This window comes from Paracoccus wurundjeri (genome assembly GCF_030678915.1).
GTDB lineage: Bacteria > Pseudomonadota > Alphaproteobacteria > Rhodobacterales > Rhodobacteraceae > Paracoccus > Paracoccus onubensis_A.
Genome location: NZ_JAUUTZ010000002.1, coordinates 173,015 through 373,444, shown reverse-complemented (window position 1 = coordinate 373,444; position 200,430 = coordinate 173,015). Strand labels below are relative to the sequence as shown.

Genomic DNA, 200,430 nt, shown 5'->3' with positions numbered 1-200,430 from the left:
CCCCCCCCCCCCCCCCCCCCCCCCCCCCCCCCCCCCCCCCCCCCCCCCCCCCCCCCCCCCCCCCCCCCCCCCCCCCCCCCCCCCCCCCATCGCGGGACGCAAATAACCGGCCTTTCCGATGCAGCGCGACCCGACCCTAGTGCAGATGCCGTAACTTGTCGGGATTTCGCATGATATAGATTGCGACCACCCTGCCTTCTTCGATCTCCAGCGCGGTTGTCTGAATCTCGCCATCCGCTTCCCTCGTGACGAAACCCGGCAGCCCGTTGACCAACCCGACCCGCAGTAGCGCCGAGCCGTTTTTCAGGTAGTGGGCGGACAGATATTCGTGCAGGTTCAGCACGGCATCGAAACCGATGATCGGCCGTTTTGCGGCAGGGCGCTTGCCGCCGCTATCAGTGTGAAAGCTGACATCGGCGGCAAGCATATCGCCCAGCACCTTCATATCGCCACTGCGCGAGGCGTTGAAAAAGGCTTCCGCGAACTCAAGCCCGCGCTGTTTCCCGATCTGGAAACGGGGTCGGGCATTGCGGACATGGCCACGCGCCCGGACCGCAAGCTGACGACATGCCGCCGGTTCCCGCTGAATGGTGGCCGCGACTTCCTCGAAATCCATCCCGAACACGTCATGCAGCAGGAAAGCCGCCCGTTCCAAAGGCGAAAGGCGTTCCAATGCAAGCATCAGCGGCAGCGTTATATCCTCGTCTTCGTCCTCTTCATCAAGGACAGGATCGGGAAGCCATGGCCCGATATAGGTCTCGCGCTGGCGGCGCGCCGATTTCAGCTGATCCAGGCAAAGCCGCATGATCATACGGCGCAGATAGGCTTCGGGCTCGCGCACCTCGCTGCGGTCGGCCTTCATCCAGCGGATGAAGGCCTCCTGCACCATATCCTCGGCATCAGCGACAGAGCCAAGCATACGGTAAGCGACCCGCATGAGCTTTGGACGCAACGGATCGAAACCGACCGTTGCATCCTCTTGCCCTGCCTCTGCCATCAGGCAACCGCCCGGGTTTCAGCCCAAAGGGTCTTTGCATCCTTCGGATCGATAAACCCGCCGAAACCAACCGCTATACGGTTCCAGCCATTGATGATGTTGATGATCAGGGTCAGCTTCACGCGCTCCTCTTCGGTGAACTGCGCCTCCAGAGCGGCATAGGCCTCTTCGTGCCGATGCGCTTCCGAAAGCCTGGTCAATGCCTCGGTCCAGCCAAGCGCGGCACGTTCGCGATCGGTATAGCAAGGCGCTTCGCGCCATGCTGACAACAGGTAGATACGCTGTTCGGTCTCTCCCTGCTCGCGGGCCTCGATGGTGTGCATATTGATGCAATTGGCACAGCCATTGATCTGCGAGGCGCGGATTTTGACCAGTTCGGTCAAACTCGGCTCGAGGCTCTGATTAACGGCGACCGAAATCTTGTACCAGCCTGTCATAAGGTCGGGTGCCGCAGCTACGGGGTTCAGTTTTGCAGTCATGGTTCGGTTCCTTCTGTTGGTTCCGATACTGATGACGATTCAGGATCCGCAGATGTGACATGCGCACGGAAAATATTTGTGCCTGCCGATCAATGCCACCCGAAACGGCGGGCATGCAACCCATATCACCGCGCGAACCGGACGGCATCAGAACTGCTGCCCCCGGTATTTCTTGGCAGGAATTTGCTGGAAACCGCCCCATTCTACTTCGGAGTTGACTCGAATCAATTTATCTCAACAATCACGATCAAGAATATCGTGATTATGTTATCAGCGAGCATTGCCCGGAATCCGGGCATATCGGAATGCAACTTCAAGAAGGACGCAGAATATGAACTCCTTGCTCGGAGCAATTTCAAAATTCGCGCTTGCCGGCACGGTTGCCGCCGGCATGATCATTTCCGCCGCCCATGCAGAGGGTAAGACAGTCCGTATCGGTTTTCAGAAATACGGCACCCTCATTCTTGTGAAGGCACAGGGTCTGCTGGAAGAAAAGCTGGAACCGCAGGGCTACACGGTCGAATGGACCGAATTTCCCGCCGGGCCGCAATTGCTCGAGGCAATGAATGTCGGCGCCGTCGATTTCGGCACGACCGGCGAAGCGCCGCCGATCTTCGCGCAGGCTGCGGGTGCGCCGCTTGTCTATGTCGGGGTCGAGCCACCCGCCCCCAAAGCCGAGGCGATCCTTGTTCCCGAAGACAGCCCCCTTCAATCGGTCGCCGACCTTAAGGGCAAGACCGTGGGGCTGAACAAGGGTTCGAATGTCCATTATCTGCTGGTGAAGGCGCTTGAAGCCGCGGGCCTTTCTTATTCGGATGTCGAGGTCGCCTTCCTGACCCCCGCGGATGGACGGGCGGCATTCGAGAAAGGTGCCCTTGACGCTTGGGTGATCTGGGAGCCGTTCCTGGCCGCCGCAGAAGCCGCGACCGGGGCAAGGCAACTTGCCGATGGCACGGATATTGTCGAAAACCGGGAATATTATCTTGCCTCCCGTGATTTCGTCGATGGCGATCCGGCGGCTGTCGACGCCATCCTTGAAGCGATCGATAAGGTCGATGGCTGGATCAACGAGAATCACAGTGAGGTCGCCGAGCAATTCGCGCCCTCTGTGGGAATGCCTGCGGAAATTCTGAACGTCGCGGTAGAACGGCGGACCTATGGGGTGGAGCCGATCACCCCCGAGATAATCGCGGCGCAGCAAGCGATCGCCGACGTTTTCTTTGAACTTGAGCTCATTCCAACCGCGATTTCGATCGCGGATGCCACCAAGGAGGGCAAGTCGTGAGTATTTCGCAAAACACCCCGTCCAGCGTGAATGTCTTTTGGTTCATCCCGACCCATGGCGATGGCAGATATCTTGGAACCGCCACCGGAGGCCGGGCCACGGATCTTGATTATCTCAGCCAGATCGCGCGTGCCGCCGATCAGCTTGGCTATTACGGTGCGCTTCTGCCGACCGGGAAAAGCTGTGAAGACGCCTGGATCGTCGCCTCGACGCTGGTGCCGCTGACCAGACAGCTGCGTTTCCTTGTGGCTGTCCGGCCCGGGTTGCAGCCGCCGACGCTTGCCGCGCGCATGACAGCGACTCTTGACCGGCTTTCGGGTGGGCGGCTGCTGATCAATGTCGTGACCGGCGGTGATCCGATCGAGAACAAGGGCGATGGCATTTTCATGAGCCATGCCGAGCGTTACGAGGTCACGCGGGAATTCCTGCATGTCTACAAGGCGCTGCTTGCCGGAGAAACCGTCACGACCAGCGGCAAACATATTCGTATCGAAGACGGGCAATTGCTGTATCCGCCGGTGCAGGCACCGAACCCGCCGCTTTATTTCGGCGGCTCGTCCGAGGCCGCGATCGACGTCGCGGCGGAAACGGTCGATAAATACCTGACCTGGGGCGAGCCTCCGGCGATGGTGGGCGAAAAGATCGCCAAGGTCAAAGCCGCGGCAGGCAAACTTGGTCGCAAGGTTAGCTTCGGCATTCGTCTGCATGTCATCGTCCGGGAAACCTCGGAAGAGGCATGGGCGGCGGCGGACCGGCTTATCGCCAACCTCGACGACAAGACCATTGCGCAGGCGCAATCGATCTTCGCCCGCATGGATTCGGTCGGCCAAAGCCGGATGAGCGCGCTGCATGGCGGCAAGCGCGACAAGCTTGTCGTCGGCCCCAATCTGTGGGCGGGCGTTGGCCTTGTGCGCGGCGGTGCCGGTACGGCGCTGGTCGGTTCGGCCGAGGAGGTCGCGGCGAGGATGGAAGAATATCGCGCGGTCGGCGTCGACAGCTTCATCCTGTCCGGCTACCCGCATCTCGAAGAAGCCTATCGTTTCGCCGAACTGGTGTTTCCGCTGCTGCCGCTGGCGCATGCCCCGGAACGCCCGGCGGTCGGCGTCAATACCGGGCCATTCGGCGAGACCATCGCCAATGACCGGCGACCAGCGGCGGCGACATCATGATTGCAACGGTGCTGAAGCGGTTCCACGGCGGACGTTCGGCGGTGCTTCGGACGCTTGCGCCCTGGGCCCTGCCCCTCGTCCTTCTGATCGCATGGGAGATCATGGCCCGAAGCGGGCTTATCGAAAGCCGGCTTCTGCCTGCCCCAAGCGCTGTATTCGCGGCGTTCTGGGAAAGCCTCTGGAACGGCACGCTGCTGACCCATACCGCGATCTCGACCGAACGCGCGTTCAAGGGCCTTCTTATCGGCGGCGGTACCGGTTTCGTGCTTGGCGTTCTGTGCGGCATCTCGCGGCCTGCCGAAACATTGTTCGATTCCTCGATGCAGATGCTGCGGAACGTGCCGCATCTGGCGATCATCCCGCTGGTGATCATGTGGTTCGGTATCGGCGAGGAGGCGAAAATCTTCCTTGTGGCCATTGGCAGCGCCTTTCCGATCTATCTTAATACCTTCCACGGCATCCGCACGGTCGATAGCGGCCTGATCGAGATGGCGCGGGTATATGGACTGGGCCGTTTCGCACTGTACTGGCGGGTCATCCTGCCCGGGGCGATGCCCTCGATCCTGGTCGGATTGCGCTATGCGCTTGGCATCATGTGGCTGACGCTGATCGTGGCGGAAACGATCTCGGCAAGTTCCGGCATCGGCTATATGACGATGAATGCCCGCGAATTCCTGCAAACCGATATCGTCGTGCTTGGGATCATCGTCTACGCGCTGCTTGGCAAGCTTGCCGACTCGGCCACGCGCGCGCTTGAGTCAAAGGCACTCGCCTGGCACCCGGCCTATCAGGCAAAGGAAAGGACGACAGGATGAATATGAGCGCAGCCATTTCGCCGGTCAGAACGGATATCCGGGAATCGCAATCGGAGCACCCGTCGAAGGCCCAATCGATCGTGATCGACGGCATGAGCAAATCCTTCGGCGACCGGCGCGTGCTTTCGGATATCGACCTTACCATTCCGGCGGGGCAATTCGTGGCAATCGTCGGCCGTTCCGGCTGTGGGAAATCGACGCTTCTGCGCCTGATCGCGGGACTTGATCAGGCGACCGCGGGAAAGATCATCGTCGGTGACCGGATCGTCGAGTCGCTTCAGCCAAGCACCCGCCTGCTGTTTCAGGATGCGCGACTGCTTCCGTGGCAGCGGGTGATCGGCAATGTCGGCATCGCCCGTCAAGAAGGTTGGCGCAAGGCGGCGACGGTTGCACTTGAAGATGTCGGGCTGGCCGATCGCGCGAATGACTGGCCCGCGGTGCTTTCGGGCGGCCAGCGTCAGCGGGTCGCCCTGGCGCGCGCGCTGGTCAGCCATCCCGGCGTCCTGCTGCTCGACGAGCCCTTTGGCGCTCTTGACGCGCTTACCCGTGGCGAGATGCACCGCCTGCTTGAGCGTATCTGGCACGAGCATGGCTTCACGACCGTCCTGATCACCCATGACGTTTCCGAGGCGCTCAGGCTTGCTGACCGGGTGATCGTCCTGCGCGATCAGGGCGTGGCGCTGGACGTGCAGGTAGAGCTTCCGCGTTCCCGCCGCGACACCGGAGACGCCGCCACGGTGACGCTGCGATCCCGTATCCTCGCCGAGGTCTGAGCCGGTCAATTCCAAGGGTGGGCGCATTGCGTACCCGCCCCCTGAAATCAGGATTGCATGCCGCCACGGCACAGGAACCGCGCGGCGCAACCTGTTTGCACGCGCGTCACGAACAGGGATGTTGCCGCGCGATCCTGCCAGTTCCTTCAAACGACTGGTCGCCGGGGTTGACAGCGGGCAAGTCTGCGCATTGACTGCGCCTGTTCCTGATGCCCCAGCCCGACCCGCAAGGCGCGTCATGCAGCCATTCCGGTGGCGCGGTCGGGCAAGTACCCCCCTGTCTGTGCTTTCGGTTGGCCGCTGACCTTCGGGGCCTCATGAATCGATATTCCGAAAGACCAAGATGCCAAATAATTTCTCCGATATTGCAATCGCGCCGGGTTCGGCACGGGATTCTGCTTTGCCGCAAAGCGCGGTTTCAATCACCGAGCGGCATGAACATATCTGGTTGCAGCAGCAGCAGGAGCCCGGCACGGTTCTGGCCGCGTTGCTGGGTTTCCGCCTGACAGGAAAGCTGGACGCGACGCGGTTGATCCGCGCCTTGGAGGAACTTCCCGCCGCGATACCGCAATTGGCGCACTCTCTGGTCATGACCGATGACGGAGAGCTTTGCGCCCGCCCCGCCCATGTATCGGCCCGTCTGCATCACGCCATCTCTGAATCCGAAGCGGTCCTGGCGCTGCAGGAGTTGCAAACCGCCCCCTGGGATCCGGAATCCGAAACGCCGTTCCGATGCGCATTGGTCCTGCTGCCCGACGGGGCGATGCTGGGGCTGGCCTTTCACGCGCTTGCTGGCGGGGCAGAGGTGGCAAATGCAGGCCTGCACGCCCTGACGGCCCTTTATAACGGCAGCCCGCTTCCATATGCGGTCAAGCCGGGGCCTGCGCTGCCGCAAGGGAAACACCCTCCCGGCGCCGATGCGCTGGCAGGGCTGCGCTCGGACATCAGGGTAGCGCTGCCGCAACCGATCCGTCTTGTCCTGGAAACAACGACCTCGACGGCCGAGCTTGCCAATCAGCTTGCCGCCGCCTTCACCGAAGTTACCGGCACGCCTGCCCCCGATATCGAAACCGTCGCGCACCCCCTGCCCGATCTTGCCCTGGCATTGCCGCTGGAATCATCGCTTGCGGTGGCGCAACTGACCCATCCCGCGCTTTCACTTGACAGAGTGACGGTCACGCGCCAGCCGCTGGACACGGCATTCACCGGCACGGGATTGCTGGTCGGGCTGCGCGGGAATACCGGGCTGGAAATGCTGGCCGGGCACGATATCTCACCTATGGCCGCGGGATTGGTGCTGGAACGCTGCGCCGCGCGGCTGAAATCGGGGGCGGCCGATATTCCTTCGGTTGTACCATCGATCCCTGTCACGACCGCCGAAGCCACCGTTCCTGCCGCCAATGCCAGCCCTGATCTGCAACAGGTCATCCTAAGCGAATTTCGCGCGGCATTGCATGACGATAATCTGGGACCGGAAGATGATTTCTTCGATTTCGGCGGTCATTCCCTGACCGCAACCCGCGTTATCGGCCGGCTGCTGGACAAGCACGGGATCGAGATCCATCTTTGCGATCTGTTCAGCCACTCAAGCGCGGCGTCTCTGGCCGGGCGGGCGACAAGAACCGGGCCGGAACCATGCGGGGAGGTTCCGGCGCAACCGGAACCGGCATCCGATGCGCCCGTCTCTGCGCCCTTATCGCTGGCTCAGGCGTCGCTGTGGCGCGCTTATGCGGGCTTTGGCTATGGCGATATCTTCAATATCCCTTTCGGCCTGCGCTTCCTTGATCCGGTGGACGAAACGGTATTCGCACAGGCATTTCGCGATGTTCTGGAACGTCACCCCGTCCTGCGCAGCCTGTTCTCGGACAAGGGGGGCAAGCCGCGCCAGACCGTCGTGCCGATGGCCGATCTGGACAGCTATCGCTGGTTCTGGTCCTCATCCGAGGCAGATGGCGCAACCCGTTCAACCGAGGCCGCCCATGTCTTCGATCTTGCCCGCGAATTGCCGCTGCGCCTGCGGTTTCTTGCCGAGAATGGCGAACAGATCCTGTCGATGCTGTTCCACCATGTCGTGCTGGACGAGTGGTCCGTGGGCCTGCTGATCGGGGATCTCGCCCGGGCCTATGCCAGCCGTGCAGCCGGAAACGCCCCGGTCTGGCCCGAAACGCCCGCGCCGTTCCATGAATTCGCGGCACGTCAGGACGCAGCAGGCCCGAATGAGGCGCATCTGGGTTTCTGGGCCGAAATGCTGCGCGGCGCCCCCGAAGCCGCGCCGCTGTTCGGTAGCGCCGAGGGCGACAGCTCTCCGGCGGGCGGATGGGTCGAATTGCGCGTCGAGCCGGAGATTGCCGAAGGGCTTTACGCGCTCGCCAAGGCCGAGAACGCATCGCCCTTCAACGTGGTCTATGCCGGAATCGCGGCGGCGCTGCACTGGTTGGGCGGGATAGACGACCTGCTGATCGGAACATCCGCCTCGGGCCGGCTGGAGGCGGAATTCTTCGACACGATCGGTTATTTTACCACCATGGTCGCCCACCGCACCCGCTTTGCCAAGGGCGTGACGGCCCGGGCACTGGTGGGTCAGGTCCGCGACATGATCAACGGCTCGATGCCGCAGGCCGATATTCCGTTGGATCTGGTCAGTGAAAGGCTGACCGGGCAGCCGCAGCCAATGGATCGCATCTTCGAGGCATTCATCCAGATCCATGCCCGCAATCCCATGAATGGCAGCTTTGACCTGCCCGATGGCAAGCGCATCCGCTTCCGTCAGATCGATCCGGAAAAGGCCGAGTCGATCCTTGGCCTGCAATTCGAGGTTGTCGAGGATGTCATCGGTCAGGAACGAAGCCTGCGCGTGATGATGAGTTACCGTTCGGATCGTTATGGCGAAACGGATGTGAAACGCATCACCGCGACCGTCGGCGAAACCTTCCGGCTTCTGGCCGATCCGGCGCAGGCGGCACTGCCGTTAAGCGAATTGGCGGCGCGCGCGTTGCGATAGGATGGCGGGATTGATTTTGCGTCCCGCGCTGGCCCCTGCCGCGCTTTCACGCCGGCGCGGGTTCTTCGTCCAGCAGCGCCACGATAGCGCGCGCGGCATTGGCGGGATCAAGCGCACGCGACAGGAAGGCGGGCAGGTCCCGGCAATGCCGGTCGAACTCGGTGGCGGAGGTCATGGTCGGATCGGCTTCGAGGTAAAGCGACATGCCGCCGCCATCGCCGCCCGAGCGGAAGGTGATGTTGAACCCGTCCGCCGGACCGTTCGACAGAACGTGACGTTCGCAGATGCAGCCATCGAATTCCGGCGGATCGAACGGCAGCAGATTGACCAGTGGTGAAAAGAAGAACCGGCTGCCCTCGCCGATGCCGCGATCGGCGGCAAGCTGCTCGACCCGGTAACGCCCGTGTTTCCGAAGGCTGCGCAGATCGCCGGAGAGCCGCGCGACATGATCTTCCAGCGTTTCATTATCCGGGACATCGACCAGCAGCGGCAGGATATTCACCGCAAGCGAGGGGATCATCGCCGCGGCACTGCCAAGCCTGCTCATATAGGGCAGCCATAATGGCAGGGCGGCGCCGGAATAAGGTAATCGCCGCGCAAGATAGGCCCCCGCCAACAGCACCAGAAGATCGGGCCAGCCGGTTTTCAGCCGCTCGGCACAGCTTTTCATCCGTTGCGGAAAATCCTCGGGCAAGGCGCAAAACGCCGTCAGACCGTCGATACCATAATCCTCGCCGCCCTTTTTCAGGACCGGGAATGACAGCTCGCCGCTGAGATAGCCGGCCCAATAGTCCCGGTCTTTCGGGAAACGGGATCCCTGCGCATAAGCCTGATCTTCCTCGATGAAGCGGGCGAAAGGCAGGAAAGGATCGCCCGCCGGCCCCTTACCGGTCAGATGGCGATAGAGCCGTGCGCAGCGTTGTTCCAAAAGCAGCATGCTATAGCCGTCCAGCACCGCGTGATGCCCACGATTATACCAGATCCATCGGGCCTCTCCGGTGCGGAACAGCCATTGCACGGACAGGGGATCGCGGCGCAGATCCAGAACCGCTTCGAAATCCCCGCGCATTCTTGCCATGGCCGTGCCATCCGGATCGGGTTCATCCCGCAGATCGAACTGCGCCAGCCGGGGCGCATAGGCAGAGTCGTGCCGCTGGCGGACACGACCGTCCGGCAGTTCCTTAAAGCGCAGGGACAGGGCATCCGCCTCGGCAATGGTGCGGGAAATCGCCTCGGCCAGCGCCGCCGGATCGGCAAGGCCGTCGATGGTCACGTAATGGGCAACGGTCGAAATCGGCTTGTCGGAGTGAAAACAGAACTCCTCCCAGAAATCGAGTTGCGCGAGGGTCAGCGGCATCCAGCCGTCATGCTGGTCACCATGCAGATCGGTCATCGGGTATCCTTCAAGCTTGGAACGCTGGCATGCGGGCTGGCGGATGGGTTTTGCCGGTCAGGCGGTTTCAAGGCATAGCTGCGACATGTCGCGGGCCGTGCGGCAGCGGCTGAGCTGGGCCGGACGGAGCGGCTTTCCATAAGCGGCAGACAGACCGTCGGCGATGGGTTTGAGATGGGCGGGCCGCAAGCCCAGCGACAGCAGCGGCTGATCGGGGGTGGCGTCCGGCGCAGGGCCGATGACGCGAAGACAGATAGCCAGCACATTCTGCGCCGTGTCGCCCGATTGCGGGGCCGGGATATCGGGTTGCGCGGGTTCGGTCAGCATCTGCCGCGCCCGGTTGCGGTCGGGTTTGCCATTCGCCGACAGGGGAAGCGCGTCGACCCGCAGGAAGCGCGAGGGGATATGCGATTCCGGAAGATGCTCGCGGGCGTGGGCACGCAGATCGGCGGCCGAGATCATTCTGTCGGCGACATAAAGCGCCGCCAGCGTGACATCGGCCCCCTCGCCGCAATCCACCGCGATGACATGGCGGATGTCGGGGTGACCGATCAGGCCGATCTCGACATCGGCAAGCGACAGGCGCACGCCACGGATCTTGATATAGCCGCCCACGCGCTCGGCAAAGATGATGCTGCCGTCATCGCGGTAATATCCCCGGTCACCCGTGCGGAACGCCCGGACCGGCCGCCCCCGATCGTCGTTCAGCGTCACGAAATCATCGCCCCCGATCTGCCCGCCGGACAGATATCCCAGCGCAATATTCACCCCGGCGGTATGGATGCGCCCGACAATGCCGGCCGGGCAATGTTCGCCTGAATCCGTGCAGATGAAATAGCTGTTGCCCGGCAGGGGGCGGCCATAGGGGACGGTGCCGGTATCGCCTGCGGCGATTTCATGCCAGATGCTCCAGATCGTGGTTTCGGTCGGCCCGCCAAGCGAGATCAGCCGCGCTTGGGGCAGTAATTCGCGCAGGGTCGCGATTGTCGCGGGCTTGATATAATCACCACCCTGCGCGACCAGCCGCAGGCTATCCAGATCGCCGGACTGGCGGCAGGCCAGCAGCATTTCAAGAATCGCCGGGACCGAGCACCAGATCGTTACCCCATGCCTGCGGACCAGACGGCACCAATGGATCGCGTCTTTCTCATGATCCGGCATGACCAGTGTCGCGCCGGCGGACAGGCTGCCGAACAGATCGAAAACCGACATGTCGTGATGCAGCGGCGTGACCGAGATCGTCACATCCTCGGTGCCGAGCCGCCAGTTTTGCCTGGTTGCGGCGATGGTGTTGGCGGTGGCGCGATTGTTCAGCACCACGCATTTGGGGCGCCCGGTCGTGCCCGAGGTGTAAAGGTAATAGCCCGGCTGCTCTGACAGGCTGCGGCGGCGAAGCGTCCCGGATTCGGCGGGGCGGGCATCCGGCGATGCGGCGAATATCGTCTCTGCCGGGACCGAGGGGAAGCCATCTGTTCGTGTCGCCGCGACGATCAGGGCGGGACTGCAATTCTCCAGCAGATAACAACGCCGTTCCTGCGGGGCCGAGGCGTCGATAGGCACCCAGATCAGCCCCTCCAGCGCACAGGCGAGTTGCAGCGCCAGATGTTCGGGCCCGCGCGGCAGGCAGATCGCCACCACATCGCCCTCGGCCAATCCCCGCGCCCGCAATCCGCTAATCGCCGATGCGACCATGCGGCCAAGCCCGGCATAGCTTAGGCATTCCTCGCCGAAATGCAGTGCCGGGCGGGCGCCGCCCGTCTCAAAGAGGTTGCGGGCGATGGCCGTCAGGAAATCCGCTTCCGGTTCGGCCAGCATGTCCGGCGCGGCATTATGGCGATAATGATCCAGTGCCAGAACCTCATGGGACTCAAGCTTCAGTGTGCCCCTGTCGCAGATGACCAGGATCGCCCGGCCCATGGCATCCAGCATATCCTGTGCAAGCCGCGCGCCCACCGCCCGTTCGGCATGATCGATATTCAGCTCCAGCCCACCTTCGGCATCCAGCGCAAGCCGCAAATCCAGCGCGACCTGCGGAGTCTGGGTCAGGCCACGGATCAGCCGCATCGGGGCAGGCGCGGGGCGTTCCCAGCCCATGCCATTGGTCAGCACAACCGGCAGCGGCAATGCGCCGCCGCCGTTATTCATCAACAGCCGCCCGATCTCGGGACCGCTGAAGGCGGTCTGTTCCAGCCCGGCCATCATGTCCGACTGACAACCCGCAGCCCGTTCGGACAATGTACCTTTGGTTGCATCGAAACGCAGCGGGATGAAGGTCGAGGCATTCTGCGTTCCGGCCTTTCCCGTTGCGGCATCGGGCGGTGTCACCGGAACCGCGACGCATAGCTGACCGTCAGCCGTCCAGCGGGCCACCACATCCAGCAGGATCGCGGTCAGTACCGAGTTCAGGAACAGGCCCTCTGCCGCACCGATACGCCGCAACTGCCCAAGCAGATCACAAGGCAAACGCAGGGTCTGGCGGCGATAGCGGGAGTTGCCGATCTTTTCCAGCGGAACAAGCCAGGGCAGGCGCGGCGGGGTTTCGACGCCGGCCAGATAATCTTTCCAGTAAGCGGCGGCCTTGCGGCGTGCGGTCGTATCCGGGCGCGGCCGGGGAACCGGAGCCTGCGCCGCAAGCGGGGCCTCGTCAAACATCCGCGCCAGCAGGGAACAGATCGACTGCCCGTCAAGGATCAACGCATCGAAACGGGTGAAAATCACCACCGGATCGCATTCTTCGGGCATCAGGAATGCCCGGACATGCCAAAGCGGACCGTCAAGATCGAACATTGCATGGGCATAATCATCGCGCAGCCCGTCCACCCGCGCCCCGGCTTCGGCGGGCGGCAGATGGCGCAGATCCGTCACGTCAAACGGCAATCCGGTCCCGGCCCCGCCTGATGCCGTCTCTGCCGATGGCAATTCGGACAACATCAGGCTGGCCGGGTCGATCCGGCTGCGCAGGGCGGGGTAACGCGACATCATATCGGTCAGCCGCGCCCGAAGCCTGTCGATCTGGAATTCGCCCCGGTATTCGCGGAATTTCTGCATCGCCACGCCGCCCAGCGGCAAATGTGCACCCCGTCCCATCAGATAGGCCTGTTGCAGAACCGTCAGAGGCTGCCGCGGGGCATCACGCCAGACAGCAAGCGGCAGCTCCGCCGCCTCTGGACTGGTCGCCAGATGGCGGGCGTCGGCGGTGAAACGGTCGAAGAGATCGCGTGCCCATGGCTCGTCCACCCGATCCGTCCGCAGGTCCCAGTTGATCAGAAGGCCCTCGGTCAGCATGCCGAACTGCACATCCAGCGCAACTTGTGGCGCCTGCGACATCACCCAGACCATCGGTCCGAACAACCGCGAGGCCGCCGGCCCAAGGATCACCCGTCCCGGCAGATCCAGCCCGGCGGAAAACACCACCGGCGCGGTTTCGACCGTTCCACGCAGCCGCGACAGGTCGCGCAATACCGCCGTGCCGGAATAGCCATGATGTGACAATGCCGCGAACAGGATCTCTTGCTGACGTTGGCACAAGACCCGAAAGGGAAGGTCGGCCAGCTCGATTCCCAGCACGATCAGGTCGGACACATCGCCCACCGCCGCCGGATCGCCCTTTTCACGTAGAAAGGTTGGCAGATTCAGGCGGAATTGCCGCTGCCCGGTGGCCTGCCCCAAATGCGCTGCAAACAGCGTCATCATCATTGCCGAAAATGTAACGCGGCTTTGCCGGGCGACATGCCGCAGCGCCTGCACCTCATCCGGGGTCAGCATCGCAAACAGGCGCGTGCTGGCCGGTGCGCCGCCAGTGCCGTCCGGTAAAACCGGCGTCGCGGGCAAAGATTCCAGCCGGTCGCGCCACCAGTCGCGATCTTGGGGGCAAATCCGGCGCGGCGACGGCGCGGCAAGATATGTCAGTTCCTCGCCTTCATAAGCACGCGCGAGATCTTCGACAATCTGCCCGAAACAGGATGGGTCCGCGGTGATCATGTCCAGATCAAGATGCAGCCGCGCCCGATCCTGTCCCAGAAGGCTAAGCGAGATCTGCATTCCCGCGCCCCGATCCAAAGCAAGCCGCTGATGGGATTTCTCATGCCGGATTTCCGCAAGCCTGCGCTCTTGCCCGGCAGAGGGCTGATCGCGCAGATCCTCGACTTCCAGCGGAGGTGGCGGCACATCAAGCGGCGCGCCCTCGGCATCTACACCAAGCGCCAGAGCCGGGTGGCAGGCGAAAACCTGCCGAAGAGCATCGCGCAGCCGGTCTTCATCCAGTAATCCAGTGTCGAATTCAGCATAAAGATGCGCGGAAACGCCCTCGGTCGCGCGGGGGGAATGGCCCCAGACCCAATAGGCGGCTTGCATCGCGGTCAAGTCCTGCATGATGTCCTGTCGGGATGGTTGACAAATCATGATAAAAATACTCAGTTATATCCTGCGGTCAACACGCACCGAAGCCACGGGCAGATTTCGGCCCTTAGCCAGACCTCAGAACAAAATCACGTCGGGTGAGATATGGTTGAGTTTACTCCATGGCCGGAGGCATTTGCCGATCGTTATCGCAAGCTTGGTTACTGGATCGGCAAGCCCCTGCATCATGCAGTCGACCGTCAGGCGCGGCAACGGCCCGACGCAATTGCGGTGATCTGCGACGGGCGCAAGATCAGCTATCGCGAACTGGACCGCGCCTCCTCGGCACTGGCCGCGCGGTTGCAGGCGGCCGGATTGCGGCGTGACGATACCGCCCTGGTGCAAATGCCGAATGTCGCGGAATTCTACATGGTGTTCCTAGCGCTCATGAAGGCGGGAATCGTGCCGCTGAACGCGCTGTTCACCCATCGCCGGGCAGAGCTTACCGCCTATGCCGAACAGATCCGGCCACGCCTGCTGATTGCCTCGCGCAGCCATGAATTGTTCGGAGATGACAGGTTTGCCGGGGAATTGCGGCAGAACGCGCCGGATATGCTGGCGCTGTTTCATGGCGAGGACGACACCAAAAGATCGCTGCAACATTGGCTTTCGGGGCCGGTGCCACAGGATTTCACGGAAATGCCAACCCCTGCGGATGGCGTGGCCTTCTTTCAGCTATCAGGCGGCAGCACCGGCACGCCAAAACTGATTCCGCGCACCCATGACGATTACGATTACAGCATCCGCGAAAGCGCCGTGATCTGCGGGCTGACGCCCGAGACCCGCTATCTCTGCGCCATGCCCGCGCCGCATAATTACCTGATGAGTTCACCCGGCGCGCTTGGCGTGTTCCATGCGGGCGGGACCGTTGTTCTGGCGGCAAACCCGGATCCGGCGCTGTGCTTCGATCTGGTCAAGCGTCATCGCGTGACGATGGCAGCGCTGGTGCCTTCGGCGGTACTGTTATGGCTTGAGGCGGCCGAGCGCGACAATTCCGCCCTGACTTCACTGCGACTGGTGCAGGTGGGCGGGGCAAGCTTTGCCGAGGCCACCGCCCGCCGGGTACCCGAAAAGCTGGGCTGCGCATTGCAGCAGGTCTTCGGCATGGCCGAGGGTCTGGTGAACTATACCCGCCTTGACGATCCCGCCGAGCGTATCCTTACCACGCAGGGCCGCCCGATCAGCCCCGATGACGAGGTTCGCGTGGTTGGCCCGGACGGTCAGGACCTGCCGGATGGCGAGGCCGGATTGCTGGCAACGCGGGGGCCTTATACGTTCCGCGGCTATTATCGCAGCCCCGAACATAACGCCCGCAGCTTCGATGCCGACGGGTTCTATTTCACCGGCGATATCGTCGAGCGCACGCCCGAGGGCTATCTGCGCGTCGTCGGCCGGGTCAAGGATCAGATCAATCGCGGCGGAGAGAAGATCGCCGCCGAAGAGATCGAGCATCTGTTGCAACGTCATCCCGCCGTTCACGCCGCCGCGCTTGTGGCGATGGGCGATGCACGTCTGGGCGAACGCAGCTGCGCCTTCATCGTCCCGCGCGAGAAGCTGAGGGCGGTTGAATTGCGGCGGCATCTGATGACGCTGGGGATCGCCGAATACAAACTGCCCGACCGGGTTCGCTTCATCGACCAGATGCCGCTGACTCCGGTGGGCAAGACCGACAAGGTCAGACTGCGCGACATGCTTCTGCAGGAAGATGCCGCATGCGCATGATTTCAAAATCACAATCGGAATGGAAGGATTTTCCGGAATGACTGAGACGCTTACCGATGCCGATTGGCTGCAAGCCCGCGTCACCGAACTGATCGAGGATGAGGACTGTATCGACCCCGAGGAAAGCCTGATCTTCTACGGCCTTGATTCCATCCGCATCATGACTTTGGCCGGAGAGTTGAAAGAGCGGGGCATTCAGATCAGCTTCGAAGAACTGGCCCGCAATCCCACCCTGACCGCATGGTCGGACCTGATCCGCGAACGCCGCGCCGGGTGAACGACGGCGGCCTTGCCTTTGCGCTGCGGCAGGTGGGCGATGAGGAGGAACCACCCCTCCTGCCCGCGGAAATCGCCGCGGCCCGGCCCCGGCGGCGGGCCGAATATGCCGCGGGCCGGATGGCGGCGCGGGCGGCGTTGCGGCGACTGACCGGGCAGGCCGCCCTGATCGGTATGGGGCCGGATCGCCTGCCCCTGTGGCCCAAGGGTACCATCGGCTCGATCAGCCACAATCGCCGGAACGCGGTCGCGCTGGTCGCCTGTGCGCGGCGCTATCACGCAGCCGGGATCGATATCGAAACGGTAATGGACACCTCGGTCGCGCGCGACGTGATCCCTGTGATCGGTCCGGTCGCGGAAAAGGATCCGCTAAGCCTGACGCTGGCCTTTTCGGCCAAGGAAAGCCTGTTCAAGGCGCTGTACCCGCATGTCGGCTATTTCGGCTTTCAGGCGGCGCGGTTCGACGCCCCCTGCTCGCTTGTCCTGACGCGGGATTTGTCGCCCGACTGGCCTGCGGGCCATCGCTTTGCGGTGCATTACCGGATCGGGCGCGGGCGGGTTCTGACATGGATCGCGCTTCAGGCGCGCAATGTCGCCCCGCCATCCACATAAAGATCCGTCATGGTGATCTGCCCGGCCTGATCGGATAGCAGGAACATCGCGGCGGCGGCGATATCCTCGGGCGCGGCCAGCTTGCCCAGCGGAATGCCGGTGCGATAGCTGGACGGGTCGCCGGCGATCACCTTGGCGGCGCCGCTTTCATCGGCCCACATCCCGGTCTGCATCGGCGTCAGCGTCGATCCAGGGGCAAGGATATTGCAGCGGATGCCGTGTCCCGCGAGTTCCAGCCCCACGCAGCGCGTCAGCATCGCAATTGCCGCTTTCGACGCCGCATAGGCCGCCATGTTCTGCCGGGGAACCCCCGCGGCATTCGAACCGACCACGACGATTGATCCCTTGCCGCGCGGCAGCATGACCCGGCCCAAAGCTTGCAGAACGTTGAAACAGCCTCCGGCATTGACGCTCATCACCCGTTCCCATTCGGCCGGGGTCAGGTCAAGAACGGATGTCGTGGACAATATCCCGGCCGCATGCACGGCAAGCGATAACGGCCCCACGGTTTCCTCGGCCAGCGCGACGCAATCCGCGACGGCAAGGGGATCGCTGACATCCAGCCCGTGCCAGTGAACGGCCTCGTTGCTGCTGTCCCGTTCCGGCAGCCCGTCCAGCGCCTCGGGGATATCGGTCGCAAATACCCTTGCGCCCGCCGCATGCAGGGCCGCGACCAGGGCAAGACCGATGCCGCCCGCCGCGCCGGTTACGAAAGCGGCGCGATTGGAAAAACCTTCCAGTTTCATGCTGTCGCCTCCAATGCCGCGATCAACGCATCCGTTCCTGTGACCACGCCGCTGTAACCCGCCGCCATCGACATCGCCATGTCATGCCCGGCGCGATCGAAATCGGCCTGGGCATCCGCAATGACAAATGGCTGGATGTCGCGCTGGAAGGCCTCGACCGCGGTCGCGAAACAGCCGATATGCGCATAGATCCCGGCAATCGCCAGTTGATCCCGCCCTCGGGCGCGCATCAGATGTTCGAGATTCGAGCGTTGGAACGCGCTGTAACGATGCTTGACCAGCACGATATCGCCCGCCGCGGGGGCAAGTTCGGGCAGGATATCTTCATGCTCTGGCACGGCCTTCATCCCCGGCCCCCAGAGATCGGCCTGCAAGCCGCGATCCGCCAGAAGCTGATTGCCTTTCTGCGCCGTGTAGAAGACCGGCACATCATGCTGCCGCGCCGATTGCAGCAGTCGTCCGATATTCGCGATCACCCCGGAAAGCGGGACCGTGTCCTGTTTGTAGGCGGCACAGAAATACTGCTGCATGTCATGCACCAGCAGGGCCATCCGCCCGGATTCCGCCTGCCACGGCGCTTTCGAGTCCGGCAACTCGCGCGGGGTGGGCAGATCATAGGCGGCGATGGTAGGAAGAGACATCAAGATACTCCGGTCGATGTTACTGGGCGATGCCGGTTGCGGAGGGCAGGCCGAAAGCCCTGAGCAATGCTTCGAATTTGGCGGCAGTCTCGGCCGCTTCTGCCGCCGGGTCCGAGCCGGGCACGATCCCCGCCCCCGCGTAAAGACGGGCCTGGCTTCCGCAGATTTCCGCGCAACGGATCGCGACATACCATGAGCCGTCGCCATTCGCGGTACTCCAGCCGACCGCTCCGGCGTAGAAATCGCGGTCCACCGGCTCAAGATCGCGGATCAGCCCGGCGGCACGTTCACGCGGAAGTCCGCAGACGGCGGGGGTGGGATGCAGACAGCCTGCCAGTACCACCGAAGGGATGTCGGTTTCTTTCAGCACCCCTTCAAGGCGCGTACCCAGATGCCACATGCTGCGGGTCGAGGTCAGGCCGGTGCCTTCGGGCGCGCCGAGTTCACGGCAATAAGGCGACAATGTGTCGAGGATATATTCCACCACCATCGCATGTTCGCGCCGGTCTTTTTCCGATGCGGCAAGGCCGCTTGCCGCCGCGGCATCCGCCTGCGGGTCCCGGCTGCGCCGCGCCGATCCGGCAAGGGGGAAGGACGACACGCGCGAGCCGGACTTCTCCACCAACAATTCGGGCGTCGCTCCGACAAGGAACCTGCCCTGCCGTTCGGGGCTATGGGGCAAGGCAACCTGATAGGCGGTGGCCGCCGGGTCTTCGGTCAGTCGCGACAGCAGCCCCGGCAACGAGATGGAGCGTTCAGCCTGAACCGCCAATGTGCGGGCAAGCACGATCTTGCGCAGCCGTTCGTCTCCTGTCTCGTCCTCCATGATCCGCAGCGCCCGGGCGACGGCCTCCGCATAGATCCCTGCCGAAGGTTCCGCCTGCACTCCGACCGTGGATGCGGGCGCCCGGTCGGTGGCGGGTGAAATTTCATAGCTGAGACGGTCGGTCAGCCACAGGTAGTCATCCGCATCGCGATCAAAGGGCAGCGCGCCGCCGATCGCCGCATCTGCGCCGGCGGAAGACAGCGCTGTGGTCACGCGTTCTTCCAGCGTTTCCGCCGGCCCACGCGCGACCGGGCGCGCCACGCCGCGGCCGGCGACAAATCCGCGTGCGCCGCCAAAGGTGAAATAGGGCAAAGTCGTTTCTGCCCTGTCGGGCATGAAGTCTTGCAGCATCGAAGTCATGGAAAATTCCTTTAGTTATCCACCCCGGAAGCAGAGGTCGTGCCGGACTTGCTTTCGCGGGTGACGGGATTGCGGTCGGGCCAATGCGCGACCTGCTGGCGGATGAACCACTCGCTGACCTGCGCAAAAAGCGGAGCGATGAAATCCGAGGACAGGCCAAGGGAAGCCGCCCATTCGGCGCGGTCGTCCAGCATCGCGCGAACCCGCTCGGGCGCGGGGACCGAGGCGAGATCGGGTTTGAAATCGGCTGCGCGCTGGACATAGTCGAGACGCAGCGCCAGCAGTTCGATTACCCGGCGATCAATGCCGTCGATTCCCTCGCGGATATCGTCAAGGGAACGTGCATCGTCCGGCAAAACCGGATGCAGCCCGGGCTCGTCACGCGTGAGCCTGCTCATGCTGTCACCTCCCCGCCGAAATGCTCTTGCCGCAGCATTTCGCGTAATTGCCGTTTATTGACCTTGCCGACGCCGGTCTGCGGGAAAGAGGCGACAAAGATCACCTCGTCGGGGATCTTGAAGCCGGCAAGACCCGCGTCGCGCAGATGACGGCGCAGCGACAGCGCGGAAGGGCGCGGGTCGCGAGGGATGACGATGGCGCAGGCGCGCTCGCCCATCCTGGCGTCAGGGCGGGCCACCACTGCGGCATCCACGACCGAAGGGTGATAAAGCAGCAGATCCTCGACCTCGTCGACGCCGATCTTTTCACCGCCGCAATTGATCTGATCCTTGTCACGCCCCTCGACGGTCAGATAGCCGTCTTCATTGCGGCTGACGATATCGCCGCTGCGATAGAACCCGTCCGGCGTGAAGGATTCGCGATCGACATCGGGGCGGTTGAAATAGCCCCGGATCGTATAGGGGCCGCGTACCTGCAACTCGCCGGTCTGACCCGGCCCGGCCTCGGTCCCGTCGGGGCGGATCACCCGCAACTCGTCCCATTCGGACATGGGCCTGCCCTGGGTCTGGATAACCCGCAGCTCCGGGTCGTCCAGCCCGGTATAGCAGATCAGCCCCTCGGCCATGCCCAGTACCTGCTGAAGACGACAACCCAGTTCCGGCAGGATCCGCCGTGCCGTCGAGGGATTGAGCTTGGCGCCGCCGACCTGCAGCAGTTCCAGCGACAGGGGGGCTTTCACCGATTCCAGCCACAGAAGCACCAGCGGCGGAACCAGAGCGGTGACGGTAACGCCATGTTCTGCGATCAGCCCGAAACAGGTATCGGGCGATGGATTGGGCGCGATCACCACGGTGCCGCCCGACATCAACGCGCCGATAAATCCGGGACAGGCCATCGGGAAATTATGCGACATCGGCAACGCGCACAGATAACGGGTCGCCTGCGAAAATCCGCTGGCACGCGCGGCGCAGCGCACGTTGTAGATATATTCCATATGTCTGCGCGGGATCAGCTTGGGAACGCCGGTTGTGCCGCCCGAAATCTGGAAACAGGCGACATCCTCGGCATCGGGTGCCTCCCATTCGGGGGGCTCGTCCTGCTGGTAAAGCGCATCAAGATCCGACCCCAGCACGACGATATGGCGCAATGAAGGCGTGGCCTTCTGAACCCGGCGCGCCATCGCCACCATGTCGAACCCCTCGACGCTGGCGGGAATGAAGCAGGCCGTCGCTTCGGAAAACGCGGCGAACTGGCCGATTTCCAGATCACGATGGGCGGGCAAGGCCAGGACCGGCACCACCCCCAATCGGAACAGCGCAAAGCACAGTTCGATGAATTCGGCGCAGTTGGGAAGCTGGACGATAACCCGATCGCCGCGCCGCAAGCCCAGCCCGTACAACCCGCAGGCAAGCGCCAGCGAGCGATCACGCAAATCCGCATAGCCGAAGCGGCGCGTTCCGTCGATCACTGCCAGCCGGTCATCATGAGTCGCAGCCAGATCGTCCAGAATGTCGCTGAAGGTTCGGGCCTGCCAAAGCCCGGCCTTGCGATAGGTCTCCGCAATCTCGGCGGGCCAAAATGGGCAGAGAGCCTGCCACCCCGGTGGAGTCTGGGACATGTCGCCATCCTTTCGCGCAAAACATCCGCGATTGTTACAATCGCTCCCGTTTTGGCTTGGGCGGACTGGCGGTTACGTCGTCCTCACCTTGCTTAACCTACAAATTTAATAAGGATCGTATGCCACCCAAACATCCCCCATGTAAAGTGCCATTAGGCAGGACATGCCCGCGTTGGCAGAATCCGGAGCATTGGGACCTCCGCCCTGCCCCGCCGCACGAGTATTTCGAACCGGGGCGGGTTCTGCCCGAAGGGGTGAAATGCTCTCGATATGATGCCGGCTGTTGCAGATGGTCTTCGTCACCGCGGCGGAACATCACTCGAATCCTGCATTTCGCCGTATCTCAATCCGACATTCACACTTGCCAAGAATAAGCCACAGCGCGATCCTGTGTCAGTTGCCCAGGAGCTTGCGATGCGATTGATGTTTCTTGTCCTGCTGTTGCTGCCGATGCCCGCGGCGGCCTTTATGGCCAAGAACGGCATGATAGCGACGCAGATCAGCCCGACCGAGATCGAGGTTCATCATGAAGTGCGGCGGGACGACACCGAATATTGGTGCGCTGCGGGCGATTTCACACGGCGCGTTCTGGGATTGCCAAGCGAGACCCGGATCTGGCGGGCCTCGCCCAAGCCGCGCGAGGCAGGAAAGGGCATCATCTTTACGCTTGATGCCGCCAGGAAAGCGGAAGGCGCGGGGCTGTCCCAGTTTGGTTCCGGACCAAGGGACGGCTCCCTGTCGGCGGGGATGGCCGCGACGAATTTTTGCCAGCGGAACCTGCCCTATTGGCGGGACTGAACAAGGCCGGTTCAGGGCAAAGCGTGGCACAATTGCCGGGATCCCGCATCAATCCCCGCCTGTCCGCCATTCGCTGAAGGATATGACTTGCCCAGCTTGTCGCCATGCTGGCATATTCACGCCCATGCGCAATAACATGACAGACGACACCGATGCCCCCCGCCTTCGTATCCGGATCCTGTTCGGTGAAGCCCTGATGCTCGGTCCTGGAAAGGTCGATCTTCTGGAACGGATTCAGCAATTCGGGTCGATTGCGGCCGCCGGGCGCTCGATGAGCATGAGTTACAAGCGCGCATGGTCTCTGGTGGAGGAAATGAACAGGGCGTTCAAGACCCCTCTTGTCGACCCGTCGCGTGGCGGCGCAAAGGGAGGCGGCGCGTCACTGACCGAGGCCGGGGCAGAGGTGCTGGAAAATTACCGCAAGCTCGAAGAAATCATGGCAGAGGCCGGAGCGGCGCGGATCAGCAGTATCCGCGCGATGCTGCGGGATATTCCCGAAGGAAAATAACGCTTGATCGATCTGACCGGGGTTGCGATATGTTTTCCTGGCTATATCAAACGCAGGAAGATTCGCATGTCCGTCAAACTCCGCCTTCGCCCGACCGCCGGCATCGCTGTATTCATGCTATCCCTCCCCGCAATTCTTCCGGCGGCGGCGGAGGCAGATGAAATCACCGTTTTCGCGGCTGCAAGCCTGACCAATGCCCTTGCCGAAATCGAAGAGAGTTTCGAGGCCGAAACCGATCATGATGTCGTGGTCTCGCTTGCCGGCTCCTCGGCTCTGGCGCGTCAGATCCAGGAGGGTGCGCCCGCCGATATTTTCATCTCGGCCAGCCCGGAATGGATGGATGCCGTGGAAGAGGACGGCCTGCTGGAAGCGGATACGCGCTTTGACCTTCTAGAAAACTCTATCGTGCTGGTTGCTTCCGGCACCGATGCCGCGCCGGTCGAGATCACGCCCGATATGGACCTGCCGGGCCTGCTTGACGGCGGCAAGCTTGCCATGGCGCTGGTCGATGCGGTGCCGGCGGGCGTCTATGGCAAGGCATCGCTGGAAAGCCTTGGTCTGTGGGAAGATGTCGAGGATCAGGTGGCGCAGGCCGATAATGTGCGCGCGGCACTGCAACTGGTGGCGACGGGCGAGGCCCCCTATGGTATCGTCTATGCTACTGATGCCGTGGCCGAAGACGATGTGACGGTCGTCGGCACCTTCCCTTCCGACAGCCATCCGCCCATCGTCTACCCGGTGGCCGATCTCAATACCCGCGACATTCCCGGAGAGACCGAGTTTCTTGAATATCTTCGCGGTCCCGAAGCAAAAGCAGCCTTCGAGGGTCAGGGCTTTGTCGTCATCCCGCGATAAACCGGAATGACGAACTGGCTTGGCCCCGACGAATGGAGCGCCGTCGCGCTTTCCCTTCAGGTTTCTTTCTGGGCGACGCTTGTCAGTTTGCCGCTGGGCGTTTTCGTCGCCTATGCGCTGGCCCGCTGGAACTTCCCGGGCAAGCAGTTGCTGAATGGTCTTGTCCATCTGCCGCTGATCCTGCCGCCGGTGGTCACGGGCTATCTCCTGTTGCTGACGATGGGCACAAAGGGACCGATAGGCGGTTTGCTGGCCGAGGCGGGGATTGTCTTCGCCTTCCGCTGGACAGGTGCCGCGCTGGCCGCGGGCGTCATGGCTTTCCCGCTTATGGTGCGCGCGATCCGGCTGTCCATCGAGGCGGTGGATCCCAGACTGGAACAGGCAGGCGCCACGCTGGGCGCCTCGCCGCTTTGGGTTTTTCTGACGGTGACCCTGCCTATGACCTTGCCCGGAATCCTCGTCGGGGCCATCCTTGCCTTCGCCAAGGCAATGGGCGAGTTCGGCGCGACGATTACCTTCGTTTCGAACATCCCCGGCCAGACCCGCACCATTCCCTCGGCGATCTATGCGTTCCTTCAGGTTCCGGGGGGCGAGGATTCGGCACTGAAGCTGGTGATCGTCTCGATCGTGATCGCGATGAGCGCATTGCTTCTTTCCGAGATCGTCAGTCGTCGTGTGGCGGCCCGGCTGGAGGGCAGATGATGCTTGAAATCACCCTCCGCCACGCATTTCCGGGCTTCACGCTGAATGCGGCCATCAAGGCCCCTCCGGGCGTGACGGTCCTGTTTGGCCGCTCGGGCGCCGGCAAGACGACCATCGTGAATGCGGTGGCGGGGCTTCTGATCCCGGATGAGGGCCGGATCGCATCGGGGGACTGGGTGCTTCTGGACACCGGGCGCGGCATCCGTCTGCGGCCATATCAGCGTCGTCTTGGCTATATCTTTCAGGAAGGCCGGCTGTTTCCGCATATGACCGTGCGCCAGAATCTGGGTTACGGCGCGTGGTTCGCCCCTAAAAATGCCCCACGTGAGAAGATGGACCATGTGGTGGACATGCTTGGGATCGGCCCGCTTCTCGACCGCCGCCCCGCCGCGCTTTCCGGCGGAGAGAAACAGCGTGTCGCCATCGGGCGGGCGCTTCTTTCAGCCCCCCGTCTGATCCTTGCCGACGAGCCGCTTGCCGCGCTTGACGAAGAACGCAAGGCCGAGATCCTGCCCTATTTCGAACGGCTGCGCGATGAGGTCTCTATTCCCATCCTTTACGTGAGCCATTCGGCAACCGAGGTTGCACGGCTGGCGACGACCGTTGCGGTGCTGGAATCGGGGCAGGTGGTCCGGCAGGGTCAGGCGACAGAGGTTCTGGGTGATCCTGCCGTGCTGCCGATGGGCGCCCGCGAGGCAGGCGCGATCCTGACCGCAAGGGTCGTTGCCCATCATTCAGACGGGCTGACCGAACTGGATGCGAAAAATGTGCCGCTTTTCCTGCCGCATATAGACCGGAAACCGGGCGAGATGGTCCGGGTGCGCATCGCCGCGCATGATGTCATGCTTTCCCGCAACCGGCCCGACGGACTGTCGGCGCTCAATATCCTGCCGGGCGTGGCGCAGGAAATCCACCTTGGCGAAGGTCCCGGCGCGATCATCGCAATCGAGACGCAAGCGGGCCGGCTGCTTGCGCGGATCACACGCCGTTCGGTGCAGGCGCTGGAGCTTGTGCCGGGCGCGCAGGTCCATGCGATCATCAAAACCGTATCCGTCGCGCCCTCGGCGATCGGTGGGGGTGGACACGAAGAGCGATAACGCATCCGCGATACCGGCATGGCGCGACAGAATCGTGGGTAATTTTCCTGAATCCTGCCCTTGACCTTCCCATCGTTGGAACCATTATATGTCTTGCTGACCTTGGTTCTGATGCAAAGGAGTCAGCGATGCCCGCTTCCCCGAAAAAGACCGAAACCTTCAGCATTCCGATTGAGGGCATGTCCTGCGCCTCCTGCGTCGGTCGTGTCGAAAAGGCGTTGAAATCCGTTCCCGGAGTCGATTCCGCCATCGTCAACCTTGCCACCGAACGCGCGGATATCGCCGCCGGAAACGGGGTAGACCGTCCAATGCTTGTGCAGGCCATCGAGAAAGCGGGTTATGCCGTGCCCGCTGCGCCGGTTGAACTGTCGGTTCAGGGCATGAGCTGCGCTTCCTGCGTGGGACGGGTGGAGCGCGCCCTGACCGCCGTGCCGGGGGTGACGCGCGCTGCCGTGAACCTTGCCACCGAACGCGCCACTGTAGAGGGGGCCGCCGCTCCGGACAGCCTGATCGCTGCCATTCGGAAGGTTGGCTATGACGCCACCCTGTCTGGCCCGCAGACCGGCGGCGATACCGGCGCGGAAGAGCGGAAAGAGACCGAACAACGGGAACTCAAACGAGATTTCACACTGGCATTGGCCCTGACATTACCGGTCTTCGTGCTGGAGATGGGGGCGCATCTTGTTCCCGGCATCCATCGTCTGATTGCGGCAACGATCGGGATGCAGGCAAGCTGGTATATCCAGTTCGCCCTGACCACGCTTATCCTGTTCGGGCCGGGACTCCGGTTCTACAGAAAGGGGCTTCCGGCGCTTGCCCGGCTGGCGCCGGACATGAATTCACTGGTCGCGGTCGGAACGCTTGCGGCTTACGGATATTCGCTTGCGGCAACATTCGCGCCGGGTCTTCTGCCTGCCGGCACGGTCAATGTCTATTACGAGGCCGCCGCCGTCATCGTCACCCTGATCCTGCTTGGCCGCTTGCTGGAAGCACGCGCCAAAGGCCGCACCTCTCAGGCGATCAAACGCCTTGTCGGGCTTCAGGCAAAATCGGCGCGGGTCCGCCGCGACGGGCGGGTGGAAGAGGTTCCCATCGATCTGGTCGTCTCGGGCGATGTGATCGAACTGCGTCCCGGAGAACGGATCCCGGTCGATGGCCGGGTCATCGAAGGCGAAAGCTATGTCGATGAATCCATGATCACGGGCGAACCGCTTCCGGTTGCCAAGAAACCCGACAGCGAATTGGTCGGCGGCACGGTCAACCAGAAGGGCGCCTTGGCGTTCCGCGCAACCGCAGTCGGCGGCAATACGGTTCTGTCGCAGATTATCCGGATGGTGGAACAGGCGCAGGCCTCCAAATTGCCGATACAAGCGGCGGTGGACCGGGTGACGATGTGGTTCGTGCCGGTCGTCATGGGGATCGCGGTGCTGACATTCGCCGGATGGCTTTTCTTTGGCCCGTCGCCGGCCCTGACCTTCGCGCTGGTGAACGCCGTTGCCGTGCTGATCATCGCCTGCCCATGCGCCATGGGTCTGGCGACGCCCACCTCGATCATGGTCGGAACCGGGCGCGGGGCGGAGCTGGGCGTATTGTTCCGCAAGGGCGAAGCGTTGCAGCTTCTTCGTGATGCGCAGGTCGTCGCGCTGGACAAGACCGGCACCCTGACCGAGGGCAAACCATCACTGACGGATCTGGAACTGGCCGAAGGCTTTGACCGGGCAACGGTTCTGGGGCTGATCGCCGCCACAGAGGCGAAATCTGAACATCCGATCGCGCAGGCCATCGTGGATGCCGCCAGGGCCGAGGGCACGGAATTGCCGCAGGTCGCGGAATTCCAGTCCGTTACCGGCTTTGGCGTGACGGCCGTCGCGGGTGGTCAGCGGGTCGAGATCGGGGCCGATCGCTACATGACCCAATTGGGACTGGATGTGCTGCCCTTTGCCGCCACCGCCGAACGGCTTGCGACCGAAGGCAAATCGCCGCTTTACGCCGCCATCGACGGAAAACTTGCCGCCATCGTCGCGGTGTCGGATCCGGTCAAGGAAACCACTCCGCAAGCGATCCGGGCGCTGCATGATCTGGGCCTGAAAGTCGCGATGATCACCGGCGACAACGCGCGGACCGCGCAGGCCATCGCGCGGCATCTTGGGATCGACGAGGTCGTGGCCGAGGTGCTGCCGGATGGCAAGGTCGATGCCGTGCGGCGTCTGAAAGACGCGCATGGCACGCTTGCCTTCGTTGGCGATGGCATCAACGACGCGCCCGCGCTGGCTCAGGCGGATATCGGGCTTGCCATCGGCACCGGCACCGATATCGCCATCGAGGCGGCGGATGTGGTGCTGATGTCGGGCAGCTTGCAGGGCGTGCCGAACGCAATTGCGCTGTCCAAGGCGACGATCGGAAATATCCGCCAGAACCTGTTCTGGGCTTTCGCCTATAATGCGGCCCTGATCCCGGTTGCGGCGGGTGTGCTTTACCCGTTTTACGGAATGCTCCTGTCGCCCGTCTTTGCAGCGGGGGCAATGGCGCTTTCGTCGGTATTCGTGCTTGGCAATGCCCTGCGGTTGCGCCGTTTCATGCCACCGATAAGCACCGACGCAACTCCGCCCGCCACCGAAATGCCTGCCGTGCCACTTAACCAGAGGAGCCACGCATGAATATCGGAATAGCAGCCAAAGCCTCGGGTATTTCGGCGAAGATGATCCGTTATTACGAACAGATCGGCCTTATCCCTGCGGCCGACAGGACGGCATCGGGTTACCGCGATTACTCGGATACCGATGTCCACACGCTGTGCTTTATCCGCCGTGCGCGGGATCTTGGCTTCTCGGTCTCCGAGATAGAGGAACTGCTGAGCCTTTGGCGCGACCGCGACCGCCAAAGCGGCGATGTGAAACGCATCGCTCTTCAGCATATCGAGGAATTGCGAAGCCGGATCGCTGAAATGGAGGGCATGATGACCACGCTGGCGACGCTGGCCGATGCCTGCGCGGGCGATCAGCGGCCCGATTGCCCGATCCTTGGCGATCTTGCGCAACCCGGCGGGCGGAACAGCCCTGCCCCGACGAAAACGCCCCCGCCCCGCAGCAGCCCGTCGGTGTGATCCGGCGGATGGGCGATTGCGCCCTGCATCGTGAACCACAGCGACCGGCAGCGGCAAAACGCCTTACTTCGACCCTGATGCGGTGGCGACGATCCAATCCGCGAAAGCGGCCTGCCCCGCCGTGTCAGGATTGGCATGCAGACGTGTCAGCCAATAATCCCCTGCCGCAAGCTGGGCCTCGAATGGCCGCACCAGCCGGCCCGTCTCGACCCAGGCAGAGAACAGCGCGACCGGCACAAACCCGACGCCATGCCCGCGCGCGGCCATCTCTGCGATGGCCAGAGAGGTATCGAAGACCGGCCCGCGCAACTGTGGCGTGGGCAGGCCGTGCATGCTGAACCACCGTTCCCATTCGCTGGCGCGATAGGATCGCAACAGGGGCGCGGATAACAAATCTTCGACCCTGCGCAGCCGGGTCGCCAGTTCGGGACTGCAGACTGCCGTCATCGCGCCGCTCATCAATCTGGTTGCAGCGACGCCATGCCAGCTTCCGTCGCCGAAACGGATCGCCAGATCAAGTCCCTCTCCGGCCAGATCGACGCGGTTGTTATTCGTGTGGATGCGCAGATCGATCGAGGGATGAAGCCGGTGAAAATCCGCGATGCGCGGAATCAGCCATTCGGTCGCGAAACTGTTGACGACGCCCAGATTGATCGTCTCGTGATAATGACCTGCGGCGAAACGGTCCAGCGTGTCGGACATCTCATCGAAACTCCGGGTCAGGACCGGGGCCAGCATGATCCCCTCTTCGGTCAGCACAAGCCCCCGCGGAACACGACGGAACAGCCTGACGCCCAGACGCTCTTCCAGCCCCCGGATCTGATGGCTCAGTGCCGCCTGGGTTACGCAAAGCTCGATGGCGGCGCGGGTCAGGTTAAGATGGCGCGAGGCGGCTTCGAAAGCGCGCAGGGCATTCAGGGGGAGTTGCGGGCGATCCATCGTATCGAGATTAGATTATCTTATGGCTCAAGTGAAATATGATCGTTTGTGCATCAGCAGGTTTTCACCGTAACCCTGTCCTTGCCGGCGAAGCAATCGCCGTGTCCAAATGAGCAGAGCGAAAAGATGAGAATGATTTATGGATGCGCGGGCCTTGGCCTGTTCGCAACAGGTTTTGTAATGCCCCTATCGGCGATGCCGGTATCGGCAATGACTGAAACAGAGTTCCAGAAGGCGGCCGCCGAGATATTTGCGCCCGTCATTGCGGAATATGACGTTCCGGGACTGGCCGTCGGTCTGACATGGCAGGGCCGGGATTACGTTTACACCACAGGCATGGCCGACCGTGCGGCAGATAAACCGGTCACGGACAAGACGCTGTTCGAACTGGGCTCGATCAGCAAGACCTTCAACGTGGCGCTTGCCGCGCTGGCGGAACAACAGGGGCATATGTCGCTTTCGGACCCGGCCTCGGTTCGGCTGCCGGATCTGAAGGACAGCGCGCTTGGGGCTGTGACCCTGATGGATCTTGCCACCCATCAGACCGGCGGCCTGCCTTTGCAGGTACCGGACGAGGCGCAGGACGACAGCGCCCTAATGCGCTGGCTTCAAACCTGGCAACCCGTTCCCGGCGCGGGTGAACGCTCTTATTCGAATATCAGCATCGGCCTGCTGGGCCGCGCTTCCGCCGAAGCCTTTGGCGGTGACTATACCACGGTTCTGCGGGATCAAATCCTGCATCCGATGGGCCTGGAAAACACTTATGTCGATGTGCCTCAGGCACAGATGCCGCAATATGCCTTTGGCTATTCGCGCAAGGATGACAGCCCTGTCCGGGTGAATCCGGGTGTACTGGATTCCGAGGCTTATGGTCTCAAATCGAATCTGCGCGACATGCTGCGCTTCCTGCAGATCAATCTGGGCGATGTGAAGATCCCGCCGGAATTGCAGGACTCGGTGGCGAAAACCCATGCGGCCCAGACCCGGACCCGGCATTTCGATCAGGCCATGATCTGGGAACGCTATCCCTGGCCGGTGCCGCGTGAGCAGCTGCTTGCCGGAAATGCGCCCGAGATGGTTACCGAAAGCCAGCCCGCGACAAGGCTTGCGGAACCCGAGACGTCCGATCAAGAGGTCCTGTTCAGCAAGACGGGATCGACCAATGGCTTCGGCGGTTACGTCGCCTTCATCCCGGACAAGGATCTTGGCCTTGTGATCCTGTCCAACCGCAATGTTCCGCTTCCTGCCCGCGTGGATGCCGGGCTGACGCTGATCGAATCCGTATTGGAGATGAAGCAATGAAATTCATGCGCCTTGCCGTGATTGCCATGCTGGCGTTGTCGGGTGGCCCCGCCGCTGCCGGGGATGCCGAAGATGCGACCCTTGCCGCTGTCCGGCAGGCCGAGGCCGCACTTGATGCCCGCGCCGGCTATGCGTCTCTGGATCTGGCCTCGGGCCGCATTCAGGGCTACCGCATCGATGAGCGTTTCCCGATGCTTAGCACCTTCAAGGTTCTTGTCTGTGCTGCGGTGCTTGCCCGTGTCGATGCGGGCGAGGATCGGCTTGATCGCCACGTCGGTTATCAGGCTTCGCAGCTTGTGGAATATTCTCCCGTCACCGAAAAACATGTCGGCACTGGCATGACGCTTGATGCGCTGTGCGAGGCGGCGATCACCATGAGCGACAACACCGCCGGCAACCTGCTGCTTGCGGCGGTGGATGGCCCGCAGGGGCTGACGGATTTCCTGCGCGCGATCGGGGACGCCACAAGCCGGCTGGATCGCTGGGAAACCGAGCTGAACAGCGCCGAGCCCGGCGACCCGCGCGACACGACCACGCCGGGCGCGATGGCCGAAACGCTGAACCGGCTGTTGTTCGGTGACGCTCTTTCCCCGGAATCGCGCAAGCAGCTTCTGACATGGATGGAGAATGATCGCGTGGCCGATGCCCTGATCCGCGCGGCGCTGCCGCAGGGCTGGTATATCGCCGACAAATCCGGCGCGGGTGCCCGCGGCGCGCGCGGGATCGTGGCGGCATTGGGGCCGGATGGCCAGCCGGGACGTATCGTCGTGGTCTACATGACCGAAACAGAGGCCACACTGGATGAACGGAACGAACAGATCGCACGAATAGGGGCGGCGATTGTCAGCGATTGGTAACGGCATACGGGTGCCATGCGGGGCAAGATTGACACCTCGCACCGGCCGACCTAACCTTTTATACGTCCGAAACAGGTTAGGCTCGGGAAGGTTGGCCCGGCCCCCGCGTGGCGGGTCCTTCCGTTACTTTGGTGACGGCCCAGGACTATCAGGGTGCCTGCATCTTGCAGGCACCGATAGAAAGGGTATGGACATGAAACCTGTAATCTCCGTTCTCACGCTTGGCGTTGCCGATCTTGAACAATCGCTGATCTTCTATCGCGACGGTCTTGGCCTGCCGACCAGGGGCATCATCGGTCAGAGTTCGAGCATGGCGCGGTGGTCTTTTTCGAATTGTCGGGCGGATTGATACTCGCGCTTTGGGCGCAGGACGATATTTCCCACGATACCGGCCTGCCGAAACAGCCCGTCAGTTCCACGGCCGTCAGCATCGGGCATAACGTCCTGCGCCGCGAAGAGGTCGACGAGGTGATGGAGACCGCAAGACGCGCAGGAGCAGAGATCATCAAGACGCCGCAGGACACGTTCTATGGCGGTTATGCCGGGTATTTTCGTGATCCTGACGGGCATCTGTGGGAAATCGTCTGGAACCCGGAAATACCGCCAGCGGCGGGGTGATATCGTCACCCGCATTCCGGGCACGGCCGGAAAGCGCAGGCCCGATCCCTGCCGGGCCCGCGCGATTGTCATTCCGGTCTGACCCGACCCGCGATGGTGACCACCGCCACGACCAATATGACGCCGCTTGCAAGAAAGACGCCTCTGGGCCCTGTGAATTCCAGCAATGCGCCGCCGATTCCGGCCCCTGTGGCAATAGCGAAGTTGATCGCGGCGACGATAAGACCGCCGCCGGCCTCGGCCTCATCGGGCAATGCGCGGGTGATCCATGTCGACCAGGATACCGGCACGCCGGCAAAGACCAGTCCCCAAAGCGCGATCAGCGATGCGTCCAGAAGCGCGACCCCTCCGATCGTTGTCAGCAACAGGGCGATAACGGCCATGACCAGCGGCATCAGCAGCAGCGCCAGACGCAGGGAACGCTCGATTACGAAGGCGACCAGATAGGTTCCGGCGAAATTCGCCAGCCCGAATCCGAACAGGATGACGGTCACGCCTTCAATCCCGACCGAAGTGACATTTTCCAGAAACGGGCGAATATAGGTGAAAAAGGTGAAATGCCCCGCGAAAACCAGAAGAACCGCAAGCATGCCGATGCCGATCCCCGGGCGGCCAAGAACCTGGACCAATGCACCCAGCCGGTTGTTGCCGCGTGCGGGCAGTGACGGCAGGGTGATATACTGGACAAGCAATGCCAGCAGCGCCAGCCCGGTCGCCGCGACGAACACCCCGCGCCAGCCGATCAACGCGCCCAGATAGCTGCCGACAGGCACCGCAAACACGGTTGCCGCGGAAACCCCCATGAACATGATCGCAAGCGCGCGCGGGATCGCCTGCTCGGGGACCAGCCGCATGACGGTCGCGACAGACAAGCTCCAGAATCCGCCCAGGGCGATGCCCATCAGAATCCGCCCGACCAGCAGCATGGCAAGACCCGGCGCGCCGGCAACGATCAGGTTCGAGATCACCAGCAGAACCGAAAATCCCATCAGCACCCATCTTCGATCGAGGCCGCGCGTGGCGACTGAGATGAACAGGCTGGTTATCAAGGCGACCAGTGCCGTCGCCGTGACCGCCTGTCCGGCCGCGCCCTTGCTGATCTGCAATCCCTCGGCCAAAGGCGTCAAAAGGCTTGCAGGAAGAAATTCGGCGGTCACCAGCGCAAACACGCCCAGCGACATTGAAAAGACCGCACCCCAGGCCGGGCGATCCTGTGCCAGCGGCCTTTCGGCGGTTGCCCGGTCCGGCGCATCGATCAGCGATATATCCGTAGCCATATTCTGTCCCTTTGTCCTGAACATTCCCCGGATCGAATTTGGCTTGGAAATCCGGACAATCCATGCCAGTTTATCCGGCATGTTTGATCGAAACACCGATACGCAAAATAAACCTGACGCCATCAGCGAGGTACTGCTTGGGATGCGCCTGCGCGGGGCAAGCTATTGGCGTCTGCGCCTGTCATCCCCTTTCGGGATCAACTTCCGCGCCGATGACGGGGCGCGGTTTCACTTCATCGGCCAGGGAGAGGCGCTGCTGCTTCTTCCCGATGCAGCGCCCCGACTCATGCAGGCCGGAGATGCGGTGCTGATCCCGCGTGCTCAGCCACATCAATTGCTGTCAGGCCCCCGGGTGGCGGCGCGGGATTTCGGCAGTTACGAACCGGAACAGATCTGCCGGGCGTTCTGCGAGGTCAAAGCCTGTGACGCGGCCACCTGCCGGACGAGGGACACGATCGTCCTGACCGGCGCGATGGAGCTTGATCTGGTCACGATGCATCCTCTGGTTGGCCTGATGCCCGATGCGATGTCCGTCGGCGCGCTTCTTGACCGTCAGCCCGAGATGCATGCGATCCTTGCCGCAATGGAAAGCGAGATGGCACAGGACCGCCCCGGCTCGGCGGGTATCCTTGCCCGGCTTGCGGATGTCATCGCCGCATTGATCGTTCGCGGATGGGTGGAATGCGGCTGTGACAACCTGTCGGGCGTGATTACCGGGTTGCGCGATCCCCGCCTTGCCCGGGTACTGGCCGAACTGCACAAGGATCCCGGTCGCGACTGGGATATTCCGACAATGGCGGGCCTGATGGGCGCTTCGCGATCCGTGTTCTCGGATCGCTTCGTAACGGTCGTGGGTGTAAGTCCGCTGCGTTATGTCACCGATCTGCGGATGCGGATTGCCGCGCAATGGCTGGAACAAGAGGGCAGCTCGGTGGCAGCCGTGGCGCATAAGATGGGCTATGGCTCGCAGGCTGCTTTCACCCGCGCCTTCAAACGGGTGATCGGTGTCTCGCCGGGAAACCACAGGCGCAGGATCGCATCCTAGAGCCTGTCGCGCTCAATCGGAAACGCTGGTTATTTGCGTCCCGCGATAGCCGGGGGCGCTGCCCCGCCGCCGGCTGGTTCTCGAACCAGTGGCGCACCTGCCGGCGACCCCCGAGGTATTTGGACAAAGAAGAAGGGGAGGAAGCGAGACAGCTGCGGCATGCTTTAGCGGGAAGGTGATTGCCGTGGTTGCAGCCCGCCTTCGCGGATCAGGAAATCGACGATCGGATCGACGCCCCTGCCGGCACGCAACGATGCCATCACGACCGGCCGCGATCCCCGGGCATGGCGGGCATCAGTTTCCAGCAACCCGGCATCGACGCCCACATGCGGCGCAAGATCGGTCTTGTTCACCACCAGCAGATCCGAGCGCGCCAGCCCGGGGCCGCGTTTGCGGGGAATGTCCTGACCGGCGGCAGTATCGATGACATAGATGGTCAGATCCGCCAGCTCGGGCGAGAATGTCGCCGCCAGGTTATCGCCCCCCGACTCGATCAGCACCAGTTCCAGATCGGGGAAGGCGGCGTTCAGATCGGCGATCGCCGCAAGATTGATGCTGGCATCCTCGCGGATCGCGGTATGCGGGCAGCCGCCGGTTTCGACACCCCGGATCCGTTCGCCCGGCAACACCTGCGCGCGCATCAGGGCCTCGGCATCCTCTCGCGTGTAGATATCATTGGTGATGACCGCCATCGACAGGCGCGGGGCAAGTGCCCGGGCGATTTGCTCGGTCAGGGTAGTCTTGCCCGCGCCGACGGGACCGCCGATGCCGACACGAAGCGGGCCGTTTTGGCTCATGACCGGAATATCCTTGTGCTCATGGTTTCATGCGACATGGCGGCGATATCGGCCCCCCACGTCGCGCTGGTCAGTTCGGCTTTGCTGGCCGTGGCGGCGCGTTCGGCGATTGCGATGATCGCGGGTTGAAGGCGGGACAGCATCGCCTGCCCATCGATGGGGCCAAGCGGCATGAAACGTATCGCGGCAGAGATCAACGTCGTTGCCTGCGCTTGCAGGAACGCCGCGATGATTTCGGCGGCGGGCAGCGGAAATCCCGCGCAGGCCCGCCCGAATGCCACTGGCAGGGCAGCGGCGGGATGATGCTCCCCGGTGATCGTGGCGACATTTCCGGCAAAGGCCGCGCCCTGCTCGGCCGTTTCGGACAGGCGTTGCCCGCTCATGCAGGCGGCACGGGCAAGATCGTCCAGCACCGGGTATTCGGCACCGGGGCGCAGCGACAGGGCGACCAGTACGGCATCGGTCCAGCCGCAGCCGTGATCCAGCCAATCGGCCAGCCATTGGGCCAAGGTGGCGCGGGTCACGATTCCCCGATCCATCGCCCATTCCAATCCCTGCGACCATGCAAAACCGCCAACCGGGAAAGCCGGCGACAGATATTGCGCCAGCCGCAGGCGGGCGGCGTCAGGCGTGATCGTGCGCATGGGTATGAGAGTGCCCGTGATCATGCCCAAAGGTCCGCCCGTGACCATAAGCCCCACCTTCGGGGCTGAAAGGCAGCATCGCATGCTTCGTCTGCGCGCCCAGTTTATGCAGCATCGCCTCCAGCACGTGATCGGCGCGGATGATCAGCCGGTCGGGTTCGATCCGGCAGGGGGTGTGGCGGTTGCCGATATGCCAGGCGAGGCGGGGCAGATCGCCATGAATGAGCAGAACCGGCTCGGGCGCGGCACGCACGACAATGCGCCGACCGTCTGACAGTTCAAAGGCATCACCATCGTTCAGGCTGGCCGTCTCGGGCAGATCGACGAGGAAATCGCCGCCCGCACAGTCCAGACGTTTGCGGCGCAGCAGGCGGGAATCATAGTCCAGCACGACTTCCGCATCGAAGGGAGCCTTGGCGTTACGCAGGATATGGTGGCTGTGCGGGATCATGTTCGCCTCAATACAGGAAATAGCGTTGCGCCATCGGCAGTTCAGTCGCGGGTTCGCAGCTCAGCAATTCGCCATTCGCCCGCACCTCGTATGTTTCGGGATCGACCTCGATTTCGGGCATGGAATCGTTCAGCACCATATCCGCCTTGCCGATGTCACGCGTATTCGCGACCGCGATCAGCGTTTTGTCCAAGCCATCGCCCGCTCCGGCTTCCAGCCCCGCGCCCGAGACGAACAGTGCCGAGGCACGGCGCGAATGCCCCCACATCGGGCGGCTGAAGACCGGCTGCACCGGGATCGAACCGTTCGGATCGCCCATCTGCGCCACGCTGATCTGACCGCCGATCAGCACCATCTCGGGCTTGACGCCGAAAAATGCCGGGGACCACAGGACAAGATCGGCGCGCTTGCCGGGGGTGATGCTGCCGATATGGGCAGAGACGCCATGCGCGATGGCCGGGTTGATCGTGTATTTTGCGATATAGCGGCGGGCGCGCAGATTGTCGTTCTTGCCCTGCTCGCCATCAAGCCGCCCATGCTGGCGGCGCATCTTGTCGGCGGTCTGCCATGTGCGGATGATGACCTCGCCGATCCGGCCCATCGCCTGACTGTCCGAGGAAATCACGCTGAAGGCGCCCAGATCGTGCAGGATATCCTCGGCCGCAATGGTTTCGCGCCGGATGCGGCTTTCGGCGAAGGCCACATCCTCGGGCACCCGGCGGTCAAGGTGATGGCAGACCATCAGCATGTCCAGATGCTCTTCGATGGTATTGCCGGTATAGGGCCGCGTCGGGTTGGTGGATGAGGGCAGCACATTGCCCATGCCCACCATGCGGATAATGTCCGGCGCATGACCGCCGCCAGCGCCCTCGGTGTGATAGGCGTGGATCGTGCGGCCTGCGATGGCGGCCATCGTATCCTCGACAAAGCCGGATTCGTTCAGCGTGTCGGTATGGATCATCACCTGCACATCCATCGCGTCGGCCACGCTCAGGCAATTGTCGATGGCGGCGGGGGTGGTTCCCCAATCCTCGTGCAGTTTCAACGCGCAGGCCCCGGCGCGGATCTGTTCCTCCAATGGTGCGGGGCGCGAGGCATTCCCCTTGCCCGCCACGCCGATATTGACGGGCAGATCGGCGCAGGCTTCCAGCATCCGGGCGATATGCCACGGCCCGGGGGTGCAGGTCGTGGCCAAAGTCCCATGCGCGGGGCCGGTGCCGCCGCCTAGCAGCGTGGTTACGCCGGAATGCAGCGCGTGATCGACCTGTTGCGGGCAGATGTAATGGATATGGCAGTCGAAGCCGCCGGGGGTCAGGATGCGGCCCTCGCCCGCGATGATCTCGGTTCCCGGGCCGATGATCAGGGTGACGCCGGGTTGGGTGTCGGGATTGCCCGCCTTGCCGATCCCGGCGATGCGGCCATCCTTCAGCCCGATATCGGCCTTGATGATGCCCTGATGATCGAACAGCACGACACCGGTAATGACGGTATCCATTGCACCGCCTTCGCGCGTAACCTGCGATTGCCCCATCCCGTCGCGGACGACCTTGCCGCCGCCGAATTTGACCTCTTCGCCGGGAATGGTCAGATCGCGCTCGACTTCGATCACCAGTTCCGTATCGGCCAGCCGGATGCGGTCGCCGCGCGTCGGGCCATACATCGCCGCATAATCGGCACGGGACAGGGTCACCATCACAGTGCCCCCATGACAGCTTTGCGGAACCCCTGCACGATCCGCTGCCCGGCATAAGGGATCAACCGGACCTCGCGCGATTGCCCCGGCTCGAACCGGACGGCGGTACCTGCCGGGATACACAGGCGCATGCCGCGTGCAGCGGTGCGGTCGAATTGCAGGGCCGGATTGGTTTCCGCGAAATGGTAATGGCTGCCGACCTGGATCGGGCGGTCGCCTGTATTGGCGACCGACAGAACAATCGTTTCGCGGCCCTCGTTCAGCACGATGTCGCCTTTTGCGGGAAAGATTTCACCGGGGATCATGGCCTAGCCCGCAACCGCCAGCGCAAGGCCAGCCAGCACCGTGCCGCCCCCAAGCCCCCGCAACAGCGCCCCGCGCCCGATCAGCCTGCCCATGGCGATACCCAGAAGATGCAGCCCCATGGTCGCGGCAGCAAAGCCGATGGCATAGGTGATCACCCCTTGCGCGGGACCTTCCGCGCCATGCGCCCAGCCATGTGCAAAGCCGAACAGCGCAACGCCGGGAAGCAGTACTGACAGAGGCAGCCGCATGACCATGGCGACCAAGGCGCCAAGGATGACGACCGAGGCAAGGATCATCGGCTCGGCGCCGGGGAAGGGCAGCCCCGCCCAGCCCCATAGACCGCCCGCGATCATCGCGGCAACGAATCCGGCAGGCAGCGCCCAAAGCGCCCGCCCGCCAAGCTGCGCCGCCAAAAGGCCAAGCGCGATCATGGCCAGCAGGTGATCCGCCCCAGCGATGGGATGGGACAGCCCGCCGATGAACTGCCCGCTTTCATGGCCGGGATGCGCGAATGCCGATCCGGGCAGGAAGAAGATCGTGGTGGTGATAATAGAAAATCTTTTCATTCAAGCCTCCTGACGGATCGGATGATGGACGGTGACCAGCTTGGTGCCATCGGGAAAAGTGGCCTCGACCTGTACCGCCTCGATCATCTCGGGCACGCCCTGCATGCATTGATCTGCGGTTATGACATGCGCGCCCGCCTGCATCAGATCGGCAACGCTACGCCCGTCGCGGGCCCCCTCGACGACGAAATCGGTGATCAGGGCGATGGCCTCGGGGAGGTTCAGCCTGACGCCGCGCTGCAATCGCCCCCGGGCGACCATCGCGGCGAGTGAGACCAACAGTTTCTCGCGTTCACGAGGAGAAAGATTCATGGATCAGACCTGCCAGATACGTGGTAAGGGATCGGGACGAAGCGCCCCGAGCAACCGGTTGATCTGCCGCCGCAAAGGCCATCCGTCAGAGGCAAGCAGCCGCAGGATCAGCCGTCCGGGCGGCGCACTTGCCGCCGCAGTTACGCCGGGTTCATCCAGAACCGCGCGTGCGCAGCCCAGCAAGTCCGGCGCATGCGAGGCAATCACCGCCAATGTCGCCATCGCCTTCGCGCCGTTCAGAATGGCCGGATCCTGCAAGCGAGGCAGCGCCGCGTCGTCCAGCGACAGCGCGTCATGGTGAATGACCCGCCCCCCCTGCCATATTTCGCGGCGATCGCGCAGATGCAGATGCGATAGCTGCTCGCCCATCGCCTGACGGCCCAGCACGATCATCTCCAGCAACATGCAGCCCGCCCCCGGCCCCAGATCGACACGAGTCACGCGCTCCAGCCTTGCACCGTCAAAGAGGATGGTTTCCTGCGGCAGCCAATCGAGCCAGCTTCCCGGGCCAAGCGTCAGCCGGACCTGTGCCCGCGCAGGAAGATCATTCGCGCGATAGGCGCGTTCGGCGGTCTGGGTGGTCGCCACGGCCCGGCAACCGGCCCGCATCCCGACATGATATTCCAGCCGGTCGCCAGAGGCCATTCCGCCCGAGGTGTTCAGAAAAACGACCTCGGGGCATTTTGCCACGACATGCGGCATCATGACCTTGGCCGAACCCGCTTGCGCAAGATCGATCAGCCCCCTGGGCCCCAGCATGATCCGGGCCAGTCCGTGGCTTCGCTGCAAAACTGTTGAACCTGTCGAGTCGAACATGGCGCCAATGAAAGCCATGACCCTGCGGCTGCAACCACGCATCGTCCCTGCGGGATGACGGAAACGAAGGCTTTCCGACGGTAGGCAAAATTTTAGGCAGACTGCCGATCACTTGGGCAGATTATGGACGAGACGAGTGGCATGACCGTCTTGTCTTTTACCTTGAAACCGGCCCTTGCGCATCCGGGCAAAGTTATCCTTGCGCCCCGACTAGCCATTCGCCCGCTGGCTAAGCCAGATGCTTCCGATGACAAGCGCGATTCCGGTTATCTGCAATATGCTCAGCGTCTGTCCCAGAAAAACCCATCCAAGCAGCACAGCGGTCAGCGGGCTGAGGAATAGCAGCGAAGATACGACTGAAGGCGCCAGCCGTCCGATTCCGCGGAACCAGAGCGCATAGGTCACGGCCGCTCCGATCAGGCCCAGCCAGACAAGGCCCAGCAGGTTGGAAACCGTCGGAACAGGAATGGCATGATCGACAACCAGAACGACCGGAAGTAGGAGCAACCCGCCACAAGTCAGTTGCCATGCCGTAAAGGTAAGCGGCGATACCGGAGGCTGCCATTTGCGCGCCAGGATGCTTCCCAGCGCCATGGATGTCGCCCCCGCCAGACCGGCCGCGATGCCGATTGCGTCAAGCGAGGCGCTTGGGGTCAGCACCAGCAAGGCAACGCCGCCCATGCCAACCAGCGCGGCCACGACTGTCAGCGGACGTAACCTGCCGGATAACAGGAATGCGGCCAGGAAGACGACGATCAGTGGCTGGGCGGAAAGCACCGTGCCCGCCACACCGCCGGGAAGCCTGTATGCCGCGACGAATAACATGCTGAGAAAGATCGAGATATTAAGAGCGCCAAGGACAAAGGCCCGCAGCCACCAGATCCCGGCTGGCAACTGACGCATGATCACCAGCAGCAGAAGCCCGGCCGGCAGCGCGCGCAGCATGGCGACGGTCATCGGCGAAAATCCGGGCAGGAACTGGGTCGTGACAAGATAGGTGCTGCCCCAGACAATCGGCGCGATAGCGGTAAGTGACAGATCCGAGAGATTGGCTTTCATGATAACTGAAGAACCTCGGAAAGCGGGCGGCGCGGCTTCTGCGGCCAGTTGCCCGGCGCGGCGCGGCCGACAGGAAGAAGCATGACAGGCATTTCGTCCTGCGCGAGTCCGAATTCGCGGGCCACTGCATCCGCGTCGAACCCGACCATCGGGCCAGAGACGAGCTCCATCGCCTCGGCCGCGTGGATCAGCGTTGCCACGCCGAATGTGGCGGAACGGATCGCTTCATCACGGGCCGCCTGGGGATCGCCGGCATAGGTCGCGCGCACGTTTTCCTGCCAGGCGGCCGCCATGTCAGGCGGCATATGACCGGATGCGACGAATGGCTGCAACCGTTCCGCCAGGCTGATATGATCGGGCTTCTGGCCGCAGATGATGAAGGTCACGGCCGCATCGGCGACCTTGGCCTGACCATAGGCGAGGTCGCATAGTTTCGCTTTCGCCTCTGACCTGCGGACCGCGATGAACCGCCAGTTCTGAAGATTATAGGCCGTCGGCGCGCAGGTCGCGAGGCGGACGAGTTCCGCGATCTCGGCATCCGTCAGAAGATGCGAGGGATCGAAACGATTGGCCGAAACGCGCTTTTCGATAAGATCGATTGTCGGATGGGTCATCTGGTTCACTCTTGGCTGTAGTTGATGACAGCAGAGATAAGGAATTTGCCAAAATGCGATAATATGGTAATTTTATAAGAAATCATTTACTATCAGAGAACAATAAAATGGATCGCTTCACGGCATTGCGGGTTTTTCGACAGGTGGCCGAGCAAGGCAGCTTTGCCGAAGCCGGAAGAAAGCTTGGTCTGTCACCACCGGCCATCAGCAAGAACATCGCGGAACTGGAAGCGCATCTGGGCGTGCGCCTGATCAACCGGACAACGCGGCGCATGGCGTTAACTGAAGAGGGCAAGACCTATCTTGAACATGTCTCGCGCGGCCTTGATGCCCTGATCGAAGGCGAAACGGCGCTTTCTTCGACCAGATCGTCGCCGGTCGGCACGCTCAGGGTAAGCGCGCCGATGACAGTCGCGCTTATCCGGCTGTCCGAGGCGATACCGGAATTCCTGTCGCGCCATCCCGATTTGCGCCTTGAATTGCATCTTGACGACCGCCGCGTGGATATCATCCGCGAAGGGTTCGATCTTGCCATCAGGGGATATAGCAATCTGGAGGATTCAAGTCTGATTGCGCGAAAACTGGGGGTGATGTCACATGTGCTTTGCGCGACCCGTTCTTATTTCGCGGCGCATGGAAAACCGCAAACCCCGTCCGACCTGGCGAAGCTGGACCATATCCGCTTTCCGCATGGTCCGAACGCCGATATCTGGGAATTCAGAAAAGACGGGCAGATAGAACGTATAGCGGTCGCCGCGCGCTATTCGGTGTCGTCAAGCCTAGCGGTCCGTGACGCGCTTCGCGCGGGCTTCGGGGTCAGCCTGATCCCGCATCAATATGTGGAAACGGATTTGCAAGAGGGGCGGCTCGAAACCGCGCTGGACGCGTGGCGGACGACGGAAGTCACGCATTACGCGGTCTATCCGTCGCGCCAGCATCTCGCGCCTAAAATTCGTGCTTTTCTGGATTTTCTGGTGCGCCAGTTCGCATATGGCAGGATCGCGGATCGCTGAATCCCCCGGCATATATTTTCCGATCGGCGGTTCCGGCAGACGGATGATGCGTCACATATGCGGGCCTGAATTCGGAATGACTTGCATTCGTGGCGATAATATTTATACGGGCGCTGCAAACGTTCTTCTTTCGACCCTCTGTCTCCATTCGGCTTCAGACGTTCCAATGACGACGCTGAGCCGGGCTGCCGCATGTTGTGGGCAGCAAATATTACAGGAGACGACACGATGGCCAATGGCACCGTGAAATGGTTCAACTCTACCAAAGGTTTCGGTTTTATCGCCCCCGCAGATGGCGGACGTGATGTTTTTGTGCATGTCTCGGCCGTGGAACGGTCGGGCCTGAGCCAGCTGAATGACGGTCAAGCCGTCACCTATGACATCGAAGCTGGTCGCGACGGCCGGGAATCCGCTGTCAATCTTGCTTTGGCATAAGCCCGCTTTACCTATGGATTTCCGGCCCGTCCAAGGGGCCGGAAATCGACTTTGGACGTCGGAAACGACGACAGGGCAAAAGCGGCGTCCGGAATGGCTGGTGCCATAGAGCGCGTTTTGCCGAAGCGGAAACGCCGGTTATTTGCGTCCCGCGATAGCCGGGGGCGCTGCCCCGTCGCCGGTTGGCTCTCGAACCAGTGGCGCACCTGCCGGCGACTCCCGAGGTATTTACCGCAAAGAAGAAGGGGAAGAGAGGGAAAGCGAATCCCCCCCGAAAAGCCCTCTTGCCATGCGTGAAAACCCGTCCGCTCGGGGGTATCGCAGCTATCGGCGGGGCAAAATCCCGGAACTTTCCTGCCCTCCGGACGTTTTGATCCTGCAATTGCGACACGAGAGAGTGGACGCGCGTCCGATTTCGTCACCACACATGCTGAAAGGAGCAGTGCGAGATGAATTGGGATATCATTCAAGGTAAATGGCAACAGTTCAAAGGGTCGGTCAAGGAGAAATGGGGAGATCTGACCGACGACGAGATCGATCAGATCGACGGCAACCGGGACCAGCTTTCCGGAAAGCTGCAAGAGAAATACGGCTGGGCAAAAGACGATGCCGAGCGTCGTATCGACGATTTCATACGCGACAAATCCTGATGCCAGCCTTGGCCGGGGCGAATTTTCGCCCTGGCCAGATTTGATTGTCGCTATGCAGTTCCCGCAATTTTCCGGCTTGGCGCGGTTTCGCATTCAACGGAAACGGAACACTGACGACCTAGCTCCGTCATATCTCCACCCGCAATCAGCGACGCGGCGCAAGATGAATACCGGCCATCGTGCAACGAACCGATCCGCCCGCCATTTCCAGCGTGGGGATCGACAGCGGTACCAGTGTCGCGCTTTCCGTGATGGTTGCCCGCTGGGTCACCGTCAATGCATCGAACGCGGTTCGCGACAATGCCAGTAATCGCGCATCCCGCCCCTGCAATTCGATGGCGTTGCCGGCGAAGGCGCCGATCTGCGCCTCGGTCAGCCGGACCACCCTGCGCCCCGATTCTTCAAGTCGCGCGACCACCTCTTTCCGGCGCGCGCGATCCGTTATCATTCCGTCGCCGATCAGTGCGAAATCCGTACCGATGCACATCAGGACATTTGTGTGATAGATCGGCGTCCCTCGCGCATCCGCCGCCGGAAAGACCATCGGCTCGAAGCCGAAATGTGTGCAAAACCGTTCCAGCGCGATCGGATTGGTCCGCTCGGACGCGACCGCGTAGGCGATCCGCCCGATATGGTCCAGCACCATCGCCCCGGTTCCCTCAAGAAACAGGCCGTCAGGCTCCAGCCCCGAATAATCGATCACATCCTGTACCCGATATCTGGTCTTCAGCATCTCGATGATGTCGCTGCGCCTTTCGCGCCTGCGGTTCATCGCCTTCATCGGGTAGATGGCGACATGCCCGCCTGCATGGGTCGAGAACCAGTTATTCGGAAAGACGCAATCCGGCGTGGCGGCATCGTCGCCCTCGAAGACATGCACCCGGACGCCGTGGCGTTCCAGTTCGGCGACGGCGGCGCTGTGTTCATCATAGGCGCGGCGGGCAAGCTGGGCGCTGTCGGCGTCGCCATGGTTCGCCTGAAAAGCATTATCCTGCGCGGTTTCGGTATTCACCGAGAAATGGTGAGGGCGCACCATGACAACGGCAGCCGGAGCCTGAACAGAGGGGCGGCTCATGCTGCGCCATCATTCGCGCGCTGGAGCATGCCGAAAAGATCGCGGGGATCATCAGGATCGGCAAGCAGATCAAGCGCCTGATAAAACCCGGTGCCCTCAAGCCGGTCGCGGATATAGCGCAGGGCCGAGAAATCCTCGGTCGCAAAGCCCACCCCGTCGAAAAGCGTGATCTGGCGATCATTGCGCCGACCGGGCGCGGCGGCGGTCACGACCTGCCAGAACTCGGTGACCGGAAAATCCTCTGGCATCTGCTGGATCTCGCCCTCGATCCGGGTCTGCGGGGGATATTCCACAAAGACATCGGCGCGGCTCAGGATATCCCTGTGCAACTCGGTCTTGCCCGGGCAATCGCCGCCGATGGCGTTGATATGAACGCCCGCGCCAACCAGATTGTCTGTCAGGATCGTCGCGAATTGCTTATCGGCGGTACAGGTGGTGATGATCTGTGCGCCCTCGACCGCCTCCTGCACCGACGCGCAGGCAGTCAGCGTGAAGCCATGACCGGCAAGATTGCGCATCGCTTTTTCGGTGGCCTTCGGGTCGATATCGTAAAGGCGCAGATGCGCGATGCCGCAAACCGCCTTCATGGCAAGCGCCTGAAACTCGGATTGTGCACCATTGCCGATCAGGGCCATCGTGTCCGCCCCTTCGGGCGCAAGATATTTTGCCACCAATGCCGAAGTTGCTGCCGTACGCAAAGCCGTCAGTAAGGTCATTTCCGACAGCAGCAGCGGATAGCCCGTCGCGACTTCGGCCAGCAGGCCGAACGCGGTGACGGTCTGCAACCCGTCACGCGTATTCTTTGGATGCCCGTTGACATATTTGAACGCATAACTCGTTCCGTCAGAGGTCGGCATCAGTTCAATGACGCCATCGCTGGAATGCGCAGCCACCCGCGGCGTCTTGTCGAAAAGCTCCCATCGCCGGAAATCCTCTTCGATATAGGCGGCAAGGCCGGTCAGGGCGTCAGGGATGCCGATCCGGTGCAGAAGCCGCATCATGTTCTCGACACTGATAAAGGGCACGAAGGCAAGATCGGAAGGTTTTGGGGCGGACATGGCGATTCCTGTGGACATGCGATTTACCAAGAGTATCCACTGTGCAGAATGCTAGCAAAATGGCGAAGTTGCTGGACATTTGCGATAGAACTGGACAGATTGATCAGAACAATTGAGCAAATAGTTAGCCGATGAAACGCCACGCCGCCAAATACAGCCTTGACGATCTTGACCGCAGACTTGTCAGCCTGCTGCGCGCGGATGGGCGTGCGCCGGTGTCGAAACTTGCCGATATCCTTGGAGTCGCGCGGGGAACCGTGCAGGCCAGGATCGACCGGTTGCTTGATGCGGGCGCGCTTTTGGGCTTCACCGCACGAGTGCGCGACGATCACGAAGACAGTGCGGTGCGGGCCGTGATGATGATCGAGGTCGAGGGCCGCAATACGACCCATGTCATCAACAGCCTGCGCGGTCTGCCAGAGCTTCGCCGCCTCCATACGACAAGCGGCAAATGGGATCTGGTGGCGGAAATCGTGGTCGAGAATCTTGCCGAATTCGACCGCATCCTGCGCGAGGTGCGCATCGTAGACGGTATCCGCAACAGCGAAACCAGCATGCTGCTATCCACGATCTGACGCCGTACGCCGCGTGGCCCCATATTCCGGCATGCCGCCGGCTGCGTGTTCGCATTGCGGATGATGCCGATCAGGGCAACCGTTCCATCAGATCCGGATTATTCCAGATCCGTTTGCAGCCAGACAGGTGAATGATGGATGTCGATTGTCTGCAACCTTCCCGGTCCGATATTTTCGAACCTGTGAGGCACGCCTTTGGGGCCAAGAACAACCTCTCCCGCGGTTGCCTCGATGACATCGTCGCCGACGAAGAAACGCGCCCGGCCCGCAATGACGATGAATGTTTCATCATAGGGATGGACATGCAGCCTTGGGCCTTCGCCGGGGGTTTCGTTGCCATAGGCCAGTACCGTGATCTGCCCGCCCAAAGCTTCGCCCGGACAGGAGCCACGCCAGGGACCGGCGGCGTCACGGGGAAAAAGCGTCGCCTTGACCGCAGAACGCCCATCGGGCTGCACCGTGTCCGGGTCGAAATCCCTGCGAACCATGCTTCCATCTCCCTGTTTCGATGATCGGGCGTCACCGTTTCCATCCTGGACCGCAAGAATACGAAGATGCGAACGGACCTGTCCAGCCTCCAGACGGTTACGGAAGCGAAGCGACGGGAAAATGCGCCTATGACCTGTTCGACAGCCGCTCGGGGACAGGGGTATCTTCGGCGACATAATCCAGACCGATATCCAGAATCGGCGCGCTATGGGTGATCCAGCCGACAGAGATCAGATCGACCCCGGTCGCGGCGATCGCGGCGGCGCTGTCAAGCGTGATGCCTCCGGATGCCTCGGTCAGGGCACGACCGGCGACGATATCCACGGCCTCGCGCAATTCAGCCAGCGTCATGTTGTCCAGCAGCACGGCGTCCACACCGACCTCCATCGCTTCGCGCAGCTGCGCCAGCGTATCGACCTCGACCTCGATCTTGACCATATGGCCGGAAGTGCTGCGGGCGGCCTTGATGGCAGGACGGATGCCGCCGGTCATGGCGATATGGTTGTCCTTGATCAGCACGGCATCCGACAACGCAAAGCGGTGGTTCATCCCGCCCCCGGCCCTGACCGCATATTTCTCCAGCGCCCGTAATCCGGGCGTGGTCTTGCGGGTGCAGGCAATGGCGGCGCTTGTGCCGGTCACGGCGCGGACGATGTCGTTGGTGACAGTGGCGATGCCCGACAGGTGGCACAGGAAATTCAGTGCCGTGCGCTCGGCTGTCAGCAGGCTGGCAGAGGGGCCCTCGACGGTGAATATCCGCCCGCCCGCCGGCACGGGATCGCCATCGGCAAGATGGCGCGTCATGCGGCAGGCCGGATCAACCAGCTCGAACGCAAGCGCCGCCAGATCCAGCCCCGCCACGATTCCTTCGCGCCGGGCCACCGCCGTTACGGTCGAGCGGTGACCCGCAGGGATCACCGCAGCCGAGGTCAGATCGCCCGCAAGGCCCAGATCCTCGGTCAGGGCGATACGGACAGGGCCTTCCATCATCAGGCGCGGCAGGGGGGAAAGGGTCATATCAGGCACTCCGGGCAAGATTATCGGACAGGATCAGACGGGCGGATTGGATGATCTGATCCAGTGTCATCCTCCGGCTGACGGAATGAATGGCTTGGGCGGGAAAATCGGTGCGGGCATGGGCGCCGCGCGATTCCTGTCGCAAAGCGGCAAAAACGGCGATGGCAAGGGCGGTGATGGCGGGATCACTCGCCCCGCCCCTGCCAAGCGCCAAGGGCAGCAGCCCGGCAATGGCCGCGTGAAGCGACGCCCCGTCCCGCAGAATGCCCAGATGGCGCGAGGTGATGGCGCGTACCTGCCCGGGATCGGCTTCGGGCGGCAGGTCCGGCATTGCTGGGATGGCAGGATGCGAACCGGGACCGGCGGCGATATCACGCGCCGCATTCAGGCCCATCACCGCCGCCTCCAGCAGCGAATTGCTGGCCAGCCGGTTGGCACCGTGCAGGCCGGTCGCCGCGCATTCGCCAATGGCCCACAGTCCCGGAAGCGTGCTGCGTCCAAAGATATCCGTATGAATTCCGCCCATATGATAATGCTGGGCGGGACGAACCGGGATCGGTTCCCGCGCCGGATCAATCCCCGCCTCGCGACACAGCGCGGTAATGGCCGGGAACCGGGTCGGGAAATCGATATCATCAGCCTTCAGAAACACCTGTCGCCCCGATATCATTTCGGCATGAATGGCACGGGCGACGATGTCCCTTGGGGCAAGCTCCTCTCCGGGATGCCCGGTAAGAAAACGTTCCCCACAATCATTGATCAGAATCGCTCCCTCGCCGCGCACGGCCTCACTAATCAGGGGCAGCCGGCCGCGCGCCACGGCCAGCGCGGTAGGATGGAACTGCACGAATTCCATATCCGCCAGCGCGGCACCAGCGCGCGCCGCCAGCATGATCCCCTGTCCCCGGTTGTCGACGGGATTGGTGGTCGCGTCATAAAGCCCGCCGATGCCGCCCGTGGCCATGACCACCTGCCCGGTGGGCAAGATCATACCCGCGCCATCGCGTTGCAGCAGCAGGCCCGCAACCATGCCGTCGCGGGTCAGCAGACGGCACGCGCTGGTATCCTCCAGTATCGCGACCGAGGCGCAGCTGCGCACCGCCGCCACCAATGCCCGCACGATCTCTGCGCCAGAACCGTCGCCTGCCGCGTGAAGAATGCGTCGGCGGCCATGTGCGGCCTCCAACCCGAGAACCGGGGCGCCAGAGGCGTCGCGATCGAAACGCGTGCCGTGGCTTTCCAGATAGGCGATCGCCTCACCCGCCTGCCGCAGGATGGTTTCGGCGATGGCAGAATTGCACAGCCCATCGCCCGCCGACAGCGTATCGGCCAGATGCAGTGCCGGGCTGTCATCCGGCCCGATGGCCGCCGCGATCCCGCCCTGCGCCAGTACGGTCGAACCACCTTGCCCCAATCGCCCCTGCGTCACCAGCACGACCGGCTTCGGTGCCAGAGCCAGCGCCGTCACCAGCCCGGCGATGCCGCTGCCGATGATGACGACCCGACCGGTCAACTCCGGTGGCGCAGGTCTCATACGGCCAGCATCCGTTCCACCGCGCGGCGTGCCGGGGCGGCGATAGCGGGGTCGACAGTGACCTCGTGACGGTTTTCCTCAAGCGCCTGACGGATATTCGACAGGCTGATCCGCTTCATATGCGGGCACAGATTGCAGGGGCGGATGAACTCGGTTTCGGGATGGTGAATGGCAACATTGTCGCTCATGGAACATTCGGTCAGCAACAGCACCCGCTCGGGTCGCTGCCGGGCGACGAATTCCGACATGCCCGCGGTCGAGCCGGAATAATCGGTCTCGGCAATCACCTCGGGCGGGCATTCGGGATGGCCAAGGATCGTCACCCCCGGATAGGCATCGCGAAACCCGCGCACTTCGCCGGGGGTGAAACGCTCATGCACTTCACAATGGCCGTGCCATGTGAGCAGTTCAACCTGTGTCTGGCTGGCGATGTTCCGGGCCAGATATTCGTCGGGCAGCATCAATACGCGGGGCACCCCCAGCGATTCCACCACCTGCAGGGCATTGCCCGAGGTACAGCAGATATCGGACGCCGCCTTCACCGCAGCCGAGGTGTTCACATAGGTCACCACCGGCACGCCGGGATGGGCCGCGCGCAGACCCGCGATATCTTCGGGCGTGATCGAATCCGCCAGGGAACAGCCCGCGCCCATATCGGGGATCAGCACCGTCTTGTCCGGGTTCAGCAATTTGGCGGTCTCGGCCATGAAATGCACGCCCGCCAGAACGATCACATCGGCATCAACATCAATCGCCTTGCGGGCCAGCGCCAGACTGTCGCCGACGATATCAGCCACACCGTGAAAGATCTCGGGCGTCTGATAGTTATGGGCCAGAATGACCGCGTTACGTTCCCGTTTAAGGCGCAGGATCGCGGCGATATCATCCTCGAACAGCATCCAGTCCGGTTCGGGAATGACCTGACGGACGCGGTCAAAAAGCTCGGGCAGCCGCAGGGCGGTGGACATCTGGCATTCCTCCTCTTTTATACTCGATTCGAGTATATTGAGACAGGATTATGCTCAAAGTGAGTTTATGTCAACTCCGTGAAATCGGCAGACGGGTTCCGGCCATCTGCCGCGCTTCCAGCACCGAGGGGCGATAGCGGAACAGCATCGCGGGGCGGCCCCGGGTTTCGGCCGTGGTTTCGCCGGTTTCCTCGATCAGTTCCTGCTGGTCGATCTGCCGGCGGAAGTTGGATTTGTGCAGGCTCAGCCCCACCAGAGCCTCTACCGTGCGCTGCAATTGCAGCAGGGTGAAACTGCCGGGCATGATCTCGAAGGCGACGGGGCGGTATTTGATCTTGGCCCGCAGCCGGGCGATGCCGGTGGCCAGAATGCGGCGGTGATCGCCCTGCATCGGCTGGCCAAAACCCGGTTGCCCCCCCGCCTCGGGAATCAGTGCAGCCTCATACATCAACTCGTACCGTTGCAGCACCAGATCCTCGTTCCAGTCCATGCCGTTCAGACCAAAGGTGAAATCAACGCGCTGGTGCCGTTCCGCCCGTAAATGCGGCTGGCTGTCGGCCCATGCGGTCAGGCTTGCGGCGATACGGTCCAGCCCCCCGGCCCGGTCGTCGGCCCCGTCGCGGCGATCCTCCCACGGGAAATATTCGTACCAGCCATGCCATTCCGGCTGACCCGCACCCGGCGCGGCCTGTTCGCGCACCAGCCCCAGATAGCTGATCGAGATCCGGCGCATTCCTGTTCCGGCACCCGGATCGCGATCACCATCGGCAAAGGTGTAAAGCTGTTCCAGAAACCCTACGGGATGGCCAGTCTGACTTTCGACCCAGTCGCGCAACCCGGCCTGAAGGCTGCGATGCGAGGATTCGAAAGGCCCTGACGGCAGCGCCTTGCCCGCCTGGACCGTCATGACCCTGGGCTCGTTCGCCGTCACCGCCGCAAGCACGGCAATCAGTTCGGCCTGCGCAAATCCAGTCGCCACGGAATTCCCCATCTTTTATTCAGCCCTATCATCAGCATATCCCCTGTCAAGCCAAGCCGGCCTCGTGCCCGGCCTGCGACGCTTCCGATAACCCGGTCGGCCGCGACCCCGGGTAGAAACACCGGCATCCCGACGATCCAGCGATAAAGTTTGCCCAGCCGCTGGATACCGTTCCAACAGGGTCACTTGACACCGCGATCCGGCAAAAATATCTATTGCAAATGTTCTGATCAACAGAACTATGATCCGCACTGCGTAACATTACTGCGGATTGGATCGAGATACCGGAGGAAAAACGATGACCGAAATCGAAATGTTCGAGCGTGAGCAAGCCGCAAGGATCAGCGAGATCCTGCATGGTGCGGTCGATCCGCATGTGCATAGCGGCCCCTCTATCGCGCCGCGTGCGGTGGATCACCTCGAACTGGTGAAAGATCTGTCCGACGCGGGTTTCGCCGCGGTCGTCACCAAGGATCACGATTATTCGGGCGTCATGTGCGCCCAGTTGATCCGCAACCATCATCCAGAGCTGAAAACACGCATCTTCTCGGGGATCGTGCTGAACAATGTCGTTGGCGGATTCAATCCCTACGCGGTAGAGCATACCGCAGCCATGGATGGCCGGATCGTCTGGCTGCCGACCCTTGCGGCCGAAAACCATCTGGAGTGGGAAAAAACATCGGAATGGGCGCATCCGGCCTCGACCCAGAAAATCCGGCCCGCTTCGCCGGTTCCGCTGTTCGAGGACGGCAAACTGCGACCCGAGGTTCTGGATGTGCTCGACATCGTCGCCGCGACCGGCATGGCTTTGGCAAGTGGCCATATCCACGTATCCGAGACCAGGATCGTCTTCGCCGAAGCCAGAAGGCGCGGGATCGAACGGCTGATCTTCACCCACCCCGAGGATATCGTGGGCGCATCACTTCAAGACACCAAGGAAATCGCGGCGCTCGGCGCCTATGTGGAGCATTCGCTGGGCTTCTTCATCGAAGGTTCGAAATTCCGGAACCGCAGCAATGAGGACCTGCGCGAATTCATCGAATGCGTGGGTTCCGAGCGGACGATCCTTTGCTCTGATCTCGGTCAGGTCGGCACGATTGCCCCGCTTGAAGGTCTGCGGCGCGGCGTCGCTACCTGCTTGTCGCTTGGCTATTCGGATGCGCAGATCCATGCGATGGTCGCGAGCAATGCCGCCTCGGTCATCGGGCTCGAGGACTGAACGTATTGCAAGGCGGATCCGCATCAATCACGGGGACTGCCAACCACTCCATGCCTCGCCCGTATCGAATGATCAACGCCATTGGCCCGGCAGGTTTCCCATATATCCCAGGGCATTTGAAATTTCCTCTGCCGCCGTGCCGACGGCCCTGATCTGATCGGCAGAGGGCGGCGAGCCGATGAACTGCGTCAGGCTGACAATGGCCAGACTTCCGACCAGTTCCCCGGACGCGCCAAGCAATGGGAACGACAATGCGTTCAAACCTATGGCCGCTTCGTTAGGGGCATCCGCCCAGCCGCGTTTCCGGATATCTTCAAGATGCTGCATCAGAACATCGCGTTTGGTAATCGAATATGGCGTTTCTTCGGCCAGCGGTCCGGCCAGAATGCGCTCCCGTGCGCTTTCGGGCATGAAGGCCAGCGCCATCTTTCCCTGCGCCGAGGTGTTGAAGCCCAGAATCGATCCGGGCCTGACACCGACTTCAACAGCCATCTTGCCGCTGAGGGTTGTCAGGATCCGGATGCCCTCGTCCTCGATCTGTCCAAGGATGACCGCCTGTTCCGATTTGTCGCGAAGGGTCCGCATGGGCTGTGCCGCAACGCTGGCGATGTCCGAGGCATTCGCCGCCGCATTGCCCAACTCGATCAGCCGAGAGCCCAGCCGGTATCGTTCGGTCAGCGGCGACTGCACGATGTAGCCCTGCTGTACCAGCGTCTGAAGATGGCGGTGAATCCGGCTTTTCGTTGTGCCAAGCGACTCAGCCAGCGCGGTCACGCCCAAAGGACTACGCACCCGCCCCAGGGTTTCCAGAATCGAAAGGGCAAGCATTACGCTTTGAATTCCAGTGGTTTTTTCCGAGGCGATCTTTGGCATTACAAGCGACCTATTTTGCAGATTCCTGTGGGTTGACTTTAAGCGCAGTCTCACTCAATGTTCCGTTGTGAATGATAGCGTTCTGATAGGAAGAACACAAGGGAGAAAAAGAGTGACAGGCGACCAGCACGGCTTCCGCGCCCGGTTTCTGGCGGGCGAGACGCTTTACGGCACGTTCCTGAAGATCCCCGCAACGATGCCGGCCGAGATCCTTGGCGGCATCGGATATGATTTCGTTGTCGTGGATGAAGAGCACTCTCCCTTCAATCGCGAGACGACGGATCGGATCGTACTGGCCTGCAAGGCGGCTGGAATCGCGGCCATCGTCCGGGTACAAAGCAAGGATCCCGCACAGATTCTTTCGGTGCTCGACTGCGGGGCGGACGGCGTGCTTGTTCCGCATGTGACAGATGCCGCGACTGCACGGGACATCGTTGCTGCCGGGCGATATCGCGGCGGAAAGCGTGGTTTCGCTCCAACGACCCGCGCCGGGGGCTTCGGCCGCGCCGGTCAGGCAGAGCATATGGCGACCGAAGACCGCCGCGTCACGATCATCGCCATGATCGAGGATCCGGAAGCCATCGACAATATCGACGACATCGTGGCGGTCGACGGGCTGGATGGGGTGTTTGTCGGCCGCGGCGACCTTGCCGCTGCCTATGCGGATTCCGACGATGCGGCGGCGATGGTGCGCGCGGCGACGGAAGCGGTGCATGCCGCCGCCGGCAAGGTTGGCCGCACGGTCGCCATCCTTCCCGGCACGCCCGAAGATGCGGCGACGCAGGCCCGGGCGGGATCGACGGCGTTCATCCTCTCTTCCGATCAGGGTTTTCTGAGAAATGCCGCCATGCAGGCACAGGAAATGATGTCTGACGCCGTGACACATGCAAGGAAAGGCTGACCGATGTACGACAAATCCGATCCACGCTCTGCCCTGGCCCCGAAAGATGCGCCCGCCGGCCCGCGAACGGGTCTGGTCGCCGAACCTCAGGAAGCGTATTTCTACAATGAAGCGCCGCAGATCGACGACGCCACCGGAAAGACCTGGCTGCTGCGCGGGCATAACTTCGTGCTGGCATGGTCGCAGGCGGGTGAAGGCGCATGTTTCCCACGCTCCGGTCAGGTGGATGAATATGCCGTTCTGCTGCCGGAAACCGGCGCCGTCATCGAGTGGAACGGCCAGAAGGCCGATGTGCCGGGCTGGTCAATCGCCTTCGTGCCCGGGGGAGACAGCACCGTGACGCTGCCGGCAGGCGGACCGATGGCGCGGCTTTTCACGACGCGCTCGGACGATCTGGTGAAGCAATGCTCGAACGCGCGGGGCTATGATGTGCCACGGTCGCATATCCCGGAATTTTCGCCCTGGCCCGAACCCACGGGCGGATGGAAGATCCGGCATTACAGTCTGGACATCCCGAAAGAAGACGGCCGGTTCGGGCGCATCTTTCGCTGTACGACAATGATGGTGAACGTGCTGGACCCGTTCGACGGGCCGCGCGATTCGTCGAAGATGTCACCGCATCATCACGACGATTTCGAACAATGTTCGCTGGCGATCGGCGGAGAGTTCAGCCACTATCTCCGCTGGCCATGGACGACGGATATGGCCGATTGGCGGGAAGACCGGACTGTCACCATGGGGTCGCCCTCTGCCCTCGTCATTCCGCCGCCGGTCATTCACACGACCCGGGCCGTGGGTCCGCAGCGCAATCAGCTTGTCGACATCTTCTGTCCCCCGCGCATCGATTTTTCCGAAAAACCGGGCTGGGTGTTGAATGCTGACGATTACCCGATGCCGTCCTGACCGCCATCGCGGGGAGGTTCACGAGATGACTGCCATAAGCGCTGCCGGACCAATGAAGTCGCCAGGCCGCTGCATGGCAGGGCCGGCCTGTACTCGATGCTGAAGAACCGCGGAGGGCGGCACCGTATTCTCGGGGCGGCACAGGCCGACCCCAATCAAGGGAGGAGAACCACATGATTACCAGAAGAACTCTGATGCAGACGGGTGCTGCGCTTGGGGCGACGCTTGCCATGCCTCATCTTGCCCGCGCCGAAGGCAAGATGGTGCGGCTGGCGCATGCCTCGAACGAGATCCATCCGGGACACAAGCTGGCGACCAGTTTCAAGGAGGCGCTGGACGAAATCCTGCCCGGCGCGTTCGAGGTGCAGATTTTCCCGAACCGGCAGTTGGGAGACGACAAGCAGAACCTTGAATCCGCCGTGGCGGGAACGCTGGAAATGGCCATGATTTCGGGCGTGCTGATTCCGATGGTCACCGGCCGTCCGGCCTATGACGCGTGGCAACTGCCCTTCCTTGTCCGCGATTACGATCATTTCGAGAAACTCGCGCTGAGTCCGATCGGCCAGAAGCTTCAGGACGATCTGGAGCCTGCGGGGATCATCGGCCTGTCGACCGCGGATATCGGGCAGCGGAACTTCCTTTCGATCAATACGCAGGTCCGGACTATCGCTGACATGAAGGGCCTGAAGACCCGGATCGTCCCGGTGCCGCTGCATAAGTCGATCTGGGAAGCGCTTGGCGCCTCGCCGGTCGGTCTGCCTTATGGCGAGGTTTACGGCGCGCTCGAAACCGGTGTGATCGATGCGGTTGAGATCAACGTATCCTCCATGCTGGGTGAAAACCTGTGGGAGATCGGCAAGAACCTTACCCTTACCGGACATTATCCGTGGCACGCCTCGAACGTGGTTTCGACCGGCTTCTGGAATACCCTGTCTGACGAGGAAAAGGACGCGATGCGCGAAGCGGGGCGGCAGGCCACATCCGCTACGCTTGCCTATGCGAAAGAGCAGGATCTGACGGGCCGGGACGAATTGCGCGACAAGGGCGTCGAGATCATCGAACTCGACAACCTTGCCGAGATGCAGGAAACCGTCGCGCCCCTGACGGCGGAATGGGCCGAAAAAGACCCGCTTATCGCCGAGTTCGTCGAAGCCGCGCAGGCGGCAAGCTGATGCATCGGCTTCGCGCCGCCCCCGAAGGTGAAGCAGCCATCCCACGATCAACATGAAGAACGCCATGCGACTGCCTCCAGCCCTGTCCCGGATCATTTCGATCTACCTTCTGCTCCTGCGTTTTGCCGCGGGGATTTCGATGGCGATTATCGTCATGGTCATGATCGCTCAGGTCTGGTCGCGATATGTGCTGGGCGGATCGCTGATCTGGGCCGAGGAGCTTTGCCGTTATCTGTTGATCTGGCAAACATTCCTGGTGCTGGGGCTTGCCTATTCCAAGGGCGAATTCGTGGCGCTGGATTTCCTGCCGGCTGCGCTGTCCGACCGGGGCAAATGGGTGCTGAAGGTCATAACCGCCATTCCCGTCATCGCCTTTCTCGCTCTTATCGCGGTGTATGGCGCGGATTATGCTTCCCGCTTTTCAAGCCAGACGATCCCGGCGCTGGATTTCATCTGGGGCTCGCTGTTCGGGCGGCCTTTGGGGCTGCCGATCGGATATGTCTATATCTCTGTCTCTGTCGGGTCGGCCCTGATGATCCTTCATATCATCGCGGATCTGGTGACAGGTTTCGCCACCCGGACAAAAGGCGCACAGCAGGACGGGCTGGATGACACCGGAGATCTGACCGGAACCGGGGGGCGGCAAAGCTGATGGGTGCATTTTTCGTTATATTCGCCGGTCTGCTGGCCAGCGGCATTCCGATCGCCCTGACACTCGGCATCGCGGGAACCGCTTACCTGTATCTGTCGGGCAATGGCATGATGGTCCTGATGCTGCCCCAGCGTATGATGGCGGGCATCGACCAGTTCGTTCTGATGACCATTCCGCTGTTTCTTCTGGCCGGAGCCCTGATGAATGTCGGCGGCGTCACCGACCGGATCGTTCATTTCGCCCGCGCCATGGTAGGGCATCGCCGCGGCGGCATGTCCTCTGTCTCGATCCTGTCCTCGGGCTTTTTTGCGGGCATTTCGGGAAGCGCGACGGCAGAGGCCTCTGCGCTTGGTTCGATCCTTATCCCGACGATGGGCAGGCAGGGAATGCCGCCGGCCTATGCCGCGGCCCTGATCGCCGTGTCGTCGATCATGGGGCCGATCATTCCGCCGTCGATCACGATGATCATCTATGGCGTTCTGTCGGGAACCTCGATCGGGCAGCTTTTTCTGGCCGGCATCGTTCCGGGAATGGCGATTGCCGTCGGCTTGCTGATCTATGCGTCATGGCGAGCGAAGCGCGACGGGTTCCCGGTGACCGAACGAATGGGCGGCCGCGACCGGTGGAAGGCAACGGGGCGCACCCTGCCCGCGCTGCTTCTGCCCGCGATCATCCTTGTCGGCATCAAGGCCGGGATATTCACCCCGACCGAAGCGGCGGCGGTTGCGGTCGCCTATGCGCTGGTGATCGGTTTCGCGTATCGCGACCTTAGCCTGCGCCGTGTCTGGGAAGCGTTGATCGCCACGACGCTTGTATCGGCCTCGATCCTGTTCATCACCTCGATGGCTTCCATCGTGTCCTTCGTCTTCACGCTGGAACAGGTGCCGCAGCATATCGGCGACCTGGTGCTGACAATCACCGAGCATCCCTTTCTGATCCTTCTGTTGCTGAACATCTTCCTGCTGATCCTGGGCATGTTCCTTGAACCCATCTCGATCCTGATCCTGACCATGCCGATCCTGCTGAAGTTCCAGGCATTGATCGGGATGGATCCGGTGCAGTTCGGGATGGTCGTGGTTCTGAACGTGGTGATCGGGATGGCCACGCCGCCCGTCGGGATCCTGCTGTTCATCGCATCGGCCATATCGGGCGAGCCGGTGACACGGGTAATCCGCGAGGCAATGCCGCTGATCGCGATCTGCATCGCGATCCTTGCGCTGGTCGCGCTTGTCCCGGCCATGTCGCTGTTTGTGCCGGAAATGCTGTTCTGAGGAAATCCATGTCTCGCAAGATCATCATCACATGTGCCGTCACCGGCTCGATACACACGCCGTCGATGTCGCCCTACCTTCCCGTGACTCCGTCCGAGATCGCGGACGCCGCTCTTGGCGCCCGCGAGGCAGGCGCGGCGATCGTTCATCTGCACGCCCGCGACCCCCGGACCGGCCAGCCCGACCAGACCCCGGAAGCCTATGAGCCCTTTCTGGGGGTCATCAAGCAGCGCTCCGATGTGGTCGTCAATATCACGACCGGCGGCGCGCCGACGATGCGGGTCGAGGAAAGGCTGCAACCCGCCGCCATCTTCAAGCCCGAGGTCGCCTCGCTCAACATGGGATCCATGAATTTCGGCATCTATCCGATCCTCGACAAGATGACAGAGTTCAAACACGATTGGGAGAAACCCTATATCGAGGGCTCCCGCGATCGGGTTTTCCGCAACACCTTCGCCGATATCGAGGGAATCCTTACGACCTGCGCCGATAATGACACGCGTTTCGAGATCGAGTGCTATGATATCGGTCATCTTTACACGCTGGAGCATTTCGTACGACGCGGTTACGTGAAACCGCCTTTCTTCGTGCAATCGGTCTTCGGCATCCTTGGCGGGATCGGGCCGCATTCCGAAGATGTGCTGCATATGCGCCGGACGGCGAACCGGTTGTTCGGCGAGGAATACCGCTGGTCCGTTCTGGGCGCGGGCCGGCACCAGATGCCGGTGGCGATGCAGTCCATCCTGCTTGGCGGTCATCTTCGCGTCGGTCTTGAGGATTCGCTTTACGCGGGCCGTGGCAGGCTTGCGAAAAGCAATGCGGAACAGGTGACGCTGGCGCGCGAACTGGTCGAGCATATGGGGTTCGAAGTCGCGACCCCTGATGAGGCCCGCGAGATCCTGAACCTCAAGGGCGGCGACAAGGTGAATTTCTGATCATGACAGAGCGCCGCCACATCCTTATCGTTGTCGCCCATCCCGAGCCGCAATCCTTCAACCACGCCATGGCCGATGCCGCGGCGCAGGCGCTTCGGCAGGCGGGCCACAACGTCGTCATATCCGATCTCTGCGCCGAGGGTTTCCGCGCCGATATCGGACGCCATGACATGACCGGCATCGCGGATGCCGGGCGCTTCCATGTTCAGACCGAGCAGGCAGAGGCGGTACGCGCAGGGGCCTTCGCCCCCGATATCGCCCGGGAACAGGCGCGGGTTGCAAAGGCCGACAATATCATACTGCAATTTCCGTTATGGTGGGGCGGCCCGCCGGCGATCCTCAAGGGCTGGATCGACCGGGTTCTGGCCTATGGGTTCGGTTATGTCGACGGGCGGCGGTTTGACAGCGGGCTGTTTCGGGGACGCCGCGCGATGCTTTCCGTAACGACCGGAGGCACGCCAGAGCGTTTCGCCGAAACTGGCGTTTACGGCCCGATCGGTCCTATCCTGATGCCGCTGCAAAAGCTGGCGCTTGAATATATGGGGTTCGAGGCGGCGGCCCCCTATGTCGCGCATGGCGTGCCAAGATCCGACGAAGCGGCGCGGCGGGATCATCTTGCCGGATTTTCCAGCGCCGCACTTGCTTTGGCAAGGCAGCCCGTGACCCGAACTAATGATTACCTGCATGCACTCGATACGGCGCCCGAAGCCGCGTGGGCGCGGCCGGGCTGACACCGGCCTACGCGCAGGAACAAGGAGACAGGACATGAACGGCAAGCCGGCGCTTTCTGGAAAAACGGCTTTGGTCACCGGCGGGTCGCGCGGAATCGGCGCGGAAGTGGCCCGTCGCCTTGGGGCCGAGGGCGCAACAATCGCGATCGCTTATCGCAGCGACAAGGCGTCGGCCGACAGGGTCGTCGAAGACCTGAAGGCGGCCGGGGCAAGGGCTTGTGCCTTCGCGGCGGATATCTCTTGCCCGGAAGATTGCGAACGGCTTGCTCGCGAATGCGTCGAGATATTCGGCCGGCTCGATATTCTGGTCAATGCGGCGGGGGTCGCCACATACCGGCCTCTGGAGCAGGCCGACGCCGATCATTATCATGCGATGTTCGCAACCAACGTCCTGGGCGCCCTGTCCGTGACCCGCGCCGCCGCCGCCGTCATGGAAACCCCCGGCCGGATCATCCATTTCTCATCCCGGCTTGCGGAATCCCCGATGCCCGGCACTTCGGTCTATGCCGCCTCGAAGGCGGCCGTATCGGCACTGGCGCTTGCCCTGAGCCAGGAACTGGGTCCGCGCGGCATCACCATCAATGCAATCGCGCCGGGCCTGATCGAAACCGACATGACCGCAGCAGCCGTCAGGGAGCGCGGAGATGCGATGCGCAGCCGGACGCCGCTTCGCCGGATCGGGCAACCGGGCGATATCAGCGGATTGGTGGCCTTTCTTGTCTCTGACGATGCCGGATGGATTACCGGACGAACCATCCGGGCGGATGGCGGGCTTCTCTAGAGCCTGTCGCGCCGCATCGGAAACGCCGGTTAAATGCGTCCCGCAATGGCCGGGGGCGCTGCCCCCCGGACCCCCGAGGTATTTACCGCAAAGAAGAAGGGGAGGACACGAATCCGGCCAAGTCCGATATGCTTCAGGCGGTCAGTTCCTGATCGTGTCCGGGTCGAATTGCGCTTCCGGCAATCCGGTGACTCCGGGCCGGACGGCGAAAAATGCACCGTCATTCACCCGGAACCGCCGCTCTTCTTCCGACAGGAAAAGGGACTGGCTGGTGATGAACAGGATATCCCGGTCCGCGCCGCCAAAAGCACACATGGTCGGTCTTTCGGCGGGCAGCAGGATAACCGTGTCCAGAGAACCGTCGGGCATTCGCCTTTCGACCCGTGATCCGCGCGGCACGGCAATCCAGATCCCGCCTTCCTCATCCACGCAGGCACCATCGGGAATGCCGCTTACCGCATCGGAAAACCGGAACAGAACCGACCGGGTACCCAACTCTCCGTTTTGCGGATCATAGCCGTATCGACCGGTTTCGCGGGTCAGTGAATCCGCGAAATACATGCTGTTCCCATCCGGCGACCATGCCAGCGTATTGGGAATGCGCAGCCCGTCGATGACCGGAGTCAATATGCCGGGCGGGTCCAGACGGAACAGCCGGCCCCTGGGCGGAGGCGGATTTCCCGACATGCTCATCGTCGAGATCCACAGCCGTCCGGCAGGGTCACACCGACCGTCATTGAAACGGATATCGGCATCCTCGCCGACAAGCGAAGCCAAAGGGCGCCGCGAGCCCGTTTTCATGTCGAACCAGTCGAGGTTCTGCCCGACCGCAAGGATGATTTCATCGCGGATGGTCGGAAACCAGCCGCCCACCGGGGCCTCGAAGCTCCAATCATCCTGCTGGCCGGTCAGCGGATCATAGGCGAGCAATTTCCGCCCCATGATATCGGCATAGATCACCCGTCCCGACCGCGCATGCCACCGGACAGTTTCGCCCAACAGGCTGCGCGGCAATTCGGGCCTTTCGACCTGCCAGATATCGATCACGCGCGGCATGGGATCCGCCCTGCCTATGTTGCCGCCGCCGTGAAGGCCGCGAAATCAGCGGCCAGTGCGTCGGCGTTACGAAACAGAAGGGCGCAATCGGTCGCCACCGACACGAAATTCACGCCCGCGCTGCAATAGCTTTTGGCGTGACCGATGCTTGGCGCCAGAACCCCGGTACTCTTGCCAAGCCTCTGCACGGTCTTCGATGCCTCGACGATTCTGTCGAACACTTCGGTCTGACCCGGCTTGCCCAGCAAACCCATGCTTGCGGACAAATCCCCGGGGCCAAAGAACACGGCGTCGACACCTTCGACGGATGCGATCTCGTCCAGCCGATCCAGCGCCTCGACGGTCTCTACCTGCACGATCATGAACAGGGTTTCCTCGGCGCGTTCCACATATTGCGGGATATGGCCGTAGCGGCTGGCGCGATGCATGGCGGCGAAGCCGCGCATCCCGCCGGGCGGATAGCGCATGGCGCGCACCGCGGCCTGTGCTTCCCTGGCATTCTGGATCAGAGGCAGCATGATCGTCTGTGCGCCGATATCCAGATAATGCTTGATCAGCACGTTATCGTTCCACGGCAGCCGCACCACCGGGATCGTCGGAGTCGCGCCTAGCGCGCGCAGATGCGCCATGGCGTCATGCAGGCTGACCGGCGAATGTTCGGCATCGATCACAAGCCAGTCGAAGCCGGCCCAGCCAAGGCCCTCGATCGCATTGGTGGAATTCAGCATCGACCAGATCCCGGTCAGGACCTTCTTCCCGGCCAAAGCCCGGCGGAACGGATTTGCGAAATCGTTTCGGGTTGTCATATGTTTTTTCCAATCTGTTCAGGGATAACCATCGCCGGGCAGGCCACGGCCGGTCGGGGCTCTGCGCCACGGATCACCATTCGGCATAAACCCCGTCGCGATGGCGCCAGTCGGGATCGGGCAGGGACCAGTCCGTATGCGCCGCCTCGATCGTATCGCCTTTGAGGATCAGCCCGAGTCCCGGAGCAGAGGGACAGTCGAATCTGCCGTTTCTGGTCGTCAGGACATCGGGATCCCCGATATAATCCAGGATGTCGGCGGGGGGCAGTCCGGCATAGCCCTGATTGTAGTGAAGCCCAAGGCTTTGCTCCTGAATGACTGTATTGGCGCAGCAGAAATCCACCTGAAGCGAAGCGGCAAGAGAGATCGGACCATTGGGACAATGCGGCGCGACGCCAACGTCGTAAATCTCGGCCAGACGGGCGATCTTTTCCATCTCGAACAGGCCCGTGATGGAAATGTCGGGCTGGATGACATCCACGCCTCCGCGTTCCAGAAGGCGCTGGAAATCCCATCGATGCAGAAGCCGTTCACCGGTGGCGATGGGGATATGCGGGCATATCCGCGCCATCAGCTCATCGGCCCCGACATGTTCGGGCAGGAACGGCTCTTCGATCCACAGCGGATCGAACGGCTCGATTTCCTTCACCATCTGTTTCAACACGGAGCGTGGTACGCGGCCATGGAAATCCAGAGCAATGTCGATACTGCCGCCGAACGCATCCCGCAGGCTGCCCATGCGTTGAACAAGGTTTTCGGTTGCCTCGCGCCATTCCAGATGCGCGACGGCAGGGGTCGCGTTCATCTTGACGGCATCGAAGCCCTGTTCGACCCGTTCTTTCGCGTGGCTCACCACATTGGCGGGGCTGTCACCGCCGATCCATGTATAGGACCGGATATTATCGCGCACCCTGCCACCCAGAAACTCGAATACCGGCAATCCCGCCCGCTGACCCTTGATATCCCACAAGGCAATTTCGACCGCGGCAATGGCTGTTCCAAGGATCGGGCCGTTTCTGAAAAAGCTGCCCTTGCGCAATGATGACGCGATATCCTCGATCCGCGCAGGATCCATGCCCAGCACGACCTGCGTCAGATCCCGGATGGCGCCGATGACGGCATTCCTGCGCTTCGGGATGATGGCCTCGCCCCAACCGGTCAGACCTTCGGCGGTCCTGACACGAACGAAAATCCAGCGCGGCGGCACGGTGAAGCTTGTGATTTCGGCGATCCTGTCCATCTCAAAGCGCCTCTTCCGTGTCGCTGTCGAAAAGGTGAAGCGCCTCCGTGTCGATGTTCAGGCCGACCGTTTCACCGGGGCGGAAATGATGCCCCCGCTCCATCCGCGCGGTAAATATCGCCGCACCATTCCTGAGATAAAGATATTGCTCGGATCCCAGCATCTCGACCACGTCGATCTCACCCCTGATGACGGCCGGAGCGCCATTGCGCGGCAGATGCAGATGTTCCGGGCGGATGCCAGCCAGAACCTTGCGGCGGTCGCCGATCCGGTCAAGCTGGCCGCGGGATATGGCAATCCTGTCTTCGGTGTCCCGGACAAGCAGCATGGAGCCATCGCGGTCCACATCGCAACGCAGGATGCCCATCGACGGCGTGCCGATGAATGTCGCCACGAACAGGTTCTGCGGCCGGTCATACAGATCCTCGGGCGTGCCGATCTGCTGGATCTCGCCATTGTTCATGACCGCGATCCGATCGCCCATGGTCATCGCCTCGACCTGATCATGGGTCACATAGACGGCCGTCGCATCCACGCTGCGATGCACATTCATGATCTCGGACCGCATCTGCACCCGCAACTGCGCATCCAGATTCGACAGCGGCTCGTCCAGCAGGAAAACCTCGGGGTCGCGGATGATCGCGCGGCCAAGCGCAACCCGCTGCCGCTGACCGCCAGAAAGCTGTTTGGGGCGCCGCTCCAGCAGCCCGTCAAGGCTGAGAAGCGTGGCGATCCGTTTCACCTTTCCGTCGATTTCGGTTTTCGACAGCTTGCGGCGCCTGAGGCCGAACGCCATGTTATCATAGACCGACATATGCGGATAAAGCCCGTAATTCTGGAAGACCATCGCGATATTGCGGTCGCTCACATCGACATCGTTGACCCGCCGGTCGTCAAACATCATATCCCCGCGCGAGATCGACTCCAGACCCGCGATCATGCGCAGAAGCGTCGTCTTGCCCGAACCGGAAGGGCCGACGAGGACGATGAATTCGCCATGCGCAATGTCCAGGTTGCAATCCTTCAAAACCGTGACATTGCCGTAATCTTTTTCGACATTGGAGATCTGGATGCGTGCCATGCGGCTATTTCCCTGAAACTGGATGAGTGATTTCGGCATGGAAAGGGTCGGTGCGGCGGCTGATACCTCTGCCGCCATCCACCACGTAATCCGCGCCGGTCACATGAGACGAATGCGGACCCGCCAGAAACGCGATGACATGGGCCACATCCTCGGGCGTTCCAAGCCGCCCCAAAAGCGACGGATAGGAAATCGCAGAAGCTCCATCGTGCCGCGTTTCCAGTTCCCGGCGGAAATTCTCGGTACCGATGACCCCCGGAGAAACGCTGTTCACGCGGATGCCCAGCAAGCCGAGTTCAACGGCAAGCGCGCGCGTCATGCCCGCGACCGCCCCCTTGCTTGCGACATAGGCGGCATAGCTGGAAACCGGCAGCGCCTGTTGAATGGAGCCGACATTGATGATCGCCCCCGTTTTGCGGCGGGCCATGTCCAGCGCGGCATACCGTGCCAGAGCAGCGGCGGCGATCACATTGACCTCGAAAACCTGCCGCCATTCGTCAGGTTCCGAGGACAGCACCGACTGACGCTTGCCATGATGCGCGGCATTGTTCACAAGGACCCCGATCCCGCCCCATTTTTCGACAGTGCAGGCAACAAGCATCGCGGGCGCGTCCGGATCCGCAAGATCCTGTGCTATCATATCCACCTTGCAGCCGCGATCACGCAACCGGCCGCCGATATCCTCCAGACCGGCGCTGTCCCGGTCGGTCAGCGTGACCGCATGACCCTGATCGGCAAAAAGCCCGGCGACGGCCCTTCCGATCCCACCGGCAGCACCGGTGACAAGCACGCCGGGTTCCGTGATGATATCCGTCATGCTCAGGTCCCCGTCACCGATCCGGCCGTCAATCCCCGCACCATCGATCTTTGAACGGCGAAGAATGCGATCATCAGGGGAAGCGTCGTGATGGCGGATGCGGCCATCATCCCTCCCCAATCGGTCTTGAACTGGCCGGTGAAGGTCAGCACCAATGCGGCTGGCAGCGATTGCTTTTCAATGCTGGTGATGAAGGTCAGCGGGTAGATCAGGTTGTTCCATGCTTCCATCAGCACGAAGATACCGGTGGTCACGAGGCCCGGATAGATCAGCGGAACGATGATCTTCAGCAGGATTTCCCATTGACGATAGCCATCGACGCGCGCGGCCTCTTCGATCTCGACGGGCACCGCATCGATGAAGCCTTTCAGCATCCAGACGGCGAAAGGCAGGCCGAAGGTCGTGTAGCCAAGGATCAGGCCGAACATCGTATCCAGCAGGCCGGTATTCAGCAGAACCAGATAAAGAGGGGCCAGCAGGACGATCATCGGAAACATCCGCACCACCAGAACCAGATAGCCCGTCTGCTCGGCAGTGCGGAAATTCCGGCGCGACAGCGCATAGGCCGCCGGAACCGCAATCACCACCGAAACGATCGCGGCCAGAAAGCAGGTGATCACCGAATTCACGAAGAACGAGATGAAGGGCAGATCGCCCTGAAACAGCCTGACGTAATTGTCGAGGGTCACGTTCTCGGGGACAAGGCTCGGATCAAGCCGGGTCGCTTCCAGTTCGGTCTTCAGCGAAGTGCTGAGCATCCAGTATATCGGCGCAATGGTCCAGAACAGCGCGATGGCGATGAACGCGTATTGAAACGTCTTGCCAAGGATTCTGCGGGCGGCGCTGCGGTTCCCGCCGATATGGTGTGATCTGTCAGTCATTTTGCCTGTTCCACAGCAAGCGGATGTAAAAGACCGAAACCAGCAGCAGCAACAGCAGCCAGATCAGCCCCAGCGCCGAAGCATATCCGATCTCGAAGCGCTCGAAGGCCATGCGGTAGACATAGACGACAAGCGTGGTCGTCGCATATCCGGGGCCGCCCTGGGTCATCACCCAGACCTTGGCGAAATCGTTGAAATTCGAGATCACCATCAACAGGCTGCCGACCACCAGAGGGTTTCGCAGGAATGGCAGCTTGATATGAAATATGGTCGACCACAGACCGGCGCGATCCACCCGCGCACTTTCCAGAACCGCATCCGGGATGCCAGACAGCGCGGATGACACCAGTAGGAAGAAGAATGGCGTGGTCGCCCAGATATTCGCGACGATGATCGCGCCAAGCGAGATATCGGCCCGGTTCAACCAGGAAACCGGATTGGTGATCACGCCCAGATCAAGCAGGATATCGTTCACGATGCCGCCGTTCTGCATATACATGAAGCGGAACAGAAACGCGACGACCACGAATGGCACCGCCCAGGGCGACACGACAAACGCACGGACACAGGACCAGACTGGGCCTTTCAGGTTTTCCAGAAGCAGGGCGACAGCGGTCCCGATCAGCATCGAGACAAGAACCGTTCCGCCGGTATAGTAAAGTGTGTTCTTCAGCGAAATCCAGAATATCCGGTCATTCGCCATATCCTTGAAATTGCCCAGCCCCAGATATTCCGGCGGCGTGAAATCAAGCAGGTTATAGCCGAAGAACGACAGATAGACCGTCGAAACCACCGGATAGCCGATGATGGCCAGAAGAACCAGCAGGGTCGGAAGGACCATCCAGTGCAGGAATGGCTTCGAAAGCGAGAGCATGGATCAGTTGCCGATCTGATTCTGGATTTCCGCTGCAATATCCGCGACCGGACGATCGCTGGTAACCGCTTCCTGAATACCGGCCATGATCACCGTCGCATATTCGGCGAATTCGGGGCCGAAGGGCATGGGCGAGATTGTCGGTATGATATCGTTCTTGAAGGTTTCGATGACCGGCGTATCAAGCAGTTCGGCCACGGCGGGATCCTCGATGGATTTGACCGGAGGGATCGAGCGATTGGTCTCGATCGTGTAGGTCCTGATCGCAGCTTCGTTGGTGCCAAGATATTCCATGAATTTCCACGCGGCTTCCTTGTGTTCGGAATCCCCGAACATCACCAGCTGGTGCCCACCGTCGAATGAATACCCTTTACCCCCCGGCCCGGTCGGCATCGGGATAACGCCGTAATTCTGGTTGAATTCCTCGGCGCTCATGCCGTTTGTCGACTGGATCACGCCCTGAACCAACACCTGATCCCACAGGAAAGCGACCTGATCCTGCGCGAATAGCGGCCGGAACTCGCCGATCTTGCGGCCCGGATCGACATAGCCTTTTTCCGAGATATCCCGCAGCCAGCCCAGATAAGCTTGCATCTCATCGCCTTCCGCACCGCCTTCGGCAACCGGATCCGCGCCGAAAGCCCGAATCCACGGCCAGTTCGACTGAAGCGCGAAAGCGCGGTTGGTGGTGTCGATCCCCAGAACGATCACCTGGGGATTGGCCTCCTTGATAGCGGCCATGGCGCTGTTCAATTCGTCGATGGTCTTGGGCGGATTTTCGGGATCAAGCCCTGCATCGGCCATCAGTTTCTTGTTATACCAAAGCCCGGCCGGCGCCTGGTTCCAGGGAAAGGCGATCAGATCCTCGCCCATCATCAGCGGTTCGTAGGCACCCGGCGTCAGCGTGCCGAGAAATTCCGCATCGGCATAGCCCTGCAACGGCTCCAGCCCCTTGGTCAGGGCCAGCGCGAAAGTATCGTTGCCCGCGACCTGCGCGATATCGGGCGGATTGCCGGATCTCAGCCGCAGGACCAGTTGGCGCGCCATTTCCGCAAAGGCGATGCTTTCGCTTTCGATCTTGATATCCGGGTTCTCCGCCTCGAAGGCACTGATCACCTTTTCCATCCCGTCGCGCGTCGCACCTTCCGCCGTTGCCCAGTTGGCAAAGGTCAATGTGACCTGCTCTGCATGCACCGGGCCGGAAAGCCCGACGAAAGCAACCATTGCCGCAGATGCGAGTCTTTTCCGGAAATCCATTCTCTTCCCCATGCTGCCCTCCAAGCCGATTGCAAGTTTCAGAGACTCAGATCTGATATATTGAACTTCATATCTTAGATGTCAATTCTTTACACTCACCTGAAGTTGTGGTTCACAATATATTCGGATCTATTTGGGACTCTGGCGAATAATCATGACACTTCAAAAACTTAAACGTCCCGTCTCATTATTCGACATGGCTCTGGACGGCATCCGCTCTTCCATCGTCGACGGCACGATCGAGATCGGCGAGCAGATTTCCGAAACCCGGATCTCGGAACAGCTGGGCATCAGCAAGACACCGGTACGCGAAGCATTGCAGGAATTGCGGCGCGAAGGTCTGGTTCAGATCGACCCCAGAAAAAGAACCACGGTGTTCAAACCCGATTCACAACAACTTTCGGAATTGTTCGATATGCGCGTCCTGCTTGAGACCGGCGCCGCCGAACGCATGTATCAAAGGAACAGAGAGCAATCCGCCGGCCTGATGCGCGCCGTGGTCGAGCGCATGCAGCGCGCCGTCGAGCGCGAAGATTACAGGGGCTATCGCGCGCTGGATTCCGACTTCCACCAGACCATCATCGATGGCGCGGGCAACGGGCTGATTTCCGAAACCTACCGCCCGTTATCATACAAGATCAATGCCTTGAGGAACCGTGGACTTCTGGATCCTTATGTCGTCCACAAGTCATTCGCCTTTCATCAGCGATTGCTCGCACTTCTGGAAAACGCGGAAGCGGAAGAATTCCGCGCCGCGTTGACGACCCATATCCAGAACAGCCAGAAAGACTATGAAGCATGGCTGGCAACGCTCAGTCCCGCCGACTGAACCGATCCCGCGCGTCGGAAACAAGGCGTATCGCTCCCAGCCATCGCCGGAGATAAATAACCGGGGTTTCAGCCCGTCTCGCGCAGCAGAGTCACATGATCATGCAGCTCTGCCGGAATGTCGTCTATTCCAAGGCCCGGCCTGGGAGACAGGTGCCAATGCCCATCCCGGACGAAATCGCCGCTGCTGGCCAGCGCATCGCGAAGGGGATTTGGATTCACATCCACCTCCAGCAACCCGGGCCCGCCCGCCGCGGCAAGGACATGGGCGGATGCGACCAGCCCGATTCCTCCGCCCAGAAAATGCGGGCAATAAATATGGCCCCGCCGCAGGGCATCGCGCGCCACCGCAAAATTGCCTGAAACACCGCCCCATTTGCAGACATCCGGCTGCACGAAACGCAGGGCGCCAAGCGACAGGGCGTGATCGAAATCATCCGTTCCGGCGATATTCTCACCCGCCGCAAGCGGCACGTTCAGGCGGGCGAGATCGATCCAGTCGCCATCCGGGGCATCGCAGGCGATCGGTTCCTCGACCCAGCCAAGGCCGGCTTCGGTGACCGCCAGCAGGAAGTGACGCGCCTCCTCGCTGGTCCAGGCCTGATTCGCGTCGGCATAAAGGTTTTCTCCAGGCAGCAATTGCCGCGAACATTCGATGACCTTTGCCGGATCCACCGTCCGATCGAAACCGACCTTCACCTTGAAGCCCCGAAACCCGGCAGCCCGCGCCGCAGCAATCGCAGCGGCGGCGGCATCGATGTGAATCCCGCTGGCGTAAACCGGCACCCGGTCAGCCGCCTCTGACGACAGAAGCTTCGCCAGAGGCAGACCGTTTCGCCGCGCCGCCATGTCCCATGCCGCGATATCCAGCCCGGCGATCACCTGCCGGAACGGACCGGGTTCGCCGCATTGAAGCGCACGGATATGGGTCGCCCGGCTTAATTCGCCGAACATCTCTGCGGGATCGTTCCATTCGCGGCCAAGAACCAGATCGGCGATATCGTCGATCAGCAGATTGACGCGATGCTCGGCGCCCGCTGCGGGCCAGTTGGCGAAGACCTCTCCCCAGCCGGCGGCTCCGTCGGCATCCTCGATGCGCAGGAAAACCGCAGGCCGGTTATGCATCACCCCGAAAGAGGTGGCGACCGGCGTCCTGACCGGAACCCGAAGCGACCATGCCTGAATGCGAGCGATACGAAAGGGCATCGCGGTCTCAGGCATAAGCGCAGGAGAATGCGCCCTCGCGGTCGACCTGCTCCAGCCTGAAATCCGGTTTCCACGGCTGCGCTTTTTCACGGGTCAGACGACCAAGATCCTTCAGGATTTTCATCCCGTCGCCCTTCAGGGCCGTCAGCACGGCTTCGCGGTCGGGAAAATGATTCTGGACCGCATCAAGCCAGATCGTCCGCCCGGCCAGAAAACCCTGCGCACCGGCAGCGTAGGAATAGCTTAGCACGCGTTCGAACTGTTCAGGCGCGGCACCGCCCGACAACAGCACCCACGGAATCCCGGCATCCGCGCAAATACTGCCCACTTCGGCGAACTGAGCGGCGGCGGCCCGGGATTCGGCGCTGTCATCCATTGGCGGCAGAGAGGCGGCAGGCAGCGGCGTTTCAAGCTTGTAAAGATCGACGCCATATTCCGGCTTGGCGAATTCGCGAACGCTTTCGATCACCAGATCGGCGCGTTTGTCGGCGCTTTCGACATAATCGGTTGTATGCCGGTCGCTGTCCGGGAAGGGATAGACCAGCAATTCCAGAACATAGGGGATATCGTGGCGGCGGCATTCCGCGCCAATGGTGCGGACGTAATCCTTCTGATGCTGCAATACCTCGTCCGAGGCATCCGGGCGATACCATGCCAGCACCTTGACGGCATCCCCGCCCACGCGGCGGATCTTCTCGACGCTCCAATTGTCGATGGAACGCGATTTCCGGCCGCCCGGCGTATCCTGAAAGCGATGCTCTTCCAGCGTCACGATCAGTCCGGTCCGCGCGGGCAGCACGTCGATCGCCGCCGGCATGGCGAAATTCGGGTCCAGCAGCATCGACGAGGCATCATGCGCCAATGCCTCGACCAGCAGGCGCTTTGCGGCAAGCATATCGGCGAACTCCACCTGATCAGCCGGTATCCCCCGCGCCTTGGCAAGCGCCTGCAGCAAGGGCGGTCGCTGATCCAGAGCGACCATGGTGAAATGCCCATCCTCATCGGCGAGACGAGCCAATCCACGCTGTTTTCCAATGCTTGTCATCCTGTAGGTCTCCATAGTTCCAAGGTCTCGGTAAAATCGGGGATCCCGGCACGGCCATTGCGGCGGGTGCATTTCAGGGCGGCGGCTGCGGATGCGAATTCAGCGGCTGATCCTGTATCCGCGCCAGCCGCGACCGCCATTGCCCATGCGCCGTGAAAAACATCGCCCGCGCCATTGGTGTCGACAGCTTCGACCGGGAAGGCCGGGCGGTGGTGATGGTTGCCGTTCTCGATCCAGTCGACGCCATCGCCGCCGCGCGTAACCGCCGAAACCGCACATCCGTATTCGGCAACACGCTCCAAGCCGTTTCCGGAACCGGCAAAGGCATGCAGCGCCTGTTCGGAAAAGATCGCGTGATCGGTCAGCGGCAGCAGTTTTTCGAACACGGTGGCCTCGGCCACATCCGCATCCAGAACCGTCGGCACCCCTGCCTTGCGCGCCGCAGCAAACACGGTCGCGGCGCCTTCGACCCAACGCGGGTCGGCCAGCACGGCACCGGCACCGGCGACCTGATCCAGCGGCAGCCAATCGGCCTCGTCCGGCAGATCCGCGCCGCGGAAATTGACGATCAGACGCTCACCGGCGGGATCGACCAGCACGCAGGACACCGAGGACCGGGCGTGGGGGAACAGGCGCAAATGCTCGGCATCCACCCCTTCCAGTGCCAGTTCCCGGCGCATGACCAGCCCCGCCGCATCCTTGCCCGCCCGGCCCCAGAACCGCGCCTGACCGCCCAGCTGCGAAACTGCGACAGCGGCCGTCGCGGCCATCCCGCCGCCACCGGAACCATAATCGCCGGCGCGGGTCTTACCTGCCTGATGAGGCAGGCTTTCGACCATCCAGACGTGATCCATCGCGGTCAGGCCAAGGCAGATCACAACCGGGTCTTTCCGGGTCCAGCCCGGGGGAAGCGCGGTCATAACCCTGCGATGCAGAGACGCATGGCCCCCGCATGTTCCGCCGTGCCGTGGCGCATCTTTATCCGGGCACATTCCATTCAATCAGCCTTTCCAGTTCCGTCAATCCGGATTTCGGTTTCCGGATCAAAGAGATGCGCCTTCCCCGCAGCAGGCGAGAGCCAGATCCGCTGACCGGATTGCGGGCGAAGATCGGGCGACACCCGCACGATCACCTCTTGCCCTGCGGCAGAGACGTGAACCAGCGTGTCCGATCCCAGCGGCTCGACCAGTTCGATCTCGGCGGCAAGGCCCTGACCTTCCTGCACCAGTTCGAAATGCTCTGGTCGGATACCCAGTGTCAGCCTGTCGTGACCGCCGGATGGCCGGGCGATCAGCGATTCCGGCAGCAGGCTGCCATCGGCCAGACGAAGCCCGTCCGCCTGAACATCGACGGGCAGGAAATTCATCGATGGCGAGCCGATGAAGCTGGCGACGAACAGATTGGCCGGGTTCTCATAGACCTGTTCGGGCGTGCCGACCTGTTGGATGATCCCCGCTTTCATCACCACGATCCGGTCGGCCATGGTCATCGCCTCGATCTGGTCATGGGTCACGAAGACCATCGTCGTCTTCAGCTTCTTCGACAACATCTTGATCTCGGCGCGAACCTGCCCGCGCAGCTTCGCATCCAGATTCGACAGCGGCTCGTCGAACAGGAACACCTGCGGGTCGCGCACGATGGCCCGGCCCATCGCGACCCGCTGCCTTTGACCGCCCGACAAAGCCTTGGGACGCCGGTCCAGATAGGGTCGGATGTCCAGCAACCTTGCGGCTTCCTCGATCTTCGAGGCGATCTCGGCGGGCTCAGTGCCGCGCATCTCCAATGCAAACGCCATGTTCTGGCGCACGGTCATATGCGGGTAAAGCGCATAATCCTGAAACACCATGGCAATGTCGCGCTTTGCGGCAGGAACCTCGTTTACCCGCCGGTCACCGATCATCAACTCGCCGCCGTCGATCGCCTCCAGCCCGGCCAGCACACGCAGCAGGGTGGATTTGCCACAGCCGGACGGGCCGACCAGAACGATGAATTCCTCGTCCGCGATTTCCAGATCGAGGCCGGGAATGACTGTCACACCGCCGTAATTCTTGACCAGATTGCGTATGGTGATAGACGCCATCATTGCTCTCCGATGAAAGACAGAATGGGTTTGATGGATTTGCCTTCCGCGAAATCCGCGAATTTCTGCGGCAGTTCCGCTATCGGAAATGCGTCATCGACCAGCCGGGCATATTTCTCGCGGTTGGCGCGCAGCAATTCGACATTCGCGGCGAAATCATCCCGGGGGAAATAGAATGTCCGCAGCAGGGCGAAATCCTTGCGCCGGAACACCTTGTCTTCGGTAACGCTCCACGGTGCCGCGTTTTCGCCGACAAGAACGATGACGCCTTTTGGCAGAACCAGATGAATGGCCAGATCACGCGCCGCATGATTGCCGGAACATTCGACGATCAGATCATAGCGGCGGTCATGGCTGCCCACCGGCACGATATTCGCGCCGAATTCCCGGGCAATCGCGGCACGGGCGGGATTCGGCTCGGCCACATCCACCTGCGCATGCCCCAGCGCCGCAGCGGCCAGCACCACGCCCAGACCGACCGGCCCCGCCCCCGTCACCAGAACCGAGGGCGCGTCGGTGGCAAGATGGCGCGATGCCTCGCGCAGGGCATGGGCGGATGTACCGATCGTATCCAGCAACAGCGGGGCCAGCGCGGCATCTATATCACCCGGCACCGGCAGAAGGCAGTTTTCCGGCACAGTCAGATATTGCGCATAGCCGCCATCCCGGTTCCAGCCGATCAGCGACGAGACGGTGATGCAGCTTTGCGTATCGCCCCGCAGACAGACCGCGCATTCACCGCAATGCAGCGGAATATAGACGGCGCAAAGCTGCCCGTTCAGCGGATGCCCCGGTTGCTGAACCCATCCCGCGATCTCGTGCCCGGCAATGTGCTGCGCACCCGCATGCCACAATTTCAGATCCGAGCCGCAAAGGGCATTCGCCGCGACCCGCAGCAGAACTTCACCTTCAGCGGGTTCCGGCAACGGGCGCGAGACGATCTCGATCCGGTCTTCACCCAGAAAATCGGCGGCCTGCATTGTCTTTTCGTTCGGTATCATGGTCATCCTTTCACCGCCCCCAGGGTCAGGCCCGAAATCAGCCATCGCTGCACGATAGCCGCCAGAATCAGCGGCGGCAGCGCGATGATCGTCGCCGCGGCCATCAGACCACCCCAATTGGTCGAGCCCTCGCCGATGAAATTGAACGAGGCCGCGATCAGCGTTTTTGTCTGCGAGTTGCTGAGCACCAGCGAAAACAGAAAGAAATTCCACGAAAAGACAAAGGCCAGAATCGCCGATACGGCCAGCCCCGACGACACCAGTGGAAGGGCGATCCGCCGGAAAATGCGGAAAGGCGAACAGCCATCGACCTGCGCCGCCTCGAAGATCGAGCGTGGAATATTGTCGAAATAGGGCAGCAGAACCCAGATCACGATCGGCAGGGTGATGACCGCATGGGTCAGGATCAAGGCCCAATAGCTGCCGATCATGTCCACCTGCCGGAACATCACATACCACGGCAACAGGAACAGCGTGCCCGGCGCCATCCGCGCCATCAGGGCAACCACGGCCGGCCATGTGATCCGCGTCCATGACGCGACGAAGGCCGCAGGCGCACCCAGCAGCAGACCGAACAGTGTCGAGCCGACGGTGACGATCAGAGAGTTGATCCCATAGCTGAGGAACGGCGTCTGCTTGCTTAGCGTCACATAGTTCTCGATCACCGGAGTGAAGATCAGCTTTGGCGGAAAGGCGATGACTTCATAGGACGGCTTGAACGATGACAGGATCATCCAGGCAGTCGGCGTCATCACGATCATGCCGGCCAGCACCAGCAAAACCACATTGATCCAGTCGAGCCAGCGGGAATCCGAAGGTTTCATCGCCATATTACCACTCCACCACGGCGCGCAGGCGGTTGAAGGCCATCACCGCGCCCAGAACAAGAACCGACAGGGTGACCATCAATGCGCCGGCATAGCCTAGCTGGAAGAACTCGAAACCGACGCGGAAACCATAGATGTTCAGCGTCATCGAATGGTTCGACGGCCCGCCCTGCGTGGTGATGTAGATCAGGTCGAAGAAGCGCAGCAGATCGACCGAGCGCAGGATCATCGCCGTCACCAGCGTAGGCAACAGCAGCGGCAGGGTGATCCGGAAGAACACCGCCCTGCGCGAGGCGCCGTCGATCTCGGCGGCCTCATAGACCGAGGGCGGCAGGGATTGCAGCCCGCCCAGCACGATCAATGCGACATAGGGCGTCCATTGCCATGTATCGATCATCGCCAGCGTCGGCACCACCAGCACGGGCGAGGCAAGCCATGCCGATGGCGGCAGCCCCAGCGATGTCAGGATCCAGTTCGCCGCGCCAAGGGACGGATCGAGGATTACCAGCCACATCATCCCCGCCACCACCGGCGGCATCATGAAGGGCGAGATGAACAGAGACCGGACGATACCGGGCAACCGCTTGGCCCGGAACAGTAAAAGCGCAAGCCCGGTGCCCAGCACAAGCTGCATGACCAGCGACAGCACGTAAAGATAAAGGGTAATCCAGATACCGTTCCAGAATTGCCCGTCCACGACCATACGCAGATAGTTGTCGCCGCCCCACCCCGTGACCTGCCCGGTCGAGGAATAGGTCTGAAAGCTCATCCAGATCGTGTAAAGGAACGGAAAAGCGATCATGCCGACGGTAAAGACCAGCGCCGGCATCGACATCGCCGCCATCTGTCCGCGATGATTTTGTTCGACCCTCATGGCATCTCCCTTCAGCCCGCCAGAAAGCCGCCATCAACCGCCGCCACGCTGCCCGTCACATAGCGGGCGGCGGGCATGCACAGATAGGCAACGGTTCCGGCGACCTCTTCCGGCTGACCCCAGCGTTTGAACGCGGTTCGCCCGGCGATCCGGTCGTAATGGGCGCGATCCTTGCGGCCCTCGGCATTCAGCGGCGTCTCGATATAGCCGGGCGCCACGGCGTTAACGCGGATCCCATCAGCCGCCCAGGCATGGGCCAGCGCGCGGGTCAGCATCACCACCCCGCCCTTCGAGGCGCAATAGGCGGGCAGCCGCGGTAAGGCCGCGAACGCGTTCATCGAGGCGATATTGACGATACTTCCGCCAGCAGCGGCCAACGCCCCCCGAAATGCGGTGCAGCAGCGCATGACGCCTGTCAGGTTAACGTCGATCACCTGCTGGAAGACCTCCAGATCGAATTCGGCGTCGCGTCGCAGGATGCCCGCAGCGTTGATCAACGCATCCAGCCTGTCGAAACCCGCGGCGAATGCCTGCACCGACGACGCGTCCGTCACGTCAACTGCGGCAAGCGTCAGGCGGTCGTGACCGGCCAGCGCGCATTGGGCCAGTTCGGCCTCGGTCGCGCCCGTGGCGGTGACATTCACACCAAGATCAAGAAATTCGCTGGTAATGGCGGATCCGATACCGCCGGTTCCACCGATCACGGCAACCCGGAAAGACGATGGCAATTGGAAAGATTCCGATGACACGGAGCTGATCCCCTCATTCGGTCATGGCCTCAGGACCGACCGGCGGCACCCCGCCGGTCGCATCTGCATTCACAGGTCGTTCAGTCGCGGGCGATCAATTCGTTCAACGCCGTATCCGCCTTGGCGCAGGCCTGATCGACCGAGGCCGTCCCAAGCAGCATATCGCCAATCGCCTGACCGATATGTTCCCGCGATTCCGGATTTGCGATGATCGGATAGCCGATTTCCGACGTGCCGGTTTCCGCCAGAACGGCCAGCGCATCGTGCCATTGCTGGCGCACAGGGCTTTCTTCCAGCCAAGCCTTGTAATCGGCGGAATCCGCGACGGCTGCGCGCGGGGGGGCGATACCTTCCAGCGCGAATTTGGCCTGCATTTCGGGGCTGGACGCCCATTGCAGGAAATACCAGGCGGCATCGGGCTTGGCCGAATTGGCCGAGATCGCCATCCCCCAGCCGATCACCGTGGGATGCGATCCGCCCGGACCCTCGGGCAACGGAACGATGGCGGTATCTTCCAGCCGGTCGCCGCTTTCCATGATCAGGCCGAATTCATTCGAGGATTCGAAAGACATCGCCGAACGCCCGGCGCTATACAGCGCGGTCAGTTGCTGGAAGCTGTAATTGACCACACCCGGAGGCCCATAATTCTTCAGAAGATCGGAATAGAGAGTCAGCGCCTGTTTTGCCTCGGGCGAGCACATCGCGGATTCGCCGTCGATGATATACTGGCCGCCCATGTTATGCATGAAGGCCGAGAAAGTATAAGGTGCCGCCGGAGCAAGACCGCGGGATGCGAAAGGCGTAAGATCGGTGCATTCCTTCAGCTTGGCAGCGGTATCCGCAAGCCCTTCCAGCGAAGAAGGCGCATCGAGACCGCATTCCTCGAAGACATCCGTCCTGTAATAGAGCAGCGGCCCCTCGATATTCAGCGGCACCGCGGTCAATTGCCCGTCAAAGGTCGCAGCGTCCATAAGCGCCTTGCCGAAACCGTCTGCGTCGTAATCGGGCGAAACGCTGTCCTGAATATACGGCGTCAGATCCGCATACCAGCCCGCCGAGGCGAACTGCATCCCCTCGCGCGAGGGAAGTGTCATGAAGACGTCCACCTCATCGCTGCGGGCGTTCATGACCGTCATCAGGCGCTGGCGCATTTGCTGTTCCTGATAGCTGTCGACCTCAAGAGTGATGCCGGTCAATTCCTCGAATTCATCGGCATGATCGATCAGCAATTGCCCCAATGGGTTGCTGTTGGCGAGAAATGTGATCGTCTCGCCCGAATGCGCCTTCCAGTCGAATTCCTGGGCGGCGGCGGAAGTCACCCAGGCCGTCGCCAGCGCCGCCGTCAGACAGGCGATCCCCCTGCGCGTGATATACATCGATTCTCCTCCCTGCCTGCTTCTCTCGAAACCTGTAACCGGTTACATATCATCTGTGAATTGAGGCGTCAACGATTCCCGCCGGCCAGATCGCGGCAATCAGTGTTGTCTTGTCTGCGAAATGCCGGGTAGAAAGGTCCTGGAGGTATAGATGAGAAAAGAAAATCCCGCGAAATCGGCTGTGCAAGCGCGCTCCATAGGCATTCGGGACATCGCACGCCGTGCCGGGGTCTCTACCGCCACGGTATCGCGCTTCCTGAACAAACCCGAATCGGTTGGCGCGGATCTGCGCGATAAGATCAGTCGCGTGATAGATGAAACCGGTTACATACCGCATGCCTCGGCACGGGCCTTATCCTCGCGACGCACGCGCACGATCGGGGCCATCGTTCCCACCGTGGACAACGCGATGTTCGCCCAGGGACTTCAGGCATTGCAAAGCTATCTGGCGACGAAGGATTATCTTCTGCTTCTTGCGACGAATGAATATGATATCGATGTCGAGTTGCAGCAGGCCCGGAACCTCGTGGCGCGGGGGATAGACGCCCTGATCCTGCGCGGAGACGAGCGCCACGCGATCCTGCGCCGTCTGCTTGAGACCAACGGTATCCCATTCGTGAATGTCGGCCTTTGCGAACCGGCCAAGCCCTACCCCTCGGTCGGCGTGGACAACTACGATGCGGGCCGCGTGGTTGCCCGCTATATCGCCGGGCTTGGCCACAGGAAGATCGCGGTAGTAGCGGCGCATCAGCGCAATAACGACCGTGCCCAGGCCCGGTTAAGGGGAATCATGGAGATCCTCGATCAGCAGGGATGCCCACCGGGGCCGGACTGGCTGCTGCAGGTCGATTACAGTCTGGCGGATGCCGGAGATGCCGCCAGAACCTTGCTGCAAGGGGAATCCCGGCCGACCGCGATCATCTGCGGCAATGACGTCATCGCCTACGGTGTCATGCTTGCCGCGATCCGTATGGGATGCGACGTGCCGCGCGACCTTTCCGTCGTCGGCTTTGACGATCTGGACTGGAGCCGCCATCTGATTCCCAGCCTGACCACAATCCAGATCCCGACCAACGAGATCTGGGTGCGCGCGGGACGCTATCTGGTCGATCTTCTTGCCGGACAGACGCCGATAAAACATCAGCAGGTGAATTTTTCCTTCATCATCCGCGAGTCCACCGCCCCACCTGCGAAAGACTGATTCAGTACCGGCTTTTTGCCTTACGCGGAATCACGGCGCCCAAACGCCTCTATTTCGGATAGCAGGGCGTCATCGACGGATATTCCTTCTGCCGCTGCCTGCCGTTTCAGTTCGGCCCGGCGGGTGCCGGGTACGCGCGCGCCGGATTCCGCCTCGATCGCTTTTGCCAGTTCATCGATACGGCCCAGCGCCGCAGCCGAACCCTGACCCTGATCCCCACCCGGCCCGGCAAAGGCGGCCGGATCGATGGCAAGGATCATCTGCCCGACTCCGGGGGCGGGTCCCTCGGCACTGAAGAAGGACGAGGCTTCATAACCGAAATGCGCCCCGACCAGCCCTGCGGACAGCAACTCGACCATGAGGGCAAGCGCCGTGCCCTTGGCATCCCCCATCGGGACCATGGTTCCCGCCAAAGCGTCCTTGGGGTCGGTGGTCTCCTGTCCTTCGGCGTCAAGAGCCCAGCCTGCCGGGATCATATCGCCCCGCTGCTCGGCTGCCATGATCTTGCCCCGCGCCACCTTCGACAGCGATACATCGACCACGATGGCAGGATGCCCATCCGGACGAGGCGCGGCGAAGGCGATCGGATTGGTGCCGAACAATGCCCTGCGCCCGCCCCAGGGCGCCATCGCGGCCGGGGAATTCGCGAACATGATTCCGACAAGCCCGGCATCGGCGAGACGCTCCACCGTAACACCCGCAACCCCGCAATGATGCGAACGGGTAATACCGGCGACGGCAATGCCCTGTTGCGGCGCAGCGGTGGTCAGCCAGTTCACTGCCAGATCGATTGCCGGATAGGCGAAGCCGTGACAGGCATCCACGGTCAGCAGGCCCGGCCGTCCCTGCCGGGTGACAGGGGTTGCATGTCCGTCAACCTTGCCGCTCAGCGCCTGCGCGGCATAAGAGGGTACGCGCCGCAGTCCGTGACCGGCCTGGCCGACTTCTTCGGCGGCGACAAGCGCGTCGGCCACGGCTTCGGCATTCGGCCCCGAAGTCCGGCAGCGCATCAGGGTTTCGGTGACAAGCCGATGGGTTTGCGGCAGGGTAAGACGCGGCATCTACGAAACCTTTTCCTTCAGATAATCCAGTACCTTGTCCGCGATCAGACTGCTGACGCGGATATTCGATTCCTCGGTAACCCCGGCGATATGCGGCGTGAGGATGACATTCGGAAGCCCGGCAAACCGTGCCCCTGCCTCGGCCGTCAGCGGCTCTGCCTCAAAGACATCCAGCGCGGCGCCGGCGAGCCGACCGGCCTTCAGCGCATCAGCCAGCGCATCCTCATCCACCACGCCGCCACGGGCCGCATTGATCAACACCGCAGAGGCGCGCATCCCCGACAGGGATTCGGCGTTGATGACATGCCGCGTTTGCGATGTCAGCGGAACATGCAGGCTAAGCACGTCGGATCGCGCCAGAAGATCATCCAGAGAAACGGGTTCCGCCATGGTCCATGCCGGATCGGACGCATCGAGATGGGGATCATGTGCGATGATCGTCATGCCAAGCGCCCCGGCTCTTGCCGCGACTTCACGCGCGATGGCGCCGAAGCCAAGCAGCCCCATCACGCGGCCCGACAGCTCCCCGCCGATAAGTCGCTGTCGCGGCCAGTCGCCCGCCGCCACCTGATGCGAACTCAGATAAGCGCCCCGAAGCAGCATCAGGGCAGTGGTCATGACATATTCCGCCACCGCCAGATCATTCGCTCCGGTCGCGGGCCAGACCTGCACGCCCCGGGCTTTGCAGGCATCCAGATCGATATTGTCCAGCCCAACCCCCAATCGCCCAACGACACGAAGCCCGCTTCCGGCCTCCAGCAGCGCCGCGTCAACACGGGTGCGGTTGCGAACCACCAGCACCTCGGCATCGGCCACCGCCGCAAGCAGATCGTCGCGACGGTCGACCAGATCGGGTTCGTATCGTGTCGGAGCAACCGCAGACAGCCGCTGAACGGCGCTTTCATCCATGAACTCGGTGATGACGACGCGTGACATCCGCTTCCTTTCCATAAATCAGAGCAGCAGGCCGGCGGACAGGGAAGGCTCGGCATCCGCACCAGCAGCAAGAAGGATGGCGCCAGACATGCGGCCTTCCTGCCCGTTTTGCCATGCAGTCCCGGGCGCGATCCTGCCCACCCGACAGCCCTATCGGACCCGCCGCCTTCCCCTCCGGAGCGGGCGGCGGGACGGCAGCGCGCTCAGGCGCTGCGATAAAGTTTGGTCATCGAGAATTCACGGTGACCAAGGGCCTCGGCGGCTGTCGCGCGGCCATTGGCGGTGCGGACGATCATATCGATCAGGGAATCGCCGGCCTCGTCGATGGTCATTTCACGGGTCAGCACGCCGGTCACATCCACATCGATATGTTCGGACATGGTGCGCAGGGTGCGCGGGTTCCCCGAAATCTTGATGACCGGCACGATCGGGTTGCCGACCACATTGCCCTGCCCGGTCGGGAAAGTGTGGATGACAAAGCCACCCGCCGCCATCAGGGTCACGCATTCCGCAGCCGCCGAGGAACTGTCCATGAAATACAGCCCCGGCCCTTTTTCGGGGGATTCAGCAGGGCCGACCGCATCGATATAGGTCGAGGTGCGGCCGATCTTTTCAAGGTTCCCAAGCGCCTTTTCCTCGATGGTCGTCAGCCCGCCCAGGATATTGCCCTTGGTCGGCTGGCTGTCCGACAGATCCGAGGTCTTGTAGGCTTCGATCACCTCATCCTGATAGGCCTGCCAGATCTTCCTGAACTTGGCCGCGGCCTCGGGGTTCGCGGCGCGTTTTTCGCAGATATGCTCGGCCCCCGTAATCTCGGATGTTTCGCCGAAGCAGCCATACAGGCCGTGCGGCAACAGCTTGTCATACATGTTTCCGACCGTCGGACAGGAGGACAGACCGGTCGTGGTATCGCTTTCCCCGCATTTCGTCGACACCCACAGATCCGAAAGCGGACAATCCTCTTTCTGCAATTCGGTCGACCAATGGACATATTCCTTGGCCTTCCAGCTTGCCTGCCGGATGGTCTCGAAATCGCCCTTCTGTTCGATCGAGAAACCGGTGACGGGTTTGCCGGTCTTGGCGATGCCATCGACAATCACCTGCGTCCATTCGGGCTCGATCCCGATGACGACGACCGCCGCGACATTGGGATTCGCGCCGGTACCGATCATGGTGCGGAAATGCAGTTCCAGATCCTCGCCGAATTGCAGGCGCCCATATGCATGCGGGATGGCCAGCGTACCCTTGACGTTATTGGCCACCGCCTCGCAGGCCGCATTCGAGATATCGTCAACCGGCAGGATCAGGACATGGTTGCGCACGCCGACCCGGCCGTTCTCGCGACGCCATGCCTTTACGGTCATATTGCTGAAATCAAGAGCCATGACTTACCACCGTTTCGTTTTGCAGTTGTGGACGTGGACATGGCCGCCGACCTCGGCGTCGCCGACCATCTTGCCGATATCCTCGCCATATTTGATCACGGTATCGCCCGCCTTCAGCGGCTTGAGCGCGACCTTGTGACCGATCGGAATATCGGCCTTCGCAGTCAGCCGGAAATCAGAGTTATCGGCCGTGACGACACATAGCATATCGGTGCCCGCGCCAAGATTTTCGACGACGACAACGCCGACATTGTCCTCGTGATCGTGGACCAGAAGTTGCGGAATGCTCAAAGGATCCTCCCTTTCAATGATGGCATGAAATCCTTGGAGCCGAGATAACATATATACTAAGTCTTATACAAGAATAATTATATATGTTATTTCCTGCCGGGCAGGCTCATGCTAGACTGAAAAAAATGACAAAGGACGGCATCGCCAATGGGTTCTCCGCTCTATCAGAAAGTCATCGATACGATCGTCGCACGAATCGCTTCGGGAGAGGTGCTTCCGGGGGGTATGCTTCCAAGCGAAACCCAGCTTGCCAGCGAAACCGGCGTCTCGCAGGGGACGGCGCGCAAGGCACTGATGATGCTGGAGCAGCATGGCATCGTGCGCCGCGAACAGGGCCGCGGCACCTTCGTTACGGCACGGACGCCGGACAGTTCGCTGTTCAACTTTTTCCGCCTGCGCAACCGGAACGGCGAAGTCATCCGGCCCGAGCTGATCGATGAGCGGCTTCTTGAACGTCCGGCAACCGATGTCGAGCGCGAGACATTGCAGGGCGCGCCCCTGACGGTGATCGAAATCAATCGTGTGCGCAGCCTTCAGGGCGTCGCCAGCGCAATCGAGACCGCGGTCGTGCCGGCGGATCTGTTTTCCGGGCTCGAACGCCGCGCGCCTTTGCCAAGCGCGCTATACGTTCTTTACCAACAGGCCTATGGCTGCATCGTGCTGCATGCCGACGAAACGATCATCGCCGTCCCTGCCGGTCCTGAAGAGGCCAAAATCCTTGGGGTCGTGGAAGGCACACCACTTCTGCAGGTGGAACGGCTTGCGCATGACATCCTTGGCCGGCCCATTGAACGACGCCACAGTATTTACCGGACAGACAAGCTGGGCTACAGGGTGACGCTGGCCTAGCCGCGCCCGGCGATGGGTCGCCGGGGCTTCATGGCCCGCCCAGCACAGTGGCCGCCGCACTGAACGGCGCAGACAGGATCTTGCCCGTGGTATCCAGAACATAGACCCCTGCACGGCGCAACTCGTCCCCCTGCTGCTGATCCTGTTCCAGTCGCGCATAACGTGCGGCGAAGCCGACATAGCGATCGTGGTTCAGCCCATCGCTGCCCGGCGCGGCAGAGATATCCATGACCCGCATCCCGTTCCGCTCGGCTAGCGCAATCAGTTCCGGATCGTTCAGCGATGCCCGTCCCAGCCGCATGCGGTTGCCCGACAATCTGCCCGACGCGGCAAGAACGCGATCATCGGGCGAAACGAGCAAAGTCAGAGGGGCGGACATGGGGCCGACGATATCGGCCTGTTTGCGGAACACATCCATATCGATATCGGGCGCCGCCAGCACGACCTCCAATTGTCCAAGCACGCCGTTGCTGCCCTTTAGCCGTAGCTGCCGAAGCGTCTCCATCACCAGCCATGCGCCCATGCTGTGGCCGATGACAACGACTCGCCGGCCCGGATCGACGCCGGTCAGCGAGGTCAGAAGCCCGGCAAGATCGTCCCGCGCATAGGTGGCGGCATCACGATCCGAAAGATAGCCGGCCGTCCGGCCATCGGATGGCCAGGAAAAGAGGATGGGCACGGAAGTGCCGTCGCTGTCGGCGCTTAACTGGGCAAGGCGAAACACCGCTTCCTGATAGCTGTAATTGTAGCCATGCACGAAGACGGCAATCGTCCGGTCGCCAGTGCCGGCCATTTGCGCAACCTCGGCTTCGAATCGCGGCTTGTCCATCAGCCGGCGGCCGACCGTAACGAAATCCTCGGACGGGTCCTTGGAGGGATGACGGAACTCGTCTTCGCTTGACTGCGCCGAAACACGGTTCTGAAGCGTGAATTCCTCGTAGCTTGGCGCGCCCCTTCCGTTGCCGACAACAGGGGGCACCGAGGCGGATTTCGTGCGGTTCGTCACTGCAAGCAGCGTTACGCGCTGGGTTCCCGCGCCGGGATTGGCAACAGGGATAAGTGTCTCTGGCCCCGGACGCCCTCCGCAGGCCGACAGGACCATCAAAAGGACGATGACCGCTTTCCACGCCCGCCCGGATGACCCCGCCGTCGCATGGGTCCGGGGAGCGTTGAGAGATGAGCTGTTCATATGCATGGCGACGCTTTCCGGCTGCCGGCTTTTGCACAAGCGCCAACAACCTGTGAGGAGGCATGGCAAGATCGAGTTCCACGATCTGCATTATGACCCCTTCGCAGGAAATGCAATTTCAACCATACGCCGCTCACCTTACGTCATCGCCTTGTGAGTTGGCGTAAACAGGCAGCAGAGAGCGCGATCCGCCAAAGCTTACCCGGCAATTCCGCCTTGATCGGCCGGTTCGCCGCGCACCACGCGGAAGCGCGAAATTCCGCCATCATTCGCCATCTGGGCGTTCAGCTGTAATTCCCACTCGATATAGGCCCGCATATTCTCTTTGGGACTATCGGTCCCCTCATAGGGGCGCGTATAGGCATCGATGGGATCCGAGGCGTGCCGGGCTTCGGTCTCGAACGGATGCCCCTGCGCTTTCCACGCAGCGGTCCCGCCTTTCAGGACCCGTACGGGGCGCGACGTGACCGCGCGGGCGGCGGGCAGATTGGCGGCGGCCTTGTTTCCATCCGGCGAGGTCAGGATAATCGGTCCCGTCCCCGGCAGCCGCGCCAGATCCCGTGCCAGTTCGTTACCCGAGATGAACCAGGCTCCGGGAATATGCCCGCGCGAATAAACCGCATATCGCGCCAGATCGGCAAAAACCGCACCCGTCAGATCCGTGTCGGCGGTCACAAGATCGCCCGCCGCCAGAACAGGCGACCAATCCGGCACAGCCAGTCTGTCGTCGGTGGCGGGCGGGGTTTCGCCTTCCGCCAGAACCGATACGTCCCAACCCATCTGATGCAACCAGCTTGCGGTCATGCGCGCGCGGACGCCATCGGAATCGTAAAGCACGATACGCGCGCCACGCACACCGACCCATTCATCCGTCGCCTGCACAAGCTGCCCGCCCGGCGCCGACGCAAACCCGGCCGGATGGCCTTCGGCATATTCTTCCGGGGTGCGGACATCGAACTGATAAAGCGTGCGGCTTTCCGCCTCGGCCCGATAAGATAGAAGCGTCGCCGCCGGGATTTCGGGAACGCCGACATGCGCCGCCCATTGCCGGGCCCGCCGCCGGGCCGCGTCATGTCCCGCCGTCGACGGGGCGCGGGCACGTTCCGTCCGGCCATGCGCAAGCTCCTGCCCGGCCAAGGTCCAGCCGATCGTGCCATTGCGCAATGCATATACAGGGTTTTTCAAGCCGGAATTGATCAGGCTCTGGGTCCCGATAATCGATCGCGTCCGTCCCGCGCAGTTGACGATCACCGTGGTATCATCCGACGCGACCAGATCATTCACCCGATAGACCAGTTCTCCGCCCGGCGCGCTCTGTCCGCCGGGAATCGACATGGTATTGAACTCCTCAAACCGCCGGACATCCAGGACGACGACATCCTTTTCAGTTTCGAGAATGCGTTTGACCTCTTCGGCGGGAAGCGATGGCGTGTGCCGGATGGTTTCGACCAGCTCGCCAAAGGCTTTGGATGGCACGTTCACGTCAATATATATCTCGCCCAGTTCAGCATAAGCGGCCAACCCGCCGTCGACTATGGCGACATCCTTATATCCCAGCGCCTCGATCCGCGCAGCGGCGGGTTCCGCATAACCTTCGCCATTGTCGATGATCGCGACCGGTGCGGCTAGACGCGGAATCAAGGCAGGCAACCGGGTTTCGATTTCGCTCAGAGGAACGGAAAGGGCGAAAAAAGCGTGGCCCCGCGAATAGGGATATTCCTCCCGCACATCGATCAGAGCGATCTCGCGGTTGTTCAACCAGTGGGAACGCAGGGCTTCGGGGGTGATTGTTCTGGTCATCAACGGGCTCGTGATCTGGCTGGAGTTACGGAAACCTCATCCGCCGGGGCGATCCGGCGGGTGACGAAAGGCATATCGGCACAAGTGCTTACCGCGTGCGGAGAGGCGGTGCAAACCGATCACCTTGGCCCGGGCAAGGCGCTGCTTCGGGATGGGCATCATGCAAGACGCAATTCCTCAGAAGAAGGCCCCAGTCGGGGGCGCCGTGCCGTTCAGGTAATGATCCCCCAGAATACGCTCTTTATACACACGCGGATTATGCGCCGAGATGACCTTGATATTGCGCCAGTGCCGGTCCAGCGCGCGTGAAGCGCTGACTCCGCTTCCGCTGGATACATCGATCAGCAGGCCGGCCAGCACCGCCGCGGTCTCATCGGTGACAACCTTGGCTTCGGCTGCGGCGATCGAGGCGGATATCGACAGCTCCACGGCATCCGGCCCCTCGGCCCCTGCCCATGCGCGGTCCAACGCATCGGCGGCACGCTCGGTTACTGCGCCGATGGCCGCCCGGTATGCCGCGATCCGGCCGACGACGGACTGTAATTCGGGTTCTTCCGAAGGATGGTCGTGCAGCGCATGATAGAAGTTCCGCTTGCGGGCCCGGATCAGTTCCACCGCGTCACGCAGGATCCGGTCGACGATCCCCGAGATGATCGTGGTCAGATAGATCTGATGGAACGTATAGCCGTAAAGAAACGGTTCATCGGGGTCACGCTGCGAAAGGTCGTAAAGATCAGAGCTGTCGACCCGGACCCGGTCGAACACCGTCTTGCCCGACCCGGTCAGCTTCTGGCCGAAACCATCCCAGTCATCTTCCAGCAGCACACCTTCCGCACTGGTCGGGATGAAGAATTGCCGGGCCTCGCCATCGGCATCGACCGCCGAGGCGAACAAGAAATCGGCATAGATATTGCCGGTCGAATAGATCTTGGTGCCCGAAATGCGAAAACCGTCGCCATCCCGTTCAAGCCGCGCAGATGGAAGATAGTTCACGCCTCCTGCCGGATTGTTGCTGACCTCGTTAAAGGCCATACCGAACATCGCGCCTTCACGGGCCAGTCCCAGAACCCGGTTGGAAAACCGCGCGCGAGGGGTCCGGCGATGGGTTTCGACGGCAAAGAAGTGATTGCGGAATACATGGGCGATATTCGGATCGGCCGCCGCGAGATCACGCACCACAGGGAAAAATTCGGGCAGCGTCAGGGAAGCGCGGTCCTCCAGATCGATCCGCAAAGCGCCGAAGCCCAGGCGTTTCAGCTCTTTCGTTTCGTCGAAGATCAGATGACGACCGGTATCGCGCTCTGCGGCGCCTGCGGCGAAGCGGTCAAAGACCGGCGCGAATCCCAGACGATGGGTCACCGATGACCAGTCAGGCACAAAGGCAGGCACGGTCTGGGTTTTGGGGAATGTTTCGCGCAGCATCTCAGACCTCCGTTCTGACGCGGATAGGGGGCAGGTCGCGCTGGTCGACAAATGGCGCAAGGCCAAGGTGATCCCGCAGGGTCCGCCCTTCATATTCGGTGCGGAAGCGGCCCGCGCGCTGCAGCACGGGAATCAGCCCGTCCACAAGGTCTTCAAGGCCCGAAGTCTGGATGTCTATGTTCAGATTGAACCCGTCCGCCGCGCCATTATCGATCCAATGCAGAATATTTTCGGCCACCTGCTCGGGCGTGCCGACGATCATGCGGTGCCCGCCGATAATGTTCGACAATGCCGCCTGCCGCGCCGTCCAGTTGGCGGGGCGGGCTTCGGACAGGATCTGCTTGCGCGGCCAGCGTGACGCGATGGGGACATGCGGTTCGCGCGTATCGATCAGGTGGAAAGGCAGAACCCGGTCCAGCGGAAGATCATCGGGATCCAGCGCGAAGTGACGCGCAAGTTCGTTATGCAGAAAGGCGATATCCAGCCCCGCGTCAAGATCATCCTTGCGGCGAAGCGCCTCTTCCTCGGTACCGCCAAGGATCGGAAACAGCCCGGGCATCACCAGAAGCTGCGACGGATCGCGGCCGTTTGCCCGCGCCAGCGCCTTGACGTCGCCGTAGAATTTCTGCGCGCCGTCGATGGTCCGCTGACCGGTGAACAGGGCGTCGGCCCATTTTGCCCCGAAGGCTTTGCTGTCTTCGGATTGCCCCGCCTGGAAAATGACCGGCCGTCCCTGCGGCCCGACCGGCGCCGACAGGCTGCCGCGGCTGCGGAAGTGCCGCCCCTGCACATCGATGGGCCGCGTTCGGTCCACATCAACAAAGATATTGCGGTCGGCATCGCACAGGATCGCCTCTTGCGGAAGCGAGGACCAGAGGCCGGTGACGATCTGCGCGAACTCATCGGCACGGATATAGCGCTCATCCTGACCGAAGCCCTTGTCTATCCCATAAGCCGCGAGCGCCACGGGCGTCTGGCTGGTGATGATGTTCCAGGCCGCCCGTCCCCCGGAGATATGGTCGAGTGAGGCAATCTGACGCGCAACCACATAGGGATGGCCGAAAATGGTCGATGTGGTCGCGACCAGCCCGATAGACTGTGTCTGCTGACTAAGCGCCGAAAGCAGCGCCACCGGATCCAGCGCCCGCCAGGGGCGGGTGAAGCTTTCCTCGACCAGCCCGCCGGGGCCATCCGCAAGGAACAGCGCATCGATCCTGCCCCGCTCGGCGATCTTTGCGATGCGGGCGAATGTGTCGATATCGGTGGAAAGTTGCCCCGCATCGGGCAGTTTCTTCCATGCGGCGTCATGCCGGCCCGAGGCCAGCACGTTTACACCCAATCGGACATGTTTCTTCATGGATCACACTCCTGGAACGCGCACGACATGATCGGCGACGGAAATCGGTTGCGGCAGAATTTTACGCTCGACCAGCCAATCCGCAGCGCGTTGGAAATCGCTTAGAAAGGCCGGGTCGTCGGCTTCGTAAAAGACATTGCGCCGCTTGAGGGCGGCAAGGTGATCGCGGACGGTGTCGTTATAGCCCGCCTCTTTCTGGATCATCTTCTCGGATTCCTCGGGGTTCTCGGACATCCAATCGCCTTCGGTCTTGAAAGCATCGATGACTTCACGGACCAGTTCGCCATTCTCTTCGGCAAAGCTGCGCAGCGACACGAGCGACGAGTAGTCGATCAGGTAATCGAGATCGGTCCCTTCAAAGAAGATATCCTTGGCGTCGAATTTATCCCGCGCGATATCGACACCGGGCGACCACATCGACCAGGCGTCAACCTTTCCCTGCCCAAAAGCAGGCGCCGCATCCGGCGGGTTCAGATAAACGAACTCGACACTGTCGCGCGGGACGTTGTTCTGCTCCAACGCGGCGACGACAAGGAATTCGCCCAGACCCGAGCGATTGACGGCAACGCGCTTACCCGCCAGATCCTGAACATTGTCGATGCCGCTGTCCTTTTTCACGATGATCGCGGTCGAACGCGGCCCGTAAACCAGGAATTGCGTGAAAACCAGTGGCGAACCCGCGATGATCGCGGCAAGCGCAGGCGTGGTCGATCCCCAGAAACCAAAATCGGCACTGCCGCCGACCACTGCCTGCAGGGATGGGGCGTGGTTTGGAAAGGGGCCGACCCATTCCACTTTGATGCCCTTGTCCTTCAGGTTCTTTTCGAACTCGCCCCGTTGAAGGGAAATCTGGGTGATACTGCCCTTGCCCCAGCCCACGCGGACCGTGTCGGTGGTGCGGGCAAGGGATAAGCCGGGCAGGACCGAGGCCGCGCCAAGCGCAGCACCGGCCCCGATCAGGTGACGGCGATTCAGGGTGAAGGCCATGTCAGTCTCCTTGAGTTTTGGCGAACTGCACGCAAACGCCCCGGGGGCGTCCTGCAATTATTCAATGAATCCGGTTCAGATCAGGCCGCACGGCTATCGCTTTCGACGCCAAGTTCCTGCAGCAATGTTTCACGCAGCGCTGGCGGAGCAATGTCCGCGGTCAGATAGCTGGCCGCGATACCGCCATTCCGCATGACAAGAATCCGGTCGGCGATCGCGATGGCCTCATCCACGTCATGCGTGACCAGCAGCACCCCGGGCCTGTGCCGGGCGACCAACTCGCGGATCAGGACATGCATCTTGATCCGCGTCAGTGCGTCCAAGGCGGCAAAGGGTTCGTCCAGAAGCATCAGCTGCGGCTCCCGCACCAAAGCGCGGGCCAGTGCCACCCGCTGCGCCTGACCGCCCGACAGGTTGCGCGGCCAATCCTCTTCGCGGCCCGCAAGGCCCACCTCGCCCAGCGCAGCTTCGGCCTGTTTGCGACCCTGTGCGGTATCCACCCCAAGCGTGACATTCTCCCACAGGCTGGCCCAGGGCAGCAGCCTGTGTTCCTGAAAAACGACCGCTGGCTGCTTTGGCCCGTCGATTTGCCCGCCATTGACGGGATCAAGTCCCGCCAGGGCGCGAAGCAATGTCGTTTTCCCGCAGCCGCTTTCGCCCAGAAGCGCCACGAACTCGCCTTTGCGGATCGTCAGATCCAATCCGTCGATCACCACACGCTCGCCATAGCGGCGGCGCAGGTTGCGGACGATCACAGCGGTGTCGGTGGTCATTTTCTGCCCTCTTTCGCATAATTCGGATGCCAGGCAAGCAGCTTCCGCTCCAGAAACCGGGCCAGCCCGTCGGCACTGATGCCGATCACCGCATAGATCAGAATGGCAAGAACGATGACGTCGGTTTGCAGAAACTCTCGCGCGTCCATCGCCAGAAAGCCGATGCCGCTTGTTGTCGCCACCGTTTCCGCGACGACCAGCGCCAGCCACGCGGTTGCCAGCGCATAGCGCACACCAGTCAGAATCGACGGCATCGCGCCCGGCAGGATGATCTTGCGGATGGTTTTCATCCGGGAAAGCCCGGTCACGCGGGCAAGTTCCAGCAGTTTTGGATCCACCTGCCGTATGCCCAGCACGGTATTGATATAGATGGGAAACAGCACTGCCAGAGCGACAAGGAAGATCTTGCCGCTTTCGTCCACTCCGAACCAGACGATCACCAGAGGCAGCAGCGCCAGAAACGGAATCGCCCGGATCATCTGGATGGATCTGTCAAGCGACGCCTCGGCCACGCGTGAGAAGCCGACAAGGACCCCCAGCGCAAAGCCGATCGCGCCCCCGATTACAAACCCGATGGCCGCGCGCAGAAGACTGGCCCCCAGATGCTTGAAAAGATCGCCCGATACGGTCAGCCGCCACGCGGTTTCAGCGACAGAACTGGGGGCGGGCAATACCTGCGGTGCGATCAGCCCCGCACGGCTGGCCACTTCCCACGCCAGCAGAATCGCCACCGGCGCGGCCCAGGATAACAGTTGAAGCTGCGCTTCCGTTGCTGCCGGGCGCGGAATGTGCTCCTGAACGGTGGGCTTCAGGGCTTCCCGGTTCAGCAATTCGATGGTCATCGCTTCTCCTTTCAATGGGGTTTATTCGAGTGAAATATATCACGACTAAATTGGTCGTTATTATTGTCCATCGAACCGGGCCTGACCATTCTAAAGTTCATGAGCCGGAGAGAAGTTTTTCCTATGGCGCGTCAGAAAAACAGTGGATGCGATTTTTCAGGATGGCCCGGATCATGCCTGCGCGGCGTCGGGCAGGCGAAAAATTCGGTGGCACGAGATATCGAAGACCGGCACGATATCCGCAAGAAAGATCAGGCCCCACAGCGGATCCGCGTTCAGCCTGCAAGATTGAAAAAAGCCTTATGAATGCCGAAGGGCCGGACGGCTACCGTCCGGCCCTGCCTTTCTGTCTGCAACCCGGATCAGGCAGTCTGCGTGACCACCGATGAAGCCGTCACGCGGGTATGATCATCGGTCAAAGGCTGAACAGCCGCGCCCGCATAAACGCCATCGCCCAACCGGTAACCAACCTCTCCGTGGGTAGCCGTATCCAGACCTTCGAGTTCGTCATCTTCGCTGACACGCAAACCGACCAGCGCATCGGCAATCTTCAGCGCGATCCATGTCGTCATCAGCGAAAACAGGATACTGAAGCCCATGATCAGCACCTGCGGCGCCATCTGGGCCATCATGCCGCGACCCTCGGGATAGCCGAGTCCGCCAAGGCCGGGGGCGGCGAAAATCACGGTCAGGACACCTCCGACCATCGCGGCGACACCATGCACGCCAAAGACATCGAAGGAATCATCATAGCCGAAACGGTGTTTGACGCTTTCAACCGCATAGGCACAGACCGGCGCGGCCAGGAAGCCGACGGCGACTGCGCCCGCGGGGCCGACAAAACCACAGGCCGGCGTGATGGCCACCAATCCGCTGATACAGCCGGACAGCAGACCGAAAGTGCTTGGCTTCCTGCGGTGAACCCATTCGACCGCCATCCATCCAAGCGCGCCGCCCGCTCCGCCCAGAATCGTATTCAGCATGATCAGCGCGCTGTAGCCATTCGCCGCCAATGCACAACCGCCGCAAAAGGCAAGCCAGCCGACCCACAGCATCGCGCCCCCGGCATAGGTCATCGTCATGTTGTGAGGCGCCATCATCGCCGTGCCGTAACCCTTGCGCGGGCCGATGACCAATGCGCAGACAAGGGCCGCCATGCCGGCGTTCAGATGCACCACATTGCCGCCCGCGAAATCCTGGACGCCAATATCGAACACCCATCCGCCACCCCATGCCATATGGGCCATGGGAACGTAGTTAATCGTCAGCCAGAGCGCCATGAAGATCAGAACGGCCGAAAATTTCATACGTTCGGCGAACGCGCCGACGATGATCGCCGGCGTGATGGCCGCGAACATCATCATGAACAGGATGTAAAGATATTCGGGGATTGTGCCCACCACATTGTCCTGCGCCACTGCGGCCAGAAACAGCTTGGCCGTACCACCTATCACCGGGTTCCACGAGGTGTCGGTGTCAAAGGCAAGCGAATAGCCAAAGACGATCCACAACACGCAAACCAATGCGATCGTGGCGAATATCTGGGTCAATACGGACAGCACATTCTTGCTGCGTGTCATTCCAGCATAAAAAAGTCCAAGCCCCGGCAGCATCATCAGCATGACGATCAGGGCGCAGGTGGCGACAAATGCCGTATCCCCGGCGCTCAGCCCGGGCGCGGCTTCCTGAGCCTGCGCAGCGGCGGGAAGCGTTGCAAGCAAGAGGGCCGCAGAGACTTTCATGAGGTTCATGGCGTCATCCTTGTTGGAAGCTGTCGCCAAACCATCCTATGGAAAGCCCGCCCCGCTAAAAACTTTCGTGACAGTGAATATCCTTTTCTGTCCGGTATCTGAACTGCTGCTGAAATATCGGGCATTGCGCCGAAAACTTGTTCACTGCGGAAAGATCACCTGCTGCTGTCGAGTTTCAGATCGCGTCCATGATCGGATTAAAAAACCACAGCGGCCCGGAGGACATGAGCTTTCAAGCTGCCAATTTCTCAGGCTTTCATTCCGGCTTGAGCCCGTCAAGAAACACATCCAGCAGCAGCCCCGAACGCGACGCGTCCGCGCCGGGACCATAGCTGAGGCCAAGAAGCACGCGCATCAGATCCTCGGCGGTAACATCGGGTCGTAATTCTCCGGCCGCGACCGCCTGATCGCGCAGACGGCCCACTGCGGCGCCCATCCGCGCCGATTGTTCGGTAAAAAACGGCGCGTCCTTGTCCAGCACGGGTTCAAGAGCCGCAACCATGCCACCCTTGGTCGCCATCATCTCAAGCGCCGCCTTCATCCAGGCCGCCAGTTCGCCCTGTTGCGCCTGTGTCTCCAGCGCCGCGACCTCGCGGGCATAGACGGCCTGGAACAGCGCCTCGCGTGTCGGGAAATGACGATAAAGCGTGCCGATGCCAACCTCTGCCTGCCGCGCTACAGCCTCCAGGCTGCCGTTGTCGGAACGGAACACCTTGCGCGCGGCCTCTAGCAGCCGCTCGCGATTGCGGATCTGATCGGCACGTGGTTTCCTTGTTTTCGGCGTCAGCTTGCACATTTTCCCGTCTGCACTTCCTTCGTTCTTGCAAAACGGAGGCTCCCTCCGTATATTTGTCTCCGTGGCCATACCGGCCGGACTTCCCCACCAGCTTATCGCCAAAGAGGGAAAGATGACACAAATACTGAAGCTGACCATAAACGGAACATCGCAGGATATTCCGATAGACGACCCCCGCGCCACACTTCTGGATGTCCTGAGAGAACGTATCGGTCTTACCGGCACGAAGAAGGGCTGCGATCGCGGTCAATGCGGCGCCTGCACCGTGCTGATCGACGGTCGGCGCATCAATTCCTGCCTCGCTCTGGCGCTGTCCTATGACGGGGCCGAAATCACCACGGTGGAAGGGCTGGCGCAGGGCGACCTTCTGCATCCCGTGCAAGCCGCATTCATCGAAGCCGACGGCTTTCAATGCGGTTATTGCACGCCCGGTCAGATCATGTCGGCCGTGGCACTGATCGCCGAAGGCGAAGCCGGCCTTGATCCCGAACGCGTGCGCGAAGGCATGAGCGGGAATCTTTGCCGCTGCGCCGCCTATGCCGGCATCACCGAGGCGGTGTTAAAGGCCACCCGCGCCATGAACCGGGAGGATGCGGCATGAATCTGTTCGAATATACGCGGGCCGAAACGCTGGACGCCGCGATGAGCGCCGCAACCCAGGATGGCGCGATCCTTGCCGGAGGCACGAATCTGCTGGATCTGATGAAGATCGGGGTGATCAGTCCCACCCGGCTGATCGACATCACGCGGCTGCCCCTTCACGATATCGAGGAACATGACGGCGGGTTGCTGATCGGCGCGATGGTCCGAAACGCCGATCTGGCGCGGCACCCTGTTATCCTGTCGCGATTCCCGGCAGTGGCCGAGGCGCTGTTGTCCGGTGCTTCGGCACAGCTTCGGAACGCGGCCAGCACCGGCGGCAACATCATGCAGCAGACGCGGTGCAGCTATTTTCAGGATCCGCTGTCACCCTGCAACCGGCGCGAACCCGGCAGCGGCTGCGCTGCCATCGGCGGCGAGACGCGCAATCACGCGATCCTGGGCTGGACAGAAGCCTGTATCGCCACGCATCCGTCGGATCTGTGCGTGGCGCTGGCGGCCTATGACGCGGTGGTCGAGATTGCCGGCCCCGATGGCTTGCGCGAGGTGCCGATGGAAAGCTTTCATCCTCTGCCCGACGCAAATGACGCGGGTCCGGCGCCGCTGCAATCGGATGAAATCATTACCCATATCCGCCTGCCCGATCCCGGCGGCATGGCGCGCAACGCCCGTTACGTGAAACTGCGAGAGCGGACCTCTTTCGCCTTTGCCATCGTCTCCGCCGCAGCGGCGCTGGAAATACAGGATGGCAGGATCGTACAGGCCCGTCTGGCGCTTGGTGGCGTCGCCGCCCGTCCGTGGCGCGCCCGAGCGGCGGAAAAAGCGCTGGCTGGCCAACCCCCGACCGAGGAAGCCTTTGCCCGCGCCGCCGATCTTGCCCTCGAAGGCGCTGCGCCCTCTGGCGACAATCGCGCCAAGATCACGCTGGCCCGCCGCATCGCCATCCGCGCATTGATCCGCGCGGCGGCGGGCACACCGGACCGGCTGCCCGCTTTGCCCGCCTCGGTTTTCGAAGGAGACTGCAATGGCTGATGTCATGAATATTCAGGGCCATGTGCGCCTTGGCTCCAATGCCGGGCAGTCCATGACCCGCCGCGACGGGGTGCTGAAGGTCACGGGCCGCGCAACCTATGCTGCCGACAATCGCCCCGAAGGCGTGCTGCATGCCGTCACCGCCACAGCAGGCATCGCGCGGGGTCGCGTGACGCATCTGGACGTGGCGGCGGCGGAAGCGCATCCCGGCGTGGTAAAGGTCTATACGCCCGCAAACCGCCCCGACCTTGCCGTCAGCCCGGACGAGAAGATCCACGGTTTCGCCTGGCGGACCGAGGCGCTTCAGGATGATACCGTCCGCTATGCCGGGCAGCCGATCGCGCTTGTCGTAGCCGAAACGCTGGAGGCGGCAACCGAAGGCGCGCGCCTTCTGGCGCCGCGCTATGATGCCGACACGCCGCGCATCGGCCTTGATGGCGGCGTTCCCTTTCAGCCGGAAACGGTCAGCATCGGGGCCTCGCCGACACTGGAAGCCGGGGATATGGACGCCGCCCGCGCCGGTGCCGCGCGGCATCTTGAGACGGTGATCGAGACCGCTGCCCAGTATCACAACGCGCTGGAGCCGCACGCGATCACCGCCCGCTGGACCGGAGACCGGCTAGAGATCGACACCCCCAATCAGGCCATCGGCCTCGCAAAGCAAAGCTTCGCGGCCTATCTGGGGATCGATCCCGCGCAGATCCTGATCCGCAGCCCCTTCCTTGGCGGTGGTTTCGGGTCGAAGGCGATCCTGTTCGGAGGGCAGCTTCTGGCGATACTTGCAGCAAAGGATCTCGACCGCCCCGTCAAACTCGCCCTGCGGCGGGAACAGATGTATGGCCCGGTCGGCCACCGCCCCGCAACGCGCCAGACGCTGAAGCTGGATATCGATCCCCAGGGCCATATTTCGGCACTGGATCACCATACGATCGCCGTTACCTCCAGCTTCGACGATTTCATCGAAAGCGCGTCCAATGCCTCGCACAGCGTCTATGCGACGAAGGCGATGCGCACGACCCACGGGGCGGTCCGTGCCGATACCGGCACGCCCGGTCCGATGCGTGCACCCGGCGAAGCGCCCGGATCGGCCGCGCTGGAGGTGGCGATCGACGATGCCGCCTATGCCATGGGTTTCGATCCGCTGGAATTCCGGCTTAGGAACTATGCCGAAACGGATCCCGCCACCGGTATGCAATTCTCGTCGAAGGCTTTGCGCGAATGCTACGCACAGGCCGCCGAGGCGTTCGCATGGAAGGATCGGCCGCTGGAACCCGGCAGTATGAAACAGGGCCGATTGCTGAAAGGCTGGGGCATGGGCACGGCACAATTCCCGTGCCCGATGTTTCAGGCCGCTGCCCATGCGACACTGCGCGCCGACGGTTCCGCCGTGGTCGAGACATCTGCCGCGGATATGGGGCAGGGCGCATGGACCTCACTGGCGCAGATTGCGGCGGACGGGCTTGGCATCGATATCGACCGGCTGGAATTCCGCTCGGGGCAGTCCAGCCTGCCGGATGCCGGAGTGGCAGGAGGCTCGGGGCATACCGCCACGGCGGGAACCGCGCTGTTCAATGCGGGCGCCGACACAATACGCCAACTGGCAGAGCTTGCGTTAAACGATCCCGCCTCGCCCCTGTTCGGCGCGGATAACGCAGGCGTGACGGCACGCGGCGGCAGGCTTTACCGCAACGACGACGATACCCGATCCGAAGCTTATGAAGACATCCTGGCCCGCGCAGGTCTTGACCTTCTGCGGGGCGATGGCAAGGGCGCACGGGAAGGCGAGCCGGAACGGGCCATGTTCTCGCATGGCGGGGTCTTTGCCGAAGTGCTGGTCGATCCGGATCTGGGACAGGTCCGCGTAAGCCGCCTGATCGGGGCCTTTGCGGCGGGACGGATCGTCAACCCGCATCTGGCCCGCAGTCAGCTTTTGGGCGGCATGATCTGGGGCATCGGCTTCGCCCTGCAGGAAGAAGCGATCCACGACGTCCGGACCGGGCGTTTCACCAATGCCGACCTTGCCGGCTACCATATCCCCGTCAATGCCGATGTGCCCATGATCGAAGCCCTGACCGTGCATGAGGACGATCCCTTCGTGAACTCGCTTGGCATCAAGGGCGTGGGAGAGCTGGGCGTTACGGGAACTGTCGGCGCGATCGGCAATGCCGTCTGGCACGCCACCGGCATACGGCCAAAGCGCTTTCCGATCCATCCGGAGAGCCTGATCTGAACCGGCAGCGCCGGGCTTCATGATCGAGGGCGGCGTCGGTGCCGCCCTCAGGTCTTGGCGCCCCACCAGTATTGCGTCCGCTCGCAATGAAGCGAAATCGCATCGATGGCGGCAAGCAGGTCGCGGCGTTCCATGGCCTCGATGATGCGCAGATGTTCCTGCATCGAGGACTGGATCCGCTCCTGCACGAAGGGGCGGACGCGCTGGATGATGGCAATGCGGACCCGATTCGCATCATAGCCGGTACGCAGGACCGAGTTGCCCAGCCCCTCGGCCAGATAGTCATGCAGTGACAGATCGACCGCCACCGCCCGCGCCGAGAAATCCGGCGCGCTTTCGCGCGACGCCTCGGCCAGCATCTGTTCGTGCCGGTGGCGCAATTTCGGCAGTTCCGCAAGCAGATCCAGGCGGATCCGCCGTCGCGCGCCTTCCTGATCCAGCACCATCCGCGCGTCCAGACTTTCCCTGATCGTGTCGGAACGCGCCTCCAGCACCTGCACGCCGCGCTTGGGGATAATATCCATCCAGCCAGACAGACTGGCATATCGGGCCGCCTCGCGTACCGCGGCCATGGGATAGCCGAGGATCTGCACAAGCTGCGGCATGGACAGGAACTGACCCGAACGCAGATCGCCGCGCCGCAATGCCTCGGTCAAAGACACTTGTGCCCGCCTGTTCAGCATCTTGTCGTCACTCATGGCACCCCTTCCCGGATCCGGCCTGATACGAATCACGGCCAGCGAATTTTCAGTATATCCCGTAACGTATTTTCTGATACGATATCTACGTTAATAGCTAAAATATCTACTAACATTTTATGAAACAACCCAGAAGGCCGGCGCGGTCCTGTTGATGGCGAAGCGGCCCCTACCACGCAGAAGGAGGTTTGCCTTGACACAATCACACAGCCAGCCGCCGCTGGACGGCGCGCTTTACAACGAGGATCTGGCCCCTATTCCCGCAGATAAGCGGCAATGGGGCGCGTTCGAGATTTTCAATGTCTGGAACAACGACATCCAAAGCCTGTTCGGCTACACGCTCGCCGCGTCGCTCTTTATCACCTATGGGCTCAACGGCTGGGCCGTGTTTGGCGGCATTGTTCTGGCGGGGTTCATCGTCATGGGGCTGGTCAATCTCAGCGGCCGCCCCTCGGTGCGCTACGGCGTACCCTATCCCGTCATCGCGCGCGCGGCGATGGGGATTTACGGCGCACGTTTCCCGGCAACGATCCGCGGGATCGTCGCGATCTTCTGGTACGGCGTCCAGACCTATTTCGCCTCGACGGCTGTCGCGCTTTTGCTGCATACATTGTTCGGAGGCGAAAGCGGGCCGGGCTTTCTGGGGATGAACGGCATCGACTGGCTGTCCTATGTCATCGTCTGTGTCTTCCAGCTTGGGTTGTTCATGATGGGCATCAACTGGGTCGGGCGTTTCCTGAACTGGGCCGGTCCCTTCGTCTATGCGGTGATGATCGCATTGATGTTCATAATCTGGTGGAAGGCCGGGAATGGCATCTTTACGGCGCTGGGATCGATTTTCGAGGGCGATGACGCGACCGATCCGCGTGGCCCCGTCATCGGCTTCATCACCGTGGTCGGAACGATGATCGCCTATTTCGCCGCCGTGGTGATCAATTTCGGCGACTTCTCGCGTTTTGTCTCGAATGAGCAGGCGATGCGGCGCGGCAATTTCTGGGGCCTGCCGGTCTCGATCGCGCTGTTCTCGTTCATTGCCCTGTTCGTGACGGCGGGGACTGTGGTGCTGTTCGGCGAGAAACTGATCAACCCGGCCGATATTGTGGATCGCGTGGGCAATACCTGGCTGACACTGATTGCCGCGATCACCTTTTTTGCCGCCACGGTCGGCATCAATCTGGTCGCCAATTTCATCCCGCCCGCCTATGATATCGCCAACCTCGCCCCCAAGCTGATCTCGGCCAGGACGGGCGGGATCATCACCGCGGTGATTGCGTTCTTCATCGGCGCGCTGTGGGTCTCCTTCATCTCGAATGTCGGGATTGCGGCTTTCGTCGATACGCTTGGCGCGGTGCTGGCGCCGCTTTATGGCATCCTGATTGCCGACTATTACCTGATCCGTAAGCAGAAGCTGGACGTGGATGCATTGTTCAGTACCGATCCGAATGGGGTCTATCACTACGAAGGCGGCTGGAATCGCAAGGCCATCATCGCTTTCGGCGTCGCGGCGGTCTTCTCGGTCGCGACCGTATGGGTGCCCGCATTCGCAAGCCTGTCCGGCTTTGGATGGATCATCGGCGCGGTGCTGGGCGGAGGCTTCCATCTCATGCTGATGCGCGAAGCCACCTCCGCCCAGCGGCAGGCATAAGAGGCCCGGGCGAATAACCGGGTCCGCAAGAAAGCCGCAGGCCCGGCATCTTTCGTCACGCTGTCCCCTGCGACGATTCGCGTTCACCGGCTGGCTAGGATTCGCGTGCGCGAAGTCGTCTTCGGCACGCGCAGGCATCGCCACGGGTTTTAAAGGATCGGGACCGGATCAAGCCGATCTTGCACGAAACCCGGATTCCGCGGTTGTCCTGAATCCGTAAAAGGTGTTTCCTGATGCTGCGCCTCGCGCCTGAATCGTTGTTGACCTTATTGCTTCAGGAAATCCCACATGACCAATCTGGCTTCATTACGTGCCAATCCTGCACAGGTTTTATCTTCAGCCAAATTCGTGGTTGATGCGCTTTCATTCGCTGGCCAGTCCGCTGGCCCATGCAGGCTTTTCTCGACCAGCCGGGAAGACGGTGTGATCCGTCTGAACTGGGGCGCGGTTCAGGAAGGCGCCAATCCCGACTATTATTTCCCGTTTCAGCCCAATGGCGTGGGCTCGGTCACGGTGCCCAAGGATGCGCCCAACGGCACGATCGTGGTCACCGGCGCGATGAACGGCTGCGGCCTTGTCGTCAACGAGACGCAGGCCCCCGACGATAACGGTCAAGACAAGAATTTCCTGAATTTCCACCATGACGCGAATTGCGCCAGCCTTGTCGGGCAGAACAAGGTTACGGGAAAGACCCTCCTTGAACTGACCCCAGCCAATTACATGACCCGCGGCGTAGGTTCGTCACGGTGCGATCCGAAAGATGGCGGTGGCATGGGCAGATCGTTTCAGCACCATCTGATCACGGTCAAGGCCAATGACATGTGGACCGTGCTGAATTTCGGTGTGATCGTGGGACCGGGACAGACCTCGCCCGTCGTCGACACCTATCAGGACGGTCAAAGCGCTTTCCTTATCCTGTAGAAACCGATTGTCCGCCGGGGGCCTGAGGCCCGGATATTCGTTGATTTCCATCGGCATGATCCGTCCCTGATACAGGGGCGGAAAATGAAGCCATCGCCGCAGCGAAGCGCAGAGAACGCCCCGACTTGTGCCGGTTGCCGGTCAAGGCAATTTCGCCTTTTAGAAACCACTTCTATTTCCAACGAAAAACCTGGCGGAAAACCGGAATTCCCTCCCGTTTTCCGCCAAGCTGCCGCCACTTCATCGCGGAGTGGGAATTCACGTTTCCTTCATTGATCTGACACCCATCAGTCACATCGCGGGACCACAACGCGGTCCAAACGGATCAGAGCGATGCCCGAACTGACAGGAGACGGAAATGCCTATCACACGTCGTCACACACTTGGCCTTGTCGGCGCCACGGCGGGGTCGCTGATCCTGCCGCGACATATCATGGCGCAGGGGAAGCGCCGCTCGGTCACTATTGCGGTGCAGAAGGTCACCAACAACAATACGCTCGATATCTGGAACGAACAGTCGAATGTCGGCGAGCGGGTCTTTTTCCCGAATTTGTGGGAAGGGCTGATCCTGCGCGACTGGATGGGCAATCAGGGACCCGTGCCGGGACTCGCGACGGAATGGCAGCGCCTCGACGATAAAACCATCGAACTGAAACTCCGTCAGGGAGTGAAGTTCCACAATGGCGACGAGTTGACCGCCGATGATGTCGTCTTCTCCTTTTCGGATGAGCGGCTGTTCGCAGGGACCGAACCGGCAGGCGGCAAGACGCTTTATGCGGAAGATTTCAAGCCGCAGAACGCCAAGGAACTGCCGGCGGGCGTTCCGGGCGTTGCCCGGCGCCTTTGGCCGGCATTGCGCGGAGTCGAGGCCGTCGACAAATATACCGTGCGCTTTCACAACGCCACGCCGGATATGACGCTGGAGGGCCGCCTTTATGCATTCGGTTCCCAGATAGCCAACAGACGCGCCTGGGATGAAGCCGCAAGCTATGCCGAATGGGCAGCCAGGCCGATCACCACCGGCCCTTATATGGTCGAGGATTTCCGCCCGGATGTTTCCCTGACGCTTGTCGCGTTTGACGAATACTGGAATGGCCGTCCCCCGCTGGAACGCATCCGCTTTGTCGAGGTCCCGGAAGTGGCCAGTCGCGTAAACGGGCTTCTGTCGGGTGAATATGATTTTGCCTGTGACCTGCCCCCCGATCAGATCGGCGCGGTCAACGGCACCCCGGGCCTCGAGGTTCAAAGCTCGACGATCTGGAACCACCGCATCACCGTCTTCAACACGCAAAACGAGATACTCGCCGACCCGCTGGTCCGTCGCGCCTTTTCCCATGCGATCGACCGTCAGGCGATTGTAGAGGCATTGTGGGGTGGCGAAACCGCAATCCCTGCCGGGCTGCAATTCGACAGCTTCAGCACCTCGGATATGTTCGTCGAGGGCTGGAATGTTCCGGAATACGATCCCGACCTTGCCCGCGATCTTCTGGCGCAGGCCAATTACAAGGGCGACGCGATCCCTTATCGACTGCTTAACAATTACTACACCAACCAGACTCCGACGGCGCAGGTGCTGGTCGAAATGTGGAAGCAGGTCGGGCTGAATGTCGAGATCCAGATGAAGGAAAACTGGGATCAGATTTACGCCCCGGAAGGCGACAAGGGCGTGCGCGACTGGTCGGCCTCGAACCTGATCAACGATCCGATCACCCCGCTGGTGGTGCAGTTCGGCCCGAATGGCGAAGCGCAACAGAAACGCGATTACGCGAATGATGAGGTCAACCAGCTTTGCTCGGTCATGGAGACCTCGGTCGACAAGGCAGAACGCAAGCGCGCCATCACCCGCCTTCTGGAGATCACCGAACGCGAAGACCCGGCCTATACGGTGCTGCACCAGAACGCTGTCTTCACCGGACTGAAATCCGACCTGAAGTGGAAAGCCGCTCCGGCATTCGCCATGGATTTTCGCGCCTCCAACTGGACGGCCTGATGAAAGACAGGGCGAGCCGCTTTGGCTCGCCCCCAATTCACGAATGAAAGGAGAAATGGCATATGCCCTTTGTCTCCGTCCGTGACCTGAAAGTCGCCTTTGACGGCGTGCAGGTGCTTCACGGGATAGATCTGGACATCGGGCGCGGCGAGGCTGTTGGCCTTGTGGGCGAAAGCGGCTGCGGAAAATCCGTGACCTGGCTTGCCGCGCTTGGACTGTTGCCGGGCAAGGCGAAGGTTTCGGGTTCCGTGACCGTCGACGGTCAGGAACTGATCGGTGCCTCGCCGCGGAGGATCGAGGCGGTGCGCGGCGCGAAGATCGCGATGATCTTTCAGGATCCGTCCTCCGCTCTCAATCCGGTCCATCGCGTCGGTCGTCAGATTTGCGAAAACCTGCGCCTGCATCGCGGCCTGCGCGGAGATGCCGCACGCGCCGAAGCCATCCGTCTGATGGACATTGTTGGCATCCCCTCGGCCAATACGCGTTTCGATCTTTATCCGCACGAGTTCTCGGGCGGGCAGTGCCAGCGCGTGCTGATCGCAATGGCATTGGCGGGCGCGCCGGATCTGCTGATCGCCGATGAACCGACCACGGCGCTGGACGCCACGATACAGGCGCAAATCCTGGACCTGCTATCGAACCTGCGTCGCCAGACCGGCATGGCGATGGTCTTTATCAGCCACGACCTCGGCGCGGTCTCGACAGTCTGCGACCGCGCGGCGGTGATGTATGCGGGCAGGATTATCGAGGCCAACGATATCAGCCAGCTTTTCGCCGCGCCCCGCCACCCCTATACACGCGGACTTTTCGACGCCATCCCTTATCTTGATGCCGGGCGCGCTCGGCTGAGTCTCATCCCGGGCACGGTTCCCGATCCAAGGCATCTGCCCCAGGGCTGCGCCTTTGCACCGCGCTGCGCGAGAGCAGGCGATCTGTGCCGGGATTACCAGCCCGAGCTGAAGGAGCAGGCAGGTACAGGGCTGACCGCCTGTTTCCACCCGATCCCGACCGGATCGGCCAGCCGGCAGGAGGTTTTCGCATGAGCGCGCTTTTGCAGGCCAAGGGGCTGATCCAGCAATACAGCACCGCGAAGACATTCCTTGGCAAGACCAGCACCATGCGGGCGGTGGACGGGATAAACCTGACCGTCCGCGAGGGCGAGATCCTTGGCATCGTGGGCGAATCCGGTTCGGGCAAATCCACGCTTGGCCGTCTGCTTCTTGGGCTCGAATCTCCTTTCAAAGGGAAAATACTTTATCGCGGCCATCCCATGCCGGAACCGCGAACTGCGGCATGGCGCAAGCTTCGGGCCGAGATGCAGCTGATCTTTCAGGATCCGCTATCCGCGCTGGACCGCCGCCTGACCGTCTCGGCGCAGATTGGCGAGCCGTTGGAAATTCATGGTCTGGCAGCAGGATCCGAGCGGGCCGAGCGCGTCGCCGAACTGATCGCGAAGGTCGGGCTTCGTCAGGATCAGGCCGGAAGCTATCCGCATGAGCTTTCGGGCGGCCAGCGACAGCGTGTCGTTATCGCGCGGGCACTGGCCAGCAACCCGCGTTTTCTGGTCTGCGACGAGCCGGTTTCCGCCCTCGACGTCTCGATTCAGGCGCAGGTCGTGAACTTGTTGCGCGACCTGCAGGACCGCGAGGGACTGACGATGGTTTTCATCAGCCATGACCTGAAGGTCGTGCGGAACATTTGCGACCGGGTCGCTGTCATGTATCTGGGCCGGATCGTCGAAGAAGCGTCTTCGGACGCGCTTTTCTCGGATCCGCGACATCCCTACACGCGGGCGCTGGTGTCTTCGGTTCCGAAAATCGGCGCCGGGCTTCATGGGCGCATCATCCTGCAGGGCGAACCCCCGAACCCCGCCGCCCGGCCGTCGGGCTGCGCCTTCCATCCGCGTTGCCGCTTTGCCGATGCCGATTGCGCCGCGACAATTCCCGAACTTGAACGCCATGACGGGCGGCTGGCCGCCTGCCGGAAGCTGCGTCACACGCTGCGCCCCGCCGCCTGAGGTCCCGATGCTGAAATTCACGCTGGCAAAACTTGCAAGGGCCCTGCTGACCATCCTGCTGGTCATGAGCTTCGCCTTCATCGTCCTGCGGCTCTCGGGGGATCCCGCGCAGATCATGCTTGGACCGGATGCGCCCCAGGATGCCGTCGACGCCTTCCGCGCCCGCTGGGGCCTCGATGATCCTCTCTGGCAGCAATATCTGGCCTATCTCAAGCAGATCATGACCTTCGATTTCGGTATTTCGATGCGCGACCAGTCCCCCGCCATCGATCTTGTGCTGGATCGGATACCCGCGACGCTGGCCCTGACGATCCCGGCGCTGCTGCTGAAGATCGCCATCGGGATCCCGGCGGGTATCTATGCCGCGCTGCATCGTGAATCGATCGCGGACCGGGGGGTGATCATGTTCGCGATTTTCGGATTCACGATTCCCTCCTTCGTGCTTGGGCTGGTGCTGGTCCTGATCTTCGCGGTGACACTTGGCTGGCTGCCCGCGGGCGGACAGGACGGATGGGAATATGCGATCCTGCCCATAGCCACGATGTCCATCGGCGGGATCGGCATTTTTGCACGGTTTACCCGGTCGGCGATGATCGAGGTTCTGGGACAGCCCTATATCCGCACGGCCATGGCCAAGGGCCTGCCGTGGCGCGAGGTGGTCTGGAAACACGCCTTGCCAAATGCCGCCGTCCCTATCGTTACGCTTCTTGGCTTCATGGTTGGTGCGTTGATCGCCGGCGCGGTCGTTGTCGAAAGCATCTTTTCATGGCCCGGAATAGGGCGGCTGATCGTGGTTTCGGTGGCGAACCGCGATCTTGCGGTGGTGCAATGCATCCTTCTGGTCATCGCCGCAAGCATGGTCATGGCGAATCTGCTGGTGGATTTCGCCTATGGCGTGCTGGACCCCCGCCTGCGTCACGGCCACGCGGCACATTAGAAAGGCGATCATGTCGGATACCGCAACGATTCCCGCTCCGCGCTTCATCAGCCGCATTCGCCTGAAAGCGCCATTTCTGGTCATGCTTGCCATAAGCTGGCTGGGTCTGATGATATTCGTCGCAATCTTCGTCGACCTGCTGCGCCCCTACGACATCACGGCGATGGATCTCGGCGCGCGCCTGGTTTCCGTGGGGGCGCCGGGCCATCCGCTTGGCACCGACGAACTCGGGCGCGACGTTTTCTCGCGCCTGCTGCAATCGATCCGCGTATCTCTGGTCATCGCCTTCTGCGCAACCATCATCTCGGCCCTCTTCGGGACCACGCTGGGCTTCCTTGCCGCGCAATTCCGTGGATGGGTCGAACATCTGGTCGTCGCGCTTGCCGATTTTCAGGCGGCGCTGCCTTTCATGATCATGTCGCTGGCGGTGCTGGCCTTCTTTGGCACCTCCATCTGGCTTCTGGTTTGTCTCATGGGGTTTTACGGCTGGGAACGCTATGCACGGATTGCCCGCGGACTCGCCATTTCCGCCTCGGCGCAGGGCTATGCCGCAGCGGTGGTTCAACTCGGGGCAAGGCCGTCGCGCGTCTATCTGCGGCATATCTTGCCAAATGTCGCTTCGACGCTGATCGTCTCGATGACGCTGACCTTCCCGGAAATCATCCTGATGGAATCCGGCCTCAGCTTTCTTGGCCTTGGTGTCCAGCCGCCGGAATCCTCACTTGGCAATATGGTTGGTTTCGGTCGCGAATACCTGACCCGCGCGCCCTGGATCATGCTTGCCCCCTCGCTCGTCATTGTTCTGACCACGCTTTCCATCTCGCTGCTCGGAGACTGGTTGCGCGACAGGCTGGACCCGACAACTCGCTAACCTGAAAAAGGAACACCATGACACAGATCATCGCCCATCGCGGCGCACGCAATATCTGGGCGGAAAATTCGCTTCCAGGTTTTCGGGAAACGGCAAAACACGATTTCCACGGGATCGAATTCGACCTGCATCTGACGGACGCGGGCGAATTGGTGGTGATCCATGACCCGACCCTTGAACGGACAACGAATGGCGCGGGGCGGGTTCGTGACCTGACCCCCGAAAGCCGCAAGGCGCTGCGCCTGAAAGCGCCCGACGATACGCTGATCGACGAAGGCGTCCCAAATCTTGACGAAGCGCTGGACATTCTCGCACCGGGCAAGGCCGATCTTTATGTCGAACTGAAATCGGACGAAACCGGCTTCACCGATCCGCGTATGATCGCGATGACCGCCGATGCCCTGCGTCGCCGCGGGCTTGAAAACCGGTCCGTTCTCCACGCCTTCGATATCGATGTCCTCCGCCGGATACGCGACGTCGCCCCCGAATTTCGCCGCCTCATCTCTGTCAACCGGGATTGGGCCGACAAGCAGGGCGGGTTTGAGCCATTTCTGTCCGAAGTCAGGGATCTGGTCGATATCATCGGCATTCATCACGAGCTTTTCGAAGCGGAACTCGACCTGATTGAAGGTCTCGGATTACGCGACCGTTGCTCGGTCTGGACGATCAACGAGCCCGAGGTGATGCGCCGCTGGATTGCGCGCGCCCCGGGTTACCTCGTCTCGGACGACCCTGTGCTCCTCCGCCAGCTGATGGAAGAAGGTGTCACCGCATGAGCAGGTTCAAAGCGATCCTTTTCGACTGCGATGGCGTGCTTCTTGACAGCGAACCTCTTGGTTGCGCCGCCGTCGCCCGGGCAATGACCGCCGCCGGAGTGGACATGACCGTGGACGAGGCCGTCACGCTCTTTTGCGGCAGCTCTGCCGAGGCAAGCTTTGCCGTCATGGAACGGGCGGGGCTGGATGCCTGTGCGGTTTTCGAACATGCGGACCGGATCCTTTTCGAGATGTTCGATCAGGACATCCCGCTGATCAAGGGGGTCGAGCGGGTCCTGTGGGATTTCGACGTGCCGATGGCGGTCTGTTCGAATTCGCTGATCCGCCGCCTTGATCGTTCTATCGCGCGCAGCCCGCTGGCCAAACGCTTCGGCGGGCATATCTACTCGGCCGAACATGTGCCCGCCGCGAAGCCCGCGCCGGATCTCGCATTCTTTGCAGCGGCCCAGCTGGGCGTTTCCCCGGGCGAGGCGATCTTCATCGATGATAATCCTCATGGCCTCCGCTGCGGGCTTGATGCGGGCTGCCTTTCCATAGGTTTCATCGGCCCGTCCGAGCGGCGCAAGGATCATGCCAGGGCGCTGCAGAATGCCGGGGCGGATCACGTCGTTCACGGCATGGCCGAGCTTCATGCGCTTCTGACCAAACTTTCGCTGCCTGCTGCAGCCTGACATAAGGAATCTGAAAATGCCCGATCTTCCCTTGCTTGGCGCGGCCATGATGACCCGGGATCTTGCCGGGATGCAGGACTTCATCCTTGAGGAGAATCGCGATCTCGAGATTCAGGACTTTATTCACGCCGAACTTCTGAACGGCGACTGGAAAACCGTCGCCGGTCAGACCCGGAAACTGCTTGACGGTTATACCGGCCGTCTGGGTATTCACGGGCCGTTCTGGGGATTGAATATCGCGAATCCCGACCATGATATCCGCGCCATCGTAACCCGCCGGTTCTTGCAGGGATTGGAGGTCTGCGAATATCTGGGCGCGACGCAGATGGTGATCCATTCGCCCTATACGACATGGGATTACAACAATCTCGATAATTTCCCGGCGCGTGACGCCTATGACCGCGTATTGGAGAACTGCCACAAGACCATGGACGAGGTGGTTCGCCGCGCCGAGTCGATCGGCGTCACGATGGTTGTCGAGAATATCGAGGACAAGGATCCCGATATCCGCCGTATCCTTGCAGACAGCTTCAATTCGCGCGCCATGGCCGTGTCCATCGATACCGGGCACGCGCATTACGCCCATGGCTCGACGGGCGCGCCTCCGGTCGATTATTATATCCGGCGGGCGGGCAACCGGCTGGAGCATATCCATCTTCAGGATGCGGATGGTTACGCCGACCGGCACTGGACCATCGGCGAGGGAACGATCCGGTGGCATGAGGTTTTCCGTAGTCTTGGTGAACTGACATCCGACCCGCGGCTTATTCTGGAACTGCGCGACAAGGCGGGGATTTTGCCCGCAGTCGCTTATCTGAGCAATCTTGGACTTGCCCGCTAGCCGCGACCGGCTGGGCAATCGCGGAATAGCCGCCGGAAATCGCTGCGCCACCATCTTTCCGATGGCTGCCCGGCTGTTGGCCGGATCGGCCAGTCATCGCCGTTTCAGAGCGTCGCGTTGAAGCGGCGATGCCGGTTATTTGCGTCCCGCGACGGCCGGGGGCGCTGCCACCGGACCCCCGAGGTATTTGGACAAAGAAGAAGGATGAGGAAAGGAAGTGAAGCCGGGTCGGCGCGGCATTCTCTGGATAGCGGCGGCCGTTTGCTCCCGCCCGGAGTCTAGCTCCGATTTTTGTCATTTTTCTGAAGTATTGCTCCGATATCTCCCGTCTCGAGAGATTCGGGAGTTCCGCAATGACCGCCGCCGTCCAGCTTCGAAACATCAGCAAATCCTTCGGGGAAACGCAAACCCTCCGCGATGTCTCGCTGGCGATCAGGCCGGGCGAATTCATGTCACTCGTGGGACCCTCGGGTTGCGGAAAGTCGACCCTCCTGCGCATTCTGGCCGGGCTTGCGCCGCAATCTGGCGGAACGATCAGCATCGACGGAACCGGGATCGATCACCTGCCGCCAAGCGCCCGCGACATTGCCATGGTGTTCCAAAGCTACGCGCTTTATCCGCATATGACCGTGCGCCAGAACATCGCGACACCGCTGCGGATGCGCCGGTTGCCGGCACCGGCGCGCCTGCCGGGGATAGGGCGGCTATGGCCGGGACAGCGATCAAAGCACAACGGCATCGATCAGGCGGTCATCGATGCTGCGCGGCTGGTCGAGATCGAGCCGATGCTGGATCGCAGGCCCGCCGCGCTTTCGGGCGGTCAGCGTCAGCGTGTGGCGCTGGCCCGCGCCATTGTCCGCCATCCGCGTGTCTTTCTGATGGACGAGCCGCTTTCAAATCTCGACGCCCGGCTGCGCGTGACCATGCGGGCCGAGATCGCCGCGCTGCATCGCCGCCTTGGCGCGACCTTCGTCTATGTCACCCATGATCAGGTCGAAGCCATGACCATGTCGGATCGCGTTGCGGTGATGATGGATGGCGAAATCGTTCAATGCGCCAGCCCGGCGCAGCTTTACGGCAACCCCCGCGATCTTCGCGTCGCCCGTTTCATCGGTTCGCCGGAAATCGCGACCATCAGCTCGGATGAGCTGATCGCCGAAAATGGCGGTTTCGCGCCTGTGCTGCCCCGTGATCCGGTCACTGTCGCCTTTCGCCCCGAGGCGGTCTTGCTGAGCCCCGCCGCCGATCATCTGGAGATCCCGGCCACGCTCGAACGAATCGAGCAGCTTGGACCCGAATTGCTGGTCTTCCTGCGCCTTGGCAGCGGCACACGCCTGTCCGCCCGCGCCGCTGCCGGCCGAATACCGCTATCCGCCGAAGGCCAAAGCCTTTCCGCCTGGCTTCCGGCGCGCGGCTTCATGCTTTTCGATGCGAATGGCCGCCGGCTGGATGCGCCCCATATCCGGGAATTCGCGGATGCCGGCTGATCTGACACAATCCGTATCGATATCCCGCGCACCGCGCCGGTTGGGGGCGATCCTGTCGCCGCGCATCGCCTATGGGCTTGCAGCACCGTCGGTTCTGCTTTTGGTGCTGACGGTGATGGCGCCGATCATGATGATGATCCTGCTCAGCTTCACAAGCTACAAATTCGGTGAGACGGGGATCGAATGGATCGGGATCGGAAATTACGCCCAACTCTTCGGCGACCGGACCTTCAGGCGGGCTCTGTGGAATACCTTTGCCTATGTGCTGATGGTCGCGCCGGCCTCGGTCCTGCTGGGTCTGTTCCTTGCCGTTTTGATTGACGGGCTAAGCAAGGGGCAGCGGTTCTACCGGCTGATCTTCTTCCTGCCGGTGACCGCGACCGTGGTAGCGATGGCGATGGTCTGGAAATACCTGCTTCACGGCACGATCGGGCCTTTCAATCTGCTGCTGCAAAGCCTTGGCCTGCCATCGCTTGATGTCTTCGGCGGCCGCGACCTTGCGCTTGCAGGGCTGGCCGCGATCAATATCTGGTCGCTTGCGGGCTTCAATATGGTCCTGTTCGCCGCAGGGCTGACGGCCGTCCCCGAAGACCTTTACGAGGCGGCGGCCATGGACGGCATGGACAGCAAATTCGACCGCTTCCTGAACGTCACCCTGCCGCTTCTGGGGCCGGTGACGATGTTCGTCATCGTCACCTCGACCATCACGGCGTTCAAGGTTTTCGATACCGTCGCCGTCATCACCCACGGAGGCCCGCGCGGCGCGACCGATGTGCTGCTTTACACAACCTATCTTGAGGGGTTCAGCTATTTCCGCATGGGATCGGCGGCCGCGATGACGGTCGTCTTCCTTGCGATCATGATGGTGTTCGCCTGGATTCAGGCGCGGGTGCTGGACCGCAAGGTGCATTACCGATGAACAGGCCGCATCGCTTCCGTCCCGGACAGATCCTGTCGCATGTGATCCTGCTGTTCCTGGCCTTCCTGTTCATGTTTCCCTTTTACGTCATGATCGTGACCTCGGTCCGCAGCCCTGCGGAACTTTTCGTGCCGGAATTCCGCTGGCTTCCGGAAAGCTTCACCGGATTGCGATATTACATTCAGGCCGTGGCCGATATCCCGGCACTGACCTTCCTGAAGAACGGCGTCCTGATCTCGGGCGGGATTCTGATCGTACAGCTTCTGACCGCGATCCCCTGCGCCTACGCCCTGGCAAAGTTCGAGTTCCGGGGCCGTGACCTTCTTTTCGCACTGGTCCTCTTTTCGCTGACCGTACCGATTCAGGCGCCGGCGCTGCCGCTGTTTCTGGGCCTGAACGCGATCGGCGCGATCGACACCTATTTCGCGGCCATGGTCCCGTTCTTCCTGTCGGTCTTCGCGATCTTCCTGTTTCGCCAGACCTTCCGGACCTACCCCGACGAGATCATTCAGGCCGCCCGGCTCGACGGCATGTCGGAATGGGCGATCCTGTGGACCGTCGTGGTGCCCGGCTGTCTGCCCTCGGTCGCGGCGTTTTCAATCTTCTCGGTCACGGCGCATTGGAACGACCTTTACTGGCCGATGGTCGTCATCCGCTCGAACGACCTGATGACGCCGCCCCTTGGCCTTGCCTTCTTCGCCGATAGCGAAAGCGGCGCGAATTACGGCGCCCTGATGGCCATGGCGACAATTCTGACAGCGCCTCTGATGATCGGCTTTCTGCTCGCGCAGCGCCATTTCATCCGCGGCATCACCATGACCGGGGTCAAATAAGCTTTCCCTCCACGCATGAGAAACGGAGTCTTTCGATGCGCAAACTTCTTTCCTCCCTCGCGCTCGGCCTTGTTCTGGGCGGTCCGGCCTTCGCTGATGTCACCATTCAGGTGATGCATCCCTGGCCGGGTCACAACACGTTCCACGAAGCCGAGGCAAAGGCATTCATGGAGCGACATCCCGATATCAAGGTCGAGTTCCGCGCGTCGTCCGAGAATTATGACACAGGTCACCAATCCATCATCGGAGATGCGATGACCGGAAATGCGCCCGATGTCTATCACTCGGGCTTCCATCTGCTTCCGGAACTGGCCCGCACGCTGTCGGCCCGGGATCAGATCATCGACCTGACCCCTTTCATCGAAGCCGAAGGCGGGCAAGCCTTTATCAACGAAAACTTCAACCCGGCGATCATCAACCTGACCACCATCGACGGCAAGATATGGGCAATGCCTTTCAATGCCTCGACCCCGGTCATCTTCTACAACAAGGAACTGGTCGAGAAGGCCGGTGGCGATGCCGGCAATCTGCCCACGGACTGGAATGGCTGGATCGAACTTGGCAGGAAAATCGAAGAGCTTGGCGGCGGCGTCACCGGCATGGCCTATACGGTCGATGTCTGGCCCGACGATTGGCTGTGGCGGGCCCTGATCTCGCAGCAGGGGGCGCCTTTCATGAACGAGGATGGCATGACCGTCGCATGGGACGGCGAGACCGGAACCAATGCGCTGGAACTCGCCCGCCGTTTCGTTACCGAAGGCGGTATGAAGCAAATGGATTTTGAACAGGCGCGTCAGCAATTCGTCGCGGGGCTGACCGGATTTACCATCCAGTCGGTGAACTCCGCCAATTCGTTCGGAGAGCTGTCGGCGGGCAAGTTCACCCTTGGAACCGCCGTGTTCCCGATCGACAACCCGAGCGAGGGCAGGATTCCGACCGGCGGCAATGGTGCCGTCATCCTGACGAGCAATCCCGAAAAGCAGAAGGCGGCCTGGGAATACATCAAGTTCGTATCCTCGCCAGAGGGTCAGGATATCGCCGTTCGCGGCTCCGGCTACATGCCGACCAACCAGAACGCGATGGCCCCCGAACTGCTGGGCGATTTCTACAAGGAAAACCCCAATTGGCGCATCTCGCTTGATCAGATCGACCGCGCGATTCCCTGGGCAGGATATCCCGGCACCAACTCGGTCGAGATCTGGCGCACGCAACGCGAGATCATTGCCGAAGTGATGAGCGGCGAACTGAGCACCGAGGAAGGTCTTGCCGAAATGGTCGGGATCACCAACGATCTGATCGCGAAATAACCCCGGAACGGGGGCCGGGGCTGTCCCCCGGCCTTCCCCTCATCCAACGGCGTATCAAGGACAAATCATGACCAGACTTTCGCCCTTCAATCTTCCCGGAACTTTCCTCAAAGGCAATATTCACACCCATTCGAACCGTTCGGACGGGATGCTGACGCCGGATGAGGTCGCCGCCCGCTATCGCGCTGCAGGTTACGATTTCCTGTCGATCACCGATCATTTCCTGAAATCGTTCAACTTCCCGATCACCGATATCACGCATCTGAGAACCGAAGCATTCACCCCGATCTTCGGGGCAGAGATTCACGCGCCGCGCACCGAGATGTCGGATCTCTGGCATCTTGTCGCAGTCGGATTGCCGCCGGATTTCGCACCGACCGCCGAGTCTGAAACCGGCCCTGCGCTGGCCCGCCGCGCCAATGCGGCCGGCGCCTTTGTCGGTATTGCCCATCCGGCCTGGTATCAGCTTTCCATGGATGACGCCGAAACGCTGATCGATGCCGCCCACGCGGTCGAGATCTATAATCACGGCTGTCAGGTCATGCATGACAAGGGCGACGGGGCCTATATGCTGGACGGGCTTGCAGATAAGGGCCACAGGCTGCTGACCTATGCCTGCGACGACGCGCATTTCCGCACCCCCGACTTCGGCGGGGGCTGGGTGATGCTGAAGGCTGTGGACCGTTCGGCCGACGCGATTGTTGCGGCGCTCAAGGCTGGCGACTACTATTCGACGCAGGGCCCGACCATTCAGAATGTCGAGCTTCGGGACGACAGGCTGCTGGTCGAATGTTCCCCGGCCTCGGGCATCCTGATCGCAGGCAAGGGTTACCAGAACAGCTATCATTTCGAAGCTGGCGTCAGCCGCGCCGAACTGCCGATGGATGGGCTTGACGGCAGCCCGTGGTTCCGCGTCATCATTTTCGGTCAGGACGGCAAGCGCGCCTGGACCAATCCCTGCTGGCGCTGATGGAAAAATCACCCCATTCGACGCAGAACATCTTCCCGCCCCAGGGAGCCGCGGCGAAAGGGGCGCTGGGAAGAGCGACGCTGGCCGCGATTCACGCGAAGATTTCCGCGATGCCCGCAGCACAGGAACGGGTGGCCCGGATCTTCGTCGAGCGTCCCGAAGAAGCCATACGTCTGTCGGTGGCCGACCTCGCCCATGAGGCGAAATCCGGTGAGGCCAGCGTTATCCGCTTCTGCCGCACGATGGGTTTTCACAGCCTGCGCGATCTTCGGGTCGCGCTGGCCGCGGATATCGTCTATCGCAACACCGCCGCGCCGCGCAGGCCGGTCGATCATGTGGATCGTCTTTGCAGCGCCCTGCAGGCGACGGCGCAAAACGTGGATCCCGATGCCCTTCGCCGCGTCGCGCTTGCCATGAAGGCCGCGCCGCATATCGATATCTTCGGATCGGGTATCTCGGGTATGGGCGCGCATCTGTTCGCCTATCGCTTCTCGCGGATCGGACTGATCGCCCGCGCCTGGAACGACGATGTCGTCGCCGACGAAATCCTTGCCTCTCGCAAGCGGGGTTCGGTCGCGATGATCGTCTCGGAAACCGGCCTGACCCTGCGCACCGCCCGTTTCCTGGAACATTCCCGGGAGGCCGGCGCCTTCACAGTCGCGATCTGCGGTCAGGGCACCGAGGCGCTTGCGCCGCTTTGCGATGCGATCCTGACCGTAACACCTTTGGATCCGTTGCCGGAACGCGGCGAGATGGCACCACTGATCGGCAAACTGTTCCTTTGCGACAGGCTGGCGGGCGAGTTGATCGCATTGGAACAGGAAAAACCCGCAGGACACAAAAAGCGGAAACGTCAGAGCCTGTCGCGTTGAAGCGGACACGCCGGTAATTTGCGTCCCGCGATGGCCGGGGGCGCTGCCCGTCGCCGGCTGGTTCTCGAACCAGTGGCGCGCCTGCCGGTGACCCCCGAGGTATTTGGACAAAGAAGAAGGAGAGAAACCGGGCGGGCGCGGCATGATTTAAAGCGTACAGCCCCTTTGAATGCGGTATCCGCCACCGATCGATGCGAAGCACCGATCCTATTCGCCAGCGCCGGATGTCCGTGACAGATCTGTCATCCAGCCAAGGCTGTCCTCGGTCGGGTCTGCGGGTTTATACTCTGCGCCCAAGGGTGAATTCCAGCCAAGGCGTTCCAGGGTCAGGAAAATATGGCGGTAATCCAGCTCGCCATGATCCGGCCTGCCGCGATCGGGAACCGAGGCGATCTGGATATGGCCGATGACCGGCAGATGCCGTTCCAGCCGCCGGGTCAGGTCGCCCTCCATGATCTGCAGGTGATAGCAATCGAACATCAGCCGCAGGTTCGGATGACCTGCCTGCGCGATCAATGCCGCCGCCTGATCCGAACCGGTCAGGAAATAGCCGGGCGCATCGTAACGGTTCAGGGGCTCGATCAGGATGGTCAGATCGGGTGCGGCGCGGCAGGCATGGTCGAGATTGGCGAGAAAGGTGGCCTCGGCCCCGGGGCCGGTTGCGAAACCGGCCATGACGTGAACGGCGCCGCAGCCGATTGCGCGGGCATAGGCGATGGCGCGGTGGATTTCGGCCCGCGCCTCGGCTTCGCGTCCCGGCAATGCGGCAAGGCCGTTTTCACCCGGATTCCCGCGCAAGGTGTTCAGGCCCAGCATCGGAAGACCGGTTTCCTCCAACGCCGCGCGGACCTGTTCGGGGTCATGGTCATAAGGCCAATGGCATTCGACCGCATCGAAACCCGCCTTATGCGCGGCGCGGATTGCATCGGGCAACGCCAGTTCGGCCCAGAGGAAGCCCAGATTGGCCGAAAACCGGGTCATGCCTCGTCCCATGCGACGTCGTGAATGCGGACCAGCTCGGCCACCTGTTCGGGTGTCAGCATGTTGGGTGTCGTCCCGCGCAGCAAAAGCGCCAGCCGGGCCGTCGCCTCCAGTTCCTCGATGGCATTGCAGGCGGCTTCAAGATTCAGGCCCGCCACGACCGGCCCGTGATTGGCCAGCATGACGGCGGAACGCTTGCCCGCCAGCCCGCGCACGGCATCGCCGATGGCGGGATCGCCGGGGCGGAAATAGGGCAGAAGCTGCACCCGGCCCATTTGCATGAAGGCATAAGGCGTAATCGGCGGCAGGAAATCCTGCGCATCCGCATCGGGCAGGGTGGACAGCGCGACGGCGTGGCAGGAATGCAGATGCACCACCGCCGCCGTACGCCCGCGAGTCTCGTAAAAGGCGCTGTGCAGCGGCATTTCCTTGGTCGGGCGGTCACCATCGATATGGCGACCCCTGGCATCGAAGCGCGACAGCCGCGCCGGATCCAGCCATCCGAAACTGGTCCCGGTGGGCGAGACCAGAAGCCCGCCATCCTCGGTCCGGGCCGAGATATTGCCGGTGGATCCGGCGGTCAGGCCACGGTCGAACATCGACCGCGCCAGTTCGCAGATGCGTTCGCGCAATTGGCTCTCGGCGCTCATGCTGTCGTTCCTTCAAGGCGCTCGGCTGCCTTTGCAAAGAAATCCTCTGACCCGAAATTACCGGATTTCAAAGCAAGCACCAGATTGGGTCTGGCGCGGATCGCGGGAACGCCGGGATCGATCTCGGGCCCGATCTCAAGGGTTTCTACGAAAAGCCCCTCGACCACCGCGCCCGAGGTTTCCCCGCCCGCGGTGATCAGCCGCGTGACACCCCCCGCCACCAGAAGCCGGGCGGTTTCGGCAAAGAACGCCTCCAGCCCGGATGCGGCGGCCTCAGTTCCGTGGCGCGACTGCACGGCGCGGACAGCATCGGGATCGGCGGAAGAATAGATCAGCGGCAGGCCGGTTTGTGTCAGTGCCCAATTCGCGGCATCCTGCGGGGTCGTCGCGCCCGACAACACCGCCTCGGGGTTGAGTTCAAGCGCGGGCGAGCCGTTGGCGATATGGCACGCCACCTGCCCCCGCGTCGCGCGCGAGCATGACCCGGACAGAGCGGCGACCTTGCCGGGCTGGCCCTGCCAGACAGGGCGATCATCCGCCAAAAGCCCCCGGTCGCGGAAATTTCGCGGCAGGCCCAGCGCGATGCCCGAACCGCCGGTCAGCAGCGGCAGATCGGCAATGGCCTGACCCAGTACCAGCAGATCCTCGTCCCGGATGGCATCGGCGATGACGAAGGGGCGGCCTTCGGCGGTCTCACTGTCCAGCCGCGCCCGAACGGCTTCGGGCCCCTGCCAGACCACCGATGCCGGGACATGCCCGACGCCACGCGATACCTGCGGGGCCAGCCAGCGGCGCAGATCGGGATCCGTCATGGGCGTCAGCGGGTGGTTCTCCATTCCGCTTTCGGACAGCAGGCGGTCGCCCACGAACAGATGGCCCTGATAGATCATCCGGCCGGTCGCGGGGAAAGCCGGGCAGAAGATCACCCGATCCGCGCCCAGCGCATCGGCCAGCGCTTCCGCCACCGGCCCGATATTGCCTTCGGGCGTGGAATCGAAGGTCGAGCAATATTTGAACAGGAATTGACGGCAGCCCTGCGCCCTCAGCCAATCCAGCGCCTTCAGAGACAGGCGCACGGCCTCTTCCACAGGGACCGAGCGGGATTTGAGCGCGACGATCCCGGCCTCGACATCCGGCGCAGCGGGGTCTTTGGGGGTACCGCTATACTGCACCACCCGCATCCCGGCCTTGGCCAGCGTATTGCCCAGATCGGACGAGCCGGTGAAATCGTCACCGATACAGCCCAGCAGCATGTTATCCCCTTCAGTTCCAGTCTGTCACGGAATCCTGTGCCTTGCGCAGACGATACATCTCGGCTTCCGTGTCCAGTTCCACATCGCCGCACAGGATCGCATGGCCCGCGCGGATGTCACGCTTCAGCCTGCGCCCGGAGGCCAGATAATAGGGGATCGGAGCATCATCGGACAAGGGCGCGGCAGGAGTCATCCGGGCCGAGACATTGGCGATCGTGTGATGATGCCCCTCGGCCAGCAGCAGCATGCCTGCGGGAAGATCGGCATCGGCATGGGCCGTCAGGTCGATCACCGGGCGCGGCTTATCGGCCCCCGAGGAGACGCCCAGCAGCGCCGTTTCGAAAACCGATGTGGCGGCTTCCAGCCCCAGCAGATGGCGCGGCAGGCCAATCATCGCGGTTCTGCCGTTGCGGGCGACGACATGGCCCTTGTCGCGCAGCATGTCCCAGGTCTCATCGTCGCGGCAGATGACGGTGATGAAGACACCACCCGCGAAACTGGGCTCGCCCGGCAGGCGCAGGCAGTGGAACACGTCAAGCTGGCCCTTGCCGTCCAGAAGCCCGCCATCCGCCGTCGCCGCCATGAAATCGGCGATTTCGGTAATACGGGCAATCGGCGCATGAAAATCGGCGCGGTCCGGAACCATGCCAAGGGCATTCGCCACCACGGTCAATTCGCAAAGGTCGGGTGCCGCGCGCTGTGGCAGCGCCGAGGCAAGACGCGCGCGGGCGCGGGCCACTTCGGGCCAGGGGCGGTCGCCCGCCTCGATCCAGTCGCCGAAACCGGGGACCGGAACCGTGCGGCCGTTGCTGGTGATCGTATCGGTCGCCGGATCGAAGATGAAATCGTATTCGCTGGATTTTCCGGCGGCGACGATCTCAAGACCGATTGCCTCGGCCCATGTGGCAAGGCCGATCAGCAGGCTGGGCTGATCTCCGTCGACGGGCGAGACCACACAGCCGCGTTCCGCCGCCATACGCGCGAGGATCGGGCCGATCACGCTGTCGGTTTCCTTGGTGACCATGATGACATGCTTGCCCGCCTCGATGGCGATGCGAGCGTGACGGGAGCCCCCCTCGGGATTGCCGGTCGCCTCCAGCACCACCTCGACCGGCAGATCCGTCACCAGCGCCAGATCGGCGGCGGCAATGGATTGCCCTGCCTCCCAGGCGGCACGAGCCGATGCGGCGTCGCTGCATTCGACGATCTGCCCCGGATCGATGCCGACCGAGCGCAGCGCATCGGCGGCAATTCCTGCGTCCCGGTCGATAGCGACGCGGCAGGTCAGGCCCTTGATATGCCGCGCCTGCGCCAGAAAGCTGCGCCCGAAGCCGCCGGTTCCGACAATGGCGCATTCGATCTGACGGGCGCTCCGCCCCGCGAAATAACGAAGATGGTTCATCCTGTTCTCCTTATTCGACCGGGGCCTTGCGGCGCAGGCGCGAGCCAAGCTGCAGGGTCTTCGGCAGGATCAGCAGCGCCAGCGCGATCAGCATGATCGACGTGACCAGCGTGTTCGAGAAGAAGATCTCAAGCGACCCGTTCGACAGGATCATCGACTGGTGAAAGGCGTTCTCGGCCTTGTGGCCAAGCACCATCGCCAGAACCAGCGGCGCCAGCGGGTAGCCCAGCTTGGTGAACAGATAGCCCACCAGCCCGAATAGCAGCACCAGCCACAGATCGAAACTCGCGTTCGAGACGGTATAGGCACCGACGAAGCAGATCACCACGATCATCGGCCCGATGATCGCAAAGGGGATGCGCAGCAGCGCCGCGAACATCGGCACGGTCGCCAGAACCAGGATCACGCCGATCAGGTTCGACACATACATGCTTGCGATCAGGCCCCAGACGAAATCGGGTTTTGTCGCGAACAGCATCGGACCGGGCGTCAGCCCCCAGATCATCAGCCCGCCCATCATCACCGCCGCCGTGGCCGAAGACGGCACGCCAAGCGCAAGCATCGGCAACATGGCGCAGCTTCCGGCGCTGTGGTCGGCGGTTTCAGGGGCAACGATGCCCTCCGGGCGGCCGGTGCCGAAGGCTTCGCCCTTGCGCGATGCCTGACGGGCGATACCGTAGCTCATGAACGAGGCGGCGGTCGGGCCGCCCGGCGTGATGCCCATCCAGATGCCGATCAGGGCCGACCGGACCGATGTTGCCCAATAGCGCGGCAGTTCCGCGATGGTCCTCAGCACATCGCGCAGATCAATCTTCGAGCTGACTCCGCGGAAGCGCAGCCCCTCTTGCACGGTGGACAAAAGCTCACCGATGCCGAAAAGGCCGATCACCACGACAAGGAAGCTGATCCCGCTGAGAAGCTGATCCAGCCCGAAGGTCAGCCGAATCTCGCCCGTCACCGTATCCATGCCGACCGTGGCCAGCAGCAGGCCGGTGGTCAGCGAAACAAGCGTCTTGGCGGGCGATGCGCTGCCCATGCCGATAAAGGCCGCGAAAGCCAGGAAATAGACGGCGAAATATTCCGGCGCCCCGAATTGCAGCGCGAAGTTCGACGCCCAGCCCGCCAGCAGCGTAATGACGACGACGCCGACAAGCGCGCCGACCCCGGCAGACATGAAGGCCAGCGTCAACGCGCGGGTGGATTCTCCCTTTCGCGCCATCGGATAGCCGTCGAATGTGGTCGCGACGGAACTTGGCTCGCCGGGGATGTTGAACAGGATCGATGTGGTGGAGCCGCCGAACAGCGCCCCCCAATACATCGAGGACAGCAGGATGATGGCAGAGGTCGGATCCAGCGCGAAAGTCAGCGGGATCAGCAGCGACACGCCATTCGGCGCGCCCAGCCCCGGCAGCACGCCGACGACCAGCCCCATCAGCACGCCGCCCACCATCAGCATCAGGTGCATCGGCGTGATCGCGACGCCGAAACCATGCATCAGCAGATCGAAATTACCCATGATCCAGCGCCTTTCCTAGTAGATGCCCAGAAGGGGCTCGATCGGTCCCTTCAGCAGCGGAATCTTGAAGATGACCTCGAAGATCACGTATTGCACGATGGTGAACCCTGCGCCCACGGCCAGCGCCACCCACAGCCGGTAGCCGCCCTGCCGCCACGCGCTCCAGGCGATATAGACCGTCGATGCGACATAGACGCCCAGCGTCAGCGTGCCGATGACGAAACCCGCCATGGCGGCAAGAAAGGTGCCGATCCGCCCCAGATTCTCGCGCCGCAGAAACGGTTCCTCGATCTCGCCCGAGTTGCGCTCATGCAAAACCGCCGCGCGATGCTTCATGAACGCCCGTATGAGGTTCCACAGGCTCGCCCCGATCAGGATCAGCCCGACATAGAATGGGAAATATCCCGGTTGCGGGCCGCTTTCTTCCCAACCGAAGCCCAATCCTGCCGCGCCGGTCACGGCGGCGATGCCAAGCCCGGCTGTCGCGAAGGCAGTTCCGACCTCGGCATGAAAACGTCTGACGGTCATGGCTCTCCCTTTCCGCCTGCATGACAGGGGAGTTCATCACCCTGCCCCATTCCAACAGGCAGGCCCACGGATGCTTCCCGCGGGCCTGCTTCGGTCAGTGATTTTTACTCTGCCGCGGTCCAGCCTTCCGCCTGGAAGACCTTGACCGTGTTGTCCTCGTTCGTCTGAATGAAGGAGGCAAGCTCCTCGTCCAGCAGAACGGCGCCAGTCTGCGAGGTCTTGGTCAGGTAATCCTGCCATTCCGGCGTTTCGGCAACCTTTTTCATGGCATCCTCATAGAAGGCCACAACCTCGGGATCCGTATCCTTGGGCAGCCACACCGTGCGCGGCATCTGGTAGCTTTCGATATCCAGCCCGGCTTCCTTGCAGGTCGGGATATCGTGCCAGCCCATATCATCGCCGATCGGCTCGCTTTCCGCCATCCGCTCGGGCGAGAAGACGCAGAGCGGGCGCACCGCGCCGGCCTGCCACTGACCAATATTCTCGTTCGGGTTGTTCACATTCGCCGCGATATGGCCGCCGGCAAGCTGCACACCGGTTTCGCCGCCACCGTTGAAGGGAACATATTTGAAATCCGCGCCCGAAACCTGCTCGATCAAAGCGACCAGCGTCTCATCGGTATCCTTCGACTGGCTGCCGCCGAAGGTAATCGTTCCGGGGGCTTCCTTGGCCGCATCGATCAGATCGGTGATGGATTCATAGGGGCTGTCCGCCTTGACCCAGACCAGGAATTCATCCAGCGCCAATGCGGCGACAGGTTGCAGATCCTCGGTCGTATAGGCCAGCTTGGCCACATATGGCAGCAGATAGACATTATTCGTGCCGAAAATCAGCTTGTTCGGATCGCCGGCATTCTGGCGCGCATAAAGAAACGCCTCGGCGCCCGAGCCTCCGCCCTTGTTCAGCACCACCATCGGCGCATCCACGATATCGTTGCGGGTCAATGCCGACTGGATGGTACGGGCAAAATTATCGGTGCCGCCGCCGGCGCCCGACGCAACAACGAATTCGATCGGGCGATTTGGCGCCCAATCGGCCAGTGCCGGGGCTGCGACCATCACGGCAGTCGCGGTTAATAGTGCAATCCTGGTCTTGATCATGGTTTTCTCCTCCACTGAGTTCGCCTCTGACAGATTACGGTCCCCGGATAGCAGCCTATCCGGCCACCATCGCGCTGGGTTTGACCTCCTCGGTCGCCCAGCCTGCGGGCAATGGTGCGATATCGCTGCGTTCCGGGTTCAATTTGGCCAGGTCCCAGCCCAGCCGGGCCGCAGTCAGGGTTGCGCCCGGATCAGCCTTGCCCTGCCCCGCGATATCGAAAGCGGTGCCATGCGCCGGCGTCACAATCGGGAAACCATAGCCTGCGATCAGGGTCACTCCCCGGTCGAAGCCAATCAGCTTCATCGCGATCTGGCCCTGATCGTGATACATGGTCAGCACGGCATCGAACTCGCCGCGCGTGGCACGCACGAAAACGGTATCGGACGGGATCGGACCCTTGGCCGGAATGCCTTCGGCCACGGCGGCCTCGACTGCCGGGGCGATGATATCTTCATCCTCATGCCCGAAATTGCGGCCGTCGCCCGCATGCGGGTTCAACGCCGCGACGCCGATCCGCGCGCCGGGTTTTCCTGCACCGGCCATAACTTCCGATGTCAGGCGCAGGCTGCCCAGAATCCGCTCGGTGCTGAGTGTCCCGGCGACCTTGCTCAGCGGGATATGCGAGGTCACGCGGGCATTCCAGACCTCGTCCAACACGTTGAATTCGCGGCCACTGCGTTCGGCATCCAGCACCATGTCGATGAAACCGATCTCATCGACATAGCTGGGACGGGCCAGCCGCATGGAATGCTTGTTATAAGGGGTGAACATCACCGCATCGGCGATCCCGGCTCTGGCAAGGCGAAGCACGGCGGCGAAGTTCTGCAATGAGGCCGCGCCGGCTTCGGGGCTGGACACGCCCAGCTTTACGCTGTCAGCCGGGCAATTCGCCAGATCGATCAGCACATGTCCGGCAGGCACATCATCTCCGGGCCGGACGACCGGCAGATCAAGCGTAACACCCGCATGTTCGGCGCCCATCCTCAGGATACTGGCATCGCCAACCACGATCACATCGCGGCCCCGCATATCCTCATGCGCCAGAAGTTTTGCCGCCAGTTCCGGGCCAACGCCCCCCGCATCTCCTATCGCGAGCGCTATACGCATATGCGAATCCTCCATTTAGCGTTCTGTATACAATATTTAGCATTCGGTCTAGAATTTTGTTTCCGCGCCATCTGCCGGCGGATATCGGGTCCAGATCGGATGCGGTTTCCTTTCGCCGTCACGAAGCGATCCACTTCGCAACAGCGTGTGTTCATTTGCGATTAGTCTAGCGAGCGAAGACCTTTCTTAACTCTTCGGCGATCACTCTTGCACATAGGGCCAGCGAGACGGCGCCGGCATCGGGATGGCCGACACTGCGCTCTGCCAGCGGACGGGCGCGCCCCAGCTTCGGCACCAGATCGGCGGTGGCGTCAGCCGCCTTCGTTGCCGCCCGAGCCGCAAGATCCCATGCCTCTGCAAGCGGCCGCCCTTCATCGGTGGCATCTCGCAGGGTGTCGACAAAAGGGGCAAAGGCATCGACCAGCGTCTTATCACCCCGCTGCGCGCCGCCCAACCGGGTCACCGCGTCAAGGGCATCCTGCGCGCCCTGCGCCACAGCCGCGGCATCGGGCACGGCCTGATCCGACAATGCCTGCCCCCATGCCCGCAGGGATACACCCCACAAGGCGCCGGATGTGCCCCCGGCCCGATCGGCCCAGGCATCGCCCGCCAGCGACAGCACGGTGGCCGCCCCTGCCCCGGCGTCGGCAGCCTTCGCGGCGGCATCCGCAGCCGCGGCCGAGCCGCGCGCCATGCCCTGACCGTGATCCCCATCGCCTGCCTGCGCATCGATCCGGCCCAACTCTTCCTCGGCCTCGGTCAAGGCTTCGGCCAAACGGGCCATCAGCCCGGCGATACAGGCACCGGTCTGCCGTGATTCCGGCGAAGCGGGCGGGATCTCGGGCGCGGACTCGACCATCGCCACAACCTGCCGGCCGGAAGCAGCGGGCGCGACATTGCCGCGCCGGAATGCCGGCGTATCGGCGGATGCGCACCAATATTCCTGAAGCCGGTCATCCAGCCAGGTGATCGACAGCGAACAGCCCGCCATGTCCAGACTGGTGACGAATTCGCCGATCTCGGGTTGAACCGGGGTCAGCCCCTCTGCATCCAGCAGCCCGGTCAGGTGATGCCAAAGGACGAACAATTCCTCGTATTTCGTGCAGCCAAGCCCGTTCAGCACCACGGCCACGCGACCGTCATGCCCCTTGGGCCGCTCGGCCAGAAGCGGGTCCAGCAGCATCCGGGCAAGCTCTGCGGCGGGCACCATCTTTTCGTCGCGGATGCCCGGCTCGCCGTGAATGCCAAGGCCCATGCCGATCTTTCCGGCCTCGACCATAAACAGCGGAGCCTTCTGCCCCGGAAGCGTGCAGCCGTCGAAGGCCACGCCGAACGAAACGGTGGCGCGGTTCGCCTGTTCGGCCACCTCCATCACAGCGTCCAGATCCAGCCCGGCCTCGGCCGCAGCACCGGCGATCTTGAAAACCGGCAGATCGCCCGCCACGCCGCGCCGTCTGGCCTGTTCCTCGCGCGGGGCGCTGGCCACATCGTCGGTCACCGCAAGGATCCGCGCGTCGATCCCCTCGCTGCGCAACCTCTCTGCCGCCGCGCCGAAATTCAGCACATCGCCCGCGTAATTGCCGAAACCAAGGATCATGCCACCGCCCCGGTTCGCCGCCCTGGCGACACCGTAAACCCATGCCGTCGATGGCGAGGCAAAGACGTCTCCGGCGACCGCGGCATCCGCCAGCCCCGCGCCGACATAGCCCAGAAAGGCCGGGTAATGCCCCGATCCGCCGCCAATCAGCAACGCGACCTTGCCCTCGGGCCCCGGCGCGGCGCGGACGGCACCATGGGGAACCGCCGTCACGCGGTCGGCATGGGCCGCGCAGAAACCCGCCAGCGCGGTCGCGGCGAACTGATCCGGCTGGTCAAACAGCTTGGTCATGTGCGGATCGTCCTTCCCGACAGAATGCGCCTGATATAGTCCCGGTTGGCGGCACTGACGGACAAGCCGTCGCCACCGTAATGCTCGACGAGGAAAGGACTGTCGAAACCCAGTTCCAGCGCCCGCCTGATCGCCGCGCGCCAGTTGATCGTGCCCCCAAGCAGAGGCGCCGGATGGGTCATCACCAGACCCGAGGGATCCTCGATCCGGTAATAGTTCTTCACATGCCAATAACCGGCATAGGGTGCGCATAGCTCGATCATCTCGGCCCAGGGCTCGACCGGGCGATGCAGCCGGATCAGGTTGCCGATGTCGATATTCAGCTTGACGGCGGGATGATCCACCTCGGTCACGAAGCGCACGGAATCGCGGGCGGTGCCAAGATAGGTATCCTCGTACATCTCGAGCGAGATCCGGATACCGCAGCTTTCGGCATGCTGGCCCAGTTCACGGATGCGGCTTACGGCAAGGCGGTAGATGTCGGGATCGTCGGGATTCTGCACCCCCTGTTCCGTCCAGAACCACAGCGCTTTCATCTGGTTCGGCGACAGCGGGCCGAAAAAGCCGAAGCTGACATGGCCGATGCCAAGTTCGGCGGCGCTGTCGATGACGCGGTGACTATAGGCCAGATATTCGTCGCCATGCTGCGGGTCGATGACGCTGCGCCGCGCCGTCGAGATAGCCGGGACGGACAAGCCAAGCCCTTCGCAGATCGAGACGAATTCAGCCCGGCGCGCAAGATCCAGATCGGCGATGCGCAACCATGAATCAGTCGGATCCACGGCATCGAAACCTGCATCGGCGACATCCGTCAGGCTTTCCGCCCAGATTTCGGACGATGCGTCCTGCACAAGCCCGCCATCCGGCAGTTTGCCCGGAAATGGAATCATCGCCGCCGCGATGGGCCATTCTTCTGCTGTCCAGCGTTGTGTCACGCCTTTCCTCCCGATTCTGCTCCTCTGGCGGCTTCGCTAGCATGGGCATTTTCCATAATCAAGTATTTTGTATACAGCCTTCAGAACGCATCATTGACTTACGGCCCGGCTACGCATAGCCATTTGGAATAATTGACAAGGAGGTTTAGCAGCGTGGTGAATTCCCGGATGTCGGATGATCCCGAGATGGAGATCAAGATCGAGCGCCAGTCATTGCATGATGCAATTCTCAACCGGCTGCGAGACATGATCATCGAGGGCCACCTGCCTCCCGGTGCGCGTTTGAACGAGGGTCAGCTGGGCGCGCGCCTTGGGGTTTCGCGGACGCCACTGCGCGAGGCGATCAAGTTCCTGGCCAGCGAAGGGCTGGTCGAGCTAATTCCCAGCCGGGGCGCGATGGTCAAGGAATTCGGCGCCAAGGAGGTGCTGAACATGCTGCAGGTCGCCGGCGCGCTGGAACAATTCGCGGGGCGCTGCGCGGTCGAGGTCGCCTCGGACAAGGGGATCGCCGCGGTCCGGGCGATGCATGACGAAATGCTGGCCTGTTATCGTCGCGGCGACCGGCTGGATTATTACAAACTGAATCAGGACATTCACACCGCCATCGTGGCGCTGGCCGACAATGACACCCTGTCCGAAATTCACGCGCGGCTTCAGACCCGGCTGAAACGAATCCGCTTCATCGGACATGAAGGCCCCGAAAAATGGGCCAGCGCCGTGGCCGAGCACGAAGAGATGATGGAGGCGCTGGAAGCCCGCGACGCGGATCGCCTGGCGAAAATCCTGGGCGAGCATCTGACGCGCGCTTGGGAACGGGTGAAAGACGGGCTGGAAAGTTGACCTGACCTCCAGCGGCGCAGGTCGCTTGCCGACACTGCTGAGCAGTCCGGACAGGATCCCGGCCAGCATGCCTGACGCCGGACCGGTTGCCGCATATAGCGGATGGGCCTGGGATTATCCCCGCCCGACCGCTACATGCATGCCTCGAAAAGCGCCCGGGTATTCTCGCGCGTCATCTCGACCGGGTTGCCGCCGCATGACGGGTCCTCCAATGCGATTTCGGTCAGTTCGTCCAGCCGGCCGGCCTCGACGCCCATCACGCTCAGGCTTGCGGGAATCGCAAGTTCGGCCCGCAGTTCCATGATCCGGGCGCGGAAGCCGTCAAAGCCGCCCGTAATGCCCAGATAAGCCGCCGCCGCCGCGATGCGGTCCTCGATGACGGGGCGGTTGAAGTCAAGGACCATCGGCATGACCACCGCATTGGTGGTGCCGTGATGGGTGCCATAGGCCGCGCCAACCGGATGCGACAGCGAATGGATCGCACCCAGACCCTTTTGAAAGGCAACCGCGCCCATCGCTGCCGCGCTCATCATATGGCCACGCGCCGTCAGGTTTTCGGGATCGCGATAGACGACCGGCAGATTCTCGAAAACCAGCCGCATTCCCTCCAGCGCGATGCCCTGGCTCATCGGATGGTAATGGGGCGAGCAATAGGCTTCAAGGCAATGCGCCAGCGCGTCCATGCCGGTGCCCGCCGTGATGAATTTCGGCATCCCCACGGTCAGGGCCGGGTCGCAGATGGTGACGACAGGCATCAGCTTCGGGTGAAAGATGATCTTCTTCTTATGGGTCGCGGAATTCGTCAGCACACCCGCGCGCCCAACTTCGCTGCCGGTGCCCGCCGTGGTCGGAACCGCGATGATCGGCGCGACCCGACCGGCATCGGCGCGGGTATACCAGTCGCCCACATCTTCCAGATCCCAGACCGACAGATCCGCGCGTTGACCGGCCATCAACGCGATCATCTTGCCCAGATCCAGGGCAGAGCCGCCGCCGAAACAGATCACCCCGTCATGCCCGCCGGACCGGTAGACGGCGATCCCTGCCGCCATATTTATCTCGTTCGGATTCGGATCCACCTCTGAAAACACCGCCCGGCCAAGCCCTGCATTCTCAAGCACATCCAGCGCGGCGGCAGTGATCGGCAATCCGGCCAGCGCCTTGTCGGTGACCAGCAGAGGCTTGCGCAGCCCCGCCGCCTGAACATGTTCAGCCAATTCGCCGATGCGGCCGACGCCGAACTTGATCGCGGTGGGGTAGGTCCAGTTGCGGCTGGGAACATCGTGATTATCGCTCATGTCAGGCCTTTTTCAGATGATAGGATTTCGGGCGGGTGACCGAAAGGTAACCCAAATAGGACAGCGATCCGCCACGACCGGTATCCTTGCAGCCGCTCCAGCACAGGGCCGGGTCAAGATAATCGGCGCGGTTCATGAACACGGTTCCGGTTTCGATCCGGGCGCCGATCCCGGCCGCCTTGTCGCTGTCACGGGTCCAGATGCTTGCGGTCAGGCCGTAAGGGCTGTCATTCATCAGCCGCAGCGCCTCGTCATCGTCCGGGACCTTCATGATGCCGACGACCGGGCCAAAGCTTTCCTCGGTCATCACCCGCATCGAATGATCCACATCGACAAGAATCTGCGGGGCAAGATAGGCGCCGCCATCATCGGCAGGGAAATGCGCCGGATCTATCAGCGGTGTCGCACCCTTGGCCAGCGCCTCGGCGATCTGTTCGCGGACGGTCCGGGCAAAACGGATATTCGCCATCGGGCCAAGCGTCGTCGACTCGTCATTCGGATCGCCCAGTCGCAGCGCATTGACCCATGTCACGGCTTTTTCCACGAAGGCATCGAACAGGCTTTCATGCACATAGATCCGCTCGATCCCACAGCAGCACTGGCCGGAATTGAACATCGCCCCGTCCATCAGCGATTCCACCGCCGCGTCCAGATCGGCATCCGCGCGCACATAGCCCGGATCCTTGCCGCCCAGTTCAAGGCCCAGCGGCACGAAACTGCCCGCCGCCGCCCGCTCGATCGCCCGCCCGCCAGCGACAGAGCCGGTGAAATTGACGAAGTCAAAGGCACGCTCGCCGATCAGGGCCTCGGTCGTGGCGTGATCCAGCACGATATTCCGGAACACGTCCTCCGGAACACCCGCCGCATGGAACGCCTGCGCCAGATGCTCGCCCGCAAGCAGGGTCTGGCTGGCATGTTTCAGCACCACGGCATTCCCGGCGATCAGGGCCGGGATGATGGTGTTGATCGCCGTCAGATAGGGATAATTCCAGGGCGCAATGACAAAGACCACACCCAGCGGTTCCCGCGCGATGTAGCGGCGGAATGTATCGCTGTCCTCGACCATCTTCGGGGCAAGGGTTTCGGCGGCGATCCCGGCCATGTAATCGGCGCGGTCCCTGACGCCGCCCATCTCGCCTTTGCCGAAGCGGATCGGGCGGCCCATCTGTCCGGTCAGATCCGCCGCGATCCGGGCGCCCATCGCGATCAATTCGGCCACCCCCGCCCTGACCAGCGCGATGCGCTCATCAAGCGGACGCGCTGCCCATTCCTTCTGCGCCGCGCGGGCGCGGGCCACCGCCGCGCGCGCCTCATCGGGCGTCAGGGGCACACGCTCGGCATAGACCGTGCCATTTACCGGGGAAATCACTTTGATCGGTGTCATCTTGTCCTCATAAGGGGAGCGCCGTTTTTCACGAACGCTCGAACAGGCGTTGAAGCTCGAAATCGGTGACCACGCGGTCGGTCTCGGAAATTTCCCATTGCGCCGCGTGGTGGTAATGCTCGACCACCTCGTCTCCGAAGGCCCTGCGATAGGTTTCCGACACATTCAGCAGGGCCGCGGCGTCACGCAGGTTGCGGGGAATCTCGCGCAGGCCCTCGGTGTGATACATGTCGCCCTTCATCCCGGCGGGCAGATCCAGCTTGCGCTCGACCCCGTCCAGCCCGGCGGCCAGCAGCGCGGCGCAGGCCAGATAGGGGTTGGCATCGGATCCGGGGATACGGCATTCGACGCGAACGGCCGTTGTCCCCTCTCCACAGATGCGATAGCCGGCGGTGCGGTTGTCGATGGACCAGACCGCCTTGGTGGGCGCGAACAGCCCCACGGTGAAGCGCTTGTAGCTGTTGACATAAGGGGCGAGGAAAACCGTCATTTCCCCGGCCGCCGCCAATTGGCCGGCAACGAAATGCTTCATCAAAGCCGACATGCCGTGTTCATCACCGGGATCATGGAAAGCGGGCTTGCCGTCCGGAGTCCACAGCGACTGATGGACATGCGCCGCCGAACCCGCCTTGGCGGTATCGTATTTCGCCATGAAGGTGACCGATTTGCCCCTGGCCCAGGCGATTTCCTTCACCGCCTGCTTGATGATCGTGTGATTGTCGGCGGTGTCCAGCGCGTCGGAATAACGGTAATTGACCTCGGCCTGACCGGAATCCGCCTCTCCTTTCGTGTTCTCGACCGGGATGCCCGCGCCGTGAAGGCCGTTGCGGATGGCCCGCATCACGTCTTCTTCCTTGGTCGTCTGGAAGATGTGGTAATCCTCGTTATAGGCCGAAATCGCGGTCAGATTGCCGAAACCCTGATCGCGAAAGCTTTCGTAGCTGTTATCGAAGAGATAGAATTCCAGTTCTGTCGCCATCATCGGCTCGAACCCCATCTCGCGGGCGCGGGCCACCTGCCGCTTCAGGATGGCGCGGGGCGAGACGGCCACCTCTTCATGCGTGTGATGATCCAGCAGATCGCACATCACCATGGCGGTCCCCGGCAGCCATGGCAGGCGGCGCAATGTCGACAGGTCGGGCTTCATCACATAGTCGCCATAGCCCTGCGACCAGCCCGCGCTGCGATAGCCGGGGACGGTCTGCATCTCCATGTCGAGCGCCAGCAGATAGTTGCAGCAATGCGTTTCCCGATGCCCGCCATCAAGGAAAAAGGCGGCATGGAAACGTTTGCCGAACAGGCGACCCTGCATATCCGGGGCGACGACCAGCACGGTGTCGATCTCGCCGGTATCAAAGGCGGCCTGGAGGCTTTCAAGCGTCAGGTTTGCGGGCATGTAAGAAATCCATTCACCGGAAAAATGGCGGGATTCCGGCCGGAAGGATCGCCCCGCCCGGCCGGATCACCGGATCAGCTATATCGATAGGGCCGCCCGGCCTTGGCCATGACATCGTTGTATTTCTTGAAGATCTCGACCACTTTGGCCTTCACCTCGGATTCGGACGCGATCTCGTCCCAGAATTCGCGCGCCTTCTCTTCGACTGTTGCCCATTCCGTATCAGGGATAGAGGTCAGCTCCAGCTTCGGTCCGTTGACCCGCAGATCAGCCTCGCCGCCCCAATACCACCACTGGCGATAGTAATGCGATTGCTCGAAGCAGACCTCCATCAGCAGCTTCAGATTATCCGGCACTTCGTTCCAGCGGTCGGCATTGGCGAAGAAATGCCCGATCCATGCGCCCGAGATATTATTGGTCAGGAAATATTTGGTCACATCGGCCCAGCCGACCGTGTAATCCTCGGTGATGCCCGACCAGGCGATACCGTCCAGCTCTCCGGTCTGCAAGGCGACCTGAATATCCTCCCATGGCAATTGCATCGGCACGACACCGAATTGCGCCAGGAACCGGCCCGCCGTGGGGAAGGTGAAGACGCGCTTGCCCTCAAGATCGGCAAGGCTTTTGATCGGATCCTTGGTCGCGAAATGGCATGGATCCCAGGCCCCCGCCGAGATGTGCTGAACGCCCACCGCCGCATATTCCTGTTCCCAGATCTCCTTCAGCCCGTATTGGTTGAACAGCACCGGCACATCCAGGCTGTAACGGCTGGCAAAGGGGAAATAGCCGCCGAAAACCGTCACCTCGGTTGGCGACTGCATGGAATCGTCATCCGACTGCACCGCGTCGATGGTGCCGTTCTGCATGGCGCGGAACAGCTCGGATGTCGGGACAAGTTGATCGGAATAGTAAAGCTCGATCTCCATCTGCCCGTCGGCAATCTTGTTGAACCGTTCGATGGCGGGTTTGCAGACATGTTCACCAAGCGCAGCGCCGGCATAGGTCTGCATCCGCCATTTGATCGGCGCCGATTGCGCATGCACAGCGGGCGCGGCAAGCGCCCCGGCCCCCGCAAGCGCACTGGTGGACAGGAATTTCCGTCTGGTCGTGGTCATGTCTTTACCTCCGTGGGTTATGGGGCGGTTCGGGCCGCCCCTGTCTTTCGTCATTGTCCGTAAACGAGATTGGGCAGCCACAGCGCGATCTGCGGGAAAGCCATGATGATGATCAGGGTCAGGATCATGATGCCCACAATCGGCACGATCGAGCGGTAGATATCGCCCAGCGTCACATGATCGGGTGCCATCGCCCGCATCAGGAACAGATTATAGCCGAAGGGTGGGGTGATATAGGCGACCTGACAGGTGATCGTATACAGGATCCCGTACCAGATCAGATCGAACTCCAGCGCCTGGACCAGTGGAACATATAGCGGCGCGACGATGACCAGCATGGCCGTATCGTCCAGAAACATCCCCATGATCAGGAACGAGACCTGCATCAGAATGATGATCTGCCAGCGCGTCAGCCCCAGATCCTCGAGGAAGAAGGCTTCGATGGCGCGCACCGCACCCAATCCGTCGAAAACCGCGCCGAAGGCCAGGGCCGCCAGCAGGATCCACATGAACATGCAGGACACGCCCAGCGTGCTGACCATGCAGCTTTCCCACACCTTGCGGGTTAACCGCCGTTTCATCAACGCGACCAGCGTGGCGATAGCCGCACCGACAACGCTGCTTTCGACAAGGCTGAAATAACCCAGCACGAAGGGCACCATCATCCCCGCAAAGATGATCACTGGCAGGAGCCCCGCGCGAAGCAGGCCGATCTTCTCGGCCCAGGTGACGCTGGCCAGCTCTTCCCGCGGCAGCGGCGGGCCGAGCCTTGGGTTGATACCGCAGCGGATCACCACGTAAAGCAGGAACATCGCCGCCATCAGCAACCCCGGCAGGATCCCGGCAAGCCAAAGCTGCCCCACAGGCTGCCGCGCGATCATCGAATACAGCACCAGCACGATCGAGGGCGGCACCAGGATTCCCAGCGACGATCCGCCCTGAATGATCCCCGTCACCATCCGCTTGTCATAACCGCGCTTCAGCAGTTCGGGCAGGGCGATGGTCGCGCCGATGGCAAGCCCGGCCACCGACAGCCCGTTCATCGCCGAGACAAGGACCATCAGCAGGATCGTCCCGATGGCCAACCCGCCGGGAACGGGGCCAAACCACACATGGAACATCCGGTAAAGATCGTCGGCAAGCCGGGTCTCGGACATGATGTAGCCCATCCAGACGAACATCGGCAGGGTCAGCATCGGATACCAGTTCATCAGCTTGATCGTGCTGGTAAAGGCGATATCGTGCCCGCCCTGACCGCCCCACAGCATCACCGCGGCAAGCACGGCAACGAAGCCGATTCCGGCAAAGACGCGCTGCCCGGTCAGCAGCATCGCCATCATCCCGGCGAACATGGTGATCGCGATATATTCGTTGGGCATCAGATCCGCTCCCCGCGCAGGGTGGCGATATCGCGGATCAGGAAGGCAATGCTTTGCAGCAGCATCAGCAGCACGCCGACACAGATCACGATCTTGATCGGTGCCATATAGGGTCGCCAGACGGTGCGCGACCGTTCGCCCACCTCGAAGGCATAGATCGTACTCTCGACCCCGCCCCATAAAGTCACCGCCAGAAAGAAGATCAGTGCCAGAACGGTCATGCTGTCGATGACCGCCCGCCGGCGCGGCGACCAGTGGCCATAAAGCAGATCCATCCGGACATGGGCGTTCAACATCAGTGAATAGGCGCCGCCAAGGACGAAATAGCCGACCATGGTGAACTGGGCCATCTCTTGCGTCCACAGCGCCGGGCGGAAGAACGCCTTGGTGATGACCGACCACAGCAGCACGCCAGCCAGCGCGAGGAACAGGTACATGGCGATGCGGCCGATGCGGTAATTCACCGCTTCGACGATCCGCACGAAGGCGATTGCTGCGCGAGGCATGGTTATGGCCTCTGCGGCGGAACGGAAAAGCGCAAAGACCAGCCCGTCCGAGATTCGGCACGAAAAGCCACAAAGCGCCCGGTTGCAATCGATTCCATGATGCGACTCGTCTCCCTGTTTTTTGATCAAGCGTTCCCTTGACGGCCCGATTCTGTCAAGAATTGTTCTAAACGAAATTTTCTGTTACAAATGTTTCTGGTTCAGGAAGACGAGGCCAAAGATGAAGATCGAAGAGAAAATGCGGGCATCCCTGGGCGGGCTGACCCGCGCCGAACGGCAGGCGGCCACGCATATCCTGTCGCATTTCCCGATGTCGGCCCTGGGTTCGATCACCACTCTGGCGCGCGCGGCGGAAGTCTCCTCGCCGACCGTCGTGCGGCTGGTGCAAAAGCTTGGCTTCCGGGGCTATTCCGACTATCAGGCCGCGCTGCGGGCCGAGGTGGAACGGCTGTTGGTGGCGCCGCTTTCTCTGCCCGAAGGCGCGCGCGAACCGCAGGCCCATCCGATTCAATCCTTTGCCGCGCAGGTGGTCGGCAATATTGAGGCAACGCTGGGCCAGATCCCGGCGCAGGATTTCAACGGCGCCGCGGAAATGCTGGCCGATCCGGCACGCAAGGTGACCGTGATGGGCGGGCGGCTGACCCATGCCCATGCCGATTACATGGCGACGCTGTTGCGGGTGATCCGCCCCGAGGTGACCTATCTGGCCGATCACCTGACCGACTGGCAGCAGGCATTGCTGGACATGCGCGCCGGCGACGTGACGGTCATCTTCGACATCCGCCGCTACGAATCGAACGCGGTCCATCTGGCGGAACTGGCCGCCGCCCATGGGGTCAAGGTGGTGCTGATCACCGATCGCTGGCTATCCCCCGCAGCCGCCCACGCGACCCACACCCTGCCCTGCCATATCGAGATGCCCGCCGCCTGGGATTCAACCGCCACGCTGATGGTGGTGGTCGAGGCGCTGCTGGCGCAGGTTCAGGGTCATCTGCCCGATCAGGTGCAAGAGCGTCTGAACCGCCTGGAAGACGTCTTCGCCCGCACCCGCGTCTTCCGAGCCCCGAAGATGAGCGGACGGGTCTAGCGGCAGGGACAGCGGGGTGGTCAGCCGGGCTCAGGCCACGCGACCCGCCTGTGACCGGCAATTCCAATCATCCTCCCTCCCGCTGCCTTTATTGCGGGTTATCTCCTCTCACATTTTTCGGTTATGTGCCGGTTGTGTTTTGCGGGATCGGGGCTGTGTTGTTGTTGATGTTTTCCGGCCTGCACTGCGGTGATCGCGGTGGCGTATATGATGTCCTCGGTGGTGCATCCTCTCGACAGGTCGTTTGCGGGCTTGGCCAGGCCCTGGAGGATCGGGCCGATGGCGGTCAGTCCGCCCAGGCGCTGGGCGATCTTGTAGCCGATATTGCCGGCGGCCAGATCGGGGAAGATGAACACGTTCGGGCGCCCGGTCAGGCGGCTGCCGGGGGCCTTGCGGGCCCGGATCGCCCCGTCAAGCGCCGCGTCGAACTGGATCTCGCCATCCACCTCCAGATCGGGATCGGCGGCGCGGATCAGGGCCAGCGCCTCGTGAAGCCTGATCAGGCTGGGATGCTGGGCCGAACCGGCGGTCGAGAAGCTCAGCAGCGCGATCCGCGGCGTCTCGGCCAGCACCTGCCGGCAGCTTCCGGCCGCCGAAAGCGCGATGGCGGCCAGCTCATCCGCATCGGGCGCGACCACCAGCCCGCAATCGGCGAAGATCATCCCGCCCCGGACCGGCGCATCCGGCGCGCAGGACAGCATCAGAAAGAAGCTGCTGACGATCCCCGCATCCGGCGCCCGGCCGATGACCTGCAGGGCCGCGCGCACGGTCTCGGCCGTGGTGGCCACCGCCCCGCCCACCGTGCCGTCGGCCTGACCCAGCCGCACCCGCATCGCCGCCTGACGGATCGGGTCGCGCATCTCCTCCAGCGCCCGGGCCGCCGTCATGCCCTTCGGCGCCCGCAGGCGATGCCAGTGATCGGCAAGCGCCGCCAGATCGGGCGCATCCGCGGCGCGCAGGCCCCTCACCCCCGGCAGATCCGGCCCGTCCATCAATGTGATCCGCGCCAGCCCCTCTTGCGTCAGCCGCAGCGCGGCCCCGGCCACGCGCGGGTCCCCGCCCTCGGGCAGGATGATATGGCGCGGAGTGGCGCGGGCATCGGACAGGATGCGTTCCAGCGGTTTCATGGATGTTCCTCATGCTGTGACATGCGGGCAAGTGACGGTGAAAGACGGCAGCCGCGACGGCAGCGGCAACGAGCGCGCCCGGCGGCGGCGGACATCCCGGCCGCAACATGGTGGGCGCGCCGGAATGTCCGGGCAGGAATTGCGCCGTCACCGCCACCGGAACCAGGGCGGCAAATCCGGGACAGACGGCCCCCGGCACATGCCCCGAGAGAAGCGGGCCCCGAGAGAAGCGGGCCCCGAAAGAAGCGGGCCGCGAGAGAAGCGGCGCCGTTCCCGTCATGATCGCCGGCCCGCGGAAAGAGAGCCGGCGGACACCCCGCCGGCGCCGCTCATGCGGGGGGTCTCATGCGGCGCCCTGCTGCGGGCGCATATCGGCGGGATCGATCCCCGCCACAACCACCGGCTTCTTCATCGCGTCGCGGCGGAAGGGCTCGCCCAGTTCCTGGTTCAGCAGCACCTCGATAAAGGTGGTCTCCCGCGACGCCATCTGCCGTTCGACCGCCTCGTGCAGCGCCGAAGTCAGCTCTTCCTGCGAGCTCACCTGCACGCCCCGCGCCCCGCAGGCCTGCGCGATCCCGGCATAAGAGGTGCCGCGGTCCAGTTCCGTGCCGACGAAATTGTTGTCGTACCACAGCGTCGTGTTCCGCTTCTCCGCGCCCCATTGATAATTGCGGAAGATCACCATGGTGATCGCCGGCCAGTCGTCGCGCCCGCAGGCGGTCATCTCGTTCATCGAGATCCCGAAAGCGCCATCCCCCGCGAAGCCGATCACCGGCGTGTCGGGATTGCCAAGCTTGGCCCCCAGGATCGCCGGGAAGCCATAGCCGCAGGGGCCGAACAGGCCCGGCGCCAGATATTTGCGCCCCGCCCCGAAGCTGGGATAGGCATTGCCGATGGCGCAGTTATTGCCGATATCGCTGCTGATGATCGCGTCTTTCGGCACCGCCTGCATGATCGCCCGCCAGGCCTGACGGGGCGACATCAGCCCGGCATCGCGGGTGCGCGCGCCGGCATTCCATTCGGTGCCCGGATCGTCATCCTCGTGATCCAGGCTGGACAGTTCCTGCGCCCAGCGCGATTTGGTCTGCGCCACCAGATCGCGCCGCTCCTGGCGCCCCTGATCGCCGGCGCTCTCCGAAAGCTGCGCCAGAATGCCCCGCGCCACCTTGCCCGCATCGCCCTGGATGCCCACCGTCACCCTTTTTGTCAGCCCGATCCGGTCGGCATTGATATCGACCTGGATGATCTTCGCATCCTTCGGCCAGTAATCGATCCCATAGCCCGGCAGGGTCGAGAACGGATTCAGCCGCGTGCCCAGCGCAAGCACAACATCGGCCTGCGCGATGATCTCCATCGCCGCCTTCGAGCCGTTATAACCCAGAGGGCCCATGGCCAGCGGATGCGCGCCGGGGAAGCTGTCATTATGCTGATAATTGCTGCAGACCGGCGCATCCAGACGCTCGGCCAGCCCGACCAGATCGGGGATCGCCCCCGACAGCACCACGCCCGCCCCCGACAGGATCACCGGGAAGGCCGCCCCGGACAGCAGCCTTGCCGCCTCGGCCACCGCCTGCTCGCCCCCCGAGGGGCGCTCGAACGCCACCACCTGCGGCAGATCCACATCGATCTCCTGCGTCCACATATCCCGCGGGATATTGATCTGCGCCGGCGCAGAGTTGCGCCAGGCCTGCAGGATCACCCGGTTCAGAACCTCGGGAATGCGCGAAGGGTCGCGCACCTCTTCCTGATAGCAGACGCAATCCGCGAAAAGCCGCATCTGCTCCATCTCCTGGAACCCGCCCTGACCGATCGTCCTGTTCGCCGCCTGCGGCGTCACCAGCAAAAGCGGCGTGTGGTTCCAATAGGCCGTCTTGACCGGCGTCACGAAACCCGTCACCCCCGGACCGTTCTGCGCGATCGCCATCGACATCTTCCCTGTCGAGCGCGTGAAACCATCCGCCATCAGACCCGCATTCGTCTCATGCGCACAATCCCAGAAACGCACCCCGGCACGCGGAAAAAGATCGCTAACAGGCATCATCGCAGAACCGATGATCCCAAACGCATGCTCAATACCATGAAGCTGCAATACCTTAACAAAAGACTCCTCAGTCGTCATTCGCATCCTGAATCTCCTATGCTACATTGTGAATCGGGTCGCGCGACTCATCCGCGATTTGCGTGACCGGGCGGTCCTCCAGAACCATCGACGCCAGTTTCGCGCCGATCATCATGGCCGGAGCATTCGTGTTGCCGGAAACAATCTGCGGCATGATCGAACAATCGGCGACGCGAAGACCGCGCACGCCGCGCACCCGCAACCGCGGATCGACGACCGCGTTCCCGTCGGTGCCCATCCGGCAGGTGCCCGTGGGGTGATAGATGGTGGTCGAATTCAGCCGCACCCAGGCCAAAAGCTGATCATCGCCGTCCAGATCCGCCGTTGGCCTGAACTCTTCCGAGATCGCCGATTTCAGTGGCTCGGTTCTGGCCAGGGCGCGGGCGATCCTGATACCGGCGACGATGGTATTGCGGTCCGTTTCGGTCGCAAGATAATTCGGATTGATCACCGGCGCGTCCCTTGCATCCGCCGAGCGCAATGTGATTGCCCCGCGACTTTCCGGGCGAAGCTGACAGACCGACTGGGTGAATGCCGAAAAGGGATGTACGCCTTCGCCCGGACTGTCCGCCGACCATGGCTGAATATGGAACTGGATATCCGGCGTCGCCAGTTCGGGGCGGGTTTTCATGAAACCGAAAACCAGACTGGCCGCCATGGTCATCGGACCGGTGCGGAACATCGCATATTCGGCGGCAATCTTCATCTTGTTGAAGGTGCTGCGGACCTCGTCATTCAGGGTCGCCTCGTGGCATTTGAATACCAATCGCGCCTGAAGATGATCCTGCAAATTCAGACCGACTTCCGGAGAGGCGACAACCGTCCCGATACCATGCGCGGCAAGATGTTCCGGATTGCCGATACCGGACAGCATGAGGATCTGGGGTGAGCCGATCGCCCCCGCGCAAAGAATAACCTCGTGACGCGCGGTAATCACCTGCCTGCTGCCATCGGGACGGGCGATTTCCACCCCTGTCGCCACACCGTCACGAACCACCACGCGAAGAACCTGCGCCCGGGTTGCGACCGACAGATTGGCGCGGTCGCGAACCGGCTTCAGAAATGCGGTGGCCGCCGAGCAGCGTTTGCCCTTGTTCACCGTCAGCTGGAAATGTCCGACGCCCTCCTGAACGGGACCGTTGTAATCCGGGTTGTATTCGATGCCGTTCGCATTCGCCGCCCTGATCCATCTTTCGCAGATTTCCCGACGCAGGCGCGGGTCGGATACCTGTAGCGGACCGCTCGTGCCCCGGCCCTCGGCCCCGCCACGCTGAAAGGTTTCGAGTTCCTCGAAGATCGGGGCGACATCCGTCCAGGACCAGCCGCGATTGCCAAGTTGCGCCCAGTGATCGTAATCCTCGCGCTGGCCGCGGACGTAAAGCAATCCGTTCAGCGAAGACGAACCGCCAAGAACCTTTCCGCGCGGCCAGGGCAGGGAACGGCCACCCAAAGCGGCATCGGGCTCTGTGCGGTAACACCAGTCGAAGGCGGGATTATCCATGGTCCGGAAATATCCGACGGGAATGTGGATCCACGGGCTGGAATCGCGCCCCCCCGCTTCGATCAGCGTCACATTGATCGACGGATCCGCGCTAAGGCGATTGGCGACCACGCAGCCGGCCGATCCCGCGCCAACCACCACGTAATCCGCACTGTCCGGTGCCTGACTCATCATATACTCCTTCCAAGGCGGCTGTTGGGTGCAAGGAACCGCAAAGGTCCCTGCCGTTTTCAGATCTGGGGGCGTCGTCCGATCAGGATGGCACTGATCATCGATACGATGCCGGCGAAGACGACATAGCAGCACAGCCAGAAGGGATCGTTGTCGTTCACAGCCATCAGACCCGTTGCGATCATCGGCGTTATGCCTGCCGCGAATATTCCCGAGAACTGGTAGACGAACGAGACGCCGGTATAGCGGACCGTGGGATCGAAAAGATCCGCGAACAACGCCGCCTCGGGTCCGTAGCACATTGGATAGACGATACCGAACGGCAGCACGATCCCAAGGATGACAAGGAAAGGATCGCCGCTGGACATCAATGCGAATGCGGGAAACACGCTGAGGACCAGAAGAAACGAGCCGATCGCATAGGTGCGCGGGCGACCGATCCGGTCGGACAGCCGGCCAAAGAAGGGAATGCAGAAAATCATCACGACCGCGGCACCGCAAACAGTCCACAAGGCAAAAGATCGCTCCATTCCGACGTAACGCGTCAGGTAGACGATCGAGAAGACCGCAAAGATGTTGAAGAACACGCCATCGATATACCGGGCGCCCATGCCCAGCAGCACATTGGCCGGATAGCGCTTCAGCATCGTGACGATGGGCAGGCCCTGATCACGCCCGCGGGATTCGGCCTTTGCCTTTTCGAATTCGGGGCTTTCGTTGATCGTGGCGCGGATCCACGTGCCAAGGAAAACAAGAATGATCGAGGCCACGAAAGCAGAGCGCCAGCCCCAGGCCATGAACGCGTCATCCGGCAAAAGGGTCAGCAGCGCCATGACGCCCGATGCCATGAACAGACCCAGAGACAGCCCGATCTGGGGGATGGACGCATAAAAGCCCCGCTTTCCCTGTGGCGCGTATTCATAGGCCATCAGAACCGCGCCGCCCCATTCTCCGCCGATTCCGATACCCTGCGCGACACGCAGGATCAGCAACAGTATCGGCGCCAGGATGCCGATGCTGTCATAGGTCGGCAAAAGCCCGATCATGACCGTGGCGCCGCCCATCAGCAACAGGGAAATCACCAGCATCGTCTTGCGGCCAATCCGGTCTCCGTAATGACCGAAGATCAAGCCACCCAACGGACGGGCGACGAAACCCACCGCGAAAGTCGCATACGCCAGAAGAATTGAAATCGTCGCATCGTCGGAAGGAAAGTAAAGTTCGTTAAAGACGATTCCGGCAACCACGCCGTAAAGAAAAAAATCATACCACTCGATCGTGGACCCGATGAGACTTGCCAATGCGACCTTTCGCACATCGTTAGTAACTACCTCTTTGGAATAGCCGCTCAAAGCTGCGTCCGACATTACGCCCTCCCATGCGTTGTGACGGTTGTCATTGACATCTTCATGTCTGCGCCGCCGCCTCCTCGCGACGATCTGGACCGGATTTGACATTGGCGGATATGCAGAGTCAACGTAAAAATGAGACTACCAGTCTCATTTTTTGGACAAGTAGACGATCATGTAAAGAGCGATTAGGTTGTCGCTGCGCAAAAAGGAAGTTCGAATGCCGCTCTCTGCAACACCCGAAAAACCCGCGACCAGTCTAAGAAATCTGCTTATTCTTGAGGCGCTTGCGTTAAGCTCAAGACCGATGACGGTTACGGAGCTGAACGCGTCTTTGCACTTGCCCAAGCCGACGATCCACCGACTTGTCGCAACGCTGGAGGAAGAAGGCTTTCTCATCCGGCATATCGACAGGCGCAGCTACCTTCCCGGCGCGAAACTGCGGCAAATGATGCTGGGAGTCATGCGGCTGGGTCAGCACAATCTGGCACAGCGTGAAATCCTGATCAGGCTGAACGAGCGCATCCGCGAGACATGCAACCTTTCCATCCCCGACACCGATGCGATGATTTATGTCGATCGTGTCGAAACCCAATGGCCGCTGAGAATCCAGCTGCATGTCGGCTCGCGCGTGCCGCTGCATGCGACCTCGGCCGGCAAGGTTTTCCTTGCTCATATGGCGCCCGAACTTCTCGACCGTTTTCTGGCAACCGCTCAATTGCAGGCATACACCGCCAACTCCATCACCGATCCGGCGCAGCTTCGGCAACAACTGGATCGCATTCGCGATCAGGGTTACTCAACCGATAACGAAGAATTCGTTCAGGGAATGATCGCGATTGCCGTTCCGGTTCCCGGTCAGGACGGAGATCTGGCGGCGACCGTGTCGTTTCACGCCCCTCATCAGCGACTGACGCTGGAGCAGGGGCTGACGCATCTCGATGACCTGCGAAACGCGGCGGGTGCCCTGTCGCAGGTAATCGGTTAGACCCATGCCGGATTGCGGCAAGGATTCATCAGGCGCTCTCCCGTTTGGGTTTACCAGTTCATCCGCAGCGCATCGCCGCAGCAGTGGCAGCTGTTCCGCATAAAAGCCCGGATGAGGGTCGGGCACTCTGGCTCTGTTACAGGATCCCTACTCCACGCACCGCCATCTTACCCCTCTACCCGTCCGGCCGCCGATACCTTGCCAGAATGTCGTCCGCGGCGGCCATGGCCGCATCCAGATCGGCAAGCGCCTGCGCCTCCCCTGCCCCGTCCGGCTCTGCCATCGGGCGAAGCGGGTGCGGCATGGCGGCAGCCTCAGACGCCCTGCCCCGCTGCGCCGGCCGGGTCATGCGCAGGCGCAACCGCTCGGCCATCGGCAAGGAAGCCCAGGCCCGATAACTGCGCCGGCCGGTGATCGGCGCGAAAAGCTGCTCTGCCACACCCGCATGAATCAGATTACGCGCCGTCCGGTCGGTTACGCCCAACCCCTCGGCAATCGCCCTGCCGGTCAGGATCGGCTGCCGGATCGCCAGCGTCACCAGATCATCAAGATGCGACTTGCCATGCGCAGCCGCCGCCCAGCCCCGCGCCCGGTCCCGCCAGCGCCGCAAAACCGGCACCTGGCCCAGCGCCCTGCCGGTCTCTATCCGCAATCCGGCCAGAAGGTCGTGCAACCCCGTCCGGCTCACCGGCGACCAGGCCCGAAAGCCCTGCGCCGTCATGGCCAGAGAGGGCAGCAGGATCCAATCCGCGCTCATCTGCCCCAATATCGCATCCGCGCCAGCCCCCTCGGCCCCGGTATCGATATCCATACCGCCCTCGCCGCGCCGGCAGGCATGATCCGCGCAGATGAACAACAGCCGTTCGGCCGCCGGATAGCGCGACCCGGTGGCCAGCCGCAAATGCGCAGCCGCGCGGATCGCCGCAAGCGCCGGACCGGGCGCCGCCCCGGCCGCCGACAGGATCCGCGCGGACAGGATATCGATATCCGGCCAGTCCTCCCCTGCCCCGTCGGGTCCCGCACCGCCACCCATGCTTGCGCCCGAACCGGCACGCAGGCAGCGCATCAGCACGGTTGTCGGATCCGCAAACAGATCACCCGGAGAGACCATGATCCGCAAAAGCGCCTCGGCCTGGGAACTGCCCCGCGCCGTGGCATAAGCGGTATCCCGGTTCTCGAAACGCCGCAGCACCAGATCACCCTCGGACAGATGAATATCTTCAAGCGCCACCGATTTGCAGGCTTCACCAAGGGCAAGCTGCGCGCGCCACATCCGGCCAAGTTCCGGGTCGGCCTGAAAGGCCCCTTCCATCCGGCCTGCGGCGATCTCGACCGCAAGGATATCATCCAGCAGCCTTCCAGAGCCGTTCCGTTCCTGTTGGTGCTGTTTTAATCTCATGGAATAACGATATTTTCGTGATATACGGAAATCAATCTATATTTATTTTCCGTTGTCTCGGTGATCTGGAAAATGCATTATCACTTCCGATAAGGAACAATTATCAGCAATATCGACGAAAACGGGAATCCGCAGGCTTAATCCAGCTGAAACCGCCGCAGGCCGCCCCGGCGCAACACCCCTGTCCGCCCTGCTGCAACGCCGATAACGCGACGAAACCCGCCTAGGGGTTCACCGGTTTCAGACAGGTCATGGCGATATGATTTTCTTGCCGGAAACAGGTCTCGTAACGGCTGGGCCCTCGCGTTGGCAGGCACCAACCCTTAACCGCGGCATGGGCGCCGATATAGAAGCCCGGCAGCAAAGAATGGCCTGTTCCGCCTCTGTGGCGACAGGCAGGAAAAGTTCCGCCGCAGAACAAAGCCTCGCGGCGAAACCCTGGCTATTTCTCCAGCAATGCCTGAATTTCCAGCATCAGGCTGTCCATGATGTCATTATCGATCCCCCGCCCTTCGAAGCGCAGGATATGGCCCTTGCTATCCGTGGCGCGGCGGATGGTGATCCCGCTGGATGTGCGGATCGTCTTGCTGTCGATCCAGCCGTGCTTCATCGGATTCGAACGCGGCCGCCCGCCCCGGCTTTTGTCCGTTTCACCCTTTTCAAAGCTCAGGATAACCGGCTCGATCACCGTCCATTCCTCATCGGCATTGGACGGCAGATGATCGGACAGGACTTTTCGCAACGATGCCTCGGCCCCGTGGCGCAAGGCAGTCGAAAGGCGCAGCCCGCGCTTTTCAGTCAGACCCTCGGGAAATTCCAGCATGTCGCCCAGCTCCTCGAATATCAGGGCGAATGAGCGGACCTTGGACCGCTTGGCCTTGGAGCCGCTGGCGAACAGCTTGTTCACCGCGTCCTCGGTATTGGCAAAGGCCCCCTGCTGACCGGCGATGACCGCGATCCGGCCCCGCTCGAAATGGCTAAGCTCGGCCCGGACCTCGTTTTCCTCGACCATCGACACAAATGCCGCGTCGGCATCGGCGCGCGGGCGGATAATGGCCCGGATCCGGGCATATTTTTCGGCCTCGGTCAGCTCATACAGACCCTTGACCGCCAGCAAGCGGCGATAACCCGACAGCAAGCCGTAGCGGTGGCCTGTATCGCCGGGGCGGTCGAGCTCGAAAACCTCGATCGGCATCCGCAATCCGTGGGCGGCGATCGAGTAGCGCATTTCCTGCATCTGCTCTTCGCTCATCACCATCCGGTCGCGGATCATGGCGACCTCGTTGATCTCTTCCAGCGGAATCTCGACCATCAGCAGGCCGCTTTCCTCTGCGGCGTGCAGGCGGGCGGCGTCGGCCTCGGATTTGGCGCGACTTGCCCGGGCATCGACATCTTCCGCATGGGCCTGCGTGGCGCTGTCGGCCGCGACCTGAGCAATCGGCGCAAGCCCCCTTCCCGGCCCGCCCTGAGAGGTTTCGCGGCGAAACTCTGCTTCGATGCGATCAAGATCGGCGCTGCTTGGTGTTTCCAGCCGTCTGCGCTTAGCCATTTACCCGCTCCTTCCGCATCGTCTCTTCCAGCTGCTGATCGCGCCACCATGCGCCAAGAATAAGTTCCTTGACCTCGGCCCATGTCCTGTCGAACGTCTCGCGCCCGCGAACATAGGTATCGCGGTTGAATTCCCTGTAATCGGCCTCGTATATGCCATTCACCTGCTCCCCGGCCTGCCCGATCATCGCGGTCAGATCCTGCCGGAACGTCGTCATGAAATCGCCGAAATAGGCCTGAATGACATTGGCAAGATCGGTCTGCTGCGCGGCATCGAACCGGGTGATGATCGCACGGACGGCATCCCATTCAAAGCGCATCTCGGGCAGGCCGTCCTTCCTGCGGGCCGCATTCTCGCCGTCTTCCACGCTGGCGAAGGTGGAATAAAGCATGTCGAAGAACCTGCCTGTCGAATCGAATTCAAGAAACGACGCGCCAAGCGGCACCAGCAGGATATCCGCAGCCGCCAGGGCATTGATCGTCAGGTAACCAAGAGCGGGCGGCGTATCCAGGATAATGATGTCGTAGTCATGAACGATTCCATCATTGGTCAACGCATTGCCAAGCGCATCCCAAAGCGGCCAGCTTCGCAGGCCCATCCGCCAGACCGGCACCTGAAATTCGGCCCAGTAAAGGTTAAGCTGTGCGCCCAGAAGATCGATATTGGGCCAATGCGTGGATTGGATGAGGTTTCGCGGCGAAACCTCCAGCGCTTCGGTCAGCGTTTCGTCGAAGGGCAGGGGAGGGCGGCCGGCCGCTTCGCGCACGAGGTTTTCATCACGCAGGGCGGCAGCGTAATCCTTGGCCAGCAAGGGGAAGGCGGTCGACCATTCATCCGCAACCTGCCCCCCCATGATCGAGGTCATGCTGGCCTGACTGTCCAGATCGATGACCAGCACCTTGTAGCCATCAAGCGCCGCCGACATGGCCAGATGAGCTGCCGTCGAGGTCTTGCCCACGCCGCCCTTGAAATTGGCGACTGCGATGATTTTCGCGGGAAGTCCCTTGGGCCGCCACGGACGGTATTCCCGACCCGCGGCACCTTCGGCCGCGAAATGATCCCGCAGACGCAAGACATCTTCCAGAGAGAACCATTTTGAATTACCTTCACCCGTACCCTGAGGCAGTTCCGGGTTCTTTCCCAATACGCGCCGGAAATGGGCCGGAGCGACGGGAATGAGATAGCGGCAAACTTCCCAGGTCGAGAAGCGGCGCAGGCGTTTGCGGCCATCGGGCGCATAGCCCCGCTTGGCGAGATCCTGACGCCCGCGCGCGGCAAAAGATGCGGCCCTGGCGAATCGGGCAGTATCGACGGGTTCTGATAGTTGTTGCGCCGCCTTTGCCGGGTCAATATTGAAATAAGGGGGCTGGTGGTCCTTACCTGATGACATGTCACTGCCTTTGTCATGTGCGGTTCTGTTGTGCGTATTGGAAAATCTATGGCACATCGAAACATGAAAGTGAATCGTCAAAGCAGGTTTTCCCGCGAAACCGATCTGAATAATGATTAAAACAGCAACATAAAGATTGTAGATCTTTGACTCCTTTATAAGATTTGTTGATATTTAATTGTTTAATTACAGCTAGTTAAGTAAGTATTGGCACCGCTTTACAGGCGGACAGGGACCAGTTTACGGGATGAATGGTGCCCGCATACGGGCGCATGAGGACTGATTCGCGGGAAGATGGGTTTCTGATTGCAGGACCGGCCTGAAACCACGCGAAATACGCCTTTGCCGGGTGAAACGGCCCGAAGATCATCCCGTATCCGGGTCCCTTAACCACGGATAAAATATCAAAGGAACCCGGATGCGGGACGGGTCCGGCCCATAATGGGGACCTGATTTTCAGTTGCTAACAGGTACCTTTTGCGGCAAAATGGCGTCAATAAAAGTCCGGGCAGAAAAATGGATGAAATCCCTCGTGAGCAGTTGACCGGCGCCCTGAGGCGGGGAACGGTCAAGAAACATGTCGCCGCGATCCATGTATCGGGGAAGTTGACGCTATTGCAGCGGAAATTGTCCAATGTCCTGCTGCTGAACGCCTATGACACACTGACCAGCCAGTCGCGGCATCAGATCGATGCGCGGACGCTGTGCCTGATGATCGGGTATAACTCGAACGATATGGAGACCCTGAAGCAATCCCTGCGCGGGCTGGCGGAAACCGTGGCCGAATGGGACATGCTGGACGAGAAGGGGCGGCAGGAATGGGGCGTGTCCAGCCTGCTGAGCTATGCCAAGCTGAAGGGCGGGATCTGCGAATATGCCTATTCCCCCGCGCTGGCCGAGAAACTGCACGACCCGAAGGTCTTTGCCCTGATCAATCTGAACATCCAGCGGCGCTTTACCTCGGGGCATGCGCTGGCGCTTTACGAAAACTGTTACCGCTTCATCCGGACCGGATCGACGGGATGGTGGACGCTTGATCTTTTCCGGCGGCTGATGGGGGTGGACGGGTCAAGCTATTACGAGACCTACAAGCATCTGAACGCCAAGGTGATCAAACCGGCCGTGGCCGAGGTGAACAAGACCAGCAATATCATCCTGACCCCCGACACGCGGAAAATGAGCCGGACGGTCACTCATATCCGGTTCCGCATCGCGGAGAATCCGCAGCTTGCGATTCTTGATATCGATGACGGGGAAGGGGTGCGTCACGGTCCGGTTTACACGCGGCTGCGAGAGCTGGGCGTGAGCGATCGTCTGGCGAAGCAATGGCTGACCTCGCACGGGGAAAGCTCGGTCGCGGCCAAGCTGGATTATGTCGAGGCGCGCAGCAATGTCAAAAGCAAGGTCGGTTACCTGAGCGCGGCGCTGGAGGGCGATTACGACGGGGAAGAGGGCAGGGCAGGGGAGCAGGCGCCCGCCCATCCCCGCGCGGCCTATCTGCGCCGGGTTCTGGATGCCATAAAGGAGCGTACGCCAACCCAGCGTGATGCGGATAAACGGTTGTTTGTCAGCCAGTTGACCGAAAACCGCGCGCGCGAGGACTTTTCGAGACATGGCTGGTTGTCGCCGCTGAACGCAGCAAGGATCATTGCGTTCTGGGGTGAGATGTCGCCGGGCCTGTTCGATGATATCGCCGAAGGTGATCCGGCCCTGGCGGGCGGTTCATGAGGCGACCGGGCTGCTGAAGACGGGTATGGTGGCGAGGCATCGGAATCGCCGCTTGCAACGGTGGGAGCAAAGCGAATAAAATAGCCCGGAAGCACGCCCGGGTTTTCATTTTTTAACGATTAGCGTCCATGTTTTGATGGCGGAGCAAAGAATATATGACTGATCCAAGCAGCCACGATATTGCGCCTGATGCGGATCGCGCCGAGTCCGCGCCCAGATGGCTGATCAATTTCCGGCGATCGGATCATCGCAGGGGCAGCTATATATCCGGCGACGGTTTCGGCGTCGTGTTCACCGACCGGGGCGACGATGTCCTGATGGTCAGTTTCGACAATGTCTCTTCCGCCGCCGAAGATACGCTGGATCGTCTGCCCTGGGGCTATGATTTCGTTGCCAAGAATGGATGGTCGCAACTGGGGGTGATGACCTTCGGGGCCGACTGGTACCGGAATACGGGGATTCTGGAACATCTGGAAAATCTGCGGGAGCAGGGGTTTTTCCGCCGGTTCGGAAAGGTCGTCATGACCGGCACCTCGATGGGGGGATATGCGGCCTGCGCCTTTGCCTCGCTGGCGCCCGGCTGCACGGTGATCGCCTTTTCACCGCAATCGACGCTGAAACCCGAGCTGGTGCCGTGGGAAACCCGGTTTCCCGCCGGGCGCCGCGCAGATTGGAGCGGGGCTTTCGTCGACGGGGCCGCCGAATCCGCTGCCGCCGGACAGGTCTTTCTGGTTTACGATCCGGGCTTTCAGCCTGATCAACGCCATATCGACCGCTTCACCACGCCGAATGTCATTCATCTGAAGGCGCGTTATGCGGGGCATAAATCCGCGCTGTTCCTGCGCCGCGCCGGACTTTTGTCGACGGTCGTGCGGCAGACTGTCGCCGGAAGGATGTCGCCGGGGGAATTCGCCCGGATCTATCGCGCCGCCCGTACCGTGCCATGGTTTTTATATGCGATGAAAGCCAGGATCGGGGAGGGCGGGCATGCGCATCTTCTGCCGCGTTTTGCAAAGGCCGTCAGCACTCTTGGACACGAGAAAATCGCCCGTTCGGCGCGGGCGATGGCAAAAGACCGAAGCGGTCCACCTCTGGAAAACGCGCGACTCAGACCGACCTCGCATGAGATGATCCTTGCCGCGTCGGCAAGGATGACCGTGAATTCCGAAGAGTTGCCCTGGCAAAATGTCCAGAAACACCGACAGAAGAATCTTATGAACTGGAAGTGACGACAAGGCGCAGGATCCCGGGCTGCGGCGATGGGCCGGCAGGGCAGGGGCCGGCGATTGCCCTTCGCGATTATTTTAACTTTGGATGATAATGACGCTGGAGCTTGTGAACGGTTGGCGGTAATGATGCTCTGTTTATGAGTTCAGGATATGTTTATGAGTGACCCACGTTTCGCGATTATCGATAAAGACGTTAAGGTCGTTATCTGGGATCTGGATGAGACCTTCTGGAACGGCACATTATCCGAAGGCGATATCACACCGGTCCAAGCGCATATCGATCTGGTACACACGCTTGTCGACCGCGGGATCATGTGCTCGATCTGTTCCAAGAACGATTTCGAGCAGGCGAAAGCCGAACTGGTCAGGCTGGGCGTCTGGGATAAATTCGTATTTCCGCATATCGAATGGAGCCCGAAAGGTCAGGCCATCAAGTCGATCCTGGAACGGATGCAGCTTCGCGATGAAAATGCGCTGTTTCTGGACGACAATCACCTGAACCTTGAAGAGGTCAAATATTTCTCGCCCCGCATCGCCTGCCTGGATGCCACCGGCTCGACAGATGGGTCGCAGCCCGATCTTTCCGGGCTGGCCGGGTTGCCTCAGCTGCGGGGCAAGGATGACCGCGATCACGCGCGTTTGCAGCAATACCGTGTTCTGGAAACCAAGGAACAGGCGCAGATTTCCGGCAACCTGTCGAATGAGGAGTTTCTGCGGCAATCCGATATCCAGATCAAGATCATCGCGGATTTCGAAGATCGGATGGATCGGGTCTATGAACTGATCAATCGCACGAACCAGCTGAACTTTACCAAGCAGCGGGTGACGACCGATGAGCAGAAGGCCGAATTGCAGGAGCTTCTGCGCATTCCCGGCGTTCATGCCGGGCTGATCCATGTCAGGGACAAATACGGCGATTACGGGCTGGTCGGATTTTTCTGCCTGCGCCGCAGGTTCAACGGCACGGTCGTGCATCATTTCGCCTTTTCCTGCCGCACCCTGAATATGGGGGTCGAGCAATGGGTCTGGAATCATCTGGAACGGCCCGAATTCGAGATCGCGAAGCCTGTGGCCAATTCGCTGGATATCCCCGCGGAAGTGGGATGGATCCGGCAGGTCGACGAATTCGGCGATGCGGAGGCGGCTGCCGGGGGTCAGCTTTGCCTTGTCGGCGGATGCGACCTGCAGCAGGTATCCTTCTATTGCGGCACCGAACGGGATGAATTCGTTAACAAGCCGGACGATGACGGCCTTATCGTCCGCTATGACGATGCCGGATTCTTTCTGAACCCTCGTGAACAGCGGATTGCAAATCACTGGGCTCTGAACCATGTGGCGGGGCATAACCTTGCCGAGATGGAGGCGTTGGACAAAAGCCTGAAGACATCGGATGTGATCATTCTGTCGATGCTTTTCGCTTTCCTGACGAGGAATCTTTTTACCTATGGCTTTCCCGATGAGACGGACCGCTATCTGCTGACGATCCCGCCCAAACGCCTGTCCGGTCTTGTCCGGACGCCGAAGACCGCCATTCAGATGTTGAACCATTTACATCATCTGGATCTGGATGAGGCGCAGCGGCTGAACCTTGTGCGGCGGAGTTTCGAGAAAGCTATCGGCCTGATGCGGCCTGATGCAAAACTGTTCATCCTGGGCGCGGCCGAACAGATCGGTGAGCAGGCCGCCCGGACGTCCGGGGCGCGGGCCGTCTATAATACCATGTGCCGGGAATTCTGCGAGGCTCATCCCGGGGCCATTTTCATAGATGTGGAAAAGCTGATCCCGGCCGAGGAATTCGTGGATAGCGATCATTATACCCGTAAAGGGTATTTCAAAATTGCGAATTTCATCAATATGGCCTGACCGCACCGCTTTCAGTTACTTTTGTTGCATTGTAGAAACTTGTTGCATTGTAGAAAAAATGAATAATTTCATCGACTATTCGAAGCAAAGCGGGCAGCCCGATATCAGCCTGCATATGCTGATGAACGATTCCGGACCGACGCTGGTTGAATGGGTTCTGCATCATCGCCGCATCGGGTTTCATCGAATTACCGTCTATGGCGACAGCGCGAATGAACAGGCGGATGCGCTGGGTCGCGCCCTGGAGAATGCGGGGCTGATAAGCTATCGCCCAAGCGCGCATCCGGGTCTGGCCGCGGCGAATACCCGGCAGCGCGTGGTGACAGAGACCGTTCTGCGGGAAGGCCGAAAGGATGCAGAATACCTGTTGTGGCTGATGCCCGAAGATTTCGTGCATATCGAGACCGGCGGCGGCATGCTTGGGGATTTGTTCGCGGCGCTGCCGCAGATCCCCGATGTACTGAGCCTGACCTGCCAGATTGCCGGCAGTTCAGGTCAGCGGCGTCATTCAGGGGAACTGCTGTGCCAGCGGTTCGGCCGGGGAACGAGCGACGGGCTGCGCGGGCCATTGCTGGCGGCGACAATGCGATCGTTTTTCCGCCCCCGGGTGGCCCGCAGGTTACAGTCCGGGCGACCGGTTCTGAAACCGAAATTCGCGAAGCGGAAAGAGCCGCTGATCTGGCTGAACGGCGCCGGCGCGGATACGGAGGGCCGTTTTCTTGAGGGTGGCTGGCTTGCGCCGCGGGAAGCGCCGGGCTTTGGCCTTGGACGGGTGGTTTCCTATGTGTCGCAGGATGCGGAAACCTGGTTGCTGCGGCATGTCGGCGCGGGTCCGGATTTGCCATTCATAACGCCGGATATGCTGAAAGCCACGATCACCCAGTTCTTCCGGTGGAATTTCAGCTTTATCGATGTCATCCTGCCGCAGGACAGCTGTCAGAAGCTGGAGAAGCTGCGGCAGGATCTGTTTCAGGAGTTTCCGGATATCCTGCGCGCGCATCAGGCCGTGATCGCCGAGTTCGGATCGCGGCTGGACCGGTTGCTGGCCGGTCAGGATCCGCAGGCGCGTCAGGCCATCGCGCTGTTTCTGGAGGGCAAGAATCCGCCTGCATCCATGTTCCAGTGGCATGTTCCCTTCGGGGTCGAGGTGACGCGGCCGTTTCTGGATGAAAGCAATATGCGCTGGACATCCGAACTGACGGCGCGTGAGGCGGAACCCGACAATGAAGAAGAGACCTGGGCCGGAACGGAACAGGACGATCAATCCGAGGAAGATGGCGCGGACAGGGCCGCGGATACCGAGGGAAAGAACATGCCCCGCCAAAGCCTTGCCCCCGGCTGGTTGGGGGATTTCCGGCTGTCGGGGCAGGCGCATGGATTCTATCATTCGATGCCGAATTATGCATGCGTACATGCTGCGCGCAGTCACGAGCATCTGCTGGTTTCCTTTGACAATCTGTCCTCGGCCCGTGAAAATCCCGTGGCGCGCGATCCCTGGGGCTATGATTTCGTCCGCAAGGCGGGCTGGTCTCATTTGGGCGTGATGACCTTCATTCCCGCCTGGTATCGCAATGATGGGCTGCATCGTTATCTTCTGTCGCTCAAGGAAAGCGGCTTTTTCCGGCAGTTTCAGTCGGTAACCATGTTCGGAACCTCGATGGGCGGATATGGGGCTGCGGCTTTTTCATCCCTGGCGCCGGGCTGTAAAGTGGCGGCGTTTTCACCTCAGTCCAGCCTTTCAAGCCGGATTGCCGGCTGGGATGGCCGCTATCTTTCCGGGCGGATGGCGGATTGGGACGGCGCCTTTTGCGATGCCGCCAGGGAATCGGCCTCGGCGGGGCAAGTCTGGTTGTTCTACGATCCGAAAGTGGAGCTGGACCGGCGCCATTGCGAACGGTTCAGCCCCGCGAATTCCTGTCACATTCCGTTGCGCCATGCCGATCACAAGACCGCCCTGATGCTGCGCAACGGCAAGGTGCTTAGCAAAACCATGCGCGGCATCGTGACGGGGGAGGCCACGCGCAGCAGCCTGCTGAAACTGTATCGCAACTGCCGCCTGACCCCGGATTATCTGGAGGTTCTGCGAGAGCGGGCGCTTGTCAGTGGTGGCAAGAAACGTCTGGATCGGCTGGAACGCTCTATCGCAACGGTCAGTTCGGGACCTGATCACCCGTTATGACCTGACCGCTCCTGGAAGAGCGGCGTTTCCGGATGCGGGAATGATACAGGACATTGGCCAGCAGGATTGGCGAATTCCGGTTCTGTATCGCAGGCTGTTCCGTATCGCAGCAATTATGCCCGCGATAAAACTTTCTGTCGTTCGGGGGCTGAATTCTGCAATATTCGTCTTTACAGTCGCAATCGAACGTGAATAGTTAATCCTCCGGGGTGACGAATATTTTAATGTAGAGTCCGGTTTAACTAGTTGTTTTTTAAGGGGGGGTATTATGGACAATCCAGCAGTGGCTTCTGAGGGGGCCTCTTCTGCGTTGCTGCGGCGTGCGATTGCGGCATCGGCAATCGGAAATGCGACAGAATGGTTTGATTACGGGGTCTACGCGTATGGCGTGACCTATATTTCGGCGGCATTGTTTCCCGGCAGCACGGCCGAGGCGACGCTGTTTGCACTTGCGACATTTGCGATTTCTTTTCTGGTTCGCCCGTTGGGCGGATTGTTCTGGGGACCCTTGGGCGACCGGCTGGGGCGCAAGACCGTGCTGGCCTGGACGATCATCATCATGTCGATGGCGACATTGGGCATCGGGCTTCTGCCGACCTATGATAGCATCGGCTGGGCCGCGCCGGTGCTGCTGATCATCCTGCGCATGGTGCAGGGATTTTCCAGCGGTGGCGAATATGGCGGGGCGGCAACCTTCATGGCCGAGTATTCCCCCGACGACAAGCGCGGCTATTACGGCAGTTTCCTTGAATTCGGGACACTGGCCGGCTTTTCGCTGGGCGCTTTCCTGATGCTGGGCTGCTCGCTTGTTCTTGGGGATGAAGCGATGGGTGAATGGGGATGGCGTCTGCCCTTCCTGATCGCGGCGCCGCTTGGCCTGTCGGGACTGTATCTGCGGTCGAAAATGGAGGACACGCCGGTATTCCGGGAACTGGCTGAGGCCGCTGAGCAGGAAGAGAACGAAACCGTGCCGCTGCGGAAATTGCTGAGCGGATACTGGAAACCGCTGCTGCTGCTGAGCGGCCTTGTGGTGACCCTGAACGTCGTCAATTATGTCCTGCTGGCCTATATGCCCACATTCATGAGCACGACCCTGAAGATGGGAAATAACGCCTCGTTGCTGGTGCCGTTGCTGGCCATGCTGGCGATGATGGTGCTGCTTCCCTTTGCGGGCGCGCTTTCGGATCGTTACGGGCGCAAGGCATTGTGGTGGTTTTCCATCATCGGGCTGTTCATTGCCGCCGTGCCGATGTTTCAGCACCGGTCAGTGCCCTTGTCGGCCTTGGGGTGCTGGGTCTGCTTTATGTTCCGCAACTGGCGACCATCTCTGCCACCTTCCCGGCGATGTTTCCCACCCATGTGCGATATGCGGGGCTGGCGATTTCTTATAACGTGTCGACCTCGCTTTTCGGGGGTACCGCTCCGCTGATCAATGACTGGCTGGTTGCGAAAACCGGAAGTCATCTGATACCGGCTTATTACATGATGGGCGCTTGCGTGGTCGGGGCTGTCGCCTTGCTGTTTGTGACCGAAACCGCTGGCGCGTCGCTGCGGGGACGTGGGTTCCCCGGGCTGCGCCCACGCCACAAACCGGCCTGATCATGATTTCAGCAACTTGCATCGGTACCGGCCATCACCGGTTTTAGGTCTGATGGCCGGTGTCTGGCGCGGAAATCGAGCTTATCGCCGAATTTGTGCCGCTTCAGTCGCGGATTCCGGTCTTCAGCCGGAATGAATCCGCCTGCGCCGGCGTAAAGCAGGCCAGCCGCAAATCGCGTAAATAAGGGCCGAAAGCGTCGTCGATCTGGGGACCGAAACGCTGAAAAATCTCGGCCATGTAGAAATCATGTCGCACAAGGGATTCGGCCATGGTGACGATTGGTTCATTGCGGGTATGGACAGCCACCACCACTTCGAGGATCTGAGCCGTTACCATCTCTACATGGTCGGCCGCGATGGTGAACAGGTTATCGGTCTTGCCCATCCGGACCCCGTTGCCCTCGTGGCTGTAGACCTTGCAGTTGGGGCCGAAGCGAAATTCGCTTACATCGCTGGCGAAAAGGACCATCAGCATCTCGACTCCGCGCTCGGCGGCGGCGCGCAGGCTGTCGGTATGGCGGCGGAGGATCTCATCGCTGGCCTTGATCATCAAGGACTCCTGACTGCCATCGATCAGGGAGGCGATCTTGTCATGCACATTGGTCACGCCGCGTAATGTCCAGACATACTGGTCATCTATCGGCCGCGCGACATCCTTCAGCCGCGAGGTGATCGCAGTGCAAAGCGTGCTGGTTCGTCTTGCCACCGAATCGAGGAATTGTTCGGGCGGTGCCGCGACATAGCGTGCAGGGGATTCGCTGACTGGCAGCACGGCACCGCGCTGCACGAGGCTTTCCAGCGCGTTATAGGTATTCGGTCGTGGCAGATTTGCGGCTTTGGCGATCTCATAGGCCGTTGCCGGGCTTTCGCAGAGCAACTGAAAATAAACCCGGCCTTCATATTCCGTTAGCCCCAGCTTGCGCAGATCGGAAATTACATCCGCAGGGGCGTTGCTTGCTTCTGACACTCGTGCCGTCATGGTTCACCTTGCATTGCGTTCAATCTGTCCATTAGCCGGGGCATTCCGTCTCTGCCAGTCAGGACCGGTTCTGACGACAGCGTGATTGCGGTATTCCCCGTGCTGTTCATTGCAGCTTATGCGCGGGCTGCGCCATGTCCCGGACTTGATAGGAGTAGCAAGCGGAACAACTAATGGCGACCCTCGAAATCCTGATTCTCTTCCTCTTGCTTATCCTCAGGGCGTGTGATGCCGGGCGGATAGTCCACGCGGCCGCCGGATTGACGAAGGATCGGCTTTGCGTCACCTGAGCTGATTCCAAAAAGTAGTTGTTATTGCAACTACGAATACCTCATGCTATTTCTTCTTTCAAGAAAGGCGATCTTGCGCCGGAGCGAAGGAGGAGACCGAGGTGACAATCATCGACATCAAGACCGAGATCACAGGGAATATCTGGAAGATCGAGGCAAAGCCGGGTGACAGGATCGATGAAGGCGAGGCGATCATGATTCTTGAATCCATGAAGATGGAGATACCCGTATCCGCGCCCGAGCCGGGTGTGCTGCACGAGATCCTGTTCGAGGAGGGTGCCACCGTGACCGAAGGCACGGTTGTCGCCCGTCTTGAGGCCTGATCGTGATGCGAAGGCTGCTTATCGCCAACCGTGGCGAGATTGCGCGCCGGGTGATCCGCTCTGCCCGTAAACTCGGTATCGAAACCGTTGCGATCTATTCAGAGGCGGATGCCACGCTTGCTCATGTGGAAGAGGCGGATATTGCCGTGGCTATCGGTCCTTCACCCGCACGTGAAAGCTATCTCGACATGGGAAAAGTGCTGGCCGCCGCAAGGCAGACCGGTGCCGATGCGATACATCCAGGCTATGGGTTCTTGTCCGAAAGCGCCGAATTCGCGGGCCGTGTCGTGGCGGAAGGGCTTACCTGGGTTGGTCCTGCGCCCGAAACGATCCGCGCCATGGGCGACAAGGCGCAAGCACGCGCTTTGGCCGCTGCGGCCGGTGTGCCGGTGGTTCCGGGTTCGGGTGTGATCGGCCCCGACAGCGATCTGGATGCCGAAGCCGCGCAAGTGGGCTATCCGCTGCTTGTCAAGGCTGTGGCCGGTGGAGGCGGGATCGGTATGCGCCAGATTGACGGCCCGGATCAGCTCGGCCGGGTTGTCACTGCCACGCAGTCCATGGCCGGCAGAGCCTTTGGCGACAGCAGCGTATTCCTGGAGCGCTACGTGCCCAAGGCCCGCCATGTCGAGATTCAGGTGTTCGGTTTCGGGGCGGCGGGTGCGGTTCATCTTTATGAACGTGACTGTTCGCTGCAACGGCGATTTCAGAAAGTGATCGAGGAAAGCCCCGCTCCTCTGCTTCCGCCTGAAACTCTTGAACGGATGACTGCGGCTGCGGTTGCGCTTTGCCGCCACACCGCCTATCGCGGCGCGGGTACCGTAGAATTCATCGTCGATGTCGAGAGCTTCGAGTTCTTTTTCCTCGAGATGAACACACGCATCCAGGTAGAGCATCCGGTGACGGAGATGGTCACCGGTTTTGATCTTGTTGGAATGCAGTTGCGTTTTGCCCGTGGAGATCTTGGACCGATGGCGCAGACCGAAATCGCGCCAAGCGGCCATTCCATCGAATGCCGCCTTTATGCCGAGATGCCGGAAAAGAATTTCCTGCCTTCGCCGGGACCCCTTACCCGCTTCCAGCTTCCGGCCGAGACAGAGGGCTTGCGGATCGACAGCGCCTATCGCGAGGGTGATGTTGTGACACCCTATTATGATCCGATGGTGGCGAAGGTGATTGCGCATGGACGGGATCGCGCAGATGCCTGCGACCGCGCTGTCGCTGCATTGCAGGGGATCGCGATCGAAGGGTTGCGGAGCAATCGGGACTTTCTGATCGCCTGCCTGTCAAGCCCGGGATTCCGCCGTGGCGATATTTACACCGGTTTCATAGATGACAAGCGCGTCACGCTACTTGAACCCGCATTGGCCGAGGATAGGTAAACCGAAATCCCGCCGCGATGCCTGTCATACTGGAGATGCCATAATCTTTCGCTATGCATCCTTTCTGTCAGGCAGCGTCGTCAAGCAGCCGACCAAGGATCTGTGGCAGGATGCCGCCCGCGCGCAGGGTCTCGATTTCTGACTCGGATTGCACGTCCAGCCTGACGGGAAACAGGATTTCGCTTTCCTGCCCGGTTCCTTGTTCGCGGCGGATACGTAACCGCATCCGGCAACGGGGGGCGAACATGGCTTCGGGCAAAATATCGAACAGCTCCGTTCCTGTCAGGGCAATTCGCGCCGCGTTCCAGCCCGACGCAAAGGTCAGCGGCAATACGCCCATCCCGACCAGATTGCTGCGGTGGATCCGTTCGAAGCTTTCCGCCAAAACCATGACGACGCCCAGCATTCGCAATCCTTTCGCCGCCCAGTCGCGCGATGAACCGGCGCCATAGTTGCGCCCGGCAACGATGACCGAGCTTTCGCCGCGCGCCACTCGCTCTTGCGCGGCGGTCCAGACCGGAACGGGCTCACCAGAGGCAGCGGGCGCGAGATTGCCGCGAAGTCCGCCAGCCAATGCGTTTTCAAGAAGTGGATTGTCGAACATTCCGCGTGCGCAAATCTCGGGGTTTCCGCGGCGCAGGCCATAGTTTCCGGGTCGCGTTGCGCCACGTTCAGTCAGCCATTCTGCTGCCGGCGTGCCGGGACGGATCGCCCCGTTGGGCGAAATATGATCGGTGGTGATTCCATCGCCCAGCACCAGAAGCGGCCGCATTCCTGCGGCGCCCGTTTGTGGATCGAATGCCGGCGGAAGTTTGGGAAAATCCGAAGAACGGATGAACAGGCTGTCATCCTTCCAGGGAAAACGAGCGGTGGCGGGGGCGGGTAATAAGCGCCAGTCTTCCGTCGTCATCTGCCCCGATGAATAAGTATCGCGGAAACGTCCGGCGGTAACGAAACGCCGCACCGCGTCCTCGACCTCATCGGGGTCAGGCAGGATTTCGTCAAGATGCACCGGGCGGCCCTTTGCATCCACACCCAGCGGATCGCGCGACAGATCGACCGAGATCGATCCCGCGATCGCCGCCGCGATCACCAGCGCCGGAGATGCAAGATAGGCGGCTTTTACCGAAGGATGAATGCGTCCTTCGAAATTCCGGTTACCGGACAGAACCGCGACGGTGGCAAGGTTGTTTTGGGTGATTTGCCTCTGCCATTCCGGATCAAGCGGTCCGGAATTTCCATTGCAGGTGGTGCAACCGTAGCCGACCGTGTGGAAACCCAGAGCCTCGAGCGCAGGCGTCAGGCCGGCGGCGTCGAGATAATCCGTAACCGCGCGCGAACCCGGCGCCATCGAGCATTTGACCCAGGGTTTTGGCGTCAGACCTCGTGCCGCAGCATTGCGAGCAAGCATTCCGGCTGTGATCATCAGCATGGGATTGGCGGTGTTGGTACAGCTTGTGATCGCCGCGATGACTATCGCGCCATGGCCGAATGTCCCGGATGCAGCCGGTTCGTCCACCTTCAGGGCGGCGAGCCGCGCATCGAAGGATGCCGGCACCTGACCAAGCGTCACCCGCTGTTCGGGGCGGCTTGGTCCTGCCATGACCGGCTCGACCGTAGCAAGGTCAAAGACGTGATTTTCAGTCAGGCCGGTTGCCGCCTCGCCCGTTTCGGACCAGAGACCCTGCACGCGGGCATAGTTCTCTATCTCGGCAAGATGATCGCCGCTGCGCCCGGTCATGGCGAGATAGGCAATCGTTGCCCGGTCGATTGGAAAATAACAGCAAGTGGCGCCGTATTCCGGGGCCATATTTGCGATGGTCGCGCGGGTGGCCAGCGATAGGCCGGCAAGCCCCCGCCCGTGCATTTCGACAAAGGCGCCGACCACGCCGATCTGGCGTAGAAAAGCGGTGATATGCAGCACGAGATCAGTCGCCGCCGCGCCGGGAGGCAGCACGCCCCGCAATTCCAGCCCCACCACTCTCGGCGCTTCAAGCCCAAGCGGCAGGCCAAGTATCGCGGCTTCGGCCTCGATCCCGCCGACACCCCAGCCGAGAATGCCGAGCGCGTTGACCATCGTGGTGTGGCTGTCGGTTCCGATCATTGTATCGGGGCGCAAAACCCGGCGGCCGGCAACGCGCGTGTCCCGGATCACGGTGCTTAGCCATTCGATATTGACCTGATGCATGATGCCGCGGCCGGGTGGAATTACCCGAACCGTTTCGAACGCATTCTCGCACCATTTAATGAATTCGAAGCGTTCGGTATTTCGCTGAAATTCGATCTCTCGATTGCGAAACAATGCATCGAGCCGGCCCGCGATCTCGACGGAAAGCGAATGGTCGACCACGAAGTCGACCGGGATCCGTGGCTCCAGCCGGTGTGGTTCGGCCCCTGCATGCGCCAGCACGTCGCGCATCGAAGCGAGATCGGTCATCAACGGAATTCCAAGGAAGTCCTGAAAAAGCGCCCGGCCCGGTGCAAAGGAGATCGGGGCACCATCCATGTCTCCGGTCACGGCGGCGCGTAGCGCGTCAAGTTCGGTCCGGGCTGCATCCCCGCGCTTGCGCCAAAGAATATCCTCGGCCAATACCAGCAGCGATCTGGGTAAATGGCAAAGCGGCCCATACCGGGCTTCCGCAGCGGCAAGGCTCAGATAATGGTTACCCGGCGTTCCACCGCCAAGCGGGCGAAGCAGTTCGGGACTTGCACAATCCTGCATGTTTTTTGGCCTTCCATTGGGATCGCCGATCCTTGGCTGATCTCTGGCGCTGTTCGGCCCATGGTTATGATCCCACCGGCGGAGCCAGCACCGCAGTCGGAACGGCGATGGTGGTTCCTGATGCCGGAGGGGCCATCGGTTCAGTTTGCGGCTGGCTTCCGCCCGAAGAGCGGTGACGCAAGTACCAGGATCGAGGCAAGGATCAGCCCCGCCGTAATCGGATGTGAAATCACGGTCAGGAAATTATCATTGGCGAGGATCATCGCCCGGCGCAGGTTTGCTTCCAGCATTTCGCCCAGCACGAGGGCCAGCACGATCGGCGCGGGATGAATGTCGCAACGGCGCAGTACATAGCCGATCACCCCAAAGGTGGCCGTCACCATCATTTCGAAAGTGTCATTCGCGGCGGCATAGGATCCAAGCATGCAGATCGAGGCCACGACGGTCGCGATGATCGGTCGTGGAATACGCGTGATCTGCACCCAGAGCCTTGCGCCGAAGAGGCCGATCAGCAGCATGATCGGCAGGCCAGCCAGCAGGCCTACGAAGATCGAGAAAGGGATCTCGGGGTTGTCTGCAAAAAGAAGGGGTCCAGGTTGCAGCCCTTGAATCGTCAGCCCGCCGATCAGCACCGCCGCACTGGCCGAGCCGGGAATGCCAAGAGACAGGAGCGGCGCGAGCGCCCCCGAAACCGAAGCATTGTTGGCCGCCTCGGAGGCCACGATCCCTTCGGGGTTGCCTGTCCCGAAGCTCGTGCCGGTGCGCGACAGTTTCTTGGCCACGCCATAGCTGACCAATGAAGCGATCGAGGCGCCTGCCCCGGGAATTACTCCGATGAAATAGCCAATCAGCGACGAGCGCAGCACCGTTCGCCGATAGGGCATCAATGTGCGCAGCGAATGGTTGGCCGAAGATGCGTGCTTTACCCGGTCGATCCGGTCATTCGCTGTCTCGATCATCACGAAGACCTCGGAAAGCGCGAAAAGCCCGATCAGTGCAGGCAGAAAGGGAATCCCATCGATCAGATAGGGGTGGAAAACGAAACGTTCGGTTCCGCGGATCGGGTCGATGCCAATGGTGACGACGGTCAGTCCGAACAAGAGCCCGATGATCGCCTTGAGAGTGGAACCGGCGCTTAGCACTCCGATCAGGGACAACCCTATGATTGCCAATGCGAAATATTCCGATGGGCCAAATGCAAGCGCGGACGAGGCCATCACCTGCGCTGAGACGACAAGCAGCAGCAAGCTGATGAACGCCCCTGCCCCCGACGCCATGATTGCAAGGTTGAGTGCAAGACCCGATTCACCCCGGTTGCACATCGGATACCCGTCAAAGGCGGTCACCGCAGAGCCCGGCTGGCCCGGCGCGTTGACGAGGATCGCCGGGATTCCGCCGGCATAGTCCGAAGCCATGTAGATCGACACAAGCATGACAATGGCCGGGATGGGTTCGAGACCAAAGGTGAAAGGAATGAGCAGCGCCATCCCTATGGAGGATGTCAGTCCCGGCATGGCCCCCACGAAATAACCGACCAGTACCCCGAAAAAGAGAGCTCCCATCACTTTGACCGTCAGCACCAACGCCGCGGCATGCAGAAAATTCTCGATCATTTCCAACCTCCGGTCATGGCAGCGGTGTGCTGAGCAGCATCTCGAAAACGAACTTCCCGAGCGCCAGAACGATCAGCGTGGCGGCAATAAGTCCGACGGGGCTGCGGATGCCGGCGATCCAGCCGAAAACCGGCACCCAGATCACCGCTACGGGATAATAGCCCAGCCTTTCCACGGCGGCCGGAAAGGCCAGTATCATCGCCATGCTGATCATCAGCCAGAGCGGGCGTTGCACCTCGACTGCCGCCCATTGCCTGCGCGCCGAGATCGACAGGCCAAGTTGCAAGAGGGAAAAAAACGCAAGCGCTCCTCCGACAATGATCGGGAAGGTGCCGGGACCCAGAGCTTCGCGACCCGAGGGCATATGTAACGCTTCCACCACGAACCAAATTCCCATGGTCAAAAGCGCCAGACAGACGATGATATCGACTATTCGGCCCGACAGGCGGAGGCTTTTCTCTGTCCGTGCGAGGTTTTCAACCTGTTGTTTGTGCTTGATGTGCCTGGTCAAGGTTATGTCCTGACTATTCATTGCTCAATTACTCGCGATGCCGAGCTTTGCGGTCCAGGTCTTTGCCGCCTCGTCCTGCGCATGCACAAATTCGGTGAACTCCTCATGTCCCATGAAGCCCGGAACGAGATCGGAATCCTCGATATATTTCACCATTTCAGGGGTTTGCATGACTTCTTGGACCGTACCGCAAAGCGCGTCCTGAATCTCGGCCGGGGTTTCGGCGGGCATGACGATACCCCGGAACTGCTGCCATGTGGTATCGACCGGATAGCCAGCCTCGGCATAAGTCTGCGCGTCGGGGAATTTCGGCAGGCGTTCCGTCGACATGACGCCGATCACCTTGAGTGTGCCCGCCTTTACATGCTGTTGAACAAGGTCGGTATAGGCGATTGCGATATCGTTATGGCCGCCGAGAGTTGCGACCACCGCGTCGCCGACGCTGCTGTAAGGTACCCAGTTTATGTCGCCATCGCCAAGCTTGGCCGAATCGGCAAACATCTGCCAGGCGACCTGTCCGCCCGAGGCTTCGCCAAAACCGGCGACCGATAATTCTCCTGGTGCAGCTTTTGCCTTCTTGACCAGATCGGCGAGCGAATCGATCCCGCTGTCGGGCCGGACGGCAAGCAGATATGGGTCAAGTACCATGTTACAGGCCCATGTCACCGAATCTGCGTCGAAAGTATTCGATTGCAGGAACATGCCAAGATGGGACGCGGTAACCGAACCAATGGTCTGGCCATCCGGCTTGGCCCGGGCGAGTTGTGCCATTTGTCGCGCGCCGCTGCCGCCGTCGCGGTTCTCGACGACGACATTCACGCCCAATGCCTTCTGTAGCCCGTCCGCCAGACGCCGTGCCATCACATCTGTCGCGCCGCCGGGTTTCACATGCAGGATGTAGCGGATGTCACCCGAAGGGTAGTCCTGTGCCGCGACAGGAGCGGTCAAGCCTGCGGCTGCAGCCGCAAGCACGGCCGCCTTCATCAAAGCTCTCATGTCTTCCTCCCTTTTCGCGCTTTCCCCGACAACAACGCTGTTGCATCGGCGGGGAACGCATGGCAAAGGTTAGGATAGAGTAGTCGCTAACGCAACTACTAAATAACCAGCCATACCGCCCGCGTCTTACGCCGCTTCGATCGCGGAAAGACCGGTTGGAAAATGCGGCAGACTCTCAGGAGGAATCCGGTGCCGAGACTTAAGAAAGCTGTATTACGCAGATTGAAACTGCCGCTTATCCGCCCCTATCGGCTGTCCTACCGCACCTTTGAGGAATTCGAGCCTTTCCTGCTTGAACTCGAGGACGAGGATGGCAATTGCGGTTTTGCCGATGGTCACGTCTCGCCGGGATCGAGTGACGAGACGCGCGACGGAGCCTGGGCATTCCTTGACCGCCACCTGCGGGTTGCATGTGGACGCGAACCGGCCGAAGTGTTGGAGCAGGTGCTTGAGGAATTCGGTCAGAGCAAAGTCGCGGCCACGACGCTTGCCACCGCGCTTGAACATCTGGGCCGTCATCCGCTGCTTGACGTGACAGAGGTCGCGACACTGCCGCTTCTGACCCCGATCAACCAGACCGATCTTTCCCGGATTCCGGCGGAAATTGAAGGATGGCTGGCGCAGGGTTTTCGGACCTTCAAGGTAAAGGTTGGCAAGGATGTGGTTTCAGATCTTGCCCGGGTGGCCGCGATCCAGACCACGGTTGCCGGGCGCGCCACGTTGCGCCTTGACGCGAATCGCGGGTTCAGCCGCGATGAGGGTATTCGTTTTGCCGCCGCGCTCGATCCCACCGGGATCGAGCTTTTCGAACAACCCTGTCCCGCCGAAGACTGGGAGGCGAATGGCGCGGTGGCCGCGGCCTCGACAGTGCCGCTGATGCTTGATGAGCCGATTTGTGCGCTGGAGGATATCGAACGCGCCGGCACTATCCCCGGCGTTGGCTTCTGCAAGCTGAAGCTAAAGCGCTTCGGCGGGTTGCAGCGGCTGCGGGAAGGGCTGGAGGCCGTGCGCGCTCATGGCATGGAGCCGGTGCTGGGTGACGGTCTGGGTTCAGAGATCCACAATTGGATGGAGGCATGCATCGCCCGCGGCGTCGTCCGTAATGCCGGCGAATTCAACGGCTTCCTGAAGCCAAGGGATCGGTTGTTCGCCGAACCCATGCAGTTCCGTGACGGGGCGGTTCATCTGCCCGCGAATTTCCATCCCACGCTGGATTCCACACAGGTTGAACGGCTGACCGCCGAACGTCGCGACTACGTTAATCGAGGAGGATAAAGATGCCGCATGAAACCCTGATGGCCGATCTTGACCAAAGGCGCGAGGCCGCTTCCGCCATGGGTGGCGAAAGGAAATTGACTCAGCGTCGCGAAAAGGGCCAGCTCAATGCTGCCGAACGGCTTGCTGCTTTGGTGGATGAGGACAGTTTCTTCGAGACCGGTCTGCTTGGCCGTTCGAATTATTCCGCAGATGAGGCCGCACGCACGCCTCGCGACGGCAAGATCACCGGTTTCGGTCGGATCGCCGGGCGCGACATCGGTGTGGTGGTAAACGACTTCACGGTCAAGGGCGCCTCGACCGGCAGCACCAATTCGAAAAAGATGGGCTATATACGGCGCACCTGCACCGAGCGCGGAATGCCTTTTGTCCATATCGGCGAATCGACAGGGGCGCGGCTGCCGGACGCCATGGGTTCGAAGGGCATGGGTATGCTGCTGGGCAACGACACCACCCAGTTTCGTCGGATGCGCGACACGCCCTGGGTGGCGGCGGCGCTGGACACATCCTTTGGCTCATCGGCCTGGCTGTGCTGCTGTTCGGATTTTTCGGTCATGCGCAAAGGCTCGATCATGTCGGTCTCAAGCCCGCGGCTCGTCTCGATGGCGATCGGCGAAAAGGTCGATCTCGAGGAACTTGGCGGCTGGCGTATCCATGCCGAAATGACCGGCCTCATCGATCAGTTTGTCGATACCGATGAAGAGGCGATGGCGGCGATCCGGCAGTTCCTGTCCTATATGCCGTCGCATAATGGCGAGACCCCGCCCGAAGCTGCCGTCAGCGATGGTTCGGGCGACGATCAGGATCGGATTCTCGCTGTCCTCCCCGAGCGGCGCGCGCAGGTCTATAACATGAAGAAGATCCTCGAGGTAATATTCGACACAGGCAGCTTGTTCGAATTCAAGGCTCGCTTCGGCAAATCCGCAGTGGTGGCGCTGGCGCGGCTTGACGGCAAGGTGGTGGGCGTGATCGCTAATAACCCGCAGGTTGGCGGAGGTGCGCTGTCGGCCGAAGCCTGCCGCAAGATCATCGATTTCACCGTCCTTTGCGACAGCTTTAACATCCCGATCGTGCGGTTTATGGACACGCCGGGTTTTGTCGTCGGAACCGATGCCGAAAAGCGTGGCGCGCCGGGCCATATCATGAATTTCATGAATGCCACCTGTCTGACCACCGTGCCGCAAGTAACCGTGATTTGCCGCAAAGCCTATGGCCGCGCCTATGTGGCGATGGGTGGAGGCGCACATAACGATGCGATGATCGCCTGGCCGATGGCCGAGATTTCATTCATGGATCCCGTCTTCGCAACCAACATCGTTCACAACCTCTCACCCGGGCAAGAGGGTTTCGATGACGCTTTGGCCGAGATCCGGAAAGACCTTGAAGTCTGGGATATGGCGGAGATTTTCTCGACCCAGGACGTAATCAAGCCCCAGGAAACCCGTGCCTATCTGATCCGCATGTTTGACATCCAGCGTCAGCGGCGGACCGGCGGCATCGGCCAGCATCTGATGCGCACCTGGCCCACGAGTTATTGAGGGGATTCTCATGAACGCCGAATTTAAGACCATACGCGACATCATCGCTCGGGCCCGTGCCAGCGGGCGGACTGCGCTTGATGAGGCTGCGGGCAAGGCGCTTCTTGCCCGCGTCGGGATTCATGCGCCTCGCTCGGCGGTGGTGATTACGCCCGAGGAGGGCGCCGGGCATGCTGCAAAGATGACCGGCCCTTTCGTGGTCAAGGTCGTCTCTCCTGAAATCATGCACAAGTCGGATGCGGGTGGGGTGATCCTGAACCTTGCGGGTCCCGCCGATGTTGCGGATGCCATTCGCGAGATGTCCCGCCGTCCGAAAATCGCAACTGCCCGAGTCGAAGGCTGGCTGGTCGAGGAGATGATCCCGACTGGCCGCGAGATCGTCATCGGCGGTTTCCGCGATCCCGAGTTCGGACCAATGCTGATGGTTGGTCTCGGGGGGATATTCGTCGAGGTGCTGAAGGATGTATCCTTTCGTATCTGTCCGATCGATCGTCGCATGGCGGCCGAAATGCTGGCAGAACTGAAGGGGCATGCCCTTCTTGCCGGTGTCCGCGGCGAGGCGGCGGTAAACCAAGAGCCGCTGATCGACGCAATGCTTGCCCTTGGTGGCCCCGAAGGGCTGCTTGTCAGTTTCGCCGATGAGATTGCCGAGGTCGATCTGAACCCGGTGATCCTGTCCGAACGCGGCATGATGGCGGCGGATGCGCGTTTTATCCTGATGACCGAAGCCGGGCAGCCCGAAGCGCCTGCCCCCGCTGGCGCGAAGGATCCACTTGTCGAATTCGCACCGCTTTTCTTTCCCGAAACCGTTGCGGTGCTTGGCGCATCCACCAAAGACGTCGCGATTGCCAATACCTTCATCCGCCGGCTTAAGGATTTCGGCTATACCGGTCAGATCTTCCCGATCCATCCGAAAGCTGCCGAGATCGAGGGACTGCCCGCCTATCCCGCAATCTCGGCTGCTCCTGCACCTGTAGACTATGCCTATATCGCTATCGGCGCACGGCATATTCCCGACGTCATTGCCGAAGCGAAGGGCCGGTTGAAGATCGCTCAGGTCATTTCTTCGGGCTTTGGCGAGGTCGCAGAGGGGCGCGAATTGCAAGCCGATCTGGTTGCCAAGGCGCGCATCGCCGGGGTGCGGGTGATTGGTCCCAACTGTCTGGGCACCTATTCGCCGCGCGGCGGGCTGACCTTTCCGGCCGGAGCCCCGACCGAAACCGGGCGGATCGGCATCGTCTCGCAATCCGGCGGGCTCTCGACCGATATCATCAAACGCGGACAGTGGCGTGGTCTGCGTTTCTCGGGGCTCGTCACTATTGGTAACAGCGCGGATGTAACGCCGCATGAACTTGTGGAATTCTACTTCGCCGATCCACAGACCAGGGCGGTCGGTCTTTATATCGAGGATATCCGCAAGGGCCGAGAATTCTTTGATCTGCTAAGTCGCTATCCGGCACCGAAGCCGGTGGTCATTCTGAAGGGCGGACGCAGCGCGCATGGCCGGGCGGCGGCGGCCTCCCATACCGGGGCGCTTGCCGGTGACGACAGTGCGTGGGATGCGCTTGCCGCGCAGCTTCCAGTGGCGCTGGTAACGACGATCGACGAATTCATCGACGCGCTTCTGGCGTTGCAGTCGCTGGAACTTCGGCCGGGCAGGCCCACGCAGGAAGTTGTTCTGTTCGGTAACGGTGGCGGATCAAGCGTGCTGGGTACCGATGCGTTCGCGCAATATGGGCTGAACGTCTCGCCCTTTTCCGCAGAGGCGATGGCGCCGCTTGCCCAGATGGGTTTGCCGCCGGGGACGAGTGTCGTCAATCCAATCGACACTCCCGTCCGTACCCTTCAGGAAAAGGACGGCTGGATTGCTGGCGATATCCTTGGGCATGTGCTTGAAAGGGCCCGGCCAGACGCGATCGCATTACATCTGAATCTTGCAGCTTTTGTTGGCCGGGGCAGCGTTGATCCGATAGGTAACCTTTTCACGGTAATCGAAAACGCGATACATGAATATCCTGATATTGCGCATTTCGTGCTTGCGCTGCGCACCGATGGCTCGGCGGAGCTTGACGAGAGACGGCGGCAATACCGGGAAAAGGCCCGGCTGATCGGGTTGCCGGTCTTCGATGAAATTGCGCCGATGGCCCGGGTTCTGTCGATCATGGGCCATCTTGAACGGCGGTTCGCTGCCCGAGGCCAGGCTTCCTGACCTGCTCCCGTATCGCCTTCGGCCTGATAGTGACATCTGGTGATACGGGATTACTTTCGAACGAAACCCCGATAGCGTGAAGCTGAAGCGAGATCTGCCGAATGACGGGTTTCATCGCTGCCTATCCTCTGGATTCAGGCATCCGCAGCAGTAGCCGGTATTAAGATTGCGGTTAGGCAGCGCCGGAATGCGGGGGCATATCCGGGGCGTCGGTGAATGTGCTGAGTTCTGCCGCGATATCGGCAACGGTTTCCGGCAGCCTGCTGACATTCGTGCGACTGGCAAGCGCCCGAAACGGGATAATCGGAAATGACGGTGTGGTCTGCAGCCGGATCAGCTTTCCCTCGGCCAATGCGCCGGTGAAACATTGCACCGGCAGCAGGGTAATGCCCAGCCCCATCATCGCAAGTGATCCCGCAACCCCCATGCTTTTGCAAATGCCGACATAATCCGGGCTGCCGACCGAACCGAACCATTCGGCAATGGTAACGGCATGAAAACTTTCTTCGGAAAGCGTGATAACCGGAAGCTCGACCAGATCGGCGGGCGTCAGCGGGTGCCCGGGTTCGCACAGGGAAGGGCTGGCCATCCATGCGAATTCCACCGATCCAAGCGGGCGGGTCACATGCCGGCTGTTCCGATCCCCGCCGGGGGCAAGCACGACATCGAGACTGCCGGCATCCAGCCTGGTTTCCAACTCGCGGGTCAGGGCTTCTTCGATCTCGATCTGTACCTTGGGGAACCTGTGCCGCATCTCGCTGATGAAAAGCGGCAGCCAGGTCATCGATACGACCTCGGCCACGCCGATACGCACCAGCCCCGAGATGCTTCCCGTCGCCGAAATGCGATCGCGCATCTCTGCGGTGCTGCGCAGCACCTTTTCGACATAGGGAAGCAGTTCGCGGCCAAGATCGGTTGGCCGGGCGGCCCCTTTGGCACGGTCGAACAAAATCACGCCCAGCTCGCGCTCGAGTTCCTGAATTCGCATCGAGACGGTAGATTGGGTCGAGTTGATCTTTTCCGCTGCGGATTTGAAACTGCCCAGTTTCACGGCCCAGTAAAAGGTTTCAAGTCGTCTGAGATTCACGTCACATCCTGCCAGGCAAAAATGACCGGACCAGTCATGAGGAACCGCCCGGCCAGGTTTTCAAGAGAGCTTTCAGAACAACCAAAGACCGCTGATGACCAACACGCCCGACGCAAAGGTCTGCATCATGCAGAACCCCATAATATCGCGTGCCTTCAGCCCTGCAATGGCCAGGATGGGAACTGCCCAGAAAGGCTGGATCAGGTTCGTCCATGCGTCGCCCCATGCCACGGCCATGGCGACTCGTGGAAGATCGGCATTCAATTGCAGGGCGGCCTCCATCATGATTGGACCCTGCACGGCCCATTGCCCGCCACCCGACGGAATGAACAGGTTCAGGACGCCGGCGGACAGGAATGACCAGATCGGCAGAGTATCGGCATTCGATACCTGGATGAAAAAGTCGCTCAATGCGGATGACAGGCCGGACAGCGACATGATTCCCATGATTCCGGCATAGAAGGGAAACTGGATAACGATTGCCCCGACATGCTTGATGCCTTCGTTCAGTGCCGCGATAAAGCGCCTTGGCGTGCCATGCAGGATAATGCCCAAAGCCAGGAACAACAGGTTGATGGTGTTGATATTCAGCCCGCTTTTTCCGGTCACAAGACAGTAGATCACATAAAACATGGCGGCCCCGCCGATCAGCAGGGACAGAAGCCAGCTGTTTTCCAGCTTGTCGGCAAGGGTTTCATTGCCGGGATCGACCGGAAAACTGTCCTCTGCCTTCAGCTTTTCAGGGTCGACGCAGACCGGCTTATCGATCCCGCGCAGCATCAGCAGGTTTATTGCGGGAACGGCAATAAACAGCGAAATGACGATGAACAGGTTGAAGGCGGTGAAGATGGTTTCGGACGCCGGAATGACCCCGATCGTGTCGACCAGAAAGTGATCGGGCGTTGCGATCAGCAGGGGAATTGATCCCGAAAGCCCGCCGTGAAACACGATCCAGCCGGAATAGGCGCTTGCCACCAGCAGGCGGTAATCGACCTGCGGCACACGCGCGGCGATCCGGCGCGCCAGAATGGCGCCGACGATCAGACCTAATCCCCAGTTCAGCCAGCTTGCGGTCAGGGCGCCCAGACTCACCAGCAGGATGGCCTTGACCGGCGATGTCGCCAGCGAGGCGAATTGTGTCAGCATCCGGCTGAACAGCGGGGTCGTCGACAGCACGAAACCGCTTACGACGATCAGCACCATCTGCATCGAAAAGGCCAGCAATTCCCAGACTGAATCGCCCCAGTAATTGACCAGCTCGACCGGCCCCGTCCCCATCAGCACGATTGCGGCGATGGCCGATAGAATCGTCAGGATGAAGGCAAACAGCAAAGGGTCGGGCATCCATCTTTCGACGGCCCGGACCGATAGTTTAAATATCATTCCAAACATTTGCAGGCTTCCTCCCTTCGCGCGGCATGCTCCGCGATTTTGTTACTTCTCAGGTAACAGCAAGGCCGCCGGACACCCCCCGTGCCCGGCCCGCTCCCTATATCGCGCTGGTAAAGGCTATTGCGGAAATCACTGATGCAATGTTTGATTTCCCCGCCAGTTTGCGCAATCCGGCTTGCCTGAAAAACATTGCTGAATTCATGCCGTCGCTCAAGCGAGTTAAATTGGAGCGTTCGGATCAAGGGATTTGAACCATCAGCCGAAAGTCCCGGGTTCGGGAATCCTGATATGAGAAGATCAACAGATGTGGTTTGCCTTATGCGGGTTTGGGCGGTTACCACCGAAACAGAACGGTTTCGCGATGGCCGGTCGACAGGAGGGCGAATGCGCAAGACCCGATCCGAATACGCGCTTATTCTGGCAGGCGCGGCGGCGCCGTTTGTTGGGGTGGGGCTTGGGCGTTTCGCCTATAATCCGCTATTTCCCGAAATGGTGTCCGCCGGCTGGCTTTTACCCGCCGGCGGCGGCTATGTCGGGGCATTCAATCTGGCCGGTTATCTGTCAGGGGTGATGATGGGCCGCAGCGTGGCTGCACGCGCCGGCGTGCCCTTCACGATCAATGCGGCCATGGGACTGATGGCCCTTTCCTTTCTTGCCTCTGCCGTGAATCTGGGATTGGCGTGGCTGTGCGGCGCGCGATTTCTTGCGGGATTTTCCGGGGGTGTCCTGATGGTGCTGGCCGGCCCGGTGGTTCAATCCTGTGTCTCGGCAGGCCGGCGTGGCATCGCGGGCGGCATCGTGATTTCGGGAGTTGGAACCGGGATCATATTCGGAGCGGCGATCATGCCCTTGCTTCTGGGCTTCGGCATTGTCGGTGCATGGACCGGATTGGCACTGATCACACTGGCGATCTGGGGCCTGACCTGCCATTTGTGGCCTGCGGTCAGCATAAGCGCCGGTTTCGGAATGACCGTGACGGCCCGCAACGCCCGGTTAATGGTTGCGGCTTACGGGCTGGCAGGTGCCGGAATGGTGCCGCATATGGTCTATCTGTCCGATCTGTTCATCCGCGGCCGAGGCTATTCCTTCGGCCTTGCCTCGGCCGCCTGGTTGTTATTCGGTGTCGGTGCAATTCTGGGCTCATTGCTTGGCGGGAAAGCCGTTGACCGGCTTGGCGGCTACAGGGCAACGCTTATATGGCTGGCGGTGCAGATTGCGGGAATTGCGCTGCTGTTGATATGGGGAAAACAGGCCGCGCTGGCGGCGGGTTTTCTGGGCGGTTTTGGCGGGATCGGGTTAACCGGCGTAGTTCTGGGCTATGCGCATGAACTGAACCCCGCGATCTCTGGAATAATCTGGAAAGCCGCAACCGCCGCATTCGCGATCTGTCAGGCCGTGGGATCCTTTGCGCTCGCATTCCTGTTCGACATCAGTCAATCGCATTTCCCGGTGGTTGTGGCGGGCCTGTTGCTGTCGGCCGCAGCTTTCGGACTTCTGGTGATCAGCCCGCGCAATGCACCCGGGAAAAGCTAATCGACCATATCCACCGGGGATTGATCCGTGAAGGTGCCATAGCCGCCGCGATAGAACAGCAACGGCGTTCCCAGAGCGCCGGCCGACAGCGTTTCGACCCGGCACAGGACGATCTGGTGGTCTCCGGCATCAAGGACCGCTTCGCGCCGGCACCCGATATAGGCCAGCGAGCCGGCGATCATCGGATTGCCCCGCGCCGAGGATGCCCAGGGCAGCTTCCTGAACCGGTCGGGGCTTTTCGAGGTCAGGGTGCGGCAGATATCTTCCTGATCCGCGCCCAGAATGTTGATGCAGTAGCGCCGCAACGACGCCAGTCGCGACCAGGATGACGACGCCTTGCCCGGCATGAAGGAGACCAGCGGCGGTTCCAGCGATACCGAACTGAAACTGCCAAGGATCATCCCGACAGGCTGGCCGTCGCCGCCAAGGCCGGTCACCGCCACGACACCGGTTGGATATTGCCCAAGCACCTCGCGAAACAGGCCAGAGGTGATGTTGGAGTTATGATCGGACATGGTTTCCCCTTTGGAAATGGCGGGTTGTTGGCGTGGTGACGCTAAGCGCCGCAGTTTCCTTCTACGGGCGCGAATCCCGTGCTAATCCCACCCGATCCGGCATGGTTGTTCAGCCCGTGATCCGTATGGGGCAGGGGGCTGCTGATCCCCAGACTGGTCAGGATCTGCGTCGCCAGCCCGATCTCGGACCAATGGCGTTCGCGCCTGCGCTCCGATGCGGATAGCTGGCGATCCTGCGATGCCAGCCGGATGCCGCCTGTCTCATCGCGCAGGTAGATCAACACTCCGCGACCCAGTTGCCGGATCTCGTGCAGGCTTTGGTGAAGACTGGTGTCGCCAAGGATCACATCGGCCACGACAGAGGATCTGTGTATCCGGATCGGGACTCCTTGCCCGTCAGAGATATCGCCATGCACGAAGGCGAATTGACGGACCGGATCGAACGGAGTCGAAAACGCATATCCGGTAACCGGCCCGATCATGCTGTTGCAGGAAAACGGCTCTGACCGGGTGACCAGAAGCTCGTTTTCGCGCCGCCAACAGATCAACTCATCGACCGAAACGACCGGAAGGGCTTCACGCGCTGCGAAGGCGCGGATCTGCGCGCCCTTCATGACCGTGCCGTCGTCATTGGCCAATTCGCAAATGACCCCGACCGGCGGCAGCCCCGCGAGCTGACACAGATCCACCGCGGCTTCGGTATGACCTGCGCGGACAAGTACCCCGCCATCCCGGGCGATCAGGGGGAACACATGGCCCGGCCGCACGAAATCCCGCGGGCCCATATCGGGATCCGCCAATGCGCGGACTGTATTGCTGCGCTGCCCGGCCGAGATGCCGGTCGTCAATCCATGAACGCAATCCACTGTCACGGTGAATGCAGTGCCCAATGGCGCGTCGTTTCGGGCGACCATCGGCGCAAGATCAAGACGGGAGGCCAGATCCGTGGATAAGGGGGCACAAACGATTCCGCAGGAATTCCGGATGATGAACGCCATGTTCTTGGCCGTGCAATGGCTGGCAGCCATGACCAGATCGCCTTCGGCCTCGCGGTCGGCATCGTCGGTGACGATGATCATCCGGCCTGCGCGGATGGCTGATATCGCCGTGGTGACCGCGTTCATGCCGCACCTGCCCGAAGATAGGCTGCGATGCGGTCCTTCAGCCCCGGTTCGGCCAATGACCGCACCATATCCGCAAGATCGGCATCATCGGTATCGGTTCGTGTCATCCTGATGATTCTAGCGGCGGCACCACCGGGCAGATCCGCCGGCGCCCCGGCCAGGGTGGTGATGGTGGTTTCGATCTCTGCGGGTTGGACCAGATGGGTCAGCAAGCCCCATTCCAGCGCCTCTTCCGCAGGGATCATGCGGTTTTCAAGCAGGATCTGCCGCGCCCGGCCCTGACCGGCAATCGCCGCTAGATGCCGGGTGCCAAGAGCCACTCCGAACCGGAACCCCGGAAACCGGAACCGCGCGCGCGGCGTGCCGATACGCCATGTGCAGGCAGTCGCCAGATCGGCCCCGGCACCATAGGCCGCACCGTCGATGACCGCGATCGAGGCCAGAGGCCCCCTGCGCAGGCGTTGCAGCAATCCCTCGATGCGCACAAAGCGCAGGAGGATGTCGCCTTCGGTCTGATCCTCGACGCCCGACAGGTCGAAGCCTGCTGAAAAGGCCCGATGCGCCGACCGAAGCACAACCGTCGCCCCTTCATCCGTTGCGGCCGTCAGGCCCGCCAGTGCGGCATCCAGCGCCTGCACCATTGCGGCGTCAAGCGCATTGGCCTTTTCCAGCCGCTGCATGGTCAGGATCCGGATCATCGCCCTTTCATCATGGCGAATATCAAGAAGGCTTTCGCGGGCCGTGGTCATGACAGCCATTCCTGGAAAACATCGTCGTCATGTTGCCCCAGGCCGGGCGGAGCGCGACGGATCGAAAAATCGAAATCCGTCAGGCCAACCGGAAAGCCGACAGTGGCAACCGTCGCGCCATTGGGCATCGTCGTTCGGGTGATCCAGTCCTTGCCCTTTACATGGGCGTCATTCAGGATTTCGCTGAAATCATTGATTGGTGCGCAGGGAATGCCCTTTGCGTCGAACTGCCGAAGCCAATGCCCGGCGGGTTGTTCCAGAAAGATCGGCTGCAGAATAGCGGCCAGCTCATCCTGATTTTGCGCGCGTAACGGCTGGGTCCGGAAGCGCGGATCATCCGCAAGTTCGGGTTTGCCGATGACGACGCAGGTATCGCGCCAAAGCTTGTCGTTTCCTGCCGCGACGGTAAAGGGCCTGTCCGCCGATTCGAAACCCTGATAGGGCGCATTGCGCGGATGCTGCGATCCCAGCCGTTCGGGGGCCTTGCCGGTGCCGAAATACTGACTTGTCTGCAAGGCAGAGATCCCCAGCAATGCGCCCAGCAATGAACAATCGACATGCGCGCCAATCCCCGATGCCTTCGCCCGGTTCACGGCGGCAAGGCTGACAAAGGCCGCATAGAGGCCCGCTGCGAAATCGCCGACCGGCACACCGCATTTGACCGCCGGCCCATCGGCCTCGCCGGTGACGCTCATCAGGCCGCTCATGGCCTGTACCGTGACGTCGAAAGCGCCCTTTTGTGCATAAGGGCCCGACTGGCCGTAACCGGTGATCGAGCAGTAAACCAGTTGCGGATTGATCGCGCGGCAGTCCTCATAACCGAAACCGCTGCGGGCAAGGACTCCGGGGCGAAAATTTTCGATCAGCAGGTCCGCTTTCTCGATCAGACGGCGAAATCTGGCGGCGTCACCGGCTTTCTTGATATCGATGGTGACGGATCGCTTGTTGCGATTAAGCGAGGTGAAATTGCCGCTGAAGACGCCGTCCGGGGCCTCATGCAGAGGCGGCCAGCTTCTCATGCCGTCACCCCCGTCGGGCCGCTCGATCTTGACCACATCGGCACCCAGATCCGCGAACAGGCTGCCGGTGAACGGCCCGGCGGCGATCTGGGCGAATTCCAGCACCCGAAGCCCCGCCAATGGGCCGGGTTGGTGACTTACATCGTCCTGCATAGGATCAATGCTCCTTCATGAATAAGATTGTGGCGCGAATGGCCGAGAGATTGTCAGATGCGCAGTCCGGCCTGTTTCATCAGCGGAATGACCCGGTCGCCGAAAAACTGCAGATCGTTGATATAGTCATAGAAATTCACCTGTACGCCGTCGCAGCCTGCGTCCTTCAGTTTCTGCAAACCGGCCACGACCTGCTCGGGCGTGCCAACGATATGAACGTTGCCGCCGATGACCCATTGATCCCGGCTGGCCGCTTTCCATGATGATTGATCGCCGCCCATGAATGTCGCATAGAAATTATCGGCGGCAACGCTGTCCTGCTGTTCAAGAATGCGGTCATATTGCGCCCGGGCTTCTTTTTCCGTTTCACGGCAGATGACATGGGGATTGATGACCGTGCGGATATCGCGCCCGGCTTGTTGCGCCAGATCCTTGATCCGGCGGTTGTGATCCGGAAGCACTGCGGCTGCCGCGTCCAGATCGGCGCCCGCCGGGCTGGTGATGAAGATCAGGTCCGAGTTGCGAACCGCGTATTCCAGCCCGGCCTTTGAAGATGAGGCATTGACCAGCAGACAGCGAGCATTCACCGGCTTGGGGGATACAAAGGCGTTTTTGGCCTGCCAGAACTTGCCGTTGAACGTCACCTCTTCCGGGTCGGACCACAGCCTGCGCATCAGCGATACGAATTCCTCGGCCATGACATAGCGCTGGTCATGTTCGACCAGACCCAGTCCGAACATCTCGACTTCGGATTTCTTGTAGCCGGTGACCATGTTCAGGCCCCAGCGCCCATTGCTCATCCGGTCGATCGTGGCACCGAATTTGGCCAGATGCAGCGGATGCCAACCGTAAAGGATATGCACCGTCGAGACCAGCATGATGCGCTTGGTCAGGGCCGCGAGCCCCGCTGTAATCAACAGCGGATCATTGGCATCCTCGCGAAAGCGCATTTTCCCGCCATAGCCGCCCTTGCCCATCCACTGGGCCAGTCCGAAAACCAGATCGAAGCCCATTTCCTCGGCCATGACCGTGCAGCGGGCATTGTACTCGAACCCGGGATCAGTGTCGCGCGGCGCCAGAGACGGGCTCCAGGCGCCGGATTGCAGGGGCAGGAACAGCCCAAGCAGGAGTGCGTTTTTCTTGGCTTCCTCGAGTGCCGGGATCGGCGCTTCAATCGTCGCGGTCGTCATCGAAATCCCCTTTGGTTATCCTGTTTTCCGCCCAAGGCGCGGCGATCGATCATATCGGCGCCGATCGGCAATAACATGATGGCGAAATCGCATCTCAGGTCCTGATTGCAGCGTAACGTCGATAAGCCGCGGCAATCAAACGAGATAACCTGAAGGTCGCCCATCAAGGATTTTGAACCCTTCGCCGAAGATGCAGCGCAGAATTGCCGTCAATCCGGGTACGCGGTTCCTCTTTGCTTTTTCGAACAACCGTCACCCGGGCAAACCTGCGACCACCGTCAGATTTCATAAGAATTCCAAAGAATTGGTTTCTGGACTCATCAGTTTAGTTAACGTTATCGTGATTATAAGCCAATCCGGCGCTTGGAATTGTTCCCGCATCAAGCTGTTCATTCGTCCCGAGTGTCAAAAATGGAAAAATCACCGGGATGAGGCCGCGAGGAGGGGTTTATCCCGGAATTCGCCACCCGAAGCGGCCGGGCGATGACGAGGGAAATGGGCAATGGGATATCCGGCACGATTTCTGGGCGGAGCCCTTCGGTTTCTGCTGGTTCTGTTCTTGCTGGTTCTACCGGCCGGCGCAGGTGTCATGCTGACCGGCGTCACGCCGATAACATTTTCCGGACCGGGCGAGTCGATCACATTTCAGTATCGGCTGGAGAGAGAAAATATTGTCGTCAATGGAATGACGCTGAGTGGTTCGAACTTGCCCATCTCGGACCCGACCTGCACACCGGATTTTCCGCTTGAGGTGAACGGCACGGCCATTTGCACCGCAACCTATATCACAACAGAAAACGATATTTCGGATCTCGTGCAGCTTGGCGGGACTTATGAGCTGGAGACCATTAGCGCTCCGCGAGGGGGGCCATCGCCGGCGGGGCGAGGGTGATCTATAAAGGTTCCACTGGCGAGCCCGCCGCACCGGAGATCGCCGGTGTTTCGCCGGATAGCGGGCCGGCCATTGGCGGAACGGTTGTCACCATCACCGGCACGGATCTGACGGGCGCGACGGGGGTGTCGTTCGGAACCTGGCCGGCGACCAGCTTCACGGTCGACAGCGCCACGCAGATCACTGCAACCACGCCGGGTGGCGCGGCGGGGCCGGTGGACGTGACGGTGACCACTCCGGGGGGCATCGCTACAGCCACCCGCGCATTCACCTATGAAGAGCCCGCCTCGGCCGATGCCAGCCTTTCGGATCTTGCGGCAAGTGCAGGCACGCTCGCTCCGGATTTCGCACCGGGAACCGTCGCTTACGTGGTCTCGGTTCCCTATGCCGTCACCTCGCTGACCCTTACGCCGACCGCCGCGGATGCCGGGGCAACAATCACCGTCGCGGGGCAGTCCGTCATGTCGGGATCGGCATCATCTGCGATTCCGCTTATGGTTGGCGATACGCCCATCGAGATTGTCGTGACCGCAGAGGATGGGGCGGCAATGCGGATCTATACGGTTACCGCGATGCGTGAAGCGCCGGTGATCATGCTCGATCCCGACAGTTTGCCGCAGGGCGTGGCCGGTTCCGACTATGGTCCGCTGTCCCTTACCGCAGAGGGCGGTACGGCGCCCTATATTTTCACCCTTGTCGAAGGTGTACTGCCCGACGGGCTTGCTCTTGGTCCGGGCGGTCAACTGTCCGGTATTCCTGGGGAAGCCGGTAGTTTCGACATCACTGTCATGGCTACCGACGCCAGTAATTTCACCGGCACGCGCGATTACAGGCTGATCATTGACCCACCCGGGATCACTCTTGGCCCGGACGGCCTGTCCGGGGGCGAAGCGGGCACGGCCTACGGTCCGGTGAGTTTCGTCGCGGATGGCGGCACGGAACCTTATAGCTTCGCCCTGACCGGTGGGCTCCCCAAGGGGCTGAAATTCGAAGATGGCGCTTTATCCGGCACACCGGTCGAGGCAGGCAGCTTCTCCTTTACCGTGACGGCCACCGATGAAAGGGGATTTTCGGGGCAGCGCGACTTCACGCTGTCCGTCGACGCACCCGAGATCACCCTTGGCCCCGACGATCTTCCGAATGGTGTCGCGGGCATGGCTTATGACGAATTGTCCTTTGCCGCCACGGGTGGCCGCGCGCCCTATGGCTTTACCCTTGAAGGGCAGCTTCCCGATGGGATGAGCTTCAAGGATGGCATCCTCAGCGGCATGCCGGCCGAGAACGGGGATTTCGCATTGACCGTGACGGCGACCGACGCGGATAATTTCACAGGCCAGCGCAGTTACACGCTGAGCATCGGCGCCCCCGGAATTACCCTGCTTCCCAGGCATCTGTCGGAAGCGGCAGTCTATGTGGATTATTCGGTGAAATTCTCAGCTCGGGGCGGCAAGGCGCCCTACAGCTATGAGATCACCGAGGGCGATTTGCCGCAGGACATGAGTTTCGAGAATGGAACCCTGTCGGGAACGCCAACCGAGGCGGGGAGTTTCCCGATCACCGTATCCGTCGCCGATGATAACGGGTTTACCACCACCGGGAATTACACGCTTTCCGTGACCGCGCCCAAGATCGTGCTGGCGGCTGATAGCCTGCCGGAAGGAACGGTCTATGCGGATTACTCCGGGAATTTCTCGGCAAAAGGCGGCGATGGAGCCTATAGCTACAAGGTGACCGGCGGCAGCTTGCCCGAAGGGTTGGAATTGGCGGCCGAAGGGGCGCTTACCGGCACCCCCGCAGAAAGCGGTGATTTCCCGTTCACCGTCACGGTCACGGATGGCAAGGGCTTCACCGGCACAGGGGATTACACGCTGGCCATTGCCACCCCCAACATCGCCCTTGCACCACGGAACCTGCCCGATGGTATCGCCGGAACAGGATACGAACCGGTGAAATTCACCGCGGAGGGTGGTGAAGCGCCCTATGATTTCACATTGTCCGGCAAGCTTCCCGACGGTCTGAACTTCAAGGGCGGCACGCTTTCAGGGGTTCCGGCCAGGGACGGTGCATTCACATTCACCGTTACGGCAACCGATGCGGGCGCATTTGCAGGTGAACGGGAATACACGTTGCGCATCCGGGCGCCGGAAATCACGATCGGTCCGGACAGTCTTCCGAACGCAGCGGTCTATGCCGATTATTCAGAGAGCTTCATCGCTGAAGGCGGCATGGGCTCCTATCGCTATGAGATGACAGGTGGCGATTTGCCCGGCGGGATGAAGCTGGCGGCGGATGGAACGCTGTCCGGACAGCCGGGCGAATCCGGTGAATTCGCCTTTACCGTCACGGCCACGGATGACAATGATTTCGCCGGGACGCGGGAATACACGCTGATTGTCGAGGCGCCCGAGATCGCCCTTTCCCCGAAAAGCCTGCCAGCTGGCACGGCGGGTATGGTATTCGGGCCGGTAAACTTTACCGCAAAAGGCGGCGACGCGCCTTATAGTTTATGCTGGACGGGGATTTACCCGAAGGGCTGGTCTTCCGGGATGGCACGCTGTCAGGGACTCCGACCGTAGCCGGCGAGTTCGCCTTTACCGTGTCGGCAACGGATGCAGGCGAGTTTTCGGGTGAACGGGAATACCGTCTTACCATCGCAGCCCCGGATCTCGTCCTGACTCCGGGCAATTTGCCCGCAGGCCGGGTGAACGCCGCCTATAACGCTTCCCTTGGGGCGGAAGGCGGCACAGCCCCTTATGGGTTTGCGGTGACGCAGGGCAGCTTGCCCGAGGGGCTTGCCCTTGCAGAGGACGGCACACTGTCCGGCACACCATCCGAGCCCGGCAGCTTTTCCGTCACCATGACCGTTACCGACAGGCTCGGATTTACCGGCAGCCGCGACTACATGATCGCCATCGAGGATATCGCCCTGCCGCAGCCGCAGAATCACGCGTTGACGGTCATGGCCGGAACCGATGGCACGATCGATCTGACCCTGGGCGCGATGGGTGGCCCGTTCATCAAGGCCGCGATCGTGGCAAATCCGGCACATGAGGCCGGGATGGTGCGGATCGCCAGCCGGGGCGGCAGGCATATCCTGCATTTCTCGGCTTCGGGGGGTTATGCCGGTACGGCCAGCCTGCGCTATACGCTTTCCAATGCCGGTGGCATCTCTGAACCGGCAAGCGTCATGATCACCGTGGTTGCCCGGCCCGATCCTACGCTGGATCCCGAGGTCATCGGGCTGGTCCGGGCGCAGACGGAAACGGCCAAGCGTTTCGCAAAGGCCCAGATCAGGAATTTCGGCCAGCGGCTTGAACAGCTTCACGACGAGGGCACGAGGCGGCGGAACTCCCTTGCGCTCAATCTTACTGCCCAAAGCTCGCGCGGGGATAGCGACGCGCTGTCCCTGCGCGGCCCCGAGGCTTTCGGAAACCAGCGTGACGAACTTGCGTTCTGGAGCAGCGGCTATGTCAATTTCGGTTCCAGCGACGATGGCGCGATTGATCTTGACCATACGCTGATCGGGGTAAGCGCCGGCGCGGATTATCGTTTCACGCCGAAATTCACGGCCGGTCTTGGTCTGGGCTATGGGCGCGATGTCACCGATATCGGCTCGAATGGCACCGAAAGCCGCGCCGAAGCCTTTTCACTGGCCGCCTATGGCAGCTATCGCCCCAAGCCGGGGTTTTTCATCGACGGGCTTGCCGGTTACAGTTCCCTGAATTTCGACAGCAAGCGTTACGTGACCTGGACCGGCGACATGGCGACCGGAACGCGGCGCGGCGAGCAGTATTTTGCTGCCCTGACGGCAGGTTACGAGCTTCGCCGGGACGGGGTGCTGATCTCGCCTTACGGGCGGCTGTCGGGTTCGCGCTCGACGATGGACATGTTTACCGAGAATGGGGGCGGGGTCTATAATCTGACCTATGACGAGCAGATCGTCAAAACGCTCTCGGGTACGCTTGGCCTGCGCTTCGAGCAGTCCAGACCTACCGGCTGGGGCCAGCTGACTTCACGTGCAAGGTTTGAATATACCCATGAGTTCGAGAATTCGAGCCAGGCCCGACTGGGTTATGCCGATCTTGGCACATTGCCCTATATCATTGATGCCGATGGATTCTCGCGCGATCAGCTGGCCATCGGCCTTGGGTTCGATGCCCAGATCGGTGAATTATGGACCCTTGGCCTCGACTATCGCACCGCCTTCGGCACGGATGGCGACAGTCAGGATCACACGGTCGCGTTCAAACTCGATGTCCGGTTCTGACGGGTTACGAGCGCCTGTATCACAGGCACCCAAGGCTTCATGAAAGCAGGGTAAAGCCTTCCATGAGGCCGTGGAATTCGCTTTGCCTTCAGGCGCGCTTCTTCTGTTCGTCGATGATCAGGGCCGAAAGGCGGAAGAACCCGTGGACCATCTTGGAAAACGGCATCAGCAGGAATAGGGTCAGCACGGTGCCCAGATGCAAAGGCAGCAGCAGAGCCACCGCCGCCGTGCCGCTGGCGGTATAAAGTACAAGCCCGGTGGCCGCCGTCAGGCCCAGCAGCAGGATAAAGGCCATTTCGCCGCCCCAGACCCGCCGTGACCCGAGACCGGGATCGCTTTTCAGTTTCAACCGTATCATCTCGCCCGTGCCCAGCACCATCAATACCCCGCCTGAAAGACCCAGAAGCTTTGGCGGGCTGAACAACGGATAGGGGGCGGGCATGGCCAAAAGGTAATGCATCAGCGTGGCGACCGAGGTCGAGGCGAAACACAGCAGGAAGCCGTACATGACCGCCTGATGGGCGAACCGGCGGGCATTGGAATAGCGGTCCTCGCGTTCGAAATTGCAGCCCTCGCCATGGCCGCCCGCCAGATTCTTCATTCTGGCGACCGAAGCGAAGGCGCCCTTCAGATCGGCCAGCACCACTGCCTTGCCACCGGTCAATCGCCAGTATCGCCGCAGACCTACCGCCACGGATATCAGCGGCAGAAGGAAGGCGGGCAAGAAGATGGCTACCATCAGGTTATGCGCCATATAGGCATAGAAGCCCGTCCCCCCCTCGGAGCGCAGGTTGATCACCAGCCAAAGCATTGCCATCGTCGCGACCACCAGCAACGCCATGATCATCACGCCGCGCTTGTGAAAGGCGCGGGCCAGCGGCTGCGGCCAGACCAGCGCTTCCCAACTGTCCTGCCGCACCTCGGCCAGCGCGGCGGGCAGGTTAAGCTGGAATTCATGGGGTGGGCTGTACTGGCAGGAATAATAGCAGCCCCGGCAATTATGACAAAGATTCGCCATATGGCTGATATCGCCATCGGCGAAAAGCTTATGCCGGGTCATCTCTGGGAAGACGGAACAGAACCCCTCGCAATAGCGGCAGGCATTGCAGATCTCCAGCTGACGGCGGGCCTCCTGGAGCAGGGCGTTGGTCTCATGCGACATGGGCGGCGGCCTCCTGACCGGCGATGCGGCCGAACACGGTTCCGATCGTCATGCCGAAACCGGCCAGATAGCCCTGGCCAAGGATGGACCCCGCGATCATCTCTCCTGCCGACCAGACATTGGTCAGCGAGCCGTCGGGCATCTGCACCCGCGCACGATCCGAGACTTTCAGCCCCAGATAGGTGAACGTCACCCCGGTGCGCAGCTGATATCCGTAGAATGGGGGCTTCTCGATCGGGCGGGCCCAGTTGGTTTTGGGTGGATCGAGCCGCTGGGTCGTCAGTCCGTCCAGCTCGGTCGGATGGAAGCTGCCCGGGCGGCAGGCGGCGTTGAATTCCGCGACCGTCCGGCTCAGGCGCTGCCCGTCGAGACCCAGTTTCACGCCCAGTTCCTCTATCGTATCGGCGCGCATGGCGGGAAAAACCGACGGCATGAACAGATCGATGGACTTCGCATCGATGATCGCATAGCCCACCTGATCGGGCTGCGCAGCCACAAGGCGACCCCAGATCGCATAGCGTTTGGGCCATGTATCCTCGCCTTCATCGTAGAACCTTACGCAATCGCGATTCACCACGATGGAGAAGGGTACGCAGTCGAGCCGGGTGCAGATTCCGCCGTCAAATTTCGGCGCCCGCCCATCTATGGCCACGGCGTGGCATTGGGTGGGATCGCCGACTGACTGACAGCCCTGTTCGAGCATGTCGCGCAGCACCACGCCGCGATTATAGGGTGTGCCGCGGATCAGGAAATTCGCCGCCGCCGGTCCCCAGGCCCGGATCAGCCAGTCGATATCCGACTGGAACCCGCCCGAGGCAAGCACCGCGGCTTTGCCCCGGAACCGCTGCACAGGGCCGCCTGCGACCGAAACCTCCATATGGGTGAACCGGTCGCCCTCCAGATGCACATGCTGCACCTGAGCGTCGTAAACCACCGTCACCCCCAGACCCTCGGCAGTGTTATAATAGGCGTTCACCAGAGACTTGCCGCCGCCCAGAAAGAAGGCATTGGTCCGCGACAGCGACAGCGTTCCCGAAAGCGAGGGCTGGAACCGCACTCCATGCGCCTCCATCCAGGGCAGACATTCCTGCGAGCCCCGGATAACCAGACGCGCCAGATGCTCGTCGGTCTTGCCTTTGGTGACCAGCAGAAGGTCGTTGTAATATTCTTCTTCCAGATAGGCGTCGGTCAGCACCGATAACGGGCCTTCATGCATGCAGCGGAAGTTGCGGGTATGGCGGCTGTTGCCGCCGCGATAGGGCTTTGGCGCGCCTTCGAGGATGATGACCCGCGCCCCCGCCTCTGCCGCCGTGATGGCAGCGCATAGCGCGGCATTGCCGCCGCCCGCGATTACAACATCCCAAAGGATGCTGTCCGGCGGATCTAACTGGCGGGCGCGTCGCTTGCTGCAAAACATCAGGTCTTTCTTTCCGTTTCATCCTGTAGAGGGCGGCTTCCCGCAGAGTTGCCGAATGTGCTGACCAATATTGGATACTGGTGTATACAATAATGAGCAACAGGAAAACCCACCCTCTGACCAGTTTTCGGGATCGGCGTCAGGGCCGGGTGGCGAGCTCGATGATCGGCGTGATAGAGGGCGCCCCGGCCAGACCGGCCAGTGCATCAAGCAGGGCTTCGGTTCGCGCCCCGATTACCGGCGTGATCAGCTCACCGGCCTTGCTGCGCAATTCGGCGGCATTCATGGGATTATCCGGCGTGCCGCGGACGGCCGAGGCGTGGTGGCGCAGGTGGCGGCCATCCGCCATGACGATTTCCACAATCGCCTGCCGTGCGGGTTTCGCCGCGGTCAATTCGGCGCTGGGCAGAAGCGTGATCTTCTGCCGCAGGGCCAGCACCTCCGGGTCGGCCATCCGGTCCACATCATGGCTGGAGGCAAAGGTCACGAAGCGGTCAATCAATGCGATGGCCACCAGATGCTGCGCGCAGGTGGCGGGCATCTGGCGGTTGTTGACGATATGGATCCGGTCATCGGGCATGATGATCGTTACGGATTCTATCGCCGCCACCTGCGGATCATCACAGGCGATCAGGATCTCAACGGCGTCCAGCATTGCCTGAATGGGCGAGCCCACGCACCATTTCTTGGTCGTGGCATTCATGATCTCGAAACGATCGCCCAGACCCTCGATCAGCCTTTCGGGGGCGGCGTGCTCGGCAAAGGCTGAAAAGTAGTTATGCCGTCCGCTGAAGGGATCATCGATACCGGTGAATCCCGCCGCCGCAAGACTTGCCGCCGTTACGCCATTGCGCGCACCCATGCCTGCAAAATCGAAGGCTTTCTCGATATGATCGGGGTCGCGCTGCCAGAACGGCACGCCGGAACATTGCTGTACGGTATAGGACAACGCATGGCGCACCTGCCGGGGCGAAAGGCGATAGAGGCTGGCGGCCGCAGCGGCAGAGCCGAATAACGGACCGATGCTGTGGCTGGAATGCTTCGCCGTATCGGGGCGCGCGTGGCCCAAGGCCATCACCGCCCGCGCGCCGATGTCATAGCCCAGCGCCACAGCCCTGAGGAATTCGGCACCGCTGGACCCATTTGCCTCGGCCGCGGCCAGCGCGGCGGGTACAATGGCGCAGCCGGGATGAAACCGCCCGCCCAGATGTGAATCGTCGGTTTCGTCGGCATGGGCACTGAAACCATTGACCAGCGCGGCCAGTGAAACCGGCGCGCGCAGCCCGGTGCCCAGCACTGCCGCCACCCCGCTTTCGCCGGCACCCTGCGCTGCGGCATAAGCAATGGCAAGTTCGCCCGCCTGCAATCGCGAGCCGGACAGGATCGCCGCGACGGAATCCATCACATGATCCACCGCTTTCGCGGCCACATCCTGCGGCAATTCGCGGCTGGCAGCCTTGGCGATATAGTCCGCGAGGACCTTGGTCATGGGTGAAATCTGATCTTGCATCATGAGTGGCTTCCTGAGTAATGTCATTATTGTATCCACACGTATACAATTGTCCAGCTTCAACTTACAGGTTTTCTGCCCGCAATTTGGAAGCCCCGAGGCCGGGCATCTTCAGGAGGAGGGGAGCATGACGGGACGGACCATGGCAGAACAAGGGATATCCAAAGAGACTGCCGGGAACAGCTATGGCGCGGCCGCATTGGGGTTGGGGCTGACCCGGCGGCTCGCGGATCATGTGGCCTCCACGCGCTTTTCGGACCTGCCCTCCAATGTCGTTGCTGCGGCGCGGCGCGGAATCATCGATTGGCTGGGCTGCGCCATCGCGGGCAGCGGGCAGCCGGGTCCGGGGATTGTCTATCGCACCTTGAGCGCGGCGACGCCGGGCAAGGCGGTAGCGATCGGCCGGTCATCGGGACTTGCGCCACGCGATGCGGCACTGTTCAACGGCACGGCGGGCCATGTGCTTGATTTCGACGATACGCATATGGGTGGGGTGATCCTGCATTGCAGTTCGCCCGTCTTGTCCGCACTGCTGGCGACGCGGGCCAATGTGCGGTTCAGCGGGGCGGATCTGGTGCTAAGCTATGTTTTGGCTTTCGACGCTGCGGTGCGAACCGGGCAGGCGGCGGTGCTGCATCACGATGGCGGCTGGCATCTGACCGGCACGCTGGGCACGATCGGCGCTGCCGTGGCGGTGGCGCGGGTGCTGGGGCTGGATGGTCCCATGACCACCCATGCCATTGCGTTGGCGGCGACGCAGGCATCGGGCATGCAGCAGAACCGGGGCACGATGGCGAAATCCTTTCATGCCGGAAAAGCGGCGGCAAATGGCCTGCTTGCCGCGCAGCTTGCCGCGAATGGCTTTGATGGCTCGACCGAAAGCCTTGAAGGCAAGCGCGGCTTTATCCGTATCTACAGCGCGAAATCCGCACCCGAAGCCTTGGTCGACGGGCTGGGTCAGCGATGGGAGATCCTTGCCAATGGGTTCAAGCCCTATGCCTGCGGGGTGGTGCTGCATCCGGCCATGGATGCGATGATCGGTCTGCGCGACAAGGTGGGTGATCCGGCGCATGTGCGGGAAGTGGTGCTGACCGTCAACCCGGCCGCCCTGCGCATCACCGGAGTTGTCTCGCCCGAGACCGGGCTGAAATCCAAGTTCAGCATCAGCCACGCGGCGACGGTTTCCTTTCTTGATCAGGCGGGCGGGATTACGCAATTCGCCAATGATCGGGCCACGGCGGCAGATGTGCGGGAATTTGTTGCCAAGATCCGGGTCGAAACCGATAAGGCGCTGGCCCGGGATCAGGCAAGGGCCGAGGCGGTTCTGCTCGATGGCAACAGTGTGAGCCATGTCGTTGCCCATGCGACCGGCACGGTCGGAAATGCCATGACCGACACGGCTCTGGACGCCAAATTCCTTGCCAATGCCGCGCCGGTATTGGGGGATGCGGCAGCGACACGTATCCTTGAACTGGGCCGGGAAATCGACCGGCTCGACGATGCGGCCGAACTGTTCGCGCTGCTGGCGGCACCTGGCCCCGGCGGAGGGGGTGGAGTGTGACGCCATGGCGTCGGGAAATCCGGCAAGCGGCGTAGCCGTTTGTCTTGTCGCGGCGCTTGGGGGCTGGGCTGCCGCGCTGCTGGGCTTGCCGCTGGCCTGGGTTCTGGCCCCGATGGCGGTGACGGCCGCAGCGGCCTTTTCGGGTATTGGCATTCTTGAGATGCAGCCCGGCCGCAAGATTGGCCAGCTGATCGTGGGTTCTGCCATCGGTCTGACCATGACGCCCGCCGCGATCCGCATGCTGATCGAATGGTTTTCAGTCATGATCCTTGGTGCGCTGGTCGCGATAATGCTGACCGGTCTGCTGGCGTCGCCTTTTGCGCGGCTTGCGCGGGTCAATCTGGCGACCGGGTTTTTCGCCCTGACCCCCGGCGGCCTGTCCGAGATGGCCCGCATGGGCGAACAAGAAGGTGCGACATCCGAATTCGTGACGGTGGCGCAGGCATTGCGCGTGGCGATACTGGTCTCGTTATTGCCGGTGCTGCTGCTGCATTTCGCGGCGGTCGGGAAAAGCATCACAGGGATCGAACCGCCGGTGCTGACCGCCTCGGCATTCCTGTGTGTGCTGGTGGTCTCGGGTCTTGCGGTGTTTCTGGTCAAGCTGATGCGGGCGAATAACCCCTGGATGATTGGCGGGCTATTGGGCGCCGGTCTGCTGGCGGGCTTCGATCTGGTGCAGGGACGGGCCCCCCATCTGCCCTTCATCGCGGGCCAGTATATGATCGGCATCACCATCGGCGCCCGGTTCAAGCGCAGGAACCTGATCGGAGCCGGACGAATGCTGCTCATCGCGCCGCTGTTCATTCTGCTGATGAGCGGGTTGCTTGCCTGTTATGCGCTGGGCATGCACCAGCTTACGGGCCTTCCTGTCGCCACGGCGATTCTCGCCGCTTCACCCGGCGGCATGGCCGAAATGGCCCTGACAGCAAAAATTTTGCAACTGAATGTGGTTCTTGTGACCGCTTTTCACTTCGTGCGCTCTTTCATTGTAAATGCTTACTGTTTACAGTTTTTTCGGCTATTCCGGCGCTTGGGCATCTTCAAATTGACCGAGAAAATCTGCGATCGCGTCGGATTGCCACAAAAAAAAGGCTAGCCAAACTGGATATAAATTGGATACATGAGTATGCAATCCGTGCGAAGGTTCCTCGTTGACCTCTGCCGGAAGGGGAGGAAATCAGTATGAGCGCAGTCACTGTAGCCGGTTCCCGGCCGCTCTTGGGTCAAGTCGCTCTTGTTACCGGCGGTGTGCGTCGGATCGGTCGGGCCACGGCGTTGGCGTTGGCCGGTGCCGGCGCGGATATCGTCATCAATGCGCGCAACTCCCAGCAGGAGGCAGAGGATACCTGCCATGCGGTCGAGGCGCTTGGCGTACGGGCAATGACCCATCTGGCGGATGTGACGGACGAGATCGCGGTGGCCGGTATGCTGGCCGAGATCGAGGCGAGAATGGGCCGTCTCGACATTCTCGTGAATAATGCCGCGATCCGGCGCGAGGCCGCATTGATCGACATGATGCTTGCAGAATGGCGCGAGATTCAATCGGTAATCCTTGAAGGCGCCTTTCTCTGCAGCCGCGCGGCGCTGCCCGGTATGGTCAGGCGTGGTCATGGCCGCATCATCAATATCGGCGGGGTCAGTGCCCACACGGGTGCAATCGAACGCGCCCATGTCGCGGCGGCCAAGGCCGGGCTGGAGGGGCTGACCCGTGCCGCCGCTGTCGAGTTCGCAGGCCACGGCATTACCGTCAATTGCGTGGCGCCGGGCAAGATCGGCGGCAAGCGATCCGGCACCTCGGGCAATACCGTCAGCCTGCCTGGCGGCGCCAGCCCGATCGTACCGCGTGAAGGCGCCCCCGAGGACGTCGCCGCAATGATCCTGACACTTTGCGGCCCGGCCGGTGATTTTGTGACCGGACAGACAATTCATGTGAATGGCGGCCTGTTTCTGACCTGACGGGCCGGCTGCGAAGGAGCGCAGAATAAAATCATGCCCATGGGAGGAGACCCGGAGGGCATCAGCAAGGAGGAAGAAATGAAGCGTAAATCCATAGGCGCAATCGTCGGAGCCATCACCGCTCTGGGCATCGGTGCAGTACCGGCCATGGCGGAATATCCGGTTTCGACCGTCAGGCTGATTACCCATTCCAGCCCGGGCGGCGGGACCGATGTGTTCCTGCGCAAGATCGCGACTACGTTGGGGCCGATCATGGACGTGAATTTCGTCGTCGAAAACGTGACCGGTGGCGGTGGCGCGAAAGCTATGGCCGAGGTGGCAGCGGCCCCCAAGGATGGCAGCGTCTTCTATGGTTCGACACCCAGTTACATCATCACCTCGCTGCTCAGCAAACCCGAGGTGGGTTATGACCAGCTCGATCCGATCGTGAACATGTTTTACGATCCGCAGACCGTCTTCGTAAAATCCGACAGCCCCTATCAGAACCTGCAGGATATCATCGAGGACGCGCAGGCCAGTCCGGGCGCCGTCGTGGCTGCCGTATCGACACCAAGTTCGCTTGATCGTCAGGTTATGGAAGAGTTTCAGGCCATTACAGACACGCAGCTGGTTACTCTGACTCATGATGGCGGCGGGGATGTGCTGATGTCGGTTCTCAACGGAACGGCGGCGGTGGGCATTGGCGAGATCGCCGAAATGCGTGGCCAGCTTGATGCCGATGCGATGCGCGTGATCGCCACCTATACCGAAGAGCGCGTGCCGGGCTTCGATGATGTACCCACCGCTCAGGAGCAGGGCGTTGATCTGGTGGTCGCCAAGTTCCGCGGCATCGTTGGTCCCAAGGATCTGCCGCCGGAAGTGATCACCGCCTGGGAAGAAGGTGTGCAAGAGATGATGGCCGATCCCGAGTTCAAGGAATGGTACGAACAGGAGGGCGTTCAATACGGCTATCTCGGCCATGACGACGCCAATGCAGCCCGGGAAGAATTCGTGGCTTCGCAGACCGAATTCTTTGAAAAATTCGACATCAACTGAAACCGGAGGCCAGCGGATCGATGCGAGCTACATTCATTGTCTCCTGCTTGCTTTTCCTGCTTGCGGTAGCCTATTGGCTGGGGGCTGACCAAATTTCGGTCAGCCGCCTTGCAGGGGGTGTCGGCGCGGATGGTATGCCCAAGCTTCTTGCGGTAGCGCTTGGTGTGTTGTCGCTTGCCCTTGCCACCCAGACCTTCTTCCAGATGAGGGCCGGCAAGCTTGCGGCTCCAGCCGATCCCGTCAAGGAAGGTGACGAACCGACCAATTGGCACCAGCATGCCCGCGCGATGGGTCTGATTGTCCTTGGCGGGTTTTATATCCTGCTGCTGCCACATCTGGGCTACATGCTTAGCTCCATGCTGATGTTGGGCGGGGTGTCGTTCTATGCCGGCCTGAAACCATCATTGCGGATGCTGGTCTTCGCGGTGATCGGTGGCGTGGTCTATTATCTCATATTCACGCGCATTCTCGGTATCCCGCTGCCCTCCGGTTTCTGGCCCCGGCTCTTCTGAGGAAGATCCGGCGCCCGAGACATGAAGTAACCCCTGAATTACCGGATAATCACCATGGATGGACTGAGCTACGCACTCACGGCGCTAACCACGCCGACAATCGTTCTGTCGGCGGCCGGCGGTGTCCTCTGGGGCATTCTGGGCGGGGCGCTGCCGGGGCTTTCGCCTTCGATTGCAATGGCGCTTGTGCTGCCCTTCACTTTCGACATGTCGCCGCTGGCAGCGATCATCATGCTCACATCGGTTTATATCGGTGCGGAATATGGCGGCTCGATCCCCGCGATCCTGATCCGTACGCCCGGAACCAATGCCGCCGCCGCCACCGTCATCGACGGCTACACCCTGCACCAGCAGGGCCGGGGCGGCGAGGCTCTGGGCCTGTCTCTGGTCGCGGGCACGATCGCGGGGCTTGTCGGGCTTATCTGTCTGGTTTTTCTGACCAAACCTTTGGCGATGGTTGCGCTTTACTTCACCCCGCCTGCGTATTTTGCGCTGGCCTTTCTGGGGCTTAGCATCATTGCAGCGCTTTCCGAAGGATCGCTGATCAAAGGGCTGATCATGGGGGTTATCGGGTTGATGCTGGCCATGGTCGGCACCGATCCGCTGTCCGGCGCCCCGCGCTTTACCTTTGGCGAGCCGGATCTGCTGGGCGGAATCGACTATATCTTCGTGATGCTTGGTGTTTTTGCCGTGGCCGAATTGATGAACAAGGTCGCCACTCCCGATGACGGCGCAGGGGGTGTCATCAAGAACACCGTCACCAGGATGCGCTTGCCCGGCCTGCGCAAGATGTGGGAACTGCGCCGCGCGCAGACCATCGGCACCGGCCTTGGCATCATCGAGGGTCCGATCCCCGGCGCCGGCGGCACGGTTGCGGCCTTCCTGTCCTATAACGAGGCGAAGCGCTGGTCCAAGACACCCGAGAAATTCGGCCACGGTTCCGAAGAAGGCGTAGTGGCGCCCGAGGCCGCAAATAACGCCGTGACTTCTTCGGCACTGATCCCGACGCTGAGCTTTGGCATCCCTGGATCGAACTCGATGGCGATTCTGCTGGGCGGGTTGCTGATCCACGGCATCCAGCCCGGCCCGATGCTTCTGAGCAATCGGCCGGATTTGGTCTATGGGCTGTTCGGCGGTCTGTTCATGGCGAATATCTTCATGCTGATCCTTGGCATGCTGGTGCTGACGCCCTGCATCTGGCTGGTGAACCGTCCGAAACCCTATCTGACTGCCTGTATCATGATGGTGGTCCTGTCCGGCATCTATTCGATCAATCAGAGCCTGTTCGACTTCTGGATCGTGCTGGTGGCCGGGGTCGTGGGCTATGTGATGCGCCGACTGGAGTTCCCGGTCCTGCCGCTGATCCTGGGTATCGTGCTGGGATATATGATCGAGTCGAGCTATCGTCGGTCTCTGCTGCTGACCAATGGCGATCATATCGTCTTCCTGCAGAATCCACTGAGTCTTGGTCTGCTTTGCTGTGCCGCGCTTATCATCGGTCTTGCCGCCTATGCCGAGGTCCGCAAGGCCCGCAAACCGCAGGATATGCACGGCTGAAATGACCGGCGCTCTTTGATCATACGAGAAATATAATGGAAAAACATATGCCTACGCCAAACAGAGATTGCGCCATCGCGGAGATATTTGCCAGCTGGGCCGCAGGACTTAATCTGGATCAGGTTCCCGACGGGGTGAAGGCTCGGGCGATCGAGGCACTGATCGACCATGTAGGTCTCTGCGTTGCGGCTCGGCATCAGGATTACGTCCGGGCCATTATCGACAGTTGGGATGGTCGCGGGAATTGCACTGCCTTCGGCCAGACCGGCGGTTTCGATATGGCAGGTGCCGCACTGATCAATGGCACCGCATCTCATGGCGAGGATTACGACGATACGTTCGAAGGCTCGCCCATGCACACCAGCGCGGTGATGATACCGGCGGTTCTTGCCGCGGCCGAGCAGTTCGGCGCCTCGGGTAAGGATGTGCTGCGCGGCATTTTGGTCGGTGGAGAACTGATGTGCCGCATGGCGATCGTAGCCCCCACCACCCAACACCGCGCCGGGTTCCATCCTACGGCGGTGGCCGGCGCGATGGCTGCTGCGGCAGGGGTTGCCGCCACGCTGGGGATGAATCGCCAGCAGATCACCAATGCGCTGGGCGTGGCGGGCAGCTTTGCCTCGGGCATTATCGAATATCTGGCGGAAGGCACCTGGACCAAGCGGGTCCATCCCGGCTGGGCGGCACAAAGCGGTATCCGGGCGGCACTGCTGGCGCGAAGCGGCTTCACGGGGCCACGGACCGTATTCGAGGGCGAGCACGGATTCTATTTCGCCTTCAGTGCCAAATCCATCCCGCCGGATTTTTCGAAACTGACAAAGGAACTGGGCAGTCTTTGGAATATCGGCAATATCGCCTTCAAGCCCTATGCCTGCGGCACCATGGTGCAACCTTTCATCGACTGCGCCATCCGTCTTGCGCGCGAGGGCGTACCGATTGAGCGGATCGCTAATATCACCTGCCGCGTGGGCGAGGGTACCGTGCATCGTCTGTGGGAACCGCTGTCCGAGAAACGCAAGCCCTCGACCCCCTATTCCGCCAAATTCAGCGTTCCCTATGGCGTTGCGGTCGGGCTTATGGATCAGGCGGCGGGTCTGAACCAGTTCACCGATACACGGATCACCGACCCGGCGCTTTTGGCGCTGGCGGCGAAGATCGGCTACGAGATCGATCCGAAAGACGAATATCCCCACAATTACACCGGAACCGTCATCGTCACGCTGGACGATGGCCGGGTCCTCAAGGCCAGCCAGCCGCATCTGCGCGGCGGTATGCGCGAGCGCCTGTCGCTGGAGGAGATCCACGCCAAATTCGATGCCAATTGCAGCTATGGCGGCTGGTCACCCGGACTCAGCCGTCAGTTGCGCGATTATGCAGGCGGGCTGTTCGAGGCGCCGGATCTGTCTGCATTGGCGGGTTTCCGGGGCTAGAGCTTGTCGCGCCGCATCGGAAATGCCGGTTATTTGCGTCCCGCGATGGCCGGGGGCGCTGCTCCCGGCCCCCCGAGATATTTGGACAAAGAAGAAGCAGAAGGGGAGGAAGAAGCGAAACGGGGCAGGCGCGACAGGCTAATGATCAGTCCCGCCCGGCAAGGCTTGACCCGGGGGCGGCGCTTCACGATCTTGGTACGGAACGAATTCCGGCAAACCCCGCCGGGCCAGGCGTGATGGCGGGTTTCCGGGCATTCAGGCTGGCTCTGGCTGCCGAAAGTAAATTAAGCAACGGCGAGTGATTCCGGAGCCTGTCATGAGCAAGAAACCCATCGAGACGAAGATGCGAGGCGAAACGGCCTATCAGCGTATCAAGGAAGAAATCATCGCCGGGCATCTGCTGCCGGGCAGTCGGGTACGCGAAACCGATTTGGCAGAGCGTCTCAATACCAGCCGCACGCCGGTGCGCGATGCGCTGCGCAGGCTGGAGGCGGACGGTCTGATAACGCATCAGCCGCATGTCGGCGCCGTCATTACCAAGCTGGACCAGCAATCGATCATAGAGCTGTACAGCATGCGCGAGGTGCTGGAAGGCACGGCCGCGCGCGATGCCGCCATCCATGCTTCCAGCGTCGAGATCGAGGATTTGCGCGAGATCCTTGAATACGAGCGCAAGCATGGCGACACGCCAGCCGCCGCCGCGCAGATCAACCGCACATTCCATTCCGCCCTTTATCAGGCCGCGCATAACCGCTTTCTGGTCAAGACGCTTGAATCGCTTTCAACCGCGATGCTGCTGCTGGGGCCGACAACGCTGGGGCTGGACTTTCGGTCCGCCACCGCCCGGGAAGAGCATGAGGGCATCGTTGACGCCATCTCTGCCCGGGACAGCGCCGCCGCCGAGGCCGCAGCGCGCAAACATATCCGCAATGCGCAAAAGGCGCGTCTCAGCATGAACCGCGCGCGAGAGGTGGGCGGTCAGTTTTCGCAAACGAAATGATCTGTTCCAGCCATGCGATAGCTGCGTTTGGGTGGCTCGTATCCGGCGGCGCGGATGGGGCTTGGAATTTCATCATTGGAAAGCATCGGCTTGCGATCGCGTCGTGAGGGTTCGAGCTTTGGTACTGCGGCCAGAAGCTTGCGCGTATAGGGGTGCTGCGGATTGCCGAAAACCGCATTTCGCGGGCCGATCTCGACCACTTCGCCCAGATACATTACCGCGACACGATGGCTGATCCGCTCTACGACCGCCATGTCATGCGAGATGAAAAGATAGGCCAGCCGCAGGCTTTCCTGCAAATCCAGCATCAGGTTCAGAACCTGTGCCTTGATCGAGACATCAAGCGCCGAAACCGCCTCATCCGCGACGATCATCGCGGGTTCCAGCGAAAGAGCGCGCGCAATGCTGATCCTTTGCCGCTGGCCGCCGGAAAATTCATGCGGATAACGGTTGGCGGCATCGGCGCTAAGGCCCACGCGCTCAAGCAGGCGGGCGACGCGTTCCTGTGCCTCGGCGCGGCTTGCCAATCCGTGGGCCAATATCGGTTCCGCAATCGTGGTTCCCACCCTGTAGCGCGGATCGAGGCTTGCATAAGGATCCTGAAAGATCAGCTGGGCGCTTCTGCGCATCCTTCTTAGTCCGGCGGTGTCCAGCTTGCGGATATCGGTACCCTGCAGCTGAATCTCGCCGGATTTCGGTTCCACCAGCCGCAGGACCGAACGGCCAAGGGTGGATTTGCCGCAGCCGGATTCACCGACCAGCGCCAGCGTCTCGCCCTTGCGCAGATCGAAGGATACGTTTTCAACCGCGTGGATGGCGAATTTCGGCGCGCCGATCAGGCGGCGGCCGACGGCATAGCGCGTGGTCAGATTTCGCACGCGAAGCACCGGGGGTTCATCCGCGCTTACCGTATCGACCGGAGGCGGCGGCGGTGCGGCCTTGCCCGTGACGTGATCGATCGCAGGAAAGCGTTGCGGCAAGGCCACGCCCTCCATCGTTCCAAGGGTTGGAACCGCCGCCAGCAGCGTCCGCGCATAGGGGTGGCGCGGGCTGGCAAAAAGCTCTGCGGTGCTGCCCCGCTCTACCGTCTTTCCGCGCAGCATCACCAGGGTCCGGTCCGCTACTTCGGACACGACCCCCATGTCGTGGGTGATGAAAAGGATCCCCATTCCCTCTTCTTCCTGAAGTATCTTCATCAGGGTCAGCGTCTGGGCCTGAATGGTCACATCCAGCGCGGTGGTCGGTTCGTCCGCGATCAGAAGGCGCGGCTTGCAGACAAGCGCCATGGCGATCATGACTCTTTGCCGCATCCCCCCTGAAAGCCGGTGCGGATATTCGTCCAGCCGGGCGCGTGCCTCGGGTATGCGCACCCGCTCCAGCATATGCAGGCTTTCCTTGCGCGCTTCGGTTTGCGTCATGCCCCGGTGGCGTATCAGAACCTCGGTGATTTGGGCGCCCACGGTCATCAGCGGGTTGAGGCTGGTCATCGGTTCCTGAAAGATCATCGCGATGTCATTGCCGCGGATCGCGCGCATTTGCGGTTCGGTCAGGTCCAGAAGATTGCGCCCGGCCAGTTCCACGCGCCCGCTGATGCGGCTGCTCTTCCCACCAAGAAGCCCCAT

General features: G+C 61.6%; 181 protein-coding genes (1 of these 181 running past the window's edge). 82 read left to right on the top strand and 99 right to left on the bottom strand.

The genetic code is table 11. The features are described from left to right. Positions 1–136 precede the first annotated feature (136 nt). Both Q0601_RS04050 and Q0601_RS04045 read right to left on the bottom strand, forming a co-directional pair. Positions 137–997: a sigma-70 family RNA polymerase sigma factor gene (locus Q0601_RS04050; protein ID WP_305287400.1), complete on the bottom strand. Its 861-nt coding sequence runs from the start codon at positions 995–997 to the stop codon at positions 137–139. Continuing rightward, positions 997–1,476: a carboxymuconolactone decarboxylase family protein gene (locus Q0601_RS04045; RefSeq protein WP_305287398.1), complete on the bottom strand. Its 480-nt coding sequence runs from the start codon at positions 1,474–1,476 to the stop codon at positions 997–999. Before Q0601_RS04045 ends, Q0601_RS04050 begins: the two co-directional genes overlap by 1 nt. 331 nt (positions 1,477–1,807) lie before the next feature. Here Q0601_RS04045 and Q0601_RS04040 point away from each other — a divergent pair, with 331 nt between their 5' ends. The 5 genes from Q0601_RS04040 (at position 1,808) to Q0601_RS04020 (ending at position 8,519) form a co-directional block, all read left to right on the top strand. Continuing rightward, the gene (locus Q0601_RS04040; protein ID WP_305287396.1) at positions 1,808–2,761 is read left to right on the top strand and encodes a sulfonate ABC transporter substrate-binding protein; all 954 of its coding nucleotides are present in this window, start codon (positions 1,808–1,810) and stop codon (positions 2,759–2,761) included. After that, positions 2,758–3,930, top strand: coding sequence for an FMNH2-dependent alkanesulfonate monooxygenase (gene ssuD, locus Q0601_RS04035; RefSeq protein ID WP_305287394.1), 1,173 nt, complete (start codon positions 2,758–2,760; stop codon positions 3,928–3,930). The genes Q0601_RS04040 and ssuD overlap by 4 nt, the downstream gene beginning before the upstream one ends. Next, entirely contained in the window at positions 3,927–4,745 is an 819-nt protein-coding gene (gene ssuC, locus Q0601_RS04030; RefSeq protein WP_305287393.1) for an aliphatic sulfonate ABC transporter permease SsuC, read from the top strand. Before ssuD ends, ssuC begins: the two co-directional genes overlap by 4 nt. Beyond that, positions 4,742–5,518, top strand: a complete 777-nt coding sequence (locus Q0601_RS04025) for an ATP-binding cassette domain-containing protein (protein WP_305287391.1) — start codon at positions 4,742–4,744, stop codon at positions 5,516–5,518. Before ssuC ends, Q0601_RS04025 begins: the two co-directional genes overlap by 4 nt. Before the next feature lie 343 nt (positions 5,519–5,861). Beyond that, positions 5,862–8,519: a condensation domain-containing protein gene (locus Q0601_RS04020; protein WP_305287389.1), complete on the top strand. Its 2,658-nt coding sequence runs from the start codon at positions 5,862–5,864 to the stop codon at positions 8,517–8,519. A gap of 46 nt (positions 8,520–8,565) precedes the next feature. On the opposite strand, the gene Q0601_RS04015 is transcribed toward Q0601_RS04020, so the two are convergent. Further along, entirely contained in the window at positions 8,566–9,912 is a 1,347-nt protein-coding gene (locus Q0601_RS04015) for a condensation domain-containing protein (protein ID WP_305287387.1), read from the bottom strand. Between the two features lie 57 nt (positions 9,913–9,969). After that, positions 9,970–14,283, bottom strand: a complete 4,314-nt coding sequence (locus Q0601_RS04010) for an AMP-binding protein (RefSeq protein WP_305287385.1) — start codon at positions 14,281–14,283, stop codon at positions 9,970–9,972. A gap of 132 nt (positions 14,284–14,415) precedes the next feature. Between Q0601_RS04010 and Q0601_RS04005 the strand changes: the two genes are divergently transcribed. Genes Q0601_RS04005 through Q0601_RS03995 form a run of 3 tightly spaced genes read left to right on the top strand, consistent with a single transcriptional unit; the run spans position 14,416 to position 16,920 of the window. Then, on the top strand, positions 14,416–16,032 hold the full coding sequence (locus Q0601_RS04005) for a (2,3-dihydroxybenzoyl)adenylate synthase (protein ID WP_305287383.1): 1,617 nt from the start codon (positions 14,416–14,418) through the stop codon (positions 16,030–16,032). 37 nt (positions 16,033–16,069) lie between these two features. Then, positions 16,070–16,309: a phosphopantetheine-binding protein gene (locus Q0601_RS04000; RefSeq protein ID WP_305287381.1), complete on the top strand. Its 240-nt coding sequence runs from the start codon at positions 16,070–16,072 to the stop codon at positions 16,307–16,309. After that, positions 16,306–16,920, top strand: a complete 615-nt coding sequence (locus tag Q0601_RS03995) for a 4'-phosphopantetheinyl transferase family protein (RefSeq protein ID WP_305287378.1) — start codon at positions 16,306–16,308, stop codon at positions 16,918–16,920. The genes Q0601_RS04000 and Q0601_RS03995 overlap by 4 nt, the downstream gene beginning before the upstream one ends. On the opposite strand, the gene Q0601_RS03990 is transcribed toward Q0601_RS03995, so the two are convergent. The 5 genes from Q0601_RS03990 to Q0601_RS03970 are packed head-to-tail and all read right to left on the bottom strand — an operon-like array spanning position 16,887 to position 21,510. Continuing rightward, complete coding sequence (locus Q0601_RS03990) at positions 16,887–17,666, bottom strand: 2,3-dihydro-2,3-dihydroxybenzoate dehydrogenase (protein WP_305287376.1); 780 nt, start codon at positions 17,664–17,666, stop codon at positions 16,887–16,889. The genes Q0601_RS03995 and Q0601_RS03990 overlap by 34 nt on opposite strands. Further along, positions 17,663–18,307, bottom strand: a complete 645-nt coding sequence (locus tag Q0601_RS03985; RefSeq protein WP_305287374.1) for an isochorismatase family protein — start codon at positions 18,305–18,307, stop codon at positions 17,663–17,665. The genes Q0601_RS03990 and Q0601_RS03985 overlap by 4 nt, the downstream gene beginning before the upstream one ends. Before the next feature lie 19 nt (positions 18,308–18,326). Continuing rightward, a complete protein-coding gene (locus Q0601_RS03980) occupies positions 18,327–19,493 on the bottom strand; it encodes an isochorismate synthase (RefSeq protein ID WP_305287372.1) in 1,167 nt (388 codons plus the stop codon). Between the two features lie 11 nt (positions 19,494–19,504). Beyond that, on the bottom strand, positions 19,505–19,891 hold the full coding sequence (locus Q0601_RS03975; RefSeq protein WP_305287370.1) for a chorismate mutase family protein: 387 nt from the start codon (positions 19,889–19,891) through the stop codon (positions 19,505–19,507). After that, entirely contained in the window at positions 19,888–21,510 is a 1,623-nt protein-coding gene (locus tag Q0601_RS03970; protein WP_305287367.1) for a (2,3-dihydroxybenzoyl)adenylate synthase, read from the bottom strand. Before Q0601_RS03970 ends, Q0601_RS03975 begins: the two co-directional genes overlap by 4 nt. Positions 21,511–21,924: 414 nt before the next feature. Between Q0601_RS03970 and Q0601_RS03965 the strand changes: the two genes are divergently transcribed. From Q0601_RS03965 to cueR, 7 genes are all read left to right on the top strand, one after another. Continuing rightward, a complete protein-coding gene (locus tag Q0601_RS03965) occupies positions 21,925–22,308 on the top strand; it encodes a hypothetical protein (RefSeq protein ID WP_305287365.1) in 384 nt (127 codons plus the stop codon). Positions 22,309–22,444: 136 nt separating this feature from the next. After that, positions 22,445–22,816 (top strand): winged helix-turn-helix domain-containing protein, encoded by a 372-nt coding sequence (locus Q0601_RS03960; protein ID WP_305287363.1) that lies wholly within the window; start codon positions 22,445–22,447, stop codon positions 22,814–22,816. Positions 22,817–22,882: 66 nt separating this feature from the next. Further along, positions 22,883–23,671 (top strand): molybdate ABC transporter substrate-binding protein, encoded by a 789-nt coding sequence (gene modA / locus Q0601_RS03955; protein ID WP_305287361.1) that lies wholly within the window; start codon positions 22,883–22,885, stop codon positions 23,669–23,671. Positions 23,672–23,677: 6 nt separating this feature from the next. Continuing rightward, a complete protein-coding gene (gene modB, locus Q0601_RS03950; protein ID WP_305287359.1) occupies positions 23,678–24,373 on the top strand; it encodes a molybdate ABC transporter permease subunit in 696 nt (231 codons plus the stop codon). Beyond that, entirely contained in the window at positions 24,373–25,470 is a 1,098-nt protein-coding gene (gene modC / locus Q0601_RS03945) for a molybdenum ABC transporter ATP-binding protein (RefSeq protein ID WP_305287356.1), read from the top strand. Before modB ends, modC begins: the two co-directional genes overlap by 1 nt. A gap of 128 nt (positions 25,471–25,598) precedes the next feature. Beyond that, positions 25,599–28,127 carry a heavy metal translocating P-type ATPase gene (locus tag Q0601_RS03940; protein ID WP_305287354.1) on the top strand — a complete coding sequence of 843 codons (2,529 nt, stop codon included), beginning with the start codon at positions 25,599–25,601 and terminating at the stop codon, positions 28,125–28,127. Further along, entirely contained in the window at positions 28,124–28,573 is a 450-nt protein-coding gene (cueR, locus tag Q0601_RS03935) for a Cu(I)-responsive transcriptional regulator (protein WP_305287353.1), read from the top strand. The genes Q0601_RS03940 and cueR overlap by 4 nt, the downstream gene beginning before the upstream one ends. Positions 28,574–28,636: 63 nt before the next feature. Here cueR and Q0601_RS03930 read toward each other — a convergent pair whose 3' ends face one another. After that, positions 28,637–29,512 carry a LysR family transcriptional regulator gene (locus Q0601_RS03930; RefSeq protein WP_305287351.1) on the bottom strand — a complete coding sequence of 292 codons (876 nt, stop codon included), beginning with the start codon at positions 29,510–29,512 and terminating at the stop codon, positions 28,637–28,639. Positions 29,513–29,722: 210 nt separating this feature from the next. On the opposite strand from Q0601_RS03930, the gene ampC reads away from it, so the two are divergent. The 4 genes from ampC to Q0601_RS03910 all read left to right on the top strand — a co-directional run bounded on the left by ampC (position 29,723) and on the right by Q0601_RS03910 (position 32,289). After that, the gene (gene ampC / locus Q0601_RS03925; RefSeq protein ID WP_305287349.1) at positions 29,723–30,814 is read left to right on the top strand and encodes a class C beta-lactamase; all 1,092 of its coding nucleotides are present in this window, start codon (positions 29,723–29,725) and stop codon (positions 30,812–30,814) included. Continuing rightward, positions 30,811–31,671, top strand: coding sequence for a class A beta-lactamase (gene bla, locus Q0601_RS03920; RefSeq protein ID WP_305287347.1), 861 nt, complete (start codon positions 30,811–30,813; stop codon positions 31,669–31,671). The genes ampC and bla overlap by 4 nt, the downstream gene beginning before the upstream one ends. 193 nt (positions 31,672–31,864) lie before the next feature. Further along, positions 31,865–32,020, top strand: coding sequence for a VOC family protein (locus Q0601_RS03915; protein ID WP_305287345.1), 156 nt, complete (start codon positions 31,865–31,867; stop codon positions 32,018–32,020). Continuing rightward, complete coding sequence (locus tag Q0601_RS03910; protein WP_305287342.1) at positions 31,990–32,289, top strand: VOC family protein; 300 nt, start codon at positions 31,990–31,992, stop codon at positions 32,287–32,289. Before Q0601_RS03915 ends, Q0601_RS03910 begins: the two co-directional genes overlap by 31 nt. A 68-nt stretch (positions 32,290–32,357) precedes the next feature. Here the strand turns inward: Q0601_RS03910 and Q0601_RS03905 are convergent, their stop codons facing one another. Beyond that, positions 32,358–33,566, bottom strand: coding sequence for an MFS transporter (locus tag Q0601_RS03905; RefSeq protein WP_305287340.1), 1,209 nt, complete (start codon positions 33,564–33,566; stop codon positions 32,358–32,360). A gap of 79 nt (positions 33,567–33,645) precedes the next feature. Between Q0601_RS03905 and Q0601_RS03900 the strand changes: the two genes are divergently transcribed. Next, entirely contained in the window at positions 33,646–34,611 is a 966-nt protein-coding gene (locus Q0601_RS03900; RefSeq protein WP_305287338.1) for an AraC family transcriptional regulator, read from the top strand. Between the two features lie 164 nt (positions 34,612–34,775). On the opposite strand, the gene ureG is transcribed toward Q0601_RS03900, so the two are convergent. The 10 genes from ureG to Q0601_RS03850 form a co-directional block, all read right to left on the bottom strand. Then, positions 34,776–35,408, bottom strand: a complete 633-nt coding sequence (gene ureG, locus Q0601_RS03895) for an urease accessory protein UreG (protein ID WP_305287336.1) — start codon at positions 35,406–35,408, stop codon at positions 34,776–34,778. After that, the gene (locus Q0601_RS03890) at positions 35,405–36,076 is read right to left on the bottom strand and encodes an urease accessory protein UreF (protein ID WP_305287334.1); all 672 of its coding nucleotides are present in this window, start codon (positions 36,074–36,076) and stop codon (positions 35,405–35,407) included. The genes ureG and Q0601_RS03890 overlap by 4 nt, the downstream gene beginning before the upstream one ends. After that, on the bottom strand, positions 36,033–36,503 hold the full coding sequence (locus Q0601_RS03885; protein WP_305287331.1) for an urease accessory protein UreE: 471 nt from the start codon (positions 36,501–36,503) through the stop codon (positions 36,033–36,035). Before Q0601_RS03885 ends, Q0601_RS03890 begins: the two co-directional genes overlap by 44 nt. A 7-nt stretch (positions 36,504–36,510) precedes the next feature. Further along, positions 36,511–38,199 carry an urease subunit alpha gene (ureC, locus tag Q0601_RS03880; protein WP_305287329.1) on the bottom strand — a complete coding sequence of 563 codons (1,689 nt, stop codon included), beginning with the start codon at positions 38,197–38,199 and terminating at the stop codon, positions 36,511–36,513. Next, a complete protein-coding gene (locus Q0601_RS03875; RefSeq protein ID WP_305287327.1) occupies positions 38,196–38,501 on the bottom strand; it encodes an urease subunit beta in 306 nt (101 codons plus the stop codon). Before Q0601_RS03875 ends, ureC begins: the two co-directional genes overlap by 4 nt. A 3-nt stretch (positions 38,502–38,504) precedes the next feature. Beyond that, positions 38,505–39,068 carry a HupE/UreJ family protein gene (locus Q0601_RS03870; protein WP_305287325.1) on the bottom strand — a complete coding sequence of 188 codons (564 nt, stop codon included), beginning with the start codon at positions 39,066–39,068 and terminating at the stop codon, positions 38,505–38,507. Next, a complete protein-coding gene (locus Q0601_RS03865; RefSeq protein ID WP_305287323.1) occupies positions 39,069–39,380 on the bottom strand; it encodes an urease subunit gamma in 312 nt (103 codons plus the stop codon). A 3-nt stretch (positions 39,381–39,383) separates the two neighbouring features. Beyond that, positions 39,384–40,214 (bottom strand): urease accessory protein UreD, encoded by an 831-nt coding sequence (locus Q0601_RS03860; RefSeq protein ID WP_305287321.1) that lies wholly within the window; start codon positions 40,212–40,214, stop codon positions 39,384–39,386. Positions 40,215–40,406: 192 nt separating this feature from the next. Beyond that, a complete protein-coding gene (locus Q0601_RS03855; RefSeq protein ID WP_305287319.1) occupies positions 40,407–41,255 on the bottom strand; it encodes an EamA family transporter in 849 nt (282 codons plus the stop codon). Next, positions 41,252–41,869: a nitroreductase family protein gene (locus Q0601_RS03850; protein WP_305287317.1), complete on the bottom strand. Its 618-nt coding sequence runs from the start codon at positions 41,867–41,869 to the stop codon at positions 41,252–41,254. The genes Q0601_RS03855 and Q0601_RS03850 overlap by 4 nt, the downstream gene beginning before the upstream one ends. Positions 41,870–41,976: 107 nt before the next feature. Here Q0601_RS03850 and Q0601_RS03845 point away from each other — a divergent pair, with 107 nt between their 5' ends. The 3 genes from Q0601_RS03845 (at position 41,977) to Q0601_RS03835 (ending at position 43,967) form a co-directional block, all read left to right on the top strand. Next, positions 41,977–42,882 carry a LysR family transcriptional regulator gene (locus Q0601_RS03845; protein WP_305287315.1) on the top strand — a complete coding sequence of 302 codons (906 nt, stop codon included), beginning with the start codon at positions 41,977–41,979 and terminating at the stop codon, positions 42,880–42,882. A 228-nt stretch (positions 42,883–43,110) separates the two neighbouring features. Next, positions 43,111–43,317: a cold-shock protein gene (locus Q0601_RS03840; protein ID WP_305287313.1), complete on the top strand. Its 207-nt coding sequence runs from the start codon at positions 43,111–43,113 to the stop codon at positions 43,315–43,317. A gap of 449 nt (positions 43,318–43,766) precedes the next feature. After that, complete coding sequence (locus Q0601_RS03835; protein ID WP_305287311.1) at positions 43,767–43,967, top strand: CsbD family protein; 201 nt, start codon at positions 43,767–43,769, stop codon at positions 43,965–43,967. 145 nt (positions 43,968–44,112) lie between these two features. Here the strand turns inward: Q0601_RS03835 and ctlX are convergent, their stop codons facing one another. Continuing rightward, positions 44,113–45,042, bottom strand: a complete 930-nt coding sequence (gene ctlX, locus Q0601_RS03830; RefSeq protein ID WP_305287309.1) for a citrulline utilization hydrolase CtlX — start codon at positions 45,040–45,042, stop codon at positions 44,113–44,115. Next, positions 45,039–46,100, bottom strand: a complete 1,062-nt coding sequence (locus Q0601_RS03825; protein ID WP_305287307.1) for an ornithine cyclodeaminase — start codon at positions 46,098–46,100, stop codon at positions 45,039–45,041. The genes ctlX and Q0601_RS03825 overlap by 4 nt, the downstream gene beginning before the upstream one ends. Before the next feature lie 131 nt (positions 46,101–46,231). Here Q0601_RS03825 and Q0601_RS03820 point away from each other — a divergent pair, with 131 nt between their 5' ends. Continuing rightward, positions 46,232–46,675, top strand: a complete 444-nt coding sequence (locus Q0601_RS03820; protein WP_305287305.1) for an Lrp/AsnC family transcriptional regulator — start codon at positions 46,232–46,234, stop codon at positions 46,673–46,675. 98 nt (positions 46,676–46,773) lie between these two features. Here Q0601_RS03820 and Q0601_RS03815 read toward each other — a convergent pair whose 3' ends face one another. The 5 genes from Q0601_RS03815 to Q0601_RS03795 form a co-directional block, all read right to left on the bottom strand. After that, positions 46,774–47,163, bottom strand: a complete 390-nt coding sequence (locus Q0601_RS03815; protein WP_305287302.1) for a cupin domain-containing protein — start codon at positions 47,161–47,163, stop codon at positions 46,774–46,776. Between the two features lie 127 nt (positions 47,164–47,290). Continuing rightward, on the bottom strand, positions 47,291–48,181 hold the full coding sequence (gene nadC, locus Q0601_RS03810) for a carboxylating nicotinate-nucleotide diphosphorylase (RefSeq protein ID WP_305287300.1): 891 nt from the start codon (positions 48,179–48,181) through the stop codon (positions 47,291–47,293). Between the two features lies 1 nt (position 48,182). Next, on the bottom strand, positions 48,183–49,715 hold the full coding sequence (locus tag Q0601_RS03805; RefSeq protein ID WP_305287298.1) for an L-aspartate oxidase: 1,533 nt from the start codon (positions 49,713–49,715) through the stop codon (positions 48,183–48,185). Next, positions 49,712–50,683 carry a quinolinate synthase NadA gene (nadA, locus tag Q0601_RS03800; RefSeq protein ID WP_305287296.1) on the bottom strand — a complete coding sequence of 324 codons (972 nt, stop codon included), beginning with the start codon at positions 50,681–50,683 and terminating at the stop codon, positions 49,712–49,714. The genes Q0601_RS03805 and nadA overlap by 4 nt, the downstream gene beginning before the upstream one ends. A 70-nt stretch (positions 50,684–50,753) precedes the next feature. Next, on the bottom strand, positions 50,754–51,662 hold the full coding sequence (locus Q0601_RS03795; RefSeq protein ID WP_305287294.1) for an NUDIX hydrolase: 909 nt from the start codon (positions 51,660–51,662) through the stop codon (positions 50,754–50,756). Between the two features lie 298 nt (positions 51,663–51,960). Here Q0601_RS03795 and Q0601_RS03790 point away from each other — a divergent pair, with 298 nt between their 5' ends. After that, positions 51,961–52,881, top strand: a complete 921-nt coding sequence (locus Q0601_RS03790) for a DUF6282 family protein (RefSeq protein ID WP_305287292.1) — start codon at positions 51,961–51,963, stop codon at positions 52,879–52,881. A 72-nt stretch (positions 52,882–52,953) separates the two neighbouring features. On the opposite strand, the gene Q0601_RS03785 is transcribed toward Q0601_RS03790, so the two are convergent. Continuing rightward, positions 52,954–53,754 (bottom strand): IclR family transcriptional regulator, encoded by an 801-nt coding sequence (locus tag Q0601_RS03785; RefSeq protein WP_305287289.1) that lies wholly within the window; start codon positions 53,752–53,754, stop codon positions 52,954–52,956. A gap of 112 nt (positions 53,755–53,866) precedes the next feature. On the opposite strand from Q0601_RS03785, the gene Q0601_RS03780 reads away from it, so the two are divergent. The 8 genes from Q0601_RS03780 (at position 53,867) to Q0601_RS03745 (ending at position 61,100) form a co-directional block, all read left to right on the top strand. Continuing rightward, a complete protein-coding gene (locus Q0601_RS03780; protein ID WP_305287286.1) occupies positions 53,867–54,655 on the top strand; it encodes an HpcH/HpaI aldolase family protein in 789 nt (262 codons plus the stop codon). A gap of 3 nt (positions 54,656–54,658) precedes the next feature. Then, positions 54,659–55,558, top strand: coding sequence for a cupin domain-containing protein (locus Q0601_RS03775; RefSeq protein WP_305287284.1), 900 nt, complete (start codon positions 54,659–54,661; stop codon positions 55,556–55,558). Between the two features lie 173 nt (positions 55,559–55,731). After that, positions 55,732–56,730: a TRAP transporter substrate-binding protein gene (locus Q0601_RS03770; protein WP_305287282.1), complete on the top strand. Its 999-nt coding sequence runs from the start codon at positions 55,732–55,734 to the stop codon at positions 56,728–56,730. A gap of 64 nt (positions 56,731–56,794) precedes the next feature. Beyond that, a complete protein-coding gene (locus Q0601_RS03765) occupies positions 56,795–57,382 on the top strand; it encodes a TRAP transporter small permease (RefSeq protein WP_305287280.1) in 588 nt (195 codons plus the stop codon). Further along, positions 57,382–58,653 (top strand): TRAP transporter large permease, encoded by a 1,272-nt coding sequence (locus Q0601_RS03760; protein ID WP_305287278.1) that lies wholly within the window; start codon positions 57,382–57,384, stop codon positions 58,651–58,653. Before Q0601_RS03765 ends, Q0601_RS03760 begins: the two co-directional genes overlap by 1 nt. An 8-nt stretch (positions 58,654–58,661) precedes the next feature. Then, positions 58,662–59,588, top strand: a complete 927-nt coding sequence (locus Q0601_RS03755; RefSeq protein WP_305287276.1) for a 3,5-dioxohexanoate:acetyl-CoA acetone transferase — start codon at positions 58,662–58,664, stop codon at positions 59,586–59,588. Positions 59,589–59,590: 2 nt separating this feature from the next. Further along, on the top strand, positions 59,591–60,319 hold the full coding sequence (locus tag Q0601_RS03750; protein ID WP_305287274.1) for an NAD(P)H-dependent oxidoreductase: 729 nt from the start codon (positions 59,591–59,593) through the stop codon (positions 60,317–60,319). 34 nt (positions 60,320–60,353) lie between these two features. Continuing rightward, the gene (locus Q0601_RS03745; protein ID WP_305287272.1) at positions 60,354–61,100 is read left to right on the top strand and encodes an SDR family NAD(P)-dependent oxidoreductase; all 747 of its coding nucleotides are present in this window, start codon (positions 60,354–60,356) and stop codon (positions 61,098–61,100) included. Between the two features lie 141 nt (positions 61,101–61,241). On the opposite strand, the gene sfcD is transcribed toward Q0601_RS03745, so the two are convergent. The 8 genes from sfcD to Q0601_RS03705 all read right to left on the bottom strand — a co-directional run bounded on the left by sfcD (position 61,242) and on the right by Q0601_RS03705 (position 69,124). After that, complete coding sequence (gene sfcD, locus Q0601_RS03740; RefSeq protein ID WP_305287271.1) at positions 61,242–62,156, bottom strand: sulfofucose degradation lactonase SfcD; 915 nt, start codon at positions 62,154–62,156, stop codon at positions 61,242–61,244. Between the two features lie 14 nt (positions 62,157–62,170). Then, entirely contained in the window at positions 62,171–62,962 is a 792-nt protein-coding gene (gene sfcE, locus Q0601_RS03735; RefSeq protein ID WP_305287269.1) for a sulfofucose degradation aldolase SfcE, read from the bottom strand. 73 nt (positions 62,963–63,035) lie between these two features. Then, positions 63,036–64,202, bottom strand: a complete 1,167-nt coding sequence (gene sfcF / locus Q0601_RS03730) for a sulfofucose degradation dehydratase SfcF (protein ID WP_305287267.1) — start codon at positions 64,200–64,202, stop codon at positions 63,036–63,038. 1 nt (position 64,203) lies between these two features. Continuing rightward, complete coding sequence (locus Q0601_RS03725; protein ID WP_305287265.1) at positions 64,204–65,283, bottom strand: ABC transporter ATP-binding protein; 1,080 nt, start codon at positions 65,281–65,283, stop codon at positions 64,204–64,206. A gap of 4 nt (positions 65,284–65,287) precedes the next feature. Then, positions 65,288–66,100 carry a sulfofucose degradation dehydrogenase SfcH gene (gene sfcH / locus Q0601_RS03720; RefSeq protein WP_305287263.1) on the bottom strand — a complete coding sequence of 271 codons (813 nt, stop codon included), beginning with the start codon at positions 66,098–66,100 and terminating at the stop codon, positions 65,288–65,290. A gap of 2 nt (positions 66,101–66,102) precedes the next feature. Then, positions 66,103–66,981, bottom strand: coding sequence for a carbohydrate ABC transporter permease (locus tag Q0601_RS03715; RefSeq protein WP_305287261.1), 879 nt, complete (start codon positions 66,979–66,981; stop codon positions 66,103–66,105). Then, positions 66,974–67,855, bottom strand: a complete 882-nt coding sequence (locus Q0601_RS03710; RefSeq protein ID WP_305287258.1) for a carbohydrate ABC transporter permease — start codon at positions 67,853–67,855, stop codon at positions 66,974–66,976. Before Q0601_RS03710 ends, Q0601_RS03715 begins: the two co-directional genes overlap by 8 nt. A 3-nt stretch (positions 67,856–67,858) precedes the next feature. Then, on the bottom strand, positions 67,859–69,124 hold the full coding sequence (locus Q0601_RS03705) for an extracellular solute-binding protein (RefSeq protein WP_305287256.1): 1,266 nt from the start codon (positions 69,122–69,124) through the stop codon (positions 67,859–67,861). Between the two features lie 142 nt (positions 69,125–69,266). Between Q0601_RS03705 and Q0601_RS03700 the strand changes: the two genes are divergently transcribed. Beyond that, positions 69,267–69,941 (top strand): GntR family transcriptional regulator, encoded by a 675-nt coding sequence (locus Q0601_RS03700; RefSeq protein ID WP_305287255.1) that lies wholly within the window; start codon positions 69,267–69,269, stop codon positions 69,939–69,941. Between the two features lie 68 nt (positions 69,942–70,009). Here the strand turns inward: Q0601_RS03700 and Q0601_RS03695 are convergent, their stop codons facing one another. The 9 genes from Q0601_RS03695 to Q0601_RS03655 all read right to left on the bottom strand — a co-directional run bounded on the left by Q0601_RS03695 (position 70,010) and on the right by Q0601_RS03655 (position 79,098). Then, a complete protein-coding gene (locus Q0601_RS03695; protein WP_305287253.1) occupies positions 70,010–71,146 on the bottom strand; it encodes a mandelate racemase/muconate lactonizing enzyme family protein in 1,137 nt (378 codons plus the stop codon). 7 nt (positions 71,147–71,153) lie between these two features. Beyond that, a complete protein-coding gene (locus Q0601_RS03690; protein ID WP_305287251.1) occupies positions 71,154–72,191 on the bottom strand; it encodes a tagatose 1,6-diphosphate aldolase in 1,038 nt (345 codons plus the stop codon). Next, on the bottom strand, positions 72,188–73,111 hold the full coding sequence (locus tag Q0601_RS03685) for a PfkB family carbohydrate kinase (RefSeq protein ID WP_305287249.1): 924 nt from the start codon (positions 73,109–73,111) through the stop codon (positions 72,188–72,190). Before Q0601_RS03685 ends, Q0601_RS03690 begins: the two co-directional genes overlap by 4 nt. 77 nt (positions 73,112–73,188) lie before the next feature. Beyond that, positions 73,189–74,271: an ABC transporter ATP-binding protein gene (locus Q0601_RS03680; protein ID WP_305287247.1), complete on the bottom strand. Its 1,083-nt coding sequence runs from the start codon at positions 74,269–74,271 to the stop codon at positions 73,189–73,191. After that, positions 74,271–75,272, bottom strand: coding sequence for an alcohol dehydrogenase catalytic domain-containing protein (locus Q0601_RS03675; RefSeq protein ID WP_305287246.1), 1,002 nt, complete (start codon positions 75,270–75,272; stop codon positions 74,271–74,273). Before Q0601_RS03675 ends, Q0601_RS03680 begins: the two co-directional genes overlap by 1 nt. 2 nt (positions 75,273–75,274) lie before the next feature. Next, positions 75,275–76,102 (bottom strand): carbohydrate ABC transporter permease, encoded by an 828-nt coding sequence (locus Q0601_RS03670; protein ID WP_305287244.1) that lies wholly within the window; start codon positions 76,100–76,102, stop codon positions 75,275–75,277. Between the two features lies 1 nt (position 76,103). Beyond that, positions 76,104–76,973 (bottom strand): carbohydrate ABC transporter permease, encoded by an 870-nt coding sequence (locus Q0601_RS03665; protein ID WP_305287242.1) that lies wholly within the window; start codon positions 76,971–76,973, stop codon positions 76,104–76,106. A gap of 11 nt (positions 76,974–76,984) precedes the next feature. Next, a complete protein-coding gene (locus Q0601_RS03660; protein WP_305287240.1) occupies positions 76,985–77,722 on the bottom strand; it encodes an SDR family NAD(P)-dependent oxidoreductase in 738 nt (245 codons plus the stop codon). Positions 77,723–77,802: 80 nt separating this feature from the next. Continuing rightward, positions 77,803–79,098 carry an ABC transporter substrate-binding protein gene (locus Q0601_RS03655; RefSeq protein WP_305287237.1) on the bottom strand — a complete coding sequence of 432 codons (1,296 nt, stop codon included), beginning with the start codon at positions 79,096–79,098 and terminating at the stop codon, positions 77,803–77,805. Between the two features lie 151 nt (positions 79,099–79,249). Here Q0601_RS03655 and Q0601_RS03650 point away from each other — a divergent pair, with 151 nt between their 5' ends. Further along, positions 79,250–80,299, top strand: a complete 1,050-nt coding sequence (locus tag Q0601_RS03650) for a LacI family DNA-binding transcriptional regulator (RefSeq protein WP_305287235.1) — start codon at positions 79,250–79,252, stop codon at positions 80,297–80,299. 20 nt (positions 80,300–80,319) lie between these two features. Here Q0601_RS03650 and Q0601_RS03645 read toward each other — a convergent pair whose 3' ends face one another. The 4 genes from Q0601_RS03645 to Q0601_RS03630 all read right to left on the bottom strand — a co-directional run bounded on the left by Q0601_RS03645 (position 80,320) and on the right by Q0601_RS03630 (position 83,972). Further along, positions 80,320–81,360 carry an Ldh family oxidoreductase gene (locus Q0601_RS03645; protein WP_305287234.1) on the bottom strand — a complete coding sequence of 347 codons (1,041 nt, stop codon included), beginning with the start codon at positions 81,358–81,360 and terminating at the stop codon, positions 80,320–80,322. Next, positions 81,361–82,296: a hydroxyacid dehydrogenase gene (locus Q0601_RS03640; protein WP_305287231.1), complete on the bottom strand. Its 936-nt coding sequence runs from the start codon at positions 82,294–82,296 to the stop codon at positions 81,361–81,363. It abuts the gene before it with no gap. Between the two features lie 203 nt (positions 82,297–82,499). Beyond that, entirely contained in the window at positions 82,500–83,681 is a 1,182-nt protein-coding gene (locus tag Q0601_RS03635; RefSeq protein ID WP_305287229.1) for a UxaA family hydrolase, read from the bottom strand. A 3-nt stretch (positions 83,682–83,684) separates the two neighbouring features. Continuing rightward, positions 83,685–83,972 carry a UxaA family hydrolase gene (locus Q0601_RS03630; RefSeq protein ID WP_182912678.1) on the bottom strand — a complete coding sequence of 96 codons (288 nt, stop codon included), beginning with the start codon at positions 83,970–83,972 and terminating at the stop codon, positions 83,685–83,687. A 147-nt stretch (positions 83,973–84,119) separates the two neighbouring features. Here Q0601_RS03630 and Q0601_RS03625 point away from each other — a divergent pair, with 147 nt between their 5' ends. After that, positions 84,120–84,821: a GntR family transcriptional regulator gene (locus Q0601_RS03625; protein WP_305287225.1), complete on the top strand. Its 702-nt coding sequence runs from the start codon at positions 84,120–84,122 to the stop codon at positions 84,819–84,821. A gap of 28 nt (positions 84,822–84,849) precedes the next feature. On the opposite strand, the gene Q0601_RS03620 is transcribed toward Q0601_RS03625, so the two are convergent. From Q0601_RS03620 to Q0601_RS03590, 7 genes are all read right to left on the bottom strand, one after another. Next, entirely contained in the window at positions 84,850–86,016 is a 1,167-nt protein-coding gene (locus Q0601_RS03620) for an alpha/beta hydrolase (protein WP_305287223.1), read from the bottom strand. A gap of 192 nt (positions 86,017–86,208) precedes the next feature. Next, positions 86,209–87,810, bottom strand: coding sequence for a rhodanese-like domain-containing protein (locus Q0601_RS03615; protein WP_305287221.1), 1,602 nt, complete (start codon positions 87,808–87,810; stop codon positions 86,209–86,211). Positions 87,811–87,987: 177 nt separating this feature from the next. Further along, entirely contained in the window at positions 87,988–89,232 is a 1,245-nt protein-coding gene (locus Q0601_RS03610) for an acyl-CoA dehydrogenase family protein (protein ID WP_305287219.1), read from the bottom strand. Between the two features lies 1 nt (position 89,233). Then, positions 89,234–90,589, bottom strand: a complete 1,356-nt coding sequence (locus Q0601_RS03605; protein WP_305287217.1) for an NtaA/DmoA family FMN-dependent monooxygenase — start codon at positions 90,587–90,589, stop codon at positions 89,234–89,236. Positions 90,590–90,592: 3 nt separating this feature from the next. Beyond that, the gene (locus Q0601_RS03600) at positions 90,593–91,576 is read right to left on the bottom strand and encodes an NrtA/SsuA/CpmA family ABC transporter substrate-binding protein (protein ID WP_305287215.1); all 984 of its coding nucleotides are present in this window, start codon (positions 91,574–91,576) and stop codon (positions 90,593–90,595) included. Positions 91,577–91,656: 80 nt separating this feature from the next. Next, on the bottom strand, positions 91,657–92,349 hold the full coding sequence (locus Q0601_RS03595; protein WP_305287214.1) for an ABC transporter ATP-binding protein: 693 nt from the start codon (positions 92,347–92,349) through the stop codon (positions 91,657–91,659). Next, the gene (locus Q0601_RS03590) at positions 92,346–93,191 is read right to left on the bottom strand and encodes an ABC transporter permease subunit (RefSeq protein WP_305287212.1); all 846 of its coding nucleotides are present in this window, start codon (positions 93,189–93,191) and stop codon (positions 92,346–92,348) included. The genes Q0601_RS03595 and Q0601_RS03590 overlap by 4 nt, the downstream gene beginning before the upstream one ends. Before the next feature lie 63 nt (positions 93,192–93,254). Here Q0601_RS03590 and Q0601_RS03585 point away from each other — a divergent pair, with 63 nt between their 5' ends. Continuing rightward, entirely contained in the window at positions 93,255–93,497 is a 243-nt protein-coding gene (locus Q0601_RS03585) for a hypothetical protein (protein ID WP_305287210.1), read from the top strand. A gap of 56 nt (positions 93,498–93,553) precedes the next feature. Here Q0601_RS03585 and Q0601_RS03580 read toward each other — a convergent pair whose 3' ends face one another. Continuing rightward, entirely contained in the window at positions 93,554–94,942 is a 1,389-nt protein-coding gene (locus Q0601_RS03580) for an ammonium transporter (protein WP_305287208.1), read from the bottom strand. A gap of 256 nt (positions 94,943–95,198) precedes the next feature. After that, positions 95,199–95,738 (bottom strand): TetR/AcrR family transcriptional regulator, encoded by a 540-nt coding sequence (locus tag Q0601_RS03575; protein ID WP_305287206.1) that lies wholly within the window; start codon positions 95,736–95,738, stop codon positions 95,199–95,201. A 112-nt stretch (positions 95,739–95,850) separates the two neighbouring features. Between Q0601_RS03575 and Q0601_RS03570 the strand changes: the two genes are divergently transcribed. The 3 genes from Q0601_RS03570 to Q0601_RS03560 are packed head-to-tail and all read left to right on the top strand — an operon-like array spanning position 95,851 to position 99,600. Then, entirely contained in the window at positions 95,851–96,339 is a 489-nt protein-coding gene (locus Q0601_RS03570; RefSeq protein WP_305287204.1) for a (2Fe-2S)-binding protein, read from the top strand. Then, positions 96,336–97,370, top strand: a complete 1,035-nt coding sequence (locus Q0601_RS03565; protein ID WP_305287202.1) for an FAD binding domain-containing protein — start codon at positions 96,336–96,338, stop codon at positions 97,368–97,370. The genes Q0601_RS03570 and Q0601_RS03565 overlap by 4 nt, the downstream gene beginning before the upstream one ends. Continuing rightward, positions 97,363–99,600, top strand: coding sequence for a xanthine dehydrogenase family protein molybdopterin-binding subunit (locus Q0601_RS03560; protein WP_305287199.1), 2,238 nt, complete (start codon positions 97,363–97,365; stop codon positions 99,598–99,600). The genes Q0601_RS03565 and Q0601_RS03560 overlap by 8 nt, the downstream gene beginning before the upstream one ends. A gap of 47 nt (positions 99,601–99,647) precedes the next feature. Here Q0601_RS03560 and Q0601_RS03555 read toward each other — a convergent pair whose 3' ends face one another. Then, on the bottom strand, positions 99,648–100,298 hold the full coding sequence (locus Q0601_RS03555) for a GntR family transcriptional regulator (protein ID WP_305287197.1): 651 nt from the start codon (positions 100,296–100,298) through the stop codon (positions 99,648–99,650). A gap of 193 nt (positions 100,299–100,491) precedes the next feature. On the opposite strand from Q0601_RS03555, the gene Q0601_RS03550 reads away from it, so the two are divergent. The 16 genes from Q0601_RS03550 (at position 100,492) to Q0601_RS03475 (ending at position 117,355) form a co-directional block, all read left to right on the top strand. Continuing rightward, entirely contained in the window at positions 100,492–101,943 is a 1,452-nt protein-coding gene (locus tag Q0601_RS03550; RefSeq protein ID WP_305287195.1) for an NCS1 family nucleobase:cation symporter-1, read from the top strand. Positions 101,944–102,231: 288 nt separating this feature from the next. Then, positions 102,232–102,864, top strand: a complete 633-nt coding sequence (locus Q0601_RS03545; protein ID WP_305287193.1) for a hypothetical protein — start codon at positions 102,232–102,234, stop codon at positions 102,862–102,864. A 358-nt stretch (positions 102,865–103,222) separates the two neighbouring features. After that, positions 103,223–104,854 carry an ABC transporter substrate-binding protein gene (locus tag Q0601_RS03540; protein ID WP_305287191.1) on the top strand — a complete coding sequence of 544 codons (1,632 nt, stop codon included), beginning with the start codon at positions 103,223–103,225 and terminating at the stop codon, positions 104,852–104,854. A gap of 62 nt (positions 104,855–104,916) precedes the next feature. Continuing rightward, positions 104,917–105,897, top strand: a complete 981-nt coding sequence (locus Q0601_RS03535) for an ABC transporter ATP-binding protein (RefSeq protein WP_305287189.1) — start codon at positions 104,917–104,919, stop codon at positions 105,895–105,897. Further along, a complete protein-coding gene (locus Q0601_RS03530; RefSeq protein WP_305287187.1) occupies positions 105,894–106,871 on the top strand; it encodes an ABC transporter ATP-binding protein in 978 nt (325 codons plus the stop codon). Before Q0601_RS03535 ends, Q0601_RS03530 begins: the two co-directional genes overlap by 4 nt. Before the next feature lie 7 nt (positions 106,872–106,878). Further along, a complete protein-coding gene (locus Q0601_RS03525; RefSeq protein WP_305287185.1) occupies positions 106,879–107,808 on the top strand; it encodes an ABC transporter permease in 930 nt (309 codons plus the stop codon). Positions 107,809–107,818: 10 nt separating this feature from the next. After that, positions 107,819–108,679 carry an ABC transporter permease gene (locus tag Q0601_RS03520; RefSeq protein ID WP_305287183.1) on the top strand — a complete coding sequence of 287 codons (861 nt, stop codon included), beginning with the start codon at positions 107,819–107,821 and terminating at the stop codon, positions 108,677–108,679. Positions 108,680–108,696: 17 nt separating this feature from the next. Then, entirely contained in the window at positions 108,697–109,455 is a 759-nt protein-coding gene (locus Q0601_RS03515) for a glycerophosphodiester phosphodiesterase family protein (protein ID WP_305287181.1), read from the top strand. Further along, positions 109,452–110,126, top strand: coding sequence for an HAD family hydrolase (locus Q0601_RS03510; protein WP_305287179.1), 675 nt, complete (start codon positions 109,452–109,454; stop codon positions 110,124–110,126). Before Q0601_RS03515 ends, Q0601_RS03510 begins: the two co-directional genes overlap by 4 nt. Before the next feature lie 16 nt (positions 110,127–110,142). After that, on the top strand, positions 110,143–110,967 hold the full coding sequence (locus Q0601_RS03505) for a sugar phosphate isomerase/epimerase family protein (RefSeq protein ID WP_305287177.1): 825 nt from the start codon (positions 110,143–110,145) through the stop codon (positions 110,965–110,967). 353 nt (positions 110,968–111,320) lie between these two features. After that, a complete protein-coding gene (locus Q0601_RS03500) occupies positions 111,321–112,454 on the top strand; it encodes an ABC transporter ATP-binding protein (protein WP_305287174.1) in 1,134 nt (377 codons plus the stop codon). After that, on the top strand, positions 112,444–113,373 hold the full coding sequence (locus tag Q0601_RS03495; RefSeq protein ID WP_305287172.1) for a carbohydrate ABC transporter permease: 930 nt from the start codon (positions 112,444–112,446) through the stop codon (positions 113,371–113,373). Before Q0601_RS03500 ends, Q0601_RS03495 begins: the two co-directional genes overlap by 11 nt. Then, a complete protein-coding gene (locus Q0601_RS03490) occupies positions 113,370–114,206 on the top strand; it encodes a carbohydrate ABC transporter permease (RefSeq protein ID WP_305287170.1) in 837 nt (278 codons plus the stop codon). Before Q0601_RS03495 ends, Q0601_RS03490 begins: the two co-directional genes overlap by 4 nt. A gap of 35 nt (positions 114,207–114,241) precedes the next feature. Next, on the top strand, positions 114,242–115,513 hold the full coding sequence (locus Q0601_RS03485; protein ID WP_305287167.1) for an ABC transporter substrate-binding protein: 1,272 nt from the start codon (positions 114,242–114,244) through the stop codon (positions 115,511–115,513). A 67-nt stretch (positions 115,514–115,580) separates the two neighbouring features. Then, a complete protein-coding gene (locus Q0601_RS03480; protein WP_305287165.1) occupies positions 115,581–116,483 on the top strand; it encodes a PHP domain-containing protein in 903 nt (300 codons plus the stop codon). Beyond that, entirely contained in the window at positions 116,483–117,355 is an 873-nt protein-coding gene (locus tag Q0601_RS03475) for a MurR/RpiR family transcriptional regulator (RefSeq protein WP_305287163.1), read from the top strand. The genes Q0601_RS03480 and Q0601_RS03475 overlap by 1 nt, the downstream gene beginning before the upstream one ends. A 207-nt stretch (positions 117,356–117,562) precedes the next feature. Here Q0601_RS03475 and Q0601_RS03470 read toward each other — a convergent pair whose 3' ends face one another. From Q0601_RS03470 to Q0601_RS03425, 10 genes are all read right to left on the bottom strand, one after another. Beyond that, the gene (locus Q0601_RS03470; protein WP_305287161.1) at positions 117,563–118,336 is read right to left on the bottom strand and encodes a hydroxypyruvate isomerase family protein; all 774 of its coding nucleotides are present in this window, start codon (positions 118,334–118,336) and stop codon (positions 117,563–117,565) included. After that, positions 118,333–118,986: a 3-oxo-tetronate 4-phosphate decarboxylase gene (otnC, locus tag Q0601_RS03465; RefSeq protein WP_305287159.1), complete on the bottom strand. Its 654-nt coding sequence runs from the start codon at positions 118,984–118,986 to the stop codon at positions 118,333–118,335. The genes Q0601_RS03470 and otnC overlap by 4 nt, the downstream gene beginning before the upstream one ends. Then, a complete protein-coding gene (otnK, locus tag Q0601_RS03460; protein WP_305287157.1) occupies positions 118,983–120,239 on the bottom strand; it encodes a 3-oxo-tetronate kinase in 1,257 nt (418 codons plus the stop codon). Before otnK ends, otnC begins: the two co-directional genes overlap by 4 nt. A 10-nt stretch (positions 120,240–120,249) precedes the next feature. Further along, positions 120,250–121,641 carry an NAD(P)H-dependent oxidoreductase gene (locus Q0601_RS03455; protein WP_305287155.1) on the bottom strand — a complete coding sequence of 464 codons (1,392 nt, stop codon included), beginning with the start codon at positions 121,639–121,641 and terminating at the stop codon, positions 120,250–120,252. A 10-nt stretch (positions 121,642–121,651) separates the two neighbouring features. Beyond that, on the bottom strand, positions 121,652–123,157 hold the full coding sequence (locus Q0601_RS03450; RefSeq protein WP_305287153.1) for a tripartite tricarboxylate transporter permease: 1,506 nt from the start codon (positions 123,155–123,157) through the stop codon (positions 121,652–121,654). 15 nt (positions 123,158–123,172) lie between these two features. Beyond that, positions 123,173–123,685 carry a tripartite tricarboxylate transporter TctB family protein gene (locus tag Q0601_RS03445; RefSeq protein WP_305287151.1) on the bottom strand — a complete coding sequence of 171 codons (513 nt, stop codon included), beginning with the start codon at positions 123,683–123,685 and terminating at the stop codon, positions 123,173–123,175. Positions 123,686–123,789: 104 nt separating this feature from the next. Further along, positions 123,790–124,785 carry a Bug family tripartite tricarboxylate transporter substrate binding protein gene (locus Q0601_RS03440; RefSeq protein ID WP_305287149.1) on the bottom strand — a complete coding sequence of 332 codons (996 nt, stop codon included), beginning with the start codon at positions 124,783–124,785 and terminating at the stop codon, positions 123,790–123,792. A gap of 55 nt (positions 124,786–124,840) precedes the next feature. Beyond that, complete coding sequence (locus Q0601_RS03435) at positions 124,841–125,893, bottom strand: 4-hydroxythreonine-4-phosphate dehydrogenase PdxA (protein WP_305287147.1); 1,053 nt, start codon at positions 125,891–125,893, stop codon at positions 124,841–124,843. Positions 125,894–126,059: 166 nt separating this feature from the next. Next, complete coding sequence (locus Q0601_RS03430) at positions 126,060–127,781, bottom strand: dihydroxyacetone kinase family protein (protein WP_305287145.1); 1,722 nt, start codon at positions 127,779–127,781, stop codon at positions 126,060–126,062. After that, on the bottom strand, positions 127,778–128,716 hold the full coding sequence (locus Q0601_RS03425; RefSeq protein ID WP_305287143.1) for a sugar phosphate isomerase/epimerase family protein: 939 nt from the start codon (positions 128,714–128,716) through the stop codon (positions 127,778–127,780). Before Q0601_RS03425 ends, Q0601_RS03430 begins: the two co-directional genes overlap by 4 nt. Before the next feature lie 153 nt (positions 128,717–128,869). On the opposite strand from Q0601_RS03425, the gene Q0601_RS03420 reads away from it, so the two are divergent. Beyond that, complete coding sequence (locus Q0601_RS03420) at positions 128,870–129,556, top strand: GntR family transcriptional regulator (RefSeq protein ID WP_305287141.1); 687 nt, start codon at positions 128,870–128,872, stop codon at positions 129,554–129,556. A gap of 131 nt (positions 129,557–129,687) precedes the next feature. Here the strand turns inward: Q0601_RS03420 and Q0601_RS03415 are convergent, their stop codons facing one another. The 6 genes from Q0601_RS03415 to Q0601_RS03390 all read right to left on the bottom strand — a co-directional run bounded on the left by Q0601_RS03415 (position 129,688) and on the right by Q0601_RS03390 (position 136,763). Beyond that, positions 129,688–130,854 carry an iron-containing alcohol dehydrogenase gene (locus Q0601_RS03415; RefSeq protein ID WP_305287139.1) on the bottom strand — a complete coding sequence of 389 codons (1,167 nt, stop codon included), beginning with the start codon at positions 130,852–130,854 and terminating at the stop codon, positions 129,688–129,690. Between the two features lies 1 nt (position 130,855). Continuing rightward, positions 130,856–132,238 carry an aldehyde dehydrogenase family protein gene (locus tag Q0601_RS03410; protein WP_305287137.1) on the bottom strand — a complete coding sequence of 461 codons (1,383 nt, stop codon included), beginning with the start codon at positions 132,236–132,238 and terminating at the stop codon, positions 130,856–130,858. Positions 132,239–132,266: 28 nt separating this feature from the next. Further along, on the bottom strand, positions 132,267–133,634 hold the full coding sequence (locus Q0601_RS03405) for a glutamine synthetase family protein (RefSeq protein WP_305287135.1): 1,368 nt from the start codon (positions 133,632–133,634) through the stop codon (positions 132,267–132,269). A gap of 74 nt (positions 133,635–133,708) precedes the next feature. Beyond that, positions 133,709–134,749 (bottom strand): TRAP transporter substrate-binding protein, encoded by a 1,041-nt coding sequence (locus Q0601_RS03400; RefSeq protein ID WP_305287133.1) that lies wholly within the window; start codon positions 134,747–134,749, stop codon positions 133,709–133,711. A 50-nt stretch (positions 134,750–134,799) separates the two neighbouring features. Then, complete coding sequence (locus tag Q0601_RS03395; protein WP_305287131.1) at positions 134,800–136,128, bottom strand: TRAP transporter large permease; 1,329 nt, start codon at positions 136,126–136,128, stop codon at positions 134,800–134,802. Next, positions 136,128–136,763 carry a TRAP transporter small permease subunit gene (locus Q0601_RS03390; RefSeq protein ID WP_370656087.1) on the bottom strand — a complete coding sequence of 212 codons (636 nt, stop codon included), beginning with the start codon at positions 136,761–136,763 and terminating at the stop codon, positions 136,128–136,130. The genes Q0601_RS03395 and Q0601_RS03390 overlap by 1 nt, the downstream gene beginning before the upstream one ends. 91 nt (positions 136,764–136,854) lie before the next feature. Here Q0601_RS03390 and Q0601_RS03385 point away from each other — a divergent pair, with 91 nt between their 5' ends. Next, on the top strand, positions 136,855–137,721 hold the full coding sequence (locus Q0601_RS03385; protein ID WP_305287129.1) for a MurR/RpiR family transcriptional regulator: 867 nt from the start codon (positions 136,855–136,857) through the stop codon (positions 137,719–137,721). A 98-nt stretch (positions 137,722–137,819) separates the two neighbouring features. Here the strand turns inward: Q0601_RS03385 and Q0601_RS03380 are convergent, their stop codons facing one another. The 4 genes from Q0601_RS03380 to Q0601_RS03365 all read right to left on the bottom strand — a co-directional run bounded on the left by Q0601_RS03380 (position 137,820) and on the right by Q0601_RS03365 (position 144,006). Next, the gene (locus Q0601_RS03380) at positions 137,820–138,848 is read right to left on the bottom strand and encodes a phosphate acetyltransferase (RefSeq protein WP_305286890.1); all 1,029 of its coding nucleotides are present in this window, start codon (positions 138,846–138,848) and stop codon (positions 137,820–137,822) included. A 343-nt stretch (positions 138,849–139,191) separates the two neighbouring features. Beyond that, a complete protein-coding gene (xsc, locus tag Q0601_RS03375) occupies positions 139,192–140,973 on the bottom strand; it encodes a sulfoacetaldehyde acetyltransferase (protein WP_305286888.1) in 1,782 nt (593 codons plus the stop codon). A 10-nt stretch (positions 140,974–140,983) separates the two neighbouring features. Beyond that, positions 140,984–142,639, bottom strand: a complete 1,656-nt coding sequence (locus tag Q0601_RS03370; RefSeq protein ID WP_305287127.1) for a GMC family oxidoreductase — start codon at positions 142,637–142,639, stop codon at positions 140,984–140,986. Positions 142,640–142,698: 59 nt separating this feature from the next. Continuing rightward, positions 142,699–144,006 (bottom strand): MFS transporter, encoded by a 1,308-nt coding sequence (locus tag Q0601_RS03365; protein WP_305287125.1) that lies wholly within the window; start codon positions 144,004–144,006, stop codon positions 142,699–142,701. A 202-nt stretch (positions 144,007–144,208) separates the two neighbouring features. On the opposite strand from Q0601_RS03365, the gene Q0601_RS03360 reads away from it, so the two are divergent. Further along, positions 144,209–144,976, top strand: coding sequence for an IclR family transcriptional regulator (locus Q0601_RS03360; protein WP_305287123.1), 768 nt, complete (start codon positions 144,209–144,211; stop codon positions 144,974–144,976). 175 nt (positions 144,977–145,151) lie between these two features. On the opposite strand, the gene Q0601_RS03355 is transcribed toward Q0601_RS03360, so the two are convergent. From Q0601_RS03355 to Q0601_RS03345, 3 genes are all read right to left on the bottom strand, one after another. Beyond that, the gene (locus tag Q0601_RS03355) at positions 145,152–146,375 is read right to left on the bottom strand and encodes a helix-turn-helix domain-containing protein (protein WP_305287121.1); all 1,224 of its coding nucleotides are present in this window, start codon (positions 146,373–146,375) and stop codon (positions 145,152–145,154) included. A gap of 442 nt (positions 146,376–146,817) precedes the next feature. After that, positions 146,818–147,924 (bottom strand): ParB/RepB/Spo0J family partition protein, encoded by a 1,107-nt coding sequence (locus Q0601_RS03350; protein WP_305287120.1) that lies wholly within the window; start codon positions 147,922–147,924, stop codon positions 146,818–146,820. Next, complete coding sequence (locus Q0601_RS03345) at positions 147,917–149,314, bottom strand: AAA family ATPase (RefSeq protein ID WP_305287119.1); 1,398 nt, start codon at positions 149,312–149,314, stop codon at positions 147,917–147,919. The genes Q0601_RS03350 and Q0601_RS03345 overlap by 8 nt, the downstream gene beginning before the upstream one ends. Before the next feature lie 516 nt (positions 149,315–149,830). Here Q0601_RS03345 and Q0601_RS03340 point away from each other — a divergent pair. The 5 genes from Q0601_RS03340 to Q0601_RS03320 all read left to right on the top strand — a co-directional run bounded on the left by Q0601_RS03340 (position 149,831) and on the right by Q0601_RS03320 (position 157,742). Then, a complete protein-coding gene (locus Q0601_RS03340) occupies positions 149,831–151,042 on the top strand; it encodes a replication initiation protein (protein ID WP_305287117.1) in 1,212 nt (403 codons plus the stop codon). 155 nt (positions 151,043–151,197) lie between these two features. Next, positions 151,198–152,271: a hypothetical protein gene (locus Q0601_RS03335; protein WP_305287115.1), complete on the top strand. Its 1,074-nt coding sequence runs from the start codon at positions 151,198–151,200 to the stop codon at positions 152,269–152,271. 156 nt (positions 152,272–152,427) lie between these two features. Then, positions 152,428–154,134, top strand: coding sequence for an HAD-IIIC family phosphatase (locus Q0601_RS03330; RefSeq protein WP_305287113.1), 1,707 nt, complete (start codon positions 152,428–152,430; stop codon positions 154,132–154,134). Positions 154,135–154,192: 58 nt separating this feature from the next. Beyond that, positions 154,193–156,313 (top strand): glycosyltransferase family protein, encoded by a 2,121-nt coding sequence (locus tag Q0601_RS03325; RefSeq protein WP_305287112.1) that lies wholly within the window; start codon positions 154,193–154,195, stop codon positions 156,311–156,313. A 268-nt stretch (positions 156,314–156,581) separates the two neighbouring features. Further along, positions 156,582–157,742, top strand: a complete 1,161-nt coding sequence (locus Q0601_RS03320; protein ID WP_305287111.1) for an MFS transporter — start codon at positions 156,582–156,584, stop codon at positions 157,740–157,742. A gap of 273 nt (positions 157,743–158,015) precedes the next feature. Here the strand turns inward: Q0601_RS03320 and Q0601_RS03315 are convergent, their stop codons facing one another. Further along, positions 158,016–158,879 carry a TrmB family transcriptional regulator gene (locus tag Q0601_RS03315; protein WP_305287110.1) on the bottom strand — a complete coding sequence of 288 codons (864 nt, stop codon included), beginning with the start codon at positions 158,877–158,879 and terminating at the stop codon, positions 158,016–158,018. Between the two features lie 403 nt (positions 158,880–159,282). On the opposite strand from Q0601_RS03315, the gene Q0601_RS03310 reads away from it, so the two are divergent. Beyond that, a complete protein-coding gene (locus tag Q0601_RS03310) occupies positions 159,283–159,504 on the top strand; it encodes an acyl-CoA carboxylase biotin carboxyl carrier protein subunit (protein WP_119749326.1) in 222 nt (73 codons plus the stop codon). A gap of 5 nt (positions 159,505–159,509) precedes the next feature. Further along, the gene (locus tag Q0601_RS03305) at positions 159,510–160,883 is read left to right on the top strand and encodes an acetyl-CoA carboxylase biotin carboxylase subunit (RefSeq protein ID WP_305287103.1); all 1,374 of its coding nucleotides are present in this window, start codon (positions 159,510–159,512) and stop codon (positions 160,881–160,883) included. A 67-nt stretch (positions 160,884–160,950) separates the two neighbouring features. Here the strand turns inward: Q0601_RS03305 and acnA are convergent, their stop codons facing one another. The 4 genes from acnA to Q0601_RS03285 form a co-directional block, all read right to left on the bottom strand. Further along, positions 160,951–163,605, bottom strand: coding sequence for an aconitate hydratase (gene acnA / locus Q0601_RS03300; RefSeq protein WP_305287099.1), 2,655 nt, complete (start codon positions 163,603–163,605; stop codon positions 160,951–160,953). A 140-nt stretch (positions 163,606–163,745) separates the two neighbouring features. Beyond that, a complete protein-coding gene (locus tag Q0601_RS03295) occupies positions 163,746–165,218 on the bottom strand; it encodes a tripartite tricarboxylate transporter permease (protein ID WP_305287097.1) in 1,473 nt (490 codons plus the stop codon). Positions 165,219–165,231: 13 nt separating this feature from the next. Continuing rightward, complete coding sequence (locus Q0601_RS03290; RefSeq protein WP_305287095.1) at positions 165,232–165,729, bottom strand: tripartite tricarboxylate transporter TctB family protein; 498 nt, start codon at positions 165,727–165,729, stop codon at positions 165,232–165,234. Positions 165,730–165,753: 24 nt separating this feature from the next. Beyond that, complete coding sequence (locus Q0601_RS03285; RefSeq protein WP_305287092.1) at positions 165,754–166,725, bottom strand: Bug family tripartite tricarboxylate transporter substrate binding protein; 972 nt, start codon at positions 166,723–166,725, stop codon at positions 165,754–165,756. Positions 166,726–166,914: 189 nt separating this feature from the next. Here Q0601_RS03285 and Q0601_RS03280 point away from each other — a divergent pair, with 189 nt between their 5' ends. Genes Q0601_RS03280 through Q0601_RS03270 form a run of 3 tightly spaced genes read left to right on the top strand, consistent with a single transcriptional unit; the run spans position 166,915 to position 171,747 of the window. Further along, complete coding sequence (locus tag Q0601_RS03280; protein WP_305287090.1) at positions 166,915–168,000, top strand: mandelate racemase/muconate lactonizing enzyme family protein; 1,086 nt, start codon at positions 166,915–166,917, stop codon at positions 167,998–168,000. A gap of 2 nt (positions 168,001–168,002) precedes the next feature. Next, positions 168,003–169,538 (top strand): acyl-CoA carboxylase subunit beta, encoded by a 1,536-nt coding sequence (locus tag Q0601_RS03275; protein ID WP_305287088.1) that lies wholly within the window; start codon positions 168,003–168,005, stop codon positions 169,536–169,538. Positions 169,539–169,548: 10 nt separating this feature from the next. Then, positions 169,549–171,747, top strand: coding sequence for an acetate--CoA ligase family protein (locus tag Q0601_RS03270; protein ID WP_305287086.1), 2,199 nt, complete (start codon positions 169,549–169,551; stop codon positions 171,745–171,747). 172 nt (positions 171,748–171,919) lie between these two features. Here Q0601_RS03270 and Q0601_RS03265 read toward each other — a convergent pair whose 3' ends face one another. Together Q0601_RS03265 and Q0601_RS03260 are read right to left on the bottom strand one after the other, a co-directional pair. Further along, complete coding sequence (locus Q0601_RS03265) at positions 171,920–172,834, bottom strand: LysR family transcriptional regulator (RefSeq protein ID WP_305287084.1); 915 nt, start codon at positions 172,832–172,834, stop codon at positions 171,920–171,922. Positions 172,835–172,906: 72 nt separating this feature from the next. Further along, complete coding sequence (locus Q0601_RS03260; protein WP_305287082.1) at positions 172,907–174,226, bottom strand: short-chain fatty acid transporter; 1,320 nt, start codon at positions 174,224–174,226, stop codon at positions 172,907–172,909. A gap of 26 nt (positions 174,227–174,252) precedes the next feature. On the opposite strand from Q0601_RS03260, the gene Q0601_RS03255 reads away from it, so the two are divergent. Both Q0601_RS03255 and Q0601_RS03250 read left to right on the top strand, forming a co-directional pair. Then, a complete protein-coding gene (locus Q0601_RS03255; RefSeq protein WP_305287080.1) occupies positions 174,253–174,477 on the top strand; it encodes a hypothetical protein in 225 nt (74 codons plus the stop codon). Positions 174,478–174,610: 133 nt separating this feature from the next. Then, positions 174,611–175,759 (top strand): YbfB/YjiJ family MFS transporter, encoded by a 1,149-nt coding sequence (locus tag Q0601_RS03250; protein WP_305287078.1) that lies wholly within the window; start codon positions 174,611–174,613, stop codon positions 175,757–175,759. Here Q0601_RS03250 and Q0601_RS03245 read toward each other — a convergent pair. Genes Q0601_RS03245 through Q0601_RS03225 form a run of 5 tightly spaced genes read right to left on the bottom strand, consistent with a single transcriptional unit; the run spans position 175,756 to position 180,509 of the window. Further along, positions 175,756–176,274 (bottom strand): flavin reductase family protein, encoded by a 519-nt coding sequence (locus tag Q0601_RS03245; RefSeq protein WP_305287076.1) that lies wholly within the window; start codon positions 176,272–176,274, stop codon positions 175,756–175,758. The two genes, Q0601_RS03250 and Q0601_RS03245, sit on opposite strands and share 4 nt — an antisense overlap. Before the next feature lie 41 nt (positions 176,275–176,315). Further along, positions 176,316–177,398: a 3,4-dihydroxy-2-butanone-4-phosphate synthase gene (gene ribB, locus Q0601_RS03240; protein WP_305287074.1), complete on the bottom strand. Its 1,083-nt coding sequence runs from the start codon at positions 177,396–177,398 to the stop codon at positions 176,316–176,318. Next, entirely contained in the window at positions 177,395–178,147 is a 753-nt protein-coding gene (locus tag Q0601_RS03235) for an enoyl-CoA hydratase/isomerase family protein (protein ID WP_305287073.1), read from the bottom strand. Before Q0601_RS03235 ends, ribB begins: the two co-directional genes overlap by 4 nt. Further along, positions 178,144–179,319, bottom strand: a complete 1,176-nt coding sequence (locus tag Q0601_RS03230; protein WP_305287072.1) for a CaiB/BaiF CoA transferase family protein — start codon at positions 179,317–179,319, stop codon at positions 178,144–178,146. Before Q0601_RS03230 ends, Q0601_RS03235 begins: the two co-directional genes overlap by 4 nt. 53 nt (positions 179,320–179,372) lie before the next feature. Further along, on the bottom strand, positions 179,373–180,509 hold the full coding sequence (locus tag Q0601_RS03225) for an LLM class flavin-dependent oxidoreductase (RefSeq protein WP_305287070.1): 1,137 nt from the start codon (positions 180,507–180,509) through the stop codon (positions 179,373–179,375). A gap of 502 nt (positions 180,510–181,011) precedes the next feature. Between Q0601_RS03225 and Q0601_RS03220 the strand changes: the two genes are divergently transcribed. Genes Q0601_RS03220 through Q0601_RS03210 form a run of 3 tightly spaced genes read left to right on the top strand, consistent with a single transcriptional unit; the run spans position 181,012 to position 185,668 of the window. Then, positions 181,012–181,401: a hypothetical protein gene (locus tag Q0601_RS03220; protein ID WP_305287068.1), complete on the top strand. Its 390-nt coding sequence runs from the start codon at positions 181,012–181,014 to the stop codon at positions 181,399–181,401. Continuing rightward, positions 181,398–183,977 carry a putative Ig domain-containing protein gene (locus tag Q0601_RS03215; RefSeq protein WP_305287066.1) on the top strand — a complete coding sequence of 860 codons (2,580 nt, stop codon included), beginning with the start codon at positions 181,398–181,400 and terminating at the stop codon, positions 183,975–183,977. The genes Q0601_RS03220 and Q0601_RS03215 overlap by 4 nt, the downstream gene beginning before the upstream one ends. Next, entirely contained in the window at positions 183,908–185,668 is a 1,761-nt protein-coding gene (locus Q0601_RS03210) for an autotransporter domain-containing protein (protein WP_305287064.1), read from the top strand. The genes Q0601_RS03215 and Q0601_RS03210 overlap by 70 nt, the downstream gene beginning before the upstream one ends. An 88-nt stretch (positions 185,669–185,756) precedes the next feature. Here the strand turns inward: Q0601_RS03210 and tcuB are convergent, their stop codons facing one another. The 3 genes from tcuB to Q0601_RS03195 form a co-directional block, all read right to left on the bottom strand. Next, entirely contained in the window at positions 185,757–186,830 is a 1,074-nt protein-coding gene (gene tcuB, locus Q0601_RS03205) for a tricarballylate utilization 4Fe-4S protein TcuB (RefSeq protein WP_305287062.1), read from the bottom strand. Then, a complete protein-coding gene (gene tcuA, locus Q0601_RS03200; RefSeq protein WP_305287060.1) occupies positions 186,820–188,247 on the bottom strand; it encodes an FAD-dependent tricarballylate dehydrogenase TcuA in 1,428 nt (475 codons plus the stop codon). The genes tcuB and tcuA overlap by 11 nt, the downstream gene beginning before the upstream one ends. A gap of 139 nt (positions 188,248–188,386) precedes the next feature. Continuing rightward, complete coding sequence (locus tag Q0601_RS03195) at positions 188,387–189,760, bottom strand: MmgE/PrpD family protein (RefSeq protein ID WP_305287059.1); 1,374 nt, start codon at positions 189,758–189,760, stop codon at positions 188,387–188,389. A gap of 124 nt (positions 189,761–189,884) precedes the next feature. On the opposite strand from Q0601_RS03195, the gene Q0601_RS03190 reads away from it, so the two are divergent. The 8 genes from Q0601_RS03190 (at position 189,885) to Q0601_RS03155 (ending at position 198,808) form a co-directional block, all read left to right on the top strand. After that, positions 189,885–191,318: an MmgE/PrpD family protein gene (locus Q0601_RS03190; protein WP_305287057.1), complete on the top strand. Its 1,434-nt coding sequence runs from the start codon at positions 189,885–189,887 to the stop codon at positions 191,316–191,318. A 4-nt stretch (positions 191,319–191,322) separates the two neighbouring features. Then, positions 191,323–192,414, top strand: a complete 1,092-nt coding sequence (locus Q0601_RS03185; protein ID WP_305287055.1) for an AbrB family transcriptional regulator — start codon at positions 191,323–191,325, stop codon at positions 192,412–192,414. Positions 192,415–192,500: 86 nt separating this feature from the next. Further along, the gene (locus Q0601_RS03180) at positions 192,501–193,274 is read left to right on the top strand and encodes an SDR family oxidoreductase (RefSeq protein WP_305287053.1); all 774 of its coding nucleotides are present in this window, start codon (positions 192,501–192,503) and stop codon (positions 193,272–193,274) included. Positions 193,275–193,352: 78 nt separating this feature from the next. Beyond that, positions 193,353–194,309, top strand: coding sequence for a tripartite tricarboxylate transporter substrate binding protein (locus tag Q0601_RS03175; RefSeq protein WP_305287051.1), 957 nt, complete (start codon positions 193,353–193,355; stop codon positions 194,307–194,309). A 20-nt stretch (positions 194,310–194,329) separates the two neighbouring features. Further along, positions 194,330–194,821, top strand: coding sequence for a tripartite tricarboxylate transporter TctB family protein (locus Q0601_RS03170; protein ID WP_305287049.1), 492 nt, complete (start codon positions 194,330–194,332; stop codon positions 194,819–194,821). 54 nt (positions 194,822–194,875) lie between these two features. Continuing rightward, positions 194,876–196,378 carry a tripartite tricarboxylate transporter permease gene (locus tag Q0601_RS03165; protein WP_305287048.1) on the top strand — a complete coding sequence of 501 codons (1,503 nt, stop codon included), beginning with the start codon at positions 194,876–194,878 and terminating at the stop codon, positions 196,376–196,378. 47 nt (positions 196,379–196,425) lie between these two features. Continuing rightward, the gene (locus Q0601_RS03160; protein WP_305287046.1) at positions 196,426–197,808 is read left to right on the top strand and encodes an MmgE/PrpD family protein; all 1,383 of its coding nucleotides are present in this window, start codon (positions 196,426–196,428) and stop codon (positions 197,806–197,808) included. Between the two features lie 316 nt (positions 197,809–198,124). Then, on the top strand, positions 198,125–198,808 hold the full coding sequence (locus Q0601_RS03155; RefSeq protein ID WP_305287044.1) for a GntR family transcriptional regulator: 684 nt from the start codon (positions 198,125–198,127) through the stop codon (positions 198,806–198,808). Here Q0601_RS03155 and Q0601_RS03150 read toward each other — a convergent pair. Continuing rightward, positions 198,787–200,430: the 3' portion of an ABC transporter ATP-binding protein gene (locus Q0601_RS03150; protein WP_305287042.1), read on the bottom strand. It continues 192 nt past the right edge of the window; the window shows 1,644 of its 1,836 coding nt (coding positions 193–1,836); its start codon lies off the right edge, out of view; its stop codon occupies positions 198,787–198,789. The two genes, Q0601_RS03155 and Q0601_RS03150, sit on opposite strands and share 22 nt — an antisense overlap.

Coding starts and splice junctions, on each gene's coding strand:
- Q0601_RS03485 (WP_305287167.1), top strand. CDS start 114,242: ATGCGCAAACTTCTTTCCTCCCTCGCGCTCGGCCTTGTTCTGGGCGGT.
- Q0601_RS03190 (WP_305287057.1), top strand. CDS start 189,885: ATGACGGGACGGACCATGGCAGAACAAGGGATATCCAAAGAGACTGCC.
- otnC (WP_305287159.1), bottom strand. CDS start 118,986: ATGAGCGCCGAGAGCCAATTGCGCGAACGCATCTGCGAACTGGCGCGG.
- Q0601_RS03340 (WP_305287117.1), top strand. CDS start 149,831: ATGGATGAAATCCCTCGTGAGCAGTTGACCGGCGCCCTGAGGCGGGGA.
- Q0601_RS03580 (WP_305287208.1), bottom strand. CDS start 94,942: ATGAACCTCATGAAAGTCTCTGCGGCCCTCTTGCTTGCAACGCTTCCC.
- Q0601_RS03980 (WP_305287372.1), bottom strand. CDS start 19,493: ATGACTTCGATGCTGCAAGACTTCATGCCCGACAGGGCAGAAACGACT.
- Q0601_RS03515 (WP_305287181.1), top strand. CDS start 108,697: ATGACACAGATCATCGCCCATCGCGGCGCACGCAATATCTGGGCGGAA.
- xsc (WP_305286888.1), bottom strand. CDS start 140,973: ATGCGAATGACGACTGAGGAGTCTTTTGTTAAGGTATTGCAGCTTCAT.
- Q0601_RS03625 (WP_305287225.1), top strand. CDS start 84,120: ATGGGTTCTCCGCTCTATCAGAAAGTCATCGATACGATCGTCGCACGA.
- Q0601_RS03790 (WP_305287292.1), top strand. CDS start 51,961: ATGACCGAAATCGAAATGTTCGAGCGTGAGCAAGCCGCAAGGATCAGC.
- Q0601_RS03480 (WP_305287165.1), top strand. CDS start 115,581: ATGACCAGACTTTCGCCCTTCAATCTTCCCGGAACTTTCCTCAAAGGC.
- Q0601_RS03605 (WP_305287217.1), bottom strand. CDS start 90,589: ATGAAGAAACATGTCCGATTGGGTGTAAACGTGCTGGCCTCGGGCCGG.
- Q0601_RS03495 (WP_305287172.1), top strand. CDS start 112,444: ATGCCGGCTGATCTGACACAATCCGTATCGATATCCCGCGCACCGCGC.
- Q0601_RS03560 (WP_305287199.1), top strand. CDS start 97,363: ATGGCTGATGTCATGAATATTCAGGGCCATGTGCGCCTTGGCTCCAAT.
- ssuC (WP_305287393.1), top strand. CDS start 3,927: ATGATTGCAACGGTGCTGAAGCGGTTCCACGGCGGACGTTCGGCGGTG.
- Q0601_RS03595 (WP_305287214.1), bottom strand. CDS start 92,349: ATGACCACCGACACCGCTGTGATCGTCCGCAACCTGCGCCGCCGCTAT.
- Q0601_RS03750 (WP_305287274.1), top strand. CDS start 59,591: ATGACAGAGCGCCGCCACATCCTTATCGTTGTCGCCCATCCCGAGCCG.
- Q0601_RS03710 (WP_305287258.1), bottom strand. CDS start 67,855: ATGCTCTCGCTTTCGAAGCCATTCCTGCACTGGATGGTCCTTCCGACC.
- Q0601_RS03320 (WP_305287111.1), top strand. CDS start 156,582: ATGGACAATCCAGCAGTGGCTTCTGAGGGGGCCTCTTCTGCGTTGCTG.
- Q0601_RS03575 (WP_305287206.1), bottom strand. CDS start 95,738: ATGTGCAAGCTGACGCCGAAAACAAGGAAACCACGTGCCGATCAGATC.
- Q0601_RS03470 (WP_305287161.1), bottom strand. CDS start 118,336: ATGACCCGGTTTTCGGCCAATCTGGGCTTCCTCTGGGCCGAACTGGCG.
- Q0601_RS03650 (WP_305287235.1), top strand. CDS start 79,250: ATGAGAAAAGAAAATCCCGCGAAATCGGCTGTGCAAGCGCGCTCCATA.
- Q0601_RS04015 (WP_305287387.1), bottom strand. CDS start 9,912: ATGACCGATCTGCATGGTGACCAGCATGACGGCTGGATGCCGCTGACC.
- Q0601_RS03905 (WP_305287340.1), bottom strand. CDS start 33,566: ATGGCTACGGATATATCGCTGATCGATGCGCCGGACCGGGCAACCGCC.
- Q0601_RS03525 (WP_305287185.1), top strand. CDS start 106,879: ATGCTGAAATTCACGCTGGCAAAACTTGCAAGGGCCCTGCTGACCATC.
- Q0601_RS03345 (WP_305287119.1), bottom strand. CDS start 149,314: ATGTCATCAGGTAAGGACCACCAGCCCCCTTATTTCAATATTGACCCG.
- Q0601_RS03760 (WP_305287278.1), top strand. CDS start 57,382: ATGGGTGCATTTTTCGTTATATTCGCCGGTCTGCTGGCCAGCGGCATT.
- sfcD (WP_305287271.1), bottom strand. CDS start 62,156: ATGCCGCGCGTGATCGATATCTGGCAGGTCGAAAGGCCCGAATTGCCG.
- Q0601_RS04000 (WP_305287381.1), top strand. CDS start 16,070: ATGACTGAGACGCTTACCGATGCCGATTGGCTGCAAGCCCGCGTCACC.
- Q0601_RS03670 (WP_305287244.1), bottom strand. CDS start 76,102: ATGGCGATGAAACCTTCGGATTCCCGCTGGCTCGACTGGATCAATGTG.
- Q0601_RS03235 (WP_305287073.1), bottom strand. CDS start 178,147: ATGACCACGGCCCGCGAAAGCCTTCTTGATATTCGCCATGATGAAAGG.
- Q0601_RS03570 (WP_305287204.1), top strand. CDS start 95,851: ATGACACAAATACTGAAGCTGACCATAAACGGAACATCGCAGGATATT.
- Q0601_RS03335 (WP_305287115.1), top strand. CDS start 151,198: ATGACTGATCCAAGCAGCCACGATATTGCGCCTGATGCGGATCGCGCC.
- Q0601_RS03195 (WP_305287059.1), bottom strand. CDS start 189,760: ATGATGCAAGATCAGATTTCACCCATGACCAAGGTCCTCGCGGACTAT.
- Q0601_RS03695 (WP_305287253.1), bottom strand. CDS start 71,146: ATGCCCTTTCGTATCGCTCGCATTCAGGCATGGTCGCTTCGGGTTCCG.
- cueR (WP_305287353.1), top strand. CDS start 28,124: ATGAATATCGGAATAGCAGCCAAAGCCTCGGGTATTTCGGCGAAGATG.
- acnA (WP_305287099.1), bottom strand. CDS start 163,605: ATGCAGGATTGTGCAAGTCCCGAACTGCTTCGCCCGCTTGGCGGTGGA.
- Q0601_RS03225 (WP_305287070.1), bottom strand. CDS start 180,509: ATGACGACCGCGACGATTGAAGCGCCGATCCCGGCACTCGAGGAAGCC.
- Q0601_RS03930 (WP_305287351.1), bottom strand. CDS start 29,512: ATGGATCGCCCGCAACTCCCCCTGAATGCCCTGCGCGCTTTCGAAGCC.
- Q0601_RS03165 (WP_305287048.1), top strand. CDS start 194,876: ATGGATGGACTGAGCTACGCACTCACGGCGCTAACCACGCCGACAATC.
- Q0601_RS03725 (WP_305287265.1), bottom strand. CDS start 65,283: ATGGCACGCATCCAGATCTCCAATGTCGAAAAAGATTACGGCAATGTC.
- Q0601_RS04010 (WP_305287385.1), bottom strand. CDS start 14,283: ATGCAGGACTTGACCGCGATGCAAGCCGCCTATTGGGTCTGGGGCCAT.
- Q0601_RS03785 (WP_305287289.1), bottom strand. CDS start 53,754: ATGCCAAAGATCGCCTCGGAAAAAACCACTGGAATTCAAAGCGTAATG.
- Q0601_RS03160 (WP_305287046.1), top strand. CDS start 196,426: ATGCCTACGCCAAACAGAGATTGCGCCATCGCGGAGATATTTGCCAGC.
- Q0601_RS03285 (WP_305287092.1), bottom strand. CDS start 166,725: ATGAGAGCTTTGATGAAGGCGGCCGTGCTTGCGGCTGCAGCCGCAGGC.
- Q0601_RS03170 (WP_305287049.1), top strand. CDS start 194,330: ATGCGAGCTACATTCATTGTCTCCTGCTTGCTTTTCCTGCTTGCGGTA.
- Q0601_RS03355 (WP_305287121.1), bottom strand. CDS start 146,375: ATGAGATTAAAACAGCACCAACAGGAACGGAACGGCTCTGGAAGGCTG.
- nadA (WP_305287296.1), bottom strand. CDS start 50,683: ATGTCCACCGCCCTGCGGCTGCCCGAGCTTTTTGACCGCGTCCGTCAG.
- Q0601_RS03430 (WP_305287145.1), bottom strand. CDS start 127,781: ATGACCAAGCTGTTTGACCAGCCGGATCAGTTCGCCGCGACCGCGCTG.
- Q0601_RS03850 (WP_305287317.1), bottom strand. CDS start 41,869: ATGACCCATCCGACAATCGATCTTATCGAAAAGCGCGTTTCGGCCAAT.
- Q0601_RS03775 (WP_305287284.1), top strand. CDS start 54,659: ATGTACGACAAATCCGATCCACGCTCTGCCCTGGCCCCGAAAGATGCG.
- Q0601_RS03705 (WP_305287256.1), bottom strand. CDS start 69,124: ATGGGGAAGAGAATGGATTTCCGGAAAAGACTCGCATCTGCGGCAATG.
- tcuB (WP_305287062.1), bottom strand. CDS start 186,830: ATGTCGCATGAGACCAACGCCCTGCTCCAGGAGGCCCGCCGTCAGCTG.
- Q0601_RS03590 (WP_305287212.1), bottom strand. CDS start 93,191: ATGACCATCGAATTGCTGAACCGGGAAGCCCTGAAGCCCACCGTTCAG.
- Q0601_RS03840 (WP_305287313.1), top strand. CDS start 43,111: ATGGCCAATGGCACCGTGAAATGGTTCAACTCTACCAAAGGTTTCGGT.
- Q0601_RS03640 (WP_305287231.1), bottom strand. CDS start 82,296: ATGTCACGCGTCGTCATCACCGAGTTCATGGATGAAAGCGCCGTTCAG.
- Q0601_RS03270 (WP_305287086.1), top strand. CDS start 169,549: ATGAACGCCGAATTTAAGACCATACGCGACATCATCGCTCGGGCCCGT.
- Q0601_RS03295 (WP_305287097.1), bottom strand. CDS start 165,218: ATGATCGAGAATTTTCTGCATGCCGCGGCGTTGGTGCTGACGGTCAAA.
- Q0601_RS03870 (WP_305287325.1), bottom strand. CDS start 39,068: ATGAAAAGATTTTCTATTATCACCACCACGATCTTCTTCCTGCCCGGA.
- sfcH (WP_305287263.1), bottom strand. CDS start 66,100: ATGACGGATATCATCACGGAACCCGGCGTGCTTGTCACCGGTGCTGCC.
- Q0601_RS04040 (WP_305287396.1), top strand. CDS start 1,808: ATGAACTCCTTGCTCGGAGCAATTTCAAAATTCGCGCTTGCCGGCACG.
- Q0601_RS03615 (WP_305287221.1), bottom strand. CDS start 87,810: ATGACCAGAACAATCACCCCCGAAGCCCTGCGTTCCCACTGGTTGAAC.
- Q0601_RS03360 (WP_305287123.1), top strand. CDS start 144,209: ATGCCGCTCTCTGCAACACCCGAAAAACCCGCGACCAGTCTAAGAAAT.
- ureG (WP_305287336.1), bottom strand. CDS start 35,408: ATGAGCCAAAACGGCCCGCTTCGTGTCGGCATCGGCGGTCCCGTCGGC.
- Q0601_RS03620 (WP_305287223.1), bottom strand. CDS start 86,016: ATGCATATGAACAGCTCATCTCTCAACGCTCCCCGGACCCATGCGACG.
- Q0601_RS03675 (WP_305287246.1), bottom strand. CDS start 75,272: ATGATACCGAACGAAAAGACAATGCAGGCCGCCGATTTTCTGGGTGAA.
- Q0601_RS03220 (WP_305287068.1), top strand. CDS start 181,012: ATGGGATATCCGGCACGATTTCTGGGCGGAGCCCTTCGGTTTCTGCTG.
- Q0601_RS03545 (WP_305287193.1), top strand. CDS start 102,232: ATGACCAATCTGGCTTCATTACGTGCCAATCCTGCACAGGTTTTATCT.
- Q0601_RS03690 (WP_305287251.1), bottom strand. CDS start 72,191: ATGACAAGCATTGGAAAACAGCGTGGATTGGCTCGTCTCGCCGATGAG.
- Q0601_RS03890 (WP_305287334.1), bottom strand. CDS start 36,076: ATGATCACGGGCACTCTCATACCCATGCGCACGATCACGCCTGACGCC.
- Q0601_RS03250 (WP_305287078.1), top strand. CDS start 174,611: ATGCGCAAGACCCGATCCGAATACGCGCTTATTCTGGCAGGCGCGGCG.
- Q0601_RS03845 (WP_305287315.1), top strand. CDS start 41,977: ATGGATCGCTTCACGGCATTGCGGGTTTTTCGACAGGTGGCCGAGCAA.
- modA (WP_305287361.1), top strand. CDS start 22,883: ATGTCCGTCAAACTCCGCCTTCGCCCGACCGCCGGCATCGCTGTATTC.
- Q0601_RS03820 (WP_305287305.1), top strand. CDS start 46,232: ATGAAACGCCACGCCGCCAAATACAGCCTTGACGATCTTGACCGCAGA.
- Q0601_RS03685 (WP_305287249.1), bottom strand. CDS start 73,111: ATGACCGCGCTTCCCCCGGGCTGGACCCGGAAAGACCCGGTTGTGATC.
- Q0601_RS03700 (WP_305287255.1), top strand. CDS start 69,267: ATGACACTTCAAAAACTTAAACGTCCCGTCTCATTATTCGACATGGCT.
- Q0601_RS03655 (WP_305287237.1), bottom strand. CDS start 79,098: ATGTATATCACGCGCAGGGGGATCGCCTGTCTGACGGCGGCGCTGGCG.
- Q0601_RS03180 (WP_305287053.1), top strand. CDS start 192,501: ATGAGCGCAGTCACTGTAGCCGGTTCCCGGCCGCTCTTGGGTCAAGTC.
- ampC (WP_305287349.1), top strand. CDS start 29,723: ATGACTGAAACAGAGTTCCAGAAGGCGGCCGCCGAGATATTTGCGCCC.
- Q0601_RS03380 (WP_305286890.1), bottom strand. CDS start 138,848: ATGAAACCGCTGGAACGCATCCTGTCCGATGCCCGCGCCACTCCGCGC.
- Q0601_RS03510 (WP_305287179.1), top strand. CDS start 109,452: ATGAGCAGGTTCAAAGCGATCCTTTTCGACTGCGATGGCGTGCTTCTT.
- Q0601_RS03805 (WP_305287298.1), bottom strand. CDS start 49,715: ATGAGACCTGCGCCACCGGAGTTGACCGGTCGGGTCGTCATCATCGGC.
- Q0601_RS03505 (WP_305287177.1), top strand. CDS start 110,143: ATGCCCGATCTTCCCTTGCTTGGCGCGGCCATGATGACCCGGGATCTT.
- Q0601_RS03855 (WP_305287319.1), bottom strand. CDS start 41,255: ATGAAAGCCAATCTCTCGGATCTGTCACTTACCGCTATCGCGCCGATT.
- Q0601_RS03370 (WP_305287127.1), bottom strand. CDS start 142,639: ATGAGTCAGGCACCGGACAGTGCGGATTACGTGGTGGTTGGCGCGGGA.
- Q0601_RS03450 (WP_305287153.1), bottom strand. CDS start 123,157: ATGGGTAATTTCGATCTGCTGATGCATGGTTTCGGCGTCGCGATCACG.
- Q0601_RS03445 (WP_305287151.1), bottom strand. CDS start 123,685: ATGACCGTCAGACGTTTTCATGCCGAGGTCGGAACTGCCTTCGCGACA.
- Q0601_RS03540 (WP_305287191.1), top strand. CDS start 103,223: ATGCCTATCACACGTCGTCACACACTTGGCCTTGTCGGCGCCACGGCG.
- Q0601_RS03985 (WP_305287374.1), bottom strand. CDS start 18,307: ATGTCTCTTCCTACCATCGCCGCCTATGATCTGCCCACCCCGCGCGAG.
- Q0601_RS03940 (WP_305287354.1), top strand. CDS start 25,599: ATGCCCGCTTCCCCGAAAAAGACCGAAACCTTCAGCATTCCGATTGAG.
- Q0601_RS03975 (WP_305287370.1), bottom strand. CDS start 19,891: ATGAGCAGGCTCACGCGTGACGAGCCCGGGCTGCATCCGGTTTTGCCG.
- bla (WP_305287347.1), top strand. CDS start 30,811: ATGAAATTCATGCGCCTTGCCGTGATTGCCATGCTGGCGTTGTCGGGT.
- Q0601_RS03260 (WP_305287082.1), bottom strand. CDS start 174,226: ATGTTTGGAATGATATTTAAACTATCGGTCCGGGCCGTCGAAAGATGG.
- Q0601_RS03960 (WP_305287363.1), top strand. CDS start 22,445: ATGACAGACGACACCGATGCCCCCCGCCTTCGTATCCGGATCCTGTTC.
- Q0601_RS04025 (WP_305287391.1), top strand. CDS start 4,742: ATGAATATGAGCGCAGCCATTTCGCCGGTCAGAACGGATATCCGGGAA.
- Q0601_RS04005 (WP_305287383.1), top strand. CDS start 14,416: ATGGTTGAGTTTACTCCATGGCCGGAGGCATTTGCCGATCGTTATCGC.
- Q0601_RS04050 (WP_305287400.1), bottom strand. CDS start 997: ATGGCAGAGGCAGGGCAAGAGGATGCAACGGTCGGTTTCGATCCGTTG.
- Q0601_RS03395 (WP_305287131.1), bottom strand. CDS start 136,128: ATGCCCAACGAATATATCGCGATCACCATGTTCGCCGGGATGATGGCG.
- Q0601_RS03500 (WP_305287174.1), top strand. CDS start 111,321: ATGACCGCCGCCGTCCAGCTTCGAAACATCAGCAAATCCTTCGGGGAA.
- Q0601_RS03990 (WP_305287376.1), bottom strand. CDS start 17,666: ATGAAACTGGAAGGTTTTTCCAATCGCGCCGCTTTCGTAACCGGCGCG.
- Q0601_RS03245 (WP_305287076.1), bottom strand. CDS start 176,274: ATGTCCGATCATAACTCCAACATCACCTCTGGCCTGTTTCGCGAGGTG.
- Q0601_RS03185 (WP_305287055.1), top strand. CDS start 191,323: ATGGCGTCGGGAAATCCGGCAAGCGGCGTAGCCGTTTGTCTTGTCGCG.
- ctlX (WP_305287309.1), bottom strand. CDS start 45,042: ATGAGCCGCCCCTCTGTTCAGGCTCCGGCTGCCGTTGTCATGGTGCGC.
- Q0601_RS03435 (WP_305287147.1), bottom strand. CDS start 125,893: ATGCGTATAGCGCTCGCGATAGGAGATGCGGGGGGCGTTGGCCCGGAA.
- Q0601_RS03530 (WP_305287187.1), top strand. CDS start 105,894: ATGAGCGCGCTTTTGCAGGCCAAGGGGCTGATCCAGCAATACAGCACC.
- Q0601_RS03865 (WP_305287323.1), bottom strand. CDS start 39,380: ATGAATCTTTCTCCTCGTGAACGCGAGAAACTGTTGGTCTCACTCGCC.
- Q0601_RS03555 (WP_305287197.1), bottom strand. CDS start 100,298: ATGAGTGACGACAAGATGCTGAACAGGCGGGCACAAGTGTCTTTGACC.
- Q0601_RS03900 (WP_305287338.1), top strand. CDS start 33,646: ATGTTTGATCGAAACACCGATACGCAAAATAAACCTGACGCCATCAGC.
- Q0601_RS03155 (WP_305287044.1), top strand. CDS start 198,125: ATGAGCAAGAAACCCATCGAGACGAAGATGCGAGGCGAAACGGCCTAT.
- Q0601_RS03860 (WP_305287321.1), bottom strand. CDS start 40,214: ATGGCTTTCATTGGCGCCATGTTCGACTCGACAGGTTCAACAGTTTTG.
- Q0601_RS03565 (WP_305287202.1), top strand. CDS start 96,336: ATGAATCTGTTCGAATATACGCGGGCCGAAACGCTGGACGCCGCGATG.
- Q0601_RS04020 (WP_305287389.1), top strand. CDS start 5,862: ATGCCAAATAATTTCTCCGATATTGCAATCGCGCCGGGTTCGGCACGG.
- Q0601_RS03475 (WP_305287163.1), top strand. CDS start 116,483: ATGGAAAAATCACCCCATTCGACGCAGAACATCTTCCCGCCCCAGGGA.
- Q0601_RS03745 (WP_305287272.1), top strand. CDS start 60,354: ATGAACGGCAAGCCGGCGCTTTCTGGAAAAACGGCTTTGGTCACCGGC.
- Q0601_RS03255 (WP_305287080.1), top strand. CDS start 174,253: ATGCTCCGCGATTTTGTTACTTCTCAGGTAACAGCAAGGCCGCCGGAC.
- ribB (WP_305287074.1), bottom strand. CDS start 177,398: ATGAACGCGGTCACCACGGCGATATCAGCCATCCGCGCAGGCCGGATG.
- Q0601_RS03490 (WP_305287170.1), top strand. CDS start 113,370: ATGAACAGGCCGCATCGCTTCCGTCCCGGACAGATCCTGTCGCATGTG.
- Q0601_RS03230 (WP_305287072.1), bottom strand. CDS start 179,319: ATGCAGGACGATGTAAGTCACCAACCCGGCCCATTGGCGGGGCTTCGG.
- modB (WP_305287359.1), top strand. CDS start 23,678: ATGACGAACTGGCTTGGCCCCGACGAATGGAGCGCCGTCGCGCTTTCC.
- Q0601_RS03680 (WP_305287247.1), bottom strand. CDS start 74,271: ATGGCGTCTATCACCATACGCAATCTGGTCAAGAATTACGGCGGTGTG.
- Q0601_RS03755 (WP_305287276.1), top strand. CDS start 58,662: ATGTCTCGCAAGATCATCATCACATGTGCCGTCACCGGCTCGATACAC.
- Q0601_RS03875 (WP_305287327.1), bottom strand. CDS start 38,501: ATGATCCCCGGTGAAATCTTTCCCGCAAAAGGCGACATCGTGCTGAAC.
- Q0601_RS03765 (WP_305287280.1), top strand. CDS start 56,795: ATGCGACTGCCTCCAGCCCTGTCCCGGATCATTTCGATCTACCTTCTG.
- Q0601_RS03350 (WP_305287120.1), bottom strand. CDS start 147,924: ATGGCTAAGCGCAGACGGCTGGAAACACCAAGCAGCGCCGATCTTGAT.
- Q0601_RS03915 (WP_305287345.1), top strand. CDS start 31,865: ATGAAACCTGTAATCTCCGTTCTCACGCTTGGCGTTGCCGATCTTGAA.
- Q0601_RS03365 (WP_305287125.1), bottom strand. CDS start 144,006: ATGTCGGACGCAGCTTTGAGCGGCTATTCCAAAGAGGTAGTTACTAAC.
- Q0601_RS03970 (WP_305287367.1), bottom strand. CDS start 21,510: ATGTCCCAGACTCCACCGGGGTGGCAGGCTCTCTGCCCATTTTGGCCC.
- Q0601_RS03770 (WP_305287282.1), top strand. CDS start 55,732: ATGATTACCAGAAGAACTCTGATGCAGACGGGTGCTGCGCTTGGGGCG.
- Q0601_RS03325 (WP_305287112.1), top strand. CDS start 154,193: ATGAATAATTTCATCGACTATTCGAAGCAAAGCGGGCAGCCCGATATC.
- sfcE (WP_305287269.1), bottom strand. CDS start 62,962: ATGACAACCCGAAACGATTTCGCAAATCCGTTCCGCCGGGCTTTGGCC.
- Q0601_RS03610 (WP_305287219.1), bottom strand. CDS start 89,232: ATGCTGCGCGAAACATTCCCCAAAACCCAGACCGTGCCTGCCTTTGTG.
- Q0601_RS03600 (WP_305287215.1), bottom strand. CDS start 91,576: ATGGCCTTCACCCTGAATCGCCGTCACCTGATCGGGGCCGGTGCTGCG.
- Q0601_RS03665 (WP_305287242.1), bottom strand. CDS start 76,973: ATGAGGGTCGAACAAAATCATCGCGGACAGATGGCGGCGATGTCGATG.
- tcuA (WP_305287060.1), bottom strand. CDS start 188,247: ATGTTTTGCAGCAAGCGACGCGCCCGCCAGTTAGATCCGCCGGACAGC.
- Q0601_RS03415 (WP_305287139.1), bottom strand. CDS start 130,854: ATGAGCGATAATCACGATGTTCCCAGCCGCAACTGGACCTACCCCACC.
- Q0601_RS03520 (WP_305287183.1), top strand. CDS start 107,819: ATGTCGGATACCGCAACGATTCCCGCTCCGCGCTTCATCAGCCGCATT.
- Q0601_RS03385 (WP_305287129.1), top strand. CDS start 136,855: ATGAAGATCGAAGAGAAAATGCGGGCATCCCTGGGCGGGCTGACCCGC.
- Q0601_RS03275 (WP_305287088.1), top strand. CDS start 168,003: ATGCCGCATGAAACCCTGATGGCCGATCTTGACCAAAGGCGCGAGGCC.
- sfcF (WP_305287267.1), bottom strand. CDS start 64,202: ATGGACAGGATCGCCGAAATCACAAGCTTCACCGTGCCGCCGCGCTGG.
- Q0601_RS03305 (WP_305287103.1), top strand. CDS start 159,510: ATGCGAAGGCTGCTTATCGCCAACCGTGGCGAGATTGCGCGCCGGGTG.
- Q0601_RS03455 (WP_305287155.1), bottom strand. CDS start 121,641: ATGAACCATCTTCGTTATTTCGCGGGGCGGAGCGCCCGTCAGATCGAA.
- Q0601_RS03405 (WP_305287135.1), bottom strand. CDS start 133,634: ATGCCCGCAAACCTGACGCTTGAAAGCCTCCAGGCCGCCTTTGATACC.
- Q0601_RS03175 (WP_305287051.1), top strand. CDS start 193,353: ATGAAGCGTAAATCCATAGGCGCAATCGTCGGAGCCATCACCGCTCTG.
- Q0601_RS03440 (WP_305287149.1), bottom strand. CDS start 124,785: ATGATCAAGACCAGGATTGCACTATTAACCGCGACTGCCGTGATGGTC.
- Q0601_RS03410 (WP_305287137.1), bottom strand. CDS start 132,238: ATGACACCGATCAAAGTGATTTCCCCGGTAAATGGCACGGTCTATGCC.
- Q0601_RS03825 (WP_305287307.1), bottom strand. CDS start 46,100: ATGTCCGCCCCAAAACCTTCCGATCTTGCCTTCGTGCCCTTTATCAGT.
- nadC (WP_305287300.1), bottom strand. CDS start 48,181: ATGACCCTTTCCCCCCTGCCGCGCCTGATGATGGAAGGCCCTGTCCGT.
- Q0601_RS03815 (WP_305287302.1), bottom strand. CDS start 47,163: ATGGTTCGCAGGGATTTCGACCCGGACACGGTGCAGCCCGATGGGCGT.
- Q0601_RS03330 (WP_305287113.1), top strand. CDS start 152,428: ATGAGTGACCCACGTTTCGCGATTATCGATAAAGACGTTAAGGTCGTT.
- Q0601_RS03965 (WP_305287365.1), top strand. CDS start 21,925: ATGCGATTGATGTTTCTTGTCCTGCTGTTGCTGCCGATGCCCGCGGCG.
- Q0601_RS03835 (WP_305287311.1), top strand. CDS start 43,767: ATGAATTGGGATATCATTCAAGGTAAATGGCAACAGTTCAAAGGGTCG.
- Q0601_RS03535 (WP_305287189.1), top strand. CDS start 104,917: ATGCCCTTTGTCTCCGTCCGTGACCTGAAAGTCGCCTTTGACGGCGTG.
- Q0601_RS03715 (WP_305287261.1), bottom strand. CDS start 66,981: ATGACTGACAGATCACACCATATCGGCGGGAACCGCAGCGCCGCCCGC.
- Q0601_RS03645 (WP_305287234.1), bottom strand. CDS start 81,360: ATGCCGCGTCTTACCCTGCCGCAAACCCATCGGCTTGTCACCGAAACC.
- otnK (WP_305287157.1), bottom strand. CDS start 120,239: ATGCTGCTGGGCTGTATCGGTGACGATTTCACCGGCTCGTCCGATCTG.
- Q0601_RS03400 (WP_305287133.1), bottom strand. CDS start 134,749: ATGACCACGACCAGACGGAAATTCCTGTCCACCAGTGCGCTTGCGGGG.
- Q0601_RS03885 (WP_305287331.1), bottom strand. CDS start 36,503: ATGATCCCGCACAGCCACCATATCCTGCGTAACGCCAAGGCTCCCTTC.
- modC (WP_305287356.1), top strand. CDS start 24,373: ATGCTTGAAATCACCCTCCGCCACGCATTTCCGGGCTTCACGCTGAAT.
- Q0601_RS03635 (WP_305287229.1), bottom strand. CDS start 83,681: ATGGCTCTTGATTTCAGCAATATGACCGTAAAGGCATGGCGTCGCGAG.
- Q0601_RS04045 (WP_305287398.1), bottom strand. CDS start 1,476: ATGACTGCAAAACTGAACCCCGTAGCTGCGGCACCCGACCTTATGACA.
- Q0601_RS03210 (WP_305287064.1), top strand. CDS start 183,908: ATGCTGGACGGGGATTTACCCGAAGGGCTGGTCTTCCGGGATGGCACG.